The sequence below is a fragment of the Sphingobium sp. LMC3-1-1.1 genome (assembly GCF_040676285.1).
GTDB lineage: Bacteria > Pseudomonadota > Alphaproteobacteria > Sphingomonadales > Sphingomonadaceae > Sphingobium.
Genome location: NZ_JBEGHQ010000012.1, coordinates 115,344 through 346,029 on the forward strand (window position 1 = coordinate 115,344; position 230,686 = coordinate 346,029).

Genomic DNA, 230,686 nt, shown 5'->3' on the forward strand with positions numbered 1-230,686 from the left:
GCATTTGTCGAAAGCCGCAAGGACAGCTTCTCGACCGTCGTCGACATGTATTCGGAAACGGCGAAATTCCTGGTCGACAATGGCATAGGCGAAGCGACTGACGTTCTCCTCATCGACGAACATCTCTGCGTCGGCTGCGATAATTGCGAAAAGGCCTGCGCGGACAGTCACGACGGCCTCTCCCGCCTCGACCGGGAAGCGGGCCGCACCTACGCCCACCTGCATGTGCCAACGAGTTGCCGCCATTGCGAGCATCCGCACTGCATGGCCGACTGCCCGCCCAACGCCATCCATCGCGGCCCTGATGGAGAGGTCTTCATCGACGACAGTTGCATTGGTTGCGGCAATTGCCAGCGCAACTGCCCCTATGGAGTGATCCGCATGGACAGCGTGCCGCCCAAAAAGCCGGGTCTGCTCAGCTGGATGTTCTTCGGTGCTGGCCCCGGCCCGGGCGAACCGTCGAAGAAATGGCGCTACAAGAATGCGGAACCCGGCGTTGAAAAGCCGAAAAAAGCCATCAAATGCGACATGTGCTCGGGCATTGAGGGCGGCCCGGCCTGTGTGCGCGCCTGTCCCACTGGAGCGGCCATACGCGTGGCACCGGAGGATTTCCTGACGGTAGCCCGGCTTGGCGGGGAGGCGCGCTGATGGCGACGCCTGCCGCCAGCCCCATTCGCCGCGCCAGGGGCGAGGTGCTGCATGACGGCTTCCTTCGCCACGCCGGTTTTCGCTGGCTGAAGATCGCGACGATGATCTGCATACTGTCGATCGCCAGCTATATGCTGGTCGACGTCACGCCGCACCATAATGGCGGTAGCTGGTACGGCTATACCATGGGCACGATCGGCGCGCTGCTGATCCTGTGGTTGACCTTGCTCGGCCTGCGCAAGCGGGCGATGACGCGGGGACGCTGGTCGCTCAAGGCATGGACATCCGCCCATGTCTATCTTGGCCTCAGCCTGATCGTCATCGCCACGCTGCACACCGGCTTCCAGCTTGGCTGGAACGTCCATACGCTCGCCTATGCGCTGATGATGCTGGTGATCCTTTCGGGCCTGTTCGGCATCACCGTCTATGCGTCCTTGCCTACAGCCCTCAGCAACAACCGCGCCGAAATGACGCAGGTGCAGATGCTCGACGCGGTGCGCGCCATCGACCGGCAACTGCATGATGCCGCGCAGCCCCTGACTCATGAGCAGGCCGCGCTGGTGCGCCAGTCGCTGGAAGATGATCCCTTTGGCGGCGGCCTGGTGGCGCGCCTTTCCGGCCGCTATCCCCGTTGCGCCACGGCCCGGGCGCAGGCGGCGTTGCGCCGCTGGACGGGCGACACGCCGGATACCGGCAATGATCCGCTGGAAAGGGTCGATGCGCTGCTGGAACGCAAGCAGGCTATGCTGGCCCGCCTGCGCCGACACCTGAAGCTGAAGGCGCTGCTGGAAATCTGGCTTTACATCCATGTGCCCGCCACCTTTGCCCTGCTGGCCGCGCTGACCGCGCATATCGTCAGCGTCTTCTTCTACTGGTGAGCGTGAGATGAGCTTCCTAGTCCGTCAGATCAGCCTCACCGCCGATGGCCGCGAGATCGTTCGCGCCACGTCAATCGCCAAATCGCAACTTTCGCTGGGTCGAGCGGCGGAAAACGACATTCACTTGCCTGACCTGGCGCTGGAGCCCGATCATGCCCGGATCGAGCAGGTCGACGAGCGCACCGTCCGCCTGCGCGCCACCGGCACGCTGGGTTTCGAGCTGGAGGGCCGCACGGTCCTGCGTGCCGAGATCGATCCTGCCCAGGGTGCGGAACTACGCTTCGGGGGGCACCGCATCACCCTGTCGCGGGGTGAGGATGGAGCAACCGTCCTTTCCATCCGCCGCATCGACGCCGTGTCGGAAGCTTCGGAGGAAAAAGAGGAAGCGAGGGTCTTCTCGCTGCGCGGCCTGTTGCCGGGCAAGCGGCTGACGGCGTGGGGACTGGCGCTGGCGATCCTGATCGGATTCCTGGCCGTGCCCATCTGGAGCTATGCCAGCCGGCCGGCAAACGACATGCGCAACATCTACACGGTCGTGGGCGACAAGAGCTGGTCCTCCGGCCCGCTCAGCCAGGCGCATCACGCGCTCGAAGGACGTTGTGAAACCTGCCATCAAAAGGCGTTCGTTTCTGTCCGCGACAGCGCCTGCCAGACCTGTCACAAGGACGTGCACGACCATGCACCCGCCGCCCGCATCGCCATGGCGCGGGCAGAAGCGGGGCTGGGGGGCAAGTTGCTGGCAGGGGTAGCTGCCGCCTTTGGCAAACCGCCTGAGGGCGCCTGCGTCGATTGCCATCGCGAACATGAAGGGGCGGGTCCGATGCAGCCCGCGCCGCAGGCCTTCTGCACGGATTGTCATGGCACATTGAAGGACCGGCTCAAGGACAGCAAGATCGGCAATGCCGCCGATTTCGGCACCAGCCATCCGCAATTTTCCGTGCTGGTTCAAACGCGGCCGGGCAAACGCCCCAGCTTCTCGCGCAGATCCCTCGATAGCCGGCTGGCAGACGACAGCGGTCTCAAATTCCCGCATGACATCCATTTGTCCGCGACGGGCGGTGTCGCGAAAATGGCGCGGACGATGAAGGTGCAATATGGATTTGGCGACGCACTTGCCTGCAAGGATTGCCACAAGCCGACCGCCGATGGCGTACGCTTCCTGCCGGTGGACATGGAGCGCGACTGCCAGATGTGCCACAGTCTTGCCTTTGAGACGATCGGCGGCACAGTCCGCACGCTCCGCCACGGCCAGCCCGATCAGGTGATTGCTGACCTGCGCGCTTATTTCCGTTCGACCGGGCCGGTCGAGCCTCCGGCCCTCGGCGGCGTGGCGCGTCGTCGGCCCGGCGATTATGCTCAGGGACGGATCTACCACGCTTATTTCGGTGCGGCGGCCACTCGCCCCTCCCGCGCCGACGACGCGATACGTGCGGTATTCTCGAAGGGCGGCGCTTGCTATGATTGCCACACCGTCACGCCACCCGGCACCAATGGCAATGCGAATTGGCAGGTGCTGCCGGTACACCAGCCGATGCGCTACATGATGAACGGCTGGTTCGATCACGCCGCCCACAGGACCGAGAAATGCGAAAGCTGCCATGCAGCGCCAAGGTCGCATGACGCCCGGCAATTGCTGCTGCCGAAAATCGACAGTTGTCGCACCTGTCACGGCGGGGAAAAGGCGAAGGCGGACGTGCCTTCGGGCTGCGCCATGTGTCACAGCTATCATATCGGCGATGGTGCCCCATGGGCGCCCGCCACCCCGTCGCTGGACAAGGATATGCAAGACCGGAAAAAATTGACCAACTCGGCCAACCCCGCGCTTCCGCGCATGCCGAAGCCGGGCTGAACCGCAGGATCGAACAACTGCCTCTGCAGCAACCGATGCACATAAGGTCAGACAAGGGCAATAAGAGGGGGAGCAGACCAATGCTGATCGCGCAGGTCACGGACATCCATCTGGGCTTCGACCCGGACAACCCCGCCGAATTCAACCGCAAGCGGCTGGATCAGGTATTGAGGGCGTTGAATGACGGCCCCAACCGCCCCGATCTGCTGTTGGCGACCGGCGACCTTACCGACCGGGGCGATGCGGACAGCTACCGCCGTCTGGCGAACGCTTTCAGCCAGTGCGATTTTCCGGTCTGGCCCTGCATGGGAAATCATGACGACCGGGCGCATTTCGCCATGCATTTCCCGCACATTCCCGTCCAGGACGGCTTTGTCCAATATGTGATCCATCAGGACGGACGGCGGATCATCATGCTCGACACTCTGGAACCGGGGCGTCATGGCGGCGCTTTCTGCGAACGGCGCGCGCAATGGCTTGCCGCCCGACTGGACGAAGATGACGTTACCCCGACATTGATCGTCATGCACCATCCCCCCGTCGAAGTGGGCATTGACTGGATGAACACCCATCCCGACGAAGCGTGGGTGTTGCGCTTTGCCGCGACGATCGCTGGCCGCGCCAATCTGCAGGCGATCCTCTGCGGTCACATCCATCGTTCCGTCGTCGCGCCCTGGAACGGCACGACGATCGCGATCTGCTCATCAACCGCGCCGCAGCTTGCCCTCGACATGCGGCCGATGGACCCGGAGGCTCCCGACAACCGTCCGATGATCGTTGCGGACCCGCCGGCCTTCGCGATTCATCGGTGGACCGGAAACGGATTGATCACGCATTTCGAGACGGCGAACGATCATGTGATGCTGGCGAAATTCGACGCGGGCATGCAGTCGCTGGTTCGCACGTTGATGGATGAGCGGCCCTGACCTCTGGCGAAAGGCGTTGAGGGGCACGAACCGATTGAAGTAATCAGGCGAAGTCAAGCTGCGAGCGTACCCTGCGTCGAGGGGAGCAAAAGCTTTTCAGCCAGAGCGAGGCATTCTTCCAGTGACGGCCCCACCAGATGCGTGTCATGTCCATCCCAATGCCGAATACTCAACTCCCACAGAGTTTCGCCATCGATGCAGGCGGCACGGGCATCATGACCGGAGAATAGCAACGTTTCCCCAATCCGTTCCCGGTGGAGAAGATGACGAGCGACCGTTGTGTGGCTTTCATGATGCGCATTGAAACGCAACTGGATATTTTCGCTGTGGGCCGCCACCCAGGGAAGAAAATTGCTGTCCATTGTCCGGCCTGCTTTTCTTGAGGCGGGCTTCATAGTGGTCCCACTCAGGACCAATACTCCCAGCCCTGCGCAATGTTCCTCAAAATTTCCCTTCTTTACGCAGATCAATCAAATAGGGCGTCCCCGCGGAACAGGGGCGGCTGAGTCGTGTCGGATATGCATTACAGATATACCGATCCCGCGGCGGTCAGGTGAAGGAGAATAGTCGTTCGACCAATGCCAAGAGGATGTTTCAAAAGGACAAATAGCGGACTGTTCAAATTCCGTTGTTATTTCAGCACTTCTCCCGCCCAGGCAAAAATCGCCATATCGGCTGAATATAGCGGGCATCTATTGGCCCGTAGGGACGAGTATGACGGCAAGATCGCCCAAGGCGCTTCCTTCGGTTCGTCGCAAGATGCGCTCCAACTGCCTAAACAACTACTGGACTGCGCCAGACTGTTCATGCAGCAGAAAGGTCAAGGTTAACAGGCAGAGCACCCATGGCGCTCGCTCGTGGCGTCATGAAGGATTTGTGGGAAGACAATGGAGGGGTTTCTGACAGCCGAACACGCCATCATGCGAACGGCAGTCGGACGAAAAGCTGCGGTAACGCAGGCCCGACTGATCGAATTTGGAGGAGCAGCGTGATGAGTGTCATATCCAACAGCCCGAAATATCTGTTCGTTCTTGCCCTGCTGGCCGGCGCTTCGTCGGGCAGCCTGGCAGCACAGACGCAGGATCCGCCGTCAGCCGATGTATCTGCGACCGCTTATCTCCCGGCAGAGAAGACCGAAGGGCCGGAAATCAAGGGCATTATTTCTGCGCGCAGCGGCGACAAGATGCAGGTGACTGCGGCCGACGGCACCAAGTCGGTCATCGTCATCGACGACGCCACGAAGATCAGCGCCAGCAAGGGCTTTTTTGGCCTCAACCGCAGCAGGCTGGCTGCAGCCTCCCTGCTGAATGGCCTGCCGGTCACGGTCAAGACATTGCAGTCGGGCGGAGGCCTGGTGGCGAGCCAGATCAATCTTCAGAACAAGGATCTGAAGACAGCGTCGATGATTCAGAACGGCACCGCCCAGGGTTTTGAGGAACAGACGGCGGCCACTGCCGCACTGCGCGGCCGGATGGGCGAGATCGACCAGTATAATGTGAAAAGCACGACGAACGTCAATTTCGACACGGGCAAGGCCGTGCTGTCCGCACAGGCCAAGAACGACCTTTGCGCGACTGCGGCAACGGCCGAGGGGATGAGCAATGCCCTCCTGCTGGTAGTCGGCTATACCGATTCGACCGGAGGCGATGAATTCAACCAGGTACTGAGCGAGAAGCGCGCCGGCCGTGTGGTGAATTATCTGCAGCAGGCCTGCGGCTGGAAACCTTATCGCATGTTGACGCCCACCGGCATGGCCGAGGCTGATCCCCTGGCGAGCAATGACACCGTGGAAGGCAAGGCGCAGAATCGCCGTGTGGCGGTGAACATTCTTGTCAGCAAGGGGCTCGACGGCCTTTAAGATGCGTGGGGTGGACAGCAGTCTACCCCACCATGCTTTTCCAGCATCTGTTCAGCGCTGGGCTGAACAGATGCTGGAACTGCCGACACAAATTCGGCACTATCCATGTGACGGCCTTCGACAGCCACATTATTCAGGATCAACGGTCTACGAGCGGGTGATGTTTGGCCAGGAAGGCAAAAACGCCCTCGTTGAACGCATCGTTGCGATCGCCCGCGACCATGTGTCCGGCTCCGGGCACATTGAAAACCTCCGTCTGCGGCACCCGCTGTAACATGTCGGAGACGCTTTCATCATCGACGATATCGCTGTTTCCGCCCCTCACCAAAAGAGTGGGCACCGTCACCGCGCTGCTCACCTCTTCCAGTTGGCGCAATCTTGAGGGCGGCTCCGATGTCGGCCGCTGCGCCATGAGACGCGGATCCCAATGCCAGTGAAGACGTCCATCGTCTCGCAGACGCAAATTCTTCATCAAACCTGATAGATTGCGGGGCCGGGGGCGATCGGGATTATAGGCGGCAATTGCGGCCGCAGCCTCCTCCAGCGTGGCAAAGCCATTTGGATGGCTTGTCATGAAACGATGTATTTTATCAACGCCGGCCGCCGCCGGGCGGAGAGCGATGTCCACCATCACCAGTGCGCTGACCGATGGAGCAGCGCCACTGCCGATTGCGAAAAAGCTCGTTATACCGCCCATGGAAGCACCGACAAGCGCGACGGGTCCACTGAGGGTTGAAAGGATCACACGCAAATCCGACGCCAAGGCAGGAAGGGAATAATCGCCAGTCGGCGACCAGTCGCTATCGCCATGGCCGCGGGCGTCATAATTGATCACCAGGTACCCTTGCTCGATCAGCTTCGTCATTGCGCCGGACCAGGAATGGCGGGTTTGCCCGCCACCATGCAGCAGAACCACGGCGGGCGCTTCGAGCGACCCACCAATATCGCCAACAAGTGTCAGCCCATCCGAATTGCGATAGTGCCTCAGCGACAAATCAATCATCCGGGCGGTCTAGCAACGGCATGAGACCAGGTAAACCGCTGGCCGCAGATCGGACGGTCTTTCGCGTGACGTGCTATACGGTCGAACCACTGCGCGAAGGACTGGATCCGATCGAGGTCGAGGATGTATCAGCCGTCCACAAGCTCGACAGAGGGTCGCGAAATGCAGGACGGCGGCGGCGTACGCCCCTCAGCCGACGACGCGCGCCCGGCTCATCCGGGCATTCACAAGCGGTAGCGAATCCACGCCGAAATACATGTCGGTGTCATCGAGGAAGAATGTAGGCACGCCAAAGGCACCGCGCGCAATGGCCTCGTCGACTTCAGCGCGCAGGGCGTCCTTGACCTCCTGCATGGCTATGCGGTCCAACAGCCATGGTCCATCCACCCCGACCCGATCGCATATATCGAGCAGGACCGCATCTTCGCCAAGCGGCCGCTCGTCGCGGAAGATCGCCTGGAAGCAGGCGCGCGCGAAAGGAACAAGTTTACCCACCGGCCGAAGGACGAGGCATGCGCGCATCGCCCGGACGCTGTTCACAGGGTGTCCGGCCGGCGGAAAGGCGATCTTCACGTCGGTCACGTCCGCCCAATCCTGCATGACTTTCAGGTGATAATCGACCTTGCGCTTCGGCATTTTGTCCTTTGACTTGAAATATTCGATGCCAGGGTTCACCGCATTGAAGATCCCGCCAGCCAGCACAGGGCGCCAATCCACGCTGATGCCAAAGCTTTCTGCCAACGGAATGACGCGTTCGAAGGCGAGATAGCTCCACGGGCTGGAACAATCGAAAAACATTTCAAGCTTCATTTTTCTGCTCCTCAAGACCTTGGGGTCGTTGGAAGGCGTGGGAGCGCATGGCATCGATGCCGCCGCCCGCGGCAATGCCGCGCTGTACGGCCGGACGCGCGCGCAAGAGCGCGAACCAGGCCTGGAGCGCTGGATAGTCGTTCAGGCTCAAGCCCTGTGCCTTGTGCGTCATGATCCAGGGAAAGCATGCCATGTCCGCAATGGAGTAGTTGTCGCCAGCCACAAAGGCCCCGGTTCGCGCGAGTTGGGCATCCAGCACGGCATATAGCCGCCGGACTTCGCCGCCAAATCGGGTGATGGCGTAGGGCAGCTTTTCCGGTGCATAGAATAGGAAATGCCCGTTCTGTCCCGCTGCCGGACCCAGGCCCGCGGCCTGCCAGACAAGCCATTGGATCACGGCGTAGCGATCATCCGGCGCGGGATCGAGAAACCTTCCCGTCTTTTCCGCCAGATAGAGCAGGATCGCTGCACTCTCGAAGATGGCCTGTGGCTGCCCGTTCATCCCATGGCGGTCGACCAGCGCAGGGATCTTGCCATTCGGGCTGGCGGCAAGGAACCCCTCCGGCAATGTCCCGGCCGATGTCACGGGGCAGATTCGATAAGGCAGTCTCATTTCCTCCAGGCAGATGGTGATCTTCCATCCGTTCGGCGTAGGCGCGTAATAAAGCGCGAGATCGGGGCCGGTTTCGGTCATGGCACTTGTAGCGTGGACAGCAGGCGACGAGTGAGGGGATAGCCGCTGTCGTCCGGTATGGAGATCCAACTCTTCCCGCTGTCATCATCATGCAATTGCGGCGAAATCGGCCGACATTCGATTGTCGCCAGATGTGCTTCCGCCGCCGTAAAGTTGGGATGCTCCGCCAGGCGTTCCAGATTGCACAAAGTCGGGAAAATGACTTTTGCAAGCCCTGCTTCCGCTTCGGCGATCGCATCAGTTGCGGTGATCCAGAGCGCCCGGCCCACCTCGTCCGGGTCGACCCGAACAGTGCGATCACCGTCGTGCCGCGCAATATAGAAGCGCGTGTCGAAACGACGATGCGACAGGCGAGGATGCCACTGTGCCCAAGGGCGCAGCGCCAACATATCGAGGCTGATCCCCGCTGTCGCGAGCAGGCTGCTGAACAATGCCCCCTCTTTCAGCGCGCGTTGCATGGCCGGCACATCGACCGCGCCTCGCTGCGCGAAGCCCACGGCCAGGCCGGTTTCTTCCAGCGTCTCGCGAATGGCAGCCACGCGATGAGAGCGTTCGACCCGGTCCTCAACCTGAACATCGACGAACCTGGCATCGGTCGCGATCACGCCATCGTCCTCGTCCACCTGCCCGCCCGGAAATACCAGCGCGTTGGGTGCGAACCGAAGTTTAGCGCTGCGCTGGATCATGAGATGTTCCGCAGCTCGGTCCGGGCGGTCTGAGAACAAGATCAATGTCGCCGCGGCGGTACCGCAATTCGCCTCTACGGCTTTTTCGCTCTCGCTCATCCTGTGCTCCCCGCGCCGTTCGACCATTTCTTGTCATAAATAGTGCAATCGAACTATATATGGCGATAAAATTGCCTATAGCCCCAGCGAAATATGACGATTCCATATTTCCGTTGGTTGCATCGAATATAAAACGATGCTTTATCTTCAGTGAGCCAATGAGGATGATGCGGCGCCCGGTACGGGCTTCAATATCTGTCCGGTTGCATAGGAGAGTCTGAGATGCTCGACGTCAGCGGGCGCATGGGATTTGAGGATAGTCACGCGCAATTCCGAGATTCCGTGCGCAGATTTCTCGCCAGGGAAGCCGAGCCCTACCTCGATCAGTGGGAGGCTGAGGGCATCACCAGCAGAGCCTTTTGGAGGGCAGCTGGCGAGGCGGGATTGCTCTGTTCGAGCATGCCGGAGGCCTATGGCGGCGTTGGTCTCGATATCTCCTATGATCTCGTATTTCTCGAAGAGCTTTTTTATATCAACGCGCCGGTGGGTGTCAGTCTCCAATCCCTGATCACCGCACCCTATCTTTTGAACTACGGTTCGGAAGAACTCAAAGCCCGCTATTTGCCGGGCATGATCAGCGGCGAAATCGTCACGGCTTTGGGAATGACGGAGCCAGGCGGTGGATCAGACGTCAAGAATTTGCGCACTACCGCACGTCGCGATGGTGATCATTATGTCATCAACGGCAGCAAGCTGTACATTTCCAACGGCCTTTTGTCTGATCTCGTATTTCTGGCGGTGCGGACGGGAGAAGAGGGCGCCAAGGGCGTTTCGCTGATCCTGGTGGAGGCCGATACACCCGGCTTTGAGCGGGGACGCAATCTGGACAAGATCGGCCTGCATGGCGCTGATACGTCCGAATTGTTCTTCAACGACATGCGGGTACCTGTCTCCAACCTTCTGGGCGAGGAAGGGCAGGGCTTCCGCTACATGATGTCGGAGTTGGGGCAGGAAAGACTCGCCATCTCGACCAGCGCGCAAGCCCAGGCGCAGCGGGCCTTCGACGAAGCCGTCCGCTTCGTCAAGGAACGAACGGCGTTCGGTCAGCCGATATTCGAATTCCAGAACACGCGGTTCACCCTGGCCGACATGGCGACGCGGTTGCAGGTGGGATGGGCGCATCTCGACTGGGCGCGGACGCGGCATTTGCAGGGTCTGCTTCGCTCGGAAGAGGCGGCCGCGGCCAAATTGTGGCATTCGGAGAATCTTTGGCACATCGTTGACGCGGCGCTGCAACTTCATGGCGGCGCCGGGTACATGAACGAATATCCGATAGCCCGGCTTTGGCGTGACGCGCGCATTCACCGCATCCATGGCGGAACTTCGGAAATCATGAAGGAAGTGATCAGCCGGAAAATTCGTTAGGCGGTGTAATCTGGGCCTACGACCGGCCCGGAAATCGAAAGGAATAATGGGTTGTCCAGCTTCATTGATGTCCATTCGCATGTCTCGCCGCTTTCTTTTCCTGCGGCCCCAAATGACAAGGTCGCATCGCGTTGGCCGTGCATGCAGTGCCAGTCTTCTATTGAAGGCACGTTGATGATTGGCGAGACGCCTTTCAGGAAGCTGGATGCGCGTTCCTGGGATGTAGCACGCCGGATCGAGGACATGGACCGGGATGGCGTGGACGTGCAGGTCCTTTCGCCCATGCCGGAACTGCTGTCCTATTGGCTCGACGTCGATGACGCGCATATAGTGTGCGACGCAACCAATCACTTGATCGCCAGCATGGTCTCTGCTGCTCCATCGCGTTTTAGAGGGCTGGGGTCGGTTCCCTTGCAGGACCCGCATGTCGCGGCTCGCATGGTTTCACGACTGAAGGCGGAATTCGGCCTGGTGGGAATTGAAATCGGCAGCAATATCAATGGAAAGCTGCTCGGCGGCTCAGAATTTGATCCCTTCTGGGAAGCCGCCGAAGCGGAAGGCATGGCGGTTTTCATTCATGCGCTTCATCCTATTGCGGCAAAGACGCTCCCGGCTGATGTTGGCTTCACAGGATTTGCCCTTTTCCCGGTGGACACCGGCATGACAGCGGCCGCAATCATCATGGCGGGCGTGTTGACCCGTTTTCCTCGCCTGCGTGTAGCCTTCAGCCATGGAGGAGGCACGCTCGGCGCGATGTTGGGGCGGTTGCAGCTCGGCTGGCTGGGCACCAATGGATTTGAAGGGAAAAGCACTATCGGTCCGATCGATCAGGCGCGCCAATTCTTTTACGATACAAATGTCTATGATCCGGACTATCTCACCTATCTGGCAACGCAAATGGCACCTGGGCAGGTGTTCGCCGGCACGGATTATCCCTATATGATCATGCAGACGGACCCGGCTCGCTGGATACGCTCAATCGGCTTACCCACCGAAGCAGAGCACAGCATCTGTTCGGGGGCAGCCGCCCGATTCCTCGCCGAAACTTCTTGGACGGCGATGACAACTTCGCGCTGACGCCCCCTTCCGAACGGCCCATGATATCATGGGGACGTCTCGATCTTGATGATGGGTCTTGGTTGCAGATGTAATTCAGCATAGATAAAACATCTGTATAAATTGATGCAGCAGTGCCATGCACAGGCTGGACGGAGATGGAATTCATGGCGAATGAAGCGAGCAGAGGTCCCCTTGCCGGCATCAAGGTGCTGGAGATCACCCAAATGGTGGCTGGTCCGCTGGCCGGGACGATGCTGGCGGACCTTGGGGCATCGGTGGTCAAGGTTGAGGGGCTGAAGGGAGATCCCTTCCGGAACGTCAAGCCGCAGCATAAGGGCATGTGCTCACATTTCTTTGCGGTCAATCGGCATAAGCGCAGCATAGCGCTGGACCTGAAGAGCGAAGAAGGGCGCGCCGTCGCGCAATCGCTCGCGGCGGAATGCGACGTCATGCTGGTGAACGCGCGGCCGGCGGCACTGCAGCGGTTGGGGCTCAATTATGAACAGCTCAAGCTCAGCAATCCTCGCCTTATCTATGTGATGATAACCGGCTTCGGACCCGATGGGCCTTATGCCGACAGGCCGGCTTTCGACCAGGTGATTCAGCCTCTCACCGGGGCCATGGCGTTGCAGGGACCTGAAGGGCCGCCGATGCCGCTGCGGTCCATGTTCGTGGACAAATACGCAGCCAGCACCGCAGTCAGCGCGGTCAACGCGGCGCTCTTCCACAGGGAGCGTAACGGCGGCGAGGGGCAGTTGATCTCTGTTCCGCTGATGAAATCCTTCGCCTTCTTCTCGCTGGTCGACAATCTGCATAACCTTTGTTTTATCGAAGGGGACGAACGCACGCCGGTCATCAATATCACCCGCCCGTTTCGAACAGCCGACGGAATGTTCATGGGACATATTCAGACGGACGAACAATTCGCGGCGATCAGCAGGGTACTGGATGTAGAACATCTTCTAGAGGATGATCGATTTTCCAACCCGATCAGACGTGTCCAGAATTACGAAGCCTTGTGGCACGAACTGGAAAAGGGTGCGCTGAAATTCACATCGATGGAACTGGAGGAGATCGCCGTGCGCGAGGGCCTTCCAGTAGGCAAGGTCAATACGGTCGAGGAGTTTCTTGCCGATCCGCAGGCGCGTCACCTGGAATGTGTCAGGGAGTATGACACAGAGGACTATGGGCCGGTGCGTGTCGCCGCTCATCCTGTCGACTATTCCCATTCGCCCGCTACGGTGGGCGGTGTAGCGCCCAGGATCGGGCAGCATAGCGATCAGATCTTGCGCGAAATCGGGATCGACGAAGAGCAGATCAATGCAATGCGGGCATCCGGCGTCATCTGCTGACCGTCGGGGATATATCGAAGATGTGAGCGCATGGCCGACACATCAGAACCAAGCGTTATAATCTGTCGAGCTTTAATTGGCCGGCGATCGGTCGTCCAAAGGCGAATGCGGAGATGATCGGATTATAATATTCGCGATAATGCCGGACCCTGCCATCATCCAGATCGATGCGCAGGACATAGCGATTGCGATATTCGGCGCCCGTTGTCATCGTGACATGCCCTTGCCCTTCGAAGAAGATGCGGGATCCATCCGAACTGACGAAAAGCTCCATCTCCGTGAAGGGGTGCAACTGCTTTTCGAACTGGAAAGCGGCTCGCCAGAAGTCGAGGCATTCCGGAATTCCCTGATAGACGCGAAAAAAGCCGGATTCAGTTCGTCCGCTTTCGCTGAACGGCAGGTCGATGACGATATCCTCGTGCATCAGCGCCTCAAGACCTGCGAGATCCTTGGTTTCAAGCGCGAGCTGCCAGGCCCGCAAAACCGACAAGGAGCGCACCCGTTCTTCAGCGTCATCCGGCGGACTGTCATAGCCTTCAATCAAGGCGTCGAGATGTGTCGATCGGTCCCGCATGCCACTCATCATGCCTCCGGAAATTGATTCAGGCGCCCGGCTGACCCGCCGCGGCGCGTCCCGCCAGCATTCCGAACGTCGCCGATGAGGAAAGCGACGTGCCGCTGAGATAGCCGGCTCCATGGAAACCGCCAACGACCTCGCCCGCCGCGTACAATCCCTGGATCGGCTCACCCATCCAATCGGTGACCGCCATGTCCCCGTTTGTGGTGATCCCACCATAAGTGGAGGTCAGCGCATTGGCGGTGGCTGCAATGCAATAGGGCGGCGCATCGACCGTCATGAGGTTGCTGGTCCGTCCAAAATCCGGATCGCTGCCATTGCGAACATTGGCGTTGTAGCGTTTTACCGTCGCTTCCAGAGCATCCGGATCGATCGCCATCGCCCGCGCCAGATCGGCGATCGTATCGGCCGTCCGGATATAACCGGCAGCGATGCCTTCGGGATAATTGTTGACCGAGCTGTCGTCAAACGCCGTTTCAAGCAGCTTGCTGTCGAACAGCTGGAAGGCGATGCCCCCCGTTTGCGCCATGCCCGCGCCGCCCAGCGCCTTGTAAGGCTGCCCTTCGTTGACAAAGCGCTGGCCCTCGGCGTTGACCATGATGCCGCCCGACAGGAAGCTGAAGAGCAATGGCGGAACCTCATCCGCACCCTGCACGCCATGGGGATAGTTGCGAATGGCGCCACCGAAGGAGCCGGAGACGTAGCCCAGATCCGCAAGCCCCGCCCCGAGATCGCATGCCAGCATGAGACCATCGCCAGTGTTCGCGACTCCTCCATGCTTGACGGCGCTCAGCAGTTCCGGCGCGAACACACCGATCAGTTCGCGCGAACGCGAAAATCCGCCGGTGGCAAGGACGATGCCGCGTTTCGCCTCGATTGACATGACTTCGTCGCCATAAGCGACCATGATTTCGCGCACGCGGCCCGTTTCCCCATCGCGCATCAGCTTCATACCGGCGCATTTCGATGCGTAGACGATGTTGGGATGGGCAAGGGCCGCCATGTGCATGTTGGTGACCACCCGACCCGTACCGGTTTCGTGGAGGCATCGGTCCATCGAATTGAGTTTGAACTTTGCGCCATGATCCTTGAGGAAGTGATAGGCTTCCAATTGATGCTTGACGAATGCGTCGACCAGCACCGGGCTGTTCCGGTTCTTTCCGGACGCGAAAAGACGCTGGCGCAGCACTTCTGGACCGTCATCAAAGCCTGCTTCCTGCATCAGGTCAGTGCCCGCAAAGATGAAGCCCCCCCCGGCCATGGCTGAACTGCCGCCCGCCTGAGACGCTTTTTCGAGGAAAAGGACCTGGGCGCCGAGTTCGGCAGCCTCCAGCGCGGCGCAATGTCCGGCAATGCCGCCGCCAAGCACGACCACATCGGCAGAATGGGGAATTTGACCCGTTTCGCGTATCATCGGCTCTTCTCCCGATCAGGCGTCATAGCCGGCGCCGTGTCCCGTCGCGAGGCGGGCGATGCCCCATGCCCCTTCGGGATAGCCCCTGCCGCGCCAGGCGATGTGAAGATCGGGGCGCAACAGGAAAACCGAGCCCTTCAACGTATCACGAACATGAGGCTCGTCCAGCCTGATGACATCAAGTGGCGCGCCGATTTCGGCAAAGGCGGACTCCATCTCGGCGCTGTCATATGTGCCGGTCAGATCGAGCAGAGTGTAATCGTCGCCAAGCACATCCTGCAAAGCGCGTCCGTCCTTCAACCACATATGCGGAATACGAATGCCGGGCCGACCGTGGGGAACGATGCGGCTGAATTCCCAATGGGGCATATTGCCGGGTTCATGCGCCACGAGCGTGGAGCCTGCGTAGGAATAGCAGGTTTCTGCACCGACCATGCCGTGCATGCGCCCGTGCTGGCGCACGAAGGTGGCGCCCAGCCGCTCGCGCGCGGCTTCGCCCACGGGACCGAATTCATATACCTCCCGCGTGATGGTGGCGGGCCAGTAGGCCGCACCGTCGGCGGCCCAGCCCGACGCCTCGATGTTTCGCTGCGCGACCGGGCGTCTTTCTAACTCGTAGGAGTTGAGCAGTTCCGGTCCGCCCCATCCATGGATCGTTCCGGCGAGTTTCCACGAAAGATCGATCGCGTCGCCGATGCCGGTATTCATGCCAAGGCCGCCCGTAGGGATCACAAGATGGACAGAATCGCCGGCCAGCAGCACACGGCCTTCGCGGTAGCGCTCCGCGAGGCGGAGATGCGGCCGCCAGGTCAGCACATGTTCGATGTCGATTTCGCAGTCGAAACCGATATGCTCGCGCAGGACCTTCCTGAAATCCGTGTCTTCGGGCAGCGGCGTGTGAAAGGTGAATTCCTGGCGAGACCCCTGGGCCACCAGCGATCCGCCGGAGAGGAAGCTGTAGTGGCGGCCCTTCGGCACAGCCATCCGATCGTAAAGATCCTTCGATTTGAAGATGACCTGGCGCATATCGGTGGGCGCGGAAACACCCGTAAGCCTGATGCCCAACTGCTTGCGCACCGTGCTGCGTCCGCCGTCGCAGCCCACCAGGTAACGGGCGCGGAATGTCTCCACCTCTCCGCTGCCGTCGGTGCGTTGCGCCTTAACCGTGACGCCAGTTTCATCCTGTTCGATGCTCGACAATTCCAGACCGTAGCGAACGGTCGTGTTTGGCGTCTCGCTTTCTGCGACTTCCCGCAACAGCGGTTCGATCGCATTCTGGGAGACAAGCTGATAGGGTTCTAGCGGGATCGTGCCGTCGTTCGTGGCGGCCACCAGGGCGCGCTTTTCATCGACGCAAGGGAAGGCGATCTGAGCCAGGGGCGGCTCGTTCATCGTCCGGACCAGCAACACATCCATCGGATTATCGCCCGGATAGCCCAGCGCGCGAATCCGATCGACTATGCCCATACGGCGGTAGATTTCCATGGTACGGGCGTTCGACCGGTCCATTTTAGGCCAGGGAGCGGTGCTTGGATCGCGTTCCATGATCATGGTACGGATGCCCCGGCGGCCCAGGTCGATGGTCATCGTCAAACCGACCGGGCCGGCGCCGGCGATGATTACATCGAAATCGAATGCCTCTTCGCTCACCGCGATGTCTCCTCTCCGACGTATTGTTCTTGCCGGATTGATGCCGTTTGCATGTCGGGGGCGGCAGTGACAATTTTGTCAAACCGGGTATGCGATCTGAAGGCCGCTTCCTTGACCGCCAAGCACGTCAAGGCGTAGGCTTTCTCCATCGATTTAAAACGATATGATAAGGAGTGATGCCATGGGGAGCCAATGTGCGCTATCGTCTCCCGTCCCTTAACGCCCTACGTGCGCTGGAGGCAGCCGGAAGGCGCGGCAGCCTCTCCGCAGCGGCCAAGGAACTTGGCGTCTCTGTGGGTGCTGTCAGCCGGCACATAAGCTTGCTCGAGGGCTTTTTCGGCCGCACCCTCCTGCGCCGTCAGACCTCCGGCGTGGAGCCGACGCCCGATTGTGTCGCCTATCTTGCGTCACTTGCGCGCGCGTTCGGCGAGATCGACAGTGCGAGCCACCGCCTCGCGACCGATCGGCAGCGCGACAATAGATTGAGGCTCCGCTTCTACTCGACCTTCACGACCGAATGGTTGGCAGGCCGGCTTTCGGATTTCAGGGCGCTGTACCCCGATATTCACCTCGATCTCAGCCTTTCGATCAAGGACGCCGAGTGGCGGGACGACGATTTCGATATGGCATTGACCGGCAGGCCGCCGCAGGGCGATGATTTCCGCTGCGACAGGCTGTTTGACACGTACCTCGCACTCATATGCTCTCCTGCCTTGCTGAAGGGACGGCAATGGATCGAGCCTCTGGATTTGGAGCGGGAAACCTTTCTCACCTCACCCCGGGAGTCGGAGCTGTGGTTGCCGCTTTTGTCGGCGTTGGATGTGCGCCAGTTCCCTCAGCAGCATCATATCGGATTCGACTCCCTCAGCATGACGTACCAGGCTGCCCGGCAGGGCGCGGGCATCGCGCTTGGCAATCTCTTCCTGATTGCTGATGACCTGCGCGCCCGTCGCCTGATCATGCCCGTCAATCAGATTTTTGACGCCCATCTGCCGCACTATATCGTAACCCGACGGGGCCGCCCCGATGGGCCTGCGCTGACGGCGTTCCGGACATGGCTGTTGCAAGTCACGCGCGATGCCGAGGTGCAGCTTGATGCGCTGTTTCAGGGATATGTGCGCCGCGACCTGCCGATTGATCCGAAGACGCTGGGTTCCGGCACGCCGCCAGCGTGCCGCGCCGCCCTGGATTAGGACACCGGCCTTCCATCGGCTGGAAGGTGCGATAACATTGCTGGATGGGACGTTCCTGATATCGCTTGCAGGCTCGTCACCGAACCGAAATTGTCGTTAGCTCACCATTTCTCACCTGGTCGATCAGGACGAACTTCTGGACCTTGCCAGTTGGATTGAGCGGAAAGGTGTCTGTCGGGACCCACAGGGCAGGAACCTTGAACGACGCCAGCCGATCGCGGCAGTGCTGATGCAGTTCCTCGAAATCGAGCTGGTGCCCATCGGCAGCCTGCACGATGGCGACGATGATCTCACCCCATTTATCGTCAGGAACGCCGATCACTGCGGCTTGCGCGACGTTCGGATGTTCGAACAGGACATCTTCCACTTCGCGGGGGTAAATATTGATGCCGCCGCGGATGATCATGTCCTTCAACCGGCCGGTGATCGACATGTAGCCGCGCTCGTCGAGCATGCCGAGGTCTCCCGACCGCAACCACCCGTCGGGCGTGAACGCCGCGCGGGTTTCTTCCTCCCGCCCATAATAGCCCAGCATGACCTGTGCACTCTTGAAGCACATTTCCCCCTTCTCTCCGGGTGGAAGAGTGGCACCCGTCTGCGGATCACGAATTTCGATCTGCATGCCGGGCAAGGCGCGGCCCAGGGTATTTGACAATTCGTGCGCGCCGTCGCCGATTGCGGTGTTCGTGACCGGCCCGCCAGCCTCGGTCTGGCCGAAACATATCATCATGCGGCAACCGATGCGATCGGTCACCCGTTCCAGCAAGGCGGGCGGCACGGGCGCCGCGCCAGCCACGATAAAATCGATGCTGGAAAGATCATATTTCGCGAAATCCGGCCGATCCAGCATCGTGACCACCATGGTGGGGACCAACAGCATCCCGTTGCAACGCTCGGTTTCGATCAGCTCGAGGGCCAGATCAGGGTCCCATTCACGCATCTGTACGAAGGTGCCATGTTTGGAGATCGTCGCCAGCAATGAAACGACCGCTCCCCCGATATGGTACATGGGCATGGCGTTGAGCCAGACGCCATATTCGGGCAAGCCGCAACAATTGGCGACATTGCGGGGCGGGTTGATCAGGCCATGATGCAGGATCGCGCCCTTTGGCCGTCCGGTCGTCCCCGATGTAAACTGAATGATCACCGGATCACGCGGATTTACGTGCGGCAGTTCGCGCGCAGCGTCTCCGTTCGCCAGGAATGCATCCCAATCGGAAAAGGAAATGAGGGCAAGTTCAGGGAGCGTATTGTCGCGGACTGCCATCGCGACATCGGCAATATCGTTCGCCCGCCAGGAATCTGCATGGAACAGCGCAGTCGCCTCGCAATCCTGCAGAATGCCCGCTAATTCAGCTTCGCGATACATCGGATTGGCGGGAACAAGCACCATGCCCGCCAGCGCGGTGCCGAATTCGAGGATCACCCACTCCGGGCAATTGGGCGAGCACACGGCGATGCGGTCGCCTGGCTGGAAACGGGCAAGAAGCGCGCGCGCGGTCTGCTCGGCTTGCTGCAGCAACTGGGCGTAGGTCCAGCGCCGCCTCCGCGCGGCGTCGGCAACGCCATCGACCATTGCAATACGGTTTCCTGCGTCCTCAGCGGCCCGCCGGATCAGGCCTCCCAATGTCATGTCGAACGACTTGGCATCGAAGGAGGAGTCTCCAACGGCATTTGAGTGTTGCAAGCCTGATCCGTTGGGCTGATCGGCAACCTCGTTCGACACCATCACTCTCCCTGGCGGCTTGATCCGAATGACCCGTCGCGACTATTTATCCTGACGTCTATCGGCCTTGTCGATCCACAGTGTCTGGCTGGCTGAATAGCCTTGCCAGCCAGGCTTTTCGAAGAAACCCTGATGATCGATGTTCTGATGACTGCATGCCGGCTGTCAATTCGTATCCTGTAACTACCAGATATATGGCAGTTTCCGCTTCACCTCGTTCGTCGCTCAAAGTGCTGCTATCCAACTACCCGAAATGAAGTGCGGAATGTCAGCGCTGTCCAATCCCGGGCACGAGAATCCGACGGCGCGCAGGGCTTGTCTGACCGGCAGAGCACAGGAAGAATGGAGAGACGAATATGACCAGCGCCGAAACGTCGCTTACCATCGTTGAAAGGCGCGGGCCGATCGAGATCCTCACGCTCAACCGCCCGGAAGCCCTGAATGCAATGAGCCCTGAGCTGGCGGACGAACTAGCCGCCTATTTTCAGGATCTGCATGCGCGCCGCGACGTGCGCGTTGTGCTGTTGCGCGCGGAAGGACGCGTCTTTTGCGCGGGTGGAGACCTGAATTCCCCGGCCTTTGCAGCGCCTGGTCCAGGACGGGTGCAGCGCCAGTACGACATCCAGATCCGTTATTCGAACGTAATTCGCGCCATGCGGTCCTGTCCGCAACCCATTATCTGCCTGGTCCAGGGTCCGGCGGCAGGTGCCGGATTTTCCCTCACCCTGGCCTGCGACGTGCGATATTGCACCCCCCAGGCGAAGTTTCACGCAGCCTATGTCAGGATAGGCGTCGGCGGCACGGACATGGGATCGGGCTATTTCCTCCCGAAGCTCGTCGGCCTCTCTGTCGCGTCCGAATTCCTGCTGTCCGGGCGTTTCATCTTTCCGGACAGGGCGCTGGCGACCGGTCTGGTGAGCGCGGTGGTCGAAGCGGAAGAATTGCTTGATTGCGGGCTGGAGCTTGCGCGGGACATGCTGAAGGCGTCCCCGATGGGGCTGCGCATGACCAAGGAGTCGATCAATGCGCAAGCGCAACTCGGCAGCATTGAAGCCGCCCTCGCGCTTGAAGACAGGCAGCAGATCATGCTGATGGAAACAGCCGATCATCGTGAGGCGATCGCCGCCTTCAAGGAAAAGCGGCCCCCAAGCTACACGGATAGCTGACCGTACTCTTTCATCAGAGAGAGGATGAAGGTGCGTGAAGCATTGTCACCCAGGATTACGAGAGGATAGGGGGCCGGTTGATGCGTTCAGCAGCGCGACGACTATGTCCGGCGCCAGAACGATGCCTCAGATGCTCAAGGCGAGTCTGGTGGCCTGGTCGATCGCGCGTACGGCATCGAGTTCGCCCGCGACATCGGCGCCGCCGATGATATGCACCCTTTCGACCGGCATCCGGGCAAGCAGTTCCTCATAAAGGGAACGTTGCGATACCTGGCCGGCACAGACGATGATGGTGTCCGCCGCGATCCGGCGCTCTTCTCCATCGACCGCAATCACCAATCCGGCCGGCTCGACACGGCGATATTCCACCCCGCCGAGCATCTCGACCCCGGCTCTTTGAAGCTTGTCCCTGTGAATCCAACTGGTGGACACCGATTGCGCAATGCCGGCGGGCCGCGCATTCTTGCGCTGCATCAGCGTGATATGCCGGCGAGGACGGGCTTCCGCGCGTTGTACGATCCCGCCAGGGGCCCGCAGGCTCATGTCCAGTCCATATTCCTCCGCGAATTCGCTCAGCGTTGGAACATCATCCGGATCGCCGAGCAGGAATTCTGCGACATCAAAGCCGATGCCCCCAGCGCCTATGATGGCGACGTTCGTGCCGACAGGTTTGTGGTTGCGGAGTATGTCGACGTAGCTTAGAACGCGCGGGTCGTCGGCACCGGGAATGTCGAGTTTTCGCGGGACGACGCCGGTCGCGATGACCACCTCATCATAGCCGCCCTGCACCAGTTCGTCCGCGGAACATGGATGATTGAGGCGGATGGAGACATTCTCTTCGGCCAGACGCTGTTCGAAATAGCGCAGCGCCTCGTTGAACTCGAATTTCTCAGGTACTTCGCGCGCCATGAGAAGTTGGCCGCCCAGCCGCTCGCCCGCTTCGAACAAGGTCACATCATGCCCTCGCGCGGCTGCGTTGAATGCGAAATTCATGCCTGCCGCGCCGCCGCCTGCGACTGCGATCCTTTTGGGCAGGGGAGCAGGCGTGACGACCAGATCAATCTCATGCCCTGCCCGGGGATTGACCATGCACGAAACACGCAGGCTCCGCAGCGCGCGGTCTAGGCAGGCCTGATTGCACGCAATACAGGTTGCGATGCTTTCCGGCCGATTAGCCTTGGCCTTGGCCGCGAACAACGGGTCCGCGAGGAGAGGGCGCGCCAATGAGACGAAATCTGCGACACCTGTAGACAGCAGGTCTTCCGCCACTTGTGGATCGTTGATGCGGTTGGACGCTATGACGGGGATGGATACTGCCTCCTTCACCTGCCTTACGGCGTAGGACCAGGCCGCACGGGGGACCATTGCCGCAATCGTGGGTATGAAGGATTCATGCCAGCCGATGCCGCTATTCAACATCGATGCCCCAGCCTTCTCGACAAGCATGGCCAGAGCCTGCGTCTCTTCCAGCGTCATCCCGTCCGGAACGAGATCGACCGCGGAAATGCGGTAGATGACAAGGAAATCGTCAGGCACCTGCTGCCGCACGGCCCGGACGATTTCCTGCGGCAGCCGCACCCGGTTTTCGAAGGAACCGCCAAATGCGTCTATTCGGTCGTTGGTCGCTTTGGCCGTGAACTGATTGATCAGATAACCTTCCGATCCCATGATCTCGACACCGTGATAGCCCAGTTCATGGGCCAAACGCGCCGCCTTGGCGAAATCATCGATCGTCTGCCAGACTGCGTCGGTTGACAAGGCCGTCGGCGCGTATCGGCTGATCCGGGCTTTTAAAGCGGATGCACCAACGCATTCAGGAAGTTTTGCGTAGCGCCCTGCATGAAGCAGCTGCATGCATATCTTCGTCTCCGTGCCGCGCACAGATCCGACGATGGCGCTATGCCATGCTTCATCGCGCCCGCATTCCAGCCAGGGCGCTTCCTCATCCAGTCGACCAACGGCATTGGGGGACACGCCGCCAGTAATGATCAATCCAACACCGCCTTCGGCGCGCTCGCGATAAAATGCGCCAATTCGCTCATCAGCGCGGTCCAGCCGCTCAAGCCCGGTATGCATCGCACCCATGACAAGGCGATTGGACAGCGAAACGCCTCTGCGCCGCCATGCGGCGAACAACCGGGGATAGGCTGGATCTTCTGTCTGCATTTGCGTCATCGGGTTACGCTCCTGACTCGGCTGGTACGCGGACATGCCAGGCAAGACCAGTCGCGCGCTTCCAATTAACGAGGATGCGAAAAGCAGCCGCAAAGCAGGGCTGGGCGCGCTGCCTGTCTTTTACATCAGTGACGATGGACTATCATCCCGATGCCGTTCGGGATCAGCACTGACGCCCAGATTTCACAGCTTTGATGGAGAGGCAGGATGGAGGCCCAGGACATCTACGATGCGCACCGCGCTTATCTGCGGCGCTTTGCGGAGGCTGAAATCAAGCCATTTTCCGCCATCGTCGATGAAGAGGCACGATTTCCAACGGAGTCTATCGCAGCAATCCGTAAGCTTGATCTGCCTGGGCTGGCCTTCCCCGCCGCGTTTGGCGGCGGCGACGGTGACCTGATGGCGCAGGTGCTCGCGGTCGAGGAAATCGCACGGGTTTGCGCCTGCACCGCTCATCTGATGCTCACCAGTTGGGTCGCGATCATGCCGTTGATCGTCGCAGGCAGCGCTGAGTTGAAGGAGCATATTGTACCGCAAGTGGCGGCGGGGCGCGCGCAAGCCAGCTTCTGCCTGACGGAACCCGGCGGAGGTTCCGACGTGGCGGGTATCCGGACGGTGGGCGAACCAACCGCCGGAGGCTGGCGGCTGAATGGCGCGAAAAGATTCATCTCCAACGCCGGAGTTGCCGACTGGTATGCGGTGCTCGCGCGGAATGCGACCGGTGGCTTCGGCATCTTCATGGTCCATCGCGACGATCCCGGCGTCTCCTTTGGCCGAGCGGAACGAAAAATGGGTATGCGGGGATCGCCGCTTGCCGATGTGCTCTTTGTTGATTGCTTCGTGCCGGAGGGCCGCGTGGTGGGTGATCCGACCGCAGGATATGCAACCATGATGGACATATTGACATATAGCCGGCCGCTGATTGCGGCGCATGGGCTGGGCATCGCTCAGGGAGCGCTGGACGAGACGATTGCCTATACCAGCCAGAGGACGCAGTTTGGGCAGCCCTTGTCCCGTTTCCAGATGATCCGCGGCATGGTTGCGGACATGATGGCGGAGGTGGAGGCGGCGCGCAGCCTGCTCTATCGCTGCGTCGCCATTGCCGGAAAGAATGACGAGCGTGCCCGCGCGTTCGCCAGCATGGCGAAGCTGCTATGCACCAACGCGGCGATGTCCATCACGACCAATGCCGTGCAGCTTCACGGCGGTTACGGGTATATCGCGGATTATCCGGTGGAACGAATGATGCGCGACGCCAAGGTCACTCAGATATGGGAGGGGACCAACCAGATTCAGCAACTTCTGATCGCAAAGCACGCTTTCTCGCCGTTTGAGAGTCAGGATTCCTGACGCCACGGCAGGAGCTGTTCAGGCCGCGACGACGACCCGCACCATTCCGGCCGGACGCTGTTCCAAAACAGCGAACGCCTGTTCCGCGTCTTCCAAAGCGAAGCTGTGGGTGACAAGGCCGGCCAGAGACAATTGGCCGCTCCGCACCAGTTCCGTGACGGCCCATAAATCGCTCAACGTCGACGAATAGCTGCCAACGATCTCGATTTCCCGGGTCATGAGGCCAGTGTAGCTAGTGGCCAGCGAAACCCTTTCGTCACGCACCGAACCAAGTACCAGCCGCCCGCCCTTGCGCAGCATGCGGATCGCCTCGTTCGGCGCTGCTTCCGCACCGCTGAAATCAATGACCGCGTCCATTTCGCCAAAATCCGCCTTGCACGCCCGGCCTGCGCCCTCCAGGCCGTGGATCACGGGAATGCCCAACTCGCTGATCCGCCTGGCTGTTCCCTCGCTGTTCACCACCGCGACCAGAGTGACGGCCGGATCAAGCGCGCGGCTTATCTGCAATATGTTGGTGCCCACGCCTCCCGACCCGATCACCGCGAGTTTGCCGCCTTGCGGAAGGTTCGACCGGCGCAGTGCATGGAAGGCGGTGGCGACCGCATCGGGCAACAGAGCCGCCTGCTGGGGGTCCAGGTCGTCCGCCGGCACAAGCCGGTCTGATCGCCAGATCATCTCCTGAGCAAGGCCACCCGCACGATGAACCCCCAGCATTTCGCCGGATGCGCAGTGATTTTCCCGACCAGAGATGCATTCCTGGCATCGCCCGCACGTCAGCAGCGGATGAAGAACGACCTTGGAGCCGGGCTGAGGGCCACATCCAGGATCAGCCTCAATCACTTCGGCCGCAACTTCATGCCCTGGAAATATCGGATAGGCGGCGCCCATGGGCAGCTTCATGCCATGCAACAAATGCAGGTCGGTGCCGCAGATGCCGCATGCCAGCACCTTCAGGCGCGCCCAGCCGGCCGGGCGCGCTTCCTTCGGTGCATTTTCCAGCAACAACTGACCTGGTGAAACAACGAGGCGAAGATTGGCGGGAGCTGTGTCCATCACGGCAACCTATCCCAAAGCGAACTATTGGCCATCACACCTCTCCGTCATCCAGGAAGATAACGAGGTGGCGGTAATAATGCTACAAAGGCTCGGTTTGGCGATGGCCGCGTTGACTCCACGCACGAACTAAAACTAGCGTTTTCTCGACATAGCCACGCATGTTGTCCGGCCTTCAGAGCTCCGCTCTGGTCAAGGCCACTGAAAAATCAAGACATGCGATCACGGAGCAGGATGAGAATGAGCCAGATAATCGCCCTCGACAAATTCCGGGAATTTTTCCTGACGGAGGTCGAGGAGGCATATGCAGAAGTGGAACGCACCGATTCGCTGCCCGATCATGTCCATCGACGTGCCGCCGAAATCGGCTGCTATCGACTGACGCTTCCCGTCGAATATGGCGGCTATGGCATGAGCGTGACCGAATATCTGCCTTATCTCGAAGCAGCGGCTGAAGGACCGGGGGTGGGGCGCATGCTGGTGCACACGACGAACGGGATATGGCGCCCGATCCATAATTTCGGGAGCGAGGAGCAGCGCGCCATCCTTCCCAAGATGGCCGCGGGCGATGCTGTCGTGGCTTTCGCCCTCACGGAAATGACGGGCGGGACCGGACGGGATCTGAAATCGGTCGCACGACGCGACGGCGACCTCTGGTATGTCAGCGGCGAAAAGCACCTCATCACCTGGGCGGATCGCGCCGACTGGTTCCTCCTCGTGGCAGCGACGGATGAAGGCGGTCAGAAGGACTCGCTGACTGCATTTCTTATCCCGCGGGACACCGATGGTTTCGAGATTGACGCTACGCAGCATACAATGGGGCTGCATGGCACGGGGCATGCCTTCCTGCGCTACAAGAATATGGCGGTTGCCGACAAATATCGCCTGGGCGCGGTAGGCCAAGGGCTGGAGGTCGCCCTGTTTTTCCTCGATTACAGCCGTGTGTCGCTTTCGACGACGATGGTCGGCCTGGCGCAGAGGGCGTTGGATGAGGCCGTGGCCTTCGCGAAACGACGCGTGACCTTCGGCAAACCGATCGCCACACGAGCGCAGATCCAAACCCACATCGCGATGATGCATGCGGACATCGAAGCGGCCCGACATCTTGTTCGGTACGCCGCCAGGCTGTGCGAAGATGGCAAGGATTTCACGGCGCAAGCTGCGACGGCAAAGCTCTTCAACCTCAACATGGTGGGCCGGGTGACCGACCTGTCGCTGCGCGTGCATGGCGGTTGGGGCTATACAAAGGCTGCCGCGATCGAACGCATTTATCGTGATGCGCGGGGATTCTGGTTCGAGGAAGGCACTGCCGAGATCCAGCAACTGGTGGTTGCCCGCCACGTGCTAGAGCAAAGTTCGGCGGCTTGATGCCTTCGGCTGCTCCATCGGCCATGGGATTGCCCGACGCCCGCGGCACTCCTGCCGAAAGATCTGGAGTCATCAGGTGAACGGGGTCGATGCACTGTTTCAGCCCTTCCAGTTGGGCAATCTCAAACTGCGCAACCGGATCGTCATGCCGGCGATGACAAGGCATCGTTCACCAGGCAATGTTCCCGGTGACGATGTGCGCGACTATTATGCCCGCCGCGCAAAGTCCGTCGGCCTGATCGTCACTGAAGGAACCTGCATCAATCATCCTGCCGCCAACGCCTATGAAAAGATACCATTTTTCCACGGCACTGATGCGCTGGCGGGATGGAAGCGCGTGGTCGATGCAGTGCATGACCAGGGCGGAAGCATCGTCCCGCAGCTCTGGCACACAGGCTCGGCACGACATCCGGGAGCTTCTCCCGACCCGTCAATACCCGCCTTTACTCCCTCGGGGCTGACCCAATCGCTCGAGCCATTGTGTCACGAGATGAGCCAGGAGGACATAGAGGCGGTAATCGAGGCTTTCGCAACGGCCGCCTCCGACGCGAAGCTGTTGGGGTTTGACGGCGTGGAAATCCACGGCGCGCACGGATATCTGATCGACGAATTCTTCTGGGAGAAAAGCAATCGGCGTACGGATCGATATGGCGGCAATATAGCCAATCGCGTCCGGTTCGCTGCGGAGATCACAGCAGCCATAAGAGGGCGGGTGGGACCGCACTTTCCGATCATCCTTCGATGGTCCCAATGGAAGCAGCAGGACTATGACGCGCGCCTGGTCACAGATCCGGCATCGCTCGAAGCATTTCTGGACCCACTGGTGGATGCTGGCGTGGACATGTTCGATTGCAGCACAAGACGCTATTACCAGCCGGAATTTCCCGGCAGTGACCTCAATCTCGCTGGATGGGTGAAGAAAATTTCCGGCAAGCCGACCATAACCGTGGGGAATGTCGGCCTGGACAGCGATTTCGTGTCGGGGAAGGACAGTCGCGTCACGTTCCAGAACGCACAGACCGGTTCACTCGACAATCTGCTGGAGCGGTTGACTGCGCACGAATTCGATCTCGTGGCAGTGGGCCGCGCCATCATCGCGAATCCGGACTGGGCAGAGCGTATACGTGACGGCGATCTGCAAGCCCTGAAGCCGTTCAGCAAGGACATGCTGCGGCAACTATCCTGATCGCGGTGAGGCGACATGGATCCTTGTCGGTGCCGCCCTTGTCATTTCGATTGTCCGACATGGGCGAAGGACAGCGATCTACCGCTCCTTGCCTGGCGTTCGAAGCCGATTTGCGCTTCGAGCTCTATACCCTGTTCCATCGATACCAGGCTCACCTTGTCGATGAGGGCCTTGGTTTCCGCTGGTAGGCCGGGCGCGCCGCCGACAATGGCACGCGCCATTTCGCGGGCTGTATCCAGAAGATCCGACGCAGGCACCACGCGATTGACCAAACCCCAGTCAGCGGCTTCGCGGGCAGGAAGCCGCCTGCCGGTCAGTTCCAGTTCCTTTGCGCGATAGATGCCGACGGCCCTGTGCAGGCGAACTGACAGCCCCCAGCCGGGCAACAGCCCGACCCGTGAATGGGTGTCAACGAAAACAGCATCCTCCGAAGCGAGTATGATATCGCAGGCTACCGTAATCTCCAGCCCGCCCGTTACCGAGAGTCCGTTGATCGCCGCGATCACCGGACCTTTCCATTGGCTGATCGTCCGCGCCGGATTGAAGGGCAGGAAAGGCTCCGGACCGGATTCCTGCAAAACCGCGACGTCAAGACCAACACAAAAGGCCTTGCCCTTGCCCGTCAGTATGACGGCCGAGATGTCAGGATCATCGTTGAGATCCTGCATGATGCGGTCAAAGGCCGCGAGCATTTCGGGAACAAGCGCGTTCAAGCGGTCCGGACGGTTCAACCAGATCGTGGCAAAGCCATTGTCCCGTTCAACCTCGATCAGCCTGTCATTTTCTTCCATAATTCTTTCCATTGAATGGCGTGTGGAGAAATCTTCGTCGCAGCGCAGCGCTTTTTGAACGCCACATCTGTGACAATCAGAGGGAGATGAGACCAAGCCCTCCAGTGACCCTGATGCATTCGCCGGTGATGTAATTCGACATGTCGCTGCCGAGAAACTCGATGGCACCGACCATATCCTCGACCTTGCCGAAGCGGCGCAGCGGGATCGCCCCTGCCTGATCGCTCGTGCCCATGCCGCGCGCTGCGGCTGCGGCCGCGACCCGCGGGGTGTGAATGAGTCCCGGAGCAACGCAGTTGGCCCGAATGCCGATCGGCCCCAACTCGACCGCGAGATGCCTTGTATAGGTCAGCAGGGCGGCTTTTGCGCCGGAATATACGGCGTATTTTCCCTTGCTGTCGCCCGCGAACGCGCCGAAGGTGACGATGTTTATGATGGCCCCGCCGGGCCTGTTCATCAACGGGACGGCGGCCTGGCAGCAATAGACCGCGCTCAGGAAATTGACGTTGATCAGCAATGCCATGTCGTCGTCGGGCGAGGTGGTCGCATAGCTCCGCTCGGCAGGAGTGATGGCCCCGCCGGCGTTGTTAACGAGGATGTCGATCGATCCAAGCTCACGCGCGGCCTGTTCGACGGCGGCCTGGGCTTCCTCTCGCCGCGAAAGGTCGGCCTGCACCGCTACGACGCGTTGGCCGAGGTCACGAATTTCCTGCTCGACACTCTCGGCTTCATACTCTCCGGCACGCTTGCCAGCATCGAGATCCTTGTCGAATATGGCGACATCTGCCCCAAGCTTTGCGAGATGAAGTGCGTAGCCGCGCCCCATGCCTCCCGCGGCACCTGTGACGATAGCGACCTTGCCCTCGAGCCTGCGGTTCGTCATCAACCTCTCTCCTCATTTTATCGACTTGCTTTAGCATTGGTTATACATAATCTCATGGTTCCAGCGAGTTGACGAGAACCGGTGATGGCGAGGCAATTCGTTACTCGCGGAAATATTCGGGCTTGCCCTGCGTCCATTGCTCACCCCAAAGCTGGCCGCCGCCATCGACACGAAGGAGTTCACCCGTGGTGAAGGAACTCGCGTCGGAACCAATGAAGAGGCAAGCTTCCGCAACTTCCCATGGATCGCCAAGCCTCAGCATCGGATTGCTGCGCGCGAACGTCTTCTTGGCCTCTTCAGGGTACCCGGCCATGCCTTCGGTGAAGATGGTGCCGGGGGCTACGCAGTTGACGCGGATCTTCAACGGAATCCACTCCACCGCGACGGTTTTGGAAAGATAGATCACCCCGGCGCGAGCCGCCGCCGTATGCGCGGCGCCCAATATACCGCGATCTACCACCGCGACCACGTTGACGATCGAACCGGGCATATTCGTGTCGCGCCAATAGCGCGCAGCAGATTGCATCATCGACCAGGTGCCCAAAAGATTATTGTCGATGACTGCGCGAAAGCCGTTGGCACTCATGTCGATTGCGGATTGCGGAAATTGGCCACCAGCATTGTTGATGAGCAGGTCGAGCCGGCCATGGTGTGCCCGTATCTGGGCAAAGAGCGAAGCGACGTCCTCAGACTTACGTATATCGGTCGGGACGGCCAAAATTTCATAATCTTGGCTGGCCAGTTCATCGCGCAGAATATCCAGCTTTTCCGCCGAACGTCCGCACGTCACCACTTTCGCGCCCATGCGCGCCAACATCCACACCAGTGCCCGTCCAATGCCAGTCGCACCGCCCGACACCAGAACCACCTTGTCACGAAACAGGATTTCGTTCAGCGCGATCTGGCGTGTGGCCATGATGGCAACATCCGGTCTGGCGGCGATCGCTCCCAGATCTGGTTCGACTTTCATCGGACAAACTCCCGACAATGAACAAATCTACCCTCGAACCTTGTCGCGCATAGGATTTTCCTGGGTTCAGCGTTGGCCATGCGATTTCATCCGCCAATCAACCTGGCGATTGCGGTCAGCGCGGCCTCTGTCCTGATCAGCCGATTGGCGCTTGCCAATTCGCCCTCCAGCGAAACCGTGATAGGCAGCGTCGCCTTTTCAACCACGGCGGGATAGCCGGTCAGCACGCTCACAATCTCCCGCATGACGACGGCGCTGCCGGTATCAAGTGCACCTTCGGCTTCCGCGGCGTCCACTCGTTGAATATGCTCCGAATAGCCTGCCTCGCCGCAATAGGTCAGTTGTGGCTGGGCCGGCGGCGTAAAGCCTTCCGCCATCATCGCTGCCACCTTCGCGACGGCGGCAGGCAGGAGATCTGCCCGCTCAGCGACTATCTGCGTGCCGGGCCGCAACAGCCCCATCTCTTCGCACTCCTGGGCTGACGTTGCGATCACCCCTGCCTGCAGCGCGGCCAGGGCATGCGCAAGCCCCTTTTCCGGCCCATGTCGCTCGACGCATCGCAAAAGCAGCTGGGTGCAGCCTCCCCAAGCCGGGATGAGCCCCACCTTGATCTCGGGAAGGCCTGCCCGCAAGCCCGCATGCGCGACCACTGCGTGGGAATGGAGCATGATCTCGCATCCACCTCCAAGCGCGAAGCCGTGGACTGCTGCCACGACCGGCACGGATATGGCTGACAGCGTCTGACACAGACCTTGGCCTTTCTTGAAGTAGGTGGCCAGGGCTGGCCAATCCCCTGCCGATACCATGCCGTGGTTATATGCAAGGTCCGCCCCCGCCGAAAAGGCGCGCGGATCGTCGTTGCCGATGACCAGCCCGCCAAACGCATTGCCCGCTGCCGATATCGCGAACTCCAGCACTTCAAGGGCCTGAACATCGAGCGTATTCATCTTCCTATGGACTTCGAAACAGGCGACGCCTCCGCCAAAGTCCCACAAAGAGGCGCTGTCATTGGCTGCCATAGGGCGCGCGCTTGCGCGCATGCTCTTGACGGTGCCGTCTGACATTTGACTATTTCCTTTCAGATTGATGGCCTTTTGGGTGGGTGACAGCCGATCCCGGCAGGCGGATTGGAGCCGGATCCCCGGTGCTGACGGCGCCTGCCGGCCTCAGAAGGGGAACTAGCATCCGAAACTTTTTGCGGGGATCGCATGGGCACTTCAATGCCGCTTTACGAGAGGACATCATCTTCCACGTACACGGTATATGGTTGCGAACAAAGATTCTGCATGGAGATGGCCGGCGCTTGGTTGCTATCTGGTCCGGACGGTGGATGATGATGCGGCAACGATCCGCATCCGTTCGATTTAAAACAACCATATTTATCTTCTCTGGAGGTCTCATGTCTGCCTATTTGAAGAATTATGAGAAGTTGCTGTTCGATTTTCCTGCCGATCGCGTACTGCGCATCACCATGGGCGATCCCGAGAAGCTGACTCCCGTTTGTGGTCAGATGCATGCGGAGCTCGTTACGATTTGGCGGGACATAGACGACGACGAAAGCATTTCCTCGGTCATCCTGACGGGCGGCAAAAAGGCGTTCTCCGCTGGCGGTGATTTCGCAATCGTGGAACGCTCGATGACCGACTATCATTTCCGAAACCAGATCTGGAAGGAGACGCGGAATCTCGTCTACAACATCATCAACTGCAACAAGCCCATCATCAGCGCCATGCGGGGTCCGGCGGTCGGTGCTGGTCTGGTCTGCGGGTTGCTGGCGGATATATCGATCGCGTCCAAGAATGCGCGCCTGATCGACGGCCATACCCGCCTCGGCGTCGCCGCGGGCGACCATTCGGTCATCATCTGGCCACTGCTGTGCGGCATGGCGAAGGCCAAATATTATCTGCTGACCTGTGACTCGGTTTCCGGCGAAGAGGCGGAGCGCATGGGGCTCATTTCGCTCACCTGCGAGGATGAGGAACTTGACGACAAGGCTCTCGAAGTCGCCGTGCGGCTGTCGAACGGCGCGCAAAGCGCGATCCGCTGGACCAAGACCTCGCTCAACAACTGGTTCCGCATGGCAGGTCCGTCGTTCGATGCATCCGTCGCATATGAGATGCTGGGCCTGACCGGGCCGGAAGTGCGCGAGGGCGTCGCTTCGCATCGCGAGAAGCGGGCACCGAAATTCGATCCGACCTGCAAGATCTGATCGGCAGCAATCATTTTCACGAGAGGGTGTCCAACATGACGGACAGATTTAAAGGCAAATCCATGGTGGTGACCGGCGCCGCCTCTGGCATAGGCAAGACGATTGCCCGCATGGCGGCGGAGCAAGGCGCGCGGGTCTTTGTCGCCGATATCAATGAGGAAGGGGGGAAGGCAGCCGCCGAGGAAATCCGCGCCGCTGGCGGCCAGGCCGAGTTCGAGAAGCTAGACCTGACCAACCGGCCGAGCATTGATGCCTTTGCAGCGGCGGTGCTCGGCAAAGTCGGAACGCTCGATATCCTCGTCAACGCGGCGGGTTGGGACCTTGTTGAACCGTTCCTCAAAAGCAAACCGGAAACCTGGGACTTGATCGTGGCCATCAACTATCTGGGGCCGGTCCATCTTTGCCATCATTTCGTCCCCGGCATGATGGAGCAGGGTGGCGGCAAGGTCGTCAACATTTCCAGCGACGCAGGCCGGATTGGCAGTCCCGGTGAAGCGGTCTATTCGGGCGCGAAGGGAGGCATTATCTCCTTCACCAAAACGCTTGCCCGAGAGGCCGCGCGCGGCAAGGTGAACGTCAATTGCGTCGCACCCGGACCCACCAACACTCCGCTTTATCATGTCCAGTCCGACAAGCTCAAGGAAGGGCTGAAAAGCGTCATTCCGTTTCGCCGCGTCGCAGAGCCGGAGGAAATCGCTCACGCCGTTCTGTTTTTCGCCAGCGCGGAATCCGACTATATCACTGGCCAGACGCTCAGCGTCAGCGGCGGCATGTCGATGGTGAACTGATCGTTCCGCAGATCGACCGCAAGGATGCTCGATCCGGGTTGAAGCCGGGCTCGAGCATCGCCGTGCCCCGGGATCAGGACGGGGTGAATGCAGGCAGCGCGTGAAGCGGTTGGTCTCATCAGATCGACCGCTTCATACCTTTGCCTGTTCCGATTTCTCGGCCGTCAGGCGCTACCCTCTGACTGGCCATTACTCTAGGCGCCCATTCACAAGGCTACTTCTCGGGAACGGCCAATGAAGCCCGATGCAAATCCATTTTGACCGGCCATCACATATATGTTACCGATTTAGAACATACGTCCTAATGGCGCACCAAAGCGGCGAGGAACGGATGGTGCAGGCGCGATAGCGAGGAGAGGAGTTGACATGGAACTCATGGCCGGAATCGAGCGCGATAGGGAAGAAGCGGCTTCTTCGGGTGACGGGCTTAATCAGCCGCAGGACAACATGCAGGAAAGCCCTGGCAGACCAGCCAAATGGGAAGCGCTGCCCCTCAATGTCGTGAAATCCACCGGGAGAACCATGCAGATCCTGGAGTATTTCGATCATCATCAAGGACCGGCCAATATCGCACAAGTGGCGCGCGCGCTGGACTATCCCCAGTCCAGCACCTCGGAGATAATGCGCAGTCTGAATGTCCTTGGATATCTTGCCTATAATAATGGCGATCGCACCTTCATGCCTACCAGCAGAGTGCGTCTGCTCGGGTCTTGGGCACTCGATCAATTGCATGGGGAAGACCGCCTTTCATCCTTGTTGCGCAAGGCGAACCAGATATCGGGCCAGACTGCCTATCTGGCCATACGCAACAAGCTGGCGTCACAATATATACAGGTTGCGCAATCCACGACGTCCTTACGCCTTCACCTGACGCCTGGACAGAAGCGGCCATTGCTCCGCTCGGCAAGCGGGCGAGCTCTTCTGAAAAACCTGTCGGATGCCGAGATCAGCAAGCTTGTCCGCCGCATCAACGCGGAAAGACTTCCGGAAGAGAGCATTATCTGCCTCGACGCACTGCTGGCGGACGTCAATTTCATTCGCGAAAACGGTTACCTGTATATCGAAAGAAGCGAGATCAGCCCTGGAGCCGCCGTAATCGCGATGAGTTTGCCCGAAAATGTATTCCCGGTCCCGACAGTGATAGGCATTGGGGGAGCCGCCGAAGTGATCGCTCCCCAGAAGGAACTGCTCGTGCAGCGCCTGCGCGAACTCGTCGAAACGCATCTTCTGTGTCGGGACAGTGGATCGCAGGCAGCCTGAAAGCCAGGCAGCGCGGCGCTTTGACACATATGTGGTAATCGGAAAGTCGTTCGGCTTGGGGGCTGTCTGCCGGCATCACACCCGCTAGTCTGGCCCACGCACCAGATGCAATGGGGGACGTTGCTATCCACCGGCCCCCTCCTGTCAGGGTCAGGCGCTGAATGAAATTTCTAGTGCTGATCGCCGGCGGTGTGGATTGCCGCGATCAGACAATAGATATGCCCAACGCTTTCAATCACGGAGCCAATAAATGATCAATCCCATGTCGCTGGAGAACAGGTCCGTGATCGTGACCGGCGCGGGCCAGGGAATAGGTCGCGCGATCGCGAATGGAATCCTGGCGCTCGGGGGCAGGGTGGTGGCGATGGATCGAAACGCCAACGCATTGCGGGAGTTTCAAAATGAGGTGGGTGGTGATCGGCTGATGATCGCCGACGGCGATGTCACCGACGGCGCCTTTGTGACGGCGACCGTGGAGGGGGCCGATAAATGGGCCGGGGGAATTGACGGGTTGGTGAACAATGCCGGAATCTCTCGTGCAGCCATGATCCACAGGATGGATATCGAAACCTGGGACGCGGTTATTGACGTCAACTTGACGGCGCCCTTCCGCCTGATGCAGGCGGTTGGCCGAAAGATGCTGGAGCGTGCGGCGGCCGATGAGAAGGCTCCAGGGGCGATCGTCAACATCTCATCCGACGCAGGCCGTCGCGGCACGGTCGGCCAGATCAACTATGGCGCGGCCAAAGCAGGAATCAATGGCCTTACCATGTCGGCGGCACGGGAATGGGCGGCCAGGGGCATCCGCGTCAATGCCGTCGCATTCGGGGTCGTGGAAACGCCGATGACGGAAACCGTACGTGGCGAAAAGTTTCGGGACACCTATCTGGCCCAGATACCCATGGGTCGCTGGGGTACTCCCGAGGAAGTCGCAACGCCCGTCTGCTTCCTGCTGTCGCAGGCAGCCTCCTACATCACGGGCCAGGTCATTTCGGTGAATGGCGGCTACCACATCAGTTCGTGAAGACAGGTGAATTCGTGCAGGTGACGACGATGCAGGCAACGCGGCCGGACAAGGAGTATCTCGAGTTTCTGGCCCAGGGCAGGTTCATGCTGCAACGCCGACGACCTGATGCGACGCCCTTTTTCTATCCGCGGGTGGCCGAACCGGGCACCGGCAGCACCGATCTGGAATGGATCGAGGCATCAGGATTTGGCACCGTCCATGCGACGACGGTCGTCCGGGTGCGGCCGCCGCAGGCAGACTATAATGTGGCGATCGTGGAACTCGACGAGGGCCCACGCATGATGAGCCGAATTGAAGGGGTGGCCGCCGCGGATGTCCGCATCGGTATGCGGGTACGCGCGCGCATCGTGCCGTTCGAAGACCACCACGCAGTCATATTCGTGCCTCTTGATGGCGAAACGCCTAAAGAGGAGTTGCGGCCATGATCGGGGATCGTCGCACGCCGACTGCGCTCATCGGTGCGGCTACATTCGGGATTGGCGAGGCGCCAGGGTTCACATCGATGGATCTGGCCAGTCGTGCCGCCCTTGCGGCGCTGGAAGAGTCCGGTCTCTCGCTCTCGCAGGTCGACGGCCTGTTCATCGCGCTTCCGAACGATTTTCTAAGCGGACTGTCTTTTGCCGAATATCTTGGCATTCAGCCAAAGCTCACCAACAACAATCGCACCGGCGGATCTGCGTTTCTCACCCAGATGAACGTGGCGGCCCATGCGCTGGCCGCCGGGGAAATCGATGTTGCGCTTGTGGCCTATGGCAGCAACCAGCGTACCGGCGTCGGTGGCCTGGTCAGTGCTGCGGGGCCAAATCTCTACGAAAAGCCATATAGTCCCCGGCTACCGGTCAGCGGCTATGCCTTGGCGGCGAGCCGTCACATGCATGAGTTCGGCACCACCCGCGATCATTTCTATGCGGTCGCGAGGACCGCGCGTGAATGGGCCATGCTCAATCCCGAAGCCTTTTTGCGAAAGCCTTTGAGCCGCGAGGAGTATGATAATGCGCGGATGGTTTCCGATCCGCTTTCGGTACTGGATTGTTGCCTGGTGACGGATGGTGCGGCGGCGGTGGTCATGGCGCGCAAGGATTGGGTGGGCGGACGCACGGCAGCCTATCTGCTTGGAGTGGGCGAGGCGACCGACCATTATCAGATTGCGCAGATGCCTGACCTCACCACTTCAGCGGCAAAGGCGAGCAGCGCGCGCGCCTATGCGCAGGCTCGCATTACGGTCTCTGACATCGATGTCGTGCAGTTATATGATGCCTTCACGATCAACACGATCTTGTTCCTCGAAGATCTCGGCTTCTGCAAGAAAGGGGAAGGCGGCGATTTCGTCGCTTCGGGCGCTATCGGACCGGGCGGCCAATTGCCGGTCAATACGAATGGTGGCGGCCTGGCCTGCGTTCACCCCGGCATGTACGGTCTCTTCACCATCGTCGAAGCCTATCGGCAGCTGACCGGCACTGCCGGAGACAGGCAGGTTGCCGCGGATTTGGCTGTTGCACATGCAAATGGAGGTTTTCTGTCCAGTCAAGTGACCGCCGTGCTCGGCAGCGCAGCCACGCTGTGATCGCGGGGGCATTAACGGATTTCCAGTAACTGGTTGCCGACATGCAATTGACGTTTCATGCGCCGCCCGCCGCTCCTAAACCAAGGAAATGGGGTTTCTTTCGCGAGGAAAGGGCCGGGGAGTTTTCCGATGTCTGTAATGTCCGGTGTCAAAGTTCTCGACATGACAAGGGTTGTTGCAGGACCAACAGCAACGCAGTGCCTGGGAGATTTTGGCGCCGACATCATCAAGGTCGAGCGGCCTGGTGAAGGCGACGATGTGCGTCATGTCGGTCCCCCATGGCTGATCGATACGGATGGAAATGAAACCAGGGAATCCACGTATTTTCAGGCCGCCAATCGCAACAAGCGCTCTATTTCGGTCAACTTCCAGAGTGATGAAGGCGCACAACTGCTCCGTACCCTGGCTTCCAGGGTTGATATTTTCATCGAGAACTTCAGGCCGAGGACGCTTGAGAAATATGGTCTCGACTATGAATCTCTCAGGCGACAAAATCCTGGCCTGATCTATTGCTCGGTCAGCGGTTTCGGACAGGCTGGACCATATGCGTATCGCAGCGGTTATGATTTCCTGATGCAGGCCATGTCCGGTTTGATGAGTGTAACCGGCGATCCTGACGGTCCTCCAATGCGGGTGGGAGTGCCGATTGCAGATATCCTTGCCGGGAAGGACGCCGTCATTGGCATATTGTTGGCGCTGCGGGAACGCGACAAGACAGGGCAGGGGCAGTCGATCGACATTTCACTGTTCGATTCTCAGGTGTCCGCTATGGCGAATACCTTCACAGCGTGGTTCAATGGTGGATTTGAGATGCCACGCACGGGCAATGATCATCCGAGCGCGTCCCCCTATGGCGTCTATCGAACCTCCGACGGCTATCTGCTCGTTGCGACATTCAATAATCGGGAGTTCGCCAGGTTGGCGGTGGCGGTCGGCTGTCCGGAATGGCTCGATGACCCTGCGTTCAATTCGATGGGTGCGCGGGTCGCGAACCGTCACGATGTCGCCGCCGCCCTGACCAAGATCCTTGTTCAGCATCCTCGCGAACATTGGATCAAGCTTCTCAATGCCGCGGGCGTGTCATGCGGTCCGATCAACCGCATGTCCGACCTTGAATCCGATCCTCATTTTTGTGCGCGCGACATGAAAGTCAAACTTCCTCACGCTCTGTCAGGTGAAATCACGGTCGCCGCGAGCCCGATCCGATGTTCGGTATCGGCACCCGAATACCGCCTGGGGCCGCCCGTCATCGGCGAACACACTGCAGAGGTTCTGCGGGAAATGCTGGGCCTCGACGAACGGGCGATGGCCGAGTTGTCGGCCAAGGGTGTGATATGAGCGCGACGACAAGCCCCTCGCGCCGGCGGCCATGTTCCAAAAAGCGCGCGCCTTCCTTGGGGAGCCGGTAGAAGCATGATCCAGGATTATGACGCTTTGATGGATATGACGCCCGTGGTCATGGAGCAAAGCTATTCCGGCAAGGATAGCTGTATTTACGCGCTGAGCGTCGGTTGCGGAGTCGATCCCGGCGACGATTGGGCGCGTCAACATCTGGGCCCGGTGCCTCCGTCTCGCGCATTGCCGGCAATGGCTACCGTACTTGCTGCACCACGCCTTCATGCGATGGGGCTGGGGCTCACAATGCCGGCAGTCCTGCATGGTAGCCAGGCTATGATTTCACACGCGGAATTGCCCGTTGAAGGACAGGTGACCAGCGAAACCCGCATGGATGGAGTCTTCGATCGCGGTGAGGGGCGCGGCTGCGTGATCAATATGGTGCGAGATCTTCGGGATAGCCAGTCCGGTATACATTATACCTCTTTGTTCATGTCTTTCCTGTGTCGCTCCGATCAGGTAGCCGGAGCGCCTCCCTTCGAAGTCGCCCCTTCGGATGTGATGAACGACCGCGCCCCGGACCGGGTCTGGGAAGTGCCCACATCCACGCAGGCGGCGCAGCTCTTCGCGCTCACCGGAGACCAGAATCCGCTTCACCTGATCCCCGAGGTGGCCGCCAAGGCCGGCTTCCCGCGTCCCATTCTGCAGGGCGTGGCGACTTATGGACTGTGCGCAGCTTTTGTCGAGAAGGCGCTGTGCAATGAAGATGGCGCCGTGGCCAGCGGACGCCTCGGCTCGTTCTCGGGCAGGTTCAGCGCGCCAGTCTTTCCTGGCGAGACGCTGGAGCTCGCGCTTTGGCGGGATGAAGCCGGCGCGCGGCTGGAGGCACGGGTGCCCGCCCGCGACAAGGTCGTCTTCACCCAAGGCCGTATTGCGATCGACAGGAGCCGTTGACAATGGATCTGACATTCGACGCCGCCGACCGCGACTTTCGCGACATGATGCGCGACGAGATCGCCGCCATGGTGCCCGAAGATATCAGGACGCGCGTCAACAATCTTCAGCATCTCACGAAGGACGACTATCTGCGCTGGCAGGCAATTCTCGATCAACGTGGATGGGCAACGCCTGCATGGCCCGCCGAATATGGTGGCCCCGGCTGGTCGCCAATGCAGCGCGTTCATTTCGAGGAAGCATGTTTTCTGGCCGGCGCCCCCCGACAAATTCCCCACATCAACATGATCGGCCCAGTCCTCCAGCATTTTGGCACGGCCGAGCAGAAGCAGCGCTATCTTCCCGGCATCCCGACGCTGCGTGACTGGTGGTGTCAGGGATATTCCGAACCTTCTTCAGGTTCGGACCTGGCCTCACTCCGGACCAAGGCCGTGCGCAAGGGCGATCGCTATATCGTAAACGGGCAAAAAATCTGGACGACATGGGCGCATTGGGCGAATTACATGTTCTGTCTCGTGCGAACGTCGGATCACGGCCGGCCACAGGAAGGGATCACTTTCCTTCTCATGGAAATGGACTTGCCCGGGATCACCGTCAGACCCATAAGGTCGCTGGACGGAGCGCATGACGTGAACGAGGTCTTCCTTGAGGATGTAGAAGTACCCTGCGAAAATATCGTGTTAGGGGAAAATCAGGGCTGGACGGTCGCCAAGTTTCTGCTGAACGCGGAACGGACGGAAATCGCTGGATTGGGCCAGTCAAAACGGTTGTTGCAATTTGCCGTCCGAATGCTCGACCGCATGACTGAACAAGGTGTTTCGCCTGACCGTCTTCGCGCTTTGCGCGTGCGGCTGGACCGCATCCGTATCGATCTCAAGGCGCATGAATGGACGTTGATGCGCGTGATCGCGGCCCAGCCTGGCGATCCGCGCGCGCCGTCCGCCTCCATTCTCAAACTGTGCGGCACCGATCTTCTGGAACGGCTTTCGGCGCTGCTGATGGACATGGGCGGGCCAGCGGGTCTTGCCTACGATCCGCTGGCCAGGGGAGGGGAGTCCGATGCGGCTCCGCCCTATGGCCATGTCCTGAACGGCACGGCGGCGACATATCTGGAGTTCCGCAAATCCGGCCTGGTCGGCGGGACCACCGAAATTCAGAAAAATCTGATCTATCGGGAAACCGTGCACCTGTGGGGGGCGGGATGAACTTCGACCTTACCGAAGATCAGCGCGCGCTGGTCGATACTGTCGAGAAATTTGCCGCCAGCGTCATCGCCAGGCGAACCGACCCCAGCTCCACTGAAGCAATGGTCACAGGCACGATCGATCGATGGCAGGAAATGGCGGAACTGGGTCTTGCGGGTCTCATGATCGCAGAGGACGACAGCGGCCTCGCCATGACGATGGCCGAAACGCTCCTGATCTGTGAGGCATTGGGACAGTCGCTCGTGCAGCCGCCTTTCATATCCTATGCGGTGATCGCGCCCAAGCTGATCGAAACGTCCAGCGCAACCGATGTTCGCACCGCCTGTTTGCAAGGGATTGCGGGGGGCAGCATTCGCATCGCAATGGCAAGGGATGAGTCCATCCTGGATTTCGACCAGTCGCAGTTGAATTCGCGGGTTGAAGACGATGGCGGAACCTTGCGGCTTTCGGGCACCAAGGAACTTGTGATCGATGGCGTCACCGCGACGCATTTCATCGTGACGGCGCAATTGGCCGAGACGGGGCCAAATGCGTTTCTCGTCGCTGCAGGTCAGCCTGGCATTTCCATCACGCCGCTGCGCGGATTGGATGGAGGCTTGATTGCGCGCCTGTCGTTCGATGCCGTTGAAGCAGTGGCCCTGTTCGAGGGCAACGATGCTCCGGTCAAGGTCGGCCGGGCGATCGATCATGGCATAGTCGCGTTCTGCGGCGAAGCGCTGGGCCTCATGAACCGCATGCTGGCGCTTACAGCCGGCTACCTCAAGACCCGCCACCAATTTGGCAAGGCCATAGGCAGCTTCCAGGCCCTTCAGCATCGTTTTGCCGACATGGTCGTGGCGGCCGAACAGTCACGCTCGGCAACGTACATGGCAGCGGCGGCACTGACGGAAGAGGATGCGCCGACGCGCAGGCAGGATGTCTCGGCGGCGAAATCGCTCGTGTGCCGCCATGGCCGCGCGGTGCTGGAGGCCGCGATCCAACTGCATGGCGCCATCGGTATCACCGACGAATATGAGCTCAGCCGTTACCTGCGCCGGATGCTGGAAATCGAAAAGACATGGGGCGACGCGATCTACCACGAGGATCGTTTCAGCGCGGAACTGATGTCACGGACGTGAAAGCAAGCCACAAAGGATGAAGGTGCCCGACGGCGGCGGCGAAATTCCACCGCATTTCCGCGTCATTCTTCCCTGACCATATGTCGGCAGGGGGGGTGCCTTTCATCATCAACGCGTTCTGAAACAATCACATGACGGCCCGGGCAGAAGAGACGTCGATGGCACTGGAGGCAAAGGATAACGGCCATTAACGAGCATATGTTAATATATCCGTTCGGGCGGTGCCTGGGTTAGAACACTTGCTCAAATCCGCCATTTGCATGACAAAGAAGAGGCAGATGTTCAACGGTCTGTCCGACGCATTTCAAATCGCACCAAGCCGAAAGACGTGCGGATGAAATGCGGCTGTGCCCCGTTCGGGTTATAAAACATGGGAGGGAGCATCATGAAAAGCAGTTATCGCATGGCGAGCCTTGCCGTGCTGGCGGTGGCCAGCATGGCGGTTCCCGTCGTGTCCGCGCAGGAGGTGCCAGCGCAGAATGACGCGGCCGTCTCCGCAGAGGCACGTCAAAATATGGATATCATCGTTACCGCCCGTCGGCGTAACGAGACGACGCTGCAGACGCCGGTCGTGCTCACGGCATTTTCCGCGGAAAAGCTGGCGGACCTCAACGTTACGAACATCACCGACGTCGCCAAGCTGACGCCGATGCTCATCATTTCGCCAGCAACGGGCCCCTATGGCGGCAACCTGACGCTGCGCGGCGTCGCCAGCCCGACCTCCAATGCATCGTCCGAGCCCGCGGTGACCATCAATATCGATGGTGTTCCCCTCAGCTATGGCGGCGTCGTGCGCATGGGGAACATCGACATCGGTCAGGTCGAAGTGCTGAAAGGGCCGCAGGCGCTCTTCTTCGGCAAGAATTCGACCGGCGGCATCGTCTCCATGAGATCGGCGGAACCGACGAGCACTTTCCAATCGCAGCTCAGCGCCGGTTATGAATTCAATGCTCACCAAGTCGATCTGGACGGCTATGTGTCGGGTCCGGTGACCGACACGTTGGACATGCGTCTGGCTGGGCGCTTCTCCCGCCAACGCGGCTTCTTCCGCAACGTCGCCCCCGCACGGTCGATCGATTATGCGCCTGGCACGGACGAGGAGGGCGTTCGCCTCAGTGCCAACTGGATGCCGACAGATCGGCTCACCGTAAAGCTGCGCGCAACCTATGATCACGTTCGCGAAAATGGCAGTTACACGACCAGTCAGAAGATCGCATGCCCGCTAGGGGCAGCGCAGGGGCCCGGCGCCATTGCTGGCACGGATGATTGCAAACCCAACGACACGGTCGTCTTCGCCGCCATTCCATCCGCCGCCATCCAAGCGGTCACGGGCAATCCGGCGTGGAATTCCGACAGTAATTTTCTGAAGGTCCGGCAGTATTTGATAAGTTCCGATATCTCCTACAAATTGACGGATGATATCACGCTGAACTCGGTTACGGGGTGGTATGGCATCCGCCAGAGGGTCATCGACGCCCAGACATCGGGCGCCCGCTTCTTTATCGGGGGGCTGTCATCGGTCAGGAAGAATGCCTTCAGCCAGGAGGTCAGGCTCTCATACGCGAGCCCGGATTCGCCGATCGACCTGATGATGGGCGCTTTCTATCAGAAGGACAATTTGCGCGTTCTGGAGCAGGGGGTGATCAACACGACCGCCATAGCGCCGCTTTCTCCTTACTGGAATTTTCCTCTCCGCTCGCAGTCCATCTCCGCTTTTGGTCAGATGGACTGGAACATGACCGATAAATGGAGCCTTTCCGCGGGCGTTCGCTATTCCCGCGATCGCAAATATCAGGACATCGTTCCGCCGGCTGGACTGCCCAACAAGTTCACCACGCCCGAGGTCCAATTTTCAAACTGGTCACCTGAAACGACCCTGTCCTATAAGCCGTCGGAAAATACCAACCTGTTCGTTTCCTACAAGCAGGGATACAAGTCCGGCGCCTATCAGATCGGCTTCAATACCTACAGCGCCGCCCTGGCGAACCCGGCGATTACCGACATCCCGGCCTTCTATCGTCCTGAAACAGTGAAAGGTTTCGAGGCAGGCTTCAAGGCGTTGATGTTCGACCGCCAGCTACGCCTCAACCTTGCCGCCTACACCTATCGTTACAAGGATCTGCAACTCAGCCGCCTTGACCCCGCCACCATCGTGCTGTTGATCCTCAACGCCTCTTCGGCGCGCGTCAAAGGTCTGGAAGGGGATCTTACATTTTCGCCCCACGCCATACCGGGTCTGACGCTTACGACTTCGGCAGCCTTGAACTCGGCGAAATATGATTCACCCTTCCTGTCGGCTTGCTATGTCGGGCAGACGATCGCGGGCGGTTGCACCACGGACGGTCCGGACGCGGGCACTGTGCCGGATCAACAGCAGATGCTGGGACGTCCGCTGCCCCGTGCACCCAAGTTCAGTGGGAGCGTCGGCGCCTCTTATGAAACCGCGGTCGGCGACAATCTGAAGGCCAAGTTCAACCTGAACGGCGTCTACACGTCGCGATATTTCCTGTCTCAGGAACTCAACCCGATCGGCTTCAATCCGCAGCGCTTTCTGCTCGACGGGTCGATATCGGTCGGCTCGCAGTCCGGCGGCGTCGAAGTCGCGCTCATCGGCCGCAACCTGACCAATCGTTATTACGCCTATTCCGGCTTTCAGTCGCCGGGCACCGGGAGAGGTACGGGCACCACGGTCGGAGTGTTGCCGGACTTTGAAGGCCCGATCTCGCGCGGTCGTGAAATCTGGCTGAAGATAACGCTGCGACCAGGCGAACTCTGAAACATCATAGGCTGTTAAATGGGGGAGGCGGCTCCTGCATCCTGGAAGATGCGGGGGCCGTTGCCCTTCAAAGCGGCGCAGACAAGACACGACAATGCATTGGGGAGGCGATTGCCAGTCGCCCGCTCAGCCCATGGCCGCTCCTGATGCATGTAGATAAGTTAGATCATCTGTTCTAGCATCTGTATGGCAATCGGCTTTGATCCCTTTGGCGGCCGTGAAACAAGGACTTGATAATGAGGGAAGCCTATATCGTATCAGCCGTCCGGACCGCCATTGGGGATTTTGGCGGCAGCCTCAAGGATTTCGAACCTGCGCAACTGGGCGCGCTGACGATCGCCGAAGCTGTGCGACGAGCGGCTATCCAGCCGGATGACGTAGAACATGTCATCATGGGGCAGGTTATCCAGTCCCAGCCGCAAGACGCTTATCTCGCGCGTGTTGCTGCATTGCGTGCCGGCATTCCGGAACGAACGCCAGCGCTGACATTGAACCGCTTGTGCGGTTCGGGCGTGGAAGCGATCATCGCCGCGGCGCGGGCAATCGCCCAGGGGGAGATCAATATAGCAGCCGCCGGAGGCGCTGAGGTGATGAGCCGCGCTCCGCATCATGTGACCGATGTGCGTTTCGGTCGAAAGATGGGCGATGTCGCGATGATTGATGCGCTGGTCGCCGTGCTAAGCGATCCCATAGACGGCTATCATATGGGCGTGACGGCGGAGAATGTTGCGCGTGATCATCACATCACACGTGAACAGCAGGATGTGCTGGCGGCGGAGAGTCATCGCCGCGCTGCGCTCGCTCAAGCCGAAGGACGTTTCAACGATCAGATCCTGCCGGTGATGGTCAAGGTCGGGCGCGCAACTCGTGAATTTGCGGTCGACGAGCATGTGCGGGCCGAAAACGACCTCGCTGCATTGGCGGCATTGAAGCCGGTATTTCAAAAGGATGGCACGGTCACCGCAGGAAACGCCTCAGGCATCAATGATGGCGCAGCAGCCGTCATCCTGGCTTCGGCCGATGCGGTCGCGCAGCACGACCTACGGCCGATGGCACGAATTCTCGGTTGGGGGCATGCCGGGGTTGCCCCTTCCCACATGGGACTAGGTCCGGCGGAGGCGGTACCCATCGCGCTGGCGCGCGCGGGATTGACGCTTGACGAGATCGACGTCATCGAATCCAACGAAGCATTTGCGGCTCAGGCTTGCGCTGTTTCGACGATGCTTGGTTTCGATCCGGTGAAGGTGAACCCCAATGGGTCGGGAATTTCGCTGGGTCATCCGGTCGGCGCGACAGGGACTATCTTGACAGTGAAGGCCATCTACGAACTTGGCCGCACGAAGAAGCGCTACGCCTTGATCACGATGTGCATCGGTGGCGGTCAGGGGATAGCGATGGTTGTCGAGGGGATGTGAAGGCCCATCCCTCAGATGTCGCCTGTTGATAGTGATAGCTGGAAATGTGGCGGTTACCGTCAGGAACGCGACCTGACATTCCTTATGCGTCCTAGTCGCAATATTCCCAACGCCCGGCATTGCAAGCGGCAACGGCGCGCCGCCACTCCGTCATCTTGCGCGCATATTCGCCTCGCGCATCCGCATAGCCATCACCCTGCCCTTGGGCTCGGCGATAATTCTGCATGATCTTCGCGTCGCGCTCCCGGACATAGGCCAACTGCTGCTGGTTCATCCGTTTGATCATTGCCCGATCGCGCGCGCGGGCCGCAGTGCTGCGCATGGTCGGATCATTGGGATCATCCGCATGCGCTGTCATCGGCAGTAGAACTGCTCCAATCGCAAGCACCAATGCACAGGATCCGATCTTCATGAATGCGCCCCCATATTTTTTTCGACGGCTTTCTATGCCCGGCGCAAAGCGGAAGGCAATCGATTTGCGATAGATGGAGGGGCTCCAAATCGCTGAAGGGGGCGGGGGAGCCGATCGTCACAATCGAGTGGCGGGGCATCAATCCCGGTCAGGCCTGGCGCTCCACTATGGCTGCTTCGCGGAAGTCCGCCTTCGACGATGCGTTCAGCAGAGTGGAACAAGAGTTAACAGCTGATTGTTTCTCCATTCTCATAGGAGGAGGATGGCGATGGTTGATGTTCATACAGATCGTTACACTGACGAGCGGGTTGTCGTTCATAAACATCGGGGCGGACGAACCGTCGCAATCGCCTTGATCCTGGTTCTGGCGGTCGTGGGGATATTGTTCGCAACCGGCTTCTGGAAGGCAGATGTGTCGGGCGGCGATGTGCCCGAGGTCAGCGTAAAGGGCGGGGAACTTCCGAAGGTCGACGTAGATTCCAAGGCGGTGGTCGTAGGTACCAAGAAGGAAACCATCGACGTTCCGACAGTGGGTGTGAAGGACAATGGCGAGAAATAAGGACCGTTTGGAATTGCACAAAACGGCCAAGCAACTTCGCGGCTTGAAAACGGATCGGGTATCCGGGCAGGACGGCAGCCCTGTTCCTTTTGGAACAGGGCCTTCCGGCAAGGCCGTCAGGACAACCCCAGTTAGGCAGCCCGCAACGGCAACTGAAAGCAGGCCCCCAAGGCCCTGATATTCAGGCTTCATAGCTTGAACGCCCGCTATGTTCCTGCGGGTTGGAGAAGACACTTTCCGTCCCCGATAGAAATGACACCGTAAATGACAGCAGAGCCTGCGTAGAACCCTCGGGATAGCGCCGCGCAGACCCTGCTGATGACGTGACAGTGGTGGAGAAGGGCACGGACCCGCTGCGAAGGCAGCGGGCTCGGTCAGAACCGCTTTAGCGCGCCTTCACGAACTCGAGCGTGCCGCGCGCCCGGAATTCCGCCGGGCTGAGCAGGGCGACGTTTGAGCTTTGCCCCACCAACCGACACCCATCGATCTTCACCGGCATTCCTAGAAAAGCTCGATAATATATCTTATGTTAAATTACAATATGTAGAAGCGGCCTAGATTGCTTGCTTAGGGCCATGCCAGCGCCGGGTCGCCCGATCATTCCGAAAGAGCCGCCGAGGCCGGCCGCTGCTCTGGTCTACGTACACGCTCCAAAAATCTGTGGACTCATAATATAGGCGAACTTAGAACATATGAACTAGATAATAGGATTGAGAGGATGAGTGACCTATGACCGGCGCCCACTTTACGATATGTAGCTTCTTGTCGTCGATCTGTGCGAAAGCTTCGCTCGCATGACCGCGGGCTTCGATCTTGGGCTTGCTGGGGTTCCCGCGCTGGTGACTGGCGCGGCATCCGGAATCGGCCGCGCCACCGCGCTGCTGCTCGCCGAGAACGGCGCCTTTGTGGCCATCATCGACAAGAATGCCGACGCCGCCAGGGCCGTTGCCGATCAGATCAATGCAGCGGGAGGACGCGCAATCGCGATCATCGCCGACGCCAGCCAGGAGACCGACGTAAGCCGCGCGATGGCAGAAGCGGAAGCTGCTTTCGGCGTGATCCGTGTGCTCGTGAACAATGTAGGCATCGGCGAGCGGCGCGCGCTTGTCGATATCCCGGTCGATGATTGGCGGAACGTCATCGACGTGAATCTGACGTCAGTGTTCCTCTTCAGCCAGATAGCCGCGCGTCGGATGATCGATCAAGGGGTCAGTGGCTCGATCGTCAGCATCGCATCGGTTGCGGGGGAAACAGGGGTCGTCAACCGCAGTTCATATGTCGCCTCAAAGCATGGTGTCGTCGGGCTGACCAAGACGCTCGCGCTGGAACTCGCGCCGCATAATATCCGGGTGAACGCCGTCGCCCCCGGCACGGTGGCGACCAACCTGACCGCCCATCTGCTGAGCGTTCCGGAGCTTGTCGCACGCACCAACGCGGCGCATCCGCTGAATCGCGTGGCCGAACCACATGAAATTGCCAATGCGGTCGTCTTCCTGGCATCTCCTCGATCAAGCTTTACCACCGGATCGATCGTTGCCGTCGACGGCGGCTTCCTCGCCGGAAAGGCCGCTTGATCCACAACCGTTTGAACGATCCGGACAGCGTAAGCCAGTGGTCGGGCAGAGCCCGCCGAGTTTGCCGCCATGATCCGTCGCCTGGAGCCGCCCGGGACAGCCATGAACGCGTCGAACAGGCCCTATACCGCCCCTCCCCTGCGACGACGGTGCGGCGAACCTCTGCCGGTCAGGATTGCTGTCAAGGAAGCAAGGTGAAGGAAAACAACATGATGGACAGTCCCGTGCTGACCCTCCATTCGCCACATGATTACGCCGATCTGGTCGGAACCGGGTTCGGACCCGGCCGATGGATGCTTATCGACCAGCCGCTGATCGATCGTTTCGCGGAGACGACCGGCGACGACGCCTGGTTCCATCTGGATGTCGAACGCGCTCAGCGTGAATTGCCGGGCGGACGCACCATCGCGCACGGTCTTCTGACCCTATCACTCATTCCCGGCCTGCTCTATGAACTCATCAAGTTCGAGCATGTGGGCCGGGCATTGTCCTATGGCTATGACCGGCTTCGGTTTCCCGTTCCCGTGCCGGAAGGTGGCAGGATCCGGCTACGCGGCCGTATAAGCGGGGCGGAACGGCGGGAAGCCGGCCTGTTCGTCACGCTGGAATGCGTGGTGGAACTGGAGGGGACAGAAAAACCCGCGCTCGTCACCAACATGCTTGAGCTAATCTTTGATGAATAGGGCGGTGATGCGATCTCGCATTGCCTCCTGCGGTAGGTCCAACCACTTCAATACGCACGAAGCACCGGGTTGACCGACAAAACCCTACACGACCATGTAGCCACCATCGACCGGAATAGTGACGCCATTGACGAAGCTTGCATCGCTCGAGCAGAGAAACGCAATAACCTTTGCGACTTCCTCCGGTCGCCCTAGCCGCTTCATGGGGCAATGAGTATCCAGCCAGGATTGAAGTGTCTCAGACGCGGATCTGACCAGAGGCGTCTCGGTGTAACCAGGCGCGACGGCATTTGTGCGTATCCCAAAGGACGACAGCTCACGGCACAAGGCCTGGGTGAAGGCTTTCACGCCCCCTTTTGAACTGCCGTAGCCGGCATTGCTGAAACCGCTGCCGAGGCCAGCGATCGAAGATATGTTGACGATCGCCCCCTTCGTATTTTTCAGGGCTTCCAGAAATGCAACGGTCATGTTGTAAGATCCCGTCAAGTTGACCGAAATTGATCGGTCCCATTCGATCGCTGACTCTGGACTGCCAAAACTCGCGAGACCAGCCACACCAGCGTTGTTTACAAGCGCCGACGCGTCACCCATTTCCCGGCGGACGGCTGCGGCGACATCACGCGATGCGTCGCGATCGGCCACGTCCAGAATATAAGCCTTGGCACATCCGCCCTGCGCTGAGATTCGTCCGGCTGCTTCTCTTGCGGCCTCTCCGTTCCGATCGATCAGCGCGCATCTTGCACCGCGCGATGAAAACTCCTGAACTGTCGCAAATCCGATACCAGAAGCGCCTCCCGTGACGACGACAAGCTGATCCTGATAGTCCATTTTCATGAAATCCTCCCTCGGACCTGCCTCGCCAGCGACACGACATCGAGCAGCGACCTCAGCATGTCATTGAGATGTGTGCAGCCCGATGGGCCACGCAGCTGCGCCGGCACCTGTTTGCGCAATTCCGCAACATGGTGGCCGAGCAGCATTGCAGCCGTGGCAGGAGCCGCCTCACATGTCAGATAGGGCAAGACGTGCGGCGTGACATCAACCGACTCCAGTGTGAGCGCTTCGGCATCAACCTTGGCCAATAAACCATATTCATGGAATATTCGCCGCTTGTCTGGATTGCCGAAGATGGCGCAGCTGTCCTGGAACCAGGCATCGACGAAGAGCGCATTGCCGTCCCGCCAGACATCGGTGCGCCGGAGCCTCCATTCGTCCGGACCATCGTGCTTCGTCAGCGCGTGAAACGCCTGTGTATCTGTGAACGCAGCCGCCGGCGGTCCTTCCGGCTGCCTGGCGATGTCCTCTCTGCCGCGGCCGTCGGCCCTGATCGAAGGTGAACCAGGAGCGTAGCTGATGCAGACATCCGTCACATCGCGGTCCGCCGGAGAGGGCATGCCGGTTCGTTCGACATGGGAATTCAGGCCGCCCTCCCACCCGTGCCAGGCGGCGAAAGCCATGAACGCGGCCCCGGCAAGATCGTCAAGGAGCCGATGGAGGCAGGTCGCATTCATTGCCTCGTCAGACAAGACGCTGGACATCGCCTTTCGCATCTCTCCGCCGGGCTTCAGGCCAGCGAAGCCACCCAGTTGAAGCTGGCAGCGACTGCCACCAAGCGAAACCAGTCGGCCATCAAGGCCGAGCCTTGCCTCAAGATGATCTTCGGCAACATTGGCAGCTTGCTGGTCCGGCGGCTGTTTGACATCACGCGCACGGCCGACAATTGTCACGATCTGCTCGTTACCCAGACTCCACAGACTTTGCAGTGAGCTGGTGCGGCGCACCGAGCCAGGCCGTAGTCCGCTCTCAGGATCGGCGGCCTTTGCAACTGCCTCGTTGTCCGAACTATTCCCATTCACCTTGATGATCTTTCCTTCGGTCGGTGGCGGCGGTGAATCGCTGCTCCTGCGCTGCCCGGCATTCACAGATGAAGAACGCGAATCCGAGCGGCGCAGCATGGTGCTTGCGCTTATCCATTCGGCCATTCATCCGGGCCTTGCACGGTGACGACCACCTTGCCGACATGCGCATCCCTTTCCACTGCGCGGTGCGCGTCAGCAATATTCTCCAGTGGGAAGCGATAAGCGACCGGCATGCGATAGGCGCCGCTGGCGATCCCGCCCCGCAAGGCTTCGATCGCCGCAGGCCCGCGATCCTGATCGCTCAGCAATGAATACATGTTGAAGCCGCGCATCGTCAGGCAGCGACGCATTGCGAGGGGCCGGGGAAAGGTGGTGGGCTCCCGCGACAAACCGCCGTACAATATCAGCGTCCCCTCCTCCGCCAGGCTGTCCATCAACAGTTCTGCGAAGGCGCCTGCGATCGGATCGAAGATCAGGTCGGCGCCGCGACCACCCGTGATCCGCCGGATCTCACCGACGACGTCGTTGCCCTCGGTGGCCAATATATGGTGCGGTCCAAAATTGGCTAGCTGGTCGATCTTCGCCGCCGTACGCGTCGTTGCGATCACATTGGCGCCCAGGTTGCGCGCGATCTGCATGGCCGCAACTCCGATTGCCGACGATGCCGCAGTGATTATGACGGTCTGCCCCGCCTTAAGCCCGCCGCTGTCCCGAAGGCCGCCCCACGCAGTGAGGAAGGCAACCCAGCTCGCCGCCCAGTCAACGGAATCCAGCACATCGGGCAACCTGACCAGACCGGTCACCGGGTAGAGAATTTCACTCGCATAGGTCCCATAGGTCCCTGAAGCGGCCGAAAGCGTCGCTACTCGCGTTCCCACTGGCCAGCCCGTCACACCCTTGCCGACGGCGGCGATGCGGCCGACGGCTTCGGTGCCGAGGATCGCGGGAAGCGGCGGCTTCATTGGTGATTGCCCGCTCCTGATCGTCGCTTCCAGGCGATTGATGCCAATCGCCTCCACCGCGATTCGCACCTCGCCCTCTCCCGGCGCCGCGACCTCCATGTCTTCGATATGCAGTACGGCGGGACCGCCGAACTCATGGATACGAACGACCTTGGCCATGCCTGTCTCCCTTGAACTAGCCATATTGAACCCGATCGAGCGTAGGTGCGGCGCAACGGCTGGCGCCGCGGATCATTGGATCTGGACGAGGTGGGTCTTGCCGGCGACTCGGAAGGACATCCAGATCAGGACTGGCCAGACCAGGAGCGACAGGATCACCAATCCCTCCCGCAACCCATGCCCCTCCCCGGCCACGGCCGCGCCGAGTTCCACCGCAGCGAGCGGCGCCAGCCCATAGCCGAGCACAGCCACGATCAGAAGGTATATGCTGCTCACACGGCCACGCATCTGCGGGGGACCGAAAAGCTGGATGCTCAGCGGCGAAACCACCGAGAAGGCGGTACTGAAGAACATCCCGACCCCGAAGCCACAAAGCAGCGGTACAAGCGAATCCATCATCAGCCCCGCGGCAAAGGCGGGCGCCGCGACCAAGGCAGGAAGCCTGAAGGTACGTACGATGCCGCCCGTCGGGTCCGCCAACTGCTTTCGGGTGGCAATCCATTGCCAGAAGAAATTGCCGACGAGGCCGGCTGGCACGCCGACGAGGCCGATCAGATAGCCGGCGCTGGATGGGCTCAGCCCCTGCTCACGCGCCAGCAGTGCGGGAAGCCAGGCGATGATCGCGAGACTGTACAGGCTGTTCAGGCCGGTGAGCGACAGCAGCGGTCCGAAGAAGCCGAAACGCGCGCGCAGATAGGTGAACACAACGCGTATGTCGGCATCGGCGACCGGCACGTTCCGATCCTCGCGCCGCGTCGGCACTGTGGCGATCAGTACGAATATCGCCGCAAGCAGCAGCCCAGGCAGGCCCACGAAGATGAATGTCATCCGCCAGGCATCAAGGCCCGTATAGCCGCTCATCCGGGCCGCCAGATCCATCGCCGCCGCGCCCACGGCATATGAACCGATCGCCATGACGCCGGCGACGGAGGAAAAGATCGCCACGGGCATGCCCCTTCTGTGCCGGGGATAGAGATCTGCGATGAGCGAGATCGCCGCGGGCGTCAGCACCGCTTCGCCAAGGGCAACGCCGCTGCGCAGGATCAACATCATCCAAAAGCCGTTCGCAAAGCCGGACAGGATCGTCGAGAGGCTCCAGACGACCACTCCGGCAGTCACCACGATGCGTCGGTTGCGCGTATCAACGAAATGCGCGAGAACAAGGCCACCCACGGCGTAGAACAATGCAAAGCCAACGCCCAGCAGGAGGGCCAACTGCCGATCATCCAGGGCTAGCGACTGGGATACAGGCAAGGCCAAAAGCGCCAGGATGCTGCGATCGACGTAAGAAACCGCATAAAGCAGCGTCAGCAGGGCGACAGTGATCCCTGCTCCTTTCATGGGGGATTCCTCACTGCCCGCGGCCGGCATATCGCTCTCCAGCTTCAGGCTGGCTTCAGTCAATGACACGAAGCTATTCTCCTAGAACGATCGATCTAATCTGAGATGTCATGATCTCGCGCCGACCTCATATATTGCATATAAGACGATGTTCCATCATCGGTCACGGGAAAACTCATATTCAATTTTCTTGATGATCGATTGTTTTATCTGATCGCCATGGCGCCGCCGCAGCCTACTTCTCGCGACAACGCGCACTGATGTGCATTTATCGAATATTTCTAATAATCAAACCGTACTTCGCAGTTTCGTAGCCATGCCTTTCGGCAGAAAGTCAGATGGCCGCCGTCAGACGGCGATCGATTTCAGAAGCGTCGTGGCGCCCTCGGTTCAGAGACAAGCGGTGCACAGCAATGAGCATGGGCCAAGGCGGAGGCCATGGAGCATGCGGCAGATTTTCAAGGGAAAGAGGTGTTCATGGCCCAAGATCGTCAGATGGCGCTTGTCGCATTCCTTCAAGCGCAAAACTGCTCGAATCTTCCCGCGTCGTGGAGGCATCCGGCGGCGGCGGCCGACTTCCTGCAGCCAGAATATTATCAGCGCATCGGCCGCACCCTGGAGGAAGGGAAATTCCACCTCGCCTTCTTTGATGACCGGCTCGCGATCCCGGACGTCTTCGGCGACGACTATCGCATGACCGTGGAGCAGGGTATCCGTGCGGTGAAGCTCGATCCGATGCTGTGCGCCAGCGCGCTGGGTCATGTAACGCGCCATCTTGGGATCGGCGTTACCTATTCCACGACATATTACGAGCCCATCCATGTGGCGCGGACCTTTGCCACGCTCGATCAACTGACGGGCGGAAGGGCGGCCTGGAACGTCGTTACGTCCCTCAACGATTCAGAAGCAGCCAATTTCGGCCGTGATGCAGCTCTCTCTCACGATCTGCGCTACGATCGCGCCGAGGAATTTCTGGAAGTGGTGCAGGGACACTGGCGCAGTTGGGATGACGATGCGTTGGTGATCGACAAGGAGCGCGGCCTGTTCGCTGATCCGGGCAAGGTCCGCCGCCTGGAACATGCCGGGGAATGGTTCAAGTCTCGAGGACCCTTCACGGTCCCCCGTTCGCCGCAGGGCGAGCCGGTCCTGATCCAGGCAGGGCAGAGTGGGCGTGGCCGGGCCTTCGCGGCGAAGTGGGGCGAGCTCGTTTTCGTCATCTATCCGAACCTGGAGGTGGGACGCCGGTCCTATGGCGAATTCAAGGATCTGCTGGACCAGATCGGGCGCGGCAGGGATTCGGTCAGGATCACGCCCGCCGTCTACGCCATCGTCGGCGAGACGCAGGCGCAGGCGGAGGATAAGAAGGCGCTGATCGACGGCCTCACCAAGCCTATCGACGGATTGGTGTTGTTGTCCGAGGTGCTCAATTTCGATTTCTCGACGAAGGGCTATGATGAGCCGTTCACGAGCGAGGAGATGGATGCAATATCCGGCATACAGGCGTTCCGCGACCGCGTCGTCCGGTTGAGCGGGCGCACCAATCCCACGCCGGCCGATTTCGTGCGCTTTACGCAGCGCGGCACGCTCGCCGAGTTCCCAACCTTCGTCGGATCGCCAAAGCAGGTCGCCGACCAGATGGAAGAGTGGTTCGGTTCCGCCTGTGATGGCTTCGTGCTTGCGGCGGGCTATGCTCCCGGCAACTATGAGGATTTCGTCCGGCTCGTGGTACCCGAACTGCAACGCCGTGGCCTGTTCCGCAAGGATCATCAAGGCATCACGCTTCGCGACAATCTGGGAATCAGGAATCCATCGATATCCGGCGGCTGATCGCCTTCCCAGCGAACCGTTGACGCTCTAAGATCAAAGCATGGATCAGGAACTGGCCCGTTTGAACCTCAATCTCTTGCGTGCCTTTTTTGCCGTGGGGCGGCATTGCTCGTTCGCTCGCGCAACGACGGAAGTCGGCCGATCCCAGGCGACCCTCAGCATGCAGGTGCGCGAACTCGAACGGCAGCTCGGGGTCAGCCTTCTGGAACGGACAACGCGAAAGGTCGCCCTGACGGAGGCTGGAGCAGCCTTGTTGAAGCGCGTGGAGAGCGGCTTCGCGGAGATTGCCGACGGCTTGTCGACGGTCCGCAGCATCTCCGCGATGCGGCACGGACGGCTGGTGATCGGCTGCGTACCTTCGATATCCGGCAGCCGCCTGCCGGCGATCATCGCCTCGTTCCGGCAGTATGACCCCACCCTGCGGATCGATGTCGAGGAGCTTACCTCGCCGGAGGTCGTTACAGCCCTATCGGAGCAGCGCGTGGATATCGGCATTGCGCCCTGCCCATCGCCCACGCCTTCAGGAATCAGCTTCGCCCCGGCCGTCGCCGAGCCCCTGTGCATCGTCATCTCGCGCAAGCTGAGCGCGCCCACTGGCGAAGCTATGAGCCTCATGCATCTGGCTACGCTGCCGCTCATAACATTGTCAGGATCGGTGCTGCTGCAATCGGAGCTGGAACAGGCCATGCAGTCGCACCAGCTCCAGCTTCAATCGCGGACGGAGGTGCGCCACATCCATACGGCCGTCGCCATGGTGCGGGCCGAGGTCGGGGCGGCGGTAATCCCCCGGCTCGCACTGCCCGATCGATTGGACAGGGACATTGAAGCCCTGCCGATCGGCTCTCCGCCACTCACCCGTGCGCTGGGCATTCTTACGCGAAAGGGTCATGCGTTGTCCTCTTCAGCGCTGCGCTTCTCACGGCATACCCGCGCCGCCCTGATCAAGAGCCTCGCCGCAATCGCGCCTTAGGAATCCGACCCGCTGCAATAGCGCGACGCAATCAAACAGCCCAGTAACGGAGGTCTGCATGACCATAATAGCTCGTCGAAGCGCCCTTTATCTGCCCGCGTCCAATGCCAAGGCCATCGCAAAGGCACGCACGCTCGATTGCGACGTGGTCATCCTGGATCTTGAGGATGCCGTCGCCGCAGATGTCAAGCATCTTGCCCGCGAACAGGCTGTCGCTGCACTTGCGGAAGGCGGCTTCGGGCGGCGTGAGCTCATCGTGCGCGTGAACGGCCTTCAGACCGAATGGGGCGAGGCGGACCTGCGCGCGATCGGACCAGCCGGCGCTGACGCTATCCTGGTGCCCAAGGTCAGCACGGCCGAGGACATTGTTCGATATGCAACACTGCTCGAGGGCCACGATGTCGACCTGTGGGCGATGATCGAGACACCGCTGGCGCTGTTCCGACTCGAAAGCATAGCGGCTACCGCCGAGTCCACGCGCCTGCGCGCCTTCGTCATGGGCACCAACGACCTCGCGAGAGAGACCGGCGCTACGCTCGACACGATGCGCACGGCATTCACAGGCGCGCTTGGCCTCGCCGTCGCGGCGGCACGCGCACATGGCCTGTCGATCCTCGATGGCGTATATAATCACCTCGACGATGAAGCGGGTTTTGAAGCCCAGGCGCGACAGGCGGTGCTGTTCGGATTCGACGGCAAGACCCTGGTACATCCTCGCCAGATCGCCATCTGTCACCGGGCATTCACGCCCGACAATGCAGCAATTGCGCGGGCCCAGCATATTATCGCCGCGTTCGACGCCCCTGAAAATCAGGCGAAGGGCGCGATACAGGTTGATGGCCAGATGGTTGAACGGTTGCACCTGGAGGGCGCCCGGCGCACCCTCGCGATGGCAGCCCTGCCGACGGCCTGAGACAGCGTCTGCACGCCCCAATTGGAGCGAATGCCGCTGCATCAAAGGCCGCAATCCGCAGGACGGATCTTCTGCCCGCTCCTTTGGTGGACGCGCCCACAGGCCCGATGCAGAATCGTGTTGGCAAGCAAATCGCTCTCCATTAGACAATGTAAAACGTTTGACTAAATAAGGCACATTGCCCTGCGCGATGCCTGCCGCAAAAACGATCATGGAGTGGATATGGGAGCGAACATGCCGGGCCGCTCGGACGTTCCAAGCTTCTTGGCACCAGGGTGGTGACAGGCGCCCGCCTGCCAGCGCAATGAAGCTGGGCCAGCAGAGACCGGCCTTGGCCAGAACTGGAAGACGCACCCCGCGATTCAGGCGTGATCCGCTTATCCAGTTGAACCGAACACACCTATGGAAGGAACAAGACGCATGGCCGAAATTCTGGCGCTGGGCATCAGCCACTATCCGATGCTGCTGTGGCCCGACAAGAACATGTCAGGACTGCTCAAGCAAATGATGACCAATCCAAAGCTGCCTGAGCCGCTCAAGAGCGCGGCCGGATGGCCAGCGGCCATGCAAGAGGAATGGGGCAACGACGACGGCGAGGCAGCAGCGGCCCTCCATCGCGAGAAAATGGTCGACTGGACCCGCAAAGCGCGACAGGCTCTGGATGACTTCAATCCGGATTTCGTCCTTTTGTGGGGCGACGATCAATATGAGAATTTCCGCGAAGATGTCGTCCCGCCCTATTGCGTGAATGCACACCCCGAATTCCGCTTTCACAACTTTCCGAACAATATCTGGGGAGAGCCCGTCGACAAGGAGTTCGTGCTGCCCGGCGTGACCGAGGCAGGCAAGCATCTGGTCAGCGAACTGATTTCAGCCGGCTTTGACAGCGCTTATTCGTACAAGCCGCTGCATCATCCGCTCGGCCACGCATTCACGAACGCGATCTTCTATCTGGACTATGACCGCAAAGGCTTCAATTACCCGATCCTGCCGGTCTCCATCAACTGCTATGGCCGACACGTCATCTGCCAGAAGGGCGGCCTGCCCTCTTTCACGAAGGAACTTACCGAAGCGGATCTCGATCCGCCGGCCCCCACCCCGGCCAGGTTGTTCGATCTGGGAGCCGCGACGGCGCGCATTCTGTCGCAATCCAAATATCGGGTCGCCATCATCGCATCGTCGAGCTGGTCGCACGCCTTTCTGACCAAGAAGAATCACTATCTGTGGCCGGACATCGAAGCTGATCGTTCCCTCTTCGAGCCGATGGCGAGCGGTGACTATGCCTCCTGGCGCGACTATCCAGCCTCCGCAATCGAAGATAGCGGGCAGCAGGAAGTCCTCAACTGGTTCTGCCTCGTTGGCGCCTTGAACGAACTGGGTCGCGGCCAGCCCGACGAGATCGGCTTCGTTGAAACCTGGATTTTCAACTCGACCAAAGCCTTCCTCGTATCGCGGCCCTGAACCGTCCAGAATGCACGCCGTGCGCCCGCCGCGGCCGGCGCACGGCCGCCTCAGGCGTGAGCCCCCGCAAGCGGTCGCGAAGCGGGGTCTGAGAACCTTATATCCTGCGCATAAATCATGCGTCTGTGAAATGTTGGCGCCATCGTACCGCGTTTTCCGATGACGCTGAGCACATCCCCAAGGCGCCGAGGGGTTCCGCTTCTCCGCTGTCTCAAGAATGGTTGTCGGATTTCCGTTCGCTGACAAACGCCACCGCGTCAAGATTTCCCGGACAATCGATTCCTTGCAGTCTGCAAGACGATGAACCGCTCGACATGCTGGCCTCAGCATCCATATTAAAGCATATGGCCTATATTTAAGTTGGCGATGGTCCTACTTTTCCACGAACTCGGCCCAGGACGTGAACAGAGCTGAATTCCTGGAGTCGTCCGTAGGGAATCAACAGTCCGCTCACATCGAGCGCTCCATGCGAATATGGCTGATTGTAGCGCATTTCCAAACCGCCTGCACGACCAGTCCGATCAACCGATTTCACCGCGCCACTCCACAAGCCCCAAAGCTCGCACAGTTTCAGCTTGACAGCTAGGGCGAGCTTCGAACAGATAGAACATACGCTTTATATGTAGCCATTCATTCTGAGCGAACTGGTTCAGGGCAAACGAATGGCACATTGCCAGGATTATGGAATTACAAGGCACCGGGCATCGCGCCGGCCATTGCTATGGAGAGTGAGTATGGACTTCAATCTTCCCGCCGACGATGATCCGCGCCGCTTGGAGGTGCGCAAGTGGCTCGAAGCGCACCCTAACGTAACCTATGAGGAACTGGCGCAGAAGGGCTACACCGTTCCGCACTGGCCGGCGCCATGGGGCCTCTCGGCGGATCCCGAAACGCAGCTGATCATCGAACAGGAGATCAAGCGCGCCGGGATCACGCATCCTCATACCCTCAATCCGATTGGCGTGAACCAATGTGGCCAGTCGCTGTTGGTATACGGCACCGAAGAGATGCAGCAGAAGTTCCTACCGCCAGCGCTTGCCTGTCGCGACATCTGGTGCATGCTGTTTTCAGAACCGTCCAGTGGATCGGACCTGGGCGGCCTGCGCACTTCAGCACGGCTGGAGGGTGATCATTACATCATCAACGGCCAGAAAATCTGGAATTCGAATGCTCATATTTCGCAGGTAGGCGTTGTTATCGCAAGGACCGACCCCACGGTGCCGAAGCATCGCGGCCTGACTGTCTTCCTCATCGACATGAAGGACCCGGGCGTTGAGGTACGCCCGATTCTCGACATGTCCGGTCATGCACCTGAATTCAACGAGGTGTTTCTGACCGATGTCCGGGTGCCTGTCAGCAACCGGCTCGGCGAGGAAGGCCAAGGCTGGCGGATTGTTCTCGAACAGTTGCAGACCGAGCGGATGGGCATGGTGAAACCGGGCGCGGTATGGGGTTTTGGTCCAACCGCGCGGGAGCTTGTTTCCGGCCTGATCGAGACGGGCAAGATCAATGATCCGCTCGTTCGGGACGAAGCCGCGAAACTCTATGTCGAGGGCGAACTGCTCCGTCTGCTGGCCGATCGCAACCTCAGTAACCGGATCAACGGCAATCCGCCCGGCCTTGAGGCGAACCTTGGCAAGATGATTGCCTCGCCTCACGGCCAGCGCCTCTCGGATCTGGCCAAACGGACAGAGGGTATAGCCGGGATGCTGCGCGACGAAGATGAACTGCCCCTGCCCAAGCAGGACTATGGCTTGTTCAACAGCTGGGACTATTGCTACTGGTTCGGACCGGCTGGCACGATCGGTATCGGCACGACGGAAATCCTCAAGAACACGGTCGCGGAGCGCATCCTTGGCCTGCCGCGCGACATCGATCCGTCGGCAAAATTGCCGTTCAGTGAAATCGGGCGGCCGCAACTGGCGGCCTGAAACATCCATCGCGCCGATGTCCGCGCCCCTGCAAACGCCAGGACATCGGCCCTCGACCGGGGAACTTATCCAATGAATTTCACCCTCAGCGAAGAGCATATCGCTCTCAGGGATAATGCGCGCGCCTTCCTCTCGAAGGAAGTCAGGCTCGACCCTTATCTCAAACCAGAGGCAAATGAGCAGCCTGTCGCGCGTGATGGCCTCTGGGATGAAATCCGGAAGCTTGGCTGGACCGGCATCGTCATCCCGGAAGCTTATGGCGGATTGGGCCTGACCTATATCGACCTTGTCATGATCGTCGGTGAAACGGGCCGCACCCTCGCGCCGTCGGCTCTTTTCGGAACACTGGCGGGCGCCTGGGCTGTCGAACGTTGCGGCAGCGAAGAGCAGAAGCAGACTCTGCTGCCGCAGGTGGCCGCAGGCGAGCTTTCACTCGCGCTGGCAGTCGCGGACCCGAATGGCGACGTAAACGGCCTGTCACATGGCGCCACCGCTTCGAAGGCGGGGGACGGCTGGACGATCAGCGGGGAAAAGTCGTTCGTCGTCGAGGCAGCCGATGCAGACAAGATCGTGGTCATGGCGGACATCGAAGGCACGCCCGGCTTCTTCATCGTGGATGCCAAGGCCCAGGGCCTGGCGATGGAACGCCTCGACTGGCGCGATATCACCCGCCATGTGAGCCGCATTTCATTCAAGGACGTGCCGGCCGAGCGGCTGCCTCAGGCCGATGGCGACAGCTGGTCGTGGATCCGCGACCGGCTCTACCTCATACTCGCTGCGGAAAGCGCCGCAGGTGCCGAACAGGTGCTTGACGACGCCGTGGCCTACGCAAAGGAGCGTATCGCCTTCGGCCGCCCCATCGGCACTTACCAGTCGATCAAGCATGACCTGGCCGAAGTCGCCGGCGGCAACGAATGCGCCACTGCCGGGGTGCAATATGCCGCATGGGCGTTAAGCGAGGGTACCGCCGACGCCAGCAAGGCCGCAGCCATTGCACAAAGCTATGCCAGCGAGCAGTATCGCGCTGCCACCGCCTGCAATATTCAAGTGTTCGGAGCCATCGGCTTCACCTGGGAAATGCGGAACCACCTCTACTACAAGCGGGCGCGCGCCAACGCCGAGTTGCTTGGCACGCCTCGCGAACAGCGTGAGCAGATCATGCGGATATTGGAAAGCGAGCATAAGCACGCGGCCTGAGAGGAAGCGGGCGCAAAGGAAGATAAAATGGTTCTGGTACGATTTGTCGATCCGGCGGGGCAGGAAACGGACGTCGCGATCGACGATGGCATCTCTGTCATGGAAGGGGCGGTAACGGCAGGAATTGCAGGGATTGACGCCGATTGCGGCGGTCAGCTCTCCTGCGCCACCTGCCACGTATATCTGGGCGAAGCTTGGGTCGGGCTCGTGCCAGCCCCATCCGAGGAGGAGGACGCGCTGCTCGATTTCGCGGCAGAACGTCAGCCCAATTCGCGCCTGAGTTGCCAGATCATCGTTCAGCCTGAGCTGGATGGTCTGGAAATCGGGATTCCCGTTCATCAGGGTGGCTGAAGGACCGACCCCGATGGCAGGCGCTGTCGCGTCCGGCGCGATCCGTACGGAAGTGGCGTTTCAGGCTCAAACCATCGATCAGTTGCGGGAGATGCTATGACTGCGACTACTCACGACGAACTCGCCAGCCGCCTGCGCGAGGCTTATCGATCCGGTGCTGTGCCACCGCTGCGCGACGGCCTGGACCCGCTCGATATGGCGGGTGCCTATGCCGTACAGACGATCAACACGCGCTACTGGGAATCGCAGGGACGCCGGATCGTGGGGCGCAAGGCAGGGTTGACGGCCAAGGCCGTTCAGATGCAGCTAGGCGTCGATCAGCCCGACTTTGGCGTGCTGTTCGATGATATGCGGATCGCCGACGGCGGCCGGCTCCACCCCGGCGCCTGCCTTCAGCCGAAGGCGGAAGCGGAGATCGCGTTCGTGCTGGGTACGGATCTGCCTTCCGCACAAACGACGGCTGAAGAGGCGGCGGCGGCAGTGGCGACGGTCCATGCCGCCATCGAGATCGTGGACAGCCGGATCGCCGACTGGAAAATCACCTTCGCCGACACCGTGGCGGACAACGGCTCCTCCGCCTTTTTCGTTTTGGCGGAAGAAGGGCACCCCTTGCCCGGCCTGGACCTGTGGTCTGCCGGGATGGTGATGGAGATCAATGGGACGATCGCATCCCTGGGCGCGGGCGCGGCGGCGCTTGGACATCCTTTGAATGCAGCGGCATGGCTTGCGCGGACGCTGGCGGAGCGCGGCGAGCCGCTGAAGGCTGGCGACGTGCTGTTGGCGGGCGCACTCGGACCCATGGTAGCCATCCATCCGGGCGATCAGGTGCGTGCCGTGGTGGGCGGCATCGGGACATGCAGTTTTAGATATGGAGAGGCTTGATTCATGGCCAGGGTGAAGGTTGCCATCATCGGATCGGGCAATATCGGTACCGATCTGATGATCAAGGTAATGCGCCTGTCGGATACGCTGGAGATGGGGGCGATGGTCGGCATCGATCCGGCGTCGGACGGGCTCGCGCGGGCGCACCGGCTGGGTGTTCCGACCACATATGAGGGTCTCGACGGGCTGCTCGCCATGTCCCAGTTCAAGGACATCCAGATCGTGTTCGACGCCACCAGCGCCGGTGCGCACCAGCGCCACAGCCAGGCGGTGCTGGCTGCGGGCAAGCGGATGATCGATCTGACACCGGCCGCCATTGGCCCATACACGATCCCGCCGGTGAACGGCGATGCCAATCTGGACGCGGCGAACGTCAACATGGTCACTTGTGGTGGCCAGGCGACGATTCCCATCGTGGCCGCGGTCAATCGAGTGGCCAAGGTGCATTATGGCGAGATCGTCGCTTCCATCAGTTCAAAAAGCGCGGGCCCCGGAACCCGTGCCAATATCGATGAATTCACCGAAACGACCAGCCAGGCCATCGTCGCCGTAGGCGGAGCTACCCGCGGCAAGGCGATCATCATTCTGAACCCGGCCGAACCGCCACTCATCATGCGTGATACCGTCTATTGCCTGTGCGATGAGGCGGACCAGGATGCGATCCGTCGCTCTATCGACGACATGGTAGCCGAAGTGCAAAGCTATGTTCCAGGTTATCGGTTGAAGCAGTCGGTGCAGTTCGAGCATATCGGTTCCAATCGTCCGCTGCACATTCCCGAAATGGCCTCTACGGGAACCTCGGACTTCACCGGGCTCAAGGTCTCGGTCTTCCTGGAGGTCGAAGGCGCCGCGCACTACCTGCCCGCCTATGCCGGCAATCTCGACATCATGACGTCCGCAGCTCTGAAGACCGCCGAGAAGATGGCCAAAAGGATGGCGCTATGACCTTTGATCCCCATCAGACCAAATTGTACATCCAGGATGTGACGCTGCGTGACGGGATGCATGCGATCCGCCATCAATATGGTCTTGATCATGTTCGCGCCATCGCCAAGGCACTGGATGCAGCAAAAGTCGACGCCATTGAGGTGGCGCATGGCGACGGGCTGCAAGGCTCTTCCTTCAACTATGGCTTCGGCGCCTTCACCGATTGGGACTGGATCGGCGCGGTAGCCGAGGTTCTGGAACATTCAGTGCTCACCACGCTGCTGCTGCCCGGTATCGGAACGGTGCATGACCTCAAACATGCCTATGAGATGGGCGTGCGCTCGGTCCGCATCGCCACGCACTGCACCGAAGCCGACGTTTCCAAGCAGCATATCGAGGCGGCCCGCGCTCTGGGTATGGACGTCTCCGGCTTCCTGATGATGAGCCACATGACCACGCCGGATGCGCTGGCGACGCAGGCCAAGCTCATGGAAACCTATGGCGCGCATTGCGTCTACGTCACCGACAGTGGCGGCGCGATGAACATGGACGAATATGCCGCTCGCCTGCAGGCCTATGATCGCGTCCTGAAGCCGGAGACCCAGCGCGGCGTCCACGCGCACCACAATCTCTCGCTGGGCGTCGCCAACTCGATCGTCGCCGTGCAGAATGGCGCAATACGCGTCGATGCGAGCCTCGCCGGCATGGGCGCTGGGGCCGGCAACGCGCCGCTGGAGGTTTTTATCGCCGCTGCCGATCGCTACGGATGGAATCATGGGTGCGACCTTTATGCGCTGATGGATGCAGCGGAAGATCTTGTCAGGCCGCTGCAGGACCGCCCTGTGCGGGTCGATCGCGAAACGCTGACCCTTGGCTATGCCGGCGTCTATTCCAGCTTCCTTCGTCATGCGGAAAAGGCCGCGCTCGACTATGGCCTCGATACCCGTTCCATCCTGGCCGAGGTCGGCCGCCGCAAGATGGTCGGCGGGCAGGAGGACATGATCGTCGACGTCGCGCTGGACATGTTGAAGTCCGGCAACTGACATGTCACGGCTGTTGGCATTTGCCGTTCGCACGCCGCCCGAACTGTACAGCCGTTTCATGCTCGGCGGCCCTTGGCCATCGAACGACTTGATGGAGACTGGATGCCTCACTTAGATCTCGGCGATATCTGCCTGCATTATGAAGAGCATGGCGTCGGCCGTCCCATATTGTGCCTGGCGGAACTGGGCGGCAGCACACGAACCTGGCGTCACGTTGTTGGCGCCCTGGCCCAGGACCATCGTCTCCTCCTCCTCGACATCCGCGGAACCGGACGTTCGGAAAAGCCGTGCCAGCCCTACAGCATGGCCGCCATAGCCAATGACGTGCAGCGCTTCCTCACCCGGCAGGGTATCGACAGCATCGACATCATGGGATGCGCGATGGGATCGATCGTGGCGCTTGAGGTCGCCCTTCAGGCGCCGGCGCTGGTGCGCTCACTGTTGCTCTGCTCGGTATCGCCCGACATCCCTGAAAAGACCCGCCTCTATGCCGGACAGCGCGCCAGCGACATTCGCGCGGGTGGCATGCGTGTTGCCTCCCGCACGAGCGCCGAACTGTCATTTCCCGAAGGAATAGCGCTGCCGTTCGCGTTTGCCCGATCGGAATATGAAGGCGACTTCCTGGCAAATGACCCCGATGCCTATGCAGCGCTGACCGAAGCGCTGCTCGATTGGCAGGGCGGTCCGCGCCTGGCCAGCATCGCATGCCCCTGCCTGTGTCTGGCGGGGGATCAGGATTTCATGTGGGATCCCGCCGTGGTCGAGGCCACGACACGCGCGCTTCCGAACGCATCGTTCGACGTCGTCGAAGCAGCCGGCCATTTCCCTCCCCTCTCCTCCCCGGATGGTTTCGTGGCAAAGGCGCGGGCCTTTCTCGATTCGCGACCCGACTGAGCGAAACTATTTGGGAGCGACGGCGGATGGTCCCGTCCGCGGGACATGACAGTGCCCCAAAATATTTAACAGGGCAGGGAGGCAATCGCCTGTTGTGCTGAACTCTCGCCGGATCGGCAGGAACGGCACGCATCATCCTGATCCGATGCAATTTGTCTTGCTGGAGCGACGCGTACGCAGCGCTCCGCCACCATTGCGACTTTCTCAAGAAATCCTTGAAGATACAACTTGAAAGCGCTTATCTATCAGATCAATGCATAAATGCGGACGATGAAACCGCTCGGCCGCCAGCCGCGAGACCCCATATGCATATCAACCTCAACTTTCTTCAGACCTTCATCAGCGTGGCCGAACATGAGAGCTTTCGGCGTGCGGCGGAAGAGATGGGGCGGACACAATCCGCGATCAGCATGCAGATCCGTCAACTGGAGGACCAGATCGGTGCCCGACTGTTCAATCGAAGCACACGGCGCGTCGAGTTGACAATGGAGGGCGAGCGTTTGTTGCGCTTTGCGCGTCGTTCGCTCGCCGACCTCAACTTCGGGCTCCGCTCGTTGAAAGAAGAACTCAAGATGCGGAAGGGATTCGTCTCTTTTGGCTGCATCCCGACGCTATCCTCCTCATTGCTCCCGCACCTTATCTACAGCTTCGAGCAGGAGTTCCCTGGCATCACCATGAGCGTCCGCGAAAGCTCGATGCAGGACCTGCTCGAAAAACTGCGCAGCAAGGAGATCGAAATGGGGATCGGCCTGAATGTCGAAGGCGCAGTCGACTTCGTCTTCGAACCATTCCTGCAGGAAGAGATCATGGCGTTCATCCCCCCGCCCTTCCAGAACCGTTCGGCGACCAGCATCACGCTGGCCGAACTTGCAGAACTTCCGGCCATTGTGCTCGACAGTGCCACGGCGCTGCGCGGAGTATTGGATGCGGAATTGGCAGCGCGCGGTCTCAAGCTGCGGACACGCTACGAGGTCAGCCAGGTGCAGACGCAATATGCGATGGCCGTCGAAGGTATTGGGGTAGCCATCATGCCAGCCTGTGCCATTCCACGCGGGAACCGAGAAAATCTCCAGATCCTCCCCATCGTGGACCCGCGGCTGAGCCGCACGATCTGCATCATTACTCCCCGCGGCACTGTTTTGCGCGAAGCGGCGCGCGCTTTCGCGGACTTCACGAAAAGCATGTTGAGCGCACAGTCGGCCCGCCCCGCCCCACCAGCCTGAGCGCGCGCCTGCCAAATGCCTCAAGCTTCGGAAAGACCTCGCACTTCCCCATTTGTGGCTTCGTCTGATCCAGTCCGCCGCACAATCAGGCAGCCGAAACTGCGACCCGCATAGTCCCTACCTGGTCGATATGCACGTCGATGATGTCTCCGGGTGCCACCGGCCCCACGCCCGCCGGCGTGCCGGTGAAGATCACGTCCCCCGGCAACAGCGTGTAATAGCTGGAGGCAAACTCGATGAGCTTGGGGACGTCGTAGATAAGATAGCTGGTATTCGAAGCCTGCCGCGTCTCGCCATTGATCTTGAGCCAGAAGTCCAGCTTGCCCGGCTCAGCGATCTCATCGGCGGTGACAAACCACGGCCCCAGGACTGCATAGCTGTCCACAGAGGCACGGAATGTCTTCTGCTGGACGCCCCGCACTGTCATGTCGAGGCCCACGCAATATCCCGCGACGTAAGACATCGCTTCTTCAGCCGGAATGTTGGTTCCGGTCTTGCCGATGATGACGACCAGCTCCGCCTCATGGTCAGTGCGGCGATCCGGGAAGCGTAACTTCACGCCGTCTCCGGCACCGACCAGCGAACTGTTCGCTTTGAAGAACAGACCCCAATCACCGATGGGCTTGATGACGTTGCCCTGCGACAGGTTGGGATCGGCGCGCGACTCGGCGAGATGATCATTATAGTTGACCGGCGCGCCGATGATCTTGGACGGATTGGCGACAGGGCTCAGCAGCTTGATCTCCTTGAGCCCGCGGCGCGGCGCGGAGGGCGCAAGTTCGGTCACGCGGGCAAGAACAGCATCAAGATTGCTGTAGAGCAGATCAGCCATCGGCAGCGGGTAACGGCATTCCGGAAGGATTTGCAGCGCCTCGGTCACATCCAAAACGCTGTCGCCCTGCACAAGGCCGAGCCGGTTGTCGTCAAAACGGCAGATCCTCAACGCCTAATCTCCTCCTGAAAAAGTCTGATACAACACCGGCCTGCGTAGCGGTCCTTCCTGGACATGGCCGTCATCGCCTCATGCATCGATCGTGTCGTATTCCTTGGGAATGGTGATCTCAAGGTTGCGGGCATCGGGCGAGTAATCAAGCACGGTGTGCGCTATGCCCGACGGCATCAGGCAACAGTCGCCCGGCTCCATCAAAACCTCGCCATGGCCCTCGAACTCCAGTTTCATCCAGCCTTCGAGCATGTAGAACATCTGCACCTGGGTGATGTGCCGGTGACGTTTGCGTACCTCGTCCGTGCATGGAGGAACGAGCTTGATCACATGAGCATGCAACATGCCGTTGGTCGCCTCTGCAAATCCCAGATCGCGATATTTCGCAAAAGGTCGCAACCCGTCAGACTTGAAATCCTCCTCGCCATGCAGCTTCGCAACCACAAGCTTCGACACCACGAGGTTTGAAGTCGCGTTTGATGCCTCATTGTCCAAGATGCATCCTCCTTTATCATTGCCTTCCGACGCCATGCCGGCTGTACGCTATCGTCAGACTTCGCGATCGCGAAGTGTCGTCCTCGCCCATGCCCTCGTCACACCACGCGTTCTCGCATCAGTTGATCGATACGGTCCCGATTCAAACCCAGCAACTCACCCAGCACAGCCTCCGTCGATTGGCCGAGCGCAGGACCGGCATGGCTGAAACGGGGGGGCGTCGCGGACAATCGGGGCAATGGTGCGGGGATAACGAGTTCGCCGACCCGCGGATCCTGAATCCTGAGCAGATTCTCGCGAGCGGCATATTGCGGATCGGCGAATATGTCAGCGATGTCGAGCAGCTTGCTCGCCGGCGCCTGTGCCGCCTCGCAGCGCGCCAGAATTTCGGTGGTCGGCAGGCTCTTCACCCAGTCGGCCACGATCGCGTTGACCTCTACGCGATGGCGATCCCGTTGGACGAGCGTGGCATAGCGCGGATCCTGCGCGAGCTCGGGCCGGTCCATCGCCCTGGTCAGCCGCTCCCACATCCGATCGTTCGAGCAGGCCAGCGCGACCCACGCGCCATCGGCCGTTTCATAGTGGCTGTGGGGCACGATATTGACCGTATCGGGCCCCATCCGTTCGCGCTTGTAGCCGGACGATGCGAAAGCGGGCGCCAATTCATCCAGGACGCGGAAGATGCTCTCATAGAGGCCGATGTCGACGACCTGACCGCGTCCGGTCTGCTCCGCCACGCGCAGGGCAACCATCACGCCGAAGGCCCCGAACAGTCCGGTCATGTAATCCGCCAGCGAGGTGGAGCCGGGAACCACCGGCGGGCGGCCAGGCTCTCCTGAAAGATACGCCAGGCCGCTGAACGCGTGTGCGATACGCGCGAAGCCGGGCTTGTCACGCATCGGCCCGGTCTGGCCATAGGCGCTCACACGCAACATCACCAGCTTCGGATTGATGGCCGCCAGATCCTCGTAGCCGAGGCCCCATTTCTCCATCGTTCCCGGCCGAAAATTCTCCAGCACCACATCGGATTTCTCGACGAGTTGGCGGAAGATGTCCGCCCCTTCCTTCTTCCGCAGGTCAAGCGTCATGGACTGGCGGTTTCGCGCCTCGCTCAGCCAGACGAGCGTGTCACCGCAGGAGGTGGCTGTCCCGAAGCGACGAAGGGAATCGCCCTCCCCCGGCTGCTCGATCTTGATCACCTCGGCACCGAAGTCTGCCATCAGCGTGCCGCAGAACGGCGCCGCGATGAAGGTCGCAACGTCCAGCACGCGAATGTCACTGAGCGGTCCGGCGCTCAAGCGACGGCCCCCTGGAACAGGGTCGCTCGGGCAAGGATCTTTTCGGCCAGCTTGACATGCGCGCGATCGATAAGAACGCCTTCGATGCCGATAGCTCCCTGGCCATCCGATGCCGCCGCCGCCATGCGATCGGCGATGCGCCGCGCCCAGGCGATCTGGGCCGGCGTCGGAGAGAAAATCTCATTCGCTATCGCCACCTGCGAGGGGTGGATCGCCCATTTGCCCTCGAACCCCAGTGCCCGCGCGCGGATCGCGCTGGCGCGATAGGCATCGGGATCGCCATAATTGGCGAAGGGTCCATCGATGGGACGCAGACCGTGGGCGCGACAGGCATTGGCAATCCGCGCCAACGCGAAGTGCCACTGGTCGTTTTCCGCGCCACCAACCGCATATTCCGGGTTGGGCGCTCCGAACACCGTGTCGAAATTCTCAAGTTCTATCGAATAATCTCCCACGCCGAAAATGATGCCTTCCAGCCGCGGCGACGATGCGGCGATCGCTTCCACTTCCGCCAGTCCGCGCGTCGTTTCTATCAGGATTTCGATCCCTACTCGCCTCTCCCGCGGCGTTTCGAGTTCCAGGCAGCCGAGCAGCCGGTCGACGAAGCGAACATCTTCGCTCGTCTGCACCTTGGGCAGCAGGATCATGTCCAGCCGCGGACAGCGCGCAACGGCCATAATGTCCGCGATCGCCCAAGGCGTATCCAGGCCATTGACCCGCACGGAAACGATCTTGGTGCCCCAATCGACATCGTTCAGCGCCTTGACCGCGTTAGCGCGCCCTTCCTCCCGCCGGTTCGGCGCGACGGCATCCTCCAGATCGAGGAAGATGGAGTCAGCGGGTCCCTGTGCTGCCTTTTGAAAAAAATGGGGTGATGTCGCCGGAACCGCCAGTTCGGAACGCTGGACTCGCTGAATTCTCGCAATATCTGCCATTATTGTTCCTGGCCCCACCTAAGCCGGTGCGCGTGCAAGCGCCGCGGCTTGGCAGCGCTCCCTTCCATCAAACCGATTGTTCGCTCTGGCTAGACGAAAAGCCAAAGTCTGTCTCATTCATCCTTCTGATGAACTCATCATAAAAATTCATGCAGCGTGACGACACGAGTGTAACAGCAAGAATCGGGCCGACACCGCCATGTTGACAGTTCGCAGTGATCGAGAGTAGTCAGCTGGTTACGCAGCTTTGGCGGTGATGGTCCCGCAATTTATGCAAGAGCATGCTGCTTCAACATTGAAAGTCTTCGTGCCGCACATTTAAGGGCTTGGATACACAGTTTTCTACCAAGTCTCTGGTTGACTGCCGAATATGTCGAGCTATTCAAAGGAAGCTGATATCCTGTGACAGCTCCGGTCGCTTGAACCTTTTCAAGGGCAATTCCCGGCCGAATGTGGCTGGGCTCGAATCCGGCAGGGCACTAGTTTTCATTTATGGAGAACGGTGAGTGGAGAGTGTTTGGCAAGGCGACCGCCATGAGTGATATGGACTTCCGCGGCCGAATGGCCTTCATATCCGGGGCAGCAAGTGGCATCGGCCGGGCTACCGCCATGGAATTCGGGCGACGGGGGCTGAAGGTCGCCGTCGCCGATATCGATCTTGTCGGAGCAGAAAGGGTGGCTGCCCAGATCGAAGGCGCATCTGCGGTGCTGCTCGACGTCCGCGATGCGGAAAGCTGGAATATCGCGCTGGATGAGGCGGAAGATCGTCACGGACCCCTGGCCGTTCTGTTCAGCAATGCCGGTGTTGCGGGCAGCACCGATCCCGTAAGCCAAACGTCGCAGGCCGCCTGGGAATGGTCGCGCTCAGTTAATCTTGACGGCAACTTCCATGGCCTGACGCAAGGCCTGCATAGAATCCTCGCGTCGGGCCGTAATGGCCATGTGGTGGCGACCGCGTCGCTGGCGACGCTCAATGTCAAGGCACGGACGGGCGTTTATACCGCGATGAAGGCCGGCGTGGTCGCATTGTGCGAGGCCCTTCGCGACGAACTGAGCGGCAGCGGCATAGGAGTTTCGGTTCTGATGCCCGGGCCGGTCAGGACATCCCTGCTGGAGGCGAACGCCGCTCGGGCGCCTGCTCAGCTTTCAACAGGCGACCGGATGGAGACTATGGAGGAAGTCCTGCGCAACGGCATCGATCCCGCTGAGGTCGCAACCCTGGTGGCCGATGCGATCGGAACGGAACGCTTCTGGCTGTTTCCCAATCGGGATCTTGAGGATCGAATTGACACGCGCGCCGCGGATATGAAGAAGGCGTTTCATACGCTGGCGTCCAATTGACCACCCGCGCGCGACGTTGAAGCCGACCGAAGAGGCGGCAGGCTGCACAAGCCAGCCTGATGTGGCGGCGGACCAGTTGGTGAGTGATCGATCGAAGGGGGATGAACGAACCCCCTCGCATGGGAGAGTATGCGTGGTCACGACAGATACTGATAGCGAACTCGGGTCGGTTGCCGCAGAGGCTGCGTTGGCCGGCGCTGGTCGCGGGCGGGTCATCTGGACGCCGACGGCGGCCGATCGCCAGCAGTCGACGCTCACCATGTTCATGACCTGGCTCAAGCAGAGCCGCAACCTCTCGTTCGAGGGATATGAGGAGCTCTGGCGCTGGTCAACTACAGACCAGGCCGAATTCTGGGAGGCAATCTGGCACTATTTCGCTGTTGAAGCTGATGTCCCCTACAACAGCGTGATGGAAGGCGCGGGCTTTCAGAATACGCAATGGTTTACAGGGGCAAGGCTTAATTTCGCGCGCATGGTGATGCGGCACGAAAAGCGTCTAGCTGACCATGTGGCGATCTCAGCCTTTCATGAAGATGGCAGTTACGCGCGCTGGACATGGTCAGAGCTGGGCACAGCGGTCCGACGAGTCGCGACGGGCTTCCGCGCGATGGGGATCGGGCCCGGTGACTGCGTCGCCGCCTATCTGCCCAACGTAGTGGAAGCCGCGATCGGTTTCATCGCCGCAGCGGCGGTCGGTGCGGTCTGGTCGTCGTGCAGCCCCGAATTCGGCGCCGGCGCCGCAACGGACCGCTTCGCGCAGATCGAGCCCAAGCTGCTCATCGCGACCTCCCGCTATGATTATGCCGGCAGGCTGCACGATCGCAGCGAGAGCGTGCGTGACCTCGTCAAGGGTCTGCCAACGCTGGAGCATCTGGTCCTTTTGCAGGATGATGCCCAGAATCTGATCGATCACGGACCTCTGCTGCGGAGTTGGTCATCTCTTGCTGCGACGCCGGAGCCGACATATGACGACTTCACCTTTGAGCCGGTACCCAGCGACCACCCCTTGTGGGTTGTCTATACATCCGGCACGTCCGGTGCGCCAAAGGCGATCGTTCACACGCATGTCGGTGCACTTCTCGGCGCGATGAAGGACCTCACCTTCCATCTCGAGGCAAGGGAAGGCTCCGTCCTGCTATTCTATGCCACGCCGAGCTGGATCGTCTGGAACACGGTGCTCGCCAGCCTTGCCCTTGGAACGCATGTGGTGCTTTACGACGGTAGTCCGTTCCATCCGGATCTAGGCAGCCTCTGGTCCATCGCCGAACGCGCCGGCGCGACCATAATGGGCGTGAGCCCAGGCTTTGCCGGACGAATGAAGGATCGGGCATATAATCCCGCCGCGCAGCATGACCTTCAAAGGCTCGAAGCGCTCATTCTCTCGGGTGCAGTAGCCGAAGCCCCGCTCTATGAATGGCTTGCGGATGTCTTGCCCCCGCATTGCCGGATCCTCTCGCAGGCCGGCTCGACCGAAGTTTGCGGCGGCTACGCCGGCGGCGTGCGCCTGCTGCCAATCCATGCCGGTGAATCAACGGCAAGGATGCTGGGCATGGACGTGGACTCCGTGGATCCGGAGGGCAGATCGCTTCGCGGCAGCGCTGGCGAGCTTGTGATCAGCACCCCCTTCCCCAACGCTCCTCGATGCCTCTGGAAAGATCCGGGCGGCATCCGGCTCGCCGCCAGTTACCTGTCGCATTTTGGCGGCCGCTGGCAACAGGGCGACATGATAATCATCCACTCCGACGGAGGATGCAAAATCCTTGGTCGATCCGATGCCACGATAAACCGGCATGGGGTTCGTATGGGGACCAGCGAATTCTACCGCGCTTTGGAAGATGATCCGGCCATCACGGATGCGATTGCCGTCTTCCCGCAGGCGGGGCGATATCGCGACCGACTGATGCTGTTCGTGACCCTGACGGATGGACGGGTGCTGGACGACGATTTGCTCGCCGCTATCGCGGCACGGATCAGTGCACGGCTGAGCCCGCGGCACGTGCCCGATGATATTTTTGATGCGCCTGCCATTCCTTATACGTCGAACGGCAAGCGCATGGAGGTGCCTCTCAGGCATTTGCTGGAGGGGCAGATTCATGCGCAACATTTCGGAGCCGCACTGCAGCACGATCGTGCAACGGCAGACTGGTTTACGGCATTTGCTGGCGAACCCGCCCCTGCCAGCGAATGTCACAGGCAGGCCGCTTTTTCTCCGCCGCGGCGTTGACAGCTCACCGGTGCTCCGTCCTGCTCGCGCAAGGATCATTGGCCGGGCCGCATAACATCGCTGTTGGCTCATTTTCGGGCCATTCGAGACTCGTCAAACATTCTTAGACTCACAATCCGGACAATTTTAGAACAATTGCACTATCAAATGCTATAGAGAGAGTGATAGGCAATGCCGATAAAGCCAATAGCTTCTCACTATCCTTCAGCGCGAACACTTTGACCCACGGCTCGCCGGTATACCCGCGCCGGTCCCTGCCAAACAGCGGCTACTCGATCCGGAGACGATTCAAATCGAATAAAATATCATCGCGCCGGTACACGCCATGTCGACACACGCTGAGCAAACGCCAGGACAAGAGGATGGAACATGGAACGTCAGCACGAACTTGATCTGACAGGAAAAATCGCAATCGTGACCGGTGCGAGCCGCGGGGTCGGCCGGCAGGTCTCGCTTGATCTGACACGGCGCGGCGTCAAGGTGGCATTGGTTGCACGCACGATTGATCGCGATCCGGATCTGCCGGGCAGCCTTGGCGCGACGGCGCGATTGATCGAGAAAGCCGGCGGGGAGGCGCTGATTGTGCAGGCCGATCTTGCTCGGCGGGCCGACCTGAAGCGGATAGTCGATGAAACTGTAGCCCGATTTGGCGGGGTTGATATCCTGGTGAATAACGCCGCATCCACGGTGGGCTCGGTTTGGTCGAAGCCATTTCTGGACATCAGCTTCGAAGAATGGTCGCGCGATTTCGACGTCAATCTCCACGCACCGTTCATCCTGATGCAACTTGCAACCCCGATCATGGCCGCTCGCGGTGGTGGGCGAATCATCAACATCACCACCGGTTCCGCCGAAGCGCATCGCCGGGTAGAAGAAGAAGTACCGGCGGCCACGTCATTCGGATTCAGTGGGACCACGCCCAGTTACTTCGCCAGCAAGCGCGCGCTGGATCGACTTTCCAATGTCATTGCGCCCGAATTGCGGGCACAAAATGTGTTTGTCATCGGTCTGCATCCCGGCTGGGTAGCATCCGAAGTGGTTTCGGCACGATTGGCGTCCAGGGGTTTTGTTCCGAAAGAAGGCGAGCCGCGTCCAATCGATACGGTCATCCCGTCCCGGATGATCATCTATTTCGTCGCATGCGCTGATCCGGAAGAATATACGGGGCGCTTGTTCGTGGCGGAGCGCGAAATGAAAGCACTGGGCATCAGCCGCGCCGAATTGGGTGATCCAGCGCTGGCCGCGCCAGCATAGCCTTGGAAATGTAGTTGCAATAGATATTCTACAGGCTCTGCAGACTTCAGCGAGCCTTCGAAACGCGACTGCTTGGCGTCAACCGGCCGCGAAGCCTGAATCGTCATGATCTCGCTGGATCAGCCATGGAAGCTGGTAGTTTCCTCGAGGGGACTACGCCCTGTCCGCGCGGCGTTGGCGGGGACGGACATGTCTTCAAATCCGAAGGATATGCCATAGAGCAGTCGCTGGTCCGGTCCAATTCCCAGTTCCGATCGCACGATATCAGGATAATAGCCCAAGGCTCCCTGAGGACAGGACGCAATGCCGAGCGCCGTCAACCCAAGCATCAGCGTCTGAGCGTAGAGCCCACAGTCAGCGATTTCACGCGACAGCGCCCAGTCGGGCACGAAGAGAAAGGCAGCGTGCGGCGCGTCGAAAAATCCGAAATTACGCAGCGCGGCATGATTGCGTGCTGACCGGTCGTCGCGGGCGATGCCCATTGCAGCATAAAGTTGGCGGGCGCTATCCACCTGCCTGTCGCGATAAATACCGGGGTAGGTCAACAGCCCCGAAAAATCCGGCTCAGCGGCGATTCCAGCCGACACCGCTTCCACAAACGCGTGGCGGATACGCGCCAGAGGCTTGCCGCTCACGACATGCACCAACCATGGTTGCACGTTGCAGTTTGACGGCGCTGAAAGTGCAAGCTCCAGAGCGCGCCGTTGGATCGACATCGGCACCGGGTCGGATAGGAAGCCGCGCACCGACCGGCGGCCTCGCGCAATCCGTTCGAGTGCTTCAAAATCGCCCTGTTCCCTTTCGTTCATCGCACCGTCCATGACCGTGAAGTCTCCTTCCGCTCGCTGCCTCCCCTCAGCGTCGCTCTGGCTCCTTTTCGTCCGCGAACCAAGTGTGTCGCCTTTGTGGCGACGCGGACCGCCTCATACCCCCTGCTGCAGTTCAGCTTTCAGCTTTTCAGTCACAAGCGCCGTCAATTCTCGCTTCAGCGTCTTGCCCCCAGCCGATCTCGGAAACTCCTGCATGATTTCGAGCCGCTCAGGCAATTGCCATGTCGCGAGGCCCTCGCCACGCAGGAAGTCCAGCAATCCCGCCAGTTCCAGTCCCGCTCCCGGCCTTGCTATGACAAATGCACAGGCCCGCTCGCCCAGCACAGGATCCGGCATTGCCGCGACCGCTACGTCCTGGACGTCGGCATGCTTGATCAACGCCTCTTCGATCAAAAGGGGCGAAACATTACGACCGCCCCGGAGGATCATGTCCTTTATCCGCCCAACAATCTTCAGGTAACCGTCTTCGTCAAATTGCCCAAGATCGCCGCTTTTGTAGAAATGATCCTGCGTAAATACAGATCTGGTCTGATCATCGGCCCCTAAATATCCCCATGACTTGTCAGCACCACGCCAGGTCACTTCACCGACGGTGCCCGCTGGCAGTGCGTTACCGTCCGAATCGCGAATTTCGCATTCGCAACCCGCAACGATGCGACCGACAGTGCCGAGCCTTTTCTCCCGCGGATCATCGGCAGTCGTCAGCGTGGGCGTCCCGGCATCTGTCGCTCCATAAATGCTCTGGATCACAGCGCCCGTCAGTTCCTCGACCTCTCGCGCCGCTTCATAGGGAAGCGGAGCGCCGGCATTGGTGATCACTCGCAGGTTATGAAAATCACCCTTTGGCCTGGATCGGAATGTGGGCAACAGCTTGATGAGCTGAGCCGGAATCGCGGTCGCGTAGGTGCAGTTTTCCCTGACCATCAAATCCGCCGCATCTTCAGGATTGCTCCAATGGGGGAGCATTACCGACGTGCCGCCGTTCAGCAGGGGCATGAGGACAGGATAGACATATCCGGTCGCTCCGGTTCCGGCGGGCGCAAGGGCGGCCGCCACGTCGGTTTCCACAAAACGGGCGCCATCTCTGGCGGCATTCAGCATGGCCTGAAGATCGTTGCTCGAATAGCGGCTGATCTTCGAGATTGCTGTTGTCCCCCCTGACAGCATCAGCGCCGCGGGATAGTCCGGATCAGGCCGGAGCGATGCAATCTGCTTTGTGCCTAACGGTTCAGCCGCAACAAGCATTTCGAAGGGTTTTATCCCATCTCCCGCGCTTTCGCCGATAACAAAATGTGTCTTCAGGTCAGGAAGATCGGGCCTCAGATCCCTGATCATCTGCACATAATCGAAGTCGCGATATAGATGCCGCGAGATAACCACCTTCACCTTGGCCTGCGCCAGCAAGTGCCCGACTTCCAGGGCACGCCAGCTGTCATGCAGCGGCATGTACAACATACCCACCATATTGCACGCGAGATGCAGAACGGGAATCTCGTAACTATTGGGCAGTTGACCGGCGATCACATCGCCGGGTTCGAGGCCCTCGGCCAGCAAGCCATTGGCCACGCTCAGTACGTCTCGCTGAAGCTGTCGGTAAGTCGCACGCCGGCCATCCACGACAATCGCCAGCTTGTCCGCAAACCGTTCAGCCTGCGCAAGAAAGCGCTCGCTTAGAGTGACGTCCTGCCACAACCCTGCGGCACGATATTGCCTGGCCTTTTCCGGGGACGTGAGAGGAAGTTCCATAGTCATCTGTCTGGCTCCTAGCGATAAGGAGAGAAGTCTGGCCTGCGCTTTTCAATGAAGGCACGTCCTCCCTCTTCCTGTTCTCCGGTTTCAAAAAAGTTGGGCGCCACCTCCGTCACCACGTCAGAAACGTTTTTGCCCATATATGGCAGCATGTGATCCTTGAAGGATGACTTGACTGTCTTGAGCGCCGTAGGGCTGAGAGCGAGCAATTCATCGCACCACTTCCTGACTTCGGCGTCGAGTTGTTCTGCGGGAACAACCGCGTTGACCAGTCCCCATTCGAGCATTTGCGCGGCCGTATAGCGCCGGCACAGCATCCACATCTCTCTTGCACGCTTATGGCCTATGATGCTGGCGAGATGCGAGACGACATATCCTCCCGCAGGCGACGCCACGCGGGGGCCGTTCTGCCCGAAAATGGAGTCTTCCGAAGCGATCGTGAAATCGCAGAAATAGTGGAGATGATGGCCACCCCCCACTGCATATCCCTTCACCCGCGCGATGACCGGCTTCAGGCAGGAAATAATATCTTCGCCCAGCTTCCAGTCATGTCCCTTCAAACCGCCTTCAACTTCCCACTCGATGTCCCCACCAGCGCTGAACGCCTTGTCCCCTGCCCCCGTCAGCACGATGACCCCGACCGCGCGATCCTCGCCGGCACGCGCGACCGCATCGCGCAGCTCGTCGATCGTATGCCCGTTGAATGCGTTCAGCTTTTTCGGTCGATTTATGGCGATCGTGGCAACACTGTCCGCAACATTGTAAAGAATATCGCTATAGCTGCCGGCTTCATCTGCTTTATCATCGTTCATTGCGCTGTCCTACTCGCTCGAACGGACCAGCAATCCGACGCCAGATGCGCCCGGAACCGGCCGGCCCTCTTCCCGTTTTGTCGCACTGCCGGCCTGGCTAAGCCTCACAGCGCTCGATAATCGTCGCCGTCGCCAACCCGCCGGCGCAACAGATGCTCTGAAGGCCAAACCTGCCGCCGCGACGTTCAAGCGCGTTGAGCAAGCTTGTCATGATCCGCGCGCCCGAAGCTCCCAAAGGATGGCCCAGAGCGATTGCGCCTCCGTTCACATTCAGGCGATCGTGACCGACGTCATGTTCCTTCATCCAGGCCATCGGCACGGTCGCAAACGCCTCATTGACTTCGAAAAGATCGATATCTGAAAGGCTCAACCCGCTGCGCTCCAAAATCCTGCTCGTCGCGGCGACAGGTCCGGTCAACATGAGTTCGGGGTCCGAACCGACCACCGTGATGGCCCGAATCCGGGCGCGGACCTTCAATCCCCATCGATCGGCAGCAGCTTGCGAGGCCAGCAGAACGGCCGCTGCGCCATCGCAAATCTGGGAAGAATTTCCAGCCGTCACCCGTCCATCGTCACGGAAGCTGGTTTTCAATGTTGCCAGCTTTTCCCGGCTCGTGTCCCGGCGGATGGTTTCGTCGACCAAGACTGTGTCAGTGGCTTCCAAGTCTCGTTCGACATATTCGGCAAGATTAACCGGATTGATTTCGCCATCGAAGTCGCCACGATCAGCTGCGGCGGCCGCGCGCCGGTGGCTTTCAATGGCGAAATCATCAATCTGATCGCGCGTGAATCCGTAACGGTCAGCAATCTTCTCGGCAGCCTCACCCTGCGATGTCAGATTAAAACGATCTGTCAATCTCCAGCCAAACACGTCTCCATGCAGCGCACGGTTGCTGCCCATGGGAACCCGCGTCATATTCTCCGCGCCGCCCGCAACGACGATGTCAGCCAGGCCGCTGGCGATTTCGCCTACTGCCGTGTGAATCGCGGCCTCGGACGCTCCACATTTGCGATCGACTGTCATGCCCGGGATATGCTCTGGCCATCCGGCGCTGAGCAGCGCCGTCCGCGCAATATTCCCGCATTGTTCCCCAATCTGGGTAACGCAGCCGAACACAACATCGTCGACATGATCCGTCGAAAGGCCATTCCGATCAACGATCGCACGCAGGACATTCGCCCCCAGATGATCGGCGCGCACGCCGGAGAACGATCCCCGAAAACGGCCGATCGGGGTCCGAATGGCATCAACTATCACTATTCCCGTCATATAGCTTCACCTTGAACAGGCCCGCATGTCAAAGCGTGCGTGCTATGATCTCGCGCATGATTTCTGACGTTCCGGCGTAAATGCGCATGACACGGGCGTCGCGCCAGGCGCGACTGACGACGAATTCGTTCATAAAGCCATAGCCGCCGTGCAGTTGGACCAGGTCATCGAGGATCCGGTTTTGCATCTCGGCTCCCATCAACTTGGCCATGGCTGCGCGATCCGCGCTGAGTTCGCCACGCAAAAACTCCGCAAGGCAGTCATCCACGAAAGCCCGCAGCATCTCCAGCTGGGCACGCGCATCGGCCAGCTTGAATTTGGTATTCTGAAACGAAAACAGTGGAGCTCCAAATGCGCTTCGGTCCTTCGTATATTCGACCGTCCGCTCCAACATGGCCTCGATCGAGGCAGCCGCGCGGATCGGCACGATCATCCTTTCCTGCGGCAATTCGGACATCATGTAGGAGAAGCCCAGATTTTCCTGGCCGAGCAGATAATGTGCCGGGACGCGAACATCTTCAAAGAACAGTTCGGCAGTATCCTGCGCAAGGAGACCGATCTTGTCGAGTTTCCTGCCCTTCGTGAAGCCCGGCGTACCTTCCGGAACCACGATCAGCGATACGCCCTTGCGACCCGCGGAGGGATCAGTCTTGCAAGCAAGAATGATCAGACCACAATTTATACCATTGGTAATGAAGGTCTTTGAACCGTTGATGACATATTCGTCGCCCTCGCGACTGGCCGTCGTCCTTATGGCCTTTACGTCGCTCCCGGTTCCGGGCTCCGTCATGCCCAGGGCACCGATAGCTTCTCCCGCGATCAGCCGCGGCATCCACTCCTGCTTCAGTTCTTCCGTGCCGAACTTCGTAATATAGGGAGTAACCACGTCGCTGTGCATGGAGAAGCCGAGCCCAGTCGCGTTCTCCCGGGCAAGCTCCTCTATCATCACAGCGGCAAAGCCGAAGTCACCTCCAGCACCGCCATATTCTTCGGGAGCCATGGGGCATAGCAATCCCCACCTGCCGGCTTCGCGCCACACTTCGCGCGGTACCAGGCCTTGCTTCTCCCATTCAAGATGATGCGGCACAACATGTTGTTCGAGAAAAGCGCGAACTGCATCCCGAAACATCTCGTGCTCGGCGGTAAATACAGTCCGTGCCAAGTCACTCTCCAAATCCCAGATTTAATTCACAACCTGCATATATCCCATGGCGGCTTGATGACGGGGTCCGTCATCTATTCAGCGCCGCCCTCCATGGGCGCAGTCTTGATCAGACATAGCCCCCGTCAATCGTCAGTATCGTTCCGGAAGTGTAACCGGATAGAGGTGAAGCCAAAAAGGCCACAGCGTCGCCGATTTCCTCCGCCTTCGCGGCCCGACCGAACGGCAGGTGGGAAAAGAGTTCTTCCCATCGATCGGCGCTGCCGAGTTCTCGCTCCGCTCTTGCCTGCATCATCATCTTGACGCGATCGGTCTGAACAAATCCGGGATTGATGCCAACGACCCGAACACCGTCGTGGAAAGATGCGCGACCCATGGCTTTGACGAACCCCATGAGCGCCGCATTTCCTGCCGACCCGGCAATATATTCAGGAGGAAAACGTTCTCCTCCTGCGCCGATGACGTTGATGATGACGCCCTGGCGTTCGGCAAGTTTCTTATAAAGCTTCTGAGTCAGCGCGAAGTAGCCAAAGACCTTCAGATCCCACGCCGACCTCCAACGCTGCATGTCGATCTCTTGCAAGGACCCCGGAGGAATCGCGCCGGCATTGTTCACCAGGATGTCCACTGCACCGCATTGCGTAACCAAGGCATCCTGATCGGCCTCACGGCTGAGATCGCAGGCAATGCCGTCGGCCGTGATACCAGCGAACCTCAGTTCCTGAACGGCCCGATCAAGCACGTCGCCATCCCGTGCCGCGATCACAACTTCGCACCCTTCCTTACCGAGGGAGAAGGCAGCAGCGAGGCCGATTCCCTTCGACGCTCCGGTAATCAGCGCCCTCTTGCCCGCCAGCCTCAGATCCATCTGCGCATCCCTATCCCATCAAGTTCTTGGTCGGGCAGTGCCGCGTGACCACGTCTCGCCGATTGTCACCTGCCATCTTCGTAGATCGACAATAAGGCATTTATAATCTAGCACAAGCGTTCTAACTTGCTTTCTCAATTTTTGACGAGGAGAGATTCATGAAGCTCGATGGAAGAGTGGCGATCATCACCGGCACCAGCCCGAATATCGGCGGAGGTATCGCAGAAGCGCTGGCAGCGGCCGGCGCGTCCATCGTCGCGGTCGACGCCCAGCAACAGAATGCCGACGGTTGCGCCAACGCGATCAGGGCAGCCGGTGGATCGGCCATCGGGATCGTTTGCGACGTCACGGACGATGCAGCCGTCAAGGCAGCCGTTGACAAGGCAATGGAAACCTACGGTCGCGTCGATATCCTCGTCAACAACGCGGCCTATTTCCACGAACGAACCGTCGCTGAGATGGAATTGCCCGGCTGGCGCAGGGTGATCTCCGTCATTTTGGACGGATCATTTCTCTTTACGAAATATGCCACCGCCAAGATGCTGGAGGGCGACCGAGGCGGCGTTGTCATCAACGTGATCTCGACCACGGGTCACCAGGGTGCTCCCGGCAATATTGCCTATGCTACCGCCAAGGCCGGAATGCTGAATTTCACGCAAAGTGCAGCGATGGAGTTCGCCGCCCAGAATATCCGGGTCGTCAGCCTGACGCCCACTGCGACCAGTTTTGAAGAGAAGCCTGCCCGAGCCAAGCGTTGGAACGTCGATGTCGGTTCGATGGATCACGTCGGCCCCATGAGCCAGAAATACGCTAAGCGCATCCCCCTGCAGCGGTTGCCGAACGCGAGTGATTACGGTGCCGCAGCCGTCTTTCTGGCATCAGACGACGCATCGATGATCACGGGCATCGACCTGCGCGTCGATGGCGGCGCCGTTGCCCGCTATTGGGCGTGGGATCCTAGCAATCCCTGAACCTTCGCCTTGCCTTCGCATGTCATCATTGGTCGATATTGCCCGAAGCGCGATAGATTGAAATTTTCCGCTGACGGCTTGCTGGTGGTGAGGAATATCCCTGGCCATCATCAGGTCAACTCCGCCCCGTCATGATGGACATAGCGCGTTAGCAACGCGACCTTGAGCGCGCGCCATTAAGTCAGACGCAGGTTCGATGCTGCAAACAATTGTTTTCGCTTGTCCAACGCGAAAAACCGCCGCAGGCATGTGCGACGGCCAATCCGGTAACGTCGGTTCGCGAACGCTTTCCAGTCGCAATGAAAAGACCCCGCATCGCCGATGCGGGGTCAAACAGCCTTACAAGATGGCTATCAAAACTCTGAGGGTCTCAGCGTTATCCGAAGCCAGATTTCCCGTCCCCTGGAAACCGACCCCTCATAATCCGCCAAAGTGCCCACTGTGGTACCGGTGCCGCCGCCAGTACCCGGGGACTGGAACCCAACGTTGAGGAACTGCTTGTTGGTCAAATTGCGGCCAATGATCGCAAATTCCATGCTCTTCGATTTCGAAGCAAAGGTCAGGCTCGAGTCCAGGAGAAAACGCTTCGGGGTTATGCCAATCGGGCTCAGTTCCTGGGACACATATTGACTGGATGTATAGACGCCGTTGGCATTGAACGTTGCATTCCAATCATCCGCGATCGGCATTTCGTAGCTCATTCCAACGCTGCCGCTGAACTTCGGCGCACGCGGCAGAGGTCGTCCCAGGAACTGCTGCGTGTTGCCAGCGCCTACGCAACCCGCTGCTATGGTCTGCCCGGTATAGCATGGCCCGAAAAAGCTGGAGGCGTAACGGGCCGAATTATAGGCGACGGACCCCGTCAATGAAAGCCCGGGTAGAGCATTGGGCGAAAAGGTGAAATCGCCCTCCAGTCCCTTAATACGCGCAGATGACGCGTTCAGTATGGAGAGTGTGACGGCGATCGGATCAAGGCGGCTGAGCTGAAGATCCTTATAAAGGTAGGAATATGCCGCCAGATTCACACGAAGTTGTCGGTCGAGCAGCAAGGTTTTCAACCCAATCTCGAAGCCCTTCGCTTTTTCGGGAGCGTAACTGTTGTCGATCGAGGTCACTGCGGGATTGGCAAGCGGCGCGTTGAACGCTGTCGCGCTGATGTTGTAGGATCCAGCCTTGAACCCTTCCTTGTACGATCCGAAGAGGTTGAAGAAAGGACTCGGCTTGTAGGCCAGCGTCAACTCTGGCGACCAGTTGCTGAACGTGCGGGAAGGTCTTGTGAACTTGTTCGGGAGGCCGTTGGGAGGCGTGATGTCCTGACTCTTCTTGTCCTGAGAATATCTCACACCCGCCGACAAGCTGACCGCATCGATGATATCCCAGCCCATCTGACCGAAGACGGAATATGTTTTGCCCTCGATCGGGAAATACCAGACCGGCGTAAGTGGAACGATGACGGGAGCGGCGCGGGTGCCGGCATTCCTTACAACCTGCTGCTCGAAATTCAGGCTGTCATCCTGATAGAATCCACCGAGCATCAAGTTAATCGGCGAATCGGGGCTATTGTAGGTAAGCCGAAGCTCCTCGCTGAATGTATGCTTTTTAAATCGTCCCTGATCACCCAGGAAAAACGGCCTACCCGACGATGTTGAATCCAATGCGCTTTGCCGGATACTGTAGAATCCCGTTACCGAATTCAGTGTGACGAAATCATTTATTTTATATTCGACGTCACCGGAAACCAGAAATTGGGTCGCCTTGTAATAGGATGTGTCCGAATCCCAGCGGGGATTGCCTGTTGCGGCCCGGGCAAGGGCAGAAGGAATGCGAGCTAATGAAATCCTGTTGTCGGCCTCGCAATCACCAATGCCCGGCAATGAAGCTGTGCCGGCGGGAACCCCGGCGGGACAGCCAACCTTCTGGTTTGTTCCATAGCCACCATTTTCGTGCACATGATGATAGGTGCCGCGAAGCTTGACCGTCAATTGATCGTCCGGCTGCCAGTTCAGGCTTAGACGGGTCGCTTCCTCGTCGGTCCCAGGTGCATATCTGGACGAAGGGTCAGGATCGGTGTTGCGGAAATAGCCCCGCTGCCGCGAGAAGCGCCCGGCAAGGCGCATGTTGAGAGTATCGGTGACGGGACCGGAGACATATCCTTCGAGATCCACCTGCCTGGCGTTGAATTCATAAGCTCCGCTGATTTGCGCCTTGAATACATCGGTAGGCTCAGCGCTGCGGATGGATATGATGCCGCCACTGGAATTTTTGCCGAAAAACAAGGCTTGTGGACCTTTGAGGATCTCCACCTGACCAATGTCAAATGCCGAAATGCGCAACACCGACCCGTAACTGACCGGCACGCCATCGATATTGATTGTAACGGCACCCTCAGCACCAGGATTGGATGTCGGACTGGAAACACCGCGAAGTGCCAGAATGCCGCCATAGGACCCATTGGCAGCACCTATGGAAAGCTGAGGAGTAAGCTTGGCGACATCAACAAGGTTTGTCACGTTGAAGCGCGCCAGTTGCTCGCCCGAATAAGCGCTGAGCACGACTGGTGTTTGCAGCGATGTCTCGCTGCGACGTCGCGCGGTGACAATAATGTCGTGAGCATCTGCAATATCACGAGCATCCGGTGAGTTCTGCTGAACCTCGTTTTGCTTCGAACCTTGCGAATCTGCCACGGCAGAATCTGATACCGCCGTCTCTGCAAAGGCAGGCGCCGCGAGTAGTGAAAGCGCCAATATTTCCAAGCTGACGGTTCCGATCTTTCCTTTCAAAAGTCCTCTCCCCATTAATTTATCGTCCTGTCGTCGAACTTGTCGTTCGCGATCATGATCGAATCACATCGAAAGCGACCGCCGGCTTGAACCTTCAAGCCGGTCCAAAAGATAACGCCCGGTCAAATCCACAATACGCACACATCATCATAAGAACAAGTGTATTAGACGTTGACAAGGAGTTTTGTTTTCCCATCTCCGTGGAAAAGGGGCGCATGCGCTGGATTCGGTATGCCTACGGAGGCGGACAGGCCTTTTTGAAAGTGAGGTGCACCTCTTTCGGCGAGTGCCGCTGCGGCCGCTACATGGACCTTGTCAGGCTTCTCCTCATCCATCAGCTGATCAGGCAAACCACATGCATCTCCCGTCCCAGCAGGTTCACGCCTTAAGGTAACAAGCCACATTGAAGACATGACCGAGACAGATCATAATATCTAGTTCATTTGTCCTATATTGAGGGAATGTTGGACAGAGGGTCAGGTCACATACCGTATCAAGCGCCGCATGCGCCAAAGCGTTATGAGCAAGCCGTTGAGGCGATCATTCTTGCGTGGGCAGCTCCCGGCGCGACGCATGATGTGAGGCGATTTGCCATTTCGCGTTGGATCCGACGAGTACCCAGCTTATGCCGAAGCGCCAGCGAACCAGCTCCCCTTCTAGCTCCAGGCCGAAATAGGCCAGGCCACCCGCACTTATGACCGATGGCGTGATGACTCTGAATTCCCGCCAGTCAAAACTGATCGTTTTCAACGACGACAGCGGTGCAAGCTCAAAATATTCTGCCACGCCCCGCTGGCCGATGTACATCTCCGGCAGCGATCCGAAGAAAATCGCGTCCTGCGTGTAGAGATCGATCAATCCGGCACGATCTCCTCCCAGGCCAAGCCTTGCCCAATCTGCGGCTATTTGCTTGACTATCGCCTCAGCGTCGACATCGGGATTAACCGGAAGAGAAGCTTCAGCGCACATCGGTGAATCCCTTATTCCCGACGATCAATCGCTCGATCAGCGGTGATGGTGCAAATGCTGCCCCATGCCTTGCCTCAAATGCCTGCAGCTTGGCGAGGATTTGCGGCAGACCCTGCTCATCGGCCCAGAACATTGGTCCACCGCGGTATCGCGGCCAGCCATAGCCATTGATCCATACCGTATCGATGTCGGAGGCTCGCTGCGCGATGCCTTCGTCAAGAATCTTCGCGCCCTCGTTCACCATTGCCAACAGGCAGCGATCGAATATCTCCGCGTCATCGACCGCGCGGCGGCTTATACCCTGTTTCCGGGAGAAATCGATCGCTGCCCGCTCGGCGGCGGGTGACGGTGTGGCACGACGATCGGCATCATAGTCGTAATAGCCGCCGCCGCTCTTCTGGCCATGGCGACCGGCCTCGTTCAACACTTCGCGCAGCGTCGATGAGGTCGATGTTTCGCGTTGCCAGCCGACATCAAGGCCGGCAAGGTCGCGCATCGCAAAAGGCCCCATGGCAAAACCGAATTCCTGAATGACCCGATCGACGTCCCACGGCATGGCCCCTTCCGCGACGAGCGCGTCGGCCTGCACATGGCGAGCCGCGAGCATCCGGTTGCCGACGAAGCCATATCCATTGTTGACGACCACGCCCACCTTGCCGATCCGTCGAGCGAGATCGATGGCGGTGAGAAGCACCTCGGCGTCAGTCTTTTCGCCGCGCACAATCTCCACCAGCCGCATGACGTTGGCGGGTGAAAAGAAATGGAGACCCACCACCCACTCCGGCCGGCTGGTAGCGGACGCGATCGCATCAATGTCGAGATAGGAGGTATTGGTGGCAAGGATTGCGCGAGGCTTCACGACCGCGTCGAGCTGGCTCATTACCTCCTGTTTGACCGTCATCTGCTCGAACACCGCCTCGATCACGAGGTCGCAATCGGCAAGCGCCTGTAGATCAAGCGAACCGGATAGCAGCCCCATCCGCTTTTCCACCTGCTCAATAGTAAGCCGGCCCTTCTTCGCGCTCGTCTCATAGTTGCGGCGGACCGTGGTGAGACCGCGATCCAGCGACTCCTGCCGCGAGTCAACGAGGATCACGGGGATGCCGACATTGGCGAAGTTCATCGCGATGCCACCGCCCATGGTGCCGGCGCCGACCACACCCACTTTCCTGATCGGCAACGTCGATCCGTTGGTCGTCAGTCCGTCTATCTTGGCCGCCTGCCGCTCCGCGAAGAATAGGTAGCGGAGCGCGGCAGATTGCCGGCCGCTGACCAATCCATTGAACAGCTCGCGCTCTCGCGCCAGCGCATCGTCGAACGGAAGGGTGGCCGCCGCCTCGATTGCGCGGATGATCGCCTCTGGCGCTTCCAGATTTCGGAACGTCCGATGATTGGCCTTCCGGAAGGCGTCAAAAATGCCAGCCTCGGCCTCCAACGGCCGGTCGCGAATTTTCACCAGCGGCGCGCCAATCTTGCCGCGTGCAAACGCAATCGCTTCACCGCGCAGGTCGTCCCCCGGTATCAGAGCATCGGCCAGTCCGATCTCGGCGGCAACGTCGGCCGTAATTGGGTCGCCAGAAGTGATCATCTGGAGGGCACGTTCGACCCCAGCCACTCTTGGCAGCCGCTGCGTGCCGCCCGCCCCCGGCAGCAGGCCCAGCTTGACCTCGGGCAGGCCAAGTTTTGCCGTCGGCACTGCGATGCGGTAATGTGCCACGAGCGCGAGTTCCAGCCCACCGCCGAGTGCGGTGCCATGGATCGCGGCCACGATCGGCTTGGTCGCATTCTCGATGATCGACTGCACTTCAGGCAAGAGGGGCTGGATCGGAGGTTTGCCGAACTCTCTGATGTCGGCGCCCGCGAAAAAGGTACGACCCGAGCACAGCAGGACAATAGCAGCCACGGCCTCATCAGCGACAGCCTGGCGCATTGCAGCCGCAATACCTGCCCGCACCGGCGCACCGAGCGCGTTGACCGGAGGCGAGTCGACGGTGATGACAGCCACGTCACCTTCCCGGGTCAGGGTCGTCACCTCATTGATCTGCATGTAAGCTCCTCACGAAATTCGACGCAGGACGCAAGGCACAGGGCTGGTGAACAACCGCTCCCTACGCAGCCATTGCAGCGCCATCTGCCTGCAAGTGCGTACGGACAAAGTCCGCGCTCGTGCCGCCGCATTGTGAAATCCGCGCCGCACCGACCCGCGTGGCCCAGTATCTTTCAGAGCCGAACGCAAGCTGCCACTGTTTGACGCGCCTGGTCAGCAACTGGAGATCATATTCCTCCGTCACCCCGATTGCACCGTGAACGGCGTGAGCGATGGCACAGACCTGATGCGAAGCCTCGCTGGTGCGGCACTTGGCAAGAGCCACCTTGAGCGGATCGAAATGCGCGCCGCTCATTCCCAGATTGGCCGCGACCTTCGCGGAAACCACCTGTTCCGCCATTATAGCCAATTGTTGCTGGATCGCCTGGAACTTCCCGAGCGAGCGCCCGAACTGCTGTCGCTGCTCGGCATATTGCAGTGAGAGATCGAGCAGCCTGCGCATCGCCCCCGCCATCTTCGCCGCGGTGAGACCGGCAGCAATCACTTCCAGGTCAATTCCGTCGGCGTCGATCGTGGCGATCGGATCAGAGTCCGTCTTCACCTGTCCGCCCAGCGCGTCGAACGGATCCGGCTGGATCACTTGTCTGGGCAGAAGAATGATCGCGGCCTCCCGCATTGCCAGGACATGTGTCGCGACGGCTGCAAGCGGAACAATCGGCGAGGGCGGCGCCAAGACGATTATTGCCCCTTCCGGCGCGGCTGCTCCACGCGCGTGAAGCAGCGCTCGGGCGACGACCGTCTCCGCAAAGGGTACGGGCAGACAGAAGGCACCGGACTCGACAACAAGCGGGAAGATATCCGACAATGTCAGCGCGCTGCCACCCACATCTTCCGGCAGCAATGCGTCCAGGAAGCCCGATCGCTCGATTTCCTGCCAGATTTGCGAAATGTCGCCGGTCGCCTGAACGGCACGCACCTGCGAGGGCGTGGAAAGGTCCGCGAGCATCCGCCGGAACGGCTCAACCAGAATGTCCATATCCATCATCGCAGTCCCAGCCCCCGCGCAATCATTCCCCGCAGAATTTCCCGCGTGCCGCCACGGAGCGAGAAAACATGATTCAGCTGAAGCAGAACCGCGAGCGTTCGCAGCAATTCCGGATCGACCGTTCGCTCCGGCGTCGATGCGATGGCGTCGGCGATGACGTTCGGGATAAGCTGCTCCAACTCTGTTCCGGCATCCTTGAACAGCGCGGCCTCGATAAGCGGTGATTCGCCGATCGCCAGCTGACCCGTGATCGCGACCGACATGGCGCGGAGCACCGCCAGCCGGGAAACCAGACTGCCCAACAAGGCTATGTCTGCGGGGTCTGCATCCGCGCCCAGCATCGATGCCCACAGGTCAAGAAGAACCAGGCTGGAATAGATGCGTTCGGGGCCGCTGCGCTCGAACGCCAGTTCCGCGTTGACCTGTGTCCAACCATTTCCTTCGAGACCGACCAACGCGTCGTCGGACAGCAGAACATCCTCGAAATGCACTTCGCTGAAATCGCTTTCTCCAGTCCCCAGCTTGATCGGACGTACGGAGACGCCCGGCTGCGACAGATCGATGATGAACTGCGAGAGCCCCTTCTGGCGGTCTTCCGGCGTGCCGGACGTACGTACCAGCGCGATCATGTACTGCGATTCATGCGCATAGGTCGTCCAGATCTTCGATCCGTTCAGGCGCCATCCACCGGGTTCTTTCACCGCCCGGGTTCGCACGCTGGCAAGGTCCGACCCCGCATTCGGCTCGCTCATGCCGATGCAGAAGAATATTTCGCCACGGCAGATCCGCGGCAGAAAAGTCCGACGCTGGACTTCGCTGCCGAACTTGATCAGGAGCGGCCCGCTCTGGCGATCGGCGATCCAGTGCGCCGCGATCGGCGCGCCTGCCGCCAACAGCTCCTCGACCAGGACGAAGCGGCTGAAGCTATCCTTTCCTCCGCCGCCATATTCCTTCGGCAAGGTCAGGCCCAGCCAGCCACGCTGCGCCAGTGCGCGACTAAAATTCGCATCGAAACCTGTCCATGTCCGCGCACGTCGGTGCGGGGGCATATCCGCCAGCGCGTCGGCAAGAAATTCCTTGATCGGCGCGCGCAGCGCCTCGGCCTCAGGCGGCACCGCGGTTAGCGGAAAGGCGTCCAGAATGGTCGTCATAAGGCCGGTTCCATCGCGTCCCGCTGCCAGTCCGAACAGGTGTCGGAACAACTCGTCCGACACACTGAAAGGATGTACCACGGTCGCGTCAAAGAATGATGCTGATCTTGCCGTGGGGCTGAAGACTGTTCATGCCGAGCATGATCCGCTTTGCCCGGATCAAAAGCTTCTCCCCTTCATCGACGAATGTGTAGGCAGCATGGCCGATATAGGTATCGGTTATATTGTTTTTCGAGCGATAGGTGACAAAGCTGCACATCACCTGCGTGCCGCTTTCGTCGCACCCTTCCACCCGGACGTTGCCGATCATCCGAACATGGGTCGACCGCGGCCACTCGGCATGCGCGGTCATCTTCAGCAGGCGGTCGACCCGGTGACGCAGCCGTGCATGATCATCCGCAATATAGAACAGGTTGCTGTCCGGTCGGGCGTCGAGCCCCTTGCCGAATGTCGGCACCTCGTATGTCGCATTCGGCGCAAAGAGCGCAAACCACTCCTCAAGCCGCCATTGGTCGAGAAGCGCGGCTTCCCGATAAAGAAAGTCCTCGTAATCCGCACGCGTGCGCGGCTGCTGAACCGCATCTGCCATAACATCCCCCATGATCATCGCCCACCCTGGATGCGACGGTTCCACTCGCGCCAGAAGGTTCGCATCTGCGATTCGTCGTCGGCGCGCGGTTGATCACGCAACATTCCGCGGGAGATATCATTCCAGGGCGCAAACTTTGCCGAGGCGTAGCCACGTTGCGCGCATTCCAGCGCCTCGACATCGTCCGGCGTGGCAAAACCGCCCGGCCCGAGAAATTCGAGAAAATTGTTAAGACGGCGATGGCGCGCCTCGGGCGCTTCCCCGACTGGCGCGAGCGCCCAGGAACGGACCAGCATCAGGTCGGGCTGGACCGGATAAAAGGTGCGAACCGTGATCGCCATGATATCGTTGATGACCAGATTGGGGAAAAACCCCGCATTTCTGTCGCGATCCGCGATGCGCAACGCAAGTTCGGGGCCGACCCGCTCGTTCAACTCGGCCACCATCGCAGCTTCCTGCGCCTTCCCCTCTTCCCCCCAGGTGGGAATCGATCGGGCGACCGGCCGACCCCAAGGCGCCCTTGCTTCCGTGAAAGCATGGCCTTTCGGGAAAGTGTGCGCCCGGTTGATCTCCTGAAGGGTCTTGATGTCGGCAAGCGTTTCCGGACCCAGCTCGGCCATCAGATAATCGAAATAGGTCTCATGAGTCTCTGCCGCGTGATAGCCGTCATAACTGTTCTCGAGCAGCAGCTTCCAATTGGCCCGGATCGAATATTCATGCGTTCCGCCAACAATCTCCATGCCATTGGGCGAATGGTCGGACACGATATCGAGGATCTGGATGGCATCGCCCAGGAAATCCGCCAGCGGCTCGGCATCGACATCATAGTTGACGAAGAAGAAGCCGCGATGGGATTCGAGCCTTGGCACCTTCGGCAGATCGACGTCGCCTGCGCAGTTGAACGATTCAGGATAGGTTCCGGGAGTGGACCTGGTCGCGAACTTCCCGTTATTGTTGAACGCCCAGCCGTGATAAAAACATTTGAAGCTGATCGCATTACCTGTTGGTTCGCGAACGACCTGCGCCCCGCGATGCGGACAGGTATTGAAGAAGGCCTGAAACTCGCCCTTGCGGTTGCGATTGAAAATCAGCTCCCGCCCGGCGACGCTCCGGGTCAGGAAGTCGTTGGGCTTCGCAAGCTCCGAAGCATGACCCAGATAGAGCCAGGCACGATCGAAGATTCGCTCCCGCTCCAGTTCCAGCACTTCCTGGCTTGTAAATGCGTTCCGGTTGACCTTGAAGACACCGGCGGCCGGATCGTCCACGATCCAGCGGCTATTGTGCTCATCAGGCTTCACAACACCCGACATATTCCTCTCCAACTATCACCGCCGCGGCCTCACGCATCGCGGCACAGCGAGAACAATCGCACACCGCCTGATTGAGGTCGATTCTAGAACGCTTGTTCTTTCCATGCCTTTCTTGAACCCTGTTGGACTGTCCGTCAATCCCTCCACCGGAAAGATCGCTCGTCAAATGACCCGATAATGGACTGTAACCGAAAGATCGGATCACAGCACTCCCATAGGCACTGGCTGCGGGGGCGCAGGCAAAGCAAACGGTTCTGAGAGCAGTTTCTGCACAGGGGCGGCCAGAAATCGGCCGCTTCTCACATGCTAATGGAGGCAGAACTCGCGCAAGGCGGCAGGGCAGGCGATTGTGCATCGAAAATAGATTTCAAAAAAACACTTGTCATTTGACGACCTACAAGAGAAAGTGGCCTCTGATAAAACATACGACCTATAAAATGGAGGCGGAGGATCTTGAAGGCTCACAAGGGCATTCCAACTTAGTCGAAGCATCTCGGCATGCCGAGAGACCGGGATTTGCAACCCCGTGTCCCGACTATCTCTCCGCATCACTGCCGCTGGGGAAGCTGCCGACGATCGGCAGATTCGCCAGTCACGAAAGTTCGCTCAGGCACGGTAATCTGCAGCGCGCAAGATAACAGGGATAAAAGTAGGAGCTTATCATGGAATTTGAAAAGAAGTTCGTTCAGGTGGACGGTGCCCGCATCGCTTATGTGGACATAGGCGAAGGCAAGCCGACAATCCTGCTGCAAGGGGGCGGCCCTGGCGCCAGCGGCATCAGCAACTATCGCCGCAATGTCGACGAACTTTCGAAGAGCCGCAGGCTGATCGTCCCCGATCTGCCGGGCTATGGCGACAGCGAGGACAAACTTGGCTTCCATGAAATCTACAAGGCTCTTGGAGAATTCCTGATCCATTTCCTGGATGCGCTGGGCCTCGACAAGGTCGATTGCGTCGGCAATTCGCTGGGCGGCATGACGACCGTGGGCGCATTGCTGCATTCCTCGCACCGCATCAACAAGGCGGTCCTCATGGGGCCGGGTGGCTTCCAGCCGGTCTTCACGCCGATGCCGACAGAGGGCATGCGCCGAATGGGGGTCGTCAACGCCAGCGACAATCCTACGCGCGAGCAAATGCGCGGCGTGATCGAACTACTCGTGAATGACAGCTCGTTCATCACCGACGAATTGCTTGATGAACGCGTCAAGGCCGCGTCGAATCCGAATCGGTTCAAGCCGTTCGCCCGCTCGTTCGGGGAAATGTGGCGCGAGGATCTGGGCAGCGTGAAGAATGAAATCCTGGTGATGTGGGGTCTCGAGGACCGGGTCTGCCCGGTCGACATGGCGCCTGGCATCATCAAGGCATTCCCCAACGCGTCGCTCCACCTCCTGCCCAATTGCGGCCACTGGGTACAGTGGGAGAAGCCCGACGATTTCAACAAGCTGGTGGCGTGGTTCTTCGACCGCGATTAACGCCCATCTGTTACTTAAGGGAGTGCGCTTCTGGCGGGCTCCCTTATGACGCGTGCGACCTTCCGTTCATGCGACATCGTACGTAAACGACTTGAATCTTGGCGCTTTTCACGCGTCCGCTGCCACGGTTCATCGGACGTGAATCGCTATCGCCACTTGTCAGCGAACGGCTCCTTAGCCTTTCGTTCCCTGGACCGCATAACCAACGGGTTGGGAGGCAAGCAATTTCGATCATGGGCCGCCCCGAGACCAAGAGGCTTCAATGGAAGATTTTCTGCTTTACGAAAAAAGCGGCGGCGTCGTTACCCTGACAATGAATCGACCCGAAACACGCAACGCACTCTCGACGCCCGAGATCTGCGCCGAATTCGTCGATCAACTCAAGGCGATCGAACGTGACCCGTCCGCAAACGTCGTCATTCTGACGGGGGCTGGCCCGGCTTTCTGCGCTGGCGGCGACATCAAGAAGATGCGTGACCGTTCCGGCTTTGCTCCGATGAAAACGGTCATCGACACCCGCGACAGCTATCGCAACACCATCCATCTCGTCGCAAAGGTGTTCAATGGGCTGGAGGTGCCGGTCATTGCGGCGATCAACGGCCCCGCAATCGGTGCGGGCCTCGACCTGGCATGCATGTGCGACATGCGGATCGCGGCACAGTCTGCACGATTCGCGGAATCCTTCATCAAGGTGGGCATCATCCCCGGCGATGGTGGCGCATGGTTCCTCCCCAGAATAATCGGCATTTCCAGGGCCAGCGAACTGGCTTTCACGGGCGATATGATCGACGCTCAGGAGGCCGAACGCATCGGCCTCGTCTCGCGCGTGGTCGAAGATAGCGAACTGATGAGCGCCGCCCGCGCCCTGGCATCGCGTATCGACGCCAATCCCGGTCGAACACTGCGCATCACGAAGCGCCTTATCCGCGACAGCAGTCAGTTGTCGCTGGACCACCATCTGGAGATGGCGGGTGCGTTCCAGTCCATTATCCATGAGACCGAGGATCATCGAGAGGCCCTGGATGCGCTGCTTGAGAAGCGAAAACCATCATTCAGGAATGTTTGAGGGTCGGTGAACGGATTTTCTTGTCCGCGCGTCATCTGCTGCCATCTGGCGATCGATGATGGCAGCGTCATTATCGTCGGGCCACTCGTCGCCTGACAGGGAAAAAATAAAAGTGAAAGGCACGCAACATGGCTGACGGAGTCGACGAGGGGCCGCTTTCAGGCATCAAGGTCCTGGAGATCTCTCAAATGGTGGCCGGCCCTTTGGCGGGAACCATGCTTGCCGACTTGGGCGCATCCGTCATCAAGATGGAGGATTTCCGCGGGGATCCCTATCGCAACGTGGAACCGCAATATAAGGGAATGTGCTCGCGCTTCTTCGCGGTCAATCGTCATAAACGAAGCATACAGCTCGATCTGAGGAGCGAGGAAGGGCACGAGATCGCGCGGGCCCTGGCCCAGGATTGCGATGTCTTCCTGGTGAATTCCCGGCCGGAGGCAATGAAGCGCCTGAAGCTCGATTATGAAAGTCTCCGGGCGTTGAATCCCGGCATTATCTACGTTCTCATCAGCGGCTTCGGTCTGGACGGCCCCTATGCCGATCGCCCCGCCTACGACCAGGTGATCCAGGCAATTACCGGCGCCATGTATCTTCAAAATCCGGAGGGGCCACCTATGCCTCTCCGTTCCTTCTTCGTCGACAAGTTCGCCGCCACGGCGGCCGCCAGTGCGATAACGACAGCCCTGTATCGTCGCGAGAAAAACGGAGGCAAAGGCCAGTTTGTCTCGGTACCTTTGATGAAGACCTTCGGCTTCCTCAATCTCGTGGACAATTTGTACAATCACTGTTTCGTCAATGGCGACCAGCAATCGCCGCACATCAACGCGATGCGGCCTATCAGAAGCGCCGATGGCACGTTCATGGGCTATTTCCAAACCGACGCCCAGTTCGAACTGATTTGCCGCGTTCTCGGCGTTCCGCATCTGCTGGAGGATGAACGCTTTGCGAACCCTATCATGCGGGTCCGAAATATTGGTGCCGTCTGGCAGGAATTGGAAAAGGGCTCGATCAAAATCACTTCCGACGAACTGGAAGCGCTGGCGATCGAGCACGGCTTGCCCATCGCCAGGGTCAAATCCGTCGATGAATTCCTCGAGGACGAGCAGGCTCGTCACCTGGAATGCGTAAAGGAATATGACACCGACGAATATGGCCCTGTTCGCGCCGCCTCTTATCCGGTGGACTTTTCCGAAAGCCCGGCGGTCGTAAAGGGTACCGCCCCCCGTCCGGGCGAGCACACAGATCAGGTTCTTCGTGAAATCGGGTTTGACGATGGAGGCATTGCCCGCCTGCGCGAAGCAGGAGTCGTGTGTTGATCGACCCACAACTTGCGCAATCACCATGCAGAAGCTCAACCGCACATCGGCCCGTCTGCATGAACATAATACGATCGATTTACTATATATCGAACGACGGCAATATCGGGAGTAGGTCATGAAGCTGGAAGGGAAAGTGGCGATCGTCACGGGGACCAGCCCCAACATCGGCGGCGGGATCGTCGAGGCGCTCGCCGGCGCCGGCGCGGCGATCGTGGCCGTGGATGCAAAGAGCGAAAATGCGGACTGTTGTGCCGCGGCGATCATCGCTGCGGGTGGTCGCGCGATCGGCATCACCGCCGACGTGACGAACGAGGACGAAGTCCGCGCCGCCGTACAGCGGGCAGTAGTCGCTTTCGGTCAGATCGACATTCTTGTGAATAACGCCGCCTTTTTCAATCAAAAGTCCATTGCCGACATGCCCTATGCAGAATGGCGCAAGCAGAACTCGGTCATCCTCGACGGCGCGTTCCTCTTTACGAAATATGCCACGGCCGAAATGATGCCACGTCGGACCGGTGTCGTCATCAACGTGATCTCGACAGCAGGCCATCAAGGCCAGCCAGGCAACATCGCCTATACGACGGCCAAGGCCGGCATGCTGAACTTCACGCAGGCGGCCGCGATGGAACTTGCCGCGCATGGCATCCGGGTGGTCAGCCTGACGCCTACGGCAACCGAGACGGGCGAAATGGTGGAGCGCGCCGAGCGATGGAAGATGGATCTTGGCCCGCTGCCGGATTACACCGAGATCACAGCGATGTTCGCCAGAAGAATTCCCATGAAGCGTTTGCCCAAGCCCAGCCATTATGGGGCTGCAGCGGTCTTCCTCGCTTCAGACGATGCAGCGATGATCACCGGAACGGATTTGCGGGTCGATGGCGGCGCCGTCGCCCGTTATTGGGCGTGGAATCCAACGGACGGTTGAACCCCGACTATCGACGGCGCCGGGCGTCGCTCATCGCGGCGCGTGCCCGAACTACTCGCGCATGATGAGCATCCGTTAAACAAGACGATTGGTTGGGCCAGAAGACTAGATCACTTGTTTTATGACGGAAATCGCGACAGATTATGCACAGACCGAGTCCCATGCAGGATCGGCGCAATAAGAGGATGCCCGACGATGGAAGCGCTCTCCTTGACGCATGGGCTAGGCGAATATGCCTCGTTCTGCCGAATCTGCACTGCCGGCTGCGGCGTCCGCCTGACGGTCAATGAAAAAGGGCATATCATCCGTATCGTGGGTGACGACCAGAATGAACTGTCATCCGGCTATGCATGCTTCAAAGGGCTCCAGTCCGGTCTTGCGCACCGCGATCCGCAACGCATCCTACGCCCGCTAAAACGGCAACCAGATGGCAGCTTCCGCGAGATCGGGATCGAGCAGGCGCTCGACGAGATCGCGGTCCGTATTGCCGATTTGATGGGTCATTCCGGGCCCAATGCGATTGCACTGTTCGCGGGCAACGGTTCCATGATGAACCAGTCCGCAGTCGGCATGAACCGCCATTTCCTGCACGCAATAGGATCGGAGCAATATTTCACGACGATCACGATCGATCAGTCCGGGAAGATGGTCGCGGCGGGCCGAACGGGCACATGGGGCGCCGGTGCGGTCGATCTCGATGACATGGATGTGCTGTTGCTGTTCGGGGTGAACCCGTTCATCGCGCATTCCACCATGTCGGTATTGGGAGTCGATCCGATCAAGCGGCTGAAGCGCGCGCGGCAACGCGGTTTGAAGCTGGTCGTGGTGGATCCACGGCGCACGGAAACGGCTGCGCAATCGGACCTTTCCTTCCAACCCTATCCGGGTGAGGACGCCGCCATAGCATCAGGCCTGATCCGACTGATCCTCGCGGAGGGTTGGCATGATGCAGAATTTTGCCGGCAATATGTCGGCGAGGAACGCTTGGCGGCGCTTCGCGATGCGGTCGATCCGTTTACACCGGACATCGTGGAAGCGCGGGCCGGATTGGAACCGGGGGCCCTGTGGGCGATCGCGGACATGTTCGCATGCCGGAATAAGCGCGGCCCCGCCATGACCGGTACCGGCCCCAACATGTCGCAATATTCGAATCTGGCCGTTCACATGGTCCAGTTGCTGAACGTGATCTGCGGCCGTTTTCCCCGGGCGGGTCAAAAGGTCACCTCTGTCGACATGCTCAATCCTGCCAGGGACATGTACGCGGAAGTCGTTCCCGCATCGCGTCCGTGGGAAAAACATCCCGCCAGCCGCATTCGCGGCGCAGGCAATTTCTTCGGCGAACGCGTATCGGGTACGCTGACGGACGAAATATTGACAGCCGGGCCGGACCAGATCCGCGCCCTGATCGTCGATGGCGCCAACCCGATGACATCGCTACCGGATCGCGACAAAGCCTATAGCGCGTTGCGCTCCCTCGACATGCTCGTCGCGATCGACACATGGCACACCCCCACGACCCAGCTTGCCGACTACGTCCTGCCAGCAAAGCTTCAATATGAGCGACCGGATATGTCGCCGGGGCATCCGGCGCTCAAATTCTATCCGGGCGCGTGGGCCCAGTTCACGCCGGCGATCGTCGCGCCTCCGAAAGACGCCGAGGTCGTCGATGACTGGTATGTGTTCTGGGCGCTGGCCAGGCGGCTGGGCGTCACAATCAATTTTGCCGGTGTCCGCCCCATGGATGGCGATCAGCCCCCTTCCACGGAGGATCTGATAGAGATCCTGCTCGAACGCAGCCAGACTTCGCTCGACGAGTTGCGCGCCTATCCCCACGGGCATCAGTTCCCGATCACGGATGCCGTCGTCAAACCGCCTCGCCAGGGTCATGAAGCAAGATTCGACGTCATGCCGGCCGACGTGCTCGACGAACTGCATCGTTATCAAACCGAACCCGTAGCGCAGCATCGTGCCGGGCCCGATCGCGAATTCACCCATTTATTGTCGTCGCGACGCATGCGCGATCTCTACAACAGCTATGGCGTCCTCATGCCGACGGTACGAAAGCGCAACAAATATAATCCGGCCTATCTCAACAGCGAAGATCTGGAGCAGTTGGGATTGGCGGATGGCCAGTTGGTCGAGATCATTTCAGCCCATGGCCGAACCCAGGCAATCCTCAAATGCGATGATACGATGCGGTCTGGAGTGGCGGCGTTGAGCCAGTGCTGGGGCGGCACGCCAGGAAAAGAAGACGTCATGGTTGACGGAAGCTGCGTCAATGCTCTGATAGACACCGATACGCATTTCGAGAGCATCAACGCGATGCCGCACATGTCGTCGGTCCCCGTCCGTTTCGAACCATTGCCGCAAAAAGCCAAAGCCGCAGCATGACACGCGCTGCGCGGCGACGATAAGCCATTTGCCATTCAATCAACGTCCCGGTCCGTGGGGGGGGGAGCCAAGGGTCCTTACGGTTCCAGGTCCGCATCGAACGCGGCTCTGCGCTGGCAACGCTGGACCATGGATCATCTGGCCCAGCGCGCTGCCATGGCCCCCTCACGCACCCGCCCGGATCACAACGCGGCCATCGGCGAACACGCATGTGTCTCGCTTCGGCACGCGGGCCTCGATATGTGCGCCATCTGTCTCTCGCCAGAATGCCAACTGGATCGTGTCGCCGGGGAAAACCGGGGCGCTGAACCTGCCCGAAAGTCCGACAAGCCGGCCGCCCTCACTGCACAACGTCTTTTCCGCAAAGGCCGCGCACAATCCATATGTTGCCACGCCGTGCAGGATCGGCTGCGGAAATCCAGCCTGCACCGCCGCTTCGGGTATCAGGTGAAGAGGATTCTGGTCCCCGGTGAGCGCAAATATCTGGGCGGCCTGCGGCGATGTCGGCACATTGACGACCAGATCCGGCGCGCGCTCCTTGACGCTGGCCGGTTCCGCTTTTGCATAGGGCGGGGCACCGGCAACCTGATCGGACCGGCAAACAAAGGTCATCTGCATGGATGCATAATGGGTTTGCGTCTGCGCATCATATAATTCGCGGGTCATGGCGATCACGCAGCCGCGGCCCTCTCCGCGATCGAACACGCCGCTCACGCGCGTTTCGCTCCTTACCGCCCCTTCGACCGGCAGCGGCGCATGCAAAAGCATCCCTTGACTGCCGTGCAGCATTCCCGAAAGCGTCGCTCCAAGTCCCATCGCATGGGGCCGTGGAGCGGCAAGCACGATGGCCATCGCTGGCAGGGCACGTACCGGGGGAAGCGGTCCAAGGTGCCGACGCGTCCAATCGTCGGACGGGTCCAGGCCGCAGCCAACGCCTAGGGCGTAGATGCAGCTCTCCTTGGCCGCATAGCGCTGCTCCATGACGATAGGCGCCGTGCCCATCAGCCTGTGGTAATCCATGATCATCAGGCCCTACCCCTCCTGAAAGACAGTAATCGCTCTTGGCAAGCAGTATCGCACAAGCGAAAGGGACGGACTGATGCCACCAGTTTGCGCCTGGCATGCCCCGCCCCTTTTGCCGCTATCTGCGAGCACGGCTGAGCCCGCCGTCGACCGGAAGGAGAACGCCAGTCAGGTACGCCCCGGCCCTGGAACACAGATAGACGCAGGCGCCGGCAATGTCTTCGGGCTGGCCCAATCGGCCCAGAGGTATCAGTTCGGGCATCTCCGCCATATGCGCCTTGTCGATGGCGGCCGTCATTCGCGTCGAAAAATATCCCGGCGCGATCGCGTTGACCGCGATATGCGACGGGGCAAGTTCGGCAGCCAACATCCGCGTCAGATGATGCATCGCAGCCTTGCTCGCCGAATAGGAAAAGGTCGGTCGCAATGGCAAGGCATGACCCGCGAACGAACCCAGGTTGACGATCCGGGCCGGGTCATCGGGCGTCGCTGCGGCGCGCAACAGCGGCAGCAATTCGCGGATGAGCGTGAAAGGCGACTGGACGTTGATCGACATGAGGTCGGGCCAGCTCTGGTCAGCCAGTGTTTCTATCGGGCCTCCGGCGCTCTTGCCCGCGTTGTTGATAAGCACATGCAAAGGCTCACCCTTCGCCTTGACCTGATCGGCAAGCGCCACGGCGCCGTCGGAGTGAGACAGATCGGCGACCAGGCCGGCGCAATGACCGAATGCGCTGAGCTCCTCTACAGCCTGTTGACTGACCTCCGCCTTGCGCGAGGTGATCGTGACGCTCGCGCCGCGCCGCAGAAATTCCTGAGCGATCATGTGCCCCAGACCTTGAGCGCCGCCAGTGATGAGCACATGCTTGTTTGTCAGCGTAAACAAGTCGGACATGTCGATCCTCTCGATTTCTATAATGGGAAGCAATGATCAGGGCAAAGGAGTCCAGCGGGGAAACCTGCCGCTCCATGGTAGTTCATTTGTTCTAATTGGCAAGATGCAGACTCTTGTCGGCGGGGATGGCATGGCCCTGATGGCGCATAGCAACGCGGCACAGAATGCATGCCGCGGAACTCTGGTTTATTGTGATGACAAGGCGGGCCGTCCGCAGCAGGGATCAGGCTGCGATAAATGGATCATCAATAACTGCGCATGACACACACGCGCCCAATGCGACGATCAAGCGCGAGCTTGCACGCGTTGCGTTACGTCGAATCCCGCCATTGAGTGAAAATGCCTTCAGGCGCCGCCTGTTGAAATCCTTACGTGCTGCCACTTGCTCTTGAAGCACCAGCAACCTGTGCCCCTTGCGTCATGATCGACCCTGCACAAGATGCAAGGAGCTTGACTCATCAGCCGTTGGCGCACCCGCGTGCCCCCTCCCGATTGTTACCAGGATGTTGATGCATCAGCGTCATGCATTTTGATATAGGCGCCGCCCACGGCCGCCCCGCCTAGTCGCTCCGCTTGGTCCTGCCTCTTTTTGGCGGTGCAGGATCTGGAGCGGCCTGCGGTATTCCCGCCTCGATCAGAGCTGTCGCGGTTTCGACGAGGTTGAGCTGCGGATCGGTCTGCGTCCACAAATCGCTACGCCGACGGCTGGCCACCCAGGCCTCACGCGCTGCCTCGACCGAGAGGGTATACCACGCGAAGAAGATCAGCCGTTGACGCAATACCGGCGCAGGAATGTGCTGGCAAAGCCCACTGATCAGTTGCAGCAGCCGCCGGTACACCAGGATATTCATTCGATCCAGATAGGAGGCGACGTCCTTGCGCCGCACAAACATCACGCTGGCAAGAAAGCGGATCGCGGTGGGCGAAGGATCCGTGTGGATATCGGGATTTGGCGCGCGAACGATGATATCCACGACTTCACGAACGCTGGTCGGACCACCTTTTCGATCCAATTCGGAAATGCGCTCGAACCAGACGACGCTCAGATCATTGAAAATCTCGTTGATCAGTTCAAGGACGAGGCCCTCTTTCGACTTGAAATAATAGTTGAGAGAGCCGCCATTCTTCGCACCCGCCGCCGCGACGATCTCACGAACCGTGACTGCTTCCAGGCCATGCTCGGCAAACAGCCGGCGTGCAGCAACCTTTATGTTTTTTCGCGTGTCAGTACGCTCGTCGAGCACATCCTGAGCGACTTTGGTGGAACGTGGCATTTTCACATGGACCATTGTTGAGCGCGGGTCAGAAAAACGCGCTTGCGCGCGATATAGCGATTAGCCGAGCTCTGAGTAAAATGGAATGACAAAACGGCACTAATTTTGCGTTGCGCGCCATCCTCTGCACGAAAGCAGCGGCGTACATCATCGCTCGATCATGTCTCGGCTTCCTGACCGGATTTCCAGCTCATGGCGCGCGAGCCTCTTGACGTCCTGCCTACGGACCAGCCGTCAGCGCGCGTGATAAAAGGATGCGGCGTGAACCATGCCTTCCCCATGCTCCGCATTGCGAATGTGATGACCCATGACCTCTTGTTGACGCATCATGGAGCCGCTGCCACTCACAGCCCTCAAAACCATAGCAAGAGAGGCGCTGTCATGATGGAAAAGGCGCAGGACCTTCCCGACGCAGGTCAGGCCAGCGCGCAAGACGCTGATCATGGCTGGCAATCTGCTGCGGACGAATGGCGGCGGAACTGGCGGGTCGGCCTTGCCGCGTTCCTGGTGATCGGCTTGTCTCATGGCGCTTATCAATCGCTGTCCAGCCTGTTCGTCCTGCCCCTGCAGGAAGCATTTGGCTGGTCGCGCGGCCAGATCGCCTTCGCGCATTATTCATCGCTGATGGTGGCCTTCGCTGCGCCTTTCGTGGGTCGCGCAATAGACAGGTTCGGACCACGCCGGATCATGCTGGGCGGCATGGCCCTTTCCATCCTCATCTATCTGGGCCTGGCATCGATGAACGGCTCCCTGGCGCTGTTCTACCTGCTCAGCGTGCTGGCCGGCGTCATTGGCCTGTCGGCGAGCGGACTCACCTGTTCCCGCGTGGTCAGCCAATCCTTTATACGTTCGCGCGGCGTTTCGCTCGCAATTGCGCGCAGCGGCCTGGCGCTCGCCAGCGCGGCTTTACCGACCATCCTCTTCGCCATCATCGCGCGTTATGGCTGGCGCGCTGGCTATATGACCGAAGCGCTGCTCGTGCTGGTGGTCGCATTGCCTGCCGCCTGGTTCTGGATAGGTCGTTCGCGCACGCCCTCAAAAGTTCAGCATCGACACATGGATGCCGATCTTCCAACCTGGCTGCATTTGCTGCGGGAACGGCGCGTATGGCTCCTTTGCCTGGGCGCTGGCCTGGGCTACGCCCCTGCCACCGCGATCATGACGCAACTGCAACCGCTCCTCATCAGCAAGGGCGTGGAGGCAGGCAGCGCCGCCGCGCTGGTCGGCATGGCCGGAATTGCCAGTTTTGCCGGCGCGATCATCACCGGCAGCCTGGTCGATCGGTTCTGGGCGCCGGGCATCGCTTTCCTGTTCGCCTGCGGTTCGGCGATCGGAACATGCCTGCTGGCGTGGCACGGCGCGATCGAAGGACCGATGGCGGGATTGGCCATATTGCTGATCGGCTTCGGCCTGGGTGCGGAAATCGACGTGGTGGCTTATATGGTGGCGCGCTATTTCGGCATCCGTTCCTTCTCCACCATCTATGGAATGGCAGTGTTCTTCATCGCTTTTTCCGGCGCACTGGGCGCATCGATGCTGGGAACTTCATTTGACCGGCACGGCAATTATGACGCAGCCCTGCTTGTCATCGCCGCCAGCTTCATGGCGGCAGGCTGCGTTTATCTGATGATGGGACGTTATCCTCAGCATAAGGACTGATGCCGGCCGGCGGTGCCGCATCAGCCGCGGGTAGCACCCCATCATCATCTGTCGGAGAACATCATGTCCGATCATACCCCCCTTTCCGCCTTCGGACTTCAAGGCAAATTCGCGATTGTAACCGGCGCGGGGTCCGGTATCGGCCAGGCCACTGCCATGCTGTTCACGCAGGTTGGCGCCCGCGTCCTGTTCGTCGACATCGACGAGGCAGCCGTTCGCGAAGCCGCCAAAGAAAACCAGTCGCCCTATGCGGTCTGCGATATTGCGGACGAAGCACAGGTCATCGCCACGTTCGGTGAAGCGAAGAGACTATTGGGCAGGCTGGACATATTGGCCAATGTCGCAGCCTATCGGCGCAAGGCGGATACCATGACGATGCCTGCCTCTGAATGGGATATCATGCATGCGGTCACCACGCGCGGCACGTTCCTGATGATGCGCGAAGCCATCAGGATCATGCGCGATCAGGGCAGCGGCGGCTCCATCGTCAACGTGTCATCCGTAAGCGCGGATCATCCGACGATCTTCAACAACACCCATTATGATTCCGCCAAGGCCGGCGTCGACGCGATGACCCGCGCCGCCGCCGTCGAATTCGCCGAACACAGGATCCGAGTCAATTCGGTCCAGCCCGGCGGCACGGCAAGCGGCGGCGCAAAAAGGATGGAAAGCGACATGCCGATGCGCGGGCCCATGACGGCTCCGGGACGCATTCCACTCGGCAGAATGTCCGATCCAGTAGAACAGGCCCGAGCCATCCTGTTCCTCGCCAGCGATGCAGCAAGCTACATCACTGGCCATCATCTGGCGGTGGACGGGGGCTACAGCGTCTCCTGACCCATCGGAACCGCCCGAACGCCGTCAGGCCTTTTCCTGCAACCCGGCAAGGATCGCCAGCCCCTCCATGGCCAGCCCCTGATCAAGCTCCCTGGCCAGTCGCGCCTTGATATCTCGCGTCAGAAGGATGCGGGTATAGCGATTGGCCAGGGCGGGACGCGCGACTATGGTGCGGGCGATCTCGCGCGCACGCGGCATCAGCGCATCAGGTGCCAGTACCTCGCCGACCAATCCAAGGGCCAGGGCTTCGGTTGCGCCGATCTCCTGTCCCGTCATCAGGAAATACCGTCCACGGTTCGGCCCCAGCAGCATCGGCCAGATGCTCTGCACGCCATCGCCAGGCACCACGCCGGCCAGCGCGTGCGGCTTGTCGGCGAAGGCAGCGCCCTCGGCCGCCAGCACGACATCGGCAAGCAGGGCGATTTCAGCATGGATGAAGGCCGGGCCATTGACGGCGGCCACCACCGGAATCTCGATCGCCAGCAGATTGTTGAGCAGCGCCCTGCCCTCCCGGAAGATCACGTCCCATGTCGCGCCATTCATCGGCGGCATGTCGCAGTCCATGTCGAACTCAGCGCAGAAGGTGTCGCCCGTCCCGGTGATCAACAGCAGGCGAGCGTCGGGATCAGCCGCGATTTGCGCGAATGCGATACCCAGTTCCTTGTGCAATCCACCCCATAGCGCCCATTTGGCCGGACCCCCATGGTGATGGATACGCAGTTCCACAATGCCGTCATCCTGCGTCATCGTGATATTGTCGAACTGCTGTCCCATCTCTCTTCCCCTCGTCCTTTTCCGTGCTATCAAGCACACACTTGATAGCTGGCGTCGACGCCGTGGCAAGCAGGAAAGGCGAATGGAAGGATGACGAAGGTCAACGACGCGGTTCAGGACACGCTCGACCGGCTTGTCGCGGAAGGCAAGGAAATCGGGATTCAGGTCAGCGCGTGGCTGGGCGAGGAACAGATTGTCGATTGCTGGTCGGGCCTCGCCGATGCCGCCACCGGCCGGCCCGTCGACGGCGACACGCTGTTCAACGTCTATTCCGTGTCCAAGGCGGTGAGCGCCACCGCCCTGCATATCCAGGTCGAACGCGGCCTGGTCGACTATGACGCGCCCGTCGCGACCTATTGGCCGGAATTCGCGCAGGCCGGAAAGGGCGACGTCACCATTCGCCACGTCCTTTCCCATGTTTCAGGCGTGCTGCGCATGCCGCCGGACGTGACGCCCGAGCTGATGACCAATTGGGACTGGATGTGCCGCCGCATCGCGGAGATGGAAGGTGTCTATCCTGCCGGTAGCCGTTCTTCCTACCAGTCGATGACCTTTGGCTGGATGGTAGGCGAAGTGGTGCGCCGGACCGATCCCAAACGCCGCCCTTTCGGTCAGTTCATCAAGGAAGAGATAGCGGACCCGTTGGGCGCCGCCGATCTTTGGATGGGCATTGCCGATGCCGTCGAACCGCGCATCGCGAAGCTGGATGCCGCCGCCGTCTATGTCGCGCCCGACAATAATATGATGCGGGAGGCGCAACCGCTGATCGTCGACCTGATGCCCGATCCCTTCGAACGCCCCTATGTGCGCCGCGCCTGCATTCCGGCTGTGGGCGGCATTTTCAGTGCGCGGAGCAACGCCCGTTTCTGGGCGATGTTGGCCAATGGCGGGCAATTCAACGGCGTCCGCCTCCTGTCCGAGGAGCGCGTCGCCAGTTTCGCCGCGCCACGCCCGCATTTCGAGGATGCGGACCCCGTCTTCTTCGGCATGGTCGTTCCCATCGCCTGGTCCGGATTCTGGTTGGGCGGCGCGGAAAACCCGCCCGTCTCGGCCCCTCGGAACATGCGGGCGCTCTGCCATCCGGGCATGGGCGGCAATATCGGCTGGGCCGACCCCGACCTGAAGCTGGCGGTCGGCATCTGCCACAATCGGATGTTCGACACGATCAATATCGCGGAAGACAGCCGCACCATCATTGGTGATGTCATCCGGGCAGCGCTGTGATGACACACGACTATATTATCGTGGGCGGTGGCTCCGCCGGCTGCGTGCTGGCCGACCGTCTGTCGGAAAATCCGGCGAACAGCGTGCTGCTGCTGGAAGCGGGACCCGAGGATCGAAACCCCTTCATCCACATGCCCAGGGGCGCCGCGAAGCTCTACACCGACCCTAGGCATGTCTGGTATTTCCAGACCGAAGGACATGACAGCGTTCCGGCCGAAACCTGGATACGCGGCAAGATGCTGGGCGGCTCCTCTTCCGTCAACGGCATGATGTATTTTCGCGGCCAGCCCGAAGATTATGACGGGTGGGAGACGCTGGGCGCAAAAGGTTGGGGATGGGACAGGATCGGCGCCGCCTTCCGGGCAATGGAGGGGCATGAACTGGGCAGCGACGGGGTGCGTGGCGGCGAAGGGCCGTTGAAAATCTCGGTCGAACCCATGCGCGATCCCTTGACCGAAGCCTTTATCGCGGCGGGCGAGCAGATGGGCGTACCGCGGGTCGCCGATCTCAACCGTTCGGGCCGCGCTGGCGTGGGGTACACCCCGCGCACCATCTGGAAGGGAAAACGACAGAGCTCCGCCCAGACTTTCCTCAAGCGAGCCCGCGGCAGGGCGAATCTGCACATCGTCACGGGCGCGGTGGTGGACAAGATCCTCTTCACGGGGCAGCGCGCGACCGGCGTCCGCGCCAATGTGAACGGGGTTGTTCAGGACTTCGCCAGCGGGCGTGAGGTCATCGTCAGCGCTGGCGCGCTGATGTCGCCGCAAATCCTTCAGCGGTCAGGCGTCGGCGCCGCGGAGCTTTTGCGCGGACTCGGCATCCCGGTTGTTGCCGATAGTCCCGGGGTCGGCAAACATATGCTGGAGCATCGGCTGCTTTCGATGGTCTATGACCTTGCCGTTCCGCACAGCCACAACAAGGACCTGGCCGGCCTGAAACTCGTCGGCAATGTGCTGCGCTATTATCTCACGCGCTCCGGGCCGATGGCGGCGGGCTATGGCAATGTCGGGGCCTTCGCGACCGTGCTGCCGGAATCGGCAACCCCCGATATAGAAATATTGCTGTCGCCTGCTGTCGCTGCGCCCGACGCCAAGGGGAATATGGTCGCGGATACGGCGCACAGCGTCACCCTGTTCGGCTATCCCCTGCGCTCGCGGAGCGAGGGGTCGGTCAGCATCACAGCGGCCGACCTGACGGCTCCGGCGAAGATCCGGGCGGGATATCTGACCGATCCTTATGATTGCGCCGTCACGGTCGCGATGCATCGCTATCTGCGCGACTGGATGTCCCGTCCCGCCATTGCTCCGATGATCGCGGGCGAACGCGAGCCGACCCGTTCGCTTCAGACCGACGATGAAATCCTCTCCGCCTTCCGTCAGATCGGACAGGCCGGCTATCATGCCTGCGGAACCTGCCGCATGGGCGATTTCCACGATGCGGTGCTGGACGAAAAACTGCGCGTCAAGGGCGTGGACGGCTTGCGCGTCATGGACGGATCGATCATGCCCACGATGGTTTCGGCCAATACCAACGGCCCGATCATGGCGGCGGCATGGAACGCGGCCGACATTATCCTGGAGGGACGCAATCGCTAAAATCCTGACAGACGAAGCTGCCTCCTCCGAGGATGGGGGGCGGGTACGCCGGCGGCGGCGCACGCGCGAGGACGTGGTCCAGCGCATCTGCGATGCCGCGCGGCAATTATTCGCCGAACGCGGCTATGGCGGCACCGCAACACGCGAAATCGCCCGCCTGGCAGACGTCAGCGAGACGTTGCTGTTCCGCTATTATGGCGACAAGGCCGGACTGTTCAATGAAGTGGTCATCGCGCCGTTCCACGCGCTGATGGCGGATTTCGTCGAACTGCATCCCGATCCCACCGCCCCCTATCCCAAACAGGCGGAAACGCGCCGTTTCACTCGGCAGGTCTATGAGCTGTTCGAGGGGAACGAGGCAATGTTCCGCGCGCTGCTCGCAGGAACGCCAGCCAGTGGCGAGGATGCACCGCCGGGGTTGCGCGGGCTTGCACCCTTCTTCGAACAGTCGGTCGATCAGGTCAGGCAGCGCTATGCCCTGGCCGGGATCGATCCGCCCTTCGACCTCAGCATCGGCGTTCGGCTGGGCTTCGGCATGATCGCCGCCAGCGTGATCTTGCGAGACGCCCTGTTTCCCGACCCTCCCGGACGCGGGGCCGTGCTGGACGTGCTGGAGCAGCTGATCGCGCAGTCCTTGGTAGGACCACCACTTGATTGACAGCGCATGCGGGTCAAATTATGTAGCATATACTACATAGGAGAGATTCCAATCATGGAAGCCGCCGTCAGAATCCAGGAATATGACGATCCGAGCTACGATCCGTTCAGTGCGGACGACATCAATTTCGGAGATATGCTCGATCCCTACCCGCAGATCGCGCAATGGCGCGCACAGGCGCCGGTGCTGGAGGGCGATTACCGCCCTAAAATGGGTCTGCAGTCCGCCACCTATCCCGATCGCAAGATGTTCACCATTGTCGGTTCCGACGAGATATTGACCGTTCTCACCGACACGGATCGCTTCTCCAACCATGGCTACAGGTTCAACATCGGCGAAACCTTCGGCCAGGGCAGCATCAGCGTCATGGATAATCCCGAACATGGCCGCTGGCGTAAAATCTTCCAGAAGATCTTTCTGCCTCAATATGTGAAATTATGGGGCGAAACCATCGTGGATCCCGTCGTCCACAATTTGATGGACAAGTTCGTGGGCATGGGCCGCGCCGATCTGGTCGAACAATTCACCCTGCTCTATCCTTTCGAGGTGATCTACCGGCAACTGGATCTGCCGGCGTCCGACGTCCGGACCTTCCAGCGCCTGGCGATCGGCCAGACCGATTACATGCACATCGACAAGGCGCAGGAGGCGTCGCGCAAGCTGGGGGAATATTTCACCGCGCTGGTTGAGGAGCGGCGGCGCAATCCCGGTGAGGATCTCGTCAGTCTGCTCGCCAATACCGAAGTGGATGGCGATTATCTGCCGCCTCTGGTGCTGATTTCCTTCCTGCGGCAGCTGATGAACGCGGCGGGCGACACGACCTATCGCGGCACCAGCGTGCTGCTGACCGCGCTGCTGGAACATCCCGACCAGCTCGACGCTATCCGGACGGATCGCAAACTCATTCCTTTCGCGATCGAGGAAGCGCTGCGCTGGGACGGTCCAGTGGCTGTTCAGCTCCGCATGGCGAAGCAGGACGTCGTTCTGGGCGGCATGGAAATCCCGGCCGGGTCGTTGCTCGACGTGGTGGCTGGCGCGGCCAATCGCGACCCTGCGATATTCCCCGACCCGGACAGGTTCGACATATTCCGCGAACGCAAGGCGCATTTTTCCTTTTCCCGCGGGCCGCATATATGCGTGGGACAGCATCTTGCGCGCGTGGAGATGACCCGCGCGCTCCATGCGGTGCTCGACAATCTGCCCAATCTGCGCTTCGATCCCGACAAGCCGCGACCGGAAATACGCGGCACCATGATGCGTGTGCCCAGGCATCTCCATGTCCGCTTCGGCGACTGAACTTCGTCCCAAAGGAATTATCATGCCAAATCTGATCGTAACGACGCGCGATGGCACGGAACGGGAAATTGCCGCCGCTGCGGGGCTTTCCCTGATGGAGGCGATCCGGGACGCCGGCGTCGATGAAATGTTGGCGCTGTGCGGCGGCTGCTGTTCCTGCGCCACCTGCCATGTGAAGGTCGATCCCGCCTTTACCGGCCTTCTGCCGCCCATCAGCGAGGATGAGAGCGACCTCCTCGATAGTTCAGACCATCGCGATGAATATTCGCGGTTGTCATGCCAGATCCCGCTCACGAGCGAACTGGACGGCCTGCGCGTTGCGATAGCGCCGGAGGATTGAAGGGCAGCGGACGTTAATGGACGGCGAACTCCATCGCATGTGTGAAATCCTTATCTGCCTACGGGCATGTCCTTGCTCCGCTCGTCCGCAGGGTCGAAACAGTTTCAGAGAGGACGACTATGAGCGCTGACGTGACAATCATGCCCGAAATCGAGCTGGCTCCGCGCCCGGACCATGTGCCGCCCGAATTGGTACGCGATTTCAACATCTACGACGTCCCTGGTTCGGCCGAGGACGTTCAAGCCGCATATGCAGCGGTGCAGCAGGCCAACCCCGATATTTTCTGGACGCCCTATAATGGCGGTCACTGGGTTGCGACGCGGGGTGACGACATCGTCGCGATGCAGCGCGACTATCATCATTTTTCGCACAAGCATATCGTCCTGCCTCCCATGCCGGAGGGTACGCCGCGTCAGATTCCGTTGGAGATGGACCCACCGGAACACGCCCGATACCGCCGCCCCCTGATGCAGTCATTGATGCCGGCAGTTGTTTCAGAACTGGAAAGCACGGTGCGCGACGTGGCAGTGCAGGCGATAGAGCGCGTCCTGCCGCAGGGCGAATGCGAATTTATCGAGGATTTCGCCAAGGTTTTGCCAATCCACGTGTTCCTGGAACTGGTCGAGCTGCCATTATCCGACAAACATCAGCTTTTGCCGATTGCGGAACGTTCGGTGCGCGGCCACACGGCCGAGATAAGGCTGCAGGCGCAGCAGGAAATGGGCGGATATCTGCTGGACAAGATTCGTGCCCGCCGCGACAATCCGGGCGAGGATCTGCTGAGCAAGCTGGTCAATGTCAATGTTGGCGATGGGCGGATTTCGGAGGATGAGGCCGTCAGCTATGCGACATTGGTATTGTTCGGCGGGCTCGACACTGTGGCAGGCATGATCGGATTCATTGCGCGTTTCCTTGCGATGAATCCGGGACACCGAAAGCAATTGGTTCAGAGGCTGGGTGATGAGGATTTCGTCAAGCATGCCATAGAAGAGATGATTCGCCGGCATGGCCTTGCCAATACATGCCGCGTGATCGCCGAGAATTTTGACTATAAGGGTGTGCAGTTCCACGCCGGTGATCGAATATTGCCTGGCAATCTTTGGGTGGGCCTGGACGACCGCATCAACGAAAATCCGCTGGTCGTTGATTTCAACCGGGAAAAACCGGTTCATGCGGCGTTCGGAAATGGCGCCCACGCCTGCCCCGGCGCGGTGCTGGCGCGGCGGGAAATCCGCATCTTCCTCCAGGAATGGTTGAGCCGCGTCCCGGACTTCCGGATCAAGCCGGGAACGAAGCCCGTGCTGGCAACGGGTTTGGTGAACGGCGTGCTGCGCCTGGATCTGTGCTGGCCCTGAGCTGCCCCGCCATCCACTGCTCACATGCTGGTTGGCGAATGGCGCAAAATGCCCTGATGACAAGAGACGCGCGCTCGTCGCGCGCGTCCCCTCCAACAGTTGAACAAGGCGAATGACGCGCCCTGCGGGGCGCGTCAAAACCGGGTCAGATCAGGCCCTGGCGACGCGCCGCCTTGGCGACGGCGGTGAATTCGTCATAGACGGTCAACGGTTCATGAGCGATCGCGCCGTCCGTGATGCTGTCCCAATGCGCTGCAATATCTTCAACGCTGGGGGGGGTGGTTCCCATCGGCGCGACCCAGCCGTCAGCAGCGCAGATGCGGACCTTTGCGTACCGACCGCTGTTCTGCGAATAGATGCCGTGGGTAGAGGTGCATTTTTCGCTGACGAGATACACGGCAAGAGGCGTATTGAACGGCACTTCGATGCGGCCTTGGCTGACGGCATAGTCAGCGCCCTTAACCGCATCGGCAAAGGCAGGTATTTCCATGAAACCGGCATCCATTTCCGCTGCCAGTCGGGATTGGGCGGTAGGCAACAGGAGGTTCGACGTGATGCCATAGGCCGAACCCTCTATCGCGACGATATGGCTGAGGCCCATCAGGCCACCCTTGGCCGCGGCGTAGTTGGCCTGCCAGGCATGGCCGAACATCGCCGAGGCGGAACCGGTGAAAAGGAAGCGTCCATAGCCGTTCTGGCGCATCGCGCGATAGGCGGGCTGGGCCACATAGATGGCGCCCTTCAGATGCACGTCGATGATGGCGTCGATCTGCTCGTCGGTCAGATCCTCGAAACGGCCATTGCGCAGGAACCCGGCATTGTTGATGCAGATGTCGACCTTGCCGAACGCGTCCAGAGCGGCCTGGACAATGGCCGCTCCCCCCTGGCGGGTCGATACGCTGTCATAATTGGCGACGGCTTCCCCGCCCTGGTCGCGGATTTCCTGAACGACCAGGTCCGCGGCATTATGCGATTGCCCCTGCCCCGACCCGCTGCCTCCCAGATCGTTGATGACGACCTTCGCACCGCGCCGGGCAAGTTCCAGCGCATAATCCTTGCCCAGGCCATTGCCTGCGCCGGTGATGATCGCCACGCGGCCGTCGAAACGCAAATCGGTCATGCTCATCCTCTTCCTCAGCTCTCATTCGCCCCGCACTCGTTCCGCGCAAACGGGCCATCCCTCCATGGCGGCAGCGGGTTCGATCCTATCCATTCGCCCGAAGGGCGCCAGCGCGAGGACGAAAGATCGGCTATTCGATGAAATGACAGCCAGGCTCAATTCACGCTCTGCACTTGCCCGCCGTCCATCCGCACATTGGCTCCGGTCATATAACCCGCGTTCGGGCTGGCGATCATGCAGACCACATGCGCGATTTCCTCCACCCGGCCGATGCGGCCGACGGGTATGGGCGTCAACTCGCGCGCGGCGCGGGCTTCCGCTTCCTCCAGCGATATGTCGCCCCAGCCCATGTTGCGCTTGAGATTGCCGAGCCAGGCCTCAACCGCCGGAGTGAGGATCATGCCGGGGCTGATGCTGTTCGCCGTGACGCCGCAAGGGCCCAGCGATTTCGCCAGGCTGACCGTCATGTTCAGCATGGCTGCCTTTGCCGCGCCATAGTCTGGGCCAAGCGCTATGGGCTGCGTGGCTGCCGCGCTGGCGACGTTGATGATGCGGCCCCATCCCCTCGCCTCCATCCCCGGCAGAAGGCGACGGATCATGCGGGCCGCGGCAATGGCGTTGAGCTGGTAGGTACCCTCCCAGCCTGCCTCATCCACCTCCGTCCAATGCATGGCCGATGTCCCCACGGCACCCCCCGCATTATTGACCAGAATGTCGATCTCCCCCGCGGTCTCGACAACCGCGTCCGCACCCGCATTGGTGGAGAGATCACCGACAGCCACCCGGGTGTCACCGCCAATGGAATCCGCTACCGACTGCGCCTTTCCGGCATCGCGGCCATGCACCACGACGGTGCAGCCTTCCGCCGACAGCATGCGCGCTATCCCCGCGCCGATTCCCGAACTGCTGCCCGTTACCAGCGCGCGCTTCCCTGCCAGTCCAAGGTCCATTCCTGTCTCTCCTATGCTTTAACGACATGCTCGATGGCGAGCATGGTCGCGTAATCGCTGACGAATTCGGCGACATCAGCCCCGATCACGGCAATATCCTCCGGCGTCCTGAACAGGCCGCCGCGCAACGCGGCTTCGCTGGGGAAATGAAGGTGCGCCATGCCGAACCACGGATCGGCCGGCGACAGGCGATCCTGCACATAACGGTTCATGCCGACATGGATCTCGCAGGCGAGCGGAATATGCTCGTCCCAGTGCCGTTCCACCTCCTGCCGCGACAAATCGGCAAGGGCGCGGATGAAGGAAAGCTGCGAAAGGCCCGGCGTGACGCCGACTGCCGGCGCTTCCGTCGCTGCCTTGCCGACGACCTGCGTCGACGAACGCACCTCCACCTGTTCCCAATCCGAACGCAGGCTATCCGCATCGAAGGCGGCGTCGGTCCAAAGTTCGATCACCGCATCATAAACCGGCGGCGAGGGCGGGCCGCCTTCCTCACTTGGGGCATGCTGCCCCACATGAACCACGATCCGTTCGGCCATTCCGGCCCATGGTTGCGCCCCGGCCCATTCGGACGGGGATGCCGCCATGGTCGACCGCGGACCGCGCAAAAGAATGACGCGCTTCATCTTTTCCTCTCCTCAACTGGTCTTGCGCGCACGAATCGCACCGATTAGAAATAAACGGTACAGTTTTATTATTCCGGAGCAAGCGTGCCGCAAAATGCCATCGAGAAGCCACGCCGAGGCAGGCCCACTAATGCGGATGCGCCCCTGCGCGAGGCTGAACTGATCGATGCGGCCGCCCGCGCCTTTCTGCTGCGCGGCTATGCAGGTGCGAGCATGGATCATATCGCCGCCGCCGCCCGTGTCAGCAAGGCGACCATCTATGCCCGGTTCGGCAACAAGGCCGCCTTGTTCGAAGCCGTCGCGCTCCACAGCGTCGCATCCATGCGCAGCGATGTACGGAGTATCGCGACCAAGGGACGGCAGCCCGTCGATGTGCTGACGGATTTTGCCCTGCGCATCACCAGCGAGGTGGCGGATGCGGAACGGATCGCCGTGCTTCGGCTCGCCATCGCGGCAAAGGACAGCTTTCCTGATATCGCCCGGCGGCTGCACGGTCATATCGCCGATACGGTGGCGCCGATTACCGAATATCTCGATACTCTGCGCGATGCCGGATACAGGATCGACGATCCCGCGCGATTGGCGCAGCATTTCATCAACCTTGCCAATGGCGGGCTGCGTTTCCTGTTGACCGACGACTTTGCGGATGCCGCGTTTCGCCGGCAATGGGTGAAGGGCGTGGTCGCCCTGTTCCTGCGGGGGATACAAGCGTGAAGGAGCATCGGCGCATTGGCCGCCAGGGCGGGCATCACGAATATGCTGTCTTGCGGCCGCGTCTCGCCCCCACAATTGCCGATCGCGGCTTTTTATGGAACGCCGGACGACAAAGGAGCGAAGACGGCCCAGGGAACGCAGGCCTTCCCACTGCCGGACAGCGCCGCATGCGCGCCGCGCGATACGAACGATCAAGGAGACGGACATGAAACGCTGGCTGATCACGGGCATTTCAAGCGGTATCGGCGCAGCCCTGGCCAAAGCTGTGCTGGCGCGGGGCGACCATGTGATCGGCGTCGCCCGCAATCGGGACGCGCTGACTGCCTTTGAGAGTTCGGGCGAGGGCCGGACCACTGCTATCATCGCCGACATGGGCGATGCCGCGCAGGTCGCGAGGCTTGCGGAGGAGGCGCTGGCGGCCGGCCCCGTTGACATATTGGTCAACAATGCCGGTCAAAGCCTGTTCGGTGCCGTCGAAGAAGTCGATCTGGAGGGGGCGCGCGGTCTGTTCGAGGTCAATTTCTTCGGACCATGGGCGCTGACCCAGGCGCTGCTACCGCATTTTCGGTCCCGTCGATCGGGCGTTATCATCCAGATATCTTCGGGCTGCGGTCTGATTGGTACGCCGGGCCTTGGCGCTTATTGCGCCAGCAAATTTGCGCTGGAGGGCTTGACCGAAACGCTGGCGCTGGAGGTTGCGGCTTTCGGCATCCGCGCCATGCTGGTAGAACCGGGCGCGATCGCCACCCGTTTCATCAGCCACGGCACCCACGAGGCGCAGGTCCGCCTGGCCGATTATGAAATTCTGTCCGGGCAAGGCAAAGCCGTGCTCGACGGCTATTATGCTCAGGCGGCGAGCCCGCCTGAAGAAGTAGCGGAGGCGATTTTGTCGGCGCTGGAAAGCGACGCGCTGCCTTTGCGCCTGCCCGTGGGCGAGGATATGCGCGGCGCTCTCGCGCAAAAAGCGGCGGCGCTGGCGGCACTGGCAGAGGGGTGATCCCGCGCCGACGACCGGCAGCCGCCGGCTTTTCAGTTCGCCAGAATGATCTTGCCGTTCAATCCGCCCGCCTCCACCAGCCGATGCGCTTCCACCGCCTGATCGAGCGGCAAAATACGGGCGATGGGTACAGCGATCCTGCCTGTCGCAACAGCGGCGGCCAGACGGGCGGCATCCGCCCCTTCGGGCTGCACGGCGAAAAATTCGGGCGCGACGGATAATTCATCGGCAGGGATCGGCGTCGTCGCGGCGGTCAGGATCCGGCCGCCAGCCTTCAGATGTCGGCAAAGCGCGCCGACCGCCGCTCCACCGACCGTGTCTATGACATGATCGAAGGGCGCGCCGGTCCAGTCCTCTTCCCCCAGCGCGATGACGTCGTCAGCGCCCAAAGCGCGGACTTGCTTCACATGGGCCGGACGGACGGCAGCGATCACGTCCGCGCCGCGCTCCTTCGCCGCGAACAGGGCAAAACGGCCGACAGAGCCCAGTGCTCCGGTCAGCAGAACTCTCTGTCCTGCTTGGAGGTTCAAACCCCTCTCGACCATCTGCAGGCCAGTAAGGCCAGCGGTTGGAATTGCAGCGGCAGTGGGCAGGTCGAGTGCATCCGGGACCAGGGCAAGATGGTCAGCGGCGACCGCCACCTGCTCGGCATAGCCGCCCTTCAGAAAGGGATCGAGCATGCCGAAGACGCGGTCGCCGGGTGCAAAGCCCTCTCCGCCCACGACTTCGCCCGCAATGTCGTAACCCAGAACATGAGGAAAGCCGACGGGCGCGAAATCCTTGAACATGCCGCTCCGCCATTTTCCATCCGCCGGATTGACGGCAGCCGCCGCGATGCGCACCAGCACCTGTCCCGGTTGGGGTTGCGGCACCGGCAGATCGGCGGGTTCCAGGACTTCCGGTCCGCCATGACGGTTGATGACGATTGCTTTCACCCTCTCATCTCCTCACTCGGTCAGGGTCGCGATCAGCCGCGCCTGCCTTTCTTCATTCAAGCCCGCCGCCTCGCGCAGATAATGAGCGACAGACCCATGATCCCGACTGATCCGGGCGTGACTTGCGACAAGATAGGCGGGCCGCACCCCGGCCAGCGCGATCAACGCGCTTTCCTGAACCTCCTTGCCCAGCGCCGCTTCCATGATCCGGCGCGTCGCCGCCAGGACAGCCGGATTGGGGCAGTCGCCGCTGCGCAGATAGTCCGCCATGATCGCATCGTCCGGCACGCCGAGCGCGTGCAGCAGCATCGCAACGACAAAGCCGGTGCGGTCCTTGCCCGCCGTGCAATGGACCAGCAGGGGCGTCTCCCCTTGGGCGAGGCGATCGAACAGCAGGGCGAGATGCGGAGCGCATGCGGCCGGCAATGCCTCATAGGTATCGATCATCAGGGCGACGGCGCCCGCTTCCCCCGGATTTTCGCGCATGGCGGCCAGCGGATCGGCATCGGCGCGGAAATCAGCGACGACATCCATCGGCAACACCGTCGCGCTGCTGCTGGGCCAATGGCCGGCCGCATGCGCCCTTTCGGCTTCGCTCCGCAGGTCGCACACGGTCCGGATCCCCAGCGTGGCTAGCCTTTCGGCCTCCTGCGGCGCAAGCGTCGGTATGGCTTCGGAACGATACAGCCGGCCATGACGAACCCGCCTGCCCTCTGCGGCTGGCTGTCCGCCGAGATCGCGGAAATTTGGGGCACATGTAAGGATCATAGAGGCGCTCCCTTGCCGTTGATCTTGTGGCGAAGCCAAGCTTCGTCGGGAAGCGCGCCGGGCGCAATCATCACGTCGGTGATTAGGGTCCGAGGAAGCGAGCGGCTAATCTTTCGGCACATTCAACGGGAGCAGGAATATGGAGAGACTGAAGGGCAAAGTCGCCGTCGTCACTGGTGCGGGCCGCAATATCGGCCGGGCCGAAGCGATGCTGCTGGCGGAGCAGGGCGCGAAGGTGGTGGTGAACGATCTGGGTGGCGGCCCTTACGGCACGGAGAAGGGCGACGCATCGCTCGCCGAGGCCGTGGCGCAGGAGATCCGCGACGCCGGCGGCGACGCGGTGGGCCAATGTTCCAGCGTCGCGACTCGCGAAGGCGGCGAGGCGGCGGTGCAGGCGGCGCTCGATGCCTTCGGCAGGATAGACATTCTCGTCAACAATGCCGGGATCGTCCGCCCGGCCCGGATCGATCGGATGACGGACCAGGACTGGAACCTCTGCATGGACGTCAGCCTGACGTCCAGCTTCTACACCTGCCGGGCCGCGGCGGCCCATATGATCGCGCAGCGGTCCGGCGTGATCGTCAATACCGGCTCGCCGTCGGGCTTCGGCCATTGGGGCATGGCCAATTATTCCGCAGCCAAGGAGGGGCTTCTGGGCTTTACCCGCACCATTGCGCGCGATCTGGGCGAATTCGGCATTCGCGCGAACCTGATCCGGCCGGTGTCGCACCTGACGGGCACACATACGCCCGAAATCGATCAGACCATTGCCGAATCAGCGCGCCTCGGCATTCCGCTGCTGTGGAACAAGCCGATGGCTCAGCCCCGCATGACCGCCCTGCCTGCCCATGTCGCGGCGCTGGTCGTGTGGCTGTGCACCGATGCCGCGGCGCATGTCAGCGGAAGGGACTTCTACATCCAGGGCGATGAAGTGGCGCTGATTCCCGAACCGGAAGCAATCCGCACCAGCATCCATCCCGGCGGTTGGACGCTGGATGCATTCGACGAACAGGCGAACCGCGACTATCTGTTCGGGTCGATCCAGAACCGGTTCGTGAAGTCGCAGGATCCGTCCTGACCTGCAGGAGTTCAGTCCGCAACCGGACTGAACTCCCATGTTCCAGAGCGGGTTCTTGACCAGCGATCGGTCCCGATCGCTTGGACATCGCTCTATAGCGGACCCACTGGCGGGGCGGCATGGTCGACCGCGGCCCAGCCGAAGCGCGGGGCGGTGGCGGCGTTGTTCTCCTCCGCCTGCCATTCGACGGGATTCACCATCCAGTAGAACAGGCCATAGACGATATGGGCGCGGATGGCGCGCCAGGCCTCCTCCTCCGACGGCGGATTGGGGACGCCGTAGCGGCCGAGCGCGGCAAGATAGCCCGCCACCAGATCCCTTTCCCATGCCCGTCGATCCAGGGGGTCCAGCGCGGAGATGTAGAAATAGGTCACATCATGCGCCCAGTGACCCCGACGGGTGGTCTGCCAATCGAGAAAGCCCGGTCGATGTTCGCGGGTGAGATACATATTGCCCAGATGCGCGTCGCCATGAATGACGCAATGCGGCCCCTGGTCGCCGAAGCGCCGCAGTTCCAACAGCGCGGCATGGACCTTCTCCCGATCGCGGCATATCGCCGGAATTCCCAGCGACCGGGGCAGCCCCATATAATGCGCCCATGTCTCCGGCTGGAGCTGGCCACGGCCGAAATCGCCCCACGCTTCGTCCGGCAATGGATCATGACGCATCAGCCAGCCCAGTTCGCCATCATCCTCCAGCGCCGGACTGTCCCACCAGTGGGCGTGCAATGCCGCCATGTCGTCGAGGAAAGACGCCGCCTGATCGCGGGTCAGCGGCTGCTGGACGCGGCAGATATGGGCACCTGCCGGCCTCAGATCCTCCATGACCACCATTCCCTGGTCAGCGTTCGCCGCGGCGTAGAGGATTTTGGGCAATCCAAGCGTCAAGCGCGGCGCCAACTCAGCGAAAAAGCGCGCCTCCGTCTGATAGCAGAATTTCACCAGTTCCCGATGCTCGGCAAGGCCCGCCTTGATGCACAGCGCAGGAGGAAGGCCATGCGCCTTGCCCGCGTCATTATAGGTGGCGGTCACCATCATCTTGGTGCCGGTGCCCCACAGAATTTCGTTGACGTCGAGCTGCTCCACCCGCGTCCCGGGATAGCCCAGCGCCAACGCATCGCTCAGCCATTGCGCGGTGACATCCTCCGCGACGAGCGGCAACCAGGGTTCGTTCATGCAGCCTCCTCCTTATATAGTTTCCCGACCATGTTCGCCCATCCAGCGCCCACGATCGGCCGGTGCATCAGGCGCCAGCGACAGGCGCGCCCGGCGGCAGACAATTTGCGCGAGGGTCTGTCTCACATCCCCTTCATGCCCTGAAGAACCATCCGGGTCATGGCGGCCGCGTCCATGTGCAGATTGCCCGAACCCACCAGCCGGCGATGCATCGGCGCCAGCACGGCAAGATCGTAAAGGACGCGCGCGGCCATGTCCGGATCACGCACGCCGCAATTGAGGAGCGGCTGGCGCAACAGCGCCTCTGCCTGCGCCAGGCTGTTCCGATGTGCAGCAAGGACGAGGGTCGACAGGTTCGCGGCTTCGGCCAGAAGAAGCCGGTACATGGTCAACGCATCCTCATCCGTCGCCATCGCATTGAGACTGCCGACCATGCTGGTCAATATCGCCTCATTGTTCCCGGCCGTACGACCGATCCTCTCGATCATGGCGAAGCGACCGGCAATGAACTGCTCAAGCACCGCCTGCAGCACGGCGCGCTTGTCCGGAAAGTTGGCATAAAGGGTCCGTTTCGACATGCGCGCCAAGGCAGCGATGGCGTCCATCGATGTGCGGGAAAATCCGTCCCGCCGGAAAAGATGCGCTGCGGCCTCCAGAATGCGGGAGCACGCGTCAGAGGTCGAACTGTCCCGCTTCTGCGGCGCGGCGGACGGCGCGATCGCATCTTCTTTGGTGCCTGCCGCCAAAGGATCGCTTGCCATCACCTCCATGCGCTTCTTTCCCTGCCTGTCGCCGGTTCAGGCTCAGGTAGAGAGGATTGATCCCATTCCGGCAATGGCTTTCCCGCGGGGCTGGCAATGCATCACAAGCCCGTAGGCCGGCCAATCAGTGCTGCGGGCGAACAAACATGGCGGTGCCATGGTCGGATGCCACATAGACGGGATCACCGATCTTCATCAGCTGGGGAATTTCCTCCAGCGTCAACGGCATGCCGGTCAGCCTGCCACGGGCGATCCGGCAGAAGCTGTCCTCATCGATGCGGAAGACGCGCTGTTCGCCCGTTTGCGTTTCAACGGTGATGGCGCAGGAATCGAGCGCAGCTATCGTGCCCACAGTGGGAATATTGCCCGATTTCGGCATGCCGCGAATGTCCATCGACAGGCGGAAAAAGCGATCCGACCGATTGGCCAGCCCGCTATGCGGCGTTTCCAGACTGAAAACCAGTAGATCGCCGGGCTGGTAAAGGGCGCGGCGCCAGGCATCGGTCGGGATCACATCATCGCCTATGCCCTGCGGGGGCCGGGGAAAATCGTTCATCCGCGGCCGATGCAGACCCTCCGCCACTGCCAGACCGCCGGTTTCCTCATCGATGGGGGCGAGCGGCATCCAGCAGATCTTCAGCGGCAACCCCTTGTTATTGGGTCCGTCGCAATGGACGAAATTGAAGCGCGAGCCGGGACGGCCTGTGCCGGGAGGCAAAGCGTGATATTCGGTGTTAGGCACCCAGAAGACCTCTTCACCGAACAATTCCTCAAAAAAGGCGCGGATCGCGGGTTCAGCGACGAACTGATCCCGTGGATAGCGCGCGAGCAGCGGATCGGTCGCCGGCGTCCCGTCATTACGGATCGGGAAATTGTCGAGCGGCGCGCCATTATACACGGCTGCATCGTCGCGATCGGGGTCGACCACGCCCAGATCGCGCAGGACGTCGAGATAGACCGCGCGCAACCGGCCGACGGCACCCTTGTCCAGCACATCGCGAAAGAACCAGTAGCCATCCCTTTCCCAAGCGGCATCAAGTGCGGCACGATCCCCCAGCAGATGATTGGCGGTTTTCAGCTCACGCATGGGCTGCGTATCCGGAGAGCTGGAAGTAATCATGTCGGCCATGTCGGTCTTCCTATCAAAGTCGGTGGGCGGGGCTGCCCGCATCCGTTCCGCTGATCGGGAACGATGCATGGCAGCCGCCTCCCGTGTCAGAAATGGTAGCGCAGGGTCACCCCATAAGTTCTGGGCAGACCGGGCGTGTGACTGGTGTAACCCAGGCTGTCGAGGTTGATAAGCAGGAACTCGTACTTCGTCTTTGTCAGATTGTTGACATAAAGCGCGAGATCGAAGCCTGACCCCATCACCCGGTTCCAGCTTGCGTCGAGATTCACCAGATTATAGCCATCGGCATCCGTATAGCCGGGTACGTAGGTGTCGTTACCGATATAATCATCAGTATGATAATAGCTGATGCCGACGGACGCGTCCCCCTGGGAACTGTCCAGCGGCGCGATCAGCCGCGCCCCCAGCGTATAGACATTGCGAGGAGCACGGGCGAAGGGATCGTTGCTGTGATCGCTGCCGTCAGGATAGATGAATTCGGTGAACTTCGCATTGGTATAGGCATAGTTGGCCGACAGCTCCAGCATCGAAACCGGACGGAACAATATGTCCGCCTCGACACCCCAGATGCGCGCCTTGCCCGCATTGGTGGTGACCGTGGTGGGCGGCAGGACCGTCGGGTCGGACAGCAGCCGCTGGATATCGTTATATTTGGCGTAATAGGCGGCCAGATTGGTACGCAGGAACATGTCGCCCATGCGCCAGTCGGCCTTCACGCCCAATTCGACATCATCCACGGTTTCCGGCCGGAAAGTCCGGCGCAGGCCGGCCTCGGTCGAGGCGCGTGCGCCAAAGCCGCCAGTGCGGTAGCCATGCCGATGCGCGAGATAGATCAGCTTATCCTGCGCGACCTTATATTCCAGACTGAGATTATAGGTCACTTCGGAGAAGCTGTCGCTCACGTTCAGTTCGCACTGGGAAAGCGGCACTGCGGTTTCCGGCGTCGCCGGATTATTGTCCAGGTCACGGGTGAAACGGCATGCCGTCGCCGTGCGGTTGCGGATCGTCGCTTCCCGCTTGTCGCGATTGTAGCGCAGGCCGGCCGTCAGGCTGAGGCTGTCGGTGAAGCGATAGGTGCCTTGCGCGAACGCCGCGTAACTGCGGTTGCGGGCGGCCACATCGGTATTGCTGAAGGCGGCCCTGGGGTAGCCAAAGATATCCTGCGGCTCGACCAGTCCCGGATCGACGCTGCCTACGGTCGAAAGGCCCTGGTTGCGGCCCTTTTCCCAGAAATAATAAAGGCCCGTGATCCAGTTGAAATTTCCGGTTTCGCCCAGCAGCTGCAGTTCTTCCGAAAACTGGGAGGTTCGGTCTATACGCTGCTGCGGGTGCAGCGAATTCATCGTGCCGTCCATGTCGTCGAAGATATTGTCATTGACATGGCGATAACCGACAATGTTCTTGACCGTCAGCATGTCGTTGAGCGGAATGGTCGTGGTGTTCGCGATGTCGTGCGTTTCCACCTTGGTGAAGGTGTTTGATCCATTGGCGATCCGATAGGGTCCCCGCGCCTGCTGCTCAGCCAGCAACTGCTCGAGCGGACGATAGCCGCGCGCCGCGCGGACAGCAGCGCCATTCAGCGACCCGGTGGGCCGGACCTTGGCAATGAAGCTCGCCGTGCCGCCGTCATCTTCATGGAAATAATTATAGACGGTCAGCGATTCAACGCCGCTGTCATTCTTCATCAACACGGATGCCCGCGCGCCCTCCTGAGCGGTGTCGTTGACGTTGCGTCCCAATATCTCGTCATAGACGAAGCCATCGTCCCGCTGGCGCTGCCCGGCGACGCGCACCAATATATTGGGCGACAATGGCACGTTCAGCATGCCTTCCACGATGAAGCTGTCCAGATTGCCGTAAGTGACGCCCACGCGGCCTTCGAAATTGTCGGTCGGGCGGTTCGGCCGGATAATGATCGCGCCGCCGGTCGTGTTGCGGCCGAACAGCGTGCCCTGCGGCCCCCGCAGCACTTCCACCGATCCGATGTCGAAGAGGGCGCCATTGACCCCCTGCGTACGGGCGAGCACGATATCGCCCATATAGGTGGAAACCGACTGGTCCGCGAGCAAAGTGAGTTCCTGCTGGCTGAGGCCGCGGATCGCGAAACTGGGCAGCGACCGGCTGCCTCCCTGGCCAGGGACGGACACCAGACTGGGAACTACGCGGCTCAGGCCGGCGACATTTGTGATATTGGCGCGTTCAAGCGCGGCGCCGGACACCGCGCTGACCGAAAGCGGCACATCCTGCAACCTTTCCTCACGCCGCCGCGCGGTCACGACGATATCGTCGCTCGAAAAAGCGGACTGCGCATGTTGCGGTTCCTGTTCGGGTACGGCCTGAGCCGATGCAAATGATGGCACCGTCGCAAGCAGACAGGCGCAAGACGACATCCAGAAACTCGAAATTTTCATGACAACCTCCCCTGTAGTATCGATGTTCACTTTCGTCGTGAAACCGGCCCGGCATAGGCAGCTCCCGATCGCTGCCTCATCACAGCAGACCCCGCTCTTCCGATGTCGGCACATCCTCTGGCAATATATTCGCCTCTCGCATGGCAGTGATCACCGCCGTCTGGGCAGAGGCAATGCATGGAAACCCCACATAGGGCGTCAATTGCACCAGCAGCCCTTCCAGCTCCTCCACCGTCAGGCCGTTGGCCAGACCGATCTTCACATGATTTTTCAGTTCCAGCGCCTGGCGCGAGGCAATCAGCGCGGAGATGACGGCGATGCTCTTTTCCTTGCGGGTAATGCCTTCATGCCGCCATGCGTCGTGAAACGCCCAGGCCGCAGCCATGCGCGTTATATCCGATCCGAAACGGTTCGACGTCGCTGCTTCGTTGAAGGCGCCGCCAAAGCGATCTCCCATGACGGCCGTTATGAAATCCACGCCCGATTTCTGCTTTTCATCCAGCTGGTTCATTGATGCTGTCCTTCAGTCTCATGGTTCGCCGTCGCCAGTTCTGCTTCGGCCAGAAAATGGGCGGAGATGGGTCCGATCTGGGTCACGCCGCCGTCCACGGGCAGCAGAATCCCGGTGATGAAGCGCGCATCCTCGCTGGCAAGGAAAGCGACGGCCCGGGCGACGTCCCAGGCGTCCCCCTCGATGCCGAGCGGCGCTATGGCTCGACGGAGCGCGCGCAGCCCATGGGGCAACACATGCATCGCGTGCGGGGTCATGATGTGGCCTGGCGCGACCGTGTTGGCGCGAATGCCGTCGCGGCCGTGCATGACCGCGATCTCCGCGGACAGTTGCGCCATGGCCGCCTTCGATGGACCATAGGCTATCGAACCATGGGCGCGCATCCCGGCGATCGAGGAAATGTTGATGATCGATCCCCCACCCGCAATCTTCATGGCGGGCACGGCATGACGGGTCATCAGCATCGCGCTTTTGAGATTTACGTCGATGACGCGCGTCCAGGCGCTCTCATCCGGAGCATCCAGCGCGACGGGATCGGAAATGCCGACATTGTTGACCAATATATCCAGCCGTCCCGTTTCGGCGACGGTCTGTTCCACGAAACGACGGCAATCAGCATTGACGGCGACGTCACCTGCAAGTGTGAACGCCTTGCCGCCGGCCGCAACGATGCGGCGACGCGTTTCCTCGACACTGTCCCTGTCGCGGTCGATCAGCGCCACATGCGCGCCCTCCGCCGCGAGGAGCATGGCGATGGCGCGCCCGGTCCCGACCCCGTCGCCCTGTGTACCCGCGCCCGTGACCATGGCCGAACGCCCCCTCAAGCGAGCGTAGAATTCGGTGGGCTCCGGCATGGATCAGGCCCCTTCCCGACCCGACCGCGCGCTGGATGGAAGATATACGAATATCGTCTCAGGCGCGCCAGTTGCGCGCCCGGTCATTTGCCAGATCATGCCAAACTCTCCCGACAGCCACCTGTGCAGCCGCTTTTGTATACATGCATCATGCGATGCTCCACGCTGTGGCGTCAGGGGTGATTTTGACATCATGGGGGGGTTAAATTATCATCCCTCATGGCCCGCGATGTTGCAGTGATCGGATTTGACGGCGCATGCCTCGCCAGCATCGGTCTTTTCCTTGATCTGTTCGGGCAAATGCGACTTCGTGTCGCCGATCAGTTTCGAACACGTGATGATATCGGCATGCACACGCGCGCTAAATTGCTGGGACCAAGTCCAATGCCTATCCAGGTATTGGGAGGGGGGCTGCTGCAAGTGGAAGATGGGCTGGACGCATTACCCCATCTCTACATCCATGTGCCTGACTTCTATTGTTCGGAAGAAACAACGCCGGATCATCTCGCCAAGCTCCAGCCGGTCATGGACTGGCTTCGCAGCCAATATGCAGGTGGCGCGTATCTCTCTGCGACGGGGCGGGGCATAGAGTTGCTGGTCGAGGCAGGGTTGGTTGGAAGCGGCCCTGTTCCGGTGACGAGAGGCGCCGCCGCCGAATTTCGTCGGCGCTATCCGCATGTGCGCGTCAACACGACCGAACCGATTGCAGAAGTCGATCGCATCGTGATGGCACGCGGCATGGCGCATGAAATGAGTCTGCTCACGCGTCAGATCGGCCGGCTGCTGTCACCAAACATGGCTGGCACGCTGGCGGATGCGATGGGCATGGAGTCAGATCGGCCCGGTCTGTCGGACGATCCACTGGTGGCTGCGGCGCAATTATGGCTTTCCGAACGAGCGTCCCGCGGGCTGCATATCGGTGCGCTTGCCGCGCATCTGGCGGTCAGCCCGCAGACCCTGATCCGTCGGTTCCGCTCCGGACTCGGCATGACGCCGAGCAACTATTTGCGGCTAGTCCGCATGCGCAGCGCGCAATCGCAGCTACGCGACACCAATCGACCCGTGTCGCAGATCGCAACACTGATCGGATATAATGATCTCAAATCCTTCCAACAGGCATTCCGCCAACATGCTGGCATGAGCGCAAGTCATTATCGTGCGCTCGTCCGCAACCGCACAGACATGGCTTCCTCACCCTATGACACAGCCGATGGATCCCGACCGACTGCGTTGGACATCGTGTCGATCGACTGAGGATATCGGCGCGAGAATAGGGGAACGGCAGATCGCCGTTCCCCCGATATTTCAGAACTGGACGCGGAATTCGCCGCCCATCGTCCGGGGTGGCTGCAGATATGTCGCCGCCTGCGGATAGGGCTGCGACGCATTCAGCGCATTGCCCGCCGGGAACAGCTGGGCCAGATCGACATGGTTCAGCAGGTTCTTGACCCAGAAGGCCAGTTCGCCCTTCACCCCGTTTGCGAGCGGGATTTCGGAAATGCCCGCGCGCATGTTGATACGGTTCGTGAACACCCCGGGATTGTAGCGTGGCGCTGGCGAAGCCGCGGTGCCGGTCGAGTTGACCACCGTCAGCAACCTATAGGGCGCGCAGCAGGTCATGTTGGAACTGCGCGTCCAGTCGAAATGGATGTTGAAGACGCCCGGATCGAGCGGCCGGCTGAAGTCCACGGAGACGGAACCGGCATGTTTCGCCGCGCCTACACCCAGCAACTGAAGGAAGGACGCGCCGGGATGAGCGGCGATGTCCGCGGGCGATACAACCAATGCGCCCGCGCAATTGCCCGCCGGCGCCGCCGTGCATGGGCCGGATGCCAGGATGGACGTCCCATTGGGCTTGAACGTTGTCAGCGTCCTCGGATCGATACCGATCAAACGCTTGTTGCTGTCCACATAGGTATAGTTGCCCGATATGGTGAGGCCCGGCACGATCCTGGCGCTCAACTCGACCTCCAGGCCCTTTGCCTTGTAAGGAACCGAAACATTGAACGTGTCCGATATGCTGGGATTGGTGGCGGGGCTGGTCTGAATGGACTGTTGCTGATCATCGACCTTGTATTTGAACGCCGCGATGTTGAGCGTGACGCGCCGGTCGAACCATTGCGACTTGATGCCGACTTCCCAGGACTTCAGCACTTCGGTGTCATAGGCGGTAAATGTCTGCGACCGGACGTTGGCGCCGCCGTCGCGGAAGCCCGAAGCATAACGAACATAGGTGTTTATGTCCTCGGTCAACTTGAGCTTGGCCGTAAATGCCGGATCGACGCGCTTTTCCTTCGCCTCGTTGCGAAGCTCGGTCGGCAGGATCACGCCGTTGAAGATATCGCGCCGGGCCCTCTTGGTGTCGTCGCTGTAGCGAAGGCCTGCGGTGAGCTCCAGCCGCTCCTCCAGAACCGGGGGAGTCCAGCTTGCCTGACCATAGGCCGCATAGGCGTTCGTCTTGGAGAACTGGCGGATAAAGCCCCCATTGGGCGCGAACGGGTTATAATAGGGCGCGCGGCTGGGGCCGCCGCCGGGGGTGCAGGGTGCGCCGGGTATGCCCGCCGGGCAGTTGGTCGAGAAACCGGAATCCCGTTCATCCCGCACGTCTTCGTGGAAATAGATGCCGCCGACCGTGATGTTGAAGTTTGTGGTCGTGTAGATGGCCTGAAGTTCCTGGCTGAAAACCTTGGAATCCAGGTAATTGCTGGCCCATGCCTGGACAGGCGAAGTGGCAAGAGACGTGACTGCGCCGCCGTAGTTGATGGATCGGCGCAGGCCGGTGATTGATTTCAGCGTCAGATTATCGCTGGCGCCGTAGGTCAGGTTCAGCACATGCCCGCGGTTCTTGGTAATGAAGTAGAGAGAGGGTATCGCAAAGGGCGCGCTGTCAGGGTATTTATCCAGATCCAGCGGGAATTGCTGATATCGTCTGCCGTCGGTGGTGAATATGGTGGCAGGACCGCTTGGCGGAACAGTGATGCCGCCATTGGGATTCTCTATCGTGCCGGTATTGGGCGATACCAGGATCTGCGGGAATGCCTGGTCATCCTTTGCCCAGACATTGTCATAGGCATAGAATAGGTTGAGATCGCCAAAATCTCTCTCAACCGCTATGCGGCCGCCATAGGTCTTTAGTTGACGAAAATCATTGTCATAGTCGCCTGTCTTCCAATGGAAGGAAGAATAGGGACTTGAAACAGGCGTGATATTTTCCAGAAGGCTGCTCTTTACGTTCCGGAAATATCCACCTCTCTTGCGGTACATACCCGACAATTGGATACGGAATCCCGCCAGTTCAGGAAGATCCAGCCGGCCCTTGAGCTCATAGGCATCGAAATTGCCGATGCCGGCGCGGAAATCCCCTCCCAGCACGCCGCTTGGCCGGCGGGAAACGATCTGCACCACGCCCGCCTCCGCATTACGGCCGAACAGCTGCCCCTGCGGACCGCGCAGCACTTCGATGCGTTCGGGCGTGATGAGGTCGAGAGCGCCGCCCTGGGCGCGAGGTATGTTGATGCCGTCGATGTAGAAGGCAACCGCATTATCCTGCGTGCCCTGCGATGCGTCGGACGTGCCATAGCCACGCATCTGAAGCGCCACGCCGGTTTCCGTACCGTTGAGGGGATAGGAAGTAAGGCCGGCGATCTTGCCGGGGCCGAGATCATTCAGATTTTCGATACCCCGGCTTCGCAGCGTTTCACCGCTCAGCGCCGTAACCGCCAGCGGGACTTCCTGGAGCCTCTGCTCACGCCGGGTGGCGGTGACGACGATATCCGCATCTCCGGCGGCAGGCCGCTGCGCGGGTTCCTGCGCGGAAGCCAGCGACGGCATGGACAGTGCGGAAAGTGCCACACTCGCGAAAAATATCTGCTTCTTCATTACGTCTCTCTCCCCAAGATTTTGTCTTATGCGCAGGCGAATGGGACCCTTCTTCCCGATGAGCGGCAGGATACACGCAATGGCAAGGCCGATGCCGGCGGCCTGATCACGTCACGATGTACAGAGGGCAATGCGCTCACAGCCCGAGGGCATCCGCGCAAACGGATCAAATCCGTCAAAATGTTCAGGCGTCGCGCAAATCGCATCGTCCCTCCCCTTCGGACAGGACATCCGCCGGTTTTCCCGGCTTCGATGTCGGCGGTCGAGCCTCTGTCCCCTGCCTAGCTTATGTTCCGCCAGATCAATGCAAAGCTAATCTTTGCGCATATTACATGCAAGCAAATGAATTTTGATCGTATTTGTGATGCTTGCGATAAGGCTGGACGATGAAGACGGCTGGCTGATCAATCGGCGGCAAATCGGCGATCGAAGGCGGCCTGTCGGCGCGCGATCTGCGCCGCCCGCAGCTCTGGCGTTATCTTGACAACGCCGCGCGGCAAGGCATCCATCAGGTCCGCGAGCGCTACCTTACGGCTCTCTATTGCCGGCGATTCCGCGTCGGGATCAGGAAAACCTTGCCAGCGATGCAGGATCAGCACGTCGTGAAGACCGCATGGGTCGAGCCAATTATGCACGCCGGGATCCGCGATGGAGAGCACATAGGTGAAGCGTCCATCTGCATCCGGCACCATCTGGGCATTGGTCAGGCTGATCTGGCGATCGCGATTGGGCAGGCTGCGTAACCAAAGGTCATGCAGCACGATGTCACGATAGGTCGCGCCCGCCGCATTGGCGGTGATGATCACCGCTTCATCGTCGCGCAGCGTGAAATGGCCCAGACTGCCTTGCTGGGTTACCAGGCCGCCCACCGATCCAGCGCCCTCGGGCGGCGTCATCATCTGCGGCCCGTTGAAGAAGAGGCGCTGGGCGTAATAGGCGTAGAAGACGTCGGAAAGGATGTTGTGAACAGCCCTGCTTGCCAGTTCATCCTCCGTCAGCGGCACGCGGGTCGGCGGATCGAGCCGGCGCACCCGCAGCGCGTCGGGATGCTGTCGCGCCCAGTCACCCATGGAATCGCGGATAAAAAGATAGAGCGTTCCCGGCACTATCTGAAGATGGTTCCGCCGCCCCTCCGCCGGATTATCGTCGAGAGTCAGGACATAGCGGCCGTCTTCGCCGATTTCCATGTCGAGTTGTTCGAGAGATGCCAGGGTGGCCGACGTCGTGCTGTTGCCAACAAGCTGGAACGTGACATAAGTCGAGGGATCAACTTGTCGTTGCCCTGTCACTTCATAGCGTCCGCCTGCCGCGACAGGGATGATGCGATAGGCGTTGTTGGGATTGTCTCCTCCCCATTTGGCGCCCGGCACCTTATGACCTAACCATTGCGCACCCTCGCTATACACCCTGAGCACGCGGGGGTAATTGGCATCGGTATTCGCAGCGACCAACGTACATTTGAAACAGTAATCTGCGACATGATCATCGAACAGCGCCATCTGGTCGGCGGGCATGAGCCTGTCCGTGACGCGCCGCCACATGATCTCCGCGCGATCGCGTGCGGCCCTTACGTCCGGCCGCTCGAACAGCCGGATCGCCAATCGTTCAAGATCGCGCTGGTCGACATTGGCGACCGGATTGATCGCTGACAGGAAATAATCGCCGGTATCAAGGGGCATCGCATCCTTCTCCCAAGCAGGCCGGCAGCGTCCTTCGCCATCATCCAATAATCGAACGATTGTTCTCTATATTGATGAATATTGGCCTTTTATCGAAGACATGATGCACCCAGTAAATTATTTTGGCAAGCTTGGCACCAAATCATGAACGGTCTCTCAGGCCGCTGCCGTTTCCGTGGGATCAGGGGGCTGGGCTTTCCCCTCATCCTGCGCCTTGCCGGGGATGCATATGAGCGGATAGAAAATTTCCTCGGCCCAGTGCGGCTGCGCGCCCGGAATGCCATAGCGCCAGGGGCGCCCCTCCGGAATGTGGAGCGTCCCGAACATCCAGTCGAGAAAGGCGAAAGTCACGGCATAGTTGCGGTAGGAAGCGCCGTCCTTGCCATAGCCATGATGCGTGTGATGCATGCCGGGGCTGATCAACAGATGCTCCACCGCGCGAAACAGGCTGCCGAAACGGGGATGGCGCCGGATCGCGTCATCCCAGCGAAAATGACTGTGGGTAATGAGGTTCCACCAGAAAATGGTGAGGACGACGAGCCCGGCCGCAACCCCCTGCCCCAGATAGACGGCGAAACCGGTGATCCAGGCGGTCGGCACGACAAAGGACCAGAAGAGATTGACGCGCTGGGTCACGAGCACATTCATGTATCGGCCCGCGTGGTGCGTCCTGTGAATCTTCCAGAGCCAGCGAAGCGCGGGACGTCGTTGCCCTTCATGCGCCCATCTGTGACCCCAGTAAAAGGCGAACTCCACGAGCAGGAACAGGACGATATAGGATGGCAGCAACGGAAGATGCGCGAGGGCGCCTTTTCCCTGCGGCAGCAACAGCGCCGCCGCGCCGGCGATCAGCAGCCCGGCCAGGGACCGCGTGACCAGCGGATTGAGCAGCGCGCATAGCCCGATCACCAATATGTCGTCGCGGCGATAGATGCCGCGGTGGCGGCCGGTCAGGATTTCCGTCAACAGGATGATCGCCGTCACGGCAAGCACTGGACCGTAATAGGACATTGTTCCTCTCCTTGTCCGTCAGTTTTACGCTGGCGCGGAAAGGGCTTCCAGTTCATTGATATGGCGATTTTGATGAGTATCATGCATGAATATCCGCAAGCTTCGCCATATCGTCGCATTGGGGCAGGATCGGCATTATCGCGTCGCTGCTGATCGCCTGGGCCTCACGCAGTCGGCTCTGACGCGGAGCATCCAGGCCGCGGAGGCGGAGCTGGGCGTGCGGCTGTTCGACCGCGGACGCGACGGGGTGCATCCGACGCGCGCCGGCGAAGCGCTGCTGGCCGACGCGGCGCCTTTGCTCCGCCAGATGGAGATACTCGAACGAAACATGGCCTTGCTTTCCCACCATGGGAGCGGGGAGGTGCGCTGCGGCTTCGGCCCGCTCGCCGCGGCACTGATGCTTGAAGACATGCTGTCGCATGTCGTTCAGGAACACGGCGCGCTGCGCGTCCGCACGAAACTGGGGGACGTGGCGGAATTGCTGTCGCTGCTCCACGACGGCGAACTGGACTTCGCCGTTCTGGCGCATCTGCTTGTCGAGGACAGGCCTGACCTCAGCTTTCGTCGAATCGGCCAGATCCGGCTCGGTGCATTGGTGCGGCGTGGCCATCCGCTTGCCGGCCGCACGGTGCATGAGGATGAAATCGCCGCCTTTCCTATCATCGGCGGGACAGGCGCCAGTCCGGTCTACGCGCCGACGATCAGCTGCGACAATTTCGAGATCGCAGGCCAGGTCACGCTGGCGAGCGATGCCATATGGATCACAGCGGAATCCCTCGCGGATGACCGATATGCAATGGTCCACGGCCTGCCTGTCGCGCAACCGCTGGAACTGGTCGTGGCGTCCCTTGCGCGGCGGACATTATCTGTCCAGGCACTGCTGACCATCGATCTGATCGTCGGTGCCCTGCGGAGGCGGCAGTCTTAGGAAGCATGCAACCAGTCGACCTGGTCCCGCAGGAATTGCGCGACGGCGCGGACGGCCTGGCGCTTCACGCGGTCCTGCGGAATGAAAAGCTGAACATCCACGCTTTCCCGGTTCCATTCCGTCAGCACCGGCTTCAGGCGGCCCGACGCCAGTTCGGGCGCGACCAGCATTTCCAGCGTCTGCCCTATGCCCACACCGGCAACAGCGGCAGCCGCGATCGCATCCCCATGGTTGAAGGTCGCGACGCTGGCGGGGCGGAGCGATCGCCGCTCCTTTCCCCGCACGAAGCGCCACTGGCCCACCGGCCGATCAACCGTCGCATAGAGGACGCAATCATGATCATGCAGATCATCGGGCGTGACCGGCTCTCCGCGCCGCGCAAGATAATCGGGCGAGGCAACCTGCACGAAGCGGGTGTGCCCAAGATTGATGACCTCCCCCTTTCCTTCCGCCGGCACGCCGATACGGATGAGCATGTCGAACCCCTCTGGCCGAAACATCATGCTGCGGTCCCCAACGCTGAGGTCCAGGGCAATGCGAGGATGCAGCGCACGCAATTGCGGCAGCGCGGGCACGACGAATCGTAATCCGATCGCGCCGGGCGCATCCAGGGCAACGTGCCCGCTTGGCCCCATGTCGCGCATCTGCACCAGGCTTTCGGCCTGCTCCACCGCTTCCAGAATGGCGCGCGCCTGCTCCAGGAACATGTGACCATGGGGCGTCAGGCCAAAGCGGCGCGTGGTCCGGTTTATCAGTCGCGTACCCAGCCTATCCTCCAGCCGTGCCAGATGGGTCGAAACCATGGTGGGGGAAAGGGCAAGCCGCTCGGCCGCTCGGCTGAAGCTGCCCGAATCCACGATTGCCACGAACACCTCGAAGCCAGTCAACCTGTCCATGATTATCTCTTCTTATCGTATAATGCGTCTCGAAATGTGGTGATTATCCAATCACAACGCAATGGTAAAAGGGATTCAATTCAAATCATCAATTGAGAGGATGCATGGCTTATCCACGCTTGTTCGAGCCGTTCAGCATCGGCAACCTGACGCTCAAGAACCGTATTTCCATGGCACCCATGGAGACGCATCTGGGCGCGCCCGACGGCGGCGTGAACGACGCGATCATCGCCTATTACAGCGAGCGCGCACGCGGCGGCGCCGGCCTTATCATCACTGAATTCACCTGCGTCGACGCGGAGACGGGATTCAGCTCCAACGTTCCGCAATTGCGCCTGGACAACGACAGGTTCAAGGCTGGGCACGCCCGGCTGGTCGCGGCCATCCACGCGGCTGGCGCAAAGGCGGTCATCCAGATCTCCCATGCCGGCCGGCAGACCAAGGAAAGCGTCATCGGACGCCAGCCGGTCTCAGCCAGCGCGATCCCTCTCAACAGCATCTATATGAACGCGGTTCCCCGGCCGCTGGAGGATGCGGAGATCCATCACCTCATCGGGCGCTATGCGAATACGGCACGGCTTGCGATGCTCGCGGGTTATGACGGCGTGATGCTGCACGGCGCCCATGGCTATCTGCTCCAGCAATTTCTTTCGCCGTTGATGAATCATCGCGAAGATGAATGGGGCGGTGACTTTGAAAGGCGGCTGCACTTCCCGACCGAGGTCATCAAGGCGGTGAAGGCGCAGATCGGAAACAAGCCGCTGATGTACCGCATGTCCGTGGTCGACGGCGTCGAAGGCGGCATCACCATCGAGGACAGCGAGAAGATCGCGCCGCGCCTTTGCGAGGCTGGCGTGGATGCGATCGACATCAGCTGGGGCTTTCTGGAAAGCGCCCATCTCATATTGGAACCAATGTCCGTCGAGGAAGGGGATCGCCTGCCCTATGCTCGCCGCATCCGCGAAGCGACCGGCCGGCCCGTCATCACCGCCGGCGTGATGCGCTGGCCCGACAAATGCGAACAGGCGGTTATCAATGGCGACACCGACATAGTGTCGCTGGGCCGCGCGCTGCTGGCCGATCCGATGTGGCCGATCAAGGCGCAGCGGGGCCTTGTCGACGACATCCGGCCATGCACATCATGCAACTGGTGCATTCGCGAACTGGCGCAAAGCCGGTCCGTCGCATGCGCGGAAAACCCGCGTTGCGGCAAGGAGACCGAGCCGGAACTGGATCGCTTCGCCAATGGCATGAAGGCGGCCGTGATCGGCGCGGGACCAGGCGGCATGGCGGCCGCGCTGTTGCTGGACCAGGCCGGCTTTGCCGTCACTCTCTATGAGAAACGCCAGCGTCTGGGCGGAAATCTGATCACTTCGGCCGTGCCTCCTGGGAAGGACAAGCTGTTCTGGTATCACAAGTTCCTGCTGAACCGGGTCGAGCGCAGCACCATCGACGTGCGCACCGGGACGCAGGTGACCAGGGACGTGATTGAAAAGGACCAGCCCGACGTCCTGATCCTCGCCAACGGCTCGCGATTGGCGCCGCTCGACCTCGCCGGCTGGGGCAATCTGCCGACCGCGCCTGCCTATGAGGTGCTGATGGGGGAAACGGATGTCCCGCCATCGACCCCTGAGCGGCCGATCGTCATCTATGGCGGAGGTGAAACGGGCACGGAAACAGCGGAATATCTGGCCCAGGGCGGACATCATGTCCTGCTGGTGACCCGGTCCGACGCCAAGTTCCTCGCCCGCAATGCCGAGGCGCTCTATCGTGTTGCGCTGTTGCAGAGACTGCACGGCAATGCGTCCATCCGGATCCTGGACAACACGACGCTGCATGCCGTCGATGGCGAGCATGTCACGCTTTCGGCCCAGGGCGGGTTGACCGATCAGCCGGCGGCGGCGCTGCTGCTGGCCCATGGCCTGGTTCCCGACAGCGAATTGCCCGATACTCTGGGCGGTATCGACATTCCGATGATCCGCATCGGCGACTCCGCGCAGGTCGCGCGGATCGGCGAAGCGGTGCGCGACGCCTATCGCGCGGTGCAGGATCTGCGCCGCCTCATCCTGCAACCGGAGCCGATCGCATGCTGAGCCTAGCCACCACCATCGAACGCCGCCCGCTGGACGCGCCCTTCGGCCTGGAAATAGTCGGCGCGGACCTGACGCGCGACATTGACGAAGGCACGCGAAAGGCGATCCGCGACGCCTGGATCGATGCCGGCATCCTGCTCTTCCGCGATATGCGCAATGACGACATGGCGCAGATGCGCCTCAGCGCCATTTTCGGAGAAATGGAGCCCGCCGCGACGGCCGATCTGAACGATCCCGTCAATCAGTTCATGATGACGCTGGCCTATGATCCGGAGGATCCGTCAGGACGCCCCAATCCCTTCTATCGCGTGAACGGCATCGATCGCGCGGGCTGGCTCGGCTGGCATTGGGACCAGAGCTTCATGCCCACCATCGTGCGCGGCGCCGTGCTGCGCATGACCGAACCGGCGCGCGTCATGGGCGAAACCGGCTTCATCGATGCCATTCAGGCCTATGACCGGCTGTCGCCCGACATGCAGAAACGCATTGAGGGGCTGGAGGTCGTTTACGAATTCAACCCGGATTTCTGTTCCGGCCAATTCGGCTTCCCCACGGACATAGAGCGGCTCAACGTCGGCGCGACGGTCAAGGCCGGTGCGAAGTACAACTTCCCGCCGGTCGTTCATCCGCTGGTGATCACCCAGATGGAAACGGGCAGGAAGGTGCTGAAGCTCTCGCCCATGCATGCCCGCTATGTGCTGGGCATGGAAAAGGCGGAAAGCGATGCGCTGCTGACGGAACTTGCGGCGCATCTGGGCGATCCGGCCCATGCCTATTTCCATAAATGGCAGGAAAACGACATGGTCGTCTGGGACAATTGGCGGATCGTGCATTCCGCCAACGGCGTTCCGCTGGATTGCAAGCGGACCGCCCGGCGCACGACCATAGCCGGCGACTACAAGGTCGGACGCTATCTCGACCCAACCCTAGACCGGGATCGCGAAGTGAAGCGGCTGGTGGACTGAACGGCGTTATGAGCGCACAGGTTCATCCGAGCATCTGCCGTCTGTGCACGGCCTATTGCCCGATCCAGGTGACCGTTGAAAATGGCCTTGCGACCAAGGTCACGGGCAATCCGCGCGCTCCTCTCTATGGCGGCTATAGCTGTCCCAAGGGGCGTGCCCTGCCCGAACAGCATCATGGCGAGCAGCGCCTGCTCCACAGCCTGAAGGGTGGCCCGGAGGGTTTTGGCGCGATCCCTTCCGCACAGGCGATGGACGAGATCGCCGAACGGCTGAACGCGATCATTGCCGAGCATGGCCCCCGTTCGGTCGCCATGTATGTCGGGATGGGACTGGTCCCCTTCGTTGCATCCACGGCCATCGCTGCGGGATGGCTGAACGGCATCGGATCGCCCATGTTCTTCACCGCGGGTTCGATCGACAAACCGGGCATACTGATCGCGCTCGCCCATCATGGCATGTGGCAGGCCGGGCAACCGCATTTCGATACGGCCGATGCCTGGCTGCTGGTCGGCATCAACCCGGTGATCAGCAAATCGCCGGGCTTTCCGGGGCAAAATCCCGGACGCGTGCTGAAGGACATGGAAAAGGCGCAGGCCAAGCTGATCGTCATCGATCCGCGCGTCACCGAAACGGCCAGGCGCGCCCACATCCACATGCAGGCCCGGCCTGGAGAGGACGCCGCCATATTGGCGGGCATGATCCGCATCATCCTGGCGGAAGGGCTGGAGGACAGCGAATTCGTTGCCGCCAACACGCAGGGCGTCGCCGCGTTGAGGGAAGCGGTCGAGCCGTTCACCACCGACTATGTCGCCCGGCGCGCGGATGTTTCAGAAGCCTATCTGATTGCGGCGGCACGCATATTCGCGGGCGCGCGCAATGCCGGGGTGAGTTGCGGTACCGGACCCAGTTTCGCGACCCATTCCACGCTGACCGAATATCTCGCGCTTTGCCTTGCCAGCCTTTGCGGACATTGGGCGCGGGAGGGCGACTTGCTGGCCAAGCCCAATGTGCTGCTGCCCGCCTATGAGGCGCGGGCCCAGCCCTGGGCCCCATTCCAGGCCTGGGGTTTCGAACCGCGCCTGCGCGTCCGGGGCCTGGGCGGCTGCGCCAGCGGCCTGTCAGCCGCCGCGCTGGCCGATGAGATCCTGCTGCCCGGACCGGGTCAGGTGAAGGCGCTGATCGTGGCGGGCGGGAACCCGATGATGGCCTGGCCCGACCAGAACCGCGCCTTCGCGGCGCTCAATGCGCTCGATCTGCTGGTCACCATGGATACGGAGATGACCGCCACGGCCGAGCTTTCCCATTATGTGATCGCGCCCAAGCTGACGCTGGAAACGCCGATGACGACCTATATGCCCGAGAGCGTCAAATATTATGGAACGACGCGCGGCTTCCCCGACCCCTACGCAGCCTATACCCCGGCGCTGATAAAGCCGCCCGCCGGCAGCGACGTCATGGAGGACTGGGAATTTTTCTGGGGACTGGCCGAGCGGATGGGCACGCGCATCGACGCCACGCTGCGCTATGGCAACGGTCCGCAGGCCGAGGCGCCGCCCATGACCTTCACGCTCGATCCCGCGGGCCCGAAACCAACCACGGACGAGTTGATCGAATTGTCATGCCGGGGTTCGCGCATTCCGCTCGACCGGGTGAAGCAATATCCCGACGGGCAGATTTTCGAAAGCGACCAGCGCGTGCTGCCCCGCGCCGCCGGCAATGACGACCGCCTTGAACTGGCCGCCCGGCCCATGGTGGAGGAACTGGCCGAGTTGCTGGCGGAGGATAGCCGCGCCATTGAAGCGGACTACCCGTTCCGGCTGCTGCCCCGGCGCACGAACAATATCCTCAACAGCTTCGGCCGGCGGATCGGCAGGTTGGCCGGTAGCGGGGTGAACCCCGCCTATATGCACCCCGACGATCTGACCGATCTGGCCCTTGGCGAGGGTGATTGCGTGACGATCCGGTCCCCGCATGGCGAAATCCAGGGCATCGTGGCGGCTGAGGCAAACCTGCGACGCGGCACCATATCCATGGCGCACGGCTTCGGCGCCAATCCCGGATCCGACGATCCGTTGACACTTGGCGCGAACACCGGGCGCCTTATTTCGGTGGAAGACGGCTACGATCCCGTGACCGGCCTGCCCCGCATGGGCGGCATTCCCGTCCAGATATTGCCGCTGCAATCCGCGAGGCCCGTGAGCGACGTCCAGACACTTTGATCGCAGCCGGCGCTCACCGGAGCAATATCCCGGCCGGGGAAAGCGCGCCTGCCGCAGGCGCGCCCCCTTGCGCCCATCAGAAGCTGTAGTTCAGGCCGACGCCGATCTGCCGTGGCGGCGAAAAGATGACCGCGTCCGCACTGGGATTGACGAAGGTCGATCCGATTACCTTCGCATTGGTGAAGTTGCGCGTGAACACCGACAATGTCAGCCCGGTACCGGCGGGAGTGAAGGCCAGACGGGCATTGCCGGTGAAATAGGCCTTCTGGCTCACCCGGCTTTCCAGCGCCATGCGCACCTTCGTCGAATAATAGCCGTTGAGCGACAGGGCCAGGCGCCCGGCGTCGAAGTCATGATGATAATCGACAAGGCCATTCAGCGTGAAGCTGGGCGCGCGGATCATTCGCTGGCCACTGACGTCTGCCCGGCCGTCCAAAATGCCGTCGAAATCGGGATCCGTCGCCATTTCCACCAGGCTGGCATTGGGAAAGCTCTTATATTTCGCGTGCAGCCAGGCCGCGCCCAGAGTCAGGGTCAGGTCTTCGCTGGCTCGCAAACTCGCATCGGCGTCAATGCCGTATATCTCCGCCGATCCGGCATTTTGCAGGGTGCTGACGCCGCCGACGGTCGTCGTCGCCTGCAGGTTCTTGTAATCATAATGGAAGCCCGCAACGTTAAGCGCCATGGCGCCCGACTTGAATTTTGCGCCCACCTCATGCGACTTCAACAGTTCCGGGCGAACCGGCGTCGCCTGGCGGGCGATGGCGTTGAACAGGCCCGCCTTGAAGCCCTGCGCATAGTTGTAATAGAGATTGAGGCTGTCCGTCACGTCGAACATGACGGCGGCGCGAGGCGTGAACTTCCGCGACTTCACCTCGCCCAGAAGGGCTTGCGGCGTCACATTGTTGAAGCCGTTCGCGAAGCCATTATTCTTGTCCCTGGTATAACGGCCGCCGCCGATGAGCTTCAGCCTGTCGGACAGTTTCCAGGTCACTTCGAAAAAGCCCGAGAGCGACTTGTTGACGCTGTGATCGTAAATTCGGTCGATATAGCCGAAGGCAGGAATGTTGATGAAGGCAGGGTCGTCACCCACCTTCCGCCGATAATAGTTGAGTCCGACGATGAACGAAACGGGGCCGATCGGCTTGGACGTAAAATAGACGTCCTGCGAGAAGGACTTCGAATAGCTGAAGATATCGTACACGCCGCCCGCGAAGTTGCTGTAGTCGGCCTCCTGCAGGATCGGCGTGCTGTAGTCGATATAGCCCGTCATGCTGGTGAAAGTGCCCAGGTCCGTTTCAAAGTCTGCCTTGAGGGAATAGGTCTTCATGTCGATATCGATATAGCTGTCGATATCCGATGAGGTCTGCCACGGCTGGTCAGCGATTACCACGCCCGGCAGCCCGGCAAGCGCGTTCACGCCCCTGTAACTGGTATAGGCAAGGTCGATGGCGTTCTTTTCGCGATTATAGCTGAAGCTGCCCTCCAGACGTATCCGGTCGGTCGGCTGAAACAGCAGTTTCGCGCGCAGGAAGCGGTTGTGATTGTCCGGCGTGTTCCGGCCCGTCGCGACATTGCGGACATAGCTGCCCAGTTCCCGGCTGCTGAGCGTCAGGCTGGCGGCGAGGACATCGTCGATGATCGGGCCCGTGACGAACGCCTGGGCATTGAGCTCGCCTTCACTGCCATGGCCATAATGAGCCCAGGACAGGCCCAGATCCATATGCGGCGTGAAGGACGGCGATTTGCTGTTGATCAGGATGACGCCGCCGGTTGCGTTACGGCCGTAAAGCGAGCCCTGAGGCCCCTTGAGCACCTGGACATTCTCGACATCCGGCAGGGAGAAGAACGCGCCGGTGATATTGGGTTGGTAGACGCCGTCGACATAGGTCGCGACATTGTTTTCCGCATTGGAGGAACCCAGGGTGGACGAAACGCCGCGCAACGCGGGCTGTGCGTTGATGCCGTTTGCCTCGACCCGCAGGCCCGGCGTCACCAGCGTCAGGTCGCGCGCGTTGCTGATATTGGCGCTCTGCAACTGTTCCGCGCTTTGCGCCGTCACCGCCACGGGCACATCCTGCAACCGTTCAGCCCGGCGCTGCGCCGTAACGATGATGTCGTCGCTCCCCTGCCCCGTCTGGGGCGTTGTGTCGGTTTGAGCGGACGCGGCGCCGATGATGCCAATGACGGCCGTTCCGGTGCCAAGCAATTGCAGGATCTGGCTGGATCTGGTCATGGGTTCCCCGCTCATCTGATTGTCGACTTGATTGTCGACTTGATTGTCGACACAGGGGCGAACGCCCCGAAAGCTCGCGCAATGCCTATGCCGCAGGGAATGGTTTTGCATGCAGAAATCACATGAACTCTGCATGCATCATGGGTATGATTGACGGTGCGGCCGAAGCCGCGCGGGCGTCTCAGGCCCAGCCGCGCAGGAACCGTTCGGCAATTTCGCGGGCGCGGCCCGGACGGCGGACAAAGGCGATATCGTCCACCATCACGCGGAAGCCGTGGGTGATGAGGCCCTGCAGGTCGAAAGCGGCGTCCTGCGGATCGCCCGGGCGCAAGATTCCCCTTGCCATCAACTCCTCGAAATAATCGCTGATCGGCCGGAAACCCATATAGGCATTGGCCAGAAGCTGCGCGCCGAGATGGGGGAAATCGCGCCCCTCCGCCACGGCGATCTGGAGCAGCGTTCTGCCCAGTGGATGACTCACCGCCACATCCGTATAGGTGGTAACGAACCGCTCTATCGTACCCAGCGGATCGTCGAGGTCGAGTTCCAGCGCCCACAGGCCGGAACGCACCGACTCCATGCTGCGGTGGATCAGGGCCGTGAACAGCCCCTCCTTGCTGCCGAAGCGCCGGTAAATGGTTGTCTTGCTGACGCCGGAGCGCTCCACCAGCCGGTCGAGGCTGGTTCCGCCGAAGCCGGTCAGCGCAAATTCCTCCAACGCGATGTCAAGCAGATGGTCGATGCGCCGGTCCACTTCGGCACGCGGCAGCCTCCCGCCCTGCCAGCGCCCGCCTGCCCCCTGCCCTGCCGCCATGGTTTCCTCGCTCATCCTGTGCGGATAGCCCGGCGGAGCGGCCAAACCAAGAGGGCAGTCCGACATTGCCACGCGATGCGGAAGATGAAGCATCACTTATCTGAAATGTGCTATGAAATGGGAGGAGTTCGCTTGGCACAGGAACTGCCATGAGTCACTTTCCGGCAGGTGAAAGGATGCAACGACTGCGCGAAGCAGGCGTTGCGACCATATTGCCCAATCACGCACCGCCGAGACCAAGTTGAGAGGAATCGCTATGCCCGATTATGACCTGATCATCCGGGGGGGTAAGATATATGATGGCAGCGGTGGAGAGCCCTTCCTCGCCGACATCGCCATCAATGACGGGGTGATCGTCGCGGTCGGCGACGTGGAGGGCAGCGGAAGGGAGGAGATCGACGCGTCGGACCGCATTGTCACTCCGGGCTTTGTCGACGTGCACACCCATTATGACGGGCAGATCACCTGGGAAAACAGGTTGGCCCCGTCATCCGATCATGGCGTGACAACGGTGGTCATGGGCAATTGCGGCGTCGGCTTTGCCCCCTCCCGCCCTGAACATCGCCAGCTGATGATCAAGCTGATGGAAGGCGTTGAGGACATTCCCGAAGTCGTCATGGCCGAGGGCGTGCCGTTCAACTGGGAAACCTTCCCGGAATATCTGGACGCGCTCGAACAACGCGAAAGCGACATCGACTTCGCCGCGCAATTGCCGCACAGCCCGCTCCGCGTTTACGTCATGGGCGAGCGCGGCGCCAATCTGGAGCCGCCGACGCAAGAGGATCTGGCGGAAATGCGTCGCCTGACGGCAGAAGCGATCGAGGCGGGCGCCCTTGGCGTCACCACCTCGCGCAGCTATGCGCACCAGTTCCGCGACGGTCGCCCGGCCCCTTCGGTCAAGAGCGAGGATCAGGAAGTGCTGGCGCTTGCCCAGGGGCTGCGCGACGCCGGCAAGGGCGTTTTCCAGATGGTGCCCAGCTATGACGTGACGGCGGGCGAACGCATGGATCTGCTGGACGACATTGCGCGGACGTCGGGACGGCCTGTTTCCTTCACCTTCATGCAGACACCCGTGGGCGAGGGCGACTGGCAGGAAATGGTGTCCCGGCTGGAGCGTTCCAAGGAACAGGGGCTGGAGGTGCGCGGCCAGATCATCCCGCGTCCGACCGGTGCCCTGCTGGGCCTTGAGCTGTCCATGCACCCCTTCTCCTTCAACCCCAGCTTCCGCGAGATCGAACATCTGCCACTGGAGGAAAAGGTAGAGCGGATGCGCGATCCCGCCTTCCGCAAGAAGCTGATCGCCGAGGAACCGACCGACCCGCAGGCCTTTTTCGTCTATGTCATCTCCGATCTGGATTCCATGTTCGTTCTGGGCAATCCGCCGAACTATAATCCCCGCAGCGACGAGAGCATCGGCGCCCGCGCCCGTGCCATGGGCGTCGACCCCAGGGAGCTGATCTATGACGCCTTGCTCCAGCGCGACGGGCGGGAGGTGCTTTATCGACCTCTCGGCAATTCGGAGGGGGATAAGTTCGAAAGTTCCGGCCGCAATCTCGTGAGGAACGACCGGACCTTCCCGGCGCTGGGCGATGGCGGTGCGCATTACAGCATGATCTGCGACGCGGCCTATACGACCTATTTCCTAACCTATTGGGTGCGCGACGCGAAGGACGACAAGAAGATCGAATTGCCCTACGCCGTGCGAAAGCTGACCTACGAACCCTCCTATGCCGTCGGGCTGCATGACCGCGGCCTGATCAGGCCGGGATACAAGGCGGACCTCAATGTCATCGACATGGAAAGGCTCCACCTCTACGCGCCCCATGTGGTCTACAACCTGCCGACCGGCGGCCGCCGCCTGCAACAGCGGGCAGACGGCTATGATGCGACCATCGTGAGCGGGGTAGTGACCTATCGCAACGGCCGTTCCACAGGCGCCCTGCCCGGCCGCCTCGTGCGCGGGGGCAAGGAAGCGCCGAAGATCGCTTCCGCACAGACACTGGAACCCGCCTGACGGGCTGGCGGGCGGTGCGGATCAACCGTCTCGCCCGCCATGAACCGCCAGCGCAGAGGGAATCGCCATGACAGAACTTACGCCCGACATGATCGCCTTCCTTCAGGAAATGAAGGATCGCACCGCCATCCAGGACTGCCTGCTGCGCTATACGCGGGGTGTCGACCGGCATGACCGCGAACTGATGCTTTCCGCCTATTGGCCGGACGCCTTCGACGACCATGGCGTTGCGGAGGGCTATGCCGCCGATTTCGTCGACTGGGCAATCGGATGGCATGGTGAATTCCAGACGAAGCATCACCATGCGATCAGCAACCACACGGTCGAGATCGACGGCGACACGGCGCATGGCGAAACCTATTACACTTTCTGGGGCGAGAATAAGGGTGCGCCGCCACAACTCAGTTTCGGCCGCTATGTGGATCGGTTCGAAAAGCGCAACGGCGAATGGCGCATCGCCGACAGAGTCTGCGTCAATGAAATGACGGCGACGCTGACGGCCGCCGAGATTCCGGACGAATGGAAAGCCCGTATTTTCAGCACGGGGCCGAACCGGCGCGACAAAGGGGACATTTCCTATGTCCGGCCACTGGTCCGCAAGGCAAGGGACGAATGATTGTCGTTCCGGCTCCTCTGAGGATATAGGCAGGACAAGTTCAACATCAGATCGAGGGATATTGCATGACATCACGGACCGTCGTCGTCACCGGCGCTTTCGGGATATTGGGCGGCGCCGTCGCTGCCGCCTTCACGGCCGCTGGCGACCGGGTGGCGCGGGTCGATTATGCCCCCGCTCCCGCCGAAACTCCGACGGGCTGCCGCGATTTCGGCGGCGTCGATCTGACCGATTATGCCGCGACGCAGAAGCTGGTGGCGGAAATCGTGGGCGCGATGGGGTCGATCGACGTCCTGGTCAATGTCGCGGGCGGATTCATATGGGAGACGCTGGCCGATGGAGGCAGCGCGACGTGGAACCGCATGTTCGCGATGAACGCAGCGACCTGCGTCAACATGACCAAGGCTGCTCTACCGGAACTGGAGAAGGCGCGGCAAGCCCGCATCATCAATATCGGCGCGGGCGGCGCCGTGGTCGCAGCGGCAGGCATGGGCGGCTATGCCGCGTCGAAAATGGCCGTGCACAAGCTGACCGAGAGCTTGGCGGCTGAACTGTCCGGCAAGGACATCACGGTGAACGCGATCCTGCCCAGCATCATCGATACGCCGACCAACCGGGCGGACATGCCCGACGCGAACTTCAGCCAATGGGTGCAACCGGCCGCCATCGCCGAGGTCATCCAGTTCCTGGCTTCCCCGGCCGCGCGATCCATCAGCGGCGCGTTGATCCCCGTGGCAAAGGGCGGCTGAAACGCCCCATTTGGCGGCCAGCGGGCAGGCTGCACGCTGGTCCGTCAGACGATCTCGAACAACGCCGCCGCGCCCATGCCGCCGCCGATGCACATGGTGACGACGGCGTTCTTCGCCCCCAGCCGCTTGCCTGCCAGCAGGGCATGACCGGTCATGCGCGATCCGGTCATGCCGAACGGATGCCCAATCGAAATGGCACCCCCGTCGACATTGACCCTGGCGGGATCGATGCCCAGCCGGTCGATGCAATAGAGCGCCTGGCTGGCATAGGCCTCATTCAGTTCCCAAATGTCCACGTCCGACACGGAAAGTCCCATCCGGTCGAGCAGCTTCGGCACTGCGAAGACCGGGCCGATGCCCATTTCGTCCGGCTCGCAACCTGCGACCTGCATGCCCTTGTAAAGGCCCAGTATCGGAAGGCCGCGCCGAGCCGCCTCATCCGCGTCCATGATGACGCACGCACTGGAACCGTCGGACAACTGGCTGCAATTGCCCGCCGTCACCGATCCCCCTTCGAACAGAGGCTTGAGGCGTGCAAGCCCGTCCATATCCGTGCCGGGCCGGTTGCATTCGTCCTGCGCCAGCGTGACCTCTTCCTGGCCCGTGACGGCAAGAGCCTTGTCCACGACATTCTTCGTCGCGGTGATCGGCACGATCTCATCATCGAACCAGCCCTTTTCCTGGGCCGTCGCCGTGCGCGCCTGGCTCGTCACGGCGAATGAATCCTGCGCTTCGCGGCTGACGCCATAGCGCCGGGCCACGATATCGCCCGTCAGGTTCATTGCCATATAGATTTCGGGCTTGTGTTCGAGCAGCCACTCGTCCTTGTTGCGGAAGACATTGCGGTGCGGGTCGACCAGGCTGACCGTTTCGACGCCTCCTGCCACATAGACGCCTCCTTCCCCGCCACGGATCCGTTGCGCGGCGATTGCGATGGTCTGGAGGCCCGACGAGCATTTGCGGTCAAGCGTCATGCCGCACACGCTGATCGGCAGCCCTGCGCGCAACGCGGCCTGCCGTGCGATGTTCGATCCCACAGCGCCTTCGCATCGGGCGGAACCCAGCAGCACGTCATCGATTTCCGCCGGGTCGATCCCGGCACGTTCCACAGCCGCGCGGATCGAGTGCGCCGCCAGCGTCGCGCCATGGATATTGTTGAGCGCGCCCCGGTGCGCCTTGCCGATCGGCGTACGCGCCGTCGCGACGATCGCTGCATCTTTCATGCCCGAAATCTCCCGTCAGAAGCTGACGAGCAGATAGGGTTTGGGCCGGCCGCTTTCCATAACGCGTCGGCCTCATCACGTCTTTGATGAAGCAGACCAACGTGCTTGACCCAGCCCGCTCAGGTTCACAAAGCAGGGTTGATTCCGAAGCAGGGAGCGCTTCACAATGACCATTACCGTCGAAAAGCAGGGTCCGGTCGCGATCGTCACGCTGAACCGCCCAGAGACGAAAAATGCCATCACCCAGGAGATGCGCGGACAGCTATATGGCGCGTTCGAAGATATCGCCATGGACCATGACGTCCGCGCCGTAATCCTGACGGGCGCCGGCGGCGACTTCTGTTCGGGCATGGACGTGACCGGCATGGGCAAGGGCGGCGTCACCGGCTCGATGGACCGGATGTACACCCTCAATCGGATCGCCAAGGCCATTTATTCGCTCAAGAAGCCCACGATCGCTGCGGTGCCGGGCGTGTGCGTGGGCGTCGGCTTCTCCTATGCGCTTGCCTGCGACATCGTGCTCGCCGGTGAACAGGCCCGCTTCGCCGCGATATTCCGCAACATCGCGCTGGCGCCCGATGGTGGTCTTGTCTGGCACCTCCGCCAGTTGCTGGGCGTGCAGAAGGCCAAGGAACTGGTCTATTCCGGCCGTATCGTCCGCGCCGACGAAGCGGTGGCGGCGGGCATCGCCTATGAAAAGGTCGCCCAGGATTCGCTGATGGACCGGGCCATGGAACTGGCGCAAAGCTTCGCATCCGGCCCTACCATCGCCATGGGGATGGCCAAGCGGCAGTTCGAACTGAGCTGGAACACCGGCTTTGAGCAATATCTGGAACTGGAAGCTTCGATCCAGCCTCTGATGAGCCGGACGGAAGACCATGAGGAAGGGCTGCTCGCCTTCCGCGAAAAGCGCAAGCCGCAGTTCAGGGGCGAGTGACCCAGATGCTCCAGCCCGAAGCGGAATGGCGCGCGCACCTGGCAGAGGGGCGTTTCATGATACAGCGCAGCCGGTCGACCGGGGGCCATGTCTTCTATCCCCGCGTGGCGGAGCCCGGCACGGGCGCCGAAGATCTGGAGTGGGTGCGCGCGTCGGGGGCAGGAACGGTGCATGCGGTCACCATCGTGCGCAAGAAGGATCCGGCCGACAGCTACAGCGTCGTGCTGGTCGACCTCGCCGAAGGGCCGCGGCTGATGAGCCGGGTCGACGGCGTACCGGTCGACGACATTCATATCGGCATGGCCGTGAAGGCCAGCATCATCAACGAGGGGGACAAGCCTTTGCTCGTCTTCGTGCCCGCATGAACATGAGAAATGGTTTCCCGCGCGGTCGCGCCGCGATCGTCGGCGCGTCCACCTATGGCATTGGCCTGTGTCCTGGCGTTTCGGCCGTGGACATGGCGGCCAGGGCCGCGCTGCTGGCGCTGGCCGACGCGGGCATTTCCCTGGCGGAAGTGGATGCCGTTTACACCTCCGCGCCCTATGAGGCGCTGGGCGGCATGGAGCTGGCCGAATATCTGGGCTTGACGCCCAAGGTCACCGACTGCAACCGCACGGGCGGTTCCGCTTTCGAGGTCTATGTCCAGCAGGCGGCACTGGCACTTGAGGCCGGTCTGATCGATTGCGCGCTGATCGCCTATGGGTCCAATCCCGCCAGCAATCCGCCCCCGGGCGTCGGCATGACGCGCCAAAGCCCGTGGGAAGCGCCTTATAAGCCGCTGGCTCCCCTCTCCTCCTATGCGCTGGTTGCAAGCCGGCACATGCATCTTTACGGCACCGCCCGCGAGCAACTGGCCGAAGTGGCGGTCGCGGCGCGGCAATGGGCGCAACTGAATCCTGAGGCCGCGGTACGGGATCCGTTGAGCGTGGAGGATGTGCTGAAGGCGCGCATGGTGTCCGATCCCCTGACGGTGCGTGATTGCTGCCTGTTCAACGACGGCGCGGCGGCCGTGGTGATGGTCCGCGCCGACCGGGCAAGGGATTGCGCCAGGGCGCCGGTCCATGTGCTGGGCGCCGCCCATGCCGTCACCCATCGCGAAATCAGCTCCATGCCCGATCTCACCGTGACGGGAGCCGCAATTTCAGGCCCGCAGGCCTTCGCCCAGGCCGGCGTCGGACCCGCGGACATGGATGTGGTAATGCTCTACGACGCGTTCACGATCACACCCATCCTGTTCCTGGAGGATCTTGGCTTCTGTCCCAAGGGCGAAGGCGGGCGGTTTGTCTCAAACGGGCATGTCGCGCCGGGCGGCGGTTTGGCGCTCAACACCAATGGCGGCGGCCTGTCCTGCGTGCATCCGGGCATGTATGGCCTGTTCCTGCTGGTGGAGGCCACGCGGCAACTTCGCGGCGAATGCGGCGAGCGGCAGGTCGAAAATGCCCGGCTGGCCCTCGCCCATGGCAATGGCGGGGTGCTGTCCAGTGAAGCGACGGTCGTGCTGGGAACAGCCGAAACCCTGTAAGGGGAGCCCGCGCCTGCCCTCCTTCAGGCGGGCGCGCTCAGGACCAGGCTGATCAGATTCTCTACATCTGCAAGCAACGCCTCCATCTCCAGGGCGGGCTGTTCCTCGCCAAAGCTGTTCTTGTCGAACAGCGCGACGGCATTCCACATCATCGTCCCGGCCAATGCTATCCGCGCCCGACCCAGTTGCGGCGGCAGCCATGCCAGCGCAGCGTGAAGCCGTTCCAGCAGGGCCGCTATGCTGGGCGCGCCGGGCCGCGGGACGGCCGCGTCAAACGGATCGCTGAGCAGGCCGGCCGCGCTCATGTGCATCATGAAGCGGATATGGGCATGGGGCGCCTGTTCGTCGCGGAGCAGGAAATAGGGCCGCATCATGCAGCGCCAGGCGGTAAAGGCGTCGAGATGCTCCAGCGACGGCCCGCTTTCACCGATCATCCGGGCGCGGTCCACCTCCGTATCCCGCAGCCGCATATCCACGACGGCGCGCAGCAACTCTTCCACGCTGCCGAAATGATAGCTGACGGCGGCAGTATTTTTCTGCCCGGCGGCAAGCGCGATCGCCCGCAGAGTCGCCACCCCGATCCCTGCTTCGGCCACCAGCGTTTCCGCGGCAAGGCAGAGCTGCCTTTTGGTGCTCTCGCTGCGGGGAGTAGAGGTCATGGAAGGCCTTGTAGCCTGCGCGTCTCTTATGACCAGCCCCTCAATTAAATCATTTGCTTTATTTTAAAGCAAAGCTATAATGGCTGGAAAGAATGTTGAGAGGAGTATTCTCGTGATCATCACCGCCATGCCCGGTCCCTTCGGCGCCATCGTTGAAGGCGTCGACCTCTCCAAGCCTCAGGGCGAGGAAACCCTGCGGGCATTGATCGGGGCGCTACATGAACATCAGATCCTTGCGATACGCGGCCAGCAGCTGGCGGATGCGGACTATGTCGCCTTTGGCCATCAATGGGGCCAACCGCTGATGTTCCACCTGCCGACCCACAGGAAAGATGATTTTCCTGAGATGATCCGGATCACCAATGCTGCCGCCACGCCTGAACGCTATCGCGACGGCGCCAAATTCTGGCACCAGGACAGCAGTTATGAGGCTGTGCCTGCGAGCGTGACGATGCTCTATGGCGTGGAAACACCCGTCGAGGGCGGCGAAACGCTGATCGCCAGCACCGCTCTGGCCTATGATGCGCTGGACGAAGACATGAAGGCCCGGATCGACGGTCTTACCGGCTTGCATTGCCTGGGCGGATCGCCTGCCCTGCCAGGTGAGAAGATCCCGTTCATTCCCGAAAATACGGCCCGCCACGGCATTGTTTCGCATCCGCTGGTGATGCGCCATCCGGTCACGGGGCGAAAGGCGCTCTACACGTCCGGTTCGGCCTTCGGGGCCGAGGGACTGGAAACCGACGAGGGACGCGCGCTGATCAATGAACTGCGTGCCCATTGCACCCAGCCCCAGTTCGTGACGCGCTACAAGGTGGAAACGGGCGACATCTTCCTGTGGGACAATTTCCAGGTCCTGCACAGCGCCACGCCGATCGAATATTCCGACGAAATCGGCAAGCGTCGACTGCTCTACCGGATCAGCACAAAGGGTGTGCCCGCATTGTGCAAGGCGGCCGACCTCGCCGCCTGAGGGGTGCATCAATCCGGATCGATGTTCCAGTCGATCCGGTTGGTCAGGAAGGCAAGCGCGGCCTGAACATGCGGCAGGGCGATACGATCCGGCGCGCCCATCAGCACGACGGGCAGCCGGGGCCAGTTCGCTTCGGGCAGCAGGGGGATGAGGCGACCGGCATGGATATGATCGCGCGCCAGCATCTCCAATGTCTGGCCGATCCCCAAGCCCGCCAGAGTGGCCGAAAGTATCGCCGCGCCATCGTTGAAGGTGAAAGCCGTGGGCGACCGCACCCTTATCGTGCGATCACCCTGCCGCAGTTGCAGCGGATTGCCGCCCGGCGTCTCCACGCTGGCATAGAGGATCGTCCGATGATGGGCCAGATCGTCGGCTTTCGCCGGCTGTCCATGCTCCGCGATATAGTCGGGCGACGCAAGGCAGACCAGCCGCGTCGTGCCCAGCTTCACGGTCTTCCATCCCGTCGGCGGCACCTCGCCCGCCCGTATGACCAGATCAAAACCGTCGACGCGAAAGAGCGTCCCCCGGTCGCCCAGCGTCAGGTCCAGGATCAACCGGGGATGGAGCCGCTGAAATTCCGCGAGCGCCGGCATGATGAACGCCTGTCCCATGGAGGCTGGAGCATCCAGTCGCACGCGCCCCGCTATGCCGGCCCCCGGCCGCACCGCCATGTCCGCCGTGGCCACCGCGTCCAGCGCGGCGTGCGCATAGGTCAGATAGTGGCCGCCCTCCACGGTCAGATCAACCCGGCGGGTCGACCGGTTGAACAGGCGCACGCCCAGATGTTCCTCCAGCCTCCTCACATGCAGGGTGACCATGGGCGTGGAGATGTTGAGGCGCAGCGCGGCACGCGTGAAGGAGCCCGCCTCGGCCACCGCCACAAAGGCCTCCATCGCCGTCAGTCGATCCATCTTCAGCTCCCGCTTCACGCGCATCCTACATCGAAATCGCCCCCGACACAGTCATCCTGCCGCCCCATCGGCCTTTTGATGCCTGCGGCGCCGGCCTTGCCGTTTTGCATGCAACCTTGCAACAACCGTGCAGCGAGAGGAGCCTGGAATGAGCGGTTTTCTGGATGAGCGCGCGAATCTGGCAGGGAAAGTGGCCGCGATTATCGGCGGCGGCGGGGGCATTGGCGCCGGCATTTCGCTGGCATTGGCCAAGGCGGGCGTTGACCTGGCGATCTGCGACATCGATGCGGCGGCGCTGACCGAAACAGAGCGCGCGATCAGGGCGGAGGGCCGTCGGGTCACGGCCATGACCGCGGATGCCACTGACGAAGCGGCGCTCGACGCCTTTTACGACAATGTCGAAAGCGCTTACCCACGCCTCGACATAGTGGTGAACGTGGCGGGCGGGACCAGAAGGCAATTGCTTTCCGAAGCGAGTCGGGCTGACATCGCGCGGGATATCCACCGCAACTACGGCTATGTGGTCCAGTCGGTGCAGCGCGCAGTGCCGCTGATCAAGCGTTCCGGCGACGGGGGCAGCATCATCAATTTCACCACGATAGAGGCGCATCGCGGCGCCGCCAGCTTCTCTGTCTATGCAGGCGCCAAGGCGGCGACCACAAACTTCACCCGCTCGATGGCGGTCGAACTGGGCAAGGACAGGATCCGCGTCAGTTGCATCGCGCCGGACACTACCCTGAGCCAGGGCAATGTGGCTGCCATGCCTCCCTCTTTCGCGGAAGGCTTTGCGAGATTGCCTGCCCATGTCAGGGGCAAGGGGATGGAGATGTACATCCCCAGGGGAGAGCAACCGCCGGTCGACGCTCTGGCGAACGCCGTTCTGTTTCTGGGTTCGGACCTGTCGACTTTCGTGTCGGGCATGACAATGCACGTCGACGGCGGCACCATGGCGGCGGCGGGCATGATCGAATGGCCCTTTGGCGATGGCTTCGTGCCGACGCCGCTCGCCGGAACGCTGGCGCGCCTCTATCGCGAAGGAGACGACGCATGATCCTCTACGCCGTCACTCTTTCGCCCTTCGCGGCCCGCGTCCGGCTGGCCCTGCGCGTCAAGAAGCTGGACTATGACATGCAACCGCCACCGGGCGGCAGCACGCGGTCGCCCGAATATCTTGCGATCAATCCCATCGGCAAATTGCCGGTGCTGGTGACGGACGAAGGGCTGGCGATCGCCGAATCCGAAACCATCCTGGACTATCTGGACGAACAGTTCCCGGCGCCCTCCCTGATGCCCTCGGACCCGGCTGAACGGGTGAGGATGCGAAACATCATCCGCAGTTTCGAACTCTATGCGACGCCGGCCATGTCCCGCCTGTTCAAACAGATGGATCCAGCAACCAGGAACGAAGCGGTGACCGCGGCCGAGATCGCCAGCTGGCGCAGCGGCCTGGGGCTTTGCGATCAATTCGTGACCGACGCCATGTTCGCCGTAGGCGGCGCCATCAGCAAGGCGGACTGCATCCTGCTGCCCAGCCTTTTGCTCTGCGAGGTCGTTGCCAACATCTTTGAACTGGACGATCCACTTGCGGACTGTCCCAATCTTGCCGGCTACCAGGAAAAGGCGCGCCAGCACCCGGATATGGGAACGATCTGGAACGAGACGGCGGCCGCGCTCGCGGCCATGAGAGCAGGCCGGTGATATTTGGCGGATCGACATGAGGCAGTCGCGCCCCAGGTCGATCCGCCAAAAAGCGGGCAGTCATCGAAAATCGCGATCAGGCTTCAGGCGAAAAGTTCGGCGGAAGACAGCCTGTCGGCAATGAAGCGGCAGAAGCGCGCCGCATCGGCGCCGTTGATGACGCGATGATCGTAGCTGAGAGACAAAGGCAGCATTTGCCGCCAGGCAATCCCGCCGTCGTCAGCCGGAACCGGAACGGGCCGCGCGCGGGTGACGCCCAGGATCGCGACTTCCGGCGCATTGACGATAGGCGTGAAACCGGTGCCGCCGATATGCCCCAGTGAGGTCAGGGTGATACAGCCGCCCGACATTTCCGCCATGGACAGGCCCTTCGTTCGTGCCTTCTCCGACAAGGCTACGATTTCCTCCGCAATCTGCGTCACGGACTTGCGGTCGCAGTCGCGGATGACAGGCACCAGCAGACCGCCGGGCGTATCGACCGCCACGCCGACATGCACATATTTCTTGAGCGTCAGCGTGGCGCTCGCCGGATCGAGCGAGGCGTTGAACTGCGGAAAGGCAGCCAGGCCATCGGCCAGCGCCTTGACCAGCAGCGGCACTGCCGTCAGCTTTGTGCCGCCACCGGCATTATGGGTCTTGCGCCTTTCCTCCAGGGCCGTGATGTCCGCCTCATCCTGATGAGTGACGTGCGGAATGGCGACCCAGTTACGACCCAGGAACGCCGCGACGAACTTCTGGATCTTGCTGAGAGGCCGCTGCTCGACCTCACCGAAGACCGAGAAATCGCCCGTCGGCCAGGGCGCAAGGCCTGCGAGCAAATCGCTCATATGTGCTGGGATCCCGTCGGCTTGAGAAATGTGAAGCGGGGGCTTTCCAAATCTATGGAGTCGGTCAACTGCATGGTCGGGGCCGCCGCGAAGACGCTTTCCAGCAAGGCCGCAGGATCATTCGTCTCGACCTCGTAATCGGCAACGAACAGGCCGGTTTCGGCTCCGCTCATGTCCAGTTCCCTGTACCGGGTGCAGGACAATATGCCCGGCAACCGGCACATCTCGGCGGAGTGAACATCGTCGTACCAGCGGTCATATTCCGCCTCGCGCCCGGATACCGCGCGCGAGGTCACATGCAGGATATAACGCATGCCGATTACTCGATCGTCGCCAGTAGGGTGCCGACTTCGTAGGTTTCCCCGATCTGGGCAACGATCTTGAGGGTGCCGCTGGCGGGGCTTTCCACTTCCTGCGTGGATTTTTCCGATTCCAGCGCATAGAGCGGCTGGCCCTCGACGGCCTGGCCGCCATCTTCCACCAGCCATTCGGCCAGCGTGCCTTCATTCATCGAAAAACCGATCTTGGGCAGCAATACTTCAACAGCCATGGAAAACTCCCTGCGCGATATTAGGACTTGATGATGGCTTCAGCAGCCGCGACGATGTCCGCGGTCTGCGGGGCAAATGCGGTTTCCAGCGGCTTGGAGAACGGAACGGGGCAAAATGCGCCGCCCAGCCGCTTGACCGGAGCTTTGAGCTTGCCGAACAGTTCCTCGTTCAGCACGGCCGCGATTTCCGCGCCGGCGCCAAAGGGCGTCACCGCCTCATGCACGATGATGGCGCGGCCGGTCCGGGCGACGGAGTTCACCACCGTTTCCTTGTCCCAGGGCGCGATGGTGCGCAGGTCGATCAGCTCGGCGGAAATGCCTGCCTCCTTCAGCTTCGCGACGGCGGGCATCGCCTCCTGGATCATGCGCGCATAGGCGATGATGGTGACGTCGCTGCCTTCGCTCAACACATTGGCCTTGCCGATGGGTACGCGATGGCCCTTTTCCGGCGCTTCGGCAGGTGTCCAGTAGGTCGGCAGATTCTCGATGAACAGGACCGGATCAGGATCATCGATGGCGCTGCGCATCAGGCCATAGGCATCCTTCGGGCTGGAGGGCGCGACGACCTTGATGCCCGCGGTATGCGCGAACCAGGCTTCCAGATAATCGCAATGCTGCCCGCCGCTGGCGAATCCCGTCCCCGTCATGGTGCGGATGACGATCGGCACATGGGTCTGGCCACCCGACATGAAACGCAGCTTCGCGGCATGGTTCACGATCATGTCCATTGCCACGGTCGTGAAGTTCATCAGCATGATCTCGGCAATGGGCTTGAAGCCCACCAGGCTCGCGCCGATGGCCGCGCCGATGATCGCCTGTTCGGAAATGGGCGTGGAGCGCACCCGATGTTCGCCAAAGCGCGAGGAAAGCCCCCTGGTGACGCCGCACACGCCGCCCTCCTCGGGGTCGGCCAGATCCTCGCCAAGCGCGATGACATTGTCATCCTCTTCCATCGCGTCGGCAATGGCGGCGTTGATGCCCTGGAGGATATTTGCCTTGGCGGCCTTCACGGCATTTTCAGGGGCCATTGTGGTCTCGGCGTTCATCAGGCCATCTCCTCCGCGAACACGTCGCGCTTCAGTTCCTCCACGCCGGGGAAGTCGCTCGCCAGAGCGAATTCGACCGCCTCGTCGATCTCCTTCTCGATGGCCGCTTCCATCTCGGCCAGTTGCTCCTCGCTCGCGACGCCTCTTTCGATCAGCGACGCGCGGAAGCGGGGAACGGGATCGTTCGCCATTGCATCGGCCTTGCGCGCCTTGTCCATATAGGCGTCGGCATCGCCGAAGACGTGGCCAAAGAAGCGATAGGTCATCGCCTCGATCAAGGTCGGCCCCTCGCCGGCGCGGGCGCGGGCGATCGCCTCGTTGGCGACGGCGTACATTTCGAAGGGGTCGTTGCCGTCCACCCGCACGCCCGGCATGCCATAGGCGGCGGCACGATCGGCTACCTTGACGTTGCTGGTCTTGTCGTAGGCCGTGTGCTCGCCCCATTCATTGTTCTGGCAAACGAAGATCACCGGCAATTTCCAGACGGCGGCCAGATTGAGCGATTCGTGGAATGCGCCGATATTGGCGGCGCCATCGCCGAAGGAAGCGACCGTCACGCGGCCATCGCCGCGCAATTGGGAGCCCCAGGCCAGGCCATTGGCGATCGGCATGGTGGATCCGACGATGCCGGTCGTCACCATGATGCCCTTGGTGGGATAGGTGACGTGCATCGGACCGCCCTTGCCCTTGCAGGTGCCGGTCGTGCGACCGGCGACTTCCGCCCACAGATCCTTGAGCGGCAGGCCCTTGGCAAGCTGGTCATGGCTGCCGCGATAGATGGTGCAGATATAATCCTGGTCGGTCAGATTGACCGAAATGGCGCTGGGGATCACCTCCTGACCGCGCGGGCTGTAATAGGGCATGACCAGCCGCCCGTTCATGATGACCTTCCGCGACCGTTCGTCATTCGCCTTGATCAGCGCCATGCGGCGGTAGATTTCTATCTGGGTCGCCGCATCGGGGGTTGCCCTGTTGGTCATTTTCAGACGTCCTTTCGAAAGGCCGGATTCTTGCTATACGGCGTCCAGCATCTGCCATGTTTTGCCCGGCATGAAAGCCCCGGCCGATCCATATCGCAATTGTGAAGGATGCGGCGCGGCCGTCATTCCGATTGGGGGCGCCGCGCGCGCAGTTCGATCCGCCCCTTGCCGAATGGCGCATCGCGATTGGTCAGCGCCTCCTTCAGCCCTTTTTCCGCCATGTCCTTGCGGAACTGGCTGCGGCGTGGACCAGTGCTGAGATGCGCGCGGGCGTCCAGTTCGGCGGCGTAACGCAGGGACTGCTTCGCGCCGGCCAGTTCCATCTGCGCATTGACGACGCGCTTGTGCGTGGCGAGTATCTCGGCGTCGACGCTGCCGATGCGGCGCACCATTTCATCGGCCTCGAAATCCAGTTCCGCCGCCGGATAGGCCTCCAGCACCAGGCCGATGCGCGCCGCGTCGATGCCGCTGATCGTGTCGCCCGTGAACAGCATGCGCTTGGTCCACTGCGGTCCGCAATGGTAGAACCACAGGTTCGTGGGCGGCGTGCCATTCGCGCGGGCGGCGGGAAAGCCGATCTTCGCATCATCCGCGGCCAGCACGATGTCGCAGGAGAAGGCCAGGTCCGTGCCACCAGCCAGGCAATTGCCCTGAACCTTCGCCACGATCGGCTTGTGCAGGTCCAGCATGATGGAGGTCAGTTCCTGTTGCCGTTCCAGGTTCCAGATATCGTCATCGATCGTTCCTGCACGGCTGCGGTAATCCGCCGGATCATATTCCGTGGACGCGTCGGCTGCACCGCCATAGCTGTCCGTCAGATCATAGCCGGCGCAAAAATCGCGCCCTTCCCCCGAAAGCATGATGACGTTGGCGTCGCGCCGGTCGTCCGCTTCCAGCAGCGCCTGATGCAGTTCCTCGAGCGTCTGACCCGACAGGGCATTGCGCTTTTCAGGGCGATTCAGGGTGATGCGGGCCACGTTGTCGCGCACCGCAAAGCTGATGCAGTCCGTCGATTTCAGCCATTTCATGCCCATATTCCGCTCTCCGAGGTCATCATGGCCCAGCATAGCGCGCCATGTACCGCGCTGGCGATGCCTTCCGGCCGGTCTATCGGTCATGTGATCCTTGCCCTCCGCCCGTCTTGCCCCCGACGGGCGTCCGGGGCAGTCCTGCCGGATCATGCAGAACATCGGAGGAGAACAGGCGAGGATGGTGGCGGGCTTCCATCGGCTGAAGCAATTGGACGAAGTCATGCGGGCCTTCGATCCCGTCTACGTGCGCCAGGAAGCGGAAGACTATGTCACCCTGGGCTTTCGCGTCGGACCCCAGCACTGCAATCCACGCGGCAATTGCCATGGCGGCACCTGGGCGACAATGGCCGATGTCGTCATGGGCCTGAATGTCGGCTTCATCACCGGGCTGAGCGGACCGACCGTTTCGCTCAGCATCGATTTCCTGGGCGCCGCCGTCGAGGGACAGTGGGTCGAAGGGCGGGCGGAAATCCTGCGCTGGACGCCCAACCTTGCCTTCGCGCAATGCCGCTTCAGCGCGGACGGTGAGACAGCGCTGCGCGCCAATGCGATCTTCCGCCGCAAATCCCTGGCCTATTCCGACTTTGAGTCGCTGATCGCGCATTCATCGAACGATATGGAATGAGGAGAGCATCATGAGCCGTCTGACAGGCAAGGTCGCAGTGATCATGGGCGCGACCCGCGAAGGCAATATGGGGCAGGCGATCGCCAAACGCTTTCTTGAGGAAGGCGCGCATGTCGTCGTGTCAGGACGCGGCAGGGAGGGACTGGACGCGTTCGCCGCCGCGACCGGAGCAACCGCCATAACGTGCGACATACGCAGCCGCGATCAGATCCAGTCGCTGGCGGATGCCGTGCTGACGCAGCATGGCGCGATCGACATAGCCGTCAATGCAGCCGCGATCGGCTTTCTCGCGCCCTTCGAGGAGGAGACGGAGGAGCAGATCGATTCGATGCTCTCCATCATCTTCAAGGGCGGAATGTTCTTCATGCAGGTGATGGTCGGGGCCATGAAGCGCGAACGCCGGAACGGACGAGGCGGCGCGATCATCAATATCTCCTCGGCCGTGGCCGACATCATGTCCGACGATCATTGCAGCTATATGGGCGCCAAGGCCGCGCTCAACCATATGACGCGCTTTGTCGCATATGAATATGGCAGGCATGGCATCCGCGCCAACATCCTTGCGCCGGGCCTCACCATCACGCCGATGCTGGGCGGCTTCAACGTGCCGGGCATGGTGGAAGCCTATGCAAAGGAATACCCGCTGGGGCGGATCACGACGGTGGAGGACATCGCCAATGCGGCCCTGTTCATGGCCAGCGACGAATGTTTCATGACGGGCCAGACTTTCCATGTGACCGGCGGTCTGACGCTGCGCCGCAATCCCACGACGGAGGAGATCATGGCCTCCATCGCCGCCCATGGAGACACGCCAGGGCCCATGTGAACAGCGGTGCAGGGTCGCGCCGCAGGCCTGACCGCCGGCGGCGGGCGATCAGACTGGCGATGATCCGAGGGCGAGGCGGCGGCGACATTGACTTGCACCATGTTGGGGCGGGAAGCTGATGTCCAATCACAGGAGAGGGCGGGAATCGTGAACCAGCCATCCGGCACGGTGCAGCCGAATATCTTATGCAGGAAGAAGTCGGGACCGGAGGATTTCATCCCGAAAGAAGATTATGTCAGCCGCGATTTCGCTCGTCTGGAGCAGCAGCGGCTCTGGCCCCGCGCATGGCAGATGGCCTGTCGTGAAGAGGAAATCCCCCGCGTCGGTGATTATGTCACTTACGACATACTGGATGAATCCATCATCGTCGTGCGCGTCGCGCCTGACCGGATAGCCGCCTATCATAATGCGTGCCAGCATCGTGGACGCCGGCTGACGGAGGGGTGCGGCCACGCAGCCCGTCTGTTCTGCCGCTTTCACGGCTGGTCCTGGAAACTCGATGGAACGATCGCCCATGTCGTCGACCGGGACAATTGGGACGGCAGCCTGAAGGACGAGGACGTCGCCCTGCCGCAGGTCAGGGTCGATCGCTGGGGTGGTTTCGTCTTCATCTGCATGGACGGGGATGCCGAGCCCCTGCTTGATTTCCTGGCCCCCATTCCTGAGGTATTCCGCAACTATCCCTTCGAGAAGATGCGGTATCGCTGGTACAAGCGCACCGGAATCGATTGCAACTGGAAGACAGCGCTGGAAGCCTTCAACGAAGGCTATCATGTCCAGACCACCCACAGCCAATTGCTGCCGGTCCACGATGATGAGGCACTGTCCTTCGCCGAAGGGCGGCATGGCAGCTACCAGCTTGCGCCGGGGCGCATTTCCCTGGGCGAACGATCGCCACGTCTGGCCAGCGTGCGGGTGGATTATCGCCGCAATGTCCGGGATTTCGTCCTGATGCTGGAGGAGGATCTGAAAGCCTCCATCCCGCCACATATGTCGGAACTGGCAGACAGGCTTGTCGATGAGTTGCCCGAGAACGCATCCCTGCTCGACGTTCTGATGAAATATGGGCAGATCGCCTTCGAGGCGGCGCAGGAACGCGGCATCCCCTTCCCTTCGCTGACGCCGGAAGAGATCGCGCGCGCGGGAGCCGACTGGCATCTGTTCCCCAACATGGTGTTCCTGCCCGCACCCGACGCGATGCTGGCCTATCGCGCACGGCCGGACCGGAATGATCCTGAACGATGCATCTTCGAAGTCTATTCGCTGATCCTCTATCCCGAAGGGCAGGAGCCGCCGCTGGAGCGGCAGGCCTTCGGGGATTGGCGCGATCATGACGGCTGGGGCCTGATCCTGACCCAGGACTTCGAGAATATGACCGAAGTGCAGCGGGGCATGCGTTCCACGGGCTTCAAGGGTTCACGTACAAATCCGGTGCAGGAGCGCAGCGTGTCGAATTTCCACCGCGCGCTGCGGGAGTTCATCGACCCCGGAACATGAAGATCAAAAGGAGAGAATATGGCGGGCAGATTAAGCGGCAGGGTCGCGATCGTCACCGGCGGCGGCCAGGGCGTGGGTCTGGGCATCGCGCAGGTTTTCCTGCGTGAAGGGGCGAGGGTGCTGATCACCGGCCGTACCCCCGACAAGCTGGAAGCAGCCGTCGCCGGCCTTGCAGCCGATGGCGGAGAGGCGGCCTGGATCGCGGGAACCGCAGGCGTGCGCGCGGATGCGGAGGCCGCCGTCGCGAAGGCGGTCGAACTGTTCGGCGGGATCGACATTCTGGTGAACAATGCCCAGACGTCGAAGCCCGGCACCCTGTTCGAGGATACGGACGACGCCCTATTCGCGATGACGATCGAATCCGGTCTCTATGGAACCTTCCAGCATATGCAGGCGGCCGTCCCCCATATGAAGGAGAAGGGCGGCACGATCATCAACTTTGGTTCCTATGAGGGCATTCACGGCGGCATCGGCTTTGCCGCCTATGCCGCGACCAAGGAGGCCATTCGCGGCCTTTCCCGTACCGCAGCCCGGGAACTGGGCAAGTACAAGATCCGCGTCAACGTGATCTGCCCGGCCGCGCTCAGCCCCATTGCCCAGCAATGGGTCAAGGATTTCCCGGAAGAGGCGGAGAAGGTGATGAAGCTGGTCGCGCTCGGCTATCTCGGGGACTGCATGGAGGACATCGGACCCGCCGCGCTGTTCCTGGCGAGTGACGACAGCCGCTATGTGACGGGACAGACGATCAACGTCGACGGCGGACAGATGATGTTATGAGCGGCGCACTTGATTTCTCGGGCCGCACCGCGATTGTCACCGGCGCGACCAAGGGCCTTGGCCGCGCCTATGCGCATTGGCTCGCGGCGCATGGTTGCGCCGTCGTGGTGAGCAACCGCAAGGCGCCGGACGGCTCCTCATCGGCCCGGACGGTGAGCGAGGAAATCGTGGCGGCGGGCGGCCGGGCGGTCGCGCATGACGGACCGGTGCAAACGCCGGAAGCCGCCGAGGAGATGGTGCGGATCGCCATCCAGCATTTCGGCACGCCCGACATTTTCATCAGCAATGCCGGCGTTCAGGCGTTCCGAGACTTCGGCAGCGTCACACTGGACGAAATGAATGCGCTGCTGGAGATCAACCTTCACGGCGTGCTGGTAGGGTTGAAGGCCATATGGCCGGCGATGGCGGAGGCGGGATATGGGCGTATCGTGCTGACCGGTTCCAGCGCGGGCTTGTGGGGACAGGTCGGCTCGGCCGATTACGCGGCGTCCAAGGCGGCGATGGTCGGAATTGCGCGTTCGCTGACCATCGATGTTCCCACGGGGGCGGACATATGCGTCAATGTGATCGCTCCCGCCGCCTACACGCCCATGTCGGCAGGCAGCATTCCAGCCGAGTGGGCCGGCTATGCCTCACCCGATCATGTCGCGCCGGTCGTCGGCTGGCTGTGCAGCGATCGATGCAGCACTTCGGGCGGCATCTACCATGCGGGCGCAGGCAATGTCCGCCGTGTGCAGATATTGGAAGGCCCCGTTCATCAATTGTCCGAGGGCGATATCGACAGCGTGATGCGCGGTTTGACCGCGCAACCCGAATGGACCAGCTCTTTTGCTTCCGGCGCGGAGATCATGCCGGAACTGGTGAAGGCGATGACAGCATGACCATAGATTTTTCCGGCCAGGTGGCCATCGTGACGGGAGCAGGTGGCGGCATGGGGCGCGCCTATGCGCTGGAACTGGCGCGCCGCGGCGCTGCCGTCCTCGTCAATGACTATGGCGGAGGCGTTTTGGGCGAGCAGAATGGCAGTGCCGCGCCGGCCCAGGCCGTGGTGGATGAAATAATCGCGGCTGGCGGACAGGCCATTGCCAATGGGCTGGCGGTGGGTACGGCGGGCAATGCGCGAGCGATCACCCAGGCGGCGCTGGACGCGTTCGGACGGATCGACATTCTCGTCAACAATGCCGGCACGGCCATTGCCGGCCCCTTCACCGCGTATGATGACGACGCGATCGAGCGCCATTATGCAACCAACCTCATTGGCGGCCATCATCTGATGCGCGCAGCATGGCCGCACATGGCGGAAAACCGCTATGGCCGGATCCTCAACGTCAGTTCCAACGGCGCACTGGGCGTGGGCGGCAATGCCCCCTATGGCGCGGCCAAAGCAGGCATGCTGGGCCTGACTCTGGATGCCGCGATCGAGGGCAAGCCGCTCGGTATTTTGGTGAATGCCGTGATGCCGACATCCTATTCGCGACTGGTGGAGCAGATCCCTGATGCTACCACGGTCGCCTGGTTCCGCGATAATCTGCCGCCGGAAAAGGTGGCGGCGGCGATGGCCTGGTTCCTGAGCCGCGATTGTGCGGCAACGGGCCGCATCCTGCTGACCGGCGGCGGCCGCCTGTCGAGCCTGATCTTCGCCGAGACGGCAGAGATTTTCGATCCGGAGATCAGCGCTGAACGGGTCGCCCAGCGGATCGGGGAGATATGGGACGAAAACCTGCTTACCCCCGTGCATAACCAGGCGGAGGCAGGCGCGCGCTATTTCCGCCACCTGCCCTGGACGGCGGCCGCCACACCTGATTTTGGCCCGGACGTCGAGCGAGGCTGAACTGGCGCCTTCTCCCCTCGGGTGGAAAGGCCCTGTCCTTCGACGCCGCATTTGCGCATTGCGAATGCGGCAAGATCAGGCGCGCCGGCGTCCGTGCAGGGTGATGTAGATGGCTGTGCCGATGATAAGGGCAGAACCCAGATAGGTTCCGGGCTGCGGCCATTCGCTGAACATCAGATAGCCCAGCGCCGTGGTGAAGAGGATGCGGACATAGTCGAGCGGCCCCATCAGGCTCGCCTCTCCCAAAGTCATGCCGCGAATATAGCAGGCCTGCGTCACGACGCCGAGTACGCCCATGGCGACCAGCAGCAGCGCATCCTCTGCCGTCGGGGTCCGCCAACTGCTGAAGGCCAAGGGCGCGGTGAAGATCAGGCCCAGCAATGTTGACCAGGTCAGCAGCGCCAGGTCGCTATGATCCCGCGACATCTGCTTCACGCTGATCACTGACCAGGAGACCAGCAATGCGGCAAGCAAGCCCTGAACGGCCGCCCAGCCGATCAGCGAATGAGCGGAGCCCGGCGCGATGATGATCAGCACTCCTGCAAAACCGACGAGCGTGGCGAAGAGCCGTTGCCGATCCAGCCTTTCGCCCAGCAAAAGGGCGGCCAGCGGGACGAGGAACAGGGTGCGGGTGAAGGACAGCGCGTTGGCTTCGGCCAGTCCCAGAAGGTGAAAGCTGTTGAAGGCGAGGATGATCGACAGGCTGGTCGCCGCGCAACGCAGGATCATCAGCATCGGTCGACGTAGCGTGAAAGCATTGCGGGGTTGCCGCAGGATGAAGGGGGAAAGCGCGATCAGGCCGACCCCCTGCCGCACGAAATTCTGCGTTGCCGATGAATAGTCGTCGCCCAGCAGCTTCACCAGAGCCATGGCGATGCTGTAGGCGAAGCCAGAGGCCAGCATCCACAGCGCGCCGCGCGCATTGTCGTGATAGCCTTGTCTGCCGCTGTCCATTCCGCCGCGTTAGAACCTCTCGCACGGGGTGGACAGATTATTCGGCAAGCATCGGTCCGTTGATGGCGAGGCGGAAGGAACCGACAGACGAAATCGCCCTGTTCGCCCCTACCGACAGTCATCGGCGCCGGACCCGAAAGTCCGGCGCCGATCCCCCGGCTTAAAATTTATAGGACAATTCCGCGCCATAGGTTCGCGGTTCGCCATAGACCGAGGAAATATAACCGGCCTCATTGTAGATGCCGATCACGCCCACCCGATAATAGCTCTTGGTCAGATTGTTCACGAAAGCCGCAGCGCCCAGCCCGGTGCCGAAGATATTGTCCCATCCCGCGCGCAAGTTCACCAGCTCATAACCCGGTTCCGCGCCCTGCACGTCATTCTTGTCGAGGTGCTGCTTGGTCCGATAGCTGATATTGGCATTGAGGTTGACCGCGCCGGCATCGCCCGACAGCGGGATTTCATAGCTGACATTGGCGCCCATCTGGTGATGGGGCGAGCCGACCAATTCAAATTCGCCCGGCTGGCGGCCGCTGGTGATATCGACCCCGACATAGGAATAGAAGGCGCTGATATTGAGCGGACCAGCGATAAGGCCCAGTTCCAGCTCTCCGCCATAGTTCTTCTGACGGGCGGTATTGTCGATGACGGTGTTGACATTGCCGGCACTGTCGATCGACGATGTCTGCTTCTGGACGTTCTTGTAGTCCTGGTAGAAGATGGCAAGATTGCTGGTCAGCGTGGCGCCGCCCAGGGCATGGCGCGTCTTGAGCCCCACCTCATATTCCTGCACCGTTTCCGGATCGAAGGGCTTCAATTCTTCGGTGGATGCCGCGCGCAACGAGAAACCGCCGGAGCGGAAGCCGCGACGGGTCGAAATATAGGTCGTCAGATTGGCATTTGGTTCATATTGCAGCGTGACGTCCCAGGTGACGGCATCCCATTTCTTGCTGTTCGTCTGCGGGCAATCGGCCAGCGACGAAGGCACGAAGGAGGTCGTGCCGGTATCCACGCGGAACAGGCATGTGCCCAGATTGGGATAATAGGCAAAAACGCGCGCATTGCGCTTGTCGGTCGTATAGCGAAGGCCGGCGGACAGCTTGAACTGATCGGTAAAGGCGTAGGTGCCGGCCGCGAACAGCGCGAACGTCTTCGCCTTGCCGCTACCCGCATAGGCGTTGAGGAAAGTCGCCGCGGGCGTATTGAGCGGCAGTCCCGCGCCGACGATAGCCAGTTCCGGGAACTGGCTGGACGTGGAACCGTCCTTCCCCTTTTCCACGAAATAATAAGCACCCAGCACATAATCGAGCCGGTTCTCTATCGCCTTCCCCTGAACCTGGAACTCTTCGCTAAACTGCTCGATACTGCGGTAGCGATTGGAATTGATAAGATAGGCGGGCACGCCGTCCAGATCCATGACCTGATCAAAGTCCAGTTTGCGGTAGCCGATGATATTCTTGAAGGTGATATTGTCTAGGCTGTATGTCGTGCGGTTGGTGATGCCCCTGTTCTTCAACCTTTCAAACGGCTGGGTCTGGTAGGCGTCGAGCGTGCCGCCGGTGCCCGATCCGGAAGCGAAGGTATAATGCGGACGCGCCTGCTGCGCCGCGAACTGCCCCACCACATCCGAGACGGGAAAGCCGAACCCGCGCAGCACCGTATATCCGGCGATGGCGGGCGCAGCAGGATTGGCAGCCGTACCTACCAGCGCCGTGCCATGCTCATTCGTCTTGATATAGTCGACGATCGTATTGGATTCGAATTCAGGCGTCGGCGCGAAGCGGATTGATGTACGGAAAGTCTTGTAATTCTGGTCGTCATAGTCGCGACCGGTCAGCACATCCGTCGTGAAGCCATCGCGTTTCCTGATCTTGCCCGCGAAACGTACCGCCAGGCCTTCCGTCAGGGGTACGTTCACCATACCGTAAATGTCGTGCATGTCATAATTGCCGACCTGCCCACGCAGTTCGGCATGAAATTCGTCCACCGGCTTGTTGGGTTCGATCAGCACGGCGCCGCCGGTCATGTTCCGGCCGAACAATGTACCCTGCACGCCCTTCAGCACCTGGGTCGATTGAAGATCGTAGAGCGCATAGGCAAAGCCGACGCTGCGGGCCTGGACCACTTCGGCGAAATAGGTGCCGACGGGCGGGTCGGTGAGCAGTTGCGATTCCTGGGTACGTTGACCGCGAATGGCGAAGCCTAGTTCGTTGCGGCTTGTGCCCTGATTGGTCAGGCTGAGCGAAGGTACGCGGCTTTGCAGCCCGAGTGCGTCGCTGACGCCGCTTCGCGCGAGCGAGTCGCCGCTCACGGCGGTGATCGAAATCGGCACATCCTGCAAAGCTTCTTCGCGCCTGCGCGCGGTCACGACGATGTCGGGCACCTGGACGCCCGACGCCTGCGGCGCGGCATCCTGCGCGGCGGCGGCTGTAGCGAAGAGCGATGTAGCGGCAAGCAATGCGGACCGGAACATGGTCATCCTTCCTCTCCTGATCGTCCGGCACCACGCCGGCACGGCCGCTTTTGCGGCTCTGGAAAAGGATCATGTAGAAAGGATAGTTTTACTCAATCGTTACGATGGCCAGAGCAACATTCATCGCAGCCATGATATTTTTCAGGGGGCCGCCCTCAGCGTTCCACGATCAGGGCATGGCCCGCCAACGGGCCTATCCCCACCACGCCGCCGTCGACCGCCAGTTCCACACCGTTGACGAAGCGGGCCTCGTCGCTCGCCAGGAACAGCACGGCCTGCGCCACGTCCCAGGCATCGCCCTCGATGCCGAGAGGGCTGACCCTTCGGCGCATCTCCCGCATCTCGTCCGACATGTAACGGGCCGCGTGGGGGGTCATGACATGACCCGGTGCCACCGTATTGACGCGGATGCCGTCGCGGCCATGCAGGACGCCAATCTCCCGGGATAGCTGCGCCATCGCTGCCTTGGACGGCCCATATGCGATGGCGCCCATGGCCCTGATCCCGGCCAGCGAGGAGATGTTGATGATGGACCCGCCGCCGTTGCGCGCCATATGCGGGACCGCCGCCTGGCTCATCAACATCGCGCTGGTCAGATTGGTGGTCATCGTCCGGTTCCACTGGTCCAGCGTCATCGTTTCAAGCGTGGCGGGACCGGATATGCCGACATTGTTGACCAGAATATCCAGCTTGCCGAATGCGGCAAGCGCCGCATCGACCAGCCTGGCGCATGCTGCCGGGTCGGCGACATCGCCGTCCATCGCCAGGGCATTTCCGCCATTGGCTTCGATCCGCTCGGCAGTGGTTTGCGCCCGCGCCGGGTCAAGATCGGCGCAAACGATCCGCGCACCTTCCGCACCCATCAGCAGGGCAATGGAACGGCCAATGCCGATATCATCGCCTTCCGCGCCCGCGCCGGTCACTATGGCGACCTTGCCGGCCAGACGGTCATAATGGCGTAACGGTTCCGGCATGCGGCCTCTCTCCTCAGTCTGCCAGGCAGATGGACCCAAAGGGCACGACCCGTCCAGCGTGCTATGCCGCTGTTCGCGCAGGGCGCGAAAGATTGACAGGGAGAATTTGCGCATATACCGGCTGTTTTCTCTCAGTCATGGCCTTTGATTTTGCTCTTGTCGCGCTGCCCGGCGCCTATTCCAGCAGCGTCGGTGCGCTGGTGGACAGCTTCCTGATCGCCCGCGATCGGGTGGAACATGTTTTCGCCGGGGAAGAGCAGCTGCGCATGGAGACGCAGCTTCACATTCTTTCCGCAGATGGGGGACCAGTGGTGCTGGGCGACGGCCGTTCCTTTCCGGTCGACGGTCCGGCGAACAGGGACGATCCGATGGCGTTCATCTGGCTGCCTGCCTTCCGTGCCGGAGGACGCGAACTGCTGGAACGCCGCCTGGCAGAGGCAGGCCCATTGATCGACTGGCTCCATCGCCAGTCGAAACAGGGGGCAGTGATCGGGGCGAGCGGAGCAGCGTCAACCCTGCTGATGGCAGGCGGCTTCACTGCCGATCTCGCGGTGCCCGTCGCAAGGGCGATGCAGCCGCTCACGCGCACCCTGTTCCCGCGCCAGCCTTTCGAGGAGCGGTTCGGGCTGGTCGATCACGGCCATCTGCTGATCGGCAACGGCATGGGCAACGACCTGCAACTGATCATCCGGGTGCTGGAGCGGATGATCTCCCCCGATATCGCCCGCTGGCTCTCCTCGATCATAGGGCAGGATTATGAGGAGAAGGAACTGCTGGCGCCCGATCCGATGGTCGCGAGGGCGCAATTATGGATCGAGCAGCGTTTCACCGGACCGATCAACATGGCCGAACTGGCCAGGCATCTGTCGACGAGCCCCGCCACCCTCAATCGCCGATTCCACAGGGCGCTGGGCCTGTCGCCCAAGGCCTATGTGGGGCAGCTCCGCTTCCAGGCGGCGGTACGAATGCTGGAAAAGTCCACGCGCTCGGTCGATCGGATCGCGCAACTGGTCGGCTATTCGGACAGCCGGCTGTTCCGGGCAATGTTCCGTCAACATGCCGGCATGACCGCAAGTGAATGGCGGGCGAAACCGCGGCAGACGTGAGGCCCGACTGACAGGCCCCTTGCCGATGGCAAGGGGCCTGAGCCTGATCAGTTGTTGCTGCCCACGGCATGGTGGGCGGCGATCCATCCGAAGATGAAGGAGGCGCCTATGCTGGCACCCGCCGCAGGGTAGCAGCGGCCCATCACCGATGCCGTCGAATTGCCGGTGGCGTAGAGACCATCGATCACCGATCCGTCAGCGCGCAGGACACGCGCATTCTCGTCGGTCACAATGCCGCCGGACGTACCGACATCGCCGGGCACGATCTCCATGACATAGAAAGGCGGCTTGTCGATCTTGCCCAGATTGGGATTGGGCTTGACCGTCGGGTCGCCGAAGCAATTGTCATAACCACGCCCACCGCGATTGAAGTCCAGATCCTTGCCGGTTTCGCAATAGCCGTTGAACTTCTCGATCTCCGCCTTCAGGCCAGCCGGATCGATGCCGGTCATGCGCGCCAGTTCCTCTATCGAATCCGCCTTCTTCATCATGCCGCTGTCCAGCCAGGACTGAGGGGTCTTGCCGGGCGGATAATAGCCCCAGGCATAGCGCTTGCGGTGGCGACTATCGAGGATGACATAGGCCGGCACGTCATTCCGGTACAAACGCTGGCCGTTCTCCATATAGGAGCCGCTTTCGTTCAGGATGCGGCGGCCATGACGGTTGACGATGATGCAATGCGGCTTGGAAATGTCGGTATTGTGCATGTTCGCCGGGCCGCCTTCGGGCAGCATCGTCCCCGGAACCCACCAGGCCTGGTCCATCAGATCAAGCGCGGCGCCATGTTTTTCGGCGATCTGGATCAATTCCCCGGTGTCGCCGGGATTGGCGTTTGTCCATTCGACCGAACTGGGCTGCGGCCCATATTTCTTGCGCATCTCCGCATTGCGCGAAAAACCGCCCGCATTGATCAGCACACCGTCGCGGGCGCCTATGCGCAGAGTCCTGCCGCGATGCTCGGCAAGAACGCCGATTATCCTGCCGTCCTCCTCGATCAGTTCGGTGATGGGGTAGTCGGTGCGCATGTCGACGCCGGCCTTGTCCGCCAGCATCAGCAGGCGACCTTGCAACGCGCCGCCAAAGCTGAGTATCGGCTTCCCGCGCCTTGCCACGACCCGCATGCGCCACAGCAGCTTCAATCCCTCCCACATTCCGCGGGGGGTGCGCGTCGCGAGGCCGATAATGCCTGCCTTGTCCGTCGGCAGCGGCATCACCATCGGCCCGAGGCGCAGCTTGTCGAACAGCGGCCCCATCTCGCGCGCGTCCAGCATGGGTGCGCCGATAGAGCGGCTTCGGGTCACGCCGCCGGGCCGGTCGTCATAATAGTCCGACCAGCCTTCGGTATGGAGCCATTTCATGCCCTGCTCTTCCAGCCATTTCAGCATGACCGGGCCGTTGCGCAGATAGGCTTCCTTCCGTTCCGGCGTGGCGCCCGGCCCGCCATCATTGCCGACGGTCGCATCCATGTAGGTGCGCGCCATCTCATGGCTGTCCTTGATGCCCTTGGCCTTGATGATGTGGTTGTTGGGCACCCACAACACGCCACCGGACATCGCGGTCGAACCGCCCAGCTTGTCGGTCTTCTCCAGGATCAGCGGCGTCTTGCCGATCGATTTCAGATACAGCCCGGCCGCCATCGCCCCGCCGCCCGATCCGATGATGACGAAGTCGGCGACCTCGTCGAACTTCGTCTCGTCCATTCAGTCCACCTTCCCGACATATTCGTGATAGACGCGGTGGAAATTGCTGATCTCCACCTCCTGTACCGGATTGGTCCGGGCCGCCTTGAAGGCCTGCGACTTCATGCCCTTCTGCACTTCCTCCATATTCTGGAAGTCCTGCTCCAGGATGAGGCCCCAGTTGAGGGCGCGCCACTTGCCGTCACTGCCGTCGCCGCCATCTTCCACCTCGACCTTGGGTTCGGCGCCGGGTGCGTAGCGCTCCAGCACATTGACCTCGAAGATGCACTTGTCGGGATCGTCGCCATAAGGACGTGCGCGGTAGAACAGCACGTTCGTCGCCTGTTGCAGGAAGACAAGGTTGGGGAAGATGTTCCAGTCCGTCCCCGCCTTCATCAACTGCTCGCCGGTGATTGCGGGGAAGGGACGCCCGCTCTTGGCCGATTCCTCCGCATGGAACTGGGCGAATGCCCCGTACATGGTGAACGGATCGACCCCTTCGGGCAATTCCATCAACCGCCTGCCCGCTGCAAGCATCTCCTGCGTGGTGGTCGCCTGCAACGTGTCCCAGATTTCCTTGTTGAATTCGTAGAAACCCTTGCGGATGTCGCCGCTCTGGTCGCTGATGCGCGGGCTGGGCAAGCCGAAAAGCGCGGTCGGCGCATAGCCGAACATCGCATGTTTCCCATAGGCCTTCGAATAGGTGTAGTCGTCCTGATAGGCGAGCAACTGCCGGTGCGTCGTCTGCACATGATAGCCCTCCATGAAGGCTTCCTGCGCGGTCTTCCAGTTGCAGGGCATGACGATGCGCTTGCGCCAGGCATAGCGCATATGCTCGATCTCGAACGGGTCGAGGATCGTCTTCGCCTCGCCCAGGAAATCCTCCAGGCTTTCGCTGTCCGGGTCCATATTGATGAAGACCCAGCCGCCCCATTGCCCGACCTTCACCCTTTGCAGGGTGACGTCCTCATCAGGCAGCGCTTCGCCCCAGTCGTGCCGATCGACGATCTCGGTCGGCTTTCCATCAAGGCTCCATTGCCAGCCATGATATTTGCAATGGAACTTGCCCATCCGGCCGCAGCCTTCCGTCAGGCGGCGTCCCCGGTGAGGACAGACGTTGAAATAGGCCGCGATCGACCCGTCCTTCTGACGGACCACCGCGATCGACTCATCCGCGATATCGTAGGTGTAGAAATCACCCGCATTGGGGATTTCCTCCGTGCGGCAGGCCATCTGCCAGACCCGGGGCCAGAGCCGTTCCTTTTCCAGCCGCACATAATCGCGCGAGACATAGGCGTCGACCGGGATGCGATCGGCCGTCACCTCGGCTTTCTGCCTCGACATGCTGATCATCTCGTTCATTGTCCGATCCTCTCCTTGGCGGGACGTTTCGATTTCCGACCTGTCAGCCCTTGGCCGATCAGCCTTTTGCGGGTCCCTGGGGGAAACGCATGTCGAATACGCCTTCCGCAATACGGTTGAGCAGCACTTCTATCGCACCGCCGGCAATCATCCACCCCCGCGTGCGGCGAAGGCAATATTCGACCAGGCTGTCCTGACTATAGCCCGCGCCGCCCATGATCTGGATCGCTTCGTTGGCGCATTCAAAACCGGCGCGGTTGCATGCCACCTTGGCAATGGCGGTTTCTTCCGGCGAAGGCAGGCCCGCATCCGCATTCGTCGCCGCACGATACAACAGCAATTGCGCCGCATCGAGTTTCAGCTTCATTTCCGCGAACTTCCACTGCAACCCCTGGAATTCGCATAGCGCCTTGCCGAACTGCCTGCGCGTCTTCGCATGCTCGACCGCCGCGTTGAACGCGTAACGGCCCAGTGCCAGGCTGCGCGCCGTGTTGCCGATGCGTTCGACATTGAAGCCGGCCATCTGCTTCTTGAAGCCGCCCGGTCCCAGCAATACCTTGTCCTTGGGCACATAGACATTGTCGAAGAACAGCGGATTCCATTCCTCGCCCGACAGGAAGCGTATCGGCTTGCCGAAGGTGAAGCCCTCCTGCCCGCGCTCGATCAGCACCGATCCGATATTGCCGGTGCCGGGCCCATAACGGACATAGACCAGGAACACGGTCGCATGGGTGCCGTGGGTGGTGAATATCTTCTGCCCGGTGATGCGATAGCCGTCACCATCCTCCACCGCCGTGGTCGTCAGTTCGGTCACGGCGGAACCAGCATTGGGTTCCGTCATGGCGACCGAGATCAACCCCTCGCCGCGCAGCAAGGGTGCCAGATATTGTTCCTTCTGCGCGTCCGTCGCGAACTGGGCAAAGGTGCGGATCGCGCCGAAATTGCCGGCCTGCACAACATCCGCAGAACGCGGGCACACCGATGCGACCGTTTCGATCGCGATGACGGCGTCCATCAGGCTTCCGCCCAGACCGCCCTTGTCCTCCGGCACGGTAATCCCGATCAGCCCCTGTTCGGCCATCATCCTGGCGACGTCCCACGGATAATCGTCGCTGTGCGCGCGTTCCAGCGCTCCAGTCGCCAGATGGCGCTGCGCGAACGCGGCTACTGCGTCGCGGAACATGGTTTGCTCTTCATTCAAGTCGAACTGCATCGCTCGCTTCCCATAGGGCGGCTCAATATGCCGCGGATAAACTGCTATCCTCGACCTAATCGGGGATGGCCGCGATGCGAAGATTGCAGGTACGATCCTTCACATTCACGATACATCGCCTGCGCCGCCGCCGCCAGCTTGACAGTTGCGGCCGGCAAATAGCTTGTGGGAACAGATTTCAGACGCATTTTACAAGACAGGGCCACACATTCCAGCCATGACCCAGATCAACGAAAAGATCTCCATCCGCATCGAAGGCGATATCGGCTTCATCGTCAGCGACAATCCGCCCGTCAACGCGCTGGGCATCGGCGTGCGGCAGGGCCTGGTCGGCGCGCTGGAAGAACTGAACGCCGACCCGGCGGTGAAGGCGATCGTGCTGTATTGCGCAGGCCGCACCTTCTTCGCGGGCGCCGACATCACTGAATTCGGCAAGCCGCGCCAAGCACCCACCTTGCAGGACGTCATCGCGGCGCTGGAAAGTTCGGCGAAGCCGGTTGTCGCGGCAATCCACGGCACCGCGCTGGGCGGCGGGCTGGAGACGGCGCTGGGTTGCGCCTTCCGCGTCGCGATCCCGTCCGCCAAGGTCGGGCTGCCCGAAATCAACCTTGGCCTGTTTGCCGGCGGCGGCGGCACGCAGCGACTGCCCCGGCTGATCGGCCCGGAAAAGGCGCTGGAACATGTGCTGTCCGGCAAGCCGGTGGGAGCCGCGCAGGCACTGGACCTGGGGATCGTCGATGCCGTACAGGACGGGGATCCGGCCGCTGTGGGCGCCGCCTTCGCCCGCCGGGTGATCGACGAAAACATGCCCGCCGTGGCGGTTCGTGACCGTGATGAGAAGCTGGCGGCGACCCGTGCCGATCCGTCAGGCTTCGACGCGCTGGCAAAGAAGCTGACGGCGCGCAGCAAGGGACAGGCGGCACCACAGGCCAATATCGATTCCATTCGCCGTTCTTTCACCTTGAGCCTGGACGAAGCATTGGCGATCGACGCCGTCGCCAACCGCGAGTTGATGGCGGGCAGCCAATCGCGCGCCTTGCGCCACCTCTTCTTTGCCGAACGCGAAGCTGCGCGGATCCCCGGTCTGCCGGAGGGGGCAAAGGCGCGGCCCGTGAAGAAAGCCGCGATCATCGGCGCGGGGACCATGGGCGGCGGCATCGCCATGTGCTTTGCAGGCGCTGGCATTCCCGTGACCGTGATAGACACGACGCAGGAGGCGCTGGACCGCGGCCTGGAACGCGTGCAGGGCAATTACGCCACATCGGTCAAGCGCGGGTCGATTGCGCAGGCGCAGATGGACGACCGTCTTGCGCTGATCACCGGCGCCACCGACCGCGGCGCGGCGGCCGATGCCGACATCGTGATAGAGGCGGTGTTCGAGGATATGGGCGTCAAGAAGGAGATCTTCGCCGACCTTGAAAAACGGGTGAAGCCCGGCACCATCCTTGCCTCCAACACATCGGCGCTCGACGTGGACGAGATCGCGTCGGTGCTGGAACGGCCGCAGGATTTCGTCGGCATGCATTTCTTCTCGCCAGCCAATGTCATGAAGCTGCTGGAAGTGGTGGTCGCCAGGCACAGCAGCCCCGATGCGATCCTGACCGCGATGGCGGTGGGCAAGGCCATTGGCAAGGTGCCGGTCTGGTCCGGCAATTGCGACGGCTTCATCGGTAACCGCATGGTCGCCAAGCGTTCCGCGCAGGCTGAACGACTGCTGCAGCAGGGAGCGTTCCCCCAGCAGGTTGACGCCGCGCTCACCAATCTTGGCTTCCCCATGGGCCCGCTGACCACGAACGACATGTCCGGCCTCGACATCGGCTATTCGATCCGCAAGCGCCGGGGAACCCCCTTCCCCATTGCCGATGCCATTGTCGAGAGCGGACGGCTGGGGCAGAAGACAGGCGCGGGCTATTACCGCTACGAACCGGGCGATCGCACCCCCTATCCCAATGCCGAGACGGAAGCGCTCATCATCGCGACGTCGGAAAAGCTGGGCATCACGCGCCGCGACATTCCGGAAGAGGAAATGGTGCAGCGGCTGCTGTTCCCGCTCATCAACGAGGGCGCGCGCATCCTGGAGGAAGGGATCGCGCTGCGGGCGTCCGATGTCGACCTGGTATGGATCAACGGATATGGCTGGCCCCGGCATCTGGGTGGCCCCATGTTCTATGCGGATGAAACCGGCCTGGCGACAATCGTCGCCAAGTTGCGCGAGATGGCGGCCGAAACGCCGGGCGATCCATCGCTGCAACCCGCCGCCCTCCTGACGGAGCTGGCGGACAAGGGCCAGAGCTTCGCCGAGTGGCAGAAGAACCGCGCCGCGGCCTGAACGGAACGAAACGAAACAGAGAATATCACAGGGATTTTCCGGAGACTATCATGAGCGACAACGAGTTTCAGCGCGACATCGACTATAGCGAGTTCGACTTCTTCAAGGTCGAAATCGGCGAGGACGGCGTTGCCGTCGTGACGATGAACAATCCCGACAAGCTGAACGCGGTGGGACCGCATAATCATTGGCAGCTCGAGGATATCTGGCTGAAGCTGGCCCGCGACGAGCGGATCAAGGTCATCGTGCTGACCGGTGCGGGCAAGGCCTTCTCCGCCGGGGGCGACATCAAGCTGATGGCGGAGCGCGCCCAGACCGAATACGGCCTGAAATATGCCTTGCGCGTGCCGATCAATACGCTGCGGATCTGGGACCAGATCCTGATGACGCCACAGCCGATCATCGCGGCGGTGAATGGCGACGCCATCGGCCTTGGCACCTCGCTCTTCGCCTTCTGCGACATGAGCATCGTCGCGGAGGACGCGAAGCTGGGCGATACCCATGTGCGCGTCGGCCTGGTGACGGGCGATGGCGGCTCCGTGATGTGGCCGCTGCTGGTCGGGCCGCAGAAGGCCAAGGAATATCTGATGCGCGGCAAGCTCCTGAACGGCAAGAAGGCGGAGGAAATCGGCCTGGTCAACTATGCTTTCCCCAAGGAACAGGTGCTGGAGGAAGCGCTGAAGATCGCGCGCGAGATCGCCGGGCAGCCGATGTGGGCCGTGCGCTGGTCAAAGGCGGCTGTCAACAAGTGCATCCGTGATCAGGTGAACCTGACGGGCGAACTGTCCATCGCCTATGAAGCCATGACGATGCTGACGCAGGACTACAAGGCGGCGACCACCGCCTTCGCCAACAAGGAAAAGCCGGTCTTCAAGGGATATTGATCGCCATGCCCGCCTATCGCGACGCGGACAGCATTCGCGCCGTCGCCGCGATCGGCGGCGGCGTGATCGGGAATGGCTGGGTCGCTGCCTTTCTGGGCAGCGGCCGGGCGGTGCGCCTCCATGATCCCATGCCGGGGGCCGGCGAACGCACCATCGCCCATGTCGCGGGGGCATGGGACCAGATGGTCGAGCTGGGCCTTGCGAGCGCGGGCGATGACTGGGCCACGCGCTTTTCCGTCCACGATAGCCTGACCGACGCACTGGCGGGCGTGGATTTCGTGCAGGAAAGCACGCCGGAACGCACCGACCTCAAGCAGGCGCTGTTCGCCGATCTCGACCAGCTGGCGCCTCCGGACGTGCTGGTCGCGAGCAGCACGTCGAGCCTGCCCATCACCGGGTTGCAGGCCGGGCTTGCGACCGCCGATCGCTTCGTGCTGGGCCATCCGTTCAACCCCGTGCACCTGATCCCGCTGGTGGAGGTAGGTGGCGGCGAAGGTACCACCGGGGAAGCCGTGGACGCCGCCTTCGCGCTTTACGCCGCGATGGGCAAACAGCCGATCCGGTTGAAGCGGGAGATATTCGGCCATATCGGCAACCGGCTGACCGCCGCCATGTTCCGGGAAGCGGTGCGGCTGGTGGCGGAGGGTTATGCAAGCGTCGGCGACATCGACAAGGCGATGAAGCACAGCTTCGCGCTGAAATGGGCCATCCAGGGTCAGTTCACCACCTTCCATACTTCGGGCGGCGCTGGCGGCCTCGCCGAATTCCTGCCGAAATTCGCGCCGGGGATCGTGAAGCGCTGGGAAACCATGGCTGATCCGCCGCTGGCCGATCCGGCGTTGCAGACGATGCTGGTCGAACAGATGGAAGAAGCAGCCGCCGGCCGAAGCGTAGCGGAAATCGCCGCCTGGCAGGATGAAAAGTTGATGCAGATGCTGAAGCTTCTTACGCGGGACAATGATCAATAACAGCCGAAAGTCGACGAAAACCATCCCACCCACCAGAGGCGCGCCATGTTAATATGGCCCCGTCCCGGCGCCTCCGGAGGTTGACCGGCCCGAGTGGAGAGGAAGGAAGAAATGAGCGTCGATGTAATCAATCGCCCGGAAGCTGAAGACCTGGATGTACAGGATGTCGTCGCGGCGGGCGAACTGGAAAGCTGCAACCATCTGCTGGACGATCCCGAAGCGCTCAACCGCTTCTATGAGGAGAAGGGCTATATCCTGCTGCGCGGCGTGTTCGATCAGGACAGTGTCGCCCGCGCCCGCGATGAAATGCTGGCCGTGGCCGCCCAGATGGGCTTGGTCGAGCCGGGCGATCCCACGGGCAAATGGACCGGCAAGCCGTCGGTGGGGGGCATGGAGGAAAGCGACCTCTATGCCGGAATCGCCGCCCGTCTGATCGAAGATCCCGCCAATCAGGCAGTGATGGAAAAAGTGCTGGGAGAGCCGGCCTGCTCCGTACCCATCGTGCAATATCGAACCTATCCGCCCCGGAGCAAGCTGGGCACGGTGCACCAGGATGGCTTTTACAGCCCCGGCATCCAGGACTATCGCCCAGTCTGGATATCCCTGACCCCTTGCACGCGCGACATGGGCGGGCTGGCGCTGGCGGTGGGCCAGAACAAGCGCGGCTATTTCCACAATGTCGGCAAGCCCAATCCTTTCCCGATCCCGCGCGACGTGATCCCGGCCGAAAGCTGGGCCACCACGGATTATATGCCCGGCGACGTGCTGGTCGTGCATCCCTGCACGCCGCATTGCGGCCTGCCCAACAATAGCGACCGGCTGCGCGTCTCCTTCGACTCGCGCGTCCAGTCTGCCGCCAACCCCAGCGCCATCGCCGCGACGGTGAAGTCCTTCACCCCGACGACCGTGACCGTGGATGCCGACCGGATCGGCGAAGTCACGCTGACAATCGACAAGGACAGCTATCTGCGCCCGATCAATCCGGGCGTGCGCGAAAGCTTCGACGATTTCGTCAATTATATGAAGGCCGGCATGCGTCTGGTCGTCGTGCGCGACGGCGACCGCGCCGTCATGCTTCGCAAGGCGGCCGAAGGATGAGGGCTGGAGCGCGCTGCGTTAGATCCGGGTCATGCAGCGCGCTCTATGCTTTTGATGTCGCATCGTTTTTGCGCAAAACCGGTTCCCACTTTTGCGCACGATCCTCTAGATGACGAACGATGCCGTGAAGCTGTTGACGCGCATGTTCGGCTTCACGGCAGACGGCCGGCAACATCCCGATGTTTTCCCTGTCGGGGAGCAAGGCCGGCCTTCCCCGGCGGACTATTTCCATCCGGACGTGGTGCACAGCCTGTTCGGCCCGAGCGGTACGAAGGAGACGCTGGTCGGACGCGAAGCCTTTCTCCGTTTCGCCGCGTCCTGCGCGGAGGCGCTGGAAGAACGGCACGACGAGATCATCGCCATAACCGGCATCGATCGGGAATGCGCATTCGTCCAAGCCCGCGCTTATCGCCGGAGCGCAGCGAACGGCGAGGCGATCCATTATGAATGGGCCATGCTCTATCGCGTCGAGCAGGAGCTAATCACCTATGGCGCCGACATGCTGGATGCCGCAGCGCAAGCATTTTGGGCGCGGGTCCGGTCCGCATCGGCCGGCTGAGGTCATGGCACGCCCATGACCCCATGGAACCTGCTTCAGGCGACAGGATAAACGCCGCGCATTTTCGCAAGACGGGCAAGGTGCCAGTCCCTGTCGCCCAGCAGCGCGTCAATGGCGGTCAGCCGCTTGAAGGCGTGGCCCACCTTATATTCGGCCGTGATGCCGATCGCGCCGTGCATCTGCACCGCCTCCTGACCGATGATGCGGCCGGACTTGCCGATCTGCGCCTTGGCGGCTGAAATGTTGCGGCTCCGCTGATCGGCATCGATGTCGAGCGACAGCGCCGCGAGGATCGACATGCTGCGCGACAGTTCAAGCTGCATCAGCATTTCGACGGCGCGATGCTGAAGCGCCTGGAAACTGCCGATGGCGACACCGAATTGCTGGCGGGTCTTGAGATAGTCCACGGTCACGTCGAACGTCTCGGCCATGGCGCCGACCGATTCCGCGACCAGGGCGGCGGTCGCCTCCTCGAACACGTGGGAGAGGATGTCCTCCCCCTGCCCCGGCGCGCCGATGAGGGCTTCGTTCGCTACATGGACGCCCGAAAGGGCCACCGTGGCGACTGGAACGCCGTCATAGCCGCGCTTGCCCTCCACCGTCACACCCTTCGCCGCCGCGTCCACCAGGAAGAGCGATAGCCCCTCTTCCGTCATTGCGCTGACGATGAATGTGTCCGCGCTCTGGCCGTGGATCACGGCGATCTTGCAACCGTCGATGGTCCATCCGTCGCCCGATCGCGATGCGGTCGTGCGCGCCGCCAGTATATGGCGCGGCAGTCCCTTCTCACTATGTGCCAATGCCAGGATGCGTTCGCCCGCGGCGATGCCGGGAACAATGTCCGCGCGCTGCCCCGCCGAGCCGCCATGGCGCAGCGCGCCGCCCGCAAGCACCACGGTCGCGAAATAGGGCTCGACCATCAGGCCGCGGCCCAGCGCTTCCATGACGATCATCATTTCCACGCCACCGCCGCCGAAACCGCCATCCTCTTCGGCGAAGGGCAGCGCGAGCAGGCCCATCTCCGCAAGCCCGGCATAGGCCTCCCGGCTCCAGCCATCGGCTGTCTTGAGCGCATGTTCGCGCTTCTGGAAGTCATAGGTTTCCGCCACGAAGCGCGTGACGGTTTCCTGCAACATCTTTTGTTCGTCGTTCAGGTCGAAATCCATGGCGCGTCAGAGTCCCAACATGGTCTTGGCGATGATGTTCTTCTGGACCTCATTGGATCCGCCGAAGATCGACACCTTGCGCATCGTGAAATAGAATGGCGCGGCGGCGCTGACCCAGCCGTCGTCCGGATCGTTGCGCGCATGGTCATGGTCCGGCATGGCCAGCCCAGCCGGACCGGCAAGCTCGGCAACCAGTTCGGTCATGCGTTGCTGCATTTCCGTGCCCTTGACCTTCAGGATGGACGCTGCTGCATTGGCGCCGCCGCCATGGGCATCCGCCGCGACGACGCGCAACTGCGTCAGTTCCAGCGCGCGCAATTCCACCTCCACCTCGGCCAGCTTGTGGGCCAGACGGCGCTGCTCTTCCTCGTCCAGCGTGCCTTCTTCGGCAAGCCGGGTTTCCAGCGCGCGCAGTTGCGAAAGGCGCTCCTTCGACAGGCCGATGCGGGCGATGCCGCTGCGTTCGCTGCCCAGCAGATGCTTGGCCACGTCCCAGCCTCGGCCTTCCTCGCCAATGACATTGTCCACCGGCACGCGCACGTCGTCGAAAAAGACTTCATTGGCATCATGTTCGCCATCGATCGTCTCGATCGGGCGGACGGTGATCCCCGGCGTCCTCATGTCGAGCAGCAGAAAGGTTATGCCCTGCTGCTTCTTGCCGCTGCTGTCGGTCCGGAAAAGCCCGAACATCCAGTCGGCGTGCTGGGCCTGGGTCGTCCAGATCTTCTGGCCGTTGAGAACATAATGATCGCCGTCACGAACCGCCGTCGTCTTCAGGCTGGCAAGGTCGGAGCCGGCGCCCGGTTCGGAAAAGCCCTGGCACCACCAGATGTCGATATTGGCGGTGGCGGCGAGGAATTTTTCCTTTTGCGCCGCCGTGCCGAATTTGCACAGCACCGGGCCGATCATGTTCACATTGAACGGCGATCCTTCCGGCGCGTGGGCCAGCGCCATTTCCTCCTGGAAGATATAGCGCTGGGCCGGCGTCCACGCCTGGCCGCCATATTCCACGGGCCAATGGGTGACCGCCCATCCCTGCGCATTGAGAATGCGCTGCCACCGCACCGTATCCTCCTTGGTCAGATGATCCCTGTTGATCATCTTGCGCCGCAGATCGTCCGGAAGGGCATGCTGGAGGAAAGCGCGCACCTCATTGCGGAAGGCGGTTTCCTCAGGCGTAAAATCCAGTTTCATCGCGCTGTTCCCATATAAGAGCCTCTTCCCCAGCAGGCATCGGCCTTCCAAGTCAACGGCGACGCCAAGGGCTTCACATGCCCGATATCATTGCGCCAGATCGAACAGTATCCGTCCGCTCCCTCCCGCCCGCGCGAGCGCGATCCCTTCATCAGCGCGGGAAAGCGGAATGATGGCGCGCACCGGCAAGGCGGGCGGATCGGCCGCATGAAGCGCGGCCAGTTCCTTGAACATCGCGTGCACGCCAGCCGCACCCAGTGCCGCTTCAGCGGGGCGAAGGCTGAAACCCGCGATCGAGAGGCCGCCGCCGGTCAACACTTGCGACCGCACCTGTATCGGGTCGCCGGAAAGATGGCCGAACAGCAGCAGCCGGCCGCCGGACGCGAGGCAACTGGCAAGCCGGCCGGTTGCCGCACCTGCCACGCAATCCAGGGCGGCGCGGATGGGCCGACCGTCGGATGCAGCCCGCGCGCGCTCCGCCAGATGATCGCCGTCCAACAGCGCATGGGGTGTCGCCGGATGCGGCCTGTGCACGACATCGATCACCTTGATGTCCATGCGGGCGGCAAAGGCGCGAACCCAATGCGCGACGACCGACCCTGCGCCATTTTGAATCAGCGCCTCGCCCGGACGCATGCCCGCATGGCGCAGCAGCAGATGCGCGGTGGGCGGATTGATGCGCAACATGGCCGCCTGTACCGGGTCAATGTCCGACAGCACCACGAGATGACGGCGAGGCAGAAGGCGCATCGCGCACCAATTGCCTCGCTCAAGCGGCATCACCAGTTCGCCCGGGCGGAGATCGACAACGGCCTCGCCCACGCTTTCCACCAGCCCCACGCCTTCAGCCCCCAGCGGTTGATCTTGAGGCAGATCGAAGGAATATCGACCATCGATCGCCAACAGGTCAGCCGGGTTGACAGGCGCATAGAGCATGCGCACCAGCACTGCGTCCTTGCGCGGTGCTGGTGGCAATGGTGCATCCGCAAGCCGAATTTCACCCGTTCCGCGGGGCAGCACCGCACGGTTCATGCAGAACCCGGACAGCGCTATCAGGCGAAATGGCGGCGGTAGCTGGCGATCTTTATCGTCTCCGGCATCTTCACGACGTTGCTGTTGTCCTGCTCCTGGCCATCTTCCTCCAGATGCAGTTCGGCAATGCTCTCCTTGCGGCTGAGCAGCAGGTCCAGCATTTCCTGGCCACGCGCGGCAATCACGGCCGGCTGGGCGATGACGCTTACGGTCAGGCGATCCATGTTCCGGCCAAAGGGCAGCAACACGGCGACGCAGCCAACGCCGTCGCGATCCTGCTCTATGGTCCAGCCCTTCTCGCGCAGCACGGCAAATTCGGACAGCAGCTCCGCTACACGGACGTGGCGCGACAGGTCGGTCTCCTCCGCGTTCAGGCGATGGACCGCCGAACGGATCCCCTCGTTGCGATAGCTCGAAAGCAGCAGACGGCCCTGGGTGCTGTGCAAGATGGAGAGCTGGTCACCGGCATGGGCGTCCAGCGCATCTTCATTATTGCCGTGGATGACGTGCAGATGCTGCAGCACATAGTTGGAACTGGTGGACAAAAGCACCGTTTCGCCGGTCAGCTTGGCGATCTCGTCAATCGCGGACAGCACCGGTCCGCCCCGGAACAGCGAGGGCTTCACCCAGGCGCCCAGCAGAGCGACTCGCGCGGTGGGGCTGTATGTCCGACGTACCCGGTTATAGTGGAGATAGCCCAGCCGCGTCAGGCAGCGGAGCAGTTCGGATGTGCTGGATTGCGGATAGTTCAGCGTGCGCGACATTTCCATGACGGTGGCGACGCGGCGATCCTGATCGAAATATTCCAGGATCTCCAGCACTCGATGCGCGGATTTAATGGTCCGGGATGCGCTGGTGGCCATTGGCTTTCCTCTCCTCCCGCGGATGCATGAAATTGCATCTGCTGCACGGATTTTCGTATCGCATCACAAATATAATGTCCAACGATTTTTCGAATTGCGTTCGAATTTTCGAATAGCTATGCAGGCTGAGCAGAAAACAGGGGACGGGCGGGGAAGATGCAAGAGGCCAAAGTCGAGGAGATCCGTGCGCGGGGACCGAAGGCGATCACGCGTGTGCTCGATCTGCTGGTATTGCTGGCGGGGAAGCAGGACGGCATGAGCCTGGCCGAGCTCAGCGCGATCATGACAGTACCCAAAAGCACCTTCATCGATACGCTGCGGGGCCTGTGCGACATGCATTATCTGTCCTGTCAGGAAGGGCGCTACCGTTTGGGGCCGGCGGCGTATCATTTCGCGAGCCGGATCGTGCGCCACTGGTCAGCGCCCGAACTGGTCCGGTCCCTCGTCAAGCAGCTCGCTGCCGAAACGCGCGAATCGGTGGGATTCGCCATCGCCGATTGGGAAATCGGGCAGGCCATCTACACCGAAGCGAGCAACAGCCCGCAACCGGTGCGCTATGCCATGCAGGCTGGGCTGCGCGCGCCCCTGTACGCGAGCGCCGCCGGCCGCGTCCTCATGGCCTTTGCCGGTCCGGAGCAGGTAGACGACTATCTGGCCCGCGCCCATCTTCGGCAACTGACCGACAGCACTCGAACCGATCCCGACGCCATTCGCGTCAGCCTGACGGAAATTCGCAAGCAGGGCTATTGCGCCAGTTTCGGGGAAATGTTGAGCGACACTGCGGCACTGGCGGTGCCGGTCATGGGCCCCGACGGGGATATGCTGGGAGCCTTGATACTGGCCGCTCCGCTCGCCAGGATGAAGCAGAATTTCGACCGGCTTTTGAGCGCCACGGTGGAGGCGGGCCGCCGCGCATCAGCGGGAAGCTGACGCGCGGCGGATAGCCTGTCGGCCGAAGGCAAGCTTCAGGCAGGCAGCCCCATGAAGCGCATGCCGTTTTCATACATAACCTTGCGCACATCGGTGGCCGACAGATCCTTGCACGCTTCCTCGGCGAACAGCCGCGGTTCCTCCACGCCCTCTGCATGCGGATAGTCCGATCCCATCAAGACCCAATCGGCGTTGCCGACCTGATCGATGATGGATTTCAGGTCATCCTCCGGATAGGCGACGACGGAAACATGGCGGGCAAAGATGTTGCTGGGCCGATCCTTCAACTGCCCGGCGGGCCAATAGCCGTTCTTCGCAATGCCCCGACACTTGTCCATCTTCACCAGCATGGACGGCACCCATTCGGCCCCATTTTCGGCCGACAGCAGCCTCACATTGGGAAAGCGTTCGAAGAAATTCCAGAAGATGAAGCTCGACAGCGTCTCGATCACCGGCCGTTCCGAATAGCCGTGCATCCATACGAAAGCGGACTGGCGGATGCGCGATTGCTGCATGCCCTCCCCCCACAGCGCCATATGATCCTTCAGGTAAATAGCCTCGGACACATGGAAGACGACCCGGATACCTGCTTCATTGGCGATCGCCCAGAAGGGATCATGGTCGGGATGCGCGGGCGCCTTGCCGTTATAGGGGCCCATCGGCATCAGGATGAGCTTTGCGCCCTTCGCGACCACATCCTTCAGCGCCTTGCAGGCCTCCTCGACATTGTCGAGCGTCATGATGGGGCATGAGAAGATGCGGTCGTTGTAATTATACTTCCACTGGTCGTACATCCAGCCATTATAGGCATTCAACACGGGATAAGCGTAACGCGGATCATCAAGGAAACTGATGGCCGTGATCATGTTGCCGACAAAGAGAATGGATGAACGCACGTCCCAGGCGTCGAGCAGTTTCACCCGCGCTTCGGGTTCCATCATGTCCGCGCTCTTGGGCACGTGCATGTCGATCTCGGCCTTGCCCTCCTTCATGGCGCGCAGCCATTCGTGCAATTTGCCGGGCGCGGGGACACGGCCATCCTCAAAAAGATGGTCGGCGCTGATTTCCACCTTGCGCGGCCCCACATACATGGCGAAGTCGCCGTCCGATCCTGTCTTGAACGTCACGCCATAGCGTTCGGCAGCATCCTGGGGCAGATATTTCGTCCAGGCTTCATCCGTTTCCCAGAAATGCGTGTCGGCATCAAAGATCGGACCGGAATAAACAGGCGAAGTTTCCGTCGCCTTGATTTGTGCAGACATAATCTTCCTTCCCCAAGGTCGTGACGTCATTTCGATATTGTCTGGGCCATGCGACATGAAAGTCGGGTATCCAGTGTCCAAACCTATATAGGCTTGAGCGGATGGCGCGAATATCGACCCGGACCTGCCATCACATAGGCGATGGAGTACCGGCTCCATCAGATGACCGATCACTATATGCTACCTAGCCATAGCGGCAGCGGCATTGTTGACGTGGGCAAGCCGCCGCCCATAGGCCAGACAATCATAATGCATGGAGACATCGGATGGCTGAGTTGGACGAGAAGCAGAAATCGGGCGTCGACTTCATCAGCGGCATCATGGGCGAAGGGTTCGGCAATGCCTTTCGCGACGCATGCACCGCCGATGGCTTTGGCTCGGCCATCCCGCGCATGGCGGCAAGCTGGGCTTTTCATGACGCCTGGCGGCATCAGGGCATTGCTCCCAAGGAAAAGAGCTTGGCCGTCATATCCGCCCTTATTGCCATGCGACAGTCGCTGGAATTGAAAAACCATGTGAAGATCGGCATCGCCAACGGGTTGACTCCGCAGGAGCTGGAAGGACTGCTGGTGCAACTCACCCCCTATGTCGGATTCCCGTGCATCGCATCCGCCACGACGGCGGTTATCGAAGCCATGCGCGAAGCCGGCGTCTCTCCCGACGTCAAGACGTCTGAGGAAAAGGGACTGCTGTGATCGGCGCGACAGCCTTGACCAATCCACATTTTTCCGACCTGCCGAAGACGCTTGACCACACATTGCCGAAGGTCATCGCGCATGTCGCCGCGCGTTATGGCGACACGCCCTTCATCGTCGGGGAGGACGGCACACGGATCAGCTTTGCGCAATTCAAGGAACGGGTCGATGATCTTGCCCGTGCGCTGATCGCCCATGGCGTCGCTTATGGGGACAGGGTCGCGATCTGGGCGCCCAACAGCGCGGAGTGGATGATCGCGGCGGCGGCGGTGGAGAGCATCGGCGCCATCATGGTGCCCATCAACACTCGCTTCAAGGGTGGCGAGGCGCTCTACATATTGGCCAAGACGCGGGCCCGGATCCTGTTCACCGTGACGGGGTTTCTGGGCAATGACTATGCCGCCATGCTGACCCAGGCGGGGGGAGGCCCGGGATCGGCCGGGCCGGTGCGCGATCTGCCGGCGCTAAGCCATATCGTAGCACTGGACGGACCTGGTTTTGACATGTTCCGGCGCGCGCAGGCCGATGAGGCGGAACTTGCCGCACATATTGCGGCCGTGACGCCGGAAACGATCGCGGATATTCTTTTCACCAGCGGCACCACCGGACAGCCCAAGGGCGCGATGCACAATCATGGCCAGGCATTGTGGGTGCCGGCCATCTGGAACGAATCCAATGACCTGCGGGCCGGCGATCGCATGGCCATCGTCAATCCCTTCTTCCACAGTTTCGGCTACAGGTCTGGCTGGATTTCCGCGCTGGTGGCGGGCATCACCGTCTATCCGCTGTCCACATTCGACGCCGAGGCGCTGCTCTCGCTGATCGAGCGCGAAAGGATCAGCGTGTTGATGGGCCCGCCGACGATTTTCCTCTCGCTGATGGACCATCCCCGTTTCGGCGCGTTCGACATTTCATCGCTGCGGGTCGGGCACACTGGCGCTTCCAATGTTCCTGTCGACCTGATCCGCGCCGGAAGGGAAATATTCGGGTTCGACCTGTTCCTGACCAGCTTCGGCCAGACCGAGTGCACGGCGCTCGCCACCGTCAACTATCCCGATGCCAGCTTTGAAACAATCGCGCGGACAGTCGGCAAGCCGCTGCCCGGCGTGGAGCTGCGGATCATCGATGCGCAGGGCAATCCGCTGCCCACGGGCGAGAGCGGCGAACTGCTGATCCGTGGCCCGGTGGTGATGCAGGGCTATTTCGAGGAGCCGGAGCAGACCGCAGCCACGATCGACGCAGACGGCTGGCTTCACAGCGGCGACGTGGGATGCATTGCGGAGGACGGCACGCTGCGCATCCTCGACCGTCTCAAGGATGTCGTCATCGTCGGCGGTTTCAACGCCTATCCGGCCGAGGTCGAAAATATCCTGCGCAAACATCCCGCCATTGCCGATGTATGTATAATCGGCTGGCCCGATGATCGCATGGGCGAAGTCTGCGCCGCCTGCGTCATCCTGAAGGATGACGAAGCGCTGACGCTGGCGGAGCTGACGGCATGGAGTCGCGAGCAGATGGCGAATTACAAGGTGCCTCGCCATCTGTTCCTGATGGATGATTTTCCGCGCACGCCCTTGGGAAAGATCCAGAAATTCCTGTTGCGTGATCGGATCAAGGCCCAGGCCGAGGCCTAAAGCGATTTCCAAGCGATCGGAACCGATCACTGGTTAGGACATCGCGGAACATAAGGAATCCGGAGCGGCAGGCCGCGAGAGCTGAGGGGTGAACGCCCCGTCGCGACAGGTCGAACGCCGGAAAAGCAGATGAGAGGATGGCGATGGAATTCCGGGGCGACTTTTATCAGATCGGCGTGGTGGTTCGCGATATCGACGCGGGCATGGCGCATTATCGGAACCTGCTGGGGCTCGGCCCTTTCTGGCGGCTCGATACCGATTATGAGGGCCGTTATCGCGACTGGCACGGCCGCTTTGCCAACAGGAACGCCTTCACCCGATGGGGCGATGTCTATCTGGAGATGATCGAGCCGCTCATCGGGTACGGCAATGCCAAAGAATGGCTGGAAACACGGGGCGAAGGCATTTTTCACCTCGGCTATGCAGTCGATGATCTTTCGCAGCGGCCCGATGGCGTCGAATGCGTATTCGAAAGCTGGGGCGCGACGATGCCCAATGGCGATCCGGCGGTGATCCACCTCGATACCGTGGATCAACTTGGTTATTTTGTGGAACTGTCGGACCGCGCGCTGGTCGACCGGCTGAACGCCAGGATCGACCAGTTCATCGAGCAAGAGGCAAGAAGCATCTGATCCACGCTATCCGAAGGGCCTCCTATGGCAATAACTGACGGAGTTCATGGTCGAGTGCGGCCTGTCCGAAGCGGGCGGCATAAGCTGTGTTGACGGCCTCCGTCTGGAACCTCACCTCATTGGTGAGGAAAATGAACAGACCCCAGACGATGGAACGCCTGTAATCCAGCCATGCCTCGTCCCAATCCAGAACCGGACCACCTTCCCGCGCCAGCGCGTCGAGATAGATGCGCAGCAGTTCGCCCTCCCATGCGGCCCGATCGGCAAGGTCGGCGGCACAGACGATATGGTAGGAAACTTCATGGTGCCAGGCGGTTTGCGCTACCTGCGCGTCGAAATAGCCGGGCGTGCCGTCCTCCAATATGTACAGATTGCCCAGATGCGTGTCGCCATGAATGAGGCAGCGGGGTTGGGCGCGCTGAATGTCACCGATGGTCATCAGCGCCCGTTCCATCCAGGCACGATCGTGCAACCGCGTGGACACCGCCGCGCCGCGCGGCGAGGCCATATAATGTGCCCAGATATCTGGAACGAGATAGCGGCGCATATACTCCAGTCCCCAGCCGTCGAACCGGCTGGCGATGTCGGCCCAGCGGCCGCCCGTCTGGAAATGGGGTGAAGCCCAGGTCGCTGCATGATAGGCGGCCATGGTTTCCATGCGGCGCGCAATCTGATCGAAGCTGTGCGGACGCAGCGCATCGCAGAAATCGACGCCGGGCCGCTTCAGATCCTCCATGATGACGATCGACTGGTGGGAATTCGGGTCCGTTCCGGCAAAATAGGCGCGTGGCGAAGGCATGGGGATCAAGGGCTGAATATCGGCGTAGAAGCGCGTTTCATTGGCGTACATCGCAGCCATCTTCGGACTGTGCTCCTCAAAGCCGCCTTTGACGATCAGGGTTTCGCCGATCTGTTCGGCACCCTCCCCCTCCACAGTCAGCCGGACGCGGATCTTGGTCGAGGTCCCAAGGATGATATCGACGATCTGCGAGTCGCTCACCGACACGCCGGGCAGTCGCTGTCGCAGAGCGCGAGTCAGCCACGCGCTGTTGATCTGCTCCGGCGTCAACGGCAGCGGCAATGCGTCAGCAGGATAAGCCTTGTTCATGAAACTCTCCGTCGTCCTTTTGGCGCAGAATGCCAGACAGCAACGCGCAAGAAAAAGGGGGCGCAGAACTCTGCGCCCCCTTGATGCTTTCACCCTGATCCAGGATCAGAATTTGAAGCCCACCTCGATGCCATAGGTGCGCGGCTCGCCGTAGACGCTGTTCTGGAAGCCCAACCCCTCGGCGATGAGTCCCAGCACGCCGATGCGATAGGTTTCGTTGAGCGCATTGTTGACGAAGGCGGCGACCGAAGCGCCCGACCCGCCGACATTGTTGAGTTCGGCACGCAAGTTGATCAGCGAATAGGCTGGCTGAACGCCCTGAATCTCGAAATCGTCAAGATAGATCTTGCTGCGCCACGTGTAGTTCATGATGAAGTTGAGCTGGCCCAGATCTTCGCTGACCGGCGGCGAAATCGTCGCCGTGGCGCCCAGCTGATGCTTGGGAACGCCGCGCTGCTCGAACTCGGTCAGACCATTGGCCAGCACGACGCGGCCTGCCCGGATCTTGACCTTCGTGTAGGAATAGAAGGCCGCGAGCGAGAAGGTGTCGGTGCTGAAGTTCGCCTCGAACTCGCCACCGACATTGCGCTGCTTGGCGGTATTGTCGACGATGGTGAAGACATTGCCGTCGACGAAAGTGGCGCGCTGTTTCTGCACATCGCTGCCATCCTGACGGAACAGCGCCGTGCTGGTGGTCAGGCGACCGCCACCCAACCGATGATTGGTCTTCAGGCCGATTTCATATTCGTCGACGAATTCGGGGAGGAAGGGTGCCAGCGTGACCACACCGGTTGCCCGAGTCGAAAAGCCACCCGCCCGGAAACCATGACGATAAGACGCATAGGTCGTCACTTCCGGCGTAGGTTCATATTGCAGGGTCGCGTCGTAGGTCCATTCCTTGAACGACTTGCTGTTGGTGAAGGCGCATGGCCCGGTCTGGCGGACGGTGGTGTCATAGCCCGCCGGGACGACCGGGTTGAAAGTACAACGGCCGAAGGTACCGTCCGCATTGGGATAGTTGGGCTGCGACGGCGACACGGTGATTTTCCGCTTGTCGTAATTGTAGCGAAGACCGCCCGACAGGCTTACCTGATCCGTGACCTTGAAGGTGCCCGCAACAAAGGCGGCCGCGGTTCGTGCATAGCCTTCACCCGGATTGCTGGTGACGAAGAGCGACGCGTCGGTCGTCGCCGGATTGAGGCCTGCCGCCAGGATGTTCAGCTGAGGCAGGGTGTTGGCGAGCGAGCCGTCAATACCCTTTTCCTCGAAATAATAGCCGCCGGCGATCAGATCGAGCCGATTGTCGAACATCTTGGCCTGGAGTTGCAATTCTTCCGAAATATTGCGTGAGCGCGAATATTGATAGGGCGCAATCAGGAACGCCGGGATGCCATCATAGTCCTGCACGATATCCCGACGCTGCTTGCGGTAGCCAAAGATGTTCTTCAGCGTCAGGCTATCAGATAGTTCCCAGGTCGTCTTGTTCGTGATTCCCCAATTCTTGATGCTTTCGCGCGGCAGCCCGAACACGTCGAGATTGCTGCCGTCGCCCGAACCGGAATTGAGCGTGTAGCGTTGCGTGCGGAAAAGCCGCTGCGCTTCGGCAAACTGCCCCGGAATATCGGCCAGGTTGGCATATCTGCTGAGAGCCGAGGGATAGCTGATGGAGGTCAGGAAGGAAGCGGTGCCGTTTTCGCGCGACTTGAACCAATCGAACACGGTCAGCGACTCAATGCCATTGCCCGGCGACACGAGTGCCGACACGCGGAAGGTGTCGTAATTCTGGTTATCGAGACGCAGTCCGCTGCCTATGTCGTGCGCCCAGCCGTCACGCTCGCGGGTCTTCCCCGAAACGCGCAGGGCAACGGAATCGCCGACCGGAACGTTCACCATCCCGTAGATATCGTGCATGTCGTAATTGCCATATTGGCCACGAACTTCGCCCGCGAACTCGCCCAGCTTCGGATGGGCAGGCTCGACCAGCACCGCGCCGCCGGTCATGTTGCGGCCGAACAGCGTGCCCTGCACGCCCTTCAGAACTTGGACCGATTCAAGGTCATACAGGCTGTTCCCAAAGCCGTAGGGGCGCGGCTGCACCACTTCGGCGAAATAGGTGCCCACCGGCGGATCGGTGAAGAGCTGCGTTTCCTGCGTCCGCTGGCCGCGCAGCGAAAAGGCAATGGTGTTGCGCTGGCTCTGCGCGCTGGTGATCGAGAGCGAAGGGGTGCGGTATTGCAGGCCCTGAACGTCGGTCACGCCCGACCGCGAAAGCTGCTCGCCCGAAATGGCCGAGACAGAGATCGGAACATCCTGCAGCGCCTCGTCGCGGCGGCGCGCGGTGACCACAATGTCCCCGGTCGACACGCCGTCGGTCTGCGGCGACGCGGCATCCTGAGCAAAGGCGGGTGCGGAAACGAACAAAACCGCGCAAGTCGCGGCAAGATAGCGTCGATAGGTCATTGCATCCTCTCAGGGACTGATGGAACCGGCCTATAGCTTTGCTTTGAAGCCGGCGAACGGATGAACGCCAGCTAGCGCCATTTCCCGCTCGGCCAAACCCCTGATTGGCGGATGTTATGGATCATCAGATAGGCGATCTTGCATATGCGCTGGAATAGGGAAGATGATTTAAGTGGTCCGTTGTTTTCAGGACACAGTTCCAGCGTCATTTTTTCCGGCTTTATTTTCAGATGATTATATAATCCATATCTTTTCGGCAAAATGTTGCATCAACGTTTAAACCGGATGCTTTTTTCCGGGCATGAGGATGTTTTTAGTCAACTATTGATCCTGCGCGACCAGGCGCCACGACGCGCATCAATCTGCGCGAGACGTTCTTCCCGGCTCAGCCGGGCAATATCATCGGGCAGATGCGCATCAACCTGCTCGAATGGCACGATGTCGAGCCAGTGGACTGGTCCCCCGCCCTGTACCCTGTCCGGCAGCCCCTGCCAGCGGATCATCGGCAACAGGTCACGCAATCCGTCAGTCTGTACCCAGTTGGCGATGCCCGGATCGCGCGCCGACACAACTGTCGTGATCAATCCGTCACCGCCGGGCGCGGCCTGCATGGCGGACAGGCCACTTTGCAGGCGATGCGCATCCACCGATCGATACCACCACATGGCCAGTTGCAGGCTGTTATAGGCAGCGCCTGCTGGATCGAAGCGGATTATGGCCGCCTGGTCATCCTCCAGATGCAGGCGGCCAAGGCTGCTTGCCTGCGTGACGAGGCCGCCGACGCTGGCCGTCCTCAAAGGCGGAGGCATGCTGTTGATCGCATGCCCTGCCGACAGGCGGAAGAACCAGTAATAGAGGGGCACCTCCTCCCGCGCGCGACGCAGCGCCTCCTCCAGACGCTGTTCGAAGGACATGGGAGAGACGGCAGGCGCATCGATCCGCTCGATCCCGAGGATCAAGGGGGTTTCCCTTTCCCAATCCATCATGGAATCCCGCACGAACAGGAATTTGACGCGCGGATTGGTGGTCATGTGATTGCGCCGCCCGGCGGCAGGCTGGTCATCGATCGTGATGGCGAAGCCGCCGTCGTCCCCGACATCGATTCCGGGGATCTCGACCGTCTGCGTCGTGATCGACGTGCCCCAATTCTCCACCAGCGTGAAGGATATATGCGCCGGGCAGGCATTGATGACCTTGCCGGTAATCCGATAGCGACCGCCATGGGCGATGCCCGCCAGCCGATAGCAGTTGTCCGGATTGTCTCCCCCCATGCGCGCATCGGGCACGGCCGCACCATTCCAGCAATGGCCCGGCATGAAGTTGCGCACGAAACGGGGACGAACGGGGTCGCGGGCCGCAGCCTTGAAAAGATAATTGCTCATCCAGGCGTCCATCGCACCGTCGAAAAGCGGCTCGACCTCCAGCGGCACGTCACTGCCGTGACCCACGCGCCAAAGCTGCGCGCAATGATTGCGCGCCGCCCTGGTCGCCGCCTCGTCCCACATGGCGCGGACCTCCGCTTCGGCAGCGAATTGATCCTCATTGGCGACAGGATTGGTCATCAGCCCTCCTCCAGGATCAGCATCCGGCATGGTGGAGCCTCAGGCCCGGGCGAACCGGCCCAGCCCGAAGCGCCGCGAATAACCCTCGAACGCCGTTTCGATCATCTCGCGGCTGAGGCCGAAGGGTTCCAGGGCGTAATCATAGCGGCCATAGCGATTGGAAGCATTTGCCGGATCGGCCAGCCACGTCCGCATCCGGCTGTCGAATTCGGGCGTGTAATCCATTTGCCAGTGGCCATAGGCTCGCCGGATCACATCCACGGGGTCACTTGTCAGGTCCTGGAAATCGACATGGAAAATGCGAGGATCGTCAACCAGCGGATTTTTCATCGTTTCGGCCAGCGATGCCGCGATGCTTTCGACAAAGGCTGGACCGAGGGCCTGAAAATCCATCTGCCAGTTGGTGATACCGCCATAAAGCACCGCCGTGATCGCCATGATCGAGGGATGGACCTGAACCGGGTCGCGATGCGGCCAGATGCACAGCGCGTCGGGATAGGCCTCGAACAGCGCATCCAGCGCGAACTGGTGGTATATTCCCTTGGCTACCCAATGGCCGGTCGGCTGCTGCCACTGCAAATGTTGCAGGAACTGGCGATGGAAGCTGTACGCCGCGGCGATATTGCTGGCGTCCAGGATCATCGCCAGCGCCGGCAGCTTGTACAATAGCGACGGATAGGCGTTCTGAAAGTCGAGGGTGAAGATTTCCTCGCATTCGATCGGGCAATGGCCGCGCTTGTCCCAATAGGGGTGAAGCGTGAGCAGGCCGGGCGCGCGCATCAGCAGCTCGTCCAGTTCCCTGGCCGTGAGTTCTATCCGCTCCGGCGTTACCGGCACTTCGCCTGGCGGCGGGCTTGGCGAATGGCTATGCCACCAGAGCGGGGTACGCGCGCCGGGGTCCTCGGCCAGCAACGAATGGATGAGTGTCGTGCCGGTCCGGCCGAAGCCGATGACGAAAATGGGCCGCTCTATCTTTTCCTCTGCGATGGCGGGAATGCGTTTCCGGTCCGCCGCGAGCCGCAGGCGAGTCGAAAGCAGCTTGCGCAGTTGCAACTCGACATCCGACTTCTGTTCGGGACGCAGGGGCGGCTGTTCGTTGAGCCAGCCCGTGAACCGTTCCACCCTGCCGACAAGAGCGGGATCGAGCGCATCGAAATTGCCGGCGATTATCTGAGACGTGCGGATGAGCGCTGCTGCATCTATGCCGCTCGACAGGTCAGCAACGGTTCCCACATTTTCCGATCGGCTGCGCATCACCCCTCCTGACTAGTTCACCTGGATTTGCATATGCTGGAGCAATAGGCGCCTGAAAGTCAATTAAACTGGATATTATCACATGGGCGAACGATAATGATGAGAACGTTCGTTCCTATCCTGCTCCGCGACCAGCGCTTCTGCGATATTCAGTGATTCTATCATCGCATGATATTGCTGCTCGCTGAGCGCGGTGGGCCAGAGGATATGCGGAGCGGAGCGGTCGAGCTCGACCAGCCTGGTGAGCGCGGCGTGGCCTGCCTCCGTCAATTCGATGAACAAACCGCGCCGATCGTCCGGATTGGGCACCCGGCGAATAAAGCCCAGCGCCTCCAGCCGATCGACCCGCTTGGCGACGCCTGCAAGCGACATCAGGAAATAATGTTTGAGCGCGGTGGGCGCGATGCGATGGGGCGGTCCCACGCGGTACAGGGCATCGAGCAGGAGCACGTCGCCGGATGTCAGCCCTTCCCGCGCGGCCGACAGTGTCATGTGCCGTTCCATGCTCCGGGCCAGGCGCAACAGGCGCGTCGTGACGGAGTAGGAGCGAACCAGCAGCGGATCATAGTCTGTCGCCCAGGCAGCCAGAGCCGCCTGAAGCGGGTCGGCCGCGGTGGGCGCCGGAACCTCGTCGACCTGCACCTGCGGATCGGGCAGGATGCGAAAGGCCGGTCCGGGCGCCAGTCGCCGGTCGGCCGACCAGAGCAATATGCCCGCCTCTATCAGCTGATCGACGCGCCGGGATGCCGATGATTTGCTGGCATAATCCCACAGCCTGGCAAGGCCCGCCATGGATGGGATGGTGCGGTGCACCGCATAATGCACTTCGAGAGCGGCGCGGCATGCCTCCACGCTGCGCTCGCCTTCTTCAGTCCTGGCCCGTCCCGTCATGGCACCACAAAGACACAGGGTGAGGCGATCCGCAAGAGCCTGGTCCGGCCCTCAACCGCGTGATCCCTTGCAGAGCTTAGCCGAAGATGCTGTCGCCAAAGCGTTCGCCATGCTGGATCAGGTCACCATATTGTTTTTCCATGCACATCAACCGGCGAAAATAATGGCCGATCGCATATTCATCGGTCAGCCCATAGCCGCCATGGACCTGAATGCCATTGCGCGAGACTGTCTGCCCCGCCTCTCCGATGACAAGGCGCGCGGCGGAAAGCGCGGCCGACCGCGTCGCCTCATCCTCATCCGCATTGGCCAAGGCGTGGTAGAGCATCGAACGCGCCTGATGGGCGGCGACGAAATTATCGGCCATGATATGCTGGATCGCCTGAAAGGAACCGATGGCGACCCCGAACTGCTTGCGCTCCTGCACATAGGCGCCACAGACCTTGTTCGCGGCTTCCATCGCGCCGACCGCCTGCGCCATCAGCGCGATCGAGGCACGATCGATGGCCTCGCGCAGCACCGCCGCGCCGCGATTACCGCCGATCAGCAGAGCCGCGGACGGGAGCGTCACGTCGGCAAGGACGATGTCGGAGGCGCGTGTGCCATCGACCAACGCATAGGATTCAACCGAAAGGCCGGGCGCATCGGCGGGCACGAGGAACAGGCCGACGCCCTCTTCCCCCTCCAGACGGGCCGAGACGATCAACTGCCCCGCGCTGGGCGCATCGAACGCCATGATCTTCGTGCCGGACACAATATATCCGTCATCGGAACGGCGGGCGCTGGTACCGGTCACCTCGACGTCGAGCGGATGAGCGCCATTTTCCTGATGCGCAAGCGCGATGCGCAGCGTGCCGCCCGCAACCTCGCCCAACAGGTCCAGCGCCCGCGCTTCGTCCGCGGATTGCTTGAGCACATGCCCCCCAAGCACGATCGTGCTGATATAGGGTTCGGTCGCCAGCGCCTTGCCCAGCGCAATGTTGAGCAGCGCAATATCCTCTATCGTGCCGTCCAGACCACCCGCTGCTTCCGGCACCGGCAGGGCAAGCCATCCCAGCTCCGCAAACTGCATCCAGCGTGCCTCGTCAAAGCCCGTCGCGCTCGATCGCTGATGCCGCCAATATTCGACGTCGGCATTTTCAGACAGCAACCGTTCGGCGCTGTCCAGAAGCATCGTCTGAATGTCGGACTTCGCGAAATCCATTGTTCCTGTCTTCCTGTCAGAGGCCGAAGGCGAGCTTGGCCAGAATATTCTTTTGGATCTGCTTCGACCCGCCATAGATGGTCGCCGCCCGGTTGATCAGCGCCACCGTCGTTCGGCCGGGGGCATAATCGGCCCACACATCCGTGGGCGCAGGGGGAGGCGCAGGGGCCACATCGAAGAAGCGCAGCGCCTTCGCGCCCAAGGCGTCGACCTGCAACATGGTGATTTCCTGTTGCAGTTCGGAACCCCGGATTTTCAACACGGAGGCGGCGGCAGCCTCCGGCGCGTCGAATTCCTCATGCGCCAGCACGCGCAGAACCGACCATTCCAGCGCAAGCAGATCTGCCTCCGCTCTGGCGAAACGGGCGCGGAAGGCAGGGTCGTCAGCGACGCGGCGGCCTCCTGTCATTTCGCCGAGCGCGATGTCCTTCGCGCGTGCCAGTTCACGCTTGCTCCAGTAGATAAAGCTCGACGTGGTGCGCTCATGCTCCAGCAGGAACTTGGCGTAGGTCCAACCCATACCCGGTTCCCCGATCAACTGGTCGGCTGGAACCTCGACATTGTCCAGGAACACTTCGCACAGATGCGCTTCGCCGTTGATCTGCGGGATCTGGCGCACGGTGACGCCCGGCGTATCCATCTTGATGATGAGGAAGCTGATGCCGCGCTGCGGCTTCACATTCTTGTCGGTGCGGACCAGGAAAAAGCCCCAGTCCGCGTGGGCGGCGCCGCTGGTCCAGATCTTCTGCCCGTTGACGATATATTTGTCGCCGACCAGTTCGGCGCTGGTGCGCAGCGAAGCGAGATCGGAACCCGACCCCGGTTCGGAAAAGCCCTGCGCCCACATGGTCGCGCCTTCGCGGATCATGGGCAGGAACCTGTCCTTCAGATAACCGGAACCATAGGTATAGAGCACCGGTCCCAGCATATGCGTGCCGCCCCAGTCGAATTCAGGGGCGTCGGCCTTGTACAGTTCCTCATTGAAGATGAAGAGCTGCATCGGTGTCCAACCGCAACCGCCAAACTCCACCGGCCAGTGCGGCACGGATCGGCCATGAGCGTTGAGGATGCGCATCCATTCCAGCAGATCGGGCACGGCGGCGTTATTGGCAACCTTGCGACGCTGACGTTCCTTCATCTCAGCGGGCAATACGCTGTCGATAAAGGCGCGCACTTCCGTCCGGAAGGTCTGAAGATCGGGATCGAGGCGCAATTCCATCGGATCGGCTCCGGCTATCTGTATGGTGATTGGAATGTCCATGGCCTGCACCGCCAAGGGGTGCAAGCAGCATGGGCCGCGGCATCATCCATGCGATGGTGCGACAGTGTGATTTGACAGCAGGACGACCGTCATGATGAAGATCATACATGCAAAATGCAGAAACAACAGATGCGCATTGCGATTGCGACAGCCTGATATGGATTTCAGGCGCCACCGAGGGCATAGGATTGGGCCTGGCGCGCAATGTTCCTTATGTCAACGCGCGCGTCGTCAACTTGTCGCGACGGCCCCATCCCGACCATGAGAGCGTCTTCCTGGACCTCGCTGATCCGGCAAGCTGGAATGATGTCGGCTCTCATTTTGCCGACAACCTCAGCCGGTTCCGCGGCTCCCGCGCGATCTTCATCCAGAATGCGCACATGAAGGGGATGACCGGCTTTGTCGGAGAGGTCGCGCCCGACGATTATGCCCGCGACATTGTCGCCAATGTCGCCGCGCCCCTGCGGCTGGCGGAAATGTTCGTGCGCGCGGTCGGGGAGAGCGGCTTTGCCGGAGAGGCGGGGCTGGTCCTCATGTCCTCTTCTTCCGCCCGTTCACCTACCATAGGACAGAGCGTCTATTGCGCGGGCAAGGCCGCCCAGGAAATGTGGGTTCGCGTTACCCGCAGGGAACTGGCGCTGCGCGGAAAGGACAATATCTGGGTGACGGCAGTGCGGCCGGGATTTGTCGACACGGCTCTTACCCGCCATGTCGCCGCCATGGCCGACAGCGACTATCCCATTGCATCGCAGATGCGCAGGCAGATGGAACTGGGCATCGGCGTCATGGACATAGACACAGCCGCGCGCCAGATCTGGGATGCACTGCCCACCGACCAGTCGCTCCTGCTGTTTGGGGAGCAGGTGCGCCAACCGAGCTGAACAGCTCCATCCGGGCGAAGTGAAAGGGCGATCTTCGTCAGGTTTCGGCAAGGATCATGTCGGAACCCTTTTCCGCGATCATCATCGTCGCCGCATTGGTGTTGCCTGAGACGACAGCGGGCATCACAGAGGCATCGACGACCCGCAGGCCTTCCACGCCGTTGACTTTCAGCTTTCCGGAAACGACCGCGTCCGGCCCCACGCCCATGGCGCAGGTCGACGCCTGATGATAGCCGGTCGACCCGCTGGAGCGGGCAAAGCCCAGTAGTTCCTCGTCGCTCTGCAATGCCGCGCCCGGCGTCAGTTCATGATCGAAATAGGGGGCAAGGGCAGGACTTTCCATGACGCGGCGTGCCCAGCGCAGACAACCGACCTGCGCCCGGCAGTCTGCTTCGGCCGAAAGGAAATTCGGCCTGATCGCCGGCGCGTCATGGAAATCGCCGCTCCTGATATGGATCGAGCCCTTTGACTGCGGCCGCATCACATAACCGCCCACCGTGATGCCGGGCAGCTTTTCCATCGTCATCGCGCCCTTCAGCGCGAGCGCCTCGAAATCAACCGTCGCGGGGCTGGCGAAGAATTGCAGATCGGGCAGGTCGAACGACGGATCGGACTTGAGGAATGCGGTCAGATTCGAGCCGCCCAGCGCCAGCAGACCCGTCCGGTTCATGGCAAAACGCAGCATCTGCCCCACCAACGGCAAGCCACGCGACATGGCGTTGAAGCTCGCAGCACCCGGTTTGAGGCGGGCGCGAACCATCGCCGCATAATGATCCTGGAGATTTTCACCGACATTCGGACTGTCGACAAGCGTCGTAATGCCCAGCTCCCGCAGCCGCTCGCCCTGCCCTATGCCTGACAGCTCCAGCAATTGGGGGGAATTGATCGCACCGCCCGACAGGATGACCTCTCGGCGCGCGCGCACCTGCCGGATGCGGCCGCCCTTCCAATATTCGATGCCCACGGCTTTCCTGCCTTCGAACAGGACGCGCGTGGCATGCGCGTGAATGATGACCTGGAGATTGGGCCGCTTCATCGCCGGATGCAGATAGGCAACGGCCGCCGATACGCGCATGCCCTTATAGGCGTTGAGCCGGATACGGGCCACGCCTTCCCGGGTGGTGCCGTTCAGATCGTTGGAGATCGGGGCACCAGCTTCCTCGAAGGCCCTGGTCATAACATCCAGCATGGGATGTCGGATCGGCACGTCGCTTATCTTGAGGGGGCCGACCGGCCGGTCGCTGCCGACATCCGCGCCCTGCTGATTTTCGATCTTGCGAAAATAGGTTTCGGCGTCTTCCCATCCCCAACCGGTCAGTCCCCTTTGCCGCCAGCCGTCATAATCCTCCGGCAGGCCACGGACCCAGATGATGCCGTTGATGGAAGAGGAGCCGCCCAGAACCTTGCCACGCGGGAACACATGCCGCCTGCCGTCCGATCCCGGATCGGGTTCGGTCATATAGTTCCAATTGACGCGAGGATCCTTCAGCATCCTGGTGAAGCCTGCAGGCACGTGAATGTTCATCGTGCTCATCGCCTGCGCGGGGTTGAGAAGATTCTGCAGCGGCCTGTCGTCGCCGCCCGCCTCCAGCAGCGCAACCTTGTGACGGCCGTTCGCGCTCAGCCGGTTGGCGAGCACGCAGCCGGCCGATCCGGCGCCGACGATGACATAATCGGCTTCCGCCTCCACGACGCTGTGCGCCTCGACCATGATGGCTTTCTCCTTTCCCAAGCTGCTGTGCATAGCGGGGAAGCGCAAAGGGTGTACAAGCCTTGTGCGGACCTTGACGACGAACATCGCTCTTATGATGGCTGGACTTGCGCCATCGAAATCGGGCCGCTGGCAACGCTATGATTGCATCGGAACAAGGTCTGGCCAAGGATGAGGACAAAATGACGGGGCTTTTCTCGCTTGCAGGCCGCACGGCGATGGTCACGGGCGCCTCTCGCGGCCTGGGCCGGGCGATCGCGCTGGGGCTTGCGGAAGCCGGGGCATCGCTTGTCCTTGCCGCGCGCGACGCCGCAAAACTGGAAGAAACGGCCGAGAACATCCGTGCGGCAGGCGGTCAGGCGCGAACGATCGCCTTCGACCTGGCGGATCTGGAAGCTGTGCAGAACGCGACCGAGAGGCTGAACGCCGAAGAGCCCGGCATCGACATACTGGTCAATAATGGGGCTATCGGCGGATGGGGGCCGCTCCACCAGTCCACCCTGGCGCATTGGGAAAACATGTTCGATGTGAACGTATCGTCCATGTATCTGCTGTGCCGCGACCTGTCTAAGGGAATGGTGGCGCGCAAATGGGGGCGGATCATCAATTTCGCCTCCTATGTGTCCGACACGGGGCGGCCCAACCTGTCCGCCTATGTCGCCAGCAAGCATGCGGTTCTCGGCCTGACGCGATCGATCGCGGCGGATCTGGCCCCCCATGGCGTGACCTGCAACGCCATAGCGCCCGGCTTCTTCGACACGGACATGGCCGCGCCCACGGTCGGAAACCCGGCGCGGGCGAAAATCTTCCGAAGCGCCATAGCACTGGACCGTTTCGGCGATCCGAAGGAGATGGTCGGCCCGGTCCAGTTCCTGGCGTCCGATGCGTCGGGCTATATCACCGGCCACATGCTGCCGGTGGACGGCGGCGTCGCCAACATCCTGTCGCTGCCCGTCGTTGTCGAGACCTGACCAGCGTCCCGCCCATATTTGCCGTATCCTGAAGGAACTTCGCATGACCGATACGCTCGTCAATCTCGCAAGCCCGGAGAAGCTGTTCATTGGCGGCGGCTGGACCAATTCTTCCGGGTCCGATGGAATAGAGATCATCTCCCCCGCCACCGAGGAGAAGGTGGGCCGCGTCGCCAAGGCAACGACTGCGGACATGGATCGCGCCGTCGCGGTCGCGCGCGATGCCTTCGACAATGGCCCGTGGCCGCGTATGACCGGCCCGGAACGTGCCGTCTATCTGCGTCGCATCGCCGGTGAGATGGCCAAGCGGAGCGACGATTTCGCGCGCGCCTGGTCGATGCAGGTGGGCATGCCCTATTCGCAGTCGTCGATGACCGCGCCCTTCATGGGCGGCTATTACACCTACGCCGCCAATCTTGCCGAAAAGGGGTTTGAGGAGGTGCGGCCCGCACTGGCTGGCGGCCATGCCATTGTCGTGCACGAGCCGGTGGGCGTGGTCGCCGCCGTGGTGCCGTGGAACGCCCCGCTCGCCACCCTTTCGCTCAAGGTGGCCTTCGCGCTGGCCGCCGGCTGCACGATCATAGCCAAGCCATCGCCCGAAACGCCGCTGGAAGCACTGATCCTGGCCGAATGCATTGCAGCGGCAGGCGTGCCGGAGGGCGTCTTTTCCGTACTGACGGCCGATCGTGACGTCTCCGATCATCTGATCCGGCATGAAGGAGTGGACAAGGTCAGTTTCACGGGTTCGACCGCCGCAGGCCTTAATATCGCCTCGATCGTCAGCGCGCGGTCGGGACGCATCACGACCGAGCTGGGCGGCAAGTCCGCCGCCATCGTCCTGGACGACGCCGACATCGGCAAGGTCGTGGAAGGCATCATGCCGAACCTCGTCGGGCTGTGCGGCCAGCAATGCGCCGCGTTCAGCCGCATATTGGTACCCCTGTCTCTGAAGGGCGCAGTGGAGGAGGCCATGGCCGCCGCAATGCAATATGTGCAGGTGGGCGATCCCTTCGTCGAAACCACGCAGATGGGCCCGCTCGTCACCCAGCGCCAGCATGGCCGCGTCTTCGACTATATCCGGCAAGGCAAGGCGCAGGGCGCCCGCATCGTCACCGGCGGCAATCGCCCGACGCATCTCGACAGGGGCTGGTTTGTGGAACCGACGCTGTTCACCGACGCCAGCAATGACATGACCATCGCCCGCGAGGAGATTTTCGGACCCGTCGGCACGATCATCGCCTATGGCAGCGAGGAAGAGGCCATCGCCATCGCCAACGACAATATCTACGGGCTGTCGGGCGGCGTCTTCACCCAGGATGTCGAGCGCGCCTATCAAGTCGCCCGGCGCATTCGAACCGGCAATTTCGGCCATAATGGCCGCGTCATCGATTACACCATCCCCTATGGCGGCTTCAAACAGTCCGGCGTGGGCCGCGAAGGCGGAGTGGAGGGACTACACGGCTTCACGGAGGTCAAGGCTGTCTTCATGCAGGAACTGCCTGCTCATCTGAAGGCCTGATCGCCCTTGCCACCCCCGGCGCGAACGGAGAGGCCCGACAACAGCAGCGACTGGCCCGACAATTATGGTCCTGCCAGCGCCTGGTGGACGGTGTTCATCCTGACGATCTTCCAGATCGTGTCGATGATCGACCGACAGGTCATATCGGTGCTGATCCCGGAAATGCGGGCGGACCTTGGCCTCAACGATTTCCAGATCAGCCTGGTTCAAGGCCTTTCCTTCGCTCTGTTCTACGGACTTATGGGATTGGTGATCGGTGGGTTGGTCGATCGCTATTCTCGGCGCGCAATCATGTTCGCGGGCATAGTGGTCTGGTCGCTAGCAGCAGCGGGCACGGGGCTGGCGCGCAGCTACCACGAGTTGTTCGCTGGTCGCCTGCTGGTCGGCGCGGGTGAGGCGGCGGTATCGCCGGCGGGGCAGTCGCTCCTGTCGTCCATCTTCCCCCGGCACCGGCTGACCACCCCGATCGCCTGTCTTTCCGTGTCCGGCGTCATCGGCATATCGCTGTCATATGCGCTTGGCGGCAATCTGCTCGCCCTATTTTCGGCGCAGCCGCTGGGCGGCCCGCTCTCTGGCCTTGCGCCATGGCGGCAGGTGCTGGTGGTGACGGGCCTGCCGGGCGTGCTGATCGCCTTCCTGGCGTTCGCCTTTCGGGAACCGAAGCGCCGCAGCCTGACCCCGCCGGACCGGCGGGCGGCGACCTGGGGCGCGTTCTTCCGCCATATCGGCACGCATCCGCGGCTAATGCTGGGCTTGATCCTGGGATCGGCGGTGATGGCAGTCGCCATACAGGGCACCATGGTGTGGACCCCAACCTATGCCCGTCGGGTGCTCGGCGCGAGCGCGGCGGACGTCGGAACAATGATGTCGTTCGCGGTCGCGTTGGGCGGTATCATCGGTGGCCTGTCGCTCGGCCTGTTCATCGACCACCGTTTCGCGCGTGGTACCCGCGACATGGCGCTGCGACTGCTGTGCGGCTTCTGCATCGCCATTCCTCCTTGCCTGGCCGCTGCCTTTGCGCTCGGCAATTTCACGCTGCTGTTCGGCGCGATCACACTGATGATGATGACCATGGGTTCAAGCTATGGCCCGACCATGGCCGCCGTGCAGATGATCGCCCCAGTGGAGATGCGCGGTCGGTTCGCCGCGCTGATGGTGCTGGCTTCCAATCTGTGCGGCTATGCGCTGGGGCCGATGCTGATCGGCTTTCTGACGGATTATGTCTTTGGCGATCCCATGAAGCTCGGCTGGTCGATCATCACCTGCCTCCTGACCGCGGGGCCGCTCGCGGCATGGATGGTGTGGTCGGCGCGCGGCGACTTCCTGCGCCGTCTGGATCAATGAGGACAGCCATCACAACCGCGCTTATGTCGCGGCCGTTCTTCCTTCAAAGGCACGTTCGGCCCATGCTGCCATGCGGCATCGGCAAAGCACTGAAAAGGCCATCATGACGACGACTATTCCCGCCCTTATGCGTAGCGCAGCCGCGCGCCACGGCGACCGACCTGCCCTGGTTTCGCAGACAGACGGAGCGATCAGCTATCGCGAACTCGACCGCCAGGCCGATCTGGTCGCAAAGGCGCTGATCGCGGATGGCGCCCAGCCGGGCGACCGGGCCGTCATCTGGGCGCCCAATATGTGGGAATGGGTCGCCATAGCCATCGGCATCCAACGCGCCGCCGGCGTCATGGTGCCGCTCAACACGCGCCTCAAGGGCGGCGAGGTGTCCGACATCGTGCGCCGGGGCAAGATCCTGCGCCTGTTTTCCATCGGCAATTTCCTTGGCCGCTATTATCCGGCCATGCTGAAGGACGAGGCGATGCCCGAACTGCGCCGCCGCATCGTGCTGCGTGCCGAACCGCAGCAATTGGGCGAAGGCGAAATCCGGTTCGAGGATTTTCTCGCCCTGGCCGACAGCAGCAGCGATGCACAGCTTGCCGAGCGCGAAGCAATGGTGAAGCCCGACACGCTGGCTGATCTCATGTTCACGTCCGGTACCACGGGAGCACCCAAGGGCGCTTTGTTCGATCACCGCCGGTCGCTGGGTGGAGGTCAGGCCTGGGTGGACATTGCGCGGCAGACGGCGGACGACCGCTATGCCGCCTTTGGCCCCTTCTCCCACAATGCTTCCTACAAGGCGGGCTGGGTCGCGTCATTGATCGCGGGCAGCACGCTCTATTGGCCCGAAGCCTATGATCCGGCCAGCGTCCTGGACCTGGTGGCGAAAAACGGCATCACGGTCATGCCCGCCCCGCCCACCGTGTTCCAGGAGATGCTGGCCTTTCCCAACTGGCGCGACTGGGACATTTCCAGCTGGCGATTCATGTCGACGGGATCGACCGTGGTGCCGATCGAACTGATGAAGCGGCTTCAGGCGGAAACCCCGATCCAGGAGATCAGCACCGGCTATGGCATGACCGAATGCTGCGGTTCCGCCACGCACACCCGGCCGGGCGATCCGATGGAGCGCATCGCCTATACGGTCGGCACGGCGATTGCCGGCACGGAAATCCGGATTGCCGGACCGGATGGCCGCGCTTTACCGGTGGGCGAGCCGGGAGAAGTGCTGATCCGCGACAACAAGTTGCTGATCGAATATCTGGACAATCCGGAGGCGACCTTATCCACGCTGGACGCAGAGGGCTGGCTGCATTCGGGCGATGTCGGTTGCCTTGACGCGGACGGCTATCTGAAGCTTACCGACCGGCTGAAGGACATGTACATCGTCGGCGGTTTCAACGTCTATCCGGCCGAGATCGAGAAGCAGATGTCCGGTCTGCCGGGAATCCATCAATCCGCCATCATCGGCGTACCCGACCAACGGCTGGGCGAGGTGGGGCATGCCTTCATCGTGCGTTCGGCCGGTTCGTCGATCACTGCAGAGGAAGTGATCGGCTGGGCAAAGGCCAATCTCGCCAATTACAAGATCCCCCGCGGGGTCACCTTCCTGGACGCCCTGCCGATGAATTCCACCGGCAAGGTGATCAAGTTCGCGCTGAAGGAACTTTACAGGACCCTGTGATCCTCATCCGCTGGCAGCATGAACCGGTCTGATTGTCAGGCTGCAACCTCGGGCCTTTCGAACTGGCGCAGATAATCGAAAAGGCCGGCAGGAGTCGGCTTTTTCGCCGGATCATACCAGGGCAGCAAATTCTTGAGCAATTGCGGGAAGAAGACCCTTCGCTGAAAATTGTTGAGCGCCTTGATGTCACGGTCAAGGGCGGCTTGCTCCACTTTCGTCATGGCCCTGCGGTCCTGTTCGATCAGATAGGAGAACATCCGGGCCATATAGCCCTGAAGATGAACCATGGCGTAGATGCAGCCATAGACACGATAGAAATAGCCGTTCCAGATCCTGCCCCACAGGCCGCGACTGTAAATCCGGTGATAGATCTGGAAGCATACTTCCCGATGTTCGAACTCTTCGGCCATATGCCATTTCCAGAGCGCCACGGCATTGGCATCGGCGCCCTCCGTCAGCGCATCCATCCGTTCGAACCATATGCTGCCTTGCCCCGCGCCCAGCGATTCGAAACCGTCGGCATAGGCCAGCATGAATTTGAGCGAGCGGTTTTTGATAAAGCCGTCCAAGTCGTCGGCGAGCTTCTTCTCGAATTCGGCGAGTTGAGGATAGCCTTGCGCCGCAATGACCTTGTTGAACTTCTGATGCTGGCGATAATGCTGCGATTCCTGAGCGATAAAGGCGGCCATGTCTTCTCGCAGCCGGTCCGAACCGGCGGGCAGGAATTCCATCGCCATGTTCAGCACCTTGATCAGCCAAGGCTCCACAGGCGCGGGGATGATAGAGGTCGCATTCTGGAATTGGGCGAAGGCGATATTGGGCGCCCAATGGGCCCGGACCTTCGAAAAATCGATACGGGGATAGCGGATGACGATGCCCATGGGCGCCCCTCCATTGGTGGTTTTCTACTGTTCTTTTTTGTTCAGGATACGCCATCGTACCATCGGTTTTCAAACCTGTCATGATTCCGAAGACCCGATCACGACTGTGATGCATCCGCCCGTGCATATCCGGTGAAGCAAGGGAGGGATTATGAAATGGCGATCATCAGGAGAGGCGCGTTGACCCCTACCCCCTTTCGCATCGATGTGCCGCAGGCTGTGCTCGATCATATCGGACACAGGCTGGCATGTAGCCGGATCGGCTATATGCCCGACGATCCCGACCAGTGGAAATATGGCATGGATGCGCGATATCTGGCCGAACTGGTCGATTATTGGCGCTCGACATATGACTGGCGCGCGGAGGAGCAGAAACTCAATCGCTGGCCGCAGTTCATGGCGGAGGTGGAGGGTATTCCCATCCACTTCTACCATGTGCAGGGCAGCGACGCCCGAAAGCCGCCGATCCTGTTAACGCACGGATGGCCGGGGTCGGTAGTGGAGTTTCAGGACGCGATGCCGCTGCTGGTCGAGGCCGGATTTTCCGTCGTCATTCCCTCCCTACCCGGATATGGCTGGTCGGGCCGCCCGCCCCGCCCCATCGGGCCGGCGCGCGTTGCAGCCATGTGGCGGACATTGATGGTCGACATACTCGGTTATGAGCGCTTTTTCGCGCAGGGGGGCGACTGGGGATCCGCTGTGACAACGCAATTGGGCATCAGCCACGCCGATGTGGTGCCGGCTATCCATCTCAATTTCTTCATGGCGCCGTCACCGGATGCCGATGCCGACGCAGAATTGCTCGACTATTGGACGCAGGTGCGCGCAGTGACGGAGGCGGAAAGCGGTTATCATCACGAACATGCCACCAAGCCGCAGACGATCGGCCTTGCCCTGCATGACAATCCGGTCGGCTGGGCGGCGTGGGTGGTCGAGAAATTCTGGCGCTGGGGCGATACCAAGGGCCACATAGAAAGCCGTTTCAGCAAGGATCACCTGATCACCAACCTCATGAGCTATCTTGTCACCGACAATGTGATGTCCTCGATCTGGATGTATTATGGGCTGCATGGCGACGCACTGGCGCCCGGCCCGGTGCCGGTTCCCACGGCGCTCGCTCATTTCCCCGGCGAATTCTATCCGATGCCCAGCCGGGCGCTGGCTGAACGGCAGTATAATGTGGCGCGCATGACGAAGATGGAGGCGGGCGGCCACTTCGCCGCAATGGAAGAACCCCGGGCGTTCGCGCAGGATGTCATCGAATTTTTCGAGAGCCGGATATGAACGCCAAGCTGAATGATGTGCTTTGGAGGGAGGAAGTCGGCGAAGGCATATTGCTGCTGACGATGAACCGGCCGGCGCAGCGCAATGCGATCGATCTCGTGCTGCTCGACGCCATGAATGCGGCGTTCGACGCTTTCGTGCAGGAAGACCGCTGGCGGGTCGCCGTGCTGACCGGGACGCCGCCCGCCTTTTGCGCTGGATTGGACCTCAAGACCTTCTCCGCCCCCGATGCGCCGCGCCAGTCCGTGACAGCCCTGATCCAGCGCGTGCCGCATCTGGGCAAGCCGATCATCGCCGCGGTTGGCGGTGCGGCCTATACTGGCGGCCTGGAGCTGGCGCTGGGCTGCGACTTCATATTGGCCAGCGATGATGCCCGCTTTGCCGATACCCATGCGAAGATCGGCGCATTGTCGGGCAGTGGTATGGGGTCGCGCCTTCCCCGCGCGGTGGGCGCGCGCTTTGCTCGCCAGATGATGCTGAGCTGCCAGCCCATCGACGCCGCCACGGCGTTGCGCGTGGGCCTGGTGAATGAGCTTTTGCCGGCGGAACAACTGCTGCCCAGGGCGGTGCAGATCGCAGAGGCGATCGCGGCGCATGATCCCGCGCTGATCCGCATGTCCAAGAGCGTCATCGATAAAGGAACGGAGACGACGCTGGCCGGCGCGCTGGAGATCGAAGCGGAGACTTTGCGAAGGCGCAAGGCCGAAGGAGCGATGAGTTGGAGTTCCGGCAAGCCGTCATGACGCCCGCGGTTCGCCCAGGTCCTATTCTTCCTTCAATCGCACGGCCAGGGGCGCTCGCTGTTCGTCCAGTTGGATCAGCAGATCGGCGCGGCCGGGCATTTCATCGAGAATGTGGCGTGTCAGGCGTTCATAGTGGCTGATGAACCGGATGAGCTGCGCATCGTCCATGACGCCCGGACCGGCAGCGCCGGATAGCCTGAGCGCCTGTTCCTGCTGCATTCGCCAGGTGGCGACCACATCCCAGCCCGGCGCAGCGAGCAGCACCAGAAAATCGATATGGTCGAACAATGGCTGATAGGGACCGGCCAGCGCCCTGTTCACGAACGATCGCCAGGTTCCTGACGGGTCTTCCGCCGATTCCAGGGCGTTGACGGGATGCTGGAGCGCGGCTTCGTCTTCGGGCATCGCGCCGACGCACCATCCTTCAAGGAGCACCACCTGCGTATCGGCCGGGGCGACTGGCCACTCCGACGGAGGCGATCGGTCGTCCCGCGCCTTGTCGAAGCGCGGGAGAGCCACGTCCTTCCCCGATCCGATGGAGTCGAGCAGGCGGATCCCCAGCGGGATATCATGCGTGCCCGGCACGCCGCGCGTCCGAAGCAGGGGGTGGACGTCGCGCGCCAGCCTTTCCCGGTCCTGGCGCGTCAGATAGAGATCGTCGAGCGACAGCGTCACCGCACGGTCCAGGCGGCGGCACAGCGCAGCCGCCAGCGTGGACTTGCCGCTGCCCTGCGCACCGCAGATGCCGACGATGATCGGTCGTCGCCTGGTCATCGCCGCCCGCTGCGCGATGGCCCCTGCAACGATCTCCTCAAGCGACATGATGGGGCAAGTCCGTTTCCCGGCCCGGTCGCCGTCGCCACCGGGCCCCTGTTTCTGTCAGATGCCCCAGAGCTGGGCTGCTGTGTCACCCAGTACCTTGCGCGCGGCGGGTTCGCCAACCGTATCGAAAATGCGCTTCATGATCACGTCGCTGCTGCCCATCACGCCTTCCGGGTGCGGATAGTCGGTCGACCACATCACCCGGCCGTCGCCGATGCGCGCGATATTCTCCATCGCGACATCGTCTTCCATGAAGGTGGTGTAACAGTGATTATGCCAGTACCAGCTCGGCTTCTGCGCCAGCTTGGGCCGCAATTCGGTCGCATAATCGCGCGCGACCTTGTCGGCATTTTCCAGAGTGCCGGGCACCCAGCTCGCGCCGCCTTCGGTGAAGACCACGCGCAGGCCGGGGAAACGGTCGAACACGCCGGAGAAGACCAACTGCCCGAACAGCCCGGTGAAGGGCATCAGATTGGCGTTCAGGTTCGCGCCCAGCGATCCCCGGCCGCTATATTGCAGATAGGCGCCGATGTGGAAGGACACGGGGAAGCCGCTGTCCTGGATCGCTTCCCAGAACGGGTCCATGTCCTTGCTGTTGTAGCGCACGCCCTTGGGACTGACCGGAATGTCGATCGCCTTGTAGCCGAGCTGCTTCAGTTTCTGGAGATAGTCCTTCGTCCGTTCCGGCCACAGGAAGGTCGGCAGCAGCGCGACCGGGTACAGCCGGTCCGGCGCGGCTTCCTTCCATTCCGCCGCCCATTCGTTGCAGACATCGACGCAGCGGAACCAGAATTCCTTGTCCGGCATGCGGATCAGGCTGTTGAGACGGCCATGATAGATGATGGCGGCGTCAATGCCCTCCGCATCCATGTCGACCAGGCGCTGCTGCACGTCCCAGAAACCCTCGCGTCCTTCGGGGAAGGTCGGCGGCAGGCCGGGCACGTCGTAATTTTGCCCGTCGACTTCCAGATGGAATCCTGTCTCGTCCTTCCAATATCTGGGCGCGCGATCCTTGTCCGCGCCCTTCAGCCGGTTTTCCCACAGCCCCGGCTCCTCGATCAGATGATCGTCGCTGGAAATGACGCGCATGCCGGCGGGCCTTTCCCAGCTTCTGGCCGGCATCACACGGTCCTTGGGCCATGGGGTCGCGGTAAAACTGTTCATCCTTTTCCATTCCTTCCTGGGGACATCGTCCGACACAGGGCCGCCGTCCGCTACCCCGCCTTGGCAGCCCTTATAGCATGGAGGAAGCAATAGGCGCCGGTGCCGGAGGACCCGGAACGATGTCATCAGATTTCTGATGAGTTGCCCCAAGTCCCCCCAAGATCATTGTTCAATGATCCTGAATGGTTTTTTCGTAAATTGCCCGATTATACAGGCGACCGATAAGGTTTAGCATGATCGCACTGGTCCGCCATCACGGCCCGGCGGCATATGCGAGGAGAGGATAATGCTGAAGGAAAACGAGGTTCGGGAAAAAGCCGGGATCAAGGTCCGCGCGCTCAGCCCCGGTTTCGGTGCGGAGATCATCGGTGTCGATCTTTCGCGTCCGGTGGACGATGCCACGGCCGAGGCCATTCGCGACATATGGATCGAGGCGGGACTGCTGCTGGTCCGCGATCCGAAGGCCGACGATGAAGCGCAGATGCGCCTGAGCCGTCTGTTCGGCGATATGGAACCGGCCGCCACGGCGGACATGAACGATCCCAACAACCAGTTCATGATGACGCTGAAACATGATCCCGCGGACGACAAGCCCCGGTTCCAGACCGATTATAATTTCGGCGGCCATGACCGGGCGGGCTATATTCCCTGGCACTGGGACCAGAGCTTCATGCCGACCATCGTGCGCGGCGCCGTGCTGCGCATGGAACAGCCGGCCACGCAGCTTGGCCGGACGGGGTTCATCGATGCGATCGAGGCCTATGAACGGCTGTCGCCCGAGATGAAGGAGAAGATCGATGGCATGGAAGTCGTCTATCATTTCGTGACCGACTTCCTGGAGTGCAAATATGGCGTGCCCGCGGACCTGCGCGCCCTGCCGCGCGCCAAGCCATCGAGCGGGGCGAAATATGATTTCCCGCCCGTGGTCCATCCGATGGTCATCACGCAAAGGGAAACGGGCCGCAAGGCACTCAAGATCTCGCCATTGCAGGCGCAGTATATTCTGGGCATGGATCGGGCCGAAAGCGATGCACTGCTGGCCGAACTGGCGGCTCATCTGACCGACGAGCGATATGCCTATTTCCACGACTGGCAGCGGAACGACATGCTGGTGTGGGACAATTGGCGGATGATCCACCATGCCGAGGGCGTGCCGCTGAACGTGCCGCGCAGCGCCCGCCGCACCACGATCATGGGCGACTATGCGGTGGGCCGCTATCTCGACCCCACGCTGGACCGCAACCGGGCGGTGAAGCGGATCGTCGACTGACGGCGCGTGGCGCCCGGCCGCCTGCATCAGGCGGCGGCCGGGACCCCCGGCCCTATCGTCCCGAGAAGCGGGGCGGCCGCTTTTCCATGAAGGCGGCGGTCGCCTCCCTGTAATCCTCTGTCATCGTGCCCAATATCTGGGTGCGGTTTTCCGCCTGTATCGCGGCGTCATAGCTGCCGGCGTCCAGATTGGCCCACATCAACGCCTTGGTATGGGCGACGGAATAGGGGCTGTTGGCAAGGACGGAGCGCGCATAGGCGATGCTGTCGTCGATCAGCGACTGCGGCTCCGAAAGCGAACGGACCAGGCCGATGCGTTCGGCCTCCCCAGCCTCGATCGCGCGGCCGGTCAGCAGGATGTCGAAGGCGCGGGCGGCGCCGATCATGCGGGGCAGCAGATAGGAAATGCCGCTTTCGCCGCCGGTCAGGCCGATCCGCACCGCCGCCACCAGAAATTTCGCGGCAGGGGTCGCGATCCGCACGTCGGCGCTGAGCGCGATCGCCATGCCCGCGCCCACGGCCGGGCCGTTGACGGCCGCGATCACCAGCTTCGGCATGGCCCGGATGCGTCCGCCCATGCCGGCGAACTGCTGCTGCCAGTGCAGTTTCTCGATGACGCCGCTGGCGCCCGTCTGGTTGCGCTGATTGGATGCGGCAAGGTCCTGGCCAGAACAGAAGCCGCGCCCGGCGCCAGTGATGATCACCGCCCGGCACGTGGGATCGGCCGCCAGTTCGTCCAGCAATCCGTTGAAATGCGCGACAGTCTCGCGAAGCAGGGCGTTCATCCGCGCGGGCCGGTTGAGCGTCAGCAGCACGATGCCGTCATCCTGTCCCGGCCGCTCAACGACAATATCTTCCTCGACCATCACCCTCTCCTGACCGACCTCTTCGCGAAGGTGCGACCGCCGCCGCCACATTGGCAAGCGGAAGATGCGTTCCCTACACATATGCGTAGAAAAGAGGGGCGGCTGTTCCCATCACGCGCTTTCGCGCAGAAACAGGGGCATGAGCCAGCACCAGCCCCCCGCCGCCGGAGCATCCCAGTTGCGCCTTGTCGCGCAGGAATGGGGGCGCGCCTGGCGTCCGGGCGTTGCGGCATTGTTCGCAGGATCGCTGGGCTATTCCCTGTACCCGGCGGTATCCAGCCTGTTCGTGGAGCCCCTGCAACAGCAATTCGGCTGGTCCCGCGGCGACATAGCCTTCGTTCACAGCTTCGGCCTGATCATCGCCTTCATCGCGCCGGTCATCGGCCGGATGACCGATCGTTACGGGGTCAGGCCGATATTGTCGGCGGGCCTGCTGATGACCGCCATCGGCTATGGCCTGCTCGCTTCGATGAGGGGGTCGCTCGGCTATTTCTATGTGGTGCATTTCGGCTTTGCGCTGGTCGGCATGGCAACGACCGGCATCACCGTCACCCGCATCCTGAGCGGCGCGTTCGAGCGGACGCGGGGAACGGCTCTGGCCATTGGCCGGTCCGGTCTGGCGGTCGCGGGGGGATTGATGCCGATGGCGCTCTATCCCGTGGTGCTGCGCTTCGGTACGGCAGGCGGCTATCTGCTGCTTGCCGCCTTCATCCTTCTGGTCGCCCTGCCTCTCATCTGGTTCTGGGTGCCCTCCCGCGCCATGGAGTTGCGGTCCGGTCGCGGATCGCTTCCGCCCGCGGACAGCGCCCTGTCCCTGTTGGCCAATGGGAAGGTCCGCATCCTGATCGCGGCCTCCGTCCTGAACTATGTGCCGGTGGTGGCGCTGCTTTCCCAGATGAAGCCTCTGGCGGTGGAGAAGGGTCTTGATGCCCTGGCCGCGGTCGGTGCCGTGTCGGTCATGGGGGCAGCGGCAGCCATGGGGGCCTTGCTCAGTGGCGTTCTGGTCGATCGTTTCTGGGCTCCGGCAGTCGCGTTCGTCCTCAACTTCGCGCCTGCCATCGGCTGCCTGCTGCTGCTCCAGCACGACGTGCCGCCCGCGCTTTTCTATGGCGCGGTATTGATGATCGGGCTTGGCCAGGGCGCGGAGATCGATATCGTGGCCTTCATGATCGCGCGCTATTTCGGGCTGCGCAGCTATGCCACCATCTACAGCCTGTCGACCCTGGGCATTGCGCTGGGCGTTGCGATGGGCGCCAGCCTGATCGGCATGGCCTATGATCATTTCGGCGGCTACGACATTGCGTTGATGGCCTGTTCAGGCAGTTTCTTCCTGGCGGCCCTGTTCTACCTGATGATGGGCCGCTACCCGGAGGGCGACCAGCCGGAGTGAGCCGCCCGCCTCAACCACGCAATCGGCGCAACAGGCATTCCTGCGCCGTCGAGGCGACGAGACGGCCGTCGCGGTCGAAAATCTGACCCCTGGAAAGGCCGAGCCCGTCGCTGGCCGAGGGGCTGGACGTCTGATGCAACATCCACTCCTCGCAACGGGCGGGGCGGTGGAACCACATCGAATGATCCATGCTGGTGATCAGGAATTCGCCGCTGTTGGTGGGCAGGAAATGCGGAATGGCCGATGCACCGCCCAGCCAGTAATCGCTGGCGAAGGCGAGCAGGCATTGCTGCAGCCGGGCATCGTCGACGGCGGCGGCCCCCGACTGCCGGAACCAGAAGGATCGCGCCGCCTCGGCAGGGCGTGCCAGCAAGTAGCTTTCCGGTGCGATCGGGCGCATCTCTATGACCAGCGCCGCCGCGAAATTATGGGTGACCGCCCGCGCCAGTTCCCCCGCCCGTTCGCGGACGAAATGCTGGATCGAGGCCACTTCTTCGGGCGGCGGCACGAGGGGCATCGATGCGTCCTGATGGACGAAGCCATCCTCCGCCGCGTGGAATTCGGCCATCATCGTGAAAATCGTCTGCCCATCCTGACGGGCGGTGATCAGGCGGTTGGCGAAACGACGGCTGTCGCGCAGGCGCGTCACCTGATAGTCGATCGGCATGTCGGTGCGGCCGGCGGCCAGGAAATAGGCGTGGAACGAACTGGCCGGCAGCGCCTCCACCGTCTTCATCGCCGAAAGCAGGGACTGGGCGAGCAAGCGACCGCCAAATACCGATCCGATATGATTCCTCGCCCCGGCCGATCCGATGAAACGGTCGGGGCCGGACTGCGTCACGTCGAGGACGTTGGAAATCGGTTCGCGCGTCGGCGCATGGTCATCCCTGTCCACGGGGGCGTCCACCGCGATCACCCATCCAGCCCCAGGGCGCGCCGCGCCGCCAGCACCGTGTCCATCTCGTCCAGGCCGCTCAACGGCACGTCATAGTCGGCGCGATCGTCAATCTGGCCAATATGGGCAGCGATGTCGTCACAGTCGGGCGCATCCGGGCCGGGGCTGTACCATCCGCGGGTCAGGCCGACGAACAGTCGCGAATATTTGCCGCCCAGCACCGAATACATGTGCTGGGAGGAGGCGCAGTCCCGACTGGCCATGTAACAGGCCAGGGCGGCGACGAATTCCGGCTTCATGCCCTCGATGAAATGGCGGGTGCGCGCGCCGGCGGCCTTGAGGAAATCGACGTCCGGGCGCTGATCGATCGGCGTGCCGCCCAGCCGGCCGCCCTGCGCGTTGGGGAACAGGGTATTGACGGCGATCCCGGCCGGCGCCTCCTGCGCGATGACGTTCATCAGGCCGATCAACGCGGTCTTGGCGGCGCCGTAATTGGCGCGATAGGGATTGCCGAACACGCCCGATTGCGAACTCACCAGAACGATCCGGCCATAGCCCTGGCGGGTCATGGCGCGATAGGCGGGCTGGCATATGTTGAAGGCGCCCTTCAGATGGACCGCCAATACGGATTCGAGATCCTCCTCGCTCAATGCGCCGAAGGCGCCGTTGCGCTGGTTCCCGGCGTTGGAGATGACGATGTCCACCCGTCCGAAGGCGTCCAGCGCGGCATCGATGATGGCCCGGCCCCCGGCCTCCGTCGCGACGGTGTCGTAGTTCGCGATCGCGCGGGCGCCCATCCCGGCAAGTTCGTCGACGACCGCGTCCGCATAGCCGGTGGAACCGCCCTGTCCCGTCGGATCGCCGCCCAGATCATTGGCGACCACCGCCGCGCCCCGGCGCGCCAGTTCCCGGCAGAAGGCCGAACCGAGTGCGCCGCCAGCACCCGTGACCACGGCCACCTGCCCACTGAAATCAATCGCCATCCGCGCCTCCTTTTGGGCGCGACCATGGCGGCCGCCCGGCATTCCGCCAAGCCGGGCGATGGAATTTCGGCCATGTGATGGATCGATGGACGGAGAGCTAATCCTTCCTGGGTTCGCTGGCCTTGAAAAGCATTCGTGCCAGCACGCCTTCCTCCACGTCCGTATCCGGCCCGCCCTCGGGGAAGAACCAGTCGCCGAGCAGCACCGAACCTGCCAGCATGCCGAAGCCATAGCGAACCATCAGTTCCGGCGGCACGTCGAATTCCAGTCCGGCCTGCTGATATTGCGAACGGATCCGGGCCACGGCCCGGGCGAAATAGTCATCCATTCCATGAATGGCCGCCAGATCCACGTCCCCCCTGGACTTGACCATTGCCAGGAGCAGGTCGGCATGGTCGCGCAGAAAGGGGTAGAGCGCCTGGACATAACGCATGCTGCGTTCTTCCCGGTCAGGCGGCAGGGTATCGCTGAAGGCCAGGAATTCCCGGAAACGGGCATTGAAAGGCTCTATCACCGCTTCGGTGAACAGCGCCTCCTTGCTGCCGAAATTGTTGAAGATCAGCGGTTCCGACACTTCCGCGCGCGCAGCGATATGGCGCGTGGTCGCACCGGAAAAACCCCGCTCCGCAAAAACGGCACGGGCGGCATCGAGGATGAGCGCGCGGATTTCCGCCGTGGAGCGCCGCGCGCGGCGGCGGCGCGCAATGACCTCAGTCGACCGATCGGAAATGTCATGCATGCGTCATTAAGCCATTGTCCTGTCTTCGCGGATGCTATAAATAGCACATACTATTTATCTCCGCGACTCCGTTGCGGCGATTCTGAAAGGAGAGGCATGAGCAGTCAATTCGATGTGGTGATCCGCGGCGGCACAATCGTGGACGGCACCGGAGCCCAGCCTTATGTCGCCGATATCGGCGTGAAGGATGGCATCATCACGCAGATCGGCGCGATCGATGCGTCGGCGCGCGAGGAAATCGATGCGCGCGGCCTGACCGTGACGCCGGGCTTCGTCGATGTTCACACTCATTATGACGGCCAGATCACCTGGGAAAACCGCATGGCCCCTTCATCCAATCACGGCGTCACGACCGTGGTGATGGGCAATTGCGGCGTGGGATTCGCGCCGGTGCGCGATGGCGACCATCAATTGATGATCAAGCTGATGGAGGGCGTCGAGGACATCCCCGAAGTCGTCATGGCCGCAGGCGTGCCGTTCAACTGGAACAGCTTCCCCGAATATCTGGATGCGCTGGAACAGCGCGTGTCCGACGTCGATTTCGCGACGCAGATCCCGCACAGCCCGCTGCGCGTGTTCGTCATGGGCGAGCGGGGCGCCAATCTGGAACCGCCGACGCTGGAGGATCTGGTCGAGATGCGCCGCTGCGTCAGCGAGGCGGTAAAGGCCGGCGCGCTGGGCGTCGCCAGTTCGCGCAACCTTTTCCACCGCTTCCGTTCCGGCGAGCTCGCGCCCTCCGTCACGACCGAACTGGACGAGGTGCTGGCCCTGGCAGAGGGTCTGAAGGATGCGGGCGCGGGCACCTTCCAGTGCAATCCCAATCTGGACAATGATGCCGAGGTAGAGCTGAAGATCTTCCGCACCATCGCGCGGGAGGCGGGCGTCCCCGTGACGTTCAGCCTGATCGCCATGCCGACCCGGCCGGAAAATTGGGACGGCTATGTCGCGGGCGTGCGCCAGGCGGCGGAGGACGGTCTTGCCATACGCTGCCAGTTCATGCCGCGCCCGATGGGGGTGATGTATGGGCTGGACCTCAGCTATCATCCCTTCTCGCTCAATCCCAGCTACCGTCCGCTGGCGAAGCTGCCCCTGGAGGAAAAGGTGGCGCGCATGCGCGATCCCGAACTTCGCGCGCGCCTGATCGCGGAGGAACCGGACGATCCCAACCCCGCTTTCGTCGGGCTGATCAAGTCGATCAGCGCCCTGTTCCGCATCGGCGATCCGGCCGATTATAATTTCGCGGCGGAAGACAGCATCCAGGCGGAGGCGGCGCGGCGCGGCGTCAACCCGCGCGAGATGATCTACGATGCGCTGCTGGAGGATGAAGGACGCGCGATCCTGTGTTCCTATTCGTCGGACGTGCCGGAATATCTGGCCAAGAGTCGCGACCTGATCGGGCAGGACAATATGATCGTCGCCCTGGGCGATGGCGGCGCGCATTACGGCATGATCTGCGACGCGGCCTATACCACCTACCTGCTGACTGGGCGGCTGGGCCGGGATGGGCTGGACCTGCCCACCGCGGTCAAGGCGCTGACTAGCCAGCCGGCAAACTCCGTGGGCCTGCGCGATCGCGGCGTCCTCAGCGTTGGGTACAAGGCGGACATCAATGTCCTGGACCTGCCCAACATGATCCTGCACCGGCCGCAGGTGATCGCGGACCTTCCGGCAGGCGGCAAGCGGCTGTCGCAAAAGTCCAAGGGTTATGTCGCGACCCTCGTCAGCGGAGCCGTGACCTATCGCAACGGCGAGGCGACCGACGCGCTTCCGGGCCGCCTGGTGCGTGGTGTACGCGGCGCTCCGGCGACCGCGCAGGCCAGGCAGCATGAAATCGCCTGAGATGGAGTGTCGGCGCGGATAAGGGGCGCGCAGACATGCCAGAAGACCGGCACGGTTATCCGTGCCGGTCTTTTTCATTGTCGGTCTTTTTCATTGCGGAACAGCGGCGTCAGCAACGCCATCGCCGATGCGATCCGTTCCCCCGACTCCCGTTCGGAACATTGCAGCAGGCCATCATGGCCGCCGGTGACAAGCGCGCCGAATTGCCGCGCGAGCAGGGCCGGGTCGTGACTGGCAAGCCGCCCCTCCCGCGCCAGCTCCTCCAGCCAGAGGACCAGCGGCGCGGCCACGTCGCGGCTTTCCAGCAGGATCTGCCGCGCCAGTTCAGGGAAGCGGCCGGCCTCGAAAATCACGAGGCGGAGGAATCGATCGGCGGCGGGATCGGCAGTCGCTTCGGCAATCGCGACGGCAAAGTCGGCGAGCACGTCGATCGGATCGCGCCCCTCTGTCGCGACCGCAGCGAAGCGGTGCGCCGGGACGCGGCAGGCATAGCTGCAGATCGCGCGAAACAGGGCAGGCTTGTCAGCATAGCGGGCATAGAGCGTCGTCTTGCTGATGCGGGCGCGGCGCGCCACTTCCGCCATGGTCACGCCGGCAAAACCACGCTGCTCGAACAGCGCCCCGGCAGCCTCCATGATGGCCTGCTCCCGCGCTTGCGCCTCGTCGGCCGTGGGTCGACCGCGTCGACGGGAGGCGTGCCGCGCAATCATCATATTCCTGATCCCCTTCCTGCTTGCGCAGGCCCCATTTTAATTGGACAGATTGGTTCAATTAGAACGGAATGAAGGTGCAGGGCAATGGCGGATACACTCAAGGTCGGGATCATCAGCGCCAACTGGAGCCTCAAGGTGCATGGCGCGGCCTGGCGCCGGATCGAGGGCGTGGAAGTCGCCGCCATCTGCACATCCAGGCAGGAAACGGCGGAGCGGGCCGCACGCGAATATGACATCCCCAAGGCCTATTGGAACCATGAGGAAATGTCGGCCGATCCGGACCTGCACATCATCGATGTCGGCACGCGGCCGTCCTTCCGCTTTCCCATGGTCATGGCCGCGCTGAAGAACGGCAAGCATGTCTATGACGCCCTGCCCTTCGCGGTCAGCCTGTCCGACGCCGAAGCGATGCGCGACGCGCAAAAGGCGGCCGGGGTCGTCGGCGTCGTCGACGCGCAGTTCCGATGGTCCCCGCATGCGCAGAAGATGAAGCGCATGATTGATGAAGGTTTCATTGGCCGCCCGCTTGGCTTCAACGTGCAGCTCATGTTGCCGCTGATCGTCGCCAACGACAAACCCTATGCCTATTGCGCCTATTCGGAGCATACCGACCCATATTACTGGCTGGCGGAAAAGAGCAGCGGCGGCAGCGCCTGGCGCAATTTCGCGACTCATTCGCTGCTGTTCCTGACGCATCTGATCGGCCCAGTGGCGGAGGCGACCGGCATGTTGACGACCGGCGTGCCCGAATGGTTCCTGCCCAATGGCGAAGTGTTGCGCCCGGAAACGCACGACCTGGGCAGCGCGGTGCTGCGCATGGAAAATGGCGCGATCGGCAGCCTGCAGGCGGGATGGTGCGTGCCCGACACCGAAGGATGGCGCGTGGAAGTGTGGGGCGACAGGGGCCGGCTGCTGCTGGTCGACGACAGTTTCGGCAATTTTCCGTCGGCCAAGCTCTATGCCGGCGACGCGCGGCTGCTGACCTATGGCCAGCGGACCTGCGAGGAGGTGACGGTGGACGATGCAGTCTACGCCATTCCCGGCGTCGAAGGCGCAACGGCGGAACCGCGCGCCTTCGCTGCCATGGACTGGATGTTCCGGAATATGGTCGATGCCATTCACCACGGAACGGAAGGATCGCCCAGCTTTACCGAGGCCGCAGCCGTGCACCGCGTGGTCGAGGCAGTCGAGCGGGCCAATGCCGAAAGGCGTTGGGTCACGATGCAGGAAATGGGGTGAGCCGCACCGGCGCCACACCATCACGACCATATGAACAACCGATCCTGTGCCGCGGGATAATATCGGGAGAGAATCCATGCTGAGAATAGACAAGCGTATCGATGTCACGGCGGCCGCACCGCATTTGGGGGACAAGGTCGAAATGGCCGTGACGCTGACCCTGCCCGATCCGTCGGCCATGCCGGACCGGCCGGTCGCGATCTTCGCCTGTCCGGGTGGCGGATATTCGCGCCACTATTTCATGATGAATTTCGATCGTCATGAAGGCTATGACGAGGCGGAATGGCAGGCCCGCCACGGCATGATCCACGTCGCGATCGATCATGTGGGCGTTGGCGAAAGCAGCATGCCCGATCTGTCGAAGATCGATTTCCAGACGATGGCCGCGACGCATGATTCCTGCGTGAAGCAGATTGCGGCTTCCCTGATCGAGGGTACGGCGGCGCAGGGCTTTCCCCGCCTGTCGTCGCTTTTCCTGGTGGGGATGGGGCAGTCCATGGGCGGTGGCGTCAGCATATTGACGCAGGGCCGTTTCGCAACGTTCGACGCGATCGCGCCCTTTGGCGTCAGCGCCATTCACACCGTCCTGCCGCAGCGCGACAAGGCCGCTTTCGAACATGGCATACGCCGTTTCGACAAGGTGGCGAGCGGTGAGGTCAAAAGCCATATCGAGCACGACCATGAGGGCGTCGATTATGTCTATCCATTCCACTGGGAAGACGTGCCCGCCGACATCCTGGACGACGACATGAAGGGCGGATATCCGATCCGGCAGACCACGCCGATCTATGGCAGCCTCACCATCCCGCATTGCGCGGTGCAGATGATGCTGCCCGGCGCCTTCGCGGAAGATGCCGCCCGCATCACGGTGCCGGTGCTTGTGGGCGATGGCGAGCGGGATACGTGCCCGGAGCCCTATCGGGAGCCGGCGGCCTATTCCGCTTCCCGCGACGTCTCGCTCTACATCGTGCCGCGCATGGCGCACATGCACAATTTCGCTTCGACGCGCGAGATATTGTGGCGGCGCCTGAACGACTGGTCGCGCATGGTTGCCGCCGCGCAAGACGAACCGCGCTGAACGGTCGCTGCCGACAGCGGAAATATCCGGCATCCCCTGCGGTGGGGATGCCGGATATTTCCTACCAGCGTCTGCGCATCTGCAGGCCCAGATTGCGCTTGCGCAACGTGGCTTCCCGTTCGGCGGGCGTCACGCGGGGGGTGTCGCCGGGCAGGTGACTGGCGAGTTCGGACAGCGGCACCTTCCTGATCGTCGGCATCGGATAGCTGTCCGCCCCGTGCCAGCGGCCCACCAGCATGCCGCGGCCATGGCCACCGCTGTCCAGCCAGTTGGCGACCCCCGGATCCTCCAGTGCGATCACGGCGCGGAACTTGCCGTCGCTGTCGAGCCTGGCCTGCATCGCGTTCAGGCTGCTCTGGCGATAGCCGAATTCTATCTGGTTCCAGAGTTCATCGTTCAACTGCACGTTCCAATATTTGCAGGTCTCAGGCAGTTCGGTTTCGAGGACAAGCGCTTCGCCCGGCTGATAGTCGTATATGCACCGGAAATATTTTTGCGGCCATTCGCCGCTATTGCCCAGATCTTCGAAGCCCGAAAGTTCCATGACGTTCAGACCCAGGTCCTGGATGACCTTGTTCTGATAACCGATGCAGATGCGGGAGAAGCGTTCCACGAATCCGCCCAGGATCGCATCGAGCCGTGCGGCAATTTCCTCCCGCGTCAGCCGGGGTTTGAGCGGCGGCTTGTCCAGTCGTTCTATGGCGAAGCGCGCGTCCACGTCGACGCCCCAGTCATAGGCGAACTGGCGGATCATGATGTCGCCGGCCTGGGGATCGAGATAACGCCAGTCGCCGGTCCAGTCCTTTGGCCTTTCCGTGCTGAATATCACCTCGAAATAGCCGTCCTTGCCCAGGGTCAGGCCGTCGGCATCATAATTGTTGAAGCCCGGACGGGGATCCTGCGTTCCGAACATGCCCCGCCCGACGGCGAAGCCCATGACCTTGTTGGTTCCTCGATAGCCGCTGATCCTGTAGACGCCGTCGCCACTGACCGGAGCGATATGGTAAATAGCGTCAGGATTGGGCTGGAGCAGGAAAATACTGTTTTCGAACGGCATCCAGTCGGGATGTTCGGGCGTGGACTGGAAATACCAGATATAGGATTGCGCGATATTCATCACCAACTGGCGATAGAGTTCGGCGCGGATCTGGTCATCCTGCGGAAAACCCGTGAGATCGTTGAGCCTGCCGGCCGGTTTCAGAAGGTCGACATAGGCGCTCCAGTTTCTGAGCGCGGCTGCGGTCGCGGCGCCGCCGTTCATGGTCGCGCCCCATGCACGGGCCGGCCGGCCGGCGACGGATATGCAGAGCGCGCTGCCCAGCAGGCCCCGTCGCGACAGGTCATGATCGTTGGCTTCGTCATCGGGCACTCTCCTTCTCCATATCGTCGCTTCATGCGGCCCGCACGCGACCGCGTACCGGCCGCGTCCCGGCCGTTGGGCGAGCCGCAGGGCGCAGGCGGGCCCGGCTCAGCTTCCGTGCCTGCGGCCGCCCGACACCTCTATCCCGCGGCCGGTGATCATGCTGGCCTCGTCGCTGGACAGGAACAGCACCGCGTTGGCGATCTCGCGCGGCGCAACGGCGCGGCGGATCACCTGGTTTTCACCGGCGATCTCGGCCTGCTCCTCCGCCGTGAACATGGATGCGATCTGCGGCGTGGCGGTCAATCCCGGCAATACGCTGTTCACCCGGATATTGTCGTCCGCATAGGCGCAGCTCGCATGATGGCTGAGATGGATGACGCCCGCCTTCGCCGCGGCATAGGAACAGGGCGCGGACGGCGTGTAGAGACGCGCGGCCATGGAGGCGGTGTTGACGATCGTGCCCCCGCCATTGGCCCTCATTACCGGGATCTCATATTTCATCGCCAGGAAGGTGCTGGTCAGGGAAATGCTGATCGTCCAGTTCCAGTCCTCCAGGCTCATCTCCTCGATGCTGCCTGGACGCGACATGCCGATATTGTTGAAGGCGTGGACGATGGGACCATGCGCCTCGTTTGCAGCCGCGATCGCGGCCTTGACCGAGGCTTCGTCCGTGGCGTCGGTGGCGACGAAAAGCGCCGTGCCACCCTGGGCCCGAATGGCATCGCGCACCGCCTCACCCTTGGCCGGGTCAAGCTCCGCGATCGTGACCTTCGCGCCTTCCTCTGCAAAGGCATGGGCCGTCGCCTCGCCAATGCCCGATCCGGCGCCGGTGATGAAAACCGATCGCCCCTCGAAACGCCGCCTGTCGCCCATCCTCGCTCTCCTGTTTCTCTTGGCCTGACTATCCTGGCCCATCTATCCTGGCCGGCCTGCTTGACCGCCCGTCAATGCGCCGGCTGGTCGGTCAGGCGGCTGATCTCCTGCCCGTCCATATCCGCCCAGAAGGACGCCCAACTGTCGAAATCCTGCGGAAGATCGGGTGGATTGTCATGGCCGGCCCAACCCGTGAAGGGCGCCGCCGGCCGCTCCTGCCAGTCCGCAGAATACCAGTGCTTTTCCCGGCGGCGGACGAAAAGCCATTCGCCGTCGCGCCGTTCATAGCTGTCGAAATAGGCGATCGCCATGACCACCCATTTGCCCTCATCCTCATGCTCGGCCCGGCAATAGACCACGCCATGCGCATGATCGGCATCGTCGAACTCTATCCGGTGCCCGCAAATCTGGTGAACCGAGCGATAGAATGTCCTGACCGCCGGCGTGATGATCGACTTCAGGACATCGCGTCCATTGCCGCGCCGTCCGCAATGGACGTCGGGAATGAACAGATTGACCCAGCCATCCATGTCGCGGCTGTCCACCGCGATCGCATAGCGTATCGGAAGCTGCTGGATCGCCGCCAGCGATTCCAGCCGGTCGATCCGCGCTTCCAGGTCATTCATGCCAATCGCTCCAGATTGGCGGGGTCGAACGGCAGGAAGGGTTCGTCCCGCTTCGCCTTGCCGAACCAGTCGGGATCGTTGAGGAGCGCCCGGCCGACGCCGACCAGGTCGAACTCGCCCTTTTCGAACCGTTCGATCAGCAGCGGCAGGTTGTTCACCGACTGCTGGCTGGCATCGATATGCTGCGCCTTGCCCCGCGCCTTGTCCAGCGCCACGCCGCCGACGGTCATCGATGCCTTGCCGGTCAGCTTCCTGGCCCAGCCCGCGAGGTTGAGCGGCGATCCTTCGAACGTCGGCGTGTCGAAATAACGCTGGCTGGCATCGAACAGATCGACGCCCGCGTCCGCCAGCGGCCCAAGCAACGCACCAAGGCCGTCAGGCGTGTCCGCAAGCACGGCGCGATAATCCTGCATCTTGAACTGGGAGAAGCGCAGGACGATCGGCATGTCCTCTCCGATCTCCGCGCGGATCGCCTTCACCACCGCCACGCCGAAGGCCGCCCGCTCGCCCCACTGGTCTTCGCGCCGGTTGGTGTAGTCCCACAGGAAACTGTCGATCAGATAGCCGTGCGCGCCATGGATCGCGATGCCGTCGACGCCCAGCGCCACCGCATTGCGCGCGGCCTGGCGGTATGCGGCGATGACGTCGGCAATATCGCTTTCGCTCATCGGCGGGACAGGGGACAGGCTCTCCACCCGTCCTTCCTCGCGGAAGGAGATCACGCCGTCCGGCGGCCCCCACAGTCCCGACGGCCGCATCGGATTGCCGGTTCCGGTGCCGGCATATTCGACATTCCACATCGGCCCCTGATGCCAGAGCTGGGGGATGATGCGCCCGCCCGCATCATGCACGGCCTCCACCACCCTGCGCCAGCCGGCCAGAACCTCGACACCGTCGATGCGCGGTATGTCGGGATGATCGACCGCGGCATAATGGGGCAGCGCCACGCCTTCGGTCAGGATCGCACCCAGTCCCGTCGCGGCGCGGCGGCCATAATAGCTCGCCACCTCCTCCGTCGGCACGCCGAACGGGGAGCGATAACGGGTCATCGGCGCCATCACCACGCGGTTGGGCAGCGTCAGGCCGCGCAGCGTGAGGGGGCGGAGCAGGGGATCGATGAGGCTCATCTCACTGTCCCTTGAACAAGGGCCTGCGCTTTTCGATGAAGGCGGTCCGCTTTTCCGCGGAGTCGGCCGTCGACTGGCTCATGAAGATGGCGCGGTTCTCCATCTCGATGGCGGCTTCCAGCCCAGGCGCATCGACATTGAACTGGAGCGAGCTCTTGGTGAGGGCAATGCCGATCGGGCTGTTGACCATCACCGCCTCGGCCAGCTTGAGCGCCTCCTCCATCAGGGCATCATCGTCGACGCAGCGCAGGATGAGGCCGATGCGCTCGGCCTCATCCGCCATGACGGGACGGCCGGTCAGCATCAGCTCTGCGGCCCGTTGAAGGCCGACGAGGCGCGGAAGCAGGTAGGAAAAGCCCATTTCATGCCCGGTTCCGGCATTGTGGAAGGCATTGACGAACTTGGCGGAGCGCGCCGCGATGGTCATGTCGGCGGCGATCGCGATCGGATAGCCGGCACCGGCCGTGACCCCGTTCACCGCGCAGATCACAGGTTGCGGCAGGGCGCGCATCAGGACCGGGATCTGCCCCAGCTTCGCCATGACGCGTTGCTGGAACTGCGCCTTGCCCAGCCCTTCGGCGACCCATTCGGGCTTGCCCGCCCCCCTGATGTCGTGGCCCGCGCAGAAACCCCGCCCCGCGCCGGTCAGAATGACCACCCGCACATCATGGTCGTAGCGCACGCCCTCCAGATGGTCGATCAGCTCCGCATACATGGTGTAGGTGAGTGAATTGAGGGCATCGGGCCGGTTAAGCGTCAGTCTGCAGACGCCCTCGACCGGCATGTCGCGCAAGATGTCGCCCATCTGACTCCCGTCCTTTTCTTTCATTCCGCCCGGCTGTGGACCATAGTCGACCAAAACACGAGGGCTGCGGAACCCCCGACGGCCTTCTTTGGAAAGCATATCATGGTTGTGAACAGGCATGGTCCGATCTTGTCATCATACCCTCAGGTGGCATGGGAAAATGCTATTTTCAGCAAGGTGATCCATGGCCAGACTGCCCCTTGAAAAGATCCGCGTGCTTGACCTGACCCGCGTTCTGGCGGGGCCGTTCGGGTCGCAGGTCCTGGCCGACATGGGCGCGGATGTGATCAAGATCGAACGCCCGGTCGTGGGCGACGATGCCCGCATTTTCGGCGAACCCTATCTGCGCGATGCGCAGGGGAAGCCGACGCGGGAAAATGCCTTCTACATGTCCGTCAACCGCAACAAGCGATCGGTCGCCCTCAACATCGCCAGCGCGAAGGGGCAGGAACTGATCCGCGAACTCGTCAAGTCCTGCGACGTGGTGATGGAGAATTACAAGGTCGGCGATCTCAAGCGCTATGGCCTCGACTATGAAAGCCTGAAGGCCGTCAATCCCCGCATCATCTACTGCTCCGTCACCGGCTATGGCCAGGACGGGCCGCTGGCGGGAAAGCCAGGCTATGACGCGGTGTTCCAGGGCGAGTGCGGCCTCATGAGCGTCACCGGCGTGCCGGAGGGCAAGCCGGGCGCCGGACCGATGAAGGTCGGCCCCAGCATCATCGACCTGTTCACCGGGCTGAACGTCGCCAATGCCATATTGGCCGCCCTGTATCATCGCGACGCCGCTGGCGGCGAGGGCCAGTATATCGACATCGCCCTGCTGGATTGCGGCGTGTCGGCGCTGTCGCATTATGCGCAGATCTACCTGACTTCGGGCGAGGTGCCGGTGCGCCGGGGCACCCAGGGCAATGGCGGCATGCCGACCAGCATGTTCCCGTGCAGCGACGGCGCCATCATGATCACGTCGGGCAACGACAAGCAGTATCTCGCGCTGTGCGACGCGGTCGGTCATCCCGAACTGAAGGACGATCCCCGTTTCTACACCAATGTCGAACGGGTGAAGAACCGGGACGAAATCACCGAGGTGTTCAACGCGATCTTCCAGACGAACAGCGTCGATTACTGGCTGGAGAAGCTGGGCGCGGCCGGCATTCCCAGCGGGCCGATCAATGATCTGGAGCAGGTGTTCGATTATCCGCAGGCCGTGCATCGGGGATTGCGCGTGCGCGCGCCGCATCCGCTGAAGTCCGATCTCGACGTGATCCGCAGTCCGCTCAATTTTTCCGAAACGCCGATCACCGACTATCGCGCCCCGCCGATGCTTGGGGAACATACGCGGGAGGTGCTGGCACAGGAACTGGGGCTGGACGCGGCCGCGATCGACGGGCTGGCCGAAGACGG

General features: G+C 61.4%; 203 protein-coding genes (2 of these 203 only partly in view). 104 read left to right on the plus strand and 99 right to left on the minus strand.

Annotated elements, in window-relative coordinates; all coding sequences use genetic code 11:
* From MRBLMC3_RS10830 to MRBLMC3_RS10845, 4 genes are all read left to right on the plus strand, one after another.
* Positions 1-648: the final stretch of a cyclic nucleotide-binding domain-containing protein gene (locus tag MRBLMC3_RS10830; protein ID WP_363828499.1), read on the plus strand. The gene continues 1,866 nt to the left of window position 1, outside the view; the window shows 648 of its 2,514 coding nt (coding positions 1,867-2,514); the start codon falls outside the window, past its left edge; it ends in the stop codon at positions 646-648.
* Positions 648-1,526 carry a hypothetical protein gene (locus MRBLMC3_RS10835; RefSeq protein WP_363828501.1) on the plus strand — a complete coding sequence of 293 codons (879 nt, stop codon included), beginning with the start codon at positions 648-650 and terminating at the stop codon, positions 1,524-1,526. Before MRBLMC3_RS10830 ends, MRBLMC3_RS10835 begins: the two co-directional genes overlap by 1 nt.
* A 7-nt stretch (positions 1,527-1,533) precedes the next feature.
* Positions 1,534-3,375 (plus strand): cytochrome c3 family protein, encoded by a 1,842-nt coding sequence (locus tag MRBLMC3_RS10840; RefSeq protein ID WP_363828504.1) that lies wholly within the window; start codon positions 1,534-1,536, stop codon positions 3,373-3,375.
* An 80-nt stretch (positions 3,376-3,455) separates the two neighbouring features.
* Entirely contained in the window at positions 3,456-4,301 is an 846-nt protein-coding gene (locus tag MRBLMC3_RS10845) for a metallophosphoesterase (protein ID WP_363828507.1), read from the plus strand.
* A 53-nt stretch (positions 4,302-4,354) separates the two neighbouring features.
* Here MRBLMC3_RS10845 and MRBLMC3_RS10850 read toward each other — a convergent pair whose 3' ends face one another.
* Positions 4,355-4,663 (minus strand): hypothetical protein, encoded by a 309-nt coding sequence (locus MRBLMC3_RS10850; RefSeq protein ID WP_363828509.1) that lies wholly within the window; start codon positions 4,661-4,663, stop codon positions 4,355-4,357.
* A 629-nt stretch (positions 4,664-5,292) separates the two neighbouring features.
* On the opposite strand from MRBLMC3_RS10850, the gene MRBLMC3_RS10855 reads away from it, so the two are divergent.
* A complete protein-coding gene (locus tag MRBLMC3_RS10855; RefSeq protein WP_363828513.1) occupies positions 5,293-6,159 on the plus strand; it encodes an OmpA family protein in 867 nt (288 codons plus the stop codon).
* A gap of 139 nt (positions 6,160-6,298) precedes the next feature.
* Here MRBLMC3_RS10855 and MRBLMC3_RS10860 read toward each other — a convergent pair whose 3' ends face one another.
* The 4 genes from MRBLMC3_RS10860 to MRBLMC3_RS10875 form a co-directional block, all read right to left on the minus strand.
* Entirely contained in the window at positions 6,299-7,162 is an 864-nt protein-coding gene (locus MRBLMC3_RS10860) for an alpha/beta fold hydrolase (RefSeq protein WP_363828516.1), read from the minus strand.
* Between the two features lie 189 nt (positions 7,163-7,351).
* Complete coding sequence (locus tag MRBLMC3_RS10865; protein ID WP_363828519.1) at positions 7,352-7,972, minus strand: 2-hydroxychromene-2-carboxylate isomerase; 621 nt, start codon at positions 7,970-7,972, stop codon at positions 7,352-7,354.
* A complete protein-coding gene (locus tag MRBLMC3_RS10870) occupies positions 7,962-8,666 on the minus strand; it encodes a glutathione S-transferase N-terminal domain-containing protein (protein ID WP_363828522.1) in 705 nt (234 codons plus the stop codon). The genes MRBLMC3_RS10865 and MRBLMC3_RS10870 overlap by 11 nt, the downstream gene beginning before the upstream one ends.
* Positions 8,663-9,451 (minus strand): NUDIX hydrolase, encoded by a 789-nt coding sequence (locus MRBLMC3_RS10875; RefSeq protein WP_363828525.1) that lies wholly within the window; start codon positions 9,449-9,451, stop codon positions 8,663-8,665. Before MRBLMC3_RS10875 ends, MRBLMC3_RS10870 begins: the two co-directional genes overlap by 4 nt.
* A 222-nt stretch (positions 9,452-9,673) precedes the next feature.
* Here MRBLMC3_RS10875 and MRBLMC3_RS10880 point away from each other — a divergent pair, with 222 nt between their 5' ends.
* The 3 genes from MRBLMC3_RS10880 to MRBLMC3_RS10890 all read left to right on the plus strand — a co-directional run bounded on the left by MRBLMC3_RS10880 (position 9,674) and on the right by MRBLMC3_RS10890 (position 13,227).
* Positions 9,674-10,816: an acyl-CoA dehydrogenase family protein gene (locus MRBLMC3_RS10880; protein WP_363828528.1), complete on the plus strand. Its 1,143-nt coding sequence runs from the start codon at positions 9,674-9,676 to the stop codon at positions 10,814-10,816.
* Positions 10,817-10,867: 51 nt separating this feature from the next.
* Positions 10,868-11,893, plus strand: a complete 1,026-nt coding sequence (locus MRBLMC3_RS10885; protein WP_363828531.1) for an amidohydrolase family protein — start codon at positions 10,868-10,870, stop codon at positions 11,891-11,893.
* A 146-nt stretch (positions 11,894-12,039) separates the two neighbouring features.
* Complete coding sequence (locus tag MRBLMC3_RS10890; RefSeq protein WP_363828534.1) at positions 12,040-13,227, plus strand: CaiB/BaiF CoA transferase family protein; 1,188 nt, start codon at positions 12,040-12,042, stop codon at positions 13,225-13,227.
* A gap of 55 nt (positions 13,228-13,282) precedes the next feature.
* On the opposite strand, the gene MRBLMC3_RS10895 is transcribed toward MRBLMC3_RS10890, so the two are convergent.
* From MRBLMC3_RS10895 to MRBLMC3_RS10905, 3 genes are read right to left on the minus strand one after another with little or no spacing between them, the layout of a single operon-like run.
* Positions 13,283-13,801 carry a nuclear transport factor 2 family protein gene (locus tag MRBLMC3_RS10895; RefSeq protein ID WP_363828537.1) on the minus strand — a complete coding sequence of 173 codons (519 nt, stop codon included), beginning with the start codon at positions 13,799-13,801 and terminating at the stop codon, positions 13,283-13,285.
* A 28-nt stretch (positions 13,802-13,829) separates the two neighbouring features.
* Positions 13,830-15,218 (minus strand): FAD-dependent oxidoreductase, encoded by a 1,389-nt coding sequence (locus MRBLMC3_RS10900; protein ID WP_363828540.1) that lies wholly within the window; start codon positions 15,216-15,218, stop codon positions 13,830-13,832.
* Between the two features lie 15 nt (positions 15,219-15,233).
* Complete coding sequence (locus MRBLMC3_RS10905) at positions 15,234-16,868, minus strand: FAD-dependent monooxygenase (RefSeq protein ID WP_363828543.1); 1,635 nt, start codon at positions 16,866-16,868, stop codon at positions 15,234-15,236.
* 194 nt (positions 16,869-17,062) lie between these two features.
* On the opposite strand from MRBLMC3_RS10905, the gene MRBLMC3_RS10910 reads away from it, so the two are divergent.
* Positions 17,063-18,061: a LysR substrate-binding domain-containing protein gene (locus tag MRBLMC3_RS10910; protein ID WP_363828547.1), complete on the plus strand. Its 999-nt coding sequence runs from the start codon at positions 17,063-17,065 to the stop codon at positions 18,059-18,061.
* A 76-nt stretch (positions 18,062-18,137) separates the two neighbouring features.
* On the opposite strand, the gene MRBLMC3_RS10915 is transcribed toward MRBLMC3_RS10910, so the two are convergent.
* A complete protein-coding gene (locus tag MRBLMC3_RS10915; RefSeq protein ID WP_363828549.1) occupies positions 18,138-19,790 on the minus strand; it encodes a class I adenylate-forming enzyme family protein in 1,653 nt (550 codons plus the stop codon).
* Positions 19,791-20,143: 353 nt separating this feature from the next.
* On the opposite strand from MRBLMC3_RS10915, the gene MRBLMC3_RS10920 reads away from it, so the two are divergent.
* Positions 20,144-20,953: an enoyl-CoA hydratase/isomerase family protein gene (locus tag MRBLMC3_RS10920; RefSeq protein ID WP_363828552.1), complete on the plus strand. Its 810-nt coding sequence runs from the start codon at positions 20,144-20,146 to the stop codon at positions 20,951-20,953.
* Between the two features lie 126 nt (positions 20,954-21,079).
* Here MRBLMC3_RS10920 and MRBLMC3_RS10925 read toward each other — a convergent pair whose 3' ends face one another.
* Positions 21,080-23,128 carry an NADPH-dependent 2,4-dienoyl-CoA reductase gene (locus MRBLMC3_RS10925; protein ID WP_363828555.1) on the minus strand — a complete coding sequence of 683 codons (2,049 nt, stop codon included), beginning with the start codon at positions 23,126-23,128 and terminating at the stop codon, positions 21,080-21,082.
* A gap of 207 nt (positions 23,129-23,335) precedes the next feature.
* On the opposite strand from MRBLMC3_RS10925, the gene MRBLMC3_RS10930 reads away from it, so the two are divergent.
* Positions 23,336-24,478, plus strand: a complete 1,143-nt coding sequence (locus MRBLMC3_RS10930; protein ID WP_363828558.1) for an acyl-CoA dehydrogenase family protein — start codon at positions 23,336-23,338, stop codon at positions 24,476-24,478.
* Between the two features lie 18 nt (positions 24,479-24,496).
* Here MRBLMC3_RS10930 and MRBLMC3_RS10935 read toward each other — a convergent pair whose 3' ends face one another.
* Positions 24,497-25,531 (minus strand): zinc-dependent alcohol dehydrogenase, encoded by a 1,035-nt coding sequence (locus MRBLMC3_RS10935; protein WP_363829433.1) that lies wholly within the window; start codon positions 25,529-25,531, stop codon positions 24,497-24,499.
* A 240-nt stretch (positions 25,532-25,771) separates the two neighbouring features.
* Here MRBLMC3_RS10935 and MRBLMC3_RS10940 point away from each other — a divergent pair, with 240 nt between their 5' ends.
* Positions 25,772-26,899, plus strand: coding sequence for an acyl-CoA dehydrogenase family protein (locus tag MRBLMC3_RS10940; protein WP_363828561.1), 1,128 nt, complete (start codon positions 25,772-25,774; stop codon positions 26,897-26,899).
* Positions 26,900-26,975: 76 nt separating this feature from the next.
* Positions 26,976-28,085, plus strand: a complete 1,110-nt coding sequence (locus MRBLMC3_RS10945; protein WP_133654387.1) for an NADH:flavin oxidoreductase — start codon at positions 26,976-26,978, stop codon at positions 28,083-28,085.
* Between the two features lie 41 nt (positions 28,086-28,126).
* On the opposite strand, the gene MRBLMC3_RS10950 is transcribed toward MRBLMC3_RS10945, so the two are convergent.
* From MRBLMC3_RS10950 to MRBLMC3_RS10965, 4 genes are all read right to left on the minus strand, one after another.
* Positions 28,127-29,044, minus strand: coding sequence for an enoyl-CoA hydratase-related protein (locus tag MRBLMC3_RS10950; RefSeq protein ID WP_363828565.1), 918 nt, complete (start codon positions 29,042-29,044; stop codon positions 28,127-28,129).
* Positions 28,953-29,759 (minus strand): SDR family NAD(P)-dependent oxidoreductase, encoded by an 807-nt coding sequence (locus MRBLMC3_RS10955; RefSeq protein WP_363829436.1) that lies wholly within the window; start codon positions 29,757-29,759, stop codon positions 28,953-28,955. The genes MRBLMC3_RS10950 and MRBLMC3_RS10955 overlap by 92 nt, the downstream gene beginning before the upstream one ends.
* 100 nt (positions 29,760-29,859) lie before the next feature.
* Positions 29,860-30,729, minus strand: coding sequence for an SDR family NAD(P)-dependent oxidoreductase (locus MRBLMC3_RS10960; protein WP_363828568.1), 870 nt, complete (start codon positions 30,727-30,729; stop codon positions 29,860-29,862).
* Between the two features lie 86 nt (positions 30,730-30,815).
* Positions 30,816-31,793: an enoyl-CoA hydratase/isomerase family protein gene (locus tag MRBLMC3_RS10965; protein ID WP_363828571.1), complete on the minus strand. Its 978-nt coding sequence runs from the start codon at positions 31,791-31,793 to the stop codon at positions 30,816-30,818.
* A 335-nt stretch (positions 31,794-32,128) separates the two neighbouring features.
* On the opposite strand from MRBLMC3_RS10965, the gene MRBLMC3_RS10970 reads away from it, so the two are divergent.
* The 12 genes from MRBLMC3_RS10970 to bktB all read left to right on the plus strand — a co-directional run bounded on the left by MRBLMC3_RS10970 (position 32,129) and on the right by bktB (position 46,380).
* Positions 32,129-32,938 (plus strand): enoyl-CoA hydratase/isomerase family protein, encoded by an 810-nt coding sequence (locus tag MRBLMC3_RS10970; protein ID WP_363828574.1) that lies wholly within the window; start codon positions 32,129-32,131, stop codon positions 32,936-32,938.
* 35 nt (positions 32,939-32,973) lie between these two features.
* Positions 32,974-33,726 (plus strand): SDR family NAD(P)-dependent oxidoreductase, encoded by a 753-nt coding sequence (locus MRBLMC3_RS10975; protein WP_363828576.1) that lies wholly within the window; start codon positions 32,974-32,976, stop codon positions 33,724-33,726.
* A 366-nt stretch (positions 33,727-34,092) separates the two neighbouring features.
* Positions 34,093-34,986, plus strand: coding sequence for an IclR family transcriptional regulator (locus MRBLMC3_RS10980; protein ID WP_363828579.1), 894 nt, complete (start codon positions 34,093-34,095; stop codon positions 34,984-34,986).
* A gap of 250 nt (positions 34,987-35,236) precedes the next feature.
* Complete coding sequence (locus MRBLMC3_RS10985) at positions 35,237-36,010, plus strand: SDR family NAD(P)-dependent oxidoreductase (protein ID WP_363828582.1); 774 nt, start codon at positions 35,237-35,239, stop codon at positions 36,008-36,010.
* A complete protein-coding gene (locus MRBLMC3_RS10990) occupies positions 36,007-36,438 on the plus strand; it encodes a Zn-ribbon domain-containing OB-fold protein (RefSeq protein WP_363828585.1) in 432 nt (143 codons plus the stop codon). The genes MRBLMC3_RS10985 and MRBLMC3_RS10990 overlap by 4 nt, the downstream gene beginning before the upstream one ends.
* Entirely contained in the window at positions 36,435-37,577 is a 1,143-nt protein-coding gene (locus MRBLMC3_RS10995) for an acetyl-CoA acetyltransferase (RefSeq protein WP_363828588.1), read from the plus strand. Before MRBLMC3_RS10990 ends, MRBLMC3_RS10995 begins: the two co-directional genes overlap by 4 nt.
* Positions 37,578-37,706: 129 nt before the next feature.
* A complete protein-coding gene (locus tag MRBLMC3_RS11000) occupies positions 37,707-38,915 on the plus strand; it encodes a CaiB/BaiF CoA transferase family protein (RefSeq protein WP_363828591.1) in 1,209 nt (402 codons plus the stop codon).
* 75 nt (positions 38,916-38,990) lie between these two features.
* The gene (locus MRBLMC3_RS11005) at positions 38,991-39,866 is read left to right on the plus strand and encodes a MaoC/PaaZ C-terminal domain-containing protein (protein ID WP_363828594.1); all 876 of its coding nucleotides are present in this window, start codon (positions 38,991-38,993) and stop codon (positions 39,864-39,866) included.
* Between the two features lie 2 nt (positions 39,867-39,868).
* The gene (locus tag MRBLMC3_RS11010) at positions 39,869-41,071 is read left to right on the plus strand and encodes an acyl-CoA dehydrogenase family protein (RefSeq protein ID WP_363828597.1); all 1,203 of its coding nucleotides are present in this window, start codon (positions 39,869-39,871) and stop codon (positions 41,069-41,071) included.
* Complete coding sequence (locus tag MRBLMC3_RS11015) at positions 41,068-42,189, plus strand: acyl-CoA dehydrogenase family protein (protein ID WP_363828600.1); 1,122 nt, start codon at positions 41,068-41,070, stop codon at positions 42,187-42,189. The genes MRBLMC3_RS11010 and MRBLMC3_RS11015 overlap by 4 nt, the downstream gene beginning before the upstream one ends.
* A gap of 385 nt (positions 42,190-42,574) precedes the next feature.
* Entirely contained in the window at positions 42,575-44,965 is a 2,391-nt protein-coding gene (locus MRBLMC3_RS11020; RefSeq protein WP_363828603.1) for a TonB-dependent receptor, read from the plus strand.
* Positions 44,966-45,201: 236 nt separating this feature from the next.
* Positions 45,202-46,380, plus strand: coding sequence for a beta-ketothiolase BktB (gene bktB / locus MRBLMC3_RS11025; RefSeq protein ID WP_363828606.1), 1,179 nt, complete (start codon positions 45,202-45,204; stop codon positions 46,378-46,380).
* Positions 46,381-46,471: 91 nt separating this feature from the next.
* Here the strand turns inward: bktB and MRBLMC3_RS11030 are convergent, their stop codons facing one another.
* A complete protein-coding gene (locus MRBLMC3_RS11030; protein WP_363828608.1) occupies positions 46,472-46,738 on the minus strand; it encodes a hypothetical protein in 267 nt (88 codons plus the stop codon).
* Positions 46,739-47,060: 322 nt separating this feature from the next.
* On the opposite strand from MRBLMC3_RS11030, the gene MRBLMC3_RS11035 reads away from it, so the two are divergent.
* From MRBLMC3_RS11035 to MRBLMC3_RS11045, 3 genes are all read left to right on the plus strand, one after another.
* The gene (locus MRBLMC3_RS11035) at positions 47,061-47,351 is read left to right on the plus strand and encodes a hypothetical protein (protein WP_363828611.1); all 291 of its coding nucleotides are present in this window, start codon (positions 47,061-47,063) and stop codon (positions 47,349-47,351) included.
* A 794-nt stretch (positions 47,352-48,145) separates the two neighbouring features.
* Positions 48,146-48,925: an SDR family NAD(P)-dependent oxidoreductase gene (locus MRBLMC3_RS11040; RefSeq protein WP_363828614.1), complete on the plus strand. Its 780-nt coding sequence runs from the start codon at positions 48,146-48,148 to the stop codon at positions 48,923-48,925.
* A 209-nt stretch (positions 48,926-49,134) separates the two neighbouring features.
* Positions 49,135-49,608: a MaoC family dehydratase gene (locus tag MRBLMC3_RS11045; protein WP_363828616.1), complete on the plus strand. Its 474-nt coding sequence runs from the start codon at positions 49,135-49,137 to the stop codon at positions 49,606-49,608.
* Between the two features lie 84 nt (positions 49,609-49,692).
* Here MRBLMC3_RS11045 and MRBLMC3_RS11050 read toward each other — a convergent pair whose 3' ends face one another.
* From MRBLMC3_RS11050 to MRBLMC3_RS11065, 4 genes are all read right to left on the minus strand, one after another.
* Positions 49,693-50,442 (minus strand): SDR family NAD(P)-dependent oxidoreductase, encoded by a 750-nt coding sequence (locus tag MRBLMC3_RS11050; RefSeq protein ID WP_363828619.1) that lies wholly within the window; start codon positions 50,440-50,442, stop codon positions 49,693-49,695.
* On the minus strand, positions 50,439-51,590 hold the full coding sequence (locus MRBLMC3_RS11055; protein WP_363828621.1) for a DUF2889 domain-containing protein: 1,152 nt from the start codon (positions 51,588-51,590) through the stop codon (positions 50,439-50,441). Before MRBLMC3_RS11055 ends, MRBLMC3_RS11050 begins: the two co-directional genes overlap by 4 nt.
* Positions 51,575-52,588 (minus strand): zinc-dependent alcohol dehydrogenase family protein, encoded by a 1,014-nt coding sequence (locus tag MRBLMC3_RS11060; protein WP_363828624.1) that lies wholly within the window; start codon positions 52,586-52,588, stop codon positions 51,575-51,577. Before MRBLMC3_RS11060 ends, MRBLMC3_RS11055 begins: the two co-directional genes overlap by 16 nt.
* A gap of 72 nt (positions 52,589-52,660) precedes the next feature.
* Positions 52,661-53,998: an MFS transporter gene (locus tag MRBLMC3_RS11065; RefSeq protein WP_363828626.1), complete on the minus strand. Its 1,338-nt coding sequence runs from the start codon at positions 53,996-53,998 to the stop codon at positions 52,661-52,663.
* A 408-nt stretch (positions 53,999-54,406) separates the two neighbouring features.
* Here MRBLMC3_RS11065 and MRBLMC3_RS11070 point away from each other — a divergent pair, with 408 nt between their 5' ends.
* From MRBLMC3_RS11070 to MRBLMC3_RS11125, 12 genes are all read left to right on the plus strand, one after another.
* Positions 54,407-55,756: an LLM class flavin-dependent oxidoreductase gene (locus tag MRBLMC3_RS11070; protein ID WP_363828629.1), complete on the plus strand. Its 1,350-nt coding sequence runs from the start codon at positions 54,407-54,409 to the stop codon at positions 55,754-55,756.
* A 40-nt stretch (positions 55,757-55,796) separates the two neighbouring features.
* Positions 55,797-56,726 carry a LysR family transcriptional regulator gene (locus MRBLMC3_RS11075; protein ID WP_363828631.1) on the plus strand — a complete coding sequence of 310 codons (930 nt, stop codon included), beginning with the start codon at positions 55,797-55,799 and terminating at the stop codon, positions 56,724-56,726.
* A gap of 58 nt (positions 56,727-56,784) precedes the next feature.
* Positions 56,785-57,639: an HpcH/HpaI aldolase/citrate lyase family protein gene (locus MRBLMC3_RS11080; RefSeq protein WP_363828633.1), complete on the plus strand. Its 855-nt coding sequence runs from the start codon at positions 56,785-56,787 to the stop codon at positions 57,637-57,639.
* Positions 57,640-58,059: 420 nt separating this feature from the next.
* Entirely contained in the window at positions 58,060-59,100 is a 1,041-nt protein-coding gene (locus MRBLMC3_RS11085) for an extradiol ring-cleavage dioxygenase (protein ID WP_166666248.1), read from the plus strand.
* Between the two features lie 734 nt (positions 59,101-59,834).
* Entirely contained in the window at positions 59,835-61,031 is a 1,197-nt protein-coding gene (locus MRBLMC3_RS11090; protein WP_363828636.1) for an acyl-CoA dehydrogenase family protein, read from the plus strand.
* Between the two features lie 72 nt (positions 61,032-61,103).
* Entirely contained in the window at positions 61,104-62,228 is a 1,125-nt protein-coding gene (locus tag MRBLMC3_RS11095) for an acyl-CoA dehydrogenase family protein (protein ID WP_363828638.1), read from the plus strand.
* A gap of 27 nt (positions 62,229-62,255) precedes the next feature.
* Entirely contained in the window at positions 62,256-62,579 is a 324-nt protein-coding gene (locus MRBLMC3_RS11100) for a 2Fe-2S iron-sulfur cluster-binding protein (protein WP_363736070.1), read from the plus strand.
* A gap of 96 nt (positions 62,580-62,675) precedes the next feature.
* Positions 62,676-63,461, plus strand: a complete 786-nt coding sequence (locus tag MRBLMC3_RS11105; RefSeq protein ID WP_363828641.1) for a 2-keto-4-pentenoate hydratase — start codon at positions 62,676-62,678, stop codon at positions 63,459-63,461.
* A 3-nt stretch (positions 63,462-63,464) separates the two neighbouring features.
* Entirely contained in the window at positions 63,465-64,406 is a 942-nt protein-coding gene (locus MRBLMC3_RS11110; RefSeq protein WP_363828644.1) for an acetaldehyde dehydrogenase (acetylating), read from the plus strand.
* Positions 64,403-65,431 carry a 4-hydroxy-2-oxovalerate aldolase gene (dmpG, locus tag MRBLMC3_RS11115; RefSeq protein ID WP_133651210.1) on the plus strand — a complete coding sequence of 343 codons (1,029 nt, stop codon included), beginning with the start codon at positions 64,403-64,405 and terminating at the stop codon, positions 65,429-65,431. The genes MRBLMC3_RS11110 and dmpG overlap by 4 nt, the downstream gene beginning before the upstream one ends.
* Positions 65,432-65,533: 102 nt before the next feature.
* Entirely contained in the window at positions 65,534-66,325 is a 792-nt protein-coding gene (locus tag MRBLMC3_RS11120; RefSeq protein ID WP_363828647.1) for an alpha/beta fold hydrolase, read from the plus strand.
* 305 nt (positions 66,326-66,630) lie between these two features.
* Positions 66,631-67,548: a LysR family transcriptional regulator gene (locus MRBLMC3_RS11125; RefSeq protein WP_166666249.1), complete on the plus strand. Its 918-nt coding sequence runs from the start codon at positions 66,631-66,633 to the stop codon at positions 67,546-67,548.
* A gap of 85 nt (positions 67,549-67,633) precedes the next feature.
* Here the strand turns inward: MRBLMC3_RS11125 and MRBLMC3_RS11130 are convergent, their stop codons facing one another.
* The 4 genes from MRBLMC3_RS11130 to MRBLMC3_RS11145 form a co-directional block, all read right to left on the minus strand.
* Positions 67,634-68,491, minus strand: coding sequence for a fumarylacetoacetate hydrolase family protein (locus MRBLMC3_RS11130; protein ID WP_363828651.1), 858 nt, complete (start codon positions 68,489-68,491; stop codon positions 67,634-67,636).
* Between the two features lie 78 nt (positions 68,492-68,569).
* Positions 68,570-68,986, minus strand: coding sequence for a cupin domain-containing protein (locus tag MRBLMC3_RS11135; protein WP_133651214.1), 417 nt, complete (start codon positions 68,984-68,986; stop codon positions 68,570-68,572).
* 98 nt (positions 68,987-69,084) lie between these two features.
* Entirely contained in the window at positions 69,085-70,284 is a 1,200-nt protein-coding gene (locus MRBLMC3_RS11140; RefSeq protein ID WP_363828654.1) for a CaiB/BaiF CoA transferase family protein, read from the minus strand.
* The gene (locus MRBLMC3_RS11145) at positions 70,281-71,219 is read right to left on the minus strand and encodes an HpcH/HpaI aldolase/citrate lyase family protein (RefSeq protein WP_363828657.1); all 939 of its coding nucleotides are present in this window, start codon (positions 71,217-71,219) and stop codon (positions 70,281-70,283) included. Before MRBLMC3_RS11145 ends, MRBLMC3_RS11140 begins: the two co-directional genes overlap by 4 nt.
* A gap of 534 nt (positions 71,220-71,753) precedes the next feature.
* On the opposite strand from MRBLMC3_RS11145, the gene MRBLMC3_RS11150 reads away from it, so the two are divergent.
* The 3 genes from MRBLMC3_RS11150 to MRBLMC3_RS11160 all read left to right on the plus strand — a co-directional run bounded on the left by MRBLMC3_RS11150 (position 71,754) and on the right by MRBLMC3_RS11160 (position 76,038).
* On the plus strand, positions 71,754-72,560 hold the full coding sequence (locus tag MRBLMC3_RS11150) for an SDR family oxidoreductase (RefSeq protein WP_363828660.1): 807 nt from the start codon (positions 71,754-71,756) through the stop codon (positions 72,558-72,560).
* A 133-nt stretch (positions 72,561-72,693) separates the two neighbouring features.
* Positions 72,694-74,784: an acetoacetate--CoA ligase gene (locus tag MRBLMC3_RS11155; protein ID WP_363828663.1), complete on the plus strand. Its 2,091-nt coding sequence runs from the start codon at positions 72,694-72,696 to the stop codon at positions 74,782-74,784.
* A 369-nt stretch (positions 74,785-75,153) separates the two neighbouring features.
* Positions 75,154-76,038, plus strand: coding sequence for an SDR family NAD(P)-dependent oxidoreductase (locus tag MRBLMC3_RS11160; protein WP_363828666.1), 885 nt, complete (start codon positions 75,154-75,156; stop codon positions 76,036-76,038).
* Positions 76,039-76,157: 119 nt separating this feature from the next.
* On the opposite strand, the gene MRBLMC3_RS11165 is transcribed toward MRBLMC3_RS11160, so the two are convergent.
* The 6 genes from MRBLMC3_RS11165 to MRBLMC3_RS11190 form a co-directional block, all read right to left on the minus strand.
* Positions 76,158-76,859, minus strand: a complete 702-nt coding sequence (locus MRBLMC3_RS11165) for a nitroreductase (RefSeq protein ID WP_363828669.1) — start codon at positions 76,857-76,859, stop codon at positions 76,158-76,160.
* Between the two features lie 102 nt (positions 76,860-76,961).
* Positions 76,962-78,620: an AMP-binding protein gene (locus MRBLMC3_RS11170; protein ID WP_363828671.1), complete on the minus strand. Its 1,659-nt coding sequence runs from the start codon at positions 78,618-78,620 to the stop codon at positions 76,962-76,964.
* An 11-nt stretch (positions 78,621-78,631) separates the two neighbouring features.
* The gene (locus MRBLMC3_RS11175; RefSeq protein WP_363828674.1) at positions 78,632-79,429 is read right to left on the minus strand and encodes an enoyl-CoA hydratase-related protein; all 798 of its coding nucleotides are present in this window, start codon (positions 79,427-79,429) and stop codon (positions 78,632-78,634) included.
* Between the two features lie 97 nt (positions 79,430-79,526).
* Complete coding sequence (locus MRBLMC3_RS11180; RefSeq protein WP_363828677.1) at positions 79,527-80,699, minus strand: thiolase family protein; 1,173 nt, start codon at positions 80,697-80,699, stop codon at positions 79,527-79,529.
* A gap of 28 nt (positions 80,700-80,727) precedes the next feature.
* Positions 80,728-81,861 carry an acyl-CoA dehydrogenase family protein gene (locus MRBLMC3_RS11185; RefSeq protein WP_363828680.1) on the minus strand — a complete coding sequence of 378 codons (1,134 nt, stop codon included), beginning with the start codon at positions 81,859-81,861 and terminating at the stop codon, positions 80,728-80,730.
* Positions 81,862-81,970: 109 nt separating this feature from the next.
* Positions 81,971-82,729, minus strand: coding sequence for a short-chain dehydrogenase/reductase (locus tag MRBLMC3_RS11190; RefSeq protein ID WP_363828683.1), 759 nt, complete (start codon positions 82,727-82,729; stop codon positions 81,971-81,973).
* A 176-nt stretch (positions 82,730-82,905) separates the two neighbouring features.
* Here MRBLMC3_RS11190 and MRBLMC3_RS11195 point away from each other — a divergent pair, with 176 nt between their 5' ends.
* Positions 82,906-83,700, plus strand: coding sequence for an SDR family NAD(P)-dependent oxidoreductase (locus MRBLMC3_RS11195; protein ID WP_363828686.1), 795 nt, complete (start codon positions 82,906-82,908; stop codon positions 83,698-83,700).
* A 353-nt stretch (positions 83,701-84,053) separates the two neighbouring features.
* Here the strand turns inward: MRBLMC3_RS11195 and MRBLMC3_RS11200 are convergent, their stop codons facing one another.
* The 7 genes from MRBLMC3_RS11200 to MRBLMC3_RS11230 all read right to left on the minus strand — a co-directional run bounded on the left by MRBLMC3_RS11200 (position 84,054) and on the right by MRBLMC3_RS11230 (position 93,591).
* Positions 84,054-86,480, minus strand: coding sequence for a TonB-dependent receptor (locus tag MRBLMC3_RS11200; RefSeq protein WP_363828689.1), 2,427 nt, complete (start codon positions 86,478-86,480; stop codon positions 84,054-84,056).
* A 540-nt stretch (positions 86,481-87,020) separates the two neighbouring features.
* Positions 87,021-87,449, minus strand: coding sequence for a YybH family protein (locus tag MRBLMC3_RS11205; RefSeq protein ID WP_363828692.1), 429 nt, complete (start codon positions 87,447-87,449; stop codon positions 87,021-87,023).
* Positions 87,439-89,496 carry a 3-hydroxyacyl-CoA dehydrogenase NAD-binding domain-containing protein gene (locus MRBLMC3_RS11210; protein ID WP_363828695.1) on the minus strand — a complete coding sequence of 686 codons (2,058 nt, stop codon included), beginning with the start codon at positions 89,494-89,496 and terminating at the stop codon, positions 87,439-87,441. The genes MRBLMC3_RS11205 and MRBLMC3_RS11210 overlap by 11 nt, the downstream gene beginning before the upstream one ends.
* A 61-nt stretch (positions 89,497-89,557) precedes the next feature.
* On the minus strand, positions 89,558-90,532 hold the full coding sequence (locus MRBLMC3_RS11215) for an acyl-CoA dehydrogenase family protein (RefSeq protein WP_363828698.1): 975 nt from the start codon (positions 90,530-90,532) through the stop codon (positions 89,558-89,560).
* A gap of 5 nt (positions 90,533-90,537) precedes the next feature.
* Positions 90,538-91,692: an acyl-CoA dehydrogenase family protein gene (locus MRBLMC3_RS11220; protein WP_363828701.1), complete on the minus strand. Its 1,155-nt coding sequence runs from the start codon at positions 91,690-91,692 to the stop codon at positions 90,538-90,540.
* Positions 91,693-91,780: 88 nt separating this feature from the next.
* The gene (locus MRBLMC3_RS11225) at positions 91,781-92,281 is read right to left on the minus strand and encodes an aromatic-ring-hydroxylating dioxygenase subunit beta (RefSeq protein ID WP_363828704.1); all 501 of its coding nucleotides are present in this window, start codon (positions 92,279-92,281) and stop codon (positions 91,781-91,783) included.
* 14 nt (positions 92,282-92,295) lie between these two features.
* The gene (locus tag MRBLMC3_RS11230; RefSeq protein WP_133651232.1) at positions 92,296-93,591 is read right to left on the minus strand and encodes an aromatic ring-hydroxylating oxygenase subunit alpha; all 1,296 of its coding nucleotides are present in this window, start codon (positions 93,589-93,591) and stop codon (positions 92,296-92,298) included.
* 662 nt (positions 93,592-94,253) lie between these two features.
* Here MRBLMC3_RS11230 and MRBLMC3_RS11235 point away from each other — a divergent pair.
* From MRBLMC3_RS11235 to MRBLMC3_RS11255, 5 genes are all read left to right on the plus strand, one after another.
* Positions 94,254-95,063 carry an alpha/beta fold hydrolase gene (locus MRBLMC3_RS11235; protein ID WP_363828707.1) on the plus strand — a complete coding sequence of 270 codons (810 nt, stop codon included), beginning with the start codon at positions 94,254-94,256 and terminating at the stop codon, positions 95,061-95,063.
* Between the two features lie 262 nt (positions 95,064-95,325).
* Positions 95,326-96,129 carry a crotonase/enoyl-CoA hydratase family protein gene (locus MRBLMC3_RS11240; RefSeq protein WP_133651234.1) on the plus strand — a complete coding sequence of 268 codons (804 nt, stop codon included), beginning with the start codon at positions 95,326-95,328 and terminating at the stop codon, positions 96,127-96,129.
* Between the two features lie 128 nt (positions 96,130-96,257).
* Positions 96,258-97,445 carry a CaiB/BaiF CoA transferase family protein gene (locus tag MRBLMC3_RS11245; RefSeq protein WP_363828711.1) on the plus strand — a complete coding sequence of 396 codons (1,188 nt, stop codon included), beginning with the start codon at positions 96,258-96,260 and terminating at the stop codon, positions 97,443-97,445.
* Between the two features lie 118 nt (positions 97,446-97,563).
* Entirely contained in the window at positions 97,564-98,373 is an 810-nt protein-coding gene (locus MRBLMC3_RS11250) for an SDR family NAD(P)-dependent oxidoreductase (RefSeq protein WP_363828712.1), read from the plus strand.
* 195 nt (positions 98,374-98,568) lie between these two features.
* Positions 98,569-100,764, plus strand: a complete 2,196-nt coding sequence (locus MRBLMC3_RS11255; RefSeq protein WP_363828714.1) for a molybdopterin-containing oxidoreductase family protein — start codon at positions 98,569-98,571, stop codon at positions 100,762-100,764.
* 165 nt (positions 100,765-100,929) lie between these two features.
* On the opposite strand, the gene MRBLMC3_RS11260 is transcribed toward MRBLMC3_RS11255, so the two are convergent.
* Together MRBLMC3_RS11260 and MRBLMC3_RS11265 are read right to left on the minus strand one after the other, a co-directional pair.
* The gene (locus tag MRBLMC3_RS11260; RefSeq protein ID WP_363828717.1) at positions 100,930-101,790 is read right to left on the minus strand and encodes a MaoC/PaaZ C-terminal domain-containing protein; all 861 of its coding nucleotides are present in this window, start codon (positions 101,788-101,790) and stop codon (positions 100,930-100,932) included.
* Positions 101,791-101,905: 115 nt separating this feature from the next.
* Positions 101,906-102,679 carry an SDR family oxidoreductase gene (locus tag MRBLMC3_RS11265; protein ID WP_363828720.1) on the minus strand — a complete coding sequence of 258 codons (774 nt, stop codon included), beginning with the start codon at positions 102,677-102,679 and terminating at the stop codon, positions 101,906-101,908.
* Between MRBLMC3_RS11265 and MRBLMC3_RS11270 the strand changes: the two genes are divergently transcribed.
* On the plus strand, positions 102,678-102,941 hold the full coding sequence (locus tag MRBLMC3_RS11270; protein WP_363828723.1) for a hypothetical protein: 264 nt from the start codon (positions 102,678-102,680) through the stop codon (positions 102,939-102,941). The two genes, MRBLMC3_RS11265 and MRBLMC3_RS11270, sit on opposite strands and share 2 nt — an antisense overlap.
* Before the next feature lie 298 nt (positions 102,942-103,239).
* Here MRBLMC3_RS11270 and MRBLMC3_RS11275 read toward each other — a convergent pair whose 3' ends face one another.
* Positions 103,240-103,953 (minus strand): TetR/AcrR family transcriptional regulator, encoded by a 714-nt coding sequence (locus MRBLMC3_RS11275; RefSeq protein ID WP_363828726.1) that lies wholly within the window; start codon positions 103,951-103,953, stop codon positions 103,240-103,242.
* Positions 103,954-104,334: 381 nt separating this feature from the next.
* Here MRBLMC3_RS11275 and MRBLMC3_RS11280 point away from each other — a divergent pair, with 381 nt between their 5' ends.
* Positions 104,335-105,612, plus strand: coding sequence for an MFS transporter (locus tag MRBLMC3_RS11280; protein WP_363828729.1), 1,278 nt, complete (start codon positions 104,335-104,337; stop codon positions 105,610-105,612).
* A gap of 63 nt (positions 105,613-105,675) precedes the next feature.
* Positions 105,676-106,449, plus strand: coding sequence for an SDR family NAD(P)-dependent oxidoreductase (locus tag MRBLMC3_RS11285; RefSeq protein WP_363828732.1), 774 nt, complete (start codon positions 105,676-105,678; stop codon positions 106,447-106,449).
* Between the two features lie 24 nt (positions 106,450-106,473).
* Here MRBLMC3_RS11285 and MRBLMC3_RS11290 read toward each other — a convergent pair whose 3' ends face one another.
* Positions 106,474-107,223, minus strand: a complete 750-nt coding sequence (locus MRBLMC3_RS11290; protein ID WP_363828735.1) for an enoyl-CoA hydratase/isomerase family protein — start codon at positions 107,221-107,223, stop codon at positions 106,474-106,476.
* Between the two features lie 90 nt (positions 107,224-107,313).
* On the opposite strand from MRBLMC3_RS11290, the gene MRBLMC3_RS11295 reads away from it, so the two are divergent.
* The 6 genes from MRBLMC3_RS11295 (at position 107,314) to MRBLMC3_RS11320 (ending at position 113,691) form a co-directional block, all read left to right on the plus strand.
* The gene (locus tag MRBLMC3_RS11295; RefSeq protein WP_133651245.1) at positions 107,314-108,447 is read left to right on the plus strand and encodes a serine hydrolase domain-containing protein; all 1,134 of its coding nucleotides are present in this window, start codon (positions 107,314-107,316) and stop codon (positions 108,445-108,447) included.
* Positions 108,447-110,042 carry a GMC family oxidoreductase gene (locus MRBLMC3_RS11300; RefSeq protein ID WP_363828739.1) on the plus strand — a complete coding sequence of 532 codons (1,596 nt, stop codon included), beginning with the start codon at positions 108,447-108,449 and terminating at the stop codon, positions 110,040-110,042. The genes MRBLMC3_RS11295 and MRBLMC3_RS11300 overlap by 1 nt, the downstream gene beginning before the upstream one ends.
* 73 nt (positions 110,043-110,115) lie before the next feature.
* On the plus strand, positions 110,116-110,700 hold the full coding sequence (locus MRBLMC3_RS11305) for a TetR/AcrR family transcriptional regulator (RefSeq protein ID WP_363828742.1): 585 nt from the start codon (positions 110,116-110,118) through the stop codon (positions 110,698-110,700).
* Positions 110,701-110,754: 54 nt separating this feature from the next.
* Positions 110,755-111,996, plus strand: coding sequence for a cytochrome P450 (locus MRBLMC3_RS11310; RefSeq protein WP_363828745.1), 1,242 nt, complete (start codon positions 110,755-110,757; stop codon positions 111,994-111,996).
* Positions 111,997-112,018: 22 nt separating this feature from the next.
* The gene (locus MRBLMC3_RS11315) at positions 112,019-112,336 is read left to right on the plus strand and encodes a 2Fe-2S iron-sulfur cluster-binding protein (protein WP_363828748.1); all 318 of its coding nucleotides are present in this window, start codon (positions 112,019-112,021) and stop codon (positions 112,334-112,336) included.
* 140 nt (positions 112,337-112,476) lie between these two features.
* Positions 112,477-113,691, plus strand: coding sequence for a cytochrome P450 (locus MRBLMC3_RS11320; RefSeq protein WP_363829438.1), 1,215 nt, complete (start codon positions 112,477-112,479; stop codon positions 113,689-113,691).
* Between the two features lie 145 nt (positions 113,692-113,836).
* Here MRBLMC3_RS11320 and MRBLMC3_RS11325 read toward each other — a convergent pair whose 3' ends face one another.
* From MRBLMC3_RS11325 to MRBLMC3_RS11335, 3 genes are all read right to left on the minus strand, one after another.
* Positions 113,837-114,811, minus strand: coding sequence for an SDR family NAD(P)-dependent oxidoreductase (locus tag MRBLMC3_RS11325; protein ID WP_363828751.1), 975 nt, complete (start codon positions 114,809-114,811; stop codon positions 113,837-113,839).
* Between the two features lie 155 nt (positions 114,812-114,966).
* On the minus strand, positions 114,967-115,761 hold the full coding sequence (locus MRBLMC3_RS11330; protein WP_363828754.1) for an SDR family NAD(P)-dependent oxidoreductase: 795 nt from the start codon (positions 115,759-115,761) through the stop codon (positions 114,967-114,969).
* Between the two features lie 11 nt (positions 115,762-115,772).
* On the minus strand, positions 115,773-116,387 hold the full coding sequence (locus MRBLMC3_RS11335; RefSeq protein ID WP_363828757.1) for an EthD family reductase: 615 nt from the start codon (positions 116,385-116,387) through the stop codon (positions 115,773-115,775).
* Positions 116,388-116,471: 84 nt separating this feature from the next.
* Here MRBLMC3_RS11335 and MRBLMC3_RS11340 point away from each other — a divergent pair, with 84 nt between their 5' ends.
* Together MRBLMC3_RS11340 and MRBLMC3_RS11345 are read left to right on the plus strand one after the other, a co-directional pair.
* Positions 116,472-117,101 carry a TetR/AcrR family transcriptional regulator gene (locus MRBLMC3_RS11340; protein ID WP_363828760.1) on the plus strand — a complete coding sequence of 210 codons (630 nt, stop codon included), beginning with the start codon at positions 116,472-116,474 and terminating at the stop codon, positions 117,099-117,101.
* A gap of 205 nt (positions 117,102-117,306) precedes the next feature.
* Entirely contained in the window at positions 117,307-118,098 is a 792-nt protein-coding gene (locus MRBLMC3_RS11345; RefSeq protein WP_363828763.1) for an SDR family oxidoreductase, read from the plus strand.
* A 32-nt stretch (positions 118,099-118,130) separates the two neighbouring features.
* On the opposite strand, the gene MRBLMC3_RS11350 is transcribed toward MRBLMC3_RS11345, so the two are convergent.
* The gene (locus MRBLMC3_RS11350; RefSeq protein ID WP_363828765.1) at positions 118,131-119,033 is read right to left on the minus strand and encodes an NADP-dependent oxidoreductase; all 903 of its coding nucleotides are present in this window, start codon (positions 119,031-119,033) and stop codon (positions 118,131-118,133) included.
* Positions 119,034-119,045: 12 nt separating this feature from the next.
* Positions 119,046-119,801, minus strand: coding sequence for a tyrosine-protein phosphatase (locus MRBLMC3_RS11355; RefSeq protein ID WP_363828767.1), 756 nt, complete (start codon positions 119,799-119,801; stop codon positions 119,046-119,048).
* 139 nt (positions 119,802-119,940) lie between these two features.
* Between MRBLMC3_RS11355 and MRBLMC3_RS11360 the strand changes: the two genes are divergently transcribed.
* Positions 119,941-120,879: an SDR family NAD(P)-dependent oxidoreductase gene (locus MRBLMC3_RS11360; RefSeq protein WP_363828770.1), complete on the plus strand. Its 939-nt coding sequence runs from the start codon at positions 119,941-119,943 to the stop codon at positions 120,877-120,879.
* Positions 120,880-120,971: 92 nt separating this feature from the next.
* Here MRBLMC3_RS11360 and MRBLMC3_RS11365 read toward each other — a convergent pair whose 3' ends face one another.
* The 6 genes from MRBLMC3_RS11365 to MRBLMC3_RS11390 all read right to left on the minus strand — a co-directional run bounded on the left by MRBLMC3_RS11365 (position 120,972) and on the right by MRBLMC3_RS11390 (position 127,720).
* Positions 120,972-122,054, minus strand: coding sequence for a phosphotransferase family protein (locus tag MRBLMC3_RS11365; protein WP_363828772.1), 1,083 nt, complete (start codon positions 122,052-122,054; stop codon positions 120,972-120,974).
* Between the two features lie 122 nt (positions 122,055-122,176).
* Positions 122,177-122,824, minus strand: coding sequence for a TetR/AcrR family transcriptional regulator (locus tag MRBLMC3_RS11370; protein WP_363828774.1), 648 nt, complete (start codon positions 122,822-122,824; stop codon positions 122,177-122,179).
* Between the two features lie 115 nt (positions 122,825-122,939).
* Positions 122,940-123,944, minus strand: a complete 1,005-nt coding sequence (locus MRBLMC3_RS11375; RefSeq protein WP_363736144.1) for a phytanoyl-CoA dioxygenase family protein — start codon at positions 123,942-123,944, stop codon at positions 122,940-122,942.
* 86 nt (positions 123,945-124,030) lie between these two features.
* Positions 124,031-126,355, minus strand: a complete 2,325-nt coding sequence (locus MRBLMC3_RS11380) for a TonB-dependent receptor (RefSeq protein ID WP_363828776.1) — start codon at positions 126,353-126,355, stop codon at positions 124,031-124,033.
* 79 nt (positions 126,356-126,434) lie between these two features.
* On the minus strand, positions 126,435-126,866 hold the full coding sequence (locus MRBLMC3_RS11385; protein WP_133651262.1) for a carboxymuconolactone decarboxylase family protein: 432 nt from the start codon (positions 126,864-126,866) through the stop codon (positions 126,435-126,437).
* A complete protein-coding gene (locus tag MRBLMC3_RS11390) occupies positions 126,863-127,720 on the minus strand; it encodes an SDR family NAD(P)-dependent oxidoreductase (RefSeq protein WP_363828779.1) in 858 nt (285 codons plus the stop codon). The genes MRBLMC3_RS11385 and MRBLMC3_RS11390 overlap by 4 nt, the downstream gene beginning before the upstream one ends.
* A 219-nt stretch (positions 127,721-127,939) precedes the next feature.
* Here MRBLMC3_RS11390 and MRBLMC3_RS11395 point away from each other — a divergent pair, with 219 nt between their 5' ends.
* The gene (locus MRBLMC3_RS11395) at positions 127,940-128,974 is read left to right on the plus strand and encodes a GlxA family transcriptional regulator (protein ID WP_363828781.1); all 1,035 of its coding nucleotides are present in this window, start codon (positions 127,940-127,942) and stop codon (positions 128,972-128,974) included.
* Positions 128,975-129,025: 51 nt separating this feature from the next.
* On the opposite strand, the gene MRBLMC3_RS11400 is transcribed toward MRBLMC3_RS11395, so the two are convergent.
* The 3 genes from MRBLMC3_RS11400 to MRBLMC3_RS11410 form a co-directional block, all read right to left on the minus strand.
* Positions 129,026-131,599 carry a TonB-dependent receptor gene (locus tag MRBLMC3_RS11400; RefSeq protein ID WP_363828783.1) on the minus strand — a complete coding sequence of 858 codons (2,574 nt, stop codon included), beginning with the start codon at positions 131,597-131,599 and terminating at the stop codon, positions 129,026-129,028.
* A 404-nt stretch (positions 131,600-132,003) separates the two neighbouring features.
* Positions 132,004-133,278, minus strand: a complete 1,275-nt coding sequence (locus MRBLMC3_RS11405; RefSeq protein WP_363828785.1) for a hypothetical protein — start codon at positions 133,276-133,278, stop codon at positions 132,004-132,006.
* A 156-nt stretch (positions 133,279-133,434) separates the two neighbouring features.
* Positions 133,435-134,289: a sterol desaturase family protein gene (locus MRBLMC3_RS11410; protein ID WP_363828788.1), complete on the minus strand. Its 855-nt coding sequence runs from the start codon at positions 134,287-134,289 to the stop codon at positions 133,435-133,437.
* Positions 134,290-134,374: 85 nt separating this feature from the next.
* Here MRBLMC3_RS11410 and MRBLMC3_RS11415 point away from each other — a divergent pair, with 85 nt between their 5' ends.
* The gene (locus MRBLMC3_RS11415) at positions 134,375-135,217 is read left to right on the plus strand and encodes a LysR family transcriptional regulator (protein WP_363828791.1); all 843 of its coding nucleotides are present in this window, start codon (positions 134,375-134,377) and stop codon (positions 135,215-135,217) included.
* On the opposite strand, the gene MRBLMC3_RS11420 is transcribed toward MRBLMC3_RS11415, so the two are convergent.
* Complete coding sequence (locus MRBLMC3_RS11420; protein WP_363828794.1) at positions 135,214-136,113, minus strand: LysR family transcriptional regulator; 900 nt, start codon at positions 136,111-136,113, stop codon at positions 135,214-135,216. The genes MRBLMC3_RS11415 and MRBLMC3_RS11420 overlap by 4 nt on opposite strands.
* A 104-nt stretch (positions 136,114-136,217) precedes the next feature.
* Here MRBLMC3_RS11420 and MRBLMC3_RS11425 point away from each other — a divergent pair, with 104 nt between their 5' ends.
* From MRBLMC3_RS11425 to MRBLMC3_RS11435, 3 genes are read left to right on the plus strand one after another with little or no spacing between them, the layout of a single operon-like run.
* On the plus strand, positions 136,218-138,206 hold the full coding sequence (locus MRBLMC3_RS11425) for an FAD-dependent oxidoreductase (protein ID WP_363828797.1): 1,989 nt from the start codon (positions 136,218-136,220) through the stop codon (positions 138,204-138,206).
* On the plus strand, positions 138,200-139,171 hold the full coding sequence (locus MRBLMC3_RS11430) for a TauD/TfdA dioxygenase family protein (RefSeq protein WP_363828800.1): 972 nt from the start codon (positions 138,200-138,202) through the stop codon (positions 139,169-139,171). The genes MRBLMC3_RS11425 and MRBLMC3_RS11430 overlap by 7 nt, the downstream gene beginning before the upstream one ends.
* A gap of 8 nt (positions 139,172-139,179) precedes the next feature.
* Entirely contained in the window at positions 139,180-141,390 is a 2,211-nt protein-coding gene (locus MRBLMC3_RS11435; protein ID WP_363828803.1) for a molybdopterin-containing oxidoreductase family protein, read from the plus strand.
* A gap of 76 nt (positions 141,391-141,466) precedes the next feature.
* Here MRBLMC3_RS11435 and MRBLMC3_RS11440 read toward each other — a convergent pair whose 3' ends face one another.
* Positions 141,467-143,626: a TonB-dependent receptor gene (locus tag MRBLMC3_RS11440; protein ID WP_363828805.1), complete on the minus strand. Its 2,160-nt coding sequence runs from the start codon at positions 143,624-143,626 to the stop codon at positions 141,467-141,469.
* A 181-nt stretch (positions 143,627-143,807) separates the two neighbouring features.
* Positions 143,808-144,455, minus strand: coding sequence for a TetR/AcrR family transcriptional regulator (locus tag MRBLMC3_RS11445; RefSeq protein WP_363828807.1), 648 nt, complete (start codon positions 144,453-144,455; stop codon positions 143,808-143,810).
* Between the two features lie 241 nt (positions 144,456-144,696).
* Between MRBLMC3_RS11445 and MRBLMC3_RS11450 the strand changes: the two genes are divergently transcribed.
* From MRBLMC3_RS11450 to MRBLMC3_RS11460, 3 genes are all read left to right on the plus strand, one after another.
* Entirely contained in the window at positions 144,697-146,454 is a 1,758-nt protein-coding gene (locus tag MRBLMC3_RS11450) for an N-acyl-D-amino-acid deacylase family protein (RefSeq protein ID WP_363828810.1), read from the plus strand.
* Positions 146,455-146,521: 67 nt separating this feature from the next.
* Entirely contained in the window at positions 146,522-147,070 is a 549-nt protein-coding gene (locus MRBLMC3_RS11455; protein WP_208108000.1) for a nuclear transport factor 2 family protein, read from the plus strand.
* A gap of 65 nt (positions 147,071-147,135) precedes the next feature.
* Positions 147,136-147,819: an SDR family NAD(P)-dependent oxidoreductase gene (locus tag MRBLMC3_RS11460; protein WP_363828812.1), complete on the plus strand. Its 684-nt coding sequence runs from the start codon at positions 147,136-147,138 to the stop codon at positions 147,817-147,819.
* A 44-nt stretch (positions 147,820-147,863) separates the two neighbouring features.
* Here the strand turns inward: MRBLMC3_RS11460 and MRBLMC3_RS11465 are convergent, their stop codons facing one another.
* The gene (locus MRBLMC3_RS11465; RefSeq protein ID WP_363828815.1) at positions 147,864-149,042 is read right to left on the minus strand and encodes an acetyl-CoA C-acyltransferase; all 1,179 of its coding nucleotides are present in this window, start codon (positions 149,040-149,042) and stop codon (positions 147,864-147,866) included.
* Between the two features lie 166 nt (positions 149,043-149,208).
* On the opposite strand from MRBLMC3_RS11465, the gene MRBLMC3_RS11470 reads away from it, so the two are divergent.
* From MRBLMC3_RS11470 to MRBLMC3_RS11480, 3 genes are read left to right on the plus strand one after another with little or no spacing between them, the layout of a single operon-like run.
* On the plus strand, positions 149,209-149,979 hold the full coding sequence (locus tag MRBLMC3_RS11470; RefSeq protein WP_363736168.1) for an enoyl-CoA hydratase/isomerase family protein: 771 nt from the start codon (positions 149,209-149,211) through the stop codon (positions 149,977-149,979).
* A gap of 5 nt (positions 149,980-149,984) precedes the next feature.
* Entirely contained in the window at positions 149,985-150,344 is a 360-nt protein-coding gene (locus MRBLMC3_RS11475; protein WP_363829441.1) for a Zn-ribbon domain-containing OB-fold protein, read from the plus strand.
* Positions 150,341-151,501: a thiolase gene (locus MRBLMC3_RS11480; RefSeq protein ID WP_363828819.1), complete on the plus strand. Its 1,161-nt coding sequence runs from the start codon at positions 150,341-150,343 to the stop codon at positions 151,499-151,501. Before MRBLMC3_RS11475 ends, MRBLMC3_RS11480 begins: the two co-directional genes overlap by 4 nt.
* Positions 151,502-151,524: 23 nt before the next feature.
* On the opposite strand, the gene MRBLMC3_RS11485 is transcribed toward MRBLMC3_RS11480, so the two are convergent.
* The gene (locus MRBLMC3_RS11485) at positions 151,525-152,160 is read right to left on the minus strand and encodes a TetR family transcriptional regulator (RefSeq protein ID WP_363828822.1); all 636 of its coding nucleotides are present in this window, start codon (positions 152,158-152,160) and stop codon (positions 151,525-151,527) included.
* Positions 152,161-152,272: 112 nt separating this feature from the next.
* Between MRBLMC3_RS11485 and MRBLMC3_RS11490 the strand changes: the two genes are divergently transcribed.
* On the plus strand, positions 152,273-153,133 hold the full coding sequence (locus MRBLMC3_RS11490) for a TauD/TfdA dioxygenase family protein (RefSeq protein ID WP_363828825.1): 861 nt from the start codon (positions 152,273-152,275) through the stop codon (positions 153,131-153,133).
* Positions 153,134-153,141: 8 nt separating this feature from the next.
* Here MRBLMC3_RS11490 and MRBLMC3_RS11495 read toward each other — a convergent pair whose 3' ends face one another.
* Positions 153,142-154,062: a LysR family transcriptional regulator gene (locus MRBLMC3_RS11495; protein ID WP_363828828.1), complete on the minus strand. Its 921-nt coding sequence runs from the start codon at positions 154,060-154,062 to the stop codon at positions 153,142-153,144.
* Between the two features lie 130 nt (positions 154,063-154,192).
* On the opposite strand from MRBLMC3_RS11495, the gene MRBLMC3_RS11500 reads away from it, so the two are divergent.
* Both MRBLMC3_RS11500 and MRBLMC3_RS11505 read left to right on the plus strand, forming a co-directional pair.
* Positions 154,193-155,095: an SDR family NAD(P)-dependent oxidoreductase gene (locus tag MRBLMC3_RS11500; RefSeq protein ID WP_363828831.1), complete on the plus strand. Its 903-nt coding sequence runs from the start codon at positions 154,193-154,195 to the stop codon at positions 155,093-155,095.
* Positions 155,092-155,742 carry a glutathione S-transferase family protein gene (locus MRBLMC3_RS11505; protein WP_363828834.1) on the plus strand — a complete coding sequence of 217 codons (651 nt, stop codon included), beginning with the start codon at positions 155,092-155,094 and terminating at the stop codon, positions 155,740-155,742. Before MRBLMC3_RS11500 ends, MRBLMC3_RS11505 begins: the two co-directional genes overlap by 4 nt.
* Before the next feature lie 83 nt (positions 155,743-155,825).
* Here the strand turns inward: MRBLMC3_RS11505 and MRBLMC3_RS11510 are convergent, their stop codons facing one another.
* From MRBLMC3_RS11510 to MRBLMC3_RS11535, 6 genes are all read right to left on the minus strand, one after another.
* Positions 155,826-156,569 carry a 2-oxo acid dehydrogenase subunit E2 gene (locus MRBLMC3_RS11510; protein ID WP_363828837.1) on the minus strand — a complete coding sequence of 248 codons (744 nt, stop codon included), beginning with the start codon at positions 156,567-156,569 and terminating at the stop codon, positions 155,826-155,828.
* Positions 156,566-156,883 (minus strand): DUF4286 family protein, encoded by a 318-nt coding sequence (locus tag MRBLMC3_RS11515; protein WP_208108001.1) that lies wholly within the window; start codon positions 156,881-156,883, stop codon positions 156,566-156,568. The genes MRBLMC3_RS11510 and MRBLMC3_RS11515 overlap by 4 nt, the downstream gene beginning before the upstream one ends.
* A 5-nt stretch (positions 156,884-156,888) precedes the next feature.
* Positions 156,889-157,119 carry a biotin/lipoyl-containing protein gene (locus tag MRBLMC3_RS11520; RefSeq protein ID WP_363828841.1) on the minus strand — a complete coding sequence of 77 codons (231 nt, stop codon included), beginning with the start codon at positions 157,117-157,119 and terminating at the stop codon, positions 156,889-156,891.
* A 20-nt stretch (positions 157,120-157,139) separates the two neighbouring features.
* Positions 157,140-158,165 carry an alpha-ketoacid dehydrogenase subunit beta gene (locus tag MRBLMC3_RS11525; protein ID WP_414714641.1) on the minus strand — a complete coding sequence of 342 codons (1,026 nt, stop codon included), beginning with the start codon at positions 158,163-158,165 and terminating at the stop codon, positions 157,140-157,142.
* Positions 158,165-159,145 (minus strand): thiamine pyrophosphate-dependent dehydrogenase E1 component subunit alpha, encoded by a 981-nt coding sequence (locus MRBLMC3_RS11530; protein WP_363828844.1) that lies wholly within the window; start codon positions 159,143-159,145, stop codon positions 158,165-158,167. Before MRBLMC3_RS11530 ends, MRBLMC3_RS11525 begins: the two co-directional genes overlap by 1 nt.
* Before the next feature lie 122 nt (positions 159,146-159,267).
* A complete protein-coding gene (locus MRBLMC3_RS11535; RefSeq protein WP_363828847.1) occupies positions 159,268-160,263 on the minus strand; it encodes a crotonase/enoyl-CoA hydratase family protein in 996 nt (331 codons plus the stop codon).
* A 91-nt stretch (positions 160,264-160,354) separates the two neighbouring features.
* Between MRBLMC3_RS11535 and MRBLMC3_RS11540 the strand changes: the two genes are divergently transcribed.
* The 6 genes from MRBLMC3_RS11540 to MRBLMC3_RS11565 all read left to right on the plus strand — a co-directional run bounded on the left by MRBLMC3_RS11540 (position 160,355) and on the right by MRBLMC3_RS11565 (position 165,732).
* Entirely contained in the window at positions 160,355-160,801 is a 447-nt protein-coding gene (locus MRBLMC3_RS11540; protein WP_363828850.1) for a PaaI family thioesterase, read from the plus strand.
* Positions 160,802-160,811: 10 nt separating this feature from the next.
* Positions 160,812-161,627, plus strand: coding sequence for an SDR family NAD(P)-dependent oxidoreductase (locus MRBLMC3_RS11545; protein WP_363828852.1), 816 nt, complete (start codon positions 160,812-160,814; stop codon positions 161,625-161,627).
* A gap of 147 nt (positions 161,628-161,774) precedes the next feature.
* Positions 161,775-163,124 (plus strand): aromatic ring-hydroxylating dioxygenase subunit alpha, encoded by a 1,350-nt coding sequence (locus MRBLMC3_RS11550; RefSeq protein ID WP_363828855.1) that lies wholly within the window; start codon positions 161,775-161,777, stop codon positions 163,122-163,124.
* 18 nt (positions 163,125-163,142) lie between these two features.
* Positions 163,143-163,901, plus strand: coding sequence for an SDR family NAD(P)-dependent oxidoreductase (locus tag MRBLMC3_RS11555; RefSeq protein ID WP_133651291.1), 759 nt, complete (start codon positions 163,143-163,145; stop codon positions 163,899-163,901).
* The gene (locus MRBLMC3_RS11560) at positions 163,898-164,782 is read left to right on the plus strand and encodes an SDR family NAD(P)-dependent oxidoreductase (protein WP_363828857.1); all 885 of its coding nucleotides are present in this window, start codon (positions 163,898-163,900) and stop codon (positions 164,780-164,782) included. The genes MRBLMC3_RS11555 and MRBLMC3_RS11560 overlap by 4 nt, the downstream gene beginning before the upstream one ends.
* On the plus strand, positions 164,779-165,732 hold the full coding sequence (locus MRBLMC3_RS11565; protein WP_363828860.1) for an SDR family NAD(P)-dependent oxidoreductase: 954 nt from the start codon (positions 164,779-164,781) through the stop codon (positions 165,730-165,732). The genes MRBLMC3_RS11560 and MRBLMC3_RS11565 overlap by 4 nt, the downstream gene beginning before the upstream one ends.
* Positions 165,733-165,807: 75 nt before the next feature.
* Here MRBLMC3_RS11565 and MRBLMC3_RS11570 read toward each other — a convergent pair whose 3' ends face one another.
* The 3 genes from MRBLMC3_RS11570 to MRBLMC3_RS11580 form a co-directional block, all read right to left on the minus strand.
* Entirely contained in the window at positions 165,808-166,686 is an 879-nt protein-coding gene (locus tag MRBLMC3_RS11570; protein ID WP_133651294.1) for a DMT family transporter, read from the minus strand.
* A 160-nt stretch (positions 166,687-166,846) separates the two neighbouring features.
* On the minus strand, positions 166,847-169,165 hold the full coding sequence (locus tag MRBLMC3_RS11575; protein ID WP_363828863.1) for a TonB-dependent receptor: 2,319 nt from the start codon (positions 169,163-169,165) through the stop codon (positions 166,847-166,849).
* A 149-nt stretch (positions 169,166-169,314) separates the two neighbouring features.
* Positions 169,315-170,133 (minus strand): SDR family NAD(P)-dependent oxidoreductase, encoded by an 819-nt coding sequence (locus MRBLMC3_RS11580; protein ID WP_363828866.1) that lies wholly within the window; start codon positions 170,131-170,133, stop codon positions 169,315-169,317.
* A 137-nt stretch (positions 170,134-170,270) separates the two neighbouring features.
* On the opposite strand from MRBLMC3_RS11580, the gene MRBLMC3_RS11585 reads away from it, so the two are divergent.
* The gene (locus MRBLMC3_RS11585) at positions 170,271-171,239 is read left to right on the plus strand and encodes a GlxA family transcriptional regulator (protein WP_363828868.1); all 969 of its coding nucleotides are present in this window, start codon (positions 170,271-170,273) and stop codon (positions 171,237-171,239) included.
* A 47-nt stretch (positions 171,240-171,286) separates the two neighbouring features.
* On the opposite strand, the gene MRBLMC3_RS11590 is transcribed toward MRBLMC3_RS11585, so the two are convergent.
* From MRBLMC3_RS11590 to MRBLMC3_RS11600, 3 genes are read right to left on the minus strand one after another with little or no spacing between them, the layout of a single operon-like run.
* The gene (locus MRBLMC3_RS11590; protein WP_363828871.1) at positions 171,287-172,939 is read right to left on the minus strand and encodes an FAD-binding protein; all 1,653 of its coding nucleotides are present in this window, start codon (positions 172,937-172,939) and stop codon (positions 171,287-171,289) included.
* Complete coding sequence (locus tag MRBLMC3_RS11595; protein ID WP_363828874.1) at positions 172,940-174,280, minus strand: aromatic ring-hydroxylating oxygenase subunit alpha; 1,341 nt, start codon at positions 174,278-174,280, stop codon at positions 172,940-172,942.
* Positions 174,281-174,338: 58 nt separating this feature from the next.
* Positions 174,339-175,493, minus strand: a complete 1,155-nt coding sequence (locus MRBLMC3_RS11600; protein ID WP_133651300.1) for an acyl-CoA dehydrogenase family protein — start codon at positions 175,491-175,493, stop codon at positions 174,339-174,341.
* A 217-nt stretch (positions 175,494-175,710) separates the two neighbouring features.
* Here MRBLMC3_RS11600 and MRBLMC3_RS11605 point away from each other — a divergent pair, with 217 nt between their 5' ends.
* The 5 genes from MRBLMC3_RS11605 (at position 175,711) to MRBLMC3_RS11625 (ending at position 181,331) form a co-directional block, all read left to right on the plus strand.
* Positions 175,711-177,822 carry a 3-hydroxyacyl-CoA dehydrogenase NAD-binding domain-containing protein gene (locus tag MRBLMC3_RS11605; protein ID WP_363828877.1) on the plus strand — a complete coding sequence of 704 codons (2,112 nt, stop codon included), beginning with the start codon at positions 175,711-175,713 and terminating at the stop codon, positions 177,820-177,822.
* 50 nt (positions 177,823-177,872) lie between these two features.
* Positions 177,873-178,706: an enoyl-CoA hydratase/isomerase family protein gene (locus tag MRBLMC3_RS11610; protein ID WP_133651301.1), complete on the plus strand. Its 834-nt coding sequence runs from the start codon at positions 177,873-177,875 to the stop codon at positions 178,704-178,706.
* A 5-nt stretch (positions 178,707-178,711) separates the two neighbouring features.
* Positions 178,712-179,674 carry a 3-hydroxyacyl-CoA dehydrogenase NAD-binding domain-containing protein gene (locus MRBLMC3_RS11615; protein ID WP_363829446.1) on the plus strand — a complete coding sequence of 321 codons (963 nt, stop codon included), beginning with the start codon at positions 178,712-178,714 and terminating at the stop codon, positions 179,672-179,674.
* A gap of 111 nt (positions 179,675-179,785) precedes the next feature.
* On the plus strand, positions 179,786-180,772 hold the full coding sequence (locus MRBLMC3_RS11620; protein ID WP_363736208.1) for a phytanoyl-CoA dioxygenase family protein: 987 nt from the start codon (positions 179,786-179,788) through the stop codon (positions 180,770-180,772).
* Between the two features lie 109 nt (positions 180,773-180,881).
* Positions 180,882-181,331 (plus strand): nuclear transport factor 2 family protein, encoded by a 450-nt coding sequence (locus MRBLMC3_RS11625; protein WP_363828880.1) that lies wholly within the window; start codon positions 180,882-180,884, stop codon positions 181,329-181,331.
* Positions 181,332-181,366: 35 nt separating this feature from the next.
* Here MRBLMC3_RS11625 and MRBLMC3_RS11630 read toward each other — a convergent pair whose 3' ends face one another.
* From MRBLMC3_RS11630 to MRBLMC3_RS11645, 4 genes are all read right to left on the minus strand, one after another.
* Positions 181,367-182,497: an acyl-CoA dehydrogenase family protein gene (locus MRBLMC3_RS11630; protein ID WP_363828882.1), complete on the minus strand. Its 1,131-nt coding sequence runs from the start codon at positions 182,495-182,497 to the stop codon at positions 181,367-181,369.
* Positions 182,498-182,503: 6 nt separating this feature from the next.
* Positions 182,504-183,691 carry an acyl-CoA dehydrogenase family protein gene (locus MRBLMC3_RS11635; protein ID WP_363828884.1) on the minus strand — a complete coding sequence of 396 codons (1,188 nt, stop codon included), beginning with the start codon at positions 183,689-183,691 and terminating at the stop codon, positions 182,504-182,506.
* A gap of 87 nt (positions 183,692-183,778) precedes the next feature.
* The gene (locus MRBLMC3_RS11640; RefSeq protein ID WP_363828887.1) at positions 183,779-184,723 is read right to left on the minus strand and encodes an MDR family NADPH-dependent oxidoreductase; all 945 of its coding nucleotides are present in this window, start codon (positions 184,721-184,723) and stop codon (positions 183,779-183,781) included.
* A gap of 20 nt (positions 184,724-184,743) precedes the next feature.
* The gene (locus tag MRBLMC3_RS11645; RefSeq protein ID WP_363828890.1) at positions 184,744-185,586 is read right to left on the minus strand and encodes an IclR family transcriptional regulator; all 843 of its coding nucleotides are present in this window, start codon (positions 185,584-185,586) and stop codon (positions 184,744-184,746) included.
* Positions 185,587-185,742: 156 nt separating this feature from the next.
* Here MRBLMC3_RS11645 and MRBLMC3_RS11650 point away from each other — a divergent pair, with 156 nt between their 5' ends.
* Entirely contained in the window at positions 185,743-186,516 is a 774-nt protein-coding gene (locus MRBLMC3_RS11650; RefSeq protein WP_363828893.1) for an IclR family transcriptional regulator, read from the plus strand.
* A 35-nt stretch (positions 186,517-186,551) separates the two neighbouring features.
* On the opposite strand, the gene MRBLMC3_RS11655 is transcribed toward MRBLMC3_RS11650, so the two are convergent.
* Entirely contained in the window at positions 186,552-187,778 is a 1,227-nt protein-coding gene (locus MRBLMC3_RS11655) for an amidohydrolase family protein (RefSeq protein ID WP_363828895.1), read from the minus strand.
* Between the two features lie 266 nt (positions 187,779-188,044).
* Here MRBLMC3_RS11655 and MRBLMC3_RS11660 point away from each other — a divergent pair, with 266 nt between their 5' ends.
* The 3 genes from MRBLMC3_RS11660 (at position 188,045) to MRBLMC3_RS11670 (ending at position 190,739) form a co-directional block, all read left to right on the plus strand.
* The gene (locus MRBLMC3_RS11660; RefSeq protein ID WP_363828898.1) at positions 188,045-188,473 is read left to right on the plus strand and encodes a carboxymuconolactone decarboxylase family protein; all 429 of its coding nucleotides are present in this window, start codon (positions 188,045-188,047) and stop codon (positions 188,471-188,473) included.
* Positions 188,474-188,487: 14 nt separating this feature from the next.
* The gene (locus MRBLMC3_RS11665; RefSeq protein ID WP_363828901.1) at positions 188,488-190,107 is read left to right on the plus strand and encodes an AMP-binding protein; all 1,620 of its coding nucleotides are present in this window, start codon (positions 188,488-188,490) and stop codon (positions 190,105-190,107) included.
* 137 nt (positions 190,108-190,244) lie between these two features.
* The gene (locus MRBLMC3_RS11670) at positions 190,245-190,739 is read left to right on the plus strand and encodes a VOC family protein (RefSeq protein ID WP_363828903.1); all 495 of its coding nucleotides are present in this window, start codon (positions 190,245-190,247) and stop codon (positions 190,737-190,739) included.
* 22 nt (positions 190,740-190,761) lie between these two features.
* On the opposite strand, the gene MRBLMC3_RS11675 is transcribed toward MRBLMC3_RS11670, so the two are convergent.
* The 7 genes from MRBLMC3_RS11675 to MRBLMC3_RS11705 form a co-directional block, all read right to left on the minus strand.
* On the minus strand, positions 190,762-191,847 hold the full coding sequence (locus tag MRBLMC3_RS11675; protein ID WP_363828906.1) for a phosphotransferase family protein: 1,086 nt from the start codon (positions 191,845-191,847) through the stop codon (positions 190,762-190,764).
* 105 nt (positions 191,848-191,952) lie between these two features.
* Positions 191,953-194,307 (minus strand): TonB-dependent receptor, encoded by a 2,355-nt coding sequence (locus MRBLMC3_RS11680; protein ID WP_363828908.1) that lies wholly within the window; start codon positions 194,305-194,307, stop codon positions 191,953-191,955.
* Positions 194,308-194,624: 317 nt separating this feature from the next.
* Positions 194,625-195,869, minus strand: a complete 1,245-nt coding sequence (locus MRBLMC3_RS11685) for a hypothetical protein (protein ID WP_363828911.1) — start codon at positions 195,867-195,869, stop codon at positions 194,625-194,627.
* Positions 195,870-195,908: 39 nt separating this feature from the next.
* Entirely contained in the window at positions 195,909-197,123 is a 1,215-nt protein-coding gene (locus MRBLMC3_RS11690) for a sulfotransferase family protein (RefSeq protein WP_363828913.1), read from the minus strand.
* Positions 197,124-197,201: 78 nt separating this feature from the next.
* The gene (locus MRBLMC3_RS11695) at positions 197,202-197,975 is read right to left on the minus strand and encodes a MarR family winged helix-turn-helix transcriptional regulator (protein ID WP_363828915.1); all 774 of its coding nucleotides are present in this window, start codon (positions 197,973-197,975) and stop codon (positions 197,202-197,204) included.
* Positions 197,976-198,090: 115 nt separating this feature from the next.
* The gene (locus MRBLMC3_RS11700; protein ID WP_363828917.1) at positions 198,091-199,218 is read right to left on the minus strand and encodes an acyl-CoA dehydrogenase family protein; all 1,128 of its coding nucleotides are present in this window, start codon (positions 199,216-199,218) and stop codon (positions 198,091-198,093) included.
* A 16-nt stretch (positions 199,219-199,234) separates the two neighbouring features.
* Entirely contained in the window at positions 199,235-200,479 is a 1,245-nt protein-coding gene (locus tag MRBLMC3_RS11705; protein ID WP_363828919.1) for an acyl-CoA dehydrogenase family protein, read from the minus strand.
* Between the two features lie 107 nt (positions 200,480-200,586).
* Between MRBLMC3_RS11705 and MRBLMC3_RS11710 the strand changes: the two genes are divergently transcribed.
* Positions 200,587-201,360, plus strand: coding sequence for an SDR family NAD(P)-dependent oxidoreductase (locus MRBLMC3_RS11710; protein WP_363828921.1), 774 nt, complete (start codon positions 200,587-200,589; stop codon positions 201,358-201,360).
* A gap of 37 nt (positions 201,361-201,397) precedes the next feature.
* Here MRBLMC3_RS11710 and MRBLMC3_RS11715 read toward each other — a convergent pair whose 3' ends face one another.
* Entirely contained in the window at positions 201,398-203,071 is a 1,674-nt protein-coding gene (locus MRBLMC3_RS11715) for a GMC family oxidoreductase (RefSeq protein WP_363828923.1), read from the minus strand.
* A 182-nt stretch (positions 203,072-203,253) separates the two neighbouring features.
* Between MRBLMC3_RS11715 and MRBLMC3_RS11720 the strand changes: the two genes are divergently transcribed.
* The 4 genes from MRBLMC3_RS11720 to MRBLMC3_RS11735 all read left to right on the plus strand — a co-directional run bounded on the left by MRBLMC3_RS11720 (position 203,254) and on the right by MRBLMC3_RS11735 (position 208,583).
* Positions 203,254-204,042: an SDR family NAD(P)-dependent oxidoreductase gene (locus tag MRBLMC3_RS11720; RefSeq protein ID WP_363828926.1), complete on the plus strand. Its 789-nt coding sequence runs from the start codon at positions 203,254-203,256 to the stop codon at positions 204,040-204,042.
* Between the two features lie 43 nt (positions 204,043-204,085).
* On the plus strand, positions 204,086-205,561 hold the full coding sequence (locus MRBLMC3_RS11725; RefSeq protein WP_363828927.1) for an aldehyde dehydrogenase: 1,476 nt from the start codon (positions 204,086-204,088) through the stop codon (positions 205,559-205,561).
* A gap of 6 nt (positions 205,562-205,567) precedes the next feature.
* Positions 205,568-206,905, plus strand: coding sequence for an MFS transporter (locus tag MRBLMC3_RS11730; protein ID WP_363828930.1), 1,338 nt, complete (start codon positions 205,568-205,570; stop codon positions 206,903-206,905).
* Between the two features lie 103 nt (positions 206,906-207,008).
* Positions 207,009-208,583: an AMP-binding protein gene (locus MRBLMC3_RS11735; RefSeq protein WP_363828932.1), complete on the plus strand. Its 1,575-nt coding sequence runs from the start codon at positions 207,009-207,011 to the stop codon at positions 208,581-208,583.
* Between the two features lie 35 nt (positions 208,584-208,618).
* Here the strand turns inward: MRBLMC3_RS11735 and MRBLMC3_RS11740 are convergent, their stop codons facing one another.
* Positions 208,619-209,464 carry a metal-dependent hydrolase gene (locus tag MRBLMC3_RS11740; protein WP_363828935.1) on the minus strand — a complete coding sequence of 282 codons (846 nt, stop codon included), beginning with the start codon at positions 209,462-209,464 and terminating at the stop codon, positions 208,619-208,621.
* Between the two features lie 180 nt (positions 209,465-209,644).
* Here MRBLMC3_RS11740 and MRBLMC3_RS11745 point away from each other — a divergent pair, with 180 nt between their 5' ends.
* Both MRBLMC3_RS11745 and MRBLMC3_RS11750 read left to right on the plus strand, forming a co-directional pair.
* Positions 209,645-210,748, plus strand: a complete 1,104-nt coding sequence (locus MRBLMC3_RS11745) for an epoxide hydrolase family protein (RefSeq protein ID WP_363828937.1) — start codon at positions 209,645-209,647, stop codon at positions 210,746-210,748.
* Positions 210,745-211,491: an enoyl-CoA hydratase/isomerase family protein gene (locus MRBLMC3_RS11750; RefSeq protein ID WP_133651327.1), complete on the plus strand. Its 747-nt coding sequence runs from the start codon at positions 210,745-210,747 to the stop codon at positions 211,489-211,491. The genes MRBLMC3_RS11745 and MRBLMC3_RS11750 overlap by 4 nt, the downstream gene beginning before the upstream one ends.
* A gap of 21 nt (positions 211,492-211,512) precedes the next feature.
* On the opposite strand, the gene MRBLMC3_RS11755 is transcribed toward MRBLMC3_RS11750, so the two are convergent.
* Both MRBLMC3_RS11755 and MRBLMC3_RS11760 read right to left on the minus strand, forming a co-directional pair.
* Complete coding sequence (locus MRBLMC3_RS11755; protein ID WP_133651328.1) at positions 211,513-212,313, minus strand: AAA family ATPase; 801 nt, start codon at positions 212,311-212,313, stop codon at positions 211,513-211,515.
* Positions 212,314-212,370: 57 nt separating this feature from the next.
* Positions 212,371-213,477 (minus strand): amidohydrolase family protein, encoded by a 1,107-nt coding sequence (locus MRBLMC3_RS11760; RefSeq protein WP_363828940.1) that lies wholly within the window; start codon positions 213,475-213,477, stop codon positions 212,371-212,373.
* Between the two features lie 286 nt (positions 213,478-213,763).
* On the opposite strand from MRBLMC3_RS11760, the gene MRBLMC3_RS11765 reads away from it, so the two are divergent.
* Positions 213,764-214,747, plus strand: a complete 984-nt coding sequence (locus tag MRBLMC3_RS11765; protein WP_363828942.1) for a TauD/TfdA dioxygenase family protein — start codon at positions 213,764-213,766, stop codon at positions 214,745-214,747.
* 52 nt (positions 214,748-214,799) lie between these two features.
* On the opposite strand, the gene MRBLMC3_RS11770 is transcribed toward MRBLMC3_RS11765, so the two are convergent.
* The gene (locus MRBLMC3_RS11770) at positions 214,800-215,612 is read right to left on the minus strand and encodes an enoyl-CoA hydratase/isomerase family protein (protein WP_363828944.1); all 813 of its coding nucleotides are present in this window, start codon (positions 215,610-215,612) and stop codon (positions 214,800-214,802) included.
* A gap of 139 nt (positions 215,613-215,751) precedes the next feature.
* On the opposite strand from MRBLMC3_RS11770, the gene MRBLMC3_RS11775 reads away from it, so the two are divergent.
* A complete protein-coding gene (locus MRBLMC3_RS11775) occupies positions 215,752-217,002 on the plus strand; it encodes an MFS transporter (RefSeq protein ID WP_363828946.1) in 1,251 nt (416 codons plus the stop codon).
* A gap of 10 nt (positions 217,003-217,012) precedes the next feature.
* Here MRBLMC3_RS11775 and MRBLMC3_RS11780 read toward each other — a convergent pair whose 3' ends face one another.
* From MRBLMC3_RS11780 to MRBLMC3_RS11790, 3 genes are all read right to left on the minus strand, one after another.
* Positions 217,013-217,918, minus strand: coding sequence for an acyl-CoA thioesterase (locus MRBLMC3_RS11780; RefSeq protein ID WP_363828949.1), 906 nt, complete (start codon positions 217,916-217,918; stop codon positions 217,013-217,015).
* Entirely contained in the window at positions 217,915-218,880 is a 966-nt protein-coding gene (locus MRBLMC3_RS11785; protein ID WP_363828951.1) for an SDR family NAD(P)-dependent oxidoreductase, read from the minus strand. Before MRBLMC3_RS11785 ends, MRBLMC3_RS11780 begins: the two co-directional genes overlap by 4 nt.
* A gap of 97 nt (positions 218,881-218,977) precedes the next feature.
* The gene (locus tag MRBLMC3_RS11790; protein ID WP_133651334.1) at positions 218,978-219,619 is read right to left on the minus strand and encodes a TetR/AcrR family transcriptional regulator; all 642 of its coding nucleotides are present in this window, start codon (positions 219,617-219,619) and stop codon (positions 218,978-218,980) included.
* Between the two features lie 96 nt (positions 219,620-219,715).
* On the opposite strand from MRBLMC3_RS11790, the gene MRBLMC3_RS11795 reads away from it, so the two are divergent.
* Positions 219,716-221,458 carry an N-acyl-D-amino-acid deacylase family protein gene (locus tag MRBLMC3_RS11795; RefSeq protein WP_363828954.1) on the plus strand — a complete coding sequence of 581 codons (1,743 nt, stop codon included), beginning with the start codon at positions 219,716-219,718 and terminating at the stop codon, positions 221,456-221,458.
* A gap of 74 nt (positions 221,459-221,532) precedes the next feature.
* On the opposite strand, the gene MRBLMC3_RS11800 is transcribed toward MRBLMC3_RS11795, so the two are convergent.
* Positions 221,533-222,171 carry a TetR/AcrR family transcriptional regulator gene (locus MRBLMC3_RS11800; RefSeq protein WP_363828956.1) on the minus strand — a complete coding sequence of 213 codons (639 nt, stop codon included), beginning with the start codon at positions 222,169-222,171 and terminating at the stop codon, positions 221,533-221,535.
* 84 nt (positions 222,172-222,255) lie between these two features.
* Between MRBLMC3_RS11800 and MRBLMC3_RS11805 the strand changes: the two genes are divergently transcribed.
* Both MRBLMC3_RS11805 and MRBLMC3_RS11810 read left to right on the plus strand, forming a co-directional pair.
* Positions 222,256-223,410 carry a Gfo/Idh/MocA family protein gene (locus tag MRBLMC3_RS11805; RefSeq protein WP_363828959.1) on the plus strand — a complete coding sequence of 385 codons (1,155 nt, stop codon included), beginning with the start codon at positions 222,256-222,258 and terminating at the stop codon, positions 223,408-223,410.
* A 76-nt stretch (positions 223,411-223,486) separates the two neighbouring features.
* Positions 223,487-224,488 (plus strand): hypothetical protein, encoded by a 1,002-nt coding sequence (locus MRBLMC3_RS11810; RefSeq protein WP_363828961.1) that lies wholly within the window; start codon positions 223,487-223,489, stop codon positions 224,486-224,488.
* Positions 224,489-224,549: 61 nt separating this feature from the next.
* Here MRBLMC3_RS11810 and MRBLMC3_RS11815 read toward each other — a convergent pair whose 3' ends face one another.
* The 5 genes from MRBLMC3_RS11815 to MRBLMC3_RS11835 form a co-directional block, all read right to left on the minus strand.
* On the minus strand, positions 224,550-225,857 hold the full coding sequence (locus tag MRBLMC3_RS11815) for a DUF1214 domain-containing protein (RefSeq protein ID WP_363828963.1): 1,308 nt from the start codon (positions 225,855-225,857) through the stop codon (positions 224,550-224,552).
* 99 nt (positions 225,858-225,956) lie between these two features.
* Entirely contained in the window at positions 225,957-226,724 is a 768-nt protein-coding gene (locus MRBLMC3_RS11820; RefSeq protein WP_363828966.1) for an SDR family NAD(P)-dependent oxidoreductase, read from the minus strand.
* Between the two features lie 71 nt (positions 226,725-226,795).
* Positions 226,796-227,350, minus strand: a complete 555-nt coding sequence (locus tag MRBLMC3_RS11825; protein ID WP_363828968.1) for a nuclear transport factor 2 family protein — start codon at positions 227,348-227,350, stop codon at positions 226,796-226,798.
* Positions 227,347-228,477 carry an NADH:flavin oxidoreductase gene (locus tag MRBLMC3_RS11830; RefSeq protein WP_363828970.1) on the minus strand — a complete coding sequence of 377 codons (1,131 nt, stop codon included), beginning with the start codon at positions 228,475-228,477 and terminating at the stop codon, positions 227,347-227,349. The genes MRBLMC3_RS11825 and MRBLMC3_RS11830 overlap by 4 nt, the downstream gene beginning before the upstream one ends.
* A 1-nt stretch (position 228,478) precedes the next feature.
* Positions 228,479-229,282 (minus strand): enoyl-CoA hydratase/isomerase family protein, encoded by an 804-nt coding sequence (locus MRBLMC3_RS11835; RefSeq protein ID WP_363828972.1) that lies wholly within the window; start codon positions 229,280-229,282, stop codon positions 228,479-228,481.
* 184 nt (positions 229,283-229,466) lie between these two features.
* Between MRBLMC3_RS11835 and MRBLMC3_RS11840 the strand changes: the two genes are divergently transcribed.
* Positions 229,467-230,686, plus strand: the 5' portion of a protein-coding gene (locus tag MRBLMC3_RS11840) for a CaiB/BaiF CoA transferase family protein (RefSeq protein ID WP_363828975.1). 10 nt of this gene lie beyond the right edge of the window; the window shows 1,220 of its 1,230 coding nt (coding positions 1-1,220); it begins with the start codon at positions 229,467-229,469; its stop codon lies off the right edge, out of view.

Bases quoted from the DNA above. Each gene is read 5' to 3' on its own strand.
- MRBLMC3_RS10835 (WP_363828501.1), top strand. From the start codon at position 648: ATGGCGACGCCTGCCGCCAGCCCCATTCGCCGCGCCAGGGGCGAGGTG.
- MRBLMC3_RS10840 (WP_363828504.1), top strand. From the start codon at position 1,534: ATGAGCTTCCTAGTCCGTCAGATCAGCCTCACCGCCGATGGCCGCGAG.
- MRBLMC3_RS10845 (WP_363828507.1), top strand. From the start codon at position 3,456: ATGCTGATCGCGCAGGTCACGGACATCCATCTGGGCTTCGACCCGGAC.
- MRBLMC3_RS10850 (WP_363828509.1), bottom strand. From the start codon at position 4,663: ATGGACAGCAATTTTCTTCCCTGGGTGGCGGCCCACAGCGAAAATATC.
- MRBLMC3_RS10855 (WP_363828513.1), top strand. From the start codon at position 5,293: ATGAGTGTCATATCCAACAGCCCGAAATATCTGTTCGTTCTTGCCCTG.
- MRBLMC3_RS10860 (WP_363828516.1), bottom strand. From the start codon at position 7,162: ATGATTGATTTGTCGCTGAGGCACTATCGCAATTCGGATGGGCTGACA.
- MRBLMC3_RS10865 (WP_363828519.1), bottom strand. From the start codon at position 7,972: ATGAAGCTTGAAATGTTTTTCGATTGTTCCAGCCCGTGGAGCTATCTC.
- MRBLMC3_RS10870 (WP_363828522.1), bottom strand. From the start codon at position 8,666: ATGACCGAAACCGGCCCCGATCTCGCGCTTTATTACGCGCCTACGCCG.
- MRBLMC3_RS10875 (WP_363828525.1), bottom strand. From the start codon at position 9,451: ATGAGCGAGAGCGAAAAAGCCGTAGAGGCGAATTGCGGTACCGCCGCG.
- MRBLMC3_RS10880 (WP_363828528.1), top strand. From the start codon at position 9,674: ATGCTCGACGTCAGCGGGCGCATGGGATTTGAGGATAGTCACGCGCAA.
- MRBLMC3_RS10890 (WP_363828534.1), top strand. From the start codon at position 12,040: ATGGCGAATGAAGCGAGCAGAGGTCCCCTTGCCGGCATCAAGGTGCTG.
- MRBLMC3_RS10895 (WP_363828537.1), bottom strand. From the start codon at position 13,801: ATGCGGGACCGATCGACACATCTCGACGCCTTGATTGAAGGCTATGAC.
- MRBLMC3_RS10900 (WP_363828540.1), bottom strand. From the start codon at position 15,218: ATGATACGCGAAACGGGTCAAATTCCCCATTCTGCCGATGTGGTCGTG.
- MRBLMC3_RS10915 (WP_363828549.1), bottom strand. From the start codon at position 19,790: ATGGTGTCGAACGAGGTTGCCGATCAGCCCAACGGATCAGGCTTGCAA.
- MRBLMC3_RS10920 (WP_363828552.1), top strand. From the start codon at position 20,144: ATGACCAGCGCCGAAACGTCGCTTACCATCGTTGAAAGGCGCGGGCCG.
- MRBLMC3_RS10925 (WP_363828555.1), bottom strand. From the start codon at position 23,128: ATGACGCAAATGCAGACAGAAGATCCAGCCTATCCCCGGTTGTTCGCC.
- MRBLMC3_RS10930 (WP_363828558.1), top strand. From the start codon at position 23,336: ATGGAGGCCCAGGACATCTACGATGCGCACCGCGCTTATCTGCGGCGC.
- MRBLMC3_RS10935 (WP_363829433.1), bottom strand. From the start codon at position 25,531: ATGGACACAGCTCCCGCCAATCTTCGCCTCGTTGTTTCACCAGGTCAG.
- MRBLMC3_RS10940 (WP_363828561.1), top strand. From the start codon at position 25,772: ATGAGCCAGATAATCGCCCTCGACAAATTCCGGGAATTTTTCCTGACG.
- MRBLMC3_RS10955 (WP_363829436.1), bottom strand. From the start codon at position 29,759: ATGACGAACCGCAGGCTCGAGGGCAAGGTCGCTATCGTCACAGGTGCC.
- MRBLMC3_RS10960 (WP_363828568.1), bottom strand. From the start codon at position 30,729: ATGAAAGTCGAACCAGATCTGGGAGCGATCGCCGCCAGACCGGATGTT.
- MRBLMC3_RS10965 (WP_363828571.1), bottom strand. From the start codon at position 31,793: ATGTCAGACGGCACCGTCAAGAGCATGCGCGCAAGCGCGCGCCCTATG.
- MRBLMC3_RS10970 (WP_363828574.1), top strand. From the start codon at position 32,129: ATGTCTGCCTATTTGAAGAATTATGAGAAGTTGCTGTTCGATTTTCCT.
- MRBLMC3_RS10975 (WP_363828576.1), top strand. From the start codon at position 32,974: ATGACGGACAGATTTAAAGGCAAATCCATGGTGGTGACCGGCGCCGCC.
- MRBLMC3_RS10980 (WP_363828579.1), top strand. From the start codon at position 34,093: ATGGAACTCATGGCCGGAATCGAGCGCGATAGGGAAGAAGCGGCTTCT.
- MRBLMC3_RS10985 (WP_363828582.1), top strand. From the start codon at position 35,237: ATGATCAATCCCATGTCGCTGGAGAACAGGTCCGTGATCGTGACCGGC.
- MRBLMC3_RS10995 (WP_363828588.1), top strand. From the start codon at position 36,435: ATGATCGGGGATCGTCGCACGCCGACTGCGCTCATCGGTGCGGCTACA.
- MRBLMC3_RS11000 (WP_363828591.1), top strand. From the start codon at position 37,707: ATGTCTGTAATGTCCGGTGTCAAAGTTCTCGACATGACAAGGGTTGTT.
- MRBLMC3_RS11005 (WP_363828594.1), top strand. From the start codon at position 38,991: ATGATCCAGGATTATGACGCTTTGATGGATATGACGCCCGTGGTCATG.
- MRBLMC3_RS11010 (WP_363828597.1), top strand. From the start codon at position 39,869: ATGGATCTGACATTCGACGCCGCCGACCGCGACTTTCGCGACATGATG.
- MRBLMC3_RS11015 (WP_363828600.1), top strand. From the start codon at position 41,068: ATGAACTTCGACCTTACCGAAGATCAGCGCGCGCTGGTCGATACTGTC.
- MRBLMC3_RS11020 (WP_363828603.1), top strand. From the start codon at position 42,575: ATGAAAAGCAGTTATCGCATGGCGAGCCTTGCCGTGCTGGCGGTGGCC.
- bktB (WP_363828606.1), top strand. From the start codon at position 45,202: ATGAGGGAAGCCTATATCGTATCAGCCGTCCGGACCGCCATTGGGGAT.
- MRBLMC3_RS11030 (WP_363828608.1), bottom strand. From the start codon at position 46,738: ATGACAGCGCATGCGGATGATCCCAATGATCCGACCATGCGCAGCACT.
- MRBLMC3_RS11035 (WP_363828611.1), top strand. From the start codon at position 47,061: ATGGTTGATGTTCATACAGATCGTTACACTGACGAGCGGGTTGTCGTT.
- MRBLMC3_RS11040 (WP_363828614.1), top strand. From the start codon at position 48,146: ATGACCGCGGGCTTCGATCTTGGGCTTGCTGGGGTTCCCGCGCTGGTG.
- MRBLMC3_RS11045 (WP_363828616.1), top strand. From the start codon at position 49,135: ATGATGGACAGTCCCGTGCTGACCCTCCATTCGCCACATGATTACGCC.
- MRBLMC3_RS11050 (WP_363828619.1), bottom strand. From the start codon at position 50,442: ATGAAAATGGACTATCAGGATCAGCTTGTCGTCGTCACGGGAGGCGCT.
- MRBLMC3_RS11055 (WP_363828621.1), bottom strand. From the start codon at position 51,590: ATGGCCGAATGGATAAGCGCAAGCACCATGCTGCGCCGCTCGGATTCG.
- MRBLMC3_RS11060 (WP_363828624.1), bottom strand. From the start codon at position 52,588: ATGGCCAAGGTCGTTCGTATCCATGAGTTCGGCGGTCCCGCCGTACTG.
- MRBLMC3_RS11070 (WP_363828629.1), top strand. From the start codon at position 54,407: ATGGCCCAAGATCGTCAGATGGCGCTTGTCGCATTCCTTCAAGCGCAA.
- MRBLMC3_RS11075 (WP_363828631.1), top strand. From the start codon at position 55,797: ATGGATCAGGAACTGGCCCGTTTGAACCTCAATCTCTTGCGTGCCTTT.
- MRBLMC3_RS11080 (WP_363828633.1), top strand. From the start codon at position 56,785: ATGACCATAATAGCTCGTCGAAGCGCCCTTTATCTGCCCGCGTCCAAT.
- MRBLMC3_RS11085 (WP_166666248.1), top strand. From the start codon at position 58,060: ATGGCCGAAATTCTGGCGCTGGGCATCAGCCACTATCCGATGCTGCTG.
- MRBLMC3_RS11090 (WP_363828636.1), top strand. From the start codon at position 59,835: ATGGACTTCAATCTTCCCGCCGACGATGATCCGCGCCGCTTGGAGGTG.
- MRBLMC3_RS11095 (WP_363828638.1), top strand. From the start codon at position 61,104: ATGAATTTCACCCTCAGCGAAGAGCATATCGCTCTCAGGGATAATGCG.
- MRBLMC3_RS11100 (WP_363736070.1), top strand. From the start codon at position 62,256: ATGGTTCTGGTACGATTTGTCGATCCGGCGGGGCAGGAAACGGACGTC.
- MRBLMC3_RS11105 (WP_363828641.1), top strand. From the start codon at position 62,676: ATGACTGCGACTACTCACGACGAACTCGCCAGCCGCCTGCGCGAGGCT.
- MRBLMC3_RS11110 (WP_363828644.1), top strand. From the start codon at position 63,465: ATGGCCAGGGTGAAGGTTGCCATCATCGGATCGGGCAATATCGGTACC.
- dmpG (WP_133651210.1), top strand. From the start codon at position 64,403: ATGACCTTTGATCCCCATCAGACCAAATTGTACATCCAGGATGTGACG.
- MRBLMC3_RS11120 (WP_363828647.1), top strand. From the start codon at position 65,534: ATGCCTCACTTAGATCTCGGCGATATCTGCCTGCATTATGAAGAGCAT.
- MRBLMC3_RS11125 (WP_166666249.1), top strand. From the start codon at position 66,631: ATGCATATCAACCTCAACTTTCTTCAGACCTTCATCAGCGTGGCCGAA.
- MRBLMC3_RS11145 (WP_363828657.1), bottom strand. From the start codon at position 71,219: ATGGCAGATATTGCGAGAATTCAGCGAGTCCAGCGTTCCGAACTGGCG.
- MRBLMC3_RS11150 (WP_363828660.1), top strand. From the start codon at position 71,754: ATGAGTGATATGGACTTCCGCGGCCGAATGGCCTTCATATCCGGGGCA.
- MRBLMC3_RS11160 (WP_363828666.1), top strand. From the start codon at position 75,154: ATGGAACGTCAGCACGAACTTGATCTGACAGGAAAAATCGCAATCGTG.
- MRBLMC3_RS11165 (WP_363828669.1), bottom strand. From the start codon at position 76,859: ATGGACGGTGCGATGAACGAAAGGGAACAGGGCGATTTTGAAGCACTC.
- MRBLMC3_RS11170 (WP_363828671.1), bottom strand. From the start codon at position 78,620: ATGACTATGGAACTTCCTCTCACGTCCCCGGAAAAGGCCAGGCAATAT.
- MRBLMC3_RS11175 (WP_363828674.1), bottom strand. From the start codon at position 79,429: ATGAACGATGATAAAGCAGATGAAGCCGGCAGCTATAGCGATATTCTT.
- MRBLMC3_RS11180 (WP_363828677.1), bottom strand. From the start codon at position 80,699: ATGACGGGAATAGTGATAGTTGATGCCATTCGGACCCCGATCGGCCGT.
- MRBLMC3_RS11190 (WP_363828683.1), bottom strand. From the start codon at position 82,729: ATGGATCTGAGGCTGGCGGGCAAGAGGGCGCTGATTACCGGAGCGTCG.
- MRBLMC3_RS11205 (WP_363828692.1), bottom strand. From the start codon at position 87,449: ATGTGCGCTGAAGCTTCTCTTCCGGTTAATCCCGATGTCGACGCTGAG.
- MRBLMC3_RS11210 (WP_363828695.1), bottom strand. From the start codon at position 89,496: ATGCAGATCAATGAGGTGACGACCCTGACCCGGGAAGGTGACGTGGCT.
- MRBLMC3_RS11215 (WP_363828698.1), bottom strand. From the start codon at position 90,532: ATGGACATTCTGGTTGAGCCGTTCCGGCGGATGCTCGCGGACCTTTCC.
- MRBLMC3_RS11220 (WP_363828701.1), bottom strand. From the start codon at position 91,692: ATGACGACCATTCTGGACGCCTTTCCGCTAACCGCGGTGCCGCCTGAG.
- MRBLMC3_RS11225 (WP_363828704.1), bottom strand. From the start codon at position 92,281: ATGGCAGATGCGGTTCAGCAGCCGCGCACGCGTGCGGATTACGAGGAC.
- MRBLMC3_RS11230 (WP_133651232.1), bottom strand. From the start codon at position 93,591: ATGTCGGGTGTTGTGAAGCCTGATGAGCACAATAGCCGCTGGATCGTG.
- MRBLMC3_RS11235 (WP_363828707.1), top strand. From the start codon at position 94,254: ATGGAATTTGAAAAGAAGTTCGTTCAGGTGGACGGTGCCCGCATCGCT.
- MRBLMC3_RS11240 (WP_133651234.1), top strand. From the start codon at position 95,326: ATGGAAGATTTTCTGCTTTACGAAAAAAGCGGCGGCGTCGTTACCCTG.
- MRBLMC3_RS11245 (WP_363828711.1), top strand. From the start codon at position 96,258: ATGGCTGACGGAGTCGACGAGGGGCCGCTTTCAGGCATCAAGGTCCTG.
- MRBLMC3_RS11250 (WP_363828712.1), top strand. From the start codon at position 97,564: ATGAAGCTGGAAGGGAAAGTGGCGATCGTCACGGGGACCAGCCCCAAC.
- MRBLMC3_RS11255 (WP_363828714.1), top strand. From the start codon at position 98,569: ATGGAAGCGCTCTCCTTGACGCATGGGCTAGGCGAATATGCCTCGTTC.
- MRBLMC3_RS11260 (WP_363828717.1), bottom strand. From the start codon at position 101,790: ATGATCATGGATTACCACAGGCTGATGGGCACGGCGCCTATCGTCATG.
- MRBLMC3_RS11270 (WP_363828723.1), top strand. From the start codon at position 102,678: ATGTCGATCCTCTCGATTTCTATAATGGGAAGCAATGATCAGGGCAAA.
- MRBLMC3_RS11265 (WP_363828720.1), bottom strand. From the start codon at position 102,679: ATGTCCGACTTGTTTACGCTGACAAACAAGCATGTGCTCATCACTGGC.
- MRBLMC3_RS11275 (WP_363828726.1), bottom strand. From the start codon at position 103,953: ATGCCACGTTCCACCAAAGTCGCTCAGGATGTGCTCGACGAGCGTACT.
- MRBLMC3_RS11280 (WP_363828729.1), top strand. From the start codon at position 104,335: ATGATGGAAAAGGCGCAGGACCTTCCCGACGCAGGTCAGGCCAGCGCG.
- MRBLMC3_RS11285 (WP_363828732.1), top strand. From the start codon at position 105,676: ATGTCCGATCATACCCCCCTTTCCGCCTTCGGACTTCAAGGCAAATTC.
- MRBLMC3_RS11290 (WP_363828735.1), bottom strand. From the start codon at position 107,223: ATGGGACAGCAGTTCGACAATATCACGATGACGCAGGATGACGGCATT.
- MRBLMC3_RS11295 (WP_133651245.1), top strand. From the start codon at position 107,314: ATGACGAAGGTCAACGACGCGGTTCAGGACACGCTCGACCGGCTTGTC.
- MRBLMC3_RS11300 (WP_363828739.1), top strand. From the start codon at position 108,447: ATGACACACGACTATATTATCGTGGGCGGTGGCTCCGCCGGCTGCGTG.
- MRBLMC3_RS11310 (WP_363828745.1), top strand. From the start codon at position 110,755: ATGGAAGCCGCCGTCAGAATCCAGGAATATGACGATCCGAGCTACGAT.
- MRBLMC3_RS11315 (WP_363828748.1), top strand. From the start codon at position 112,019: ATGCCAAATCTGATCGTAACGACGCGCGATGGCACGGAACGGGAAATT.
- MRBLMC3_RS11320 (WP_363829438.1), top strand. From the start codon at position 112,477: ATGCCCGAAATCGAGCTGGCTCCGCGCCCGGACCATGTGCCGCCCGAA.
- MRBLMC3_RS11325 (WP_363828751.1), bottom strand. From the start codon at position 114,811: ATGACCGATTTGCGTTTCGACGGCCGCGTGGCGATCATCACCGGCGCA.
- MRBLMC3_RS11330 (WP_363828754.1), bottom strand. From the start codon at position 115,761: ATGGACCTTGGACTGGCAGGGAAGCGCGCGCTGGTAACGGGCAGCAGT.
- MRBLMC3_RS11335 (WP_363828757.1), bottom strand. From the start codon at position 116,387: ATGAAGCGCGTCATTCTTTTGCGCGGTCCGCGGTCGACCATGGCGGCA.
- MRBLMC3_RS11345 (WP_363828763.1), top strand. From the start codon at position 117,307: ATGAAACGCTGGCTGATCACGGGCATTTCAAGCGGTATCGGCGCAGCC.
- MRBLMC3_RS11355 (WP_363828767.1), bottom strand. From the start codon at position 119,801: ATGATCCTTACATGTGCCCCAAATTTCCGCGATCTCGGCGGACAGCCA.
- MRBLMC3_RS11360 (WP_363828770.1), top strand. From the start codon at position 119,941: ATGGAGAGACTGAAGGGCAAAGTCGCCGTCGTCACTGGTGCGGGCCGC.
- MRBLMC3_RS11365 (WP_363828772.1), bottom strand. From the start codon at position 122,054: ATGAACGAACCCTGGTTGCCGCTCGTCGCGGAGGATGTCACCGCGCAA.
- MRBLMC3_RS11370 (WP_363828774.1), bottom strand. From the start codon at position 122,824: ATGGAGGTGATGGCAAGCGATCCTTTGGCGGCAGGCACCAAAGAAGAT.
- MRBLMC3_RS11375 (WP_363736144.1), bottom strand. From the start codon at position 123,944: ATGGCCGACATGATTACTTCCAGCTCTCCGGATACGCAGCCCATGCGT.
- MRBLMC3_RS11380 (WP_363828776.1), bottom strand. From the start codon at position 126,355: ATGAAAATTTCGAGTTTCTGGATGTCGTCTTGCGCCTGTCTGCTTGCG.
- MRBLMC3_RS11385 (WP_133651262.1), bottom strand. From the start codon at position 126,866: ATGAACCAGCTGGATGAAAAGCAGAAATCGGGCGTGGATTTCATAACG.
- MRBLMC3_RS11390 (WP_363828779.1), bottom strand. From the start codon at position 127,720: ATGCCGGAGCCCACCGAATTCTACGCTCGCTTGAGGGGGCGTTCGGCC.
- MRBLMC3_RS11395 (WP_363828781.1), top strand. From the start codon at position 127,940: ATGGCCCGCGATGTTGCAGTGATCGGATTTGACGGCGCATGCCTCGCC.
- MRBLMC3_RS11400 (WP_363828783.1), bottom strand. From the start codon at position 131,599: ATGAAGAAGCAGATATTTTTCGCGAGTGTGGCACTTTCCGCACTGTCC.
- MRBLMC3_RS11405 (WP_363828785.1), bottom strand. From the start codon at position 133,278: ATGCCCCTTGATACCGGCGATTATTTCCTGTCAGCGATCAATCCGGTC.
- MRBLMC3_RS11410 (WP_363828788.1), bottom strand. From the start codon at position 134,289: ATGTCCTATTACGGTCCAGTGCTTGCCGTGACGGCGATCATCCTGTTG.
- MRBLMC3_RS11415 (WP_363828791.1), top strand. From the start codon at position 134,375: ATGAATATCCGCAAGCTTCGCCATATCGTCGCATTGGGGCAGGATCGG.
- MRBLMC3_RS11420 (WP_363828794.1), bottom strand. From the start codon at position 136,113: ATGGACAGGTTGACTGGCTTCGAGGTGTTCGTGGCAATCGTGGATTCG.
- MRBLMC3_RS11425 (WP_363828797.1), top strand. From the start codon at position 136,218: ATGGCTTATCCACGCTTGTTCGAGCCGTTCAGCATCGGCAACCTGACG.
- MRBLMC3_RS11430 (WP_363828800.1), top strand. From the start codon at position 138,200: ATGCTGAGCCTAGCCACCACCATCGAACGCCGCCCGCTGGACGCGCCC.
- MRBLMC3_RS11435 (WP_363828803.1), top strand. From the start codon at position 139,180: ATGAGCGCACAGGTTCATCCGAGCATCTGCCGTCTGTGCACGGCCTAT.
- MRBLMC3_RS11440 (WP_363828805.1), bottom strand. From the start codon at position 143,626: ATGACCAGATCCAGCCAGATCCTGCAATTGCTTGGCACCGGAACGGCC.
- MRBLMC3_RS11445 (WP_363828807.1), bottom strand. From the start codon at position 144,455: ATGAGCGAGGAAACCATGGCGGCAGGGCAGGGGGCAGGCGGGCGCTGG.
- MRBLMC3_RS11450 (WP_363828810.1), top strand. From the start codon at position 144,697: ATGCCCGATTATGACCTGATCATCCGGGGGGGTAAGATATATGATGGC.
- MRBLMC3_RS11455 (WP_208108000.1), top strand. From the start codon at position 146,522: ATGACAGAACTTACGCCCGACATGATCGCCTTCCTTCAGGAAATGAAG.
- MRBLMC3_RS11460 (WP_363828812.1), top strand. From the start codon at position 147,136: ATGACATCACGGACCGTCGTCGTCACCGGCGCTTTCGGGATATTGGGC.
- MRBLMC3_RS11465 (WP_363828815.1), bottom strand. From the start codon at position 149,042: ATGAAAGATGCAGCGATCGTCGCGACGGCGCGTACGCCGATCGGCAAG.
- MRBLMC3_RS11470 (WP_363736168.1), top strand. From the start codon at position 149,209: ATGACCATTACCGTCGAAAAGCAGGGTCCGGTCGCGATCGTCACGCTG.
- MRBLMC3_RS11475 (WP_363829441.1), top strand. From the start codon at position 149,985: ATGCTCCAGCCCGAAGCGGAATGGCGCGCGCACCTGGCAGAGGGGCGT.
- MRBLMC3_RS11480 (WP_363828819.1), top strand. From the start codon at position 150,341: ATGAACATGAGAAATGGTTTCCCGCGCGGTCGCGCCGCGATCGTCGGC.
- MRBLMC3_RS11485 (WP_363828822.1), bottom strand. From the start codon at position 152,160: ATGACCTCTACTCCCCGCAGCGAGAGCACCAAAAGGCAGCTCTGCCTT.
- MRBLMC3_RS11500 (WP_363828831.1), top strand. From the start codon at position 154,193: ATGAGCGGTTTTCTGGATGAGCGCGCGAATCTGGCAGGGAAAGTGGCC.
- MRBLMC3_RS11505 (WP_363828834.1), top strand. From the start codon at position 155,092: ATGATCCTCTACGCCGTCACTCTTTCGCCCTTCGCGGCCCGCGTCCGG.
- MRBLMC3_RS11510 (WP_363828837.1), bottom strand. From the start codon at position 156,569: ATGAGCGATTTGCTCGCAGGCCTTGCGCCCTGGCCGACGGGCGATTTC.
- MRBLMC3_RS11515 (WP_208108001.1), bottom strand. From the start codon at position 156,883: ATGCGTTATATCCTGCATGTGACCTCGCGCGCGGTATCCGGGCGCGAG.
- MRBLMC3_RS11520 (WP_363828841.1), bottom strand. From the start codon at position 157,119: ATGGCTGTTGAAGTATTGCTGCCCAAGATCGGTTTTTCGATGAATGAA.
- MRBLMC3_RS11525 (WP_414714641.1), bottom strand. From the start codon at position 158,165: ATGAACGCCGAGACCACAATGGCCCCTGAAAATGCCGTGAAGGCCGCC.
- MRBLMC3_RS11530 (WP_363828844.1), bottom strand. From the start codon at position 159,145: ATGACCAACAGGGCAACCCCCGATGCGGCGACCCAGATAGAAATCTAC.
- MRBLMC3_RS11535 (WP_363828847.1), bottom strand. From the start codon at position 160,263: ATGACCGATAGACCGGCCGGAAGGCATCGCCAGCGCGGTACATGGCGC.
- MRBLMC3_RS11540 (WP_363828850.1), top strand. From the start codon at position 160,355: ATGGTGGCGGGCTTCCATCGGCTGAAGCAATTGGACGAAGTCATGCGG.
- MRBLMC3_RS11545 (WP_363828852.1), top strand. From the start codon at position 160,812: ATGAGCCGTCTGACAGGCAAGGTCGCAGTGATCATGGGCGCGACCCGC.
- MRBLMC3_RS11555 (WP_133651291.1), top strand. From the start codon at position 163,143: ATGGCGGGCAGATTAAGCGGCAGGGTCGCGATCGTCACCGGCGGCGGC.
- MRBLMC3_RS11560 (WP_363828857.1), top strand. From the start codon at position 163,898: ATGAGCGGCGCACTTGATTTCTCGGGCCGCACCGCGATTGTCACCGGC.
- MRBLMC3_RS11565 (WP_363828860.1), top strand. From the start codon at position 164,779: ATGACCATAGATTTTTCCGGCCAGGTGGCCATCGTGACGGGAGCAGGT.
- MRBLMC3_RS11570 (WP_133651294.1), bottom strand. From the start codon at position 166,686: ATGGACAGCGGCAGACAAGGCTATCACGACAATGCGCGCGGCGCGCTG.
- MRBLMC3_RS11575 (WP_363828863.1), bottom strand. From the start codon at position 169,165: ATGACCATGTTCCGGTCCGCATTGCTTGCCGCTACATCGCTCTTCGCT.
- MRBLMC3_RS11580 (WP_363828866.1), bottom strand. From the start codon at position 170,133: ATGCCGGAACCGTTACGCCATTATGACCGTCTGGCCGGCAAGGTCGCC.
- MRBLMC3_RS11585 (WP_363828868.1), top strand. From the start codon at position 170,271: ATGGCCTTTGATTTTGCTCTTGTCGCGCTGCCCGGCGCCTATTCCAGC.
- MRBLMC3_RS11590 (WP_363828871.1), bottom strand. From the start codon at position 172,939: ATGGACGAGACGAAGTTCGACGAGGTCGCCGACTTCGTCATCATCGGA.
- MRBLMC3_RS11595 (WP_363828874.1), bottom strand. From the start codon at position 174,280: ATGAACGAGATGATCAGCATGTCGAGGCAGAAAGCCGAGGTGACGGCC.
- MRBLMC3_RS11600 (WP_133651300.1), bottom strand. From the start codon at position 175,493: ATGCAGTTCGACTTGAATGAAGAGCAAACCATGTTCCGCGACGCAGTA.
- MRBLMC3_RS11605 (WP_363828877.1), top strand. From the start codon at position 175,711: ATGACCCAGATCAACGAAAAGATCTCCATCCGCATCGAAGGCGATATC.
- MRBLMC3_RS11610 (WP_133651301.1), top strand. From the start codon at position 177,873: ATGAGCGACAACGAGTTTCAGCGCGACATCGACTATAGCGAGTTCGAC.
- MRBLMC3_RS11615 (WP_363829446.1), top strand. From the start codon at position 178,712: ATGCCCGCCTATCGCGACGCGGACAGCATTCGCGCCGTCGCCGCGATC.
- MRBLMC3_RS11620 (WP_363736208.1), top strand. From the start codon at position 179,786: ATGAGCGTCGATGTAATCAATCGCCCGGAAGCTGAAGACCTGGATGTA.
- MRBLMC3_RS11625 (WP_363828880.1), top strand. From the start codon at position 180,882: ATGACGAACGATGCCGTGAAGCTGTTGACGCGCATGTTCGGCTTCACG.
- MRBLMC3_RS11630 (WP_363828882.1), bottom strand. From the start codon at position 182,497: ATGGATTTCGACCTGAACGACGAACAAAAGATGTTGCAGGAAACCGTC.
- MRBLMC3_RS11635 (WP_363828884.1), bottom strand. From the start codon at position 183,691: ATGAAACTGGATTTTACGCCTGAGGAAACCGCCTTCCGCAATGAGGTG.
- MRBLMC3_RS11640 (WP_363828887.1), bottom strand. From the start codon at position 184,723: ATGAACCGTGCGGTGCTGCCCCGCGGAACGGGTGAAATTCGGCTTGCG.
- MRBLMC3_RS11645 (WP_363828890.1), bottom strand. From the start codon at position 185,586: ATGGCCACCAGCGCATCCCGGACCATTAAATCCGCGCATCGAGTGCTG.
- MRBLMC3_RS11650 (WP_363828893.1), top strand. From the start codon at position 185,743: ATGCAAGAGGCCAAAGTCGAGGAGATCCGTGCGCGGGGACCGAAGGCG.
- MRBLMC3_RS11655 (WP_363828895.1), bottom strand. From the start codon at position 187,778: ATGTCTGCACAAATCAAGGCGACGGAAACTTCGCCTGTTTATTCCGGT.
- MRBLMC3_RS11660 (WP_363828898.1), top strand. From the start codon at position 188,045: ATGGCTGAGTTGGACGAGAAGCAGAAATCGGGCGTCGACTTCATCAGC.
- MRBLMC3_RS11670 (WP_363828903.1), top strand. From the start codon at position 190,245: ATGGCGATGGAATTCCGGGGCGACTTTTATCAGATCGGCGTGGTGGTT.
- MRBLMC3_RS11675 (WP_363828906.1), bottom strand. From the start codon at position 191,847: ATGAACAAGGCTTATCCTGCTGACGCATTGCCGCTGCCGTTGACGCCG.
- MRBLMC3_RS11680 (WP_363828908.1), bottom strand. From the start codon at position 194,307: ATGACCTATCGACGCTATCTTGCCGCGACTTGCGCGGTTTTGTTCGTT.
- MRBLMC3_RS11685 (WP_363828911.1), bottom strand. From the start codon at position 195,869: ATGACCAATCCTGTCGCCAATGAGGATCAATTCGCTGCCGAAGCGGAG.
- MRBLMC3_RS11690 (WP_363828913.1), bottom strand. From the start codon at position 197,123: ATGCGCAGCCGATCGGAAAATGTGGGAACCGTTGCTGACCTGTCGAGC.
- MRBLMC3_RS11700 (WP_363828917.1), bottom strand. From the start codon at position 199,218: ATGGATTTCGCGAAGTCCGACATTCAGACGATGCTTCTGGACAGCGCC.
- MRBLMC3_RS11705 (WP_363828919.1), bottom strand. From the start codon at position 200,479: ATGGACATTCCAATCACCATACAGATAGCCGGAGCCGATCCGATGGAA.
- MRBLMC3_RS11710 (WP_363828921.1), top strand. From the start codon at position 200,587: ATGCAAAATGCAGAAACAACAGATGCGCATTGCGATTGCGACAGCCTG.
- MRBLMC3_RS11715 (WP_363828923.1), bottom strand. From the start codon at position 203,071: ATGGTCGAGGCGCACAGCGTCGTGGAGGCGGAAGCCGATTATGTCATC.
- MRBLMC3_RS11720 (WP_363828926.1), top strand. From the start codon at position 203,254: ATGACGGGGCTTTTCTCGCTTGCAGGCCGCACGGCGATGGTCACGGGC.
- MRBLMC3_RS11725 (WP_363828927.1), top strand. From the start codon at position 204,086: ATGACCGATACGCTCGTCAATCTCGCAAGCCCGGAGAAGCTGTTCATT.
- MRBLMC3_RS11735 (WP_363828932.1), top strand. From the start codon at position 207,009: ATGACGACGACTATTCCCGCCCTTATGCGTAGCGCAGCCGCGCGCCAC.
- MRBLMC3_RS11740 (WP_363828935.1), bottom strand. From the start codon at position 209,464: ATGGGCATCGTCATCCGCTATCCCCGTATCGATTTTTCGAAGGTCCGG.
- MRBLMC3_RS11750 (WP_133651327.1), top strand. From the start codon at position 210,745: ATGAACGCCAAGCTGAATGATGTGCTTTGGAGGGAGGAAGTCGGCGAA.
- MRBLMC3_RS11755 (WP_133651328.1), bottom strand. From the start codon at position 212,313: ATGTCGCTTGAGGAGATCGTTGCAGGGGCCATCGCGCAGCGGGCGGCG.
- MRBLMC3_RS11760 (WP_363828940.1), bottom strand. From the start codon at position 213,477: ATGAACAGTTTTACCGCGACCCCATGGCCCAAGGACCGTGTGATGCCG.
- MRBLMC3_RS11765 (WP_363828942.1), top strand. From the start codon at position 213,764: ATGCTGAAGGAAAACGAGGTTCGGGAAAAAGCCGGGATCAAGGTCCGC.
- MRBLMC3_RS11770 (WP_363828944.1), bottom strand. From the start codon at position 215,612: ATGGTCGAGGAAGATATTGTCGTTGAGCGGCCGGGACAGGATGACGGC.
- MRBLMC3_RS11775 (WP_363828946.1), top strand. From the start codon at position 215,752: ATGAGCCAGCACCAGCCCCCCGCCGCCGGAGCATCCCAGTTGCGCCTT.
- MRBLMC3_RS11785 (WP_363828951.1), bottom strand. From the start codon at position 218,880: ATGGCGATTGATTTCAGTGGGCAGGTGGCCGTGGTCACGGGTGCTGGC.
- MRBLMC3_RS11790 (WP_133651334.1), bottom strand. From the start codon at position 219,619: ATGCATGACATTTCCGATCGGTCGACTGAGGTCATTGCGCGCCGCCGC.
- MRBLMC3_RS11795 (WP_363828954.1), top strand. From the start codon at position 219,716: ATGAGCAGTCAATTCGATGTGGTGATCCGCGGCGGCACAATCGTGGAC.
- MRBLMC3_RS11800 (WP_363828956.1), bottom strand. From the start codon at position 222,171: ATGATGATTGCGCGGCACGCCTCCCGTCGACGCGGTCGACCCACGGCC.
- MRBLMC3_RS11805 (WP_363828959.1), top strand. From the start codon at position 222,256: ATGGCGGATACACTCAAGGTCGGGATCATCAGCGCCAACTGGAGCCTC.
- MRBLMC3_RS11810 (WP_363828961.1), top strand. From the start codon at position 223,487: ATGCTGAGAATAGACAAGCGTATCGATGTCACGGCGGCCGCACCGCAT.
- MRBLMC3_RS11820 (WP_363828966.1), bottom strand. From the start codon at position 226,724: ATGGGCGACAGGCGGCGTTTCGAGGGGCGATCGGTTTTCATCACCGGC.
- MRBLMC3_RS11825 (WP_363828968.1), bottom strand. From the start codon at position 227,350: ATGAATGACCTGGAAGCGCGGATCGACCGGCTGGAATCGCTGGCGGCG.
- MRBLMC3_RS11830 (WP_363828970.1), bottom strand. From the start codon at position 228,477: ATGAGCCTCATCGATCCCCTGCTCCGCCCCCTCACGCTGCGCGGCCTG.
- MRBLMC3_RS11835 (WP_363828972.1), bottom strand. From the start codon at position 229,282: ATGGGCGACATCTTGCGCGACATGCCGGTCGAGGGCGTCTGCAGACTG.